Consider the following 230,686-nt stretch of genomic DNA (forward strand, 5'->3'; position numbering starts at 1 on the left):
GCACGTAGTTGCCCGCATCGGCGCCCGTCAGCTGGCCCGTCGCCACCTGGTAATCGACCACCTTGCCAGTACCGACATGCTTGTCGCGGAAGCTGCCCTGCAAGCCGGCCATGCTGACCTGATCGCCCGTCACCAGGCCTTCGAAGTAGCCGTTCAGGCCCGCTTGCAAGGTGCCGTCATAGACGCGGCTTTGCGCGCCCGTGACGCCATAGTTCAGCACGCGCGCCGTGATGTCGGCCATCGTGCTGCCCGCATTTCCATTCAGCACGTAGTTGCCCGCATCGGCGCCCGTCAGCTGGCCCGTCGCCACCTGGTAATCGACCACCTTGCCAGTACCGACATTCTTGTCGCGGAAGCTGCCCTGCAAGCCGGTCATGCTGACCTGGTCGCCCGTCACCAGGCCCTCGAAGTAGCCGTTCAGGCCAGCTAGCAAGGTGCCGTCGTAGACGCGGCTTTGCGCGCCCGTGACGCCATAGTTCAGCATGCGCGCCGTGATGTCGGCCGTCGTGCTGCCCGCATTTCCATTCAGCACGTAGTTGCCCGCATCGGCGCCCGTCAGCTGGCCCGTCGCCACCTGGTAATCGACCACTTTTCCGGTGCCCACATGCTTGTCGCGGAAGCTGCCCTGCAAGCCGGTCATGCTGACCTGATCGCCCGTCACAAGGCCTTCAAAGTAGCCGTTCAGGCCAGCCTGCAAAGTGCCGTCGTAGACGCGGCTTTGCGCGCCCGTGACGCCATAGTTCAGCACGCGCGCGCTGATGTCCGCCGTGCCGTCCGCCGTGGTCGCGGCCAGGCTGTAGTTGCCCAGTTCATTGCCGCCCAGGGCCAGGCCGCTGGCATGCACGGCCTTGCCGTTGCCTGCATTCTTGTCGAGGAAGGCGGCGCTGCCACTGATGCTGATGTTGTCGCCCGCCACCACATTGCCCAGCACAAAATTGGCGCCGTCGTAACCCAGGGTGCCGTCATAGATCTTGCCATTGCCGCCGATGCTCACCGTCAGCGCGCGCGGCGTGATGGCGAAAGTCGTCGTGCCGCCCAGGCTGATGTCGTACTTGGTCGACCACAGGCCTGTCGCTGCATAGCTGCCCACATTGCGCGCGTTGCTGCCGTAGCCGAGGCTGCCATTTACGCCCGTGTCGCCGTCGATCAATCCCACATAGCCGATCGAACCGAGGAAGGCAGCCAACTGGCCATCGTAGACCTTGCCCGCAGCATTGCCAGAAAGGTTCACTTGCAGCGGTTTCAGGAAAGCCTTCAGCATCGGCGTCGTGTAGCCATCGTAGATGCGCCACACGCTGCTGAAATTGTAGTCGTTGAACATGCCCTGCTGCTTCATCTGCGCCGTGCTGCGTCCGCTGGAACCACCGCCATCCATCAGCACCAGCGATGTTTCATAATTAAAAAAACCATAGCTGAACGGGGAACCGGAAGACACGCGGCCGGCTACCGCGCCCACTGCCGCATAGCCGCTGCCAGTCACGGCGCCACTGCTGAAGACATGGCTGACGCTGCCCGTGCTTTCGCCGACCAGCCCGCCCATGTTTTCCCAGGCGAGAATGGGATCGGCAACGCCGGCCCGGCCCACGGCACCGCTGGCATACGCATCATCGATGCTGCCGCCGTTCAGGCCCACCAGGCCGCCGATGCTGCGTGCGCCAGTGACATTGCCGGTGGCATAAGACTGGCTCAGCGCGCCCTGGTTATTGCCAACCAGGCCGCCGATCATTTCACGCGCGCCCGTCACCACGCCGGTGGCATACGAGGTCGTGATGCTGGCGCCGGACGCATTCAATCCCGCCAGGCCGCCGATGGCGCCGCCGCCATCGGCATTGATGCCGGTGACGGCGCCGCTGCTGGCGGACAGCGTGATGGCGCCCCCGTTGCTGCCCACCAGGCCGCCAACATTGCGCTGGCCACTGACGGCCATGCTGCTGTTCACGCCATCGATATTGCCGCTGACGACCTCGCCCGCCAGCGCGCCCACGTTGGCCGTACCGGTGACGCTGCCGCCGCTCAGGGTCAGGTTGCGCAAGGTGCCGCCCTGGATGGTGCCAAACAGGCCTGCCGCCGAACCGGACGCCAGGCTGCGGTCGATTTTCAAGTTACTGAGAGTAAATCCGGCGCCATCGAACACGCCGGAAAAACCGCTGCCGCTGCCGGCGATCGGCACAAAACCCTGGCCATCGTTCCAGTTCGCGGTGCCGCTGGCGTCGATATTGCCCGCCAGGCGATAGCTGTTGCCAAGGCCGAGGCTGCCGATGCCTTGCAAGCCATGGATATCGGCGATCAGATAGGGCGAGGACGAACCGCCGTCGCCGCCTGCCGCGCGCAGGAAGCTCCCCTGCGCGATGCTGAAACCGCGCGCGGAAAACGCGGGCAGGCTGGCGCTGTTCTGCACCCAGCGGCCGCCATCGAGCAGGAAGTCGCCGCCCGCGCTGACGGCGCCGCTCGCGCTGATGTTATTGCCGGAAGCCAGGGTCAAGCCCTTGGCCACGCTGAGGGGGCCGTTCAGGTTGATATTGCCGCCCGTGCGCAGCACAAGCTGGTTCAACTCGCCTTGCGACGCCAAGTCCATCGCGCCCACGAGATTGACGACCCCGGTAAAACTGTCGCCGCCCACCTGCACGGTGCCGGCGCTGATGGTCTTCAATTCCGCTTCGCTCAAACCCAGGCTGCCGGCATTGTCCGCCGCGCCGGTGCCCAGGGTGATGGCGCCCACGCTGGAACGGCGGTTCAGGCTGACGGTGCCACCCGCCGTGGCCGCTATCGATTGCGCCCCGCCGCCCAGGCTCATATTGTCGGCAACCAGATTGACCGCGCCGGCGGACAAGCCGCCGCCACTGGCGAGCGACAGCAAGCCGCCGGCCGTGGCGGTGATACTGCTGCCGTCCTGGCGCAGCGCCAGCGTGTTCGAGACGAGCACATTGCCGCCGCTTTCGAGCACCAGGTTTTTCACGCCGCCGTCCGCCGCGACCGTTGCCAGGTCGATCGCCTGCTCCACCGTCAGGTCGCCGCCTGCAGCGCTGCCGATATGCACGCTGCCGGCGGCGATGCGGTTCAGTTCGGCGTTTGTCAGGCGCAGGCCGCTGCCAGGCTTGTCACCCAGCGCGATCTGCCGTCCCGCGCTGAACGCTTGCAGGGTCACCCCGGCATTGCCGGCGGCGCCGCCAACATTGATGGCGCCGTTGATGCTGATGTTGTCCGCCTCCAGCAGCACCGTCTGACCGGTGACGCCACTGCCCAGCAGCTGATCGCCGCTGCCCGTCAGGTCGATGGATCCACCGGCGACATTCGCGCGCAAGGTCAAATTGCCGTTGCCGACATTCACGGAGCCGACGCCAAAAGTGACGCCGGCGCCGGACAACCGTACGTCGCCATTGCCGCTGCCGAGCGCCGCGTTCAGATTCACATTCGAGCCGGCGCCATAGGCCATGCCAGCGGCCGCATCATTGGCCGACAGCGTGATATGGCCGCCATTGGTGGTGATGGGCGCATTGACATTGATGATCTCGCCCGCCTGCGCCGTCAAGCCCACGCCTTGCTGCGCGATGTTGATGGCGCTATTGAAATTGATGCGGTGCAGGGCCTGCAGCGTGACGTTGCTGCTGGCGCCGGAAATGAGGTCGGCGCCGATGCTGGCGTTGCCGGTGGCCGGAGAGTCGGCGAATTGATCGAAGGAACTCAGCTGGCCGCCCGAACCGGCGACCACGGTGATATCGTAAGGATCGAGCAGCCAGTTGCCGCGCTTGCCATGCGCCGCGCTGGTATTGACGCGGATGCCATCGACGGCCAGGTAATGGCCGGATGTTTCCACGAAGCCCCCGTCGCCGCCCTGCGCACCGCCGCGCGCGGAAATGCTGCCGTGTACCTGGGCCGATTCATTGCCCCAGGCGATGACCTTGCCGCCGTTGCCACCATGGACGGCATCGGCATTGACGCTGGCGTCCTTGCCGACGAGCACCTGCCGCGCATTCTGCACGGCCGCGTTCTTGCCCTGGTAGTCGCCGCCCAGCAAGACCGTGCCGCCGCCCGTGGCGCCGCTGGCGTCGATTGCCGCGTTGCCCAGCAAACCCACCTGCTCGCCCAGCACCTGGATGTCTCCCCCCTTGCCCACCGCGCTAGTGGCACTGGTGACGCTGCCCGCCTCGAGCAACGCCTTGCCGCTGGCCTTGAGCACGATCCTGCCATTCTCGCCGACGACGGCGCTGTTGGCGTTGAGCACGCCGCGCTGGCTGACCAGCGCGCCGGCCATGCCGATGCTGCCGCCCTGGGCGATGATCTGGCCCAGGTTCAGGGCCTGGTCCGCTGGTGCCGAGACCAGCACGCGCAATTGCGGATTGCCGGGGTCGGCCAGCTGCACGCTGCGTCCGGCCGCCAGGATCACTTCGCCATTTGGCGCCGTGATGATGCCCGTGTTTTCCACGTTCGGCGCGATCAGCAGCACTTGCCCGCCCTTGCCCGCGTTGATGGTGCCCGCATTGCTGACGGCACCGGCCACGCCGGCGGCCGTGAACTGGCGCTTGCCGGCCAGGAAATCCTCGTTCGTCATGCCCAGACTGGACGCCACCAGCCCGTTCACGTCCACTTTCGCGCCCTGGCCAAAAACGATGCCGTTCGGGTTGATCAGGAAGACCTTGCCGTTCGATTCGAGCGCGCCCAGGATCTTGCTGGGGTCTTGTCCCGTGATGCGGTTGAGTACGGCGCTATTGCCGTTTTGCTGGATGAAACGCGTGATTTCGCCCGCATGGATGGAAAAACTCTGCCAGTTGATGATGGTGTTGGGCGTGTTCGTGATCGAGAAGATGTTGCCCTGCTGGTTGAACGTCGCCTGTCCGTTGACCACCTGCGGCAAGGCGGGGTTGGCCTGCGCCGCGCCAAAACAGCCGGCCAGCAGCAGCGCCAGCGCCGTGCGGCGCAGGGGCAGCGCAAAGGGTGACGAAAAGGATGGCGTCAGGATGAAAACGGAGGCGTGCTGGACATGGTTGTGCATGGTGTTCATCCTGATACTAGTAGGCCAAGGCGAGGCGGAAATGCAGGCGGTTGGCACCCCGCTGTCCCGTGTCGCCGCCATTGACGACATGGGCGTAATCGAGTTGCAGATTGGCATAGCGGCTCAGCAGTAAACGCAGGCCGAGGCCGCCGCTGCTGATGCCTTGCGACGCGCTTTCGCCGGGCAGCCCATGGTTGCGGCGCAGCCATGCCGTGTCATAGAACGCCAGTGCGCGGCATTGGTAGCCGAGTGCCTGGCCGCACCAGTTCGGCGTATACAGTTCCAGGTTCAGGTTGACGCCCGAATCATTCGATACCTCGCGCTCGGCAAAGCCGCGCACGGACGCGGCGCCACCGGCGCCGAACTGCTCGCCCGGCACCAAGGCATCGGGCGTGACTTGCGCGTTGACGAGCGCGCGCCATTGCCAGTCGCCGGCCAGCACGCGCCCCGAGCTGGCGCTCAGGCGCAGGGTGTTGTAGGCCGCCTTGGCATGCGCGCGCACGCGGTCGAAATCGGTTTGCGCACCATGCTTGCCACCAGGGATATTGTGCGCGAAGGTGACCGCCACGCTGGTCTCGCCCGTGGGCAAGGTCCAGTTGCCGATGTAGCTGACGCTGAGCGGATGCACGGTGACGTCGGCGCCCAGCTCCATGCCAAACAGCTGCACGCTGTTGCGATACGCCTTGTAATCGACGCCGTACACGAGCTTGGGTTCGAAATCGCCGCTGCGGGCAAAGTTCTGGTTGTAGCGGATGCCGGCCATGCTGCCCTGGCCGCTGACGGCCAGGTCGAAGATGCCGGCCGAGACGCTGCCCGAATCGACGTTCGAATAGCTGGCGAAGAAATCCATCGAGTCGCCCAGCGCATACAGCGGCAGGTGGTAGCCGGCGCCATACACGCCCACCTTGTCCGGCTTTTCCAGGCTGCTCGTGTATTGCAGGCTGGCGACATGGTCGCGGCCGAACAGGTTGGCATGCTGTAGCACCACGCCCACGTGCGTCTTGCCCGTTTGCGCATTGCCCGTATTGTCGACGTTAAGCATGGCTTTCCAGGGCTTTTCATCAGCCACCGTGACGATGGCGTCGATGGCGCCCGCCGGCTCGTCCGCTTGCAGGCGCACTTCGATCTTGCGCGCCGGGTTTTCATTGGCCAGCCTCAGGCTTTGCGACAGGGCCGGCACGTTCGGCGTCTCGCCTTCGCGCAGGGACGGCAGGGCGCGCCGCACGTTGGCCTCGTCGACATGCGCGTTGCCGCTGATGGCGAGCTTGCCCAGCGGCGTTTGCAGCACGCTCAGGCGCACCACGCCCCGTTCCAGTTCCTGCTCGGGCAATTGCACCTGCACGGCGCTGTAACCGCGCTCGCGGTAGGCCGCTTCCAGCGCCTCGACGGCGCGGGCGATGTCGGAAAAATCGCGCTGCGCGCCCGTGTAAGGTGCCAGCAAAGCTTGCACCTGCGCGGACGTGAGCAGGGTATTGCCCTGGACATCGAAGCGGCGGATCTCGAAGCGCGGCACGCCGTCTTCCTGCATGGCAGGAGCAACTTCATCCATGGGAACGGCAGCGCCGGCGGCGCCGACGGCGAACAGCAGCGCGGAACCCGCAAGCAGGTGCACCAAACGATATGTCATGTGAAGGATTTCTTGTGTAACCGGACAAGCGCGCGGCCCGCAGGCGCCAGCATGTCCGGCAATGGATTGAAGACAAATTTTAGACGGCTTTTAGTTTCCAGTCAGAAATTTCTAACATTTCTCCCTGATTTTTATCGCAGCGCAACAAACCGTGCGCCGGCGAGGGTGAAAAATGCGGCCATCGCTTGCATTTTCGGGCGCGATGGCGGGCTATTTGCTGTGCAATGCTGTCACACCATCCCAGTCGGCAGGCGGCGGCGCGTTGCGGTACTGCTCCAGGCGCGCCGCGTACAGCCGGTACAGGCCGTCATCGGGAAAGTCCGCCTGCAAGCGGGCCAGCTGCGCACCAGCCTGCTCCCAGTCGCGCGCGCGCAGCCGGACCAGCACCGCATGCCAGCGTTCCAGCTGCGCCAGCTCCGCTTTGCTGGCGTCGGCCAGCAGGCCGCGCGGCTCGAAGATGGCCACCGCTTCCTGCTTGCCCAGCACGCGTATGCGATCGAGCTCGCGGTACAGGAAATCCGGGGCGGCGGCGCGCGTGGCCTCGCCCACCACGATGCCCACGCCATACAGCTTGCTGGCGCCTTCCAGGCGCGCGGCCAGGTTGACGCTGTCGCCCATCACGGTATAGGCGCGGCGGATGCGCGAGCCCATGTCGCCCACATGCATGGAACCCGTATTGATGCCGATGCCGATGCGCAGCGCCGGCCAGCCGCGCGCACAAAACTGCCGGTTCAGCCGCGCCGCGCTGCCCTGCATCAGCAAGGCGCTGGCCACGGCCCGGCTGGCATGATCGCCAAAGGCGACGGGCGCGCCCCAGAACGCCATCACGGCGTCGCCGATGTATTTATCCAGGGTGCCGCCATGGCTGTCGCGGATATCTTCCGACATGGCCGTCAGATACTCATTGATGTATTCGCGCAGCGCGGCCGGCGCCAGCTGCTCGGAAATGGCCGTGAAACCGCGCACGTCGGCAAACAGCACCGTCAGTTCGCGGTTCTCGCCCTCCATGGTATAGCGCTGCGGATCGTCGGCCATCTCGGCCACCAGCTCGGGTGCCACATATTCGCCGAAGCGCGCCACCAGCGCGCGTCCCTTGCGCACCTCGAAAAAATAGCCCCACGCCAGGTTGGCGATGAACAGTGCAAGGATCAGCAGCAGCAGCACTGCACCGCCCAGCACCAGGTCGTGCGCGGCGTACAGGTACAGGTTGATGCCGATGGCCGCCGCCAGCGCGCCCACGGTGGCCAGCATCACGCCGGCCGGCGGCAGCACTGCCAGGGCGCCCGCCAGCAGCAGGCCACACAGCACGATCTGCACCAGTTCCAATGCCAGCGCATAGTCGGGCCGCGCCTTGAAGCGCCCGTCGAGCATGGACTTGATCAGGTTGGCGTGCACCTCCACCCCCGGATACTCGGCATTCACGGGCGTGGCGCGGATATCGTTCAGGCCGGGCGCCGTGGTCCCCACCAGCACGATGGCGCCCTTCAGCAGCGCGGGCGGGACCGTGCCGGCCAGCACGTCGGACGCCGAGACGTAGCGGAAGGCGCCGCCATCGGGGCCGCCCGTGCCGCGGTACTGCACCGTGGTCGTCAAGGCTTCGCCCACGGGGATCGCCATCGCGCCGCGCGGGGTGAACAGCATGAGGTGTTCGAGTCCGCCGTTGGCCAGTTCGCGCGCCGACAGGGTGTCGGCCGTGCCCGTGAAGCGGGGAGCGATGGCGCGCGCCTGCAGGTAGACGGCGACGGTGGCCAGCGACAGCGAAGGATAGTAGCCGTCGCCGATGCGCTGCAACAGGGTCGAGGAACGCACCACGCCATCGGCATCGGTCAGGGCCGTGAAGATGCCGGCGCCTTGCGCGGCCGCCTGCAGGGGCGCGATATTGGCTTCGTAGCCGCGCGCCACATAGGCCGTGACGCTGCGCCCGTTCAAATCGGCCACGGTGAAGGCCGGCTTGGGCAGCACGCCCTTCCTTTGCTGCTCCGAGACGCTGTAGCCGAGCACCACGGGCTGGCCGCGCATGGCCTCGGCAAACAGGCCGTCGTAATCCATGGCGGGGCGCAGTTTTTCCAGCTGCGCCGGCAAGCCGGCCACGCCCGCCAGTTCGCCATGCGCCAGGCCTTGCAGCACGGCGTAGCCGGAACTGGTGTCCGCTTCGGGAAACGCGATATCGAAGCCCAGCGCAGACACGCCGTAATGGCCGGTGAGCTGGCGTACCAGACGCGCCTGGATATCGCGGCTCCAGGGAAAACGGCCCACCCGGGCCAGGCTTTGCTCGTCGATGTCGACGATGACGATGCGGCGGTCGAGCTGCGGCTTTTCCGCGCGCATGCGCCAGTCGCCCAGCATGGCGTCCAGGCGCGCGATGTTGTCGTTGCCGGCCAGGCACAGCACGGCCGCCGCCAGCGTCAGCAGTATGCCCAGCAAGCAACGCGCCCCATGCTTGCGCAAGGCCAGCGACGGCTTCAAGGGGTATAGCCTGGAATGGCCGCCTCGTCGACGGCATCGATCTGGCTCGGATGCATGTGCTTTTCAGCGAAGGTCAGATAGACTTTGCTGCGGATGAAGACGTCGAACAGCTCCGGGTCGATATGCCCGTTCAGGCTGAAATTGCCGAGGATGCGCAGGGATTCGGACAGCGGCTTGCCCTTCTTGTAGGGCCGGTCGCGCGCCGTCAGGGCCTCGAAAATATCGGCGATGGCCATCAGCCGCGCCGGCACCGACATCTGCTCTTTCGTCAGCCCGCGCGGATAGCCCTTGCCATCCATGCGCTCGTGGTGGCCGCCCGCATACTCGGGCACCTTTTGCAGGTGCTTGGGCCACGGCAGCGCTTCGAGCATGCGAATCGACACGCTGATATGGTTGTTGACGATGGCCCGCTCGGCCGCCGTCAGGGTGCCGGCGCGGATGGTCAGGTTTTCCGTCTCGTCGGCGTCCAGAAAATCGCGCAGTTCGCCATCGGCCGCGCGCCAGCGGCGCCTGGCGATCTGCCGCACGCGCTCCTGGTCCGCCTGCGCCATGCTTTCGCCGCCGATGTTCACCCTGCGGATGAAGTCGCGCTCTTCGCGCAGCGCGGCCTGCTCCTGCGCCAGCGCGCGGGCAATGGCATCTTTCTGCTGCGGCTGCGCCGCCTGCTGGCGCAGGGCCGCGATCTCGGCGTCGCGCAGCAGCACTTCGTAGCGCGTATCGATCAGGGCGATGCGGTCAAAAATGGTTTCCAGCTTGGTCGCCTTGTCGACCACGTGCACGGGCGTGGTGATCTTGCCGCAATCGTGCAGCAGGCCGGCCAGCCACAGCTGCTTGCGCTCGTTGTCGCTGAGCCTAAAATCGGCCAGCGGTCCGGTGTCCGTCGCATGCGCGGCGTCCGCCAGCAGCATCGTCAGCTCGGGCACGAACTGGCAGTGGCGTCCCGTGTACGGCGACTTTTCATCGATGCCGATATTGATCAGGGTAACCAGCGATTCAAGCAGCTCTTCCAGCTGCGAGATGAGCAGTTGATTCGTCAGCGCCACGCCCGCCTGCGCGGCCAGCGCCTCGATGAAGCGCTGGTCGGTGGAGGAAAAGGCGCGCACCTGCCCCGTTTCCCCATCCTTGGCATTGACCAGCTGCAGCACGCCGATCAAGTCGCCCTCGTGGTCGCTCATGGGCACCGTCAGGATCGATTGCGTGTGGTAGCCGTGGTGGCGGTCGAACTCGCGCATGCCGGAAAAATTGAAGCCCTCGTCGCGGTAGACGTCGGCGATATTCACACTGCGGCGCAGGTTCGCCGCATACGCGGCCACCGATGCCAGGTTGGGCTGGCCGGCAGCGTCGAACAGGGGCACGCCAGGCAAGCCCATGTCCGCCCCCTGCGCGATGCCCAGGCTATCGTTGACGCTGATGTCGAACGCCAGCTGGCGGCCCTCGGCCATGGGCCGGTACAGGGTGGCGCCATCGGCGCCGCTCATGCTTTTTGCCAGCAGCACGATGCGCTGCAACAGCGCGCCGATATCGTGCCCCTCGCCGCCCAGGCCATGGCCGAGCGCGACACTGAGTTCGGTCAATTGCTCCAGTCTGTGGGCGATTTTCTCAGGGTGCAGCTGAGGCATGTTGGCGGCAATCAGGTAATGGGCAAGCAAAAAAGGGGAAGTCGGCAAGCGCCAGTGTAACGGCCACCCTGCGCACTGTACATTACTTAGTTACAACAAAATGAAATAACTTTCCGTATCGCAACACGCATAAATGTTGCCGCCAATCTCATTAATTAGAATAGAATCAACAATAATTACACCGTAACAAGGTACTGAATGAAATTCACGTTCAGGGGCGTGCGCGGCTCCATCCCCTCTCCCGGCCCGCGCACGGCGCGCTATGGCGGCAACACCACGTGCATCGAAGTACGCACCGACAGCGATAGCCTGATCATTCTCGATGCGGGCAGCGGCATCTTCTCGCTGGCGCAGCAACTGCCGCCAGGCGAGCCTGTTGACGCGCACGTCTTCATCACGCACAGCCACTGGGACCACATCCACGGCCTGCCCATGTTTTCGCCCCTGTTTGTGGCCGGCAACCGCATGCGCCTGTACGGCGCCCACGATGCCGTCGCCGGACGCGGCATCGAGCACGTGATGGCGGTGCAACTGCAAAACAGCTATTTTCCCGTCAGCGAAGCGGCCATGGCGGCCTGCATCGAGTACCGCACCCTGGCGCCCGGCGAGGCCGTCGAGGTAGGCGGCGCGCAGGTGCGCGGCGCGGAAATGAACCACCCCGTCGTCAACCTCGGCTACCGCATCGACTGCGGCGGCGCCGCGCTGTTTTTCAGCGGCGATCATGAACCGTTCTACAACCTGCATCCGCCCGGCCATGCCGAGCATGCGGCCTGCGCGGCGCGCAATGCACAGCGCCAGGCCGGCATCGACGCGGTGGTAGCCGGCGTCGATGCGCTGATCATGGATTGCTCGTACACGCGCGAGGAATACCCGGGCAAGCAGGGCTGGGGCCACGGCACCTTCGACGCCGCCTTCGACCTGGCCCTGCGCTGCGGCGCGCGGCGCCTGTACTGCACCCACCACGAACCGACCCGCAGCGACGAGCAGCTCGAAGCCGTGTTTGCCGACGTGATGGGCCGCTATGCGAGCCGCCTGGCCGGCTTGCAGGTGTTTCTCGCCTATGAGGGGCTGACGGTGGAACTGGCCGGCGCATAAAAAAAAAGGAACCTTGCGGTTCCTTTTTTTGAATGTGCCCAATTGGCCCAAGGCCCTCTGAAAACCGTAGCGAGCAAGCCCGATATCGGATTGAGTAGCGGAGCTGTACTTTAGTGCAGCGAGCAACGGAGATTCGATAGGGGGCTGCGCAGTAGGTTTGCAGGGGCGCCTTACATGATGTGGTGGCCAATCCACCAGGCGACTGCGGCAACGAAGGCGGAAGCGGGAATCGTGAAGATCCAGGCCCAGACGATATTGCCCGCCACGCCCCAGCGCACGGCCGACATTTTTTGCGACGAGCCGACGCCGACGATGGCGCCCGTGATCGTGTGCGTGGTCGACACGGGAATGCCCAGCGCCGTCGAGACGAACAGGGTGATCGCACCGCCGGTTTCGGCGCAGAAGCCGCCCACCGGTTTGAGCTTGGTGATCTTCTGGCCCATGGTCTTGACGATGCGCCAGCCGCCGAACAGCGTACCGAAGCTGATGGCCGTGTAGCACGAGATGATGACCCACATCGGCGGCATGGCATCGGCCGCGCTCGAGTAGCCGGCGGCGATCAGCAGCATCCAGATGATGCCGATGGTTTTTTGCGCATCGTTGCCGCCGTGGCCCAGGCTGTAGGCGGCCGCCGATACCAGTTGCAAACGGCGGAACCACTTGTCGACCTTGCGCGGCGTCGAACGCACGAATATCCACGACACGAGCAGCATCATGATCGAACCGAACACAAAGCCCAGCACGGGTGCGATGACGATGAAAGCCACGGTTTTCCACAGGCCGGCCGCGACCAGCGCGCCCGTGCCGGACTTGGCGACAGCGGCGCCCACCAGGCCGCCGATCAGCGCGTGCGAGGACGACGAAGGAATGCCGTAGTACCAGGTAAACAAATTCCAGAAGATGGCGCCCATCAGCGCGCCGAAGATCACGTACTGGTCGATCACCGCCGGGTCGATGGTGCCCTTGCCCACCGTGGCGGCCACGGTCAGCTGGTGGAACACGAAGATGGCGACGAAGTTGAACGTGGCGGCCATGGCAACCGCGGTCTGCGGTTTCAATACGCCCGTCGAGACCACCGTGGCGATCGCGTTGGCGGCATCGTGGAAGCCGTTCATGAAGTCAAACAGCAGCGCGAGGACGATCAACAGGCCTAGCACGTAGATGCTGATTTGTATGGTCATTGTAGTTTCTTTTCTGATTCTGGTTCAGGACAGGCCCAACGCTTACGCGTTTTCGACGATGATGCCTTCGATAATATTGGACACATCTTCGCAACGGTCGGTCACGGTTTCCAGAATTTCGTAGATCGCTTTCAGCTTGATCAGGTTGCGCACGTCCGGCTCATCGCGGAACAGCTTGGACATGGCGGCGCGCATCACGTGGTCGGCGTCCGATTCCAGGCGGTCGATCTCTTCGCAGATGGCGACGATCTTGCGCGAGTTGTCCATGTTGTGCAGCATGGCGACGGCGTCGCGCACTTTTTCGGTACAGGCCAGCACCAGTTCGGCCAGGCGCTTGGCTTCCGGCGTGACGGCTTTCAGGTCGTACAGCGAAACGGTTTGCGCCGCATCTTCCAGCAGGTCGAGGATGTCGTCCTGGCGCGTGATCAGCTGATGGATGTCGTCGCGGTCGATCGGCGTGATGAAGGTCTTGTGCAGCATTTCCACGGTGGCGTAGGTGACTTTGTCCGCCTGTTTCTCGATGCTTTCGATCGCATGCACGCGGTTTTCCAGGTCGTCGAAATTGGTCATCAGGCCGAGCATCTCTTTGGCGCCCTTGACGCACAGTTCCGCGTGCTGGTTAAACAATTCAAAAAACTTGCCCTCAGTGGGCATCAAGCGTCCAAACATGTCATTCTCCGTTAAGCATTGAGTCGTGTTATTTACTACAGAAAGCCGCCCCTTTTGATGAAGGGGCGGCCAATGGAATATCAGTGCTGCTGTGTTAGTCGCCTTGGTAAAGCGCCAGGCCACCACTGTAATTGCCAAATTTGGTGTACTGCCCCATGAAGGTGAGGCGGATGCTGCCGATTGGACCGTTACGTTGTTTACCGATGATGATTTCGGCCGTTCCCTTGTCTGGCGAGTCGGGGTTATACACCTCGTCGCGGTAAATGAACAGGATCACGTCGGCATCCTGCTCAATAGCGCCCGATTCGCGCAAGTCGGACATGACAGGACGTTTGTTCGGGCGTTGCTCCAGCGAGCGGTTCAGCTGGGACAGCGCGATCACGGGGCAACCGAGTTCTTTCGCCAGGCCTTTCAAGCCCCGTGAAATCTCGGAAATCTCCGTGGCGCGGTTGTCGCCCGGCGTATTGGCCGACATCAGCTGCAAGTAATCGACGATGATCAGGCCCAGCTTGCCGCATTGACGCGACAGGCGGCGCGAACGGGCGCGCAATTCGATCGAGTTGAGCGCCGGCGTTTCATCGATGTACAACTGCGCGTCGTTCATCTTCTGGATCGCATTCGTCAGGCGCGGCCAGTCCTCGTCGTTCAGGCGGCCCGTGCGCAGGCGGTGCTGGTCCAGCTGTCCGACGGAGCCGAGCATACGCATGGCCAGCTGGGCGCCGCCCATCTCCATCGAGAACACGGCCACGGGCAAGCCGCTGTCGATGGCCACGTTTTCGCCGATGTTGACGGAAAACGCCGTCTTGCCCATCGATGGACGGCCCGCCACGATCACCAGGTCGCCCGGCTGCAGACCGGAGGTCATGCGGTCGAGGTCGATGAAACCGGTGGGCACGCCCGTGATTTCACTCTGGTTGTCGCGGCTGTACAGTTCGTCGATGCGCTCGACCACTTGCGTCAGCAGGGGCTGGATGGCGGTCCAGCCCTGGGCGCCGCGCGCGCCTTCTTCGGCGATGGCGAAAATCTTTGACTCGGCCTCGTCAAGCATCTGCTTGACTTCCTTGCCTTGCGGGCTGAAGGCCGTGCCGGAAATATCGTCGGCGACGGTGATGAGCTTGCGCAGCACGCCGCGGTCGCGCACGATCTCGGCGTAGCGCCGGATGTTCGCGGCCGATGGCGTGTTTTGCGCCATGGCGTTCAGGTAAGCGAGTCCGCCCACATCATCGGCCTTGCCGAGCTGGGTCAGGGTTTCAAAAACAGTAATGACATCGGCTGGCTTGGAAGCGTTAACCATCTTGACGATTTGCTCGAAGATGATGCGATGGTCATAGCGATAGAAATCCTCCGCATGCATGAAGTCGGCGATGCGGTCATACGCGGCATTGTCGCGCAGCAGACCACCGATAACGGATTGTTCTGCTTCGATCGAATGCGGCGGAATACGGAGGGAATCCAGTTGCGGATCAGAGGGGGCGTTCATGGCGCGAATTATACCCGCTTCGGCGTGCTGGCAAAAATAAAGGGCTGAAATTGAGCGAAAAAAAGGCCACAAAAAAGCCGGGCGAACCCGGCTTTTCATAGTGCGGCAGCGCTTGCGGGCCAGGCCCGCAGACGATTACGCGTTCGCGTCTGGTACGACAGCGATAACAACTTCCACGACCACGTCGGTGTGCAGAGCAACCGAAACGTTGTGCTCGCCAACGATCTTCAGCGGGCCGGTAGGCATGCGGATTTGTGCTTTTTCAACAGCAAAACCTTGCTTGGTCAGCGCTTCAGCGATGTCGAAGTTGGTGACGGAACCGAACAGACGGCCATCAACACCAGCTTTTTGAGCAACTTGAACGGTCAGGCCGCTCAGTTTTTCGCCCTGGGCTTGCGATGCGGCCAGTTTGGCGGCAGCAGCTTTTTCCAGCTCGGCGCGCTTGACTTCGAATTCAGCCACAGCGGTTGCCGTAGCACGACGTGCCAGGCGTTGCGGGATCAGGAAGTTACGTGCGTAACCGTCTTTGACTTTGACGACTTCGCCGAGGTTACCGACGTTAACAACTTTTTCTAACAGAATGATTTGCATAGTTCTTCTCCAGGAATATCTGACCGATTAAGCGTGGTGCAGATCGGTGTATGGCAGCAGCGCGAGGAAGCGAGCGCGCTTGATTGCGGTGTCAACTTGGCGCTGGTAGTGCGCTTTGGTACCGGTCAGGCGTGCTGGCATGATCTTGCCGTTTTCTTGGACGAAGTCTTTCAGCGTGTCGACGTCTTTGTAGTCGACTTGCTCAACGTGAGCTGCGGTGAAGCGGCAGAACTTCTTGCGTTTGAACAACGGGTTTTGCTGTTTGCGTTTTTCTTTAAGCTTGAGCTTATTTTTGTCGAACTTTTTACCGAATGCCATGTCAGGCTCCTGTATCTAAAATGCGCTAGTCAGAATTGACTGCACTAAAATCAATGATGTGAAACACCAAACTCTTGCTGTTGCGGCTCTTCCTGGCCAGGAAACCCGTGAACTGATATACCCCGCCCAAGCTTGCCTGACTGAACCTGCCTGAAATTTCGCCAGCGGCTAGCGCGGCAACATCAAACTCGGTCAAACGGGCAATCCCTGCTTCCATCTGCTGCGAACTGTGTTGCAATACTGCATTCACAATCGGCAGCCCTGCCGGGGTATAGCGCAATATTTCGCGCTCGGCAATGATGGCGGTTACTTGTAGCTGGTTCAGCGCACGATCCTGGTCAAGAATTAAGCTGCTGCTGCGGCTGGAGCGGCTGCTGGTGCTTCGGTGCGGTGGCTTTTGGCCGCGTCTTCGCGTTGTACCGATTTCATCATCGGCGAAGGAGCTGTTTCAGCTTTCTTCATTTTAACGGTCAGGTGACGCAACACGGCATCATTGAATTTGAATGCTGTTTCCAACTCGACCAGGGTCTCGTTGTCGCATTCGATGTTCAGGCAGATGTAGTGTGCTTTAGGCAGCTTTTGGATCGAGTAAGCCATTTGACGGCGGCCCCAATCTTCCACGCGGTGAACCGAACCGCCGCGGGTGGTTACGCTGGCTTTGTAGCGTTCGATCATCGCGGGCACTTGCTCGCTTTGGTCCGGATGGACGATAAAGACTATTTCATAATGACGCATGCAAACTCCTTCAGGTCGGATTGATAATCGCCCACCCCGGCGTCAAGACGGGTGTGGGAAGGTCAGCCGAAGATTATAACCGCCTTTTGCAAACGTTTCAATCATTCCTTCCACAAGCGCCCGAAAAGCCCGCGCGCCGCCGTGCTTTCCGCCCCTGGACAAGTATTTCTTGCGAAATTCGCCTAAAACACGGAAATCCCCTTGCATAGTGGGCGATACTGTACAAAAATACAGACTGTTCATATAGACAGCATTTTAGTATGCACCCACCGCTCATGATCAAGCTGACAGCACGACAAGAACAAATCCTGAACCTGATCAAGGACGCGATTGAAAACACGGGCTTTCCTCCCACCCGTGCCGAAATCGCCAATGAACTGGGTTTCAAATCGGCCAACGCGGCCGAAGAGCATTTGCAGGCCCTGGCCCGCAAGGGCGCGATCGAGATTTCTCCCGGCACCTCGCGCGGCATCCGCCTGATCGGCGCAGCCGCTGAAGCCCTGCCATCGAAACTGCCGGCAGCGCTGCTGATGTCGCTGCCCCTGATCGGCCGGGTGGCGGCAGGCTCGCCCATCCTGGCGCAGGAAAACCTGGAAGCGAGCTACAACGTGGACCCCGCCCTGTTTTCTGCCAAGCCCGACTTCCTGCTGAAGGTGCGCGGCTGGTCCATGCGCGACGCCGGCATCATGGATGGCGATTTACTGGCCGTCAAGAAGGTCGATAGCGCCAAGAATGGCCAGATCGTCGTCGCCCGCATCGGCGACGAAGTCACCGTCAAGCGCTACAAGAAAACGGGTTCCGTCATCGAATTGCTGCCGGAAAACCCCGACTTCAAGGTCATTACCGTATCGCCGGAAGATGAATTCGCCCTGGAAGGTTTGGCGGTAGGCTTGATGCGCAGCTGGCATTGAACCACCGCATGTAAAAAGGGCCGCAACAGCATGACTGTTGCGGCCCTTTTTTATTTCCCAGGCGTTTTATGCATCCAGGGCGCTACGGAAATCCTCGAGCAAGTCCGCCTCATCCTCGATACCGACGGAGACGCGGATCAGGGATTCGGCGATGCCCATGCTGGCGCGGCGCTCGGCGCCCATCTCGTAAAAGATCGTGTGGGCGACGGGAATGACCAGGGTGCGGGTGTCGCCGAGATTGCTCGCTGGAATGGCAAGATTGAGACGATTGAGGAAATCGAAGCAATCGATGCCATCCTTCAGCTCGAAGCTGAACAGCGAGCCATAGCTGCGGAACAAATCCGTCGCCAGCGCGTGCTGCGGATGCGAGGCCAGGCCCGGGTAATGCACGGCCGCTACCCGCGGGTCGGCGGCCAGCATGGTGGCCAGCGCCAGGGCGTTCGAGCAGGTGCGGTCCATGCGCAAGGCCATGGTTTCCGCGCCGACGGCGATATGGTGCGCCGCCTCCGGACCCAGGGATGCGCCGAAATCGCGCAAGGCCTTGGCGCGGATTTGCGCGATGCCCCACTGCGCCGGCGCCGCCTTCTTGTAATTGTCGAAAATGTTCGGATACTGCGTCCAGTCGAACACGCCCGTGTCCGTCAAGCTGCCGCCCAGGGCATTGCCGTGGCCGCCGATGGATTTTGTCAGCGCATTGACCACCAGACCCGCGCCCACGGCTTTCGGGCGGAACAGGTAGGGCGTCGTCATGGTGTTGTCGACGATGTACAAAATGCCGCGTTCCTTGCACAACGCGCCGATCTTCGCCAGGTCGGCGATCTGCGTGCGCGGATTGGCGATGGTTTCGACAAACACGATGCGCGTTTGCGGCGTGATGGCGGCGGCCACATTGGCCACGTCCGTGGCGTCGACGAACGACACGGCGACGCCCTGCCCCGTCACCGTTTGCCACAGGCTGTTGGTGTTGCCAAACAAAAAGGCCGACGACACGACATGGTCGCCGGCGCGCAAGAGCGCCTGCACCACGGCGCCGATGGCGCCCATGCCGGTGGCGAAGCACAGCGTGGCGACGCCGTCTTCCATCTTGTTGACCTTGTCTTCCAGCGCGGAGACGGTCGGATTGCCCTGGCGGCCGTAGCGGAAGCCGGGCTCCTTGCCCTGGAACACGGAAGCGAGCTGGCGCGCATCGCCGTAGCCGAAGGCAACGGAAGTATGCACGGGCTTGTGCAGGGAACCGTGCTCGATGCCCTTGCGGCGGTCGTTATGCAGGATGGTGGTGGTAAAGCCGTAGTTTTTTTTATCGTTCATGATCGCGGAGCAAAAAAAGCCCGGCGCTAGCCGGGCAAGATAATTACGCTTCTGTTGTCGCCAGGTTCAGGTTCAGCTGGGAACGCGGCGTATCTTCGGGCGCTGCCGCCTTCGGATGGTGGCGCGCATACTCCAGGCGGTCCAGGTATTCCTGCGACACGTCGCCCGTCACGTACACGCCATCGAAGCACGACGCTTCGAAGTTGGTCAGGGCCGGGTTGACATCGGCGATGGCCTGCTTGAGCGCGCCGATATCCTGGTACACCAGGTAGTCGGCCGTGATTTCGCGGCACACTTCTTCCGTCGTGCGGCCATAGGCGATCAGTTCGTCGCGCGTCGGCATGTCGATGCCGTACACGTTCGGGTAGATCACCGGAGGCGCAGCCGAGGCGAAGATGACTTTCGTCGCGCCCGCTTCGCGCGCCATCTGCACGATTTCACGGCTGGTGGTACCGCGCACGATGGAATCGTCGACCAGCAGCACGACCTTGTCCTTGAATTCGGACGGGATCGCGTTGAGCTTCTGGCGCACGGATTTCTTGCGCGCCGCCTGGCCCGGCATGATGAAGGTACGGCCGATATAGCGGTTCTTGATGAAGCCTTCGCGGTACTCGATGTTCAGCGCCATGGCCAGCTGGATGGCGGCCGGACGCGAGGAATCGGGAATCGGCATGACCACGTCGATATGCACGCCTGGCAATTCGGCGCGGATCTTCTCGGCCAGGTACTCGCCCATTTTCAGGCGCGTGGCGTACACGGAGGCACCGTCGATGACGGAGTCAGGACGGGCCAGGTAGACGAATTCGAACACGCACGGGTTCAGGCTGGCATTGTCGGCGCATTGGGCGCTGTGCAATTGCTTGTCAGCATCGATGAAGACGGCTTCGCCGGGACCGATGTCGCGCACGAAGCGGAAGCCCATGCCTTCCAGGGCCACGGATTCGGAAGCGATCAGGTATTCCGGACCTTGCTCCGTTTCATTGATGCCCAGGCACAGCGGGCGGATGCCGTGCGGATCGCGGAAGGCCAGCAAGCCCACGCCGGCGATCTGCGCCACGGCGGCGTAACCACCCTTGACGCGGCGGTTCAGCACGGTAACGGCCTTGAAGATGGCTTCCGGGTCCAGGTTCAGGCCCGTCGTCGCTTCCTGGATTTCATGCGCCAGCACGTTGAGCAACACTTCCGAATCGGAATCGGTATTGATGTGGCGGCGGTCATTCTTGAACATTTCCAGTTTCAACTGTTCCCAGTTGGTCAGGTTGCCATTGTGCGCCAGGGTGATGCCGAACGGCGCATTCACATAGAACGGTTGTGCTTCCTCTTCGCTCGACGAACCGGCCGTCGGGTAGCGGCAATGGCCGATGCCCGTCGTGCCTTGCAGCGAACGCATGTTGCGCGTACGGAAGACGTCACGCACGAGGCCATTGGCTTTGTGCATGGAAAACATACTGCTGTGATTGGTCGCAATCCCTGCCGCGTCCTGACCGCGATGTTGCAGGAGCAACAATGCATCATAGAGCAATTGATTGACAGGTTGATGGGAAACGACGCCGACGATGCCACACATGGTGTGCTCCTAAACTGTGCTACTGATTTTAAAAAAAATTCAAAATTTCACATGCTGCGCGTAAGCGGCAGGCAGATAAGGCTTGATGGCGCGCGCGCCCTGCTCCGCGAGCGGGCTGAGCTGCGCGTTTTTCCAGAATGGCTGCTGCGGTATGGAAGTCATGCCACACAAGATGACGGCGGTCAGCACGATCACAAGGCCCCGCGCCACGCCGAACAGGCTGCCCAGGGTGCGGTCGGCCAGGCTCAGGCCCGTTACCTTGACGAGCGCATCGACCGTCATGGACAGCAATCCCATCAAAATGCGTACGCCGATGAACAGCACCACGAAAGCCAGCAACAAACGGACAGCCTCGCCCGGCACGGCTTCCGGCAGGAATTTCGCCAGCGTGGCGCCATAGGCGTTGGCAATGACGAAAGCCACGATCCAGCTGACCAATGACAGTATTTCCTTGACCAGGCCACGCATCATGCTGATCAGCACGGACGTCACCAGCACGAACAGCACCAGGTAATCGAAAATCGTCACGTGCGCTCAGCCTTGCAACATCACGCCGGTACCAGGCTGCCGCCCAGGCCCAGCTTTTGCAGCTTGGCGCGGGTCTTTTCGGCGTCTTCGCGGCTGCCGAACGGGCCCACGCGCACGCGGATGCGCTCGCCCGCCGGGCTGGAGACTTTCTGCGTGTACGACTTGATGCCCGCTTCGCGCAGCTTGTCCTGCAATTCATCGACCTTGTCCTGCGTCGCCAAGGCCGCCACCTGCACCACGAACTTGCCGCTGCCGGCGTCGTGCGCCTTGTCTTGTACTTTCTCTTGCGGCTTGCCTTCCAGGATAGCCAGCGCGCGCGCGGCATCGTCGGCCGATTGCGCCGGCTTGGCAGGTTTCGCTTCAGGCTTGGTTTCCGGCTTTACCTCATGCTTGGGCTCGGGCTTGGGCTCGTGTTTCGGCTCAGGCTTGGGTTCGTGCTTCGCTTCCGGCTTCGGCTCCACCTTGACAGGCTTGGGCTCAGGTTTCGGTTCCACATAGGTCGGCTTGACCGTTGCAGGCTGCACGGCGGCCAGCACGGGTGCCGGTGTGGGCGTAGGCTTGGCTGCAGGCGGCAGTGGCGCATCGACGATTTCCTCGGACTGGTCCAGGCCATTCGCTGCGGCCTGGGCCGGAACGGCCGGCACGGGCGCCGGTGCAGGTGCGGCGGCCTTTTCCTTCGACGGAATGTCGATGGCGATATCGTTGAAGGGCGCCTTCGGCTCGGAATCGAGCAGCATCGGCAAGCCGACAGCTACGCCCAGGGCCAGGGCAATCGCCCCGACCAGGCGGCGGCGTGCGCGCTTCTTTTCAGGCAAGACCGGATCCGGCGCTTCCTTGCCGCCACGGCGCGATCCGCCGCCACCGGAGGTGTTGGCTGCGCGCTTGCGGGTCGGCGACTGTGCTTCGCCAGGGACATAAAAGCCGCTGTCTTCGCCAGAGGATTCTTGCTTGTTTTTAAACAGTTTCGAGAACAAGCCCATGCGTGATTTTCAGTCGAGTGCGTTTCAGTGAAGTGAGGATTTTCGGGCCTTCATCACGCCGGCAACGGTGAGGAAAGAACCAAAGACCACAATTCTATCATTCTCACCGGCCCGGCTCATTGCATTTGCAAAAGCTTGTGCCGGATCATCGAAAATAGACACAGTATGTTCGCTGCTGTCGGGCTTGTCTTCGAGCATGATCTGCACCTTGGCGGCCAGTTCGGAGGCTGTGGCCGCGCGCGGCGAAGGCAAGCCCGTCAGGCACCAGTGGTCGACGTGCTCGCTCATCGCAGCCAGTACGCCATCGATATCCTTGTCCAGCATGGAGCCGAACACGGCATACGTGTACGGGTGGAAACCCATATTGCCCAGGTTCTGGTTCAGCGCCGAGGCTGCATGGGGGTTGTGCGCCACGTCGAGGATCACGCTGGGGCGGCCAGGCAAGACCTGGAAGCGGCCCGGCAGTTCCACCGTCACGAGGCCCGTGCGCACTTCCTGCGCGCCCACGGGCAGTTTCAGCTTCAGCACTTCCAGCGCGGCCAGCACGGCCGTCGCATTGAGGATCTGGTTGGCGCCGCGCAAGCTCGGGTAAGCGAGCGAATTGCGGCGCTGCTCGCGCCCGCCATAGTTCCACTGCTGCTTGTCGCCCGAATAATTGAAATCGCGGCCCATCAGCCACAGGTCCGCGCCGATGGCTTCCGCATGGTCGATCAGCGACTGCGGCGGCACGGGGTCGCTGCAAATGGCCGCCTTGCCCGGACGGAAGATACCCGCCTTTTCAAAGCCGATCGCTTCTCGCGTGTCGCCCAGGTAATCCGTGTGGTCGATATCGACGCTGGTGACGATAGCCACGTCGGCGTCGATCACGTTGACGGCGTCGAGGCGCCCGCCCAGGCCCACTTCGAGGATGGCCACGTCCAGCTTGGCCTGCGACAGCAGGTGCAGGATCGCCAGGGTGGTGAATTCGAAATACGTGAGCGGCGTGTCGCCCCGCACGGCTTCAACAAAGTTGAAGCTGGCAACGAGCTGTTCGTCGCTGGCCATCTCGCCCAGCACGCGGGCGCGCTCGTTAAAATCAAGGAAGTGCGGCTTGATGTAGAGCCCCACTTTGTAGCCGGCACGCAACAACACGGATTCCAGCATGGCGCAGGTGGACCCCTTGCCATTCGTGCCCGCCACCATGATCACGGGGCAAGTAAACGCCAGCTGCATGCGCGCCTTGACGGCTTGCACGCGGTCCAGACCCATATTGATCTGGGTTTCCGAATGGCGGGTTTCCAGCAGGGCGAGCCAGTCCGGCAAGGTGGTGGGGAGGTTTTGCATGGGAGACTTCTTGATGAGGAGACAGTGCGCGAAGCGCGGAGATGGTGTGGCGTGGCAACCGGGCGGATCCTTCGGACGCCGCCCGGCCTGTTACTTTGGCGTTAAGCCAAGACTTCGACAGCCTGGTTTTGCAACAAGGCCAGCAGGCGGGCGATTTCTTCGCGCATCTTGCGGCGGTCGACGATCATGTCGACGGCGCCCTTGGTGACGAGGAACTCGGCGCGCTGGAAGCCTTCCGGCAGTTTTTCACGCACGGTGTTTTCAATCACGCGCGGGCCGGCAAAGCCGATCAGCGCTTTCGGTTCAGCAATGACCACGTCGCCCATGAAGGCGAACGAAGCGGACACGCCGCCCATGGTCGGGTCGGTCAGCACGCTGATGAATGGCAATTTCTTTTCCGACAGCTTGGTCAGCATGGCCGTGGTCTTCGCCATCTGCATCAACGACAGCAAGCCTTCCTGCATGCGCGCGCCACCGGTGGCGGTGATGCAAATGAACGGTACCTTCTGTTCCAGCGCGATCTGTGCGCCGCGCACAAAGCGCTCGCCCACGACGGAGCCCATGGAGCCGCCCATGAATTCGAATTCGAAGCACGCCACGACAACCGGCAGGCTCATGATGGCGCCGCCCATGACGACCATCGCATCCGTCTCGCCCGTCGCTTCCATGGCGGACTTCAGGCGGTCCGGGTATTTCTTGCTGTCCTTGAATTTCAAGGTATCGACTGGCAGGATTTCCTGGCCGATTTCATAGCGGCCGCCCGCGTCGAGCAGGCTGTCGAGGCGTTCACGCGCGCGGATGCGCATGTGGTGGTCGCATTTCGGGCACACGTGCAAATTCGACTCCAGGTCCGTACGGTACAGCACGGCTTCGCACGACGGGCACTTGACCCACAGGCCTTCCGGCATGGTCTTGCGCGCGGCGGCATCAGAACGCTGGATGCGCGGTGGCAGCAGTTTTTCCAACCAACTCATATTTTCTCCTTGGGCCCTTGTAGGGGTAGCGTCGGTGGACGCCCCCGGCAGACGGTAAACGGCGACGCCCCGCAGGGCGCCACCAAAAATTTTATCTATTGCACAATAACAGGCAAATCAGTGGCCGAAGTGTAGCCGTTTATCGCCGGGCTGTCGAACTTTGCCGCCACCCGAGCTTGCGTAAACAACAAGCTTGCTCAGGCGTCCAGTGCGGCGCGGATGCTTGCAGTAAAGCTGCGCACGGCGTCGACGGCGCCACCTTCCGGGGCATTTTCAATCTCCTGGATGATGCGGCTGCCGATCACGACGGCATCGGCCACCTTGGCAACGGCCTTGGCCGTAGCGCCATCGCGGATGCCGAAGCCCACGCCGATAGGTAATTTTACATGCTGGCGGATGGCCGCGAGGCGCTCTGCCACCTGTTCCGTATCAATGTTGCCGGCGCCCGTGACGCCTTTCAGCGACACATAATAGCTGAAGCCGCCGCCAACCTTGGCCACTTGCGCGATGCGCTCTTCGGTCGAGGTGGGCGCCAGCAGGAAGATCAGGTCCAGGCCCGCCGCGCGCATGGCGGCCGCGAATTCCTCGCACTCTTCCGGCGGATAGTCGACGACGATGGCGCCATCGGCGCCGGCCGCTTGCGCTGCATCAATAAACGCGGCGCTGCCGATGCGCTCGATAGGATTCGCATAGCCCATCAGCACGACGGGCGTCGTCTGGTTCGTTGCGCGGAACTGGCGCACATAGCCGAACACATCGTGGATGCCCACATTGAATTTCAAAGCCCGTTCGCAGGCACGCTGGATGACGGGGCCTTCGGCCATGGGGTCGGAAAACGGCACGCCCAGCTCCAGCACGTCGGCGCCGCCCTCGACGAGCGCGTGCATCAGGGGCACGGTGGCGTCAGGGCCGGGGTCGCCGGCAGTGATGAAGGTGACCAGGGCGGTCTTGTTGTTGGATTTTAAGTTGGCAAAAGTGGTGGAGATACGGGACATGATGAGCTTTCTTAATGATGGATAGATGGAATAATTTCAACCCAAAGCAAAGGCTGGGGTCAGTCCCTGCGGGATCGGAATGCGCACCACTGGCGCGCACTCCCCCGGCGGGTCTGACCCCGTTGACACGCTGTTAGTTGAAATTGAGTCCCATGCGCTCCGCCACGGTATGCATGTCCTTGTCGCCACGGCCCGACAGGTTGGCCAGTACAATTTTGTCTTTCGGCAAGGTGGCCGCCAGCTTGGCCGCGTAGGCCAGCGCGTGCGACGATTCCAAGGCCGGGATGATGCCTTCGATATGGCAGCAGTCGTGAAACGCCTGCAGCGCCTCGTCATCCGTGATCGACACGTATTGCGCGCGGCCCGAATCTTTCAGCCACGCATGTTCCGGGCCCACGCCCGGATAGTCGAGGCCGGCCGAGACGGAATGCGTCTCGATGATCTGGCCATTTTCATCTTGCAGCAGGTACGTGCGGTTGCCGTGCAGCACGCCCGGAAAGCCGGCCGTCAGCGAAGCCGAGTGCTTGCCCGTGTCCAGTCCTTCGCCGGCCGCTTCCACGCCGATCAGTTTCACGTCCTTCTGGTCGATGTACGGGTAAAAGATACCCATGGCGTTCGAGCCGCCGCCGATGCAGGCCAGCACGTAGTCGGGCTGGCGGCCCGTCATTTCCGGCATCTGCACCAGGCATTCCTCGCCGATCACGGACTGGAAGTCGCGCACCATCATCGGATACGGATGGGGGCCGGCCACGGTGCCGATGATATAAAAGGTGTTTTCGATATTCGTGACCCAGTCGCGCATGGCTTCGTTCAGCGCATCCTTGAGGGTCTTGGAGCCGGATTCGACGGGCACGACGGTCGCACCCAGCAGTTTCATGCGGTACACGTTCTGCGCCTGGCGCTTGACGTCTTCGCTGCCCATGTAGACCACGCATTCGAGGCCGAAGCGGGCGCAGATGGTGGCTGTGGCCACGCCATGCTGGCCGGCGCCCGTCTCGGCGATGATGCGCGGCTTGCCCATGCGCTTGGCCAGCAGGGCCTGGCCGATCACGTTATTGATCTTGTGCGCGCCCGTGTGGTTCAAGTCTTCGCGCTTGAAATAGATTTGCGCGCCGCCAGCCATCTCGGACCAGCGCTTGGCGTGGTAGATGGGCGACGGACGGCCAACAAAGTGCTTGAGCTCGTAGCGGAATTCTTCGAGGAATTCCGGATCGGCGCTGTAGCGCGCATAAGCGTCTTTCAGCTCGGCCAGCGCGTGGGTCAGCGTTTCGGCAACAAACGAGCCGCCATAGGGGCCAAAGTGGCCACGTACGTCAGGAAAAGGGTAATCGGTGGCGTGGAACAATGCGGCGGCTTCGCCGGGCGCGGTGGTGTGGTCATTCATGGTGGTTTCCTCTGGCAATGATGGCATCGGCATCCTGCACCGCAGCGATAAACGCGCGGACTCGGGATGCGTCCTTGATGCCCTTGGACGCTTCGACACCACTGCTGATGTCGACGGCGTAAGGGCGCACGCGCACCACTGCGTCAGTCGCGTTTTGTACGCTCAAGCCACCACTTAAAACGACCCGAGGCGCGAGTTCTTTTGGAATGAGGGACCAATCAAATACCTTTCCTGCACCGCCGTAGGCATCCACATAGGTATCGAGCAAGAGGCTGGAGAACAAGGGACTGGCGGCGCGATAGCGCTGTTCGTATTCTAGCAAATCTTCAAAGGAGGTGTCGGGTTTGACGCGGAACACTTGCGTAAAGGGCGTATTCACGGCGCCAGCCAGCGCGGCGCTGTGTTCGGGCGTCTCGTCGCCATGAAATTGCAGCAGGGACAAGGGCGCCACGGCCCTCGTGGCCCGCACCTCGTCCAACGTGGCATTGACGAACAGGCCCACCGTCGTCACGTAGGGCGGCATGGCGGCGATCAGGCTGGCGGCCTGCTGCGGCGTGACGTAACGGGGGCTTTTCGGATAAAACACGAAGCCGATGGCGTCGGCGCCCGCGGCCACGACGGCCTGGATGTCTTCGGCGCGGGTCAGGCCGCAGATCTTGATGCGTGTGCGAGGCATGGCAATCCTTTACTTGATTTGATGCAGATCAAAACCAGGGCAAAGCGCTACTACTGTCTTGCGGCAATGCCCATTTCGGATCGTAATCGATCTGCGCCAGGTACAGGCCGTCCGGCATGAAGGTGGGCGCCGCCGCGTGGCGGTCTTTACTTTCAAGCAAATGCCCCAGCCATTCCGGCTTTTCGCGCCCCGTGCCGATGTAGACGAGCGAACCGACCAGGTTGCGCACCATGTGGTGCAGGAAGGCATTGGCCGTAATGGTGAAAATCACGCAATCGCCGCGCCGCTCGATACGGATGTCATGCATCAGCTTGACGGGCGACTTGGCCTGGCATTGCGCGGCGCGGAAAGCCGTGAAATCGTGCCAGCCCAGCAACGGCTGCACGGCTTGCCGCATCAGTTCCACGTCCAGCGGACGGAAAAAGAAGCCGGCGCGCCCTTCCACCAGCGGCGAACGGGTGGCGTTGTTATACAACACATAATGATAGGTGCGCGCGCGGGCGCTGAAGCGGGCGTGGAAGAAGTCATTGACCGTCGGATCGCCTTCAAGTTCCTTGGCCCAGCGCACGACGATGGATTTCGGCAGGAAGGCGTTGACGCCGCGCACCCACGAGTGCACGTCGCGGTTCAATTCCGTATCGAAATGCACGACTTGCTCGAGCGCATGCACGCCCGTATCCGTGCGGCCGGCGCACGTGGTGGCCAGGCGCACGCGGGCAAATTGTTCCAGCGCGTTTTCCAGCTGGTCCTGCACCGTTTGCCCGTCTTCCTGTTTCTGGTATCCATGCCAGGCCGTGCCGTCGTACTGCAGGCCGAGGACGATACGCTTCAATGGCGTTGCTGTCGTAATATTTTGCATCGAAGCATTATACCGGCGCCGTGGACCTGCCGCGCCGCCGGGTATTGCTAGCTCAGCAAAGCCCTCATCGTATTCGCTTTCGCGACCTGTTCGGCGCTGCCGCCCTTGATGACCTCATCGATCAGCTCGCGCGCGCCTTCCTTGTCGCCGATTTCCTGGTAAGCGATCGCCAGGTCCAGCTTGGTATCCATTTCCATGTGGATGGCCGACAGCGGGTCGTCCACGCCCACGCTGGCCGTCTTGCCGTCGTTGAGGTCCAGGTCGATGCCGGACAGGTCGAATTCCTGTGCCGGCGGTATGGCTTCCGGCAAGGTGGCGGGCGTTTGCGCGTCGTCGAACAGGCTGTCGAGGGAAGGCTCGGCCGCCGCGACCGGCGCGGCAGCTGGCGCCACCGGTTCGTCGAGGTCGAAATGGGCCAGGTCGACATCCTTCAACGGATCAGGCAAAGGCATCAAGCCGGCGCCCACGCCATTTACGGGACCGGCTGGCGGCTCCAGATCCAGGCCGAAATCCATGCTGGCGTCATACTGCGCATCCTGCCCGGTGGAGACCGGCTTGCTGTCCGGTCCCGGCATGACGATCGGGTCGCTGGTGGAAACGGGCTCGAAATCGAGGCTGTCGAGGTCGAAGTCGAGGGGCGCGCGCGTATCGCGGGCCGTCACGGAGGACACGGGCTCGGCGGGCGCCAGGTCGGCCGCCGGCGCTGACTCAGGAGCAGACAGATCGTCGGACAAGTCCATGCTCTGGCCATGCAAGTCGTCGCCCGCAGCCTTGCTCAGGCTAACGACAGCATCGTCTTCCGTATCGCCATACAGGGGATTGGTGGGATCGAGCGCCAGGCCCAGCGCGGCCGCCTGCGGCCACTCTTCGCCCTGGCCACGCGTCAAGCTGTACAGCTCGCTGGCCTGGTCTTCAAATGCGCGCACGTCGTTGCGGGCCGAATAGATTTCCAGCAGCTTCAGGCGGGCCGCATGGCGCTCCGGGTGGATACGCAAGGCTTCCTTGAGGATATCTTCCGCCTGGCCATCGCGGCCGTAGGCGATATACACGTCCGCTTCGGCGACCGGGTCCGTTTCATTCGCATCGAGCATGCTGGCGCCCGCTACGGCGGCGACGCCAGCAGCGGCGGCACCCGTGCCGAACAGGTGGTTGCTCGCTTCGGACTGCTGGTCTTCCGGCGCCAGGCCGGCCGGCGGCGTCACAGGCGCTTCCGGCTCGAACACGGGGGCGACATTGTCGGCGGGCGGCGGCGTCTCCTTGCGGCGGCGCGCGATCACCAGCGCGGCCACGGCGGCCAGCAGCGCGGCCAGGCCGATGCCGATGGCACCCAGATGGTCATTGAACTTGTCGGCGAAGGTCGGTTCCAGCGGCGACGGTTTTTTCACCAGCGGCACCGGTTTCGCCTTCGGCACGGGCGGCTGCGCCTCGGCGGCCGGGGCAGGAACGCTGGCCGGTGCGCTGGCAGCGGTCTCGGCCGGCTTGGCGGGCGCCGGGGCGCTCTTGTCCGCCATGGCCTTGCTCTTGACCGCCATCAGCTTTTCCAGGTCGCTGACGTTTTTTTCCAGCTCTTTGACGCGTGCGGCAGCTTCATCGACCTGCTTCGCCTTGGCGATCTTGTCTTCCTCGCTGGCGACGGTGCTCTTGCCGGCCGACTTGGCCGCCGGCTCCGCCTTCGACAGTTTCAGCTTGTCTTGCGACTCGCTCACGGCCGTCGGCTTTTCCTGCACCTTCGTCGCGCCGATCTTGCCAGCCGTGCTTTGCGTCGCTTGCGCCGCCTTGGCCGGCTTGCTTTGCGACACCTGGCCCGCCAGCTTGTTGCGGTAGGCTTCGAAATCGATGGCGTGCGCCGTCACGATGCCCTTCGCTTCAGCCGCGCCCGTGGCGCGCACGGTGTCCGCGCCCGGCACGGCCAGGATGCGTCCGGCCTGCATGCGGTTCATGTTCTCGCCCTTGAAGGCATCGGGATTGGCCCGGTACAGGGCGACGAGCATCATGTCGAGCGATACGCCCGAAGGCTTCAGCTCGCTGGCGATGCGGCTCAGGGTATCGCCCGTCTTGACCTTGTATTCGCCTGCCGCCTTTTTCGCGGCCGGCGGCGCAGCATCGGCCGCGGCAGCCGGTTTGGCCTTGCCTGGCTCGACTGGCGCCGTCACTTGCGCGCCGCGCGTCTGGCGCGCTTCGGGCGTGTCGAGCACAAACGCATATTCGCGCACCTGGCGACCGCTCTTGCTGCTCAGCTCCAGCAAAAGATCCACCATGGGTTCGGCCACCGGTTGCGCCGAGCTGATGCGGATGAAGGGCTTGCCATTGCGGTTTTCCACGGCAAACGTCAGCGCGTTCAGGGCGGGATTGAATTCCACGTTGGCCTGGCGGTAGGCGTCCGGCGGCGCCAGCTTGGCCAGCAGGTTCGCGGCCTCGCCTGGCTTGACGGCCGATAATTCGACCTCGGCGCGCAGCGGCTGGCCGGCGGCGGACAGCACCGTGATCTTGCCCAGCTCGGCTGCGGATGCCGCCGGTGACAATAACACCGCACAGGCGACAGCACTGCTGAGTGTTTTAATGGCAAGGGAGGCGACCCGGGGACGAGTGTGTACAGGCATAGTTGGCGGCATCTTAGTTGACATGGGAAAACTGTTACTTTTCCAGAGGTATCAACATATCATCATGCCCAGAGCTATGCAAGCTCCGCATGGTTGAGCCTTGAGGGGCTCAGGACGAAAAAAAAGCCGGGAAAACAGCCCCGGCTTGATCTTGATCAGCAATTTATTACTGATTTATTGCCATTACGCGTCCAGCAGGATGCGCAGCATGCGGCGCAGCGGCTCGGCCGCGCCCCACAGCAACTGATCGCCCACGGTGAACGCGGACAGGTATTCGCCGCCCATGCTCATCTTGCGCACGCGGCCGACAGGAATCGTCAGGCTGCCCGTGACGGCCGCCGGCGACAGGTCGCGCACGGACGCTTCGCGCGTGTTCGGCACGAATTTCACCCACTCATTGTTGCTGGCGATGATGTCGTTGATTTCATCGAGCGGCACGTCTTTTTTCAGCTTGATGGTCAAGGCTTGCGAATGGCAGCGCATGGCGCCGATGCGCACGCACAGGCCGTCGACAGGGATTTCCTTGGTGCCAAAGTCGATGCCGCGGCCCAGGATCTTGTTCGTTTCCGCGCCCGCTTTCCACTCTTCCTTCGACTGGCCGTTGCCCAGGTCCTTGTCGATCCACGGGATCAGGTTACCGGCCAGCGGCGCACCGAATTGCTTGATTTCATCCGGGGAATAGCCGTGCTGGGTGGCCAGCACCTGGCGGTCGATTTCCAGGATGGCGGAAGCCGGGTTGTCCAGCAGCGCCTTGACGGAACCGTTGATGGTGCCAAATTGCGTCAGCAGTTCGCGCATGTGCTGCGCGCCGCCGCCCGATGCCGCCTGGTAGGTCATCGACGTCATCCAGTCGATCAAATCGTGCTGGAACAGGCCGCCCAGGCCCATCATCATGCACGATACCGTGCAATTGCCGCCGATGTAATTCTTGACGCCCTTGCCCAGCGCATCCTTGATGACGTGCAGGTTGACGGGGTCGAGCACGATGACGGCGTCCTTTTCCATGCGCAAGGTCGAGGCCGCATCGATCCAGTAGCCATTCCAGCCCGCTGCGCGCAGCTGCGGGAAGACAGCGCTCGTGTAGTCGCCGCCCTGGCAGGAAATGATGATGTCGCACTTGGACAGTTCGGCGATGTTGTTGGCATCCTTGAGGATGGTTTCATTCTTCGCCATGGCCGGCGCCGCGCCGCCCGTGTTCGAAGTGGTGAAAAACACCGGTTCGATATGGGCGAAATCGCCCTCTTCCTGCATGCGCTGCATCAGGACCGAACCGACCATACCGCGCCAACCTACCAAGCCAACTAATTTCATTACCATTCCTCAAGATGAGACGGCGACTGCCGTCATTAGACTATTTTATCCCAGCGCTTTTACAACTGCATCACCCATCGCCTCGGTACCGACCAAAGTCGTGCCCGCTTCATGGATGTCGGCCGTGCGCAGGCCCTGCGCCAGCACTTGCTTGACAGCAGCCTCGATGCGGCTTGCCTGCTCTTCGCGGTTGAGCGAATAGCGCAGCATCATGGCCGCCGACAAGATCGTCGCCAGCGGATTGGCGATACCCTTGCCCGCGATATCGGGCGCGGAGCCGTGCGACGGTTCGTACAGGCCCTTGTTGTTGGCGTCGAGCGAAGCCGACGGCAGCATGCCGATCGAACCCGTCAGCATGGCGGCCGCATCCGACAGAATGTCGCCGAACATGTTACCGGTCACCATGACATCGAATTTCTTCGGCGCCCGCACCAGCTGCATGGCCGCGTTGTCGACATACATGTGATCGAGCGCCACATCCGGGTATTCCTTGTGCACGTCGGTGACGATGTCTTTCCAGAACTGGAAGGTTTCCAGCACGTTCGCCTTGTCCACGCTGGTGAGGCGCTTGTCGCGCTTTTGCGCGGCCTGGAAAGCCACGTGGGCGATGCGGCGGATTTCCCCTTCCGCATAACGCATGGTGTCAAAACCTTCGCGCTGGCCCTTGAACGGACCATCCGGGCACTCGCGCACGCCGCGGGGCTGGCCGAAATAGATGTCGCCCGTCAGTTCACGGATGATCAAAATGTCCAGGCCGGACACCACTTCCGGCTTCAGGGTCGAGGCGCCCGCCAGCTCCGGATACAGAATGGCCGGACGCAGGTTGGCGAACAAGCCCAGGTTCTTGCGCAAGCCCAAAATCGCCTGCTCGGGACGGAACTGGCGTTCCAGGTTGTCGTACTGGTAGTCGCCAACAGCGCCGAACAGCACGGCATCGGCCGCTTTCGCCAGGGCCAGGGTGGCTTCCGGCAAAGGGTGGCCATGGGCCGCATAGCCGGCGCCGCCCACGGGTGCCGTTTCCAGCTCGAACGATTCGCCCAGCACATTCAAGACCTTGACAGCTTGCGCGATGATTTCAGGACCGATGCCGTCGCCGGGTAAGATTGCAATTTTCATATTTTAATCGTTTAAATGACGTTGGCCAGCCAGGGCTGAGCAGAAAGATGGCGTTCTTCGAAGGCGCGGATATCGTCGGCGTGGCGCAGGGTCAGGCCGATATCGTCGAGGCCATTCATCAGGCAATATTTGCGGAAGGCGTCGATCTCGAACGGATACGAGACGGAACCGTTGCTGGTGCGCACGCATTGCTGCTCCAGGTCCACCACCAGCTTGAAGCCGGGGAAAGCCTTGACTTCATTGAACAGGTGCTCGACCTGGCTTTCTGACAGCACGATGGGCAGCAAGCCGTTCTTGTAGCAGTTATTGAAGAAGATATCGGCAAACGATGGCGCGATGATGGCGCGGAAACCATATTGATCCAGCGCCCACGGCGCGTGTTCGCGCGAGGAGCCGCAACCGAAGTTCTTGCGCGTAAGCAAGATCGAAGCGCCCTGGTAGCGTGGCTCATTGAGCACGAACTCCGGATTCAGCGGACGGCGGCTGTTGTCCTGCCCAGGCTCGCCATGGTCGAGGTAGCGCCATTCATCGAACAGGTTGGGGCCGAAGCCGCTGCGGTGGATCGATTTCAGGAATTGCTTCGGGATAATCGCGTCGGTGTCGACGTTGGCGCGGTCCAGCGGGGCGACCAGGCCTTCGTAAATCGTAAATTTATCCATGCTGTTTCTACTCGGTAGGACGCGCGGCGCGGGGCGCCGGCACGTCGCGGTTTATTTTCCGCCGGCGCCAGTGACGACCTGGCCGACTTTCTGCACATCGCGGCCGATGCCGGAGACGGTGTTGCAGCCAGACAGGATGACGGTGGCGATGAGGAGGGCGAAGAGTTTTTTCATGATGATTTCTTGATAGTAAGTAAGGGACCGGGAACGCTAGTGTAAACCAGCGGCGCCGGTCCCTGCCGTCATCGCAATCCCCGCACGTCGACAAAGTGGCCGGCGATGCCTGCCGCCGCCGCCATCGCGGGCGACACCAGGTGGGTACGGCCGCCCTGCCCTTGCCGGCCTTCGAAGTTGCGGTTCGACGTGGACGCGCAGCGTTCGCCCGGCTCCAGGCGGTCCGCATTCATGGCCAGGCACATGGAGCAGCCCGGCTCGCGCCACTCGAAGCCGGCATCCTTGAAGATGCGGTCCAGTCCCTCGCGCTCGGCCAGATCCTTGACGAGGCCGGAACCTGGCACCACCAGCGCCAGGGTGACGTTCGAGGCGCGGTACTTGCCGCGCACCACGGCGGCCGCCGCGCGCAAATCCTCGATGCGCGAATTGGTGCAGGAACCGATGAATACCTTGTCGATGCGGATGTCTTCGATGGCCGTGTTGGGCTTGAGGTTCATGTAGACCAGCGCCTTTTCCATCGCATCGCGCTTGACGCTGTCTTTTTCCTGGTCGGGGTCCGGCACGCGGCCATCGACGCCGATCACCATCTCGGGCGAGGTACCCCAGGTCACCTGCGGCACGATTTCTGCCGCGTTGAGCGTGACGACGAGGTCGAAGCGGGCGCCAGGGTCCGAATGCAGGGTGCGCCAATAGGCCACGGCGCGCTCCCAGTGCGGACCTGCCGGGGAAAACGGACGGCCCTTGACGTAATTGATGGTGGTGTCATCCACGCCGATGATGCCGGCCCGTGCGCCCGCCTCGATGGCCATGTTGCACACCGTCATGCGGCCTTCCATCGACAGCGCGCGGATGGCCGAGCCGCCGAACTCGATACAGTAGCCCGTGCCGCCGGCCGTGCCGATCTTGCCGATGATGGCCAGCACGATATCTTTCGCCGTCACGCCGGCCGGCAAGGCGCCGTCGACTTGCACCAGCATGGATTTGGATTTCTTTTGCAGCAAGGTTTGCGTGGCCAGCACGTGTTCCACTTCGGACGTGCCGATGCCGTGCGCCAGCGCGCCAAACGCGCCGTGCGTGGACGTGTGCGAGTCGCCGCAGACGACCGTCATGCCGGGCAGGGTCGCGCCCTGTTCGGGGCCGATCACGTGCACGATACCCTGGCGCTTGTCGTTCATGTTGAAGTAGGTCAAGCCGTAGTGCTTGGCGTTCTTGTCCAGCGTTTCCACCTGCAGGCGCGAGACCGGGTCGGCGATGCCGTCGACGCGGCTGGTGGTGGGCACGTTATGGTCGGCCACAGCCAGGTTGGCGGAAATACGCCACGGCTGGCGGCCCGCCACGCTGAGGCCATCGAAGGCTTGCGGGCTGGTGACTTCGTGCAGCAGGTGCCGGTCGATGTACAGAATTGTCGTGCCATCATCTTCGGCCCGAACAACGTGGGATTCCCAAAGTTTGTCGTAAAGCGTCTTCATCATGATTTATGCAGCGTTGCCACAGCCTGTTTAAGTGATCAAGTGATACCAGGTCATACGGTGATCCACAAGGATTATGCCATATATTGGGGAATACAGAACCGAAACAGGCAAAAGCGTGGGATTGGCGATACAAAGTTTGGCCGCATTGTTCGATATGAGCTGGAAATTGCCGATGTCGGCTTATCAGCGCCATCACAAGCCCATCCGCACGCGGCTTGCCGAAGGACTGACGGCGGCGGCAGAAAGGCATGTTTTTTCCTCAATCTTTCGTGTATTGTGTTTCGACAATAATGACCGGCGCACGCGCGCCACCACACTGGGGACTTCGATGAAACTGAACTTGTCGGCGCTGGCCGCCCTGACCCTGGCCGGCGCCCATGCGGCGGCCGCCACGCCGGGAGAAACATGCGTGCAGGACTTGCGCGCCATTGCGCCCTTCCTGCTGGAAAATGACACGGGCGCGCGCCAGCACCTGGAACAAAAGGGACAGGCGTATTTCGACCTGGCGCTGGCCACGGCCACCACGGCGGCGGCCGGCGCGGCCGATGGCCAGGCCTGCGATGCGGTCCTGGAAAACTATGCGCGCATGTGGCGCAAGGGCCACCTGCATGTGAAGCCGGGCAGCGCGCTCGATATCGCCAAACCGGCGCCGGCACGGCCCGCCGCGCCGGGACAGGCGGCAGCATCGAAGGAACCGGCGCTGCGGATATTGTCGGACTCGACTGTACTGCTGACCTTGCCCAGCTTTCACGGCAGCTACCGCGCCGCCGTGGCCGCCCTGCTCGATACGCATCGCGCGGCACTGGCGGCGCGCCCCAACTGGATCCTCGACGTGCGCCGCAACGGCGGCGGCAGCGACAGCACGTATGCGCCGCTGCTGTCCTGGATCAGTTCGGGAGAGATCGTCCGCATGGGCGCCGAATGGCTGTCCACGCCGGCCAATATCGCAGGCCAGGAAAACGTCTGCGCGCTGCTGGCGCCCGGCGACCAGGCATGCGCCGCCTTTGCGGCCCAGGCCGTGACGCAGATGCGCAGCGTGAAGCCGGGCCAATACGCGCCGCAGCAAAGCAGCGGCACCATCAGCTATATGCGCGCGGACACGCCGGAACCGCGCCGGCCGGCGCGCGTGGCCGTGCTGGTCGACCGCGACTGCGCCAGCTCCTGCGAAGAATTTCTGCTGGCGGCGCGGCAAAGTTTTCATGTGAAATTGATCGGCCGCAACAGTTACGGCGCACTCGACTATTCCAACCTGCGCCTGCACGCCCTTCCATCGGGACAGCGCCACCTGCAATACGCCACCTCGCGCTCGGCCCGCTTGCCGCAGCTGCAGGTGGATCTCGGTGGCATCATGCCCGATATCTACCTGCCGCCACCGAAGGACGAGGCGGAGCGCGCTCAGGAAGTGCTGCGCGTGCAGCGCTGGCTTGAAGGGGGCACTTTACGCCCGGATAACATTTGACGCCGCTGGCGCCATAAAAAAAAGCCCGCTATACCTGGCGGGCTTTCTAATGAATAAGGCAAGACTTAAGCTGCCAACCGGACGCTACCTCGACAACCATCCATCAGGAACGACAGGCCGACTACCAGCACCAGCTCGCCCTCGGCCGAGCGGGCCGTACCCGTGATGCCTTCCACGGTGATGGCCGTCATCGGCTTGATCACCAGGTCGGCCGTGCCATCGACGGCTTCCACGGCCAGGATGTACGGCTGTGGCGCGGCGACCACGATGCCGACGCGCTCGCTGCACGATTCGTAACCCAGGGAGCCGGCCAGCGACCGCACGGGCAATGGACGGCCCTGGTCTTTCAGTACGGGCGCGCCGCCCACTTCCATGAAGGTTTCCGGCAATTCGACGACGCGTTGCACCACCGCCATCGGCAGCGCCAGCGCGGCACCCGACGTCGACACCAGCATGGTCGGCACGATCGACAGTTCGATCGGCAGGCGGATGGCAAATTTCGTGCCCTTGCCCAGCGCCGACTCGATATGGATGGCGCCGCGGTTTTTCTCCACGGCCGTTTTCACCACGTCCATGCCCACGCCACGGCCGGAGACGCTGGACGCGACTTCCTTGGTCGAGAAGCCCGGCAGGAACACCAGCTGGAAGCATTCGTCGTTGCTCAATTGCGCGTTTTCGCTGATCAAACCCTTTTGCTGGGCCTTGCTGCGCAGGAAGGCCGGATCCATGCCCTTGCCGTCATCCTGCAGCACGATCATGACACTATTGGCTTCCTGCCATGCCTTCAGTGAAATATACGATTTGGCGGGCTTGCCGGCAGCCAGGCGCGCTTCCGGCGATTCGACGCCATGGTCGAGCGAGTTGCGCAGCATGTGCACGAGCGGATCGTACAAGCTGTCGACCACCACGCGATCGACTTCCGTCTCCGCGCCCTCGATGGTCAGTTCGACATCCTTGCCCAGGTCTTTCGCCAGCTCGCGCACCAGGCGCGGGAATTTCTGGAACAGACGGCCCACGGGCTGCATGCGCGTGGCCAGGGTGGCCCGCTGCAGTTCCGTCGAGTAGCGCGAAGCGCGTTCCAGGGTTTCCGCCAGAGTCGCCATCAGGGTGGCGGCCTGGCCTTCGAATTTGAATTGCAGCAAGCGCTCGAGCAGCACGGCAGCCTGGTTGGCGGCCTGCACGGATTCGCCGGCCACTTCCAGCAGGGCGTCGAGCTTGACGGCGTCGACGCGGATGCTGTCTTCCTTGACGGGCGCGGCATGGCGCACTTCCGGACGCTCTTCGCGTCGTTCGGCGCCATCCCAGGCCTTGGCGGCCGGCTTGGCGGCAGCGGCAGCGGCCGGCGCGGCGGCCACGACGGCAGGCGCAGCGGCGACGGCGGACACCGGCGCGGCAGCGACCCGGCTGCCCTCGGGCACGACGGCGTTATACATGCCTTCCCAGTCCAGGCCAACGGCGCCGGCGGTGGAAACGGCGGCGACGGGCGCGGCCACGGCAACTTCTGCGACCTCGGCAACGACCACGGCCGCTTCCGCCACCACGGCGGCCGGCGCAGGCGCGTCCATGCCCTTGCCTTCGATGGCGTTCGTCAGGATATGTTCCAGCTCTTCCGGCATGGCCGGCAAGCTTTCCGGCGCGGCGCCATTCGCCAATTCCGTCAGCTGGTCGGCCACGAAACCGGACGCTTGCAGCGCCGCCTCGATGGCGATGGGGGTTACCGGCGCGGCGCCCGTGCGCAAGGCGTCAAACAGGTTTTCCGTCAGATGGCAGGCCGCCACCAGCGCGGGCAAGCCCATGAAGCCGGCGCCACCCTTGATGGTGTGGAAGGAACGAAACACGGCATTCAGTGTTTCCTTGTTGTCAGGATCACGCTCGAGGCGTAATAAGTGCTCTTCAACATTAACCGCAAGATCCATCGCCTCAACGACGAAATCCTTGAGCATATCGTCCATTAGAATCCCAAATCCGCAAGAAGGTCGTCTACATTATCCTGGTCCAGCGCCACCGACGGCACGGACGGGCCCTGCATCAGCGGTACCGGCTTTTGCGCCAGCTTTTCGCGCACCTCGGCCGGCGCGTTGTCGCGCAGCAGCTGAGCCAGCTCGTGCTCCACCGTCTTGGTGATGTTGACCACTTTTTTGATCAGCTGGCCCGTGATGTCCTGGAAGTCCTGGGCCATCATGATTTCCAGCAAGCGTGCTTTTTCCGCTTCCGTTGCTTCGGCAACGGCTTGCGCGAACTGGCGTGAATCGCCGGCCAGGGCCTTGAATTCTTCCAGGCTCAGCTTGCCATCGAACAAGGCTGTCCAGCGGCTGTCCATGTCCTTGGCTTTCTTCGACAGCACGTCTTGCGCCGGCATGCCTTCGTCGAGCGTATTCAGGACCTTGTTGGCGGCCTGCTCCGTCAGGGTGGCGACATATTCCAGGCGGTCCTGGGCGTCGACGATCTGCGACGACGCTTCCGTCAATGCCTTGTCGTAGCCCAGTTCGCGCAGCGAGTCGTGCAGCAGGCGCACGATGCCACCCAGGCGCTCGAACATCGGCTTGTCGGACTGGTCGACCGGATCGGCCGCTTCGCCAGGCGCGCCAGCGCTGGCCACGGGGGCCGCTTCCGCTGCGGCTGGCGCGGCAGCCACCGGCGCCGCTGCGGCTGCCGGCACGGCGGCGCTGGCCGACACGGAGTCGAACAGCGCGTCAAAATCGTCATCCGCGATCACGGCGGGAGCGGGCGCGGCGGCAGGCGCCGGCGTGGCTGCGGCCGCGCTTTGCGCGGATACTTCATCGAATAATGCATCGAAATCATCAGCGGCGTTGGTCATATCCCTGCTTCTCCATAATTTGTCAAAATTCCGCCTGAACTGTGCGTTTTACAGACTGATACCCACAATTTCTCGATTAAGATGATTTGAGGCAATACCGCTGCGATGGTGCGAGTGTAGCAGGGCGCCGCCCTGTTGGTAAATCTCAAAACGCGCTTCCCGGTGCAAAGCTGGCCCACAAGAGCTTTTCCGCCAGGAAATAAGTGTTCCTGCTGTTGTATTTTGAAATACTACCATTGGCGTGCGTGCAAGACCACGCGCCGCACAAGAAATCCTGCCCGCGGGCGCCTGCGCAACAGCGCCATATGGATATCGCTGGGACATCGTTGCACCTTAAACACGATCTTTCTGCCAATGTTGTCTATACTGAAGGTGCAGTAGTATTGACAATTATCAAGTCTTTACATGAATACAATGCTGCCGCCACGTCTACAATAAGAGGCGTTGCGCGCGCTGAGTCATCGCCAAAGGACCTGCCATGTATAAGAAAATTCTGATCGCCACGGACGGCTCCACCGTCTCCAACTTGACGGCCTGCGCCGGCGTTGCCTTTGCCGAACAGATGCACGCCGACATCCTTGCCGTGTACGTGGCACCCGAGTACCAGTACCCGGTGTATATCGAAATCATTCCGCCAAGCTATCCCAGCGAAGAGGAATACCGCATCGCCATGCGCAAGGCGGGCGCCGACCACTGGCAGCCCATCCTCGACGCGGCTGCCAAGCGGGGCCTGCAGGCGACGGGCTTGACGGCCTTTTCCGACAGCCCGGCCCTGAAAATCGTGGAAGTGGCGCAATTGCAGCAATGCGACCTGATCTTCATGGGTTCGCATGGCCGCAGCGGCTGGGGCCAGTTGCTGCTGGGTAGCGTCACCAACAAGGTGCTGTCGCACTCGAAATTGCCCGTGCTCGTGCATAGGCTGATCAAGGAACCCCCGGCAAAATAAGGGGTCACATGGCCACGGAGGCCGCCGTTGCCGGCACAGCAAGAAAAAGGCAAACGTGCGGCCACTTCAGTTAAAATGACAACATTTCTCGTTTCTTAACATTTGATTGTCCGGTAACGGACACAGCAGATTACACGCCACCAGATTGCCCGCCTATGATACGTATTGTGATTGCCGACGACCACACCATCATGCGTGAAGGATTAAAGCGCATCCTTGACGGCGCGCCGGATATCGACATCGTGGGTGAGGCCATCGACGGGTTTGAAGTCCTCAACCACGTGCGCCAGGGCGGCTTCGACCTGCTGCTGCTCGACCTGTCGATGCCGGGCCGCAGCGGCGTCGACCTGATCCGGCAAATCCGCAGCGAGGCGCCCAAGCTGTCCATCCTGATCCTCACCATGCATGAGGAAGAGCAATATGCGGTGCGCGCCATCCGCGCCGGCGCGCAAGGCTATCTGACCAAGGAAAGCGCGGGCACCCAGCTCGTGGGCGCCATCCACAAGGTGGCGTCGGGACGCCCCTACATCAGCGCCGAGGTGGCGGAGCAGCTCGTGCTCAACATCATGATGCCGAATGAAAGCTTGCTGCATAAACAGTTGTCGGACCGCGAATTCGAAGTCTTTTCCCTGCTGGTGGCCGGCAAGTCGATCACGGAAATTGCCAACAACCTGCATCTGAGCGTGAAGACGGTGAGTACGCACAAGACGCGCATCATGCAAAAGATGGGCATGAGTTCCCTATCGGAAATGGTCCAGTATGCCGTCGCGCACCGCCTGCTATCGCCCTTCAAGACGTGATCCTCCTGGCGCGCGTCCGCGCGCCAACTGTAGGAACAATCCTACCTTACCTACCGCAGCTCCTACTGCCATATTCAGCCACTGCTGATATTAATTGCATACGGTTGTTGGCATACTGAAACCAGTCATCAAGTTGCTGGAAAGTTATTTCATCACACAGCAAGTCTTCAGCGAATTGAGCATTACCTGCCTGGACGCGCGCCGCCGACCCTTGCCCGCCCGCCGCCCCGAGCACCCCGTCATTCAACTCTGAACTACCTGTCACCAGGAGATGAACATGCTGTCCACGCAAACGCCCGACACCCGCGCTGCCTCACCGTCGCTGGCCCCCTCCTCCCCGATGGAAGCGGGACGCCAGCGCCAGGGCCGGCTCTGGTCGAACCTGAAGGAGGTGTGCGACCTGCTGCATATCTCCAGCGCCTGCACCATCGCCGCTGACGAACTGCTGTTCCAGCACGTGCAATTCAAGACGGGCCAGCGCGTGCACACCATCGGCCAACCGTTCGACACCCTGTACATCGTCAATTCGGGCTTCCTGAAAACCGTGCTCATCGATGAATTCGGCAATGAGCAGGTACTCAGCTTCCCCATGAAGGGCGACATGCTGGGCGTCGACGGGATCCACTCGCGCCATTACTCCTCGGAAGCGGTGGCCCTGTCCGACTGCGACCTGATCCTGCTGCCGTTCAAGAAGCTGACGGCGCTGGGCAGGGTGCACCTGGAACTGGAAAACGTCATGTATGGCGTGATGAGCCGCGAACTCGTGCGCGAGCAAGCCATGATCGGCATGCTGGGCGCCCTCAGCGCCGAAGCCCGCGTGGCGCGCTTCCTCGTCTCGCTGGCCGACCGCTTCGCGCAGATGGGCTATTCGAGCAAGCTGTTCAACCTGCGCATGACGCGCCATGAAATCGGCAGCTACCTGGGCCTGACCCTGGAAACGGTCAGCCGCACCTTGTCCGCATTCAATGAAATTGGCCTCATCACGGTTGACCAGCGCACCATCGGCATCAAGGATCCGGACGCCCTGAAAACCCTGCGCCGCCTGCCGCCGTCGCGCTCGCGCGCCAAGCAGCTGGCCGCCGCCAAACTCAAGGCCGATACCACCGCGGCCGCCACCGCCTCGGCGCAATTGCTGGCCACCATTTAGCGCCATCCCGATTTCTTCAAGCTTGGCACAGGCTTGGCCCGGCCAAGGCGCGCAACGCCTTGCCGGGTCTTTTTTGCGGCCACTCCCCTTCCGCGCCGCGCCAGCGGCCACCTTTGCGCAGCAGCATCTTCCACGCTGCCATCTCACCGCAAAAAAGCGCGGATTCCACACAAATAAGCCTTGCTTTTCGGGCCACATTCAACAATAATGCAAATACGAATCATTCTCAACTGAGATAAAGAAAGCCCAACATGCAAAGCTCAAAACCAGCCTTGATCCAGGATGCCGCTACCGCCCACGTCCGTCCTCCCGTCAGCATGGCCCAGCCGGCGCGCCGCATCACCAGCGAAGCGCTGCTGCAGCAGGGTCGCGAAGTGGAGATTGAGCACAGCGGCAAGATCTATCGCCTGCGCGTCACCCAGTTGAACAAGCTGATCCTGACTGCCTGAAGCAGCACGGCAGCCAGTCACCACACTCGCCAGCCAGTCGCGCTCCGTGCGCGCAGCCAGCCAAACCACCGCACAGGAGTGTTTGATGGCGAACGACCGACCTTCCACGATGTTTCCTTCCCCGCAAGGCCAACAGCCTGAATTGCTGCTGTCGGCCGTGCTGCATCTGATGTCGCACTACCATGCGGGCAGTCCCTGCGAGAAACTGGCCGGTGTCATCGAACGCCATCTGCAAGTGCTGTCGAATTCGCCCGGCCTGGGCCCCGTGCTGCAAGCGACGTGCCAGCAACTGTCGCAGCAGTGGGCCGCCCTGGTGGCGCTGCACCGGCCCGCGCCGCCGAAGACCACATTGCTCGATCGCCTGGCACACATGCTGAGCGCCAAGCGCCCTGCCTCGCCCCTGCCGCAATAATTTCTCTTCAACACTGCCACCGCCCAACAGGATACCGCCATGTGTGACAAAGACCAGTCCTTGCCCGTCATCAGCAATTGTTCCAGCGACGGAGCCGAAACGGCCGCGCTCGCTTCGCGCCGCCGCCGGCTGTGGGAACTGTCGCATACCTGCCATTGTCCTCTGGTCGGCGTGGGCTTGCCATTGGGCTACCTGCGCAAGCTGGTGGGCAAGATGACGGGCGGGCGCGTGCTGGCAGACGACTACGAAGTGCACGTGGGCGCCGTGACGGAATGCGGCGCGCGCAACCGCCTGTCCGAAGCGCTGCAAAAGGAACTCGAACGCCGCTACGCTCCCGTGATCCTGCGCTTTCGCGGCGCCAAGACCACGGAGCAGGTAGCGCAACTGTGGCGCACGGCCGTCGCCAACGGCGACGTGTCGGGCGCCTTCTGGGCTGGCCTGACGCACCCGCGCTGCGATGCCGAGCTGGAAGAGCAGATGTGCAGAGACTTGCACATGATCCAGCACCAGGCCGGCGCCTGCGTGCGCGCCGACATGGGCAAATTTACGGCCTTGCAGGAAGAAAATGTACGCCTGGCGCACGAACTGGCCAAGCTGCAACAGCGCAGCCAGGCCGCACTGATGGAAAAAACGGGCGAGCTGGAGCGCCAGGAAGCCGTGCTGCTGCGCACGCGTGCCGAGGCCATCGGCAAGGATAGCGTGATCGATGGCTTGCGCGCGGAACTGGCGCAATTGCAGGCCGCCATCCCGGCGCTGGAATCGCGCACGCGCCTGGTCGAACGCCTGGCGCAAATGGATGAGCGCGAAAAGGAATTGCGCCAGCAAATCGCGGAATTGAAACAGGCCCAGCCACGCCCGGCCGCTGCCGCGCCGCCACCGGCTGCCAAGCTGGAAGTGCCGACCGGCGGCAAGCTGAAAATGCCGATCCGCCTGGTCGACCAAAGCGTCCTGTGCGTGGGCGGGCGCAGCGGCAATGTCGCCACCTACCGCGCCCTGATCGAGCGGGTCGGCGCGCAATTCGCCCACCACGACGGCGGCCTGGAAGACAATGCCAACCTGCTCGATTCGAGCCTGGCGGCGGCCGACCTGGTGATTTGCCAGACGGGCTGCATCAGCCACAGCGCCTACTGGCGCGTCAAGGATTATTGCAAGCGCACGGGCAAGCGCTGCGTCTTCATCGACAACCCCAGCATTTCCAGCCTGGCACGGGGCTTGCAGGAAGTCAGTGGCGAGATGGAACCAGCCGCACTGGACGCCTCCGACTAAAACCTAGGCCTGCAACTCGCGCGCGATAGCTTCGCGCAAGAGCGCATCATCGACCGTGGTGTCGGGCGAGAAACGCCCCACCACCTTGCCGTCCTTGCTGATCAAGAACTTCTCGAAATTCCACAGCACGTCGCTGGGCTGCTCCTGCGTGATGCCGTAACCGGCCAGCTTGGCGCGGAAATCGCTGCCCGGCTTTTCCTGCGCCCGCGGCTGCTCTTGCACCAGGCGCTGGTACAGCGGATGCTGGCCCGGACCCTTGACGACGATTTTCTCAAACATGGGAAATTGCACGCCAAACGTGCCACGGCAAAAGTCCGCGATCTCGGCATTGGTGCCCGGCTCCTGCGCACCGAATTCATTGGCGGGAAAACCGGCCACCACCAGGCCCTCGGCCTGCTTGTCGGCGTAGAGTTTTTCCAGTCCTTCGTACTGCGGCGTCAAGCCGCAGGCGGAGGCCACATTGACCACCAGCACGACCTTGCCGCGATAAGCGTCCAGGCTGGTGGGTTCGCCATTGATGCGGCGCAAGGGAATGTCGTAAAATGCTGTCGCTCATGATGTGTCTCCTCGGATGAAACAATCATGATAGCCGTGTGTGCGCGAACGCGCTGGCGGCGTCAAAAACTCAATACACGTCGCGCCGGTAGCGCCCTTCGGCCGCCAGCGCGTCGAGCGCGGGCCGGCCCAGCATTTCCTGCAGGGCCTGGTCGACGCCGCCCGCCATGCCAGCCAGGCTGCCGCAAACGTAGATGGCGGCACCCTGCTCCAGCCACAGTTTCACCTCGTCGGCATTGCCGCGCAGGCGGTCCTGCACGTAGGTCCGCTCCGCCTGGTCGCGCGAAAACGCCAGATCCAGGCGCGGCAAGTCGCCGCTGGCGTGCCACTGTTCAATTTCATCGCGATAATGGAAATCGTGGGCCAGGTTGCGCTCGCCAAAGATCAGCCAGTTGCGCCGCTGCCCCGCCATCACGCGGCTCTTCAGGTGGCCGCGCAAGCCGGCGATGCCGCTGCCGTTGCCGATCAGAATTAATGGCCGCCGGGCATTGTCTTCCAGGCGGAAGCGTTTGTGCTGGCGCAGGCGCAACTGCACCACGTCGCCGACCTTGGCCTGCGCCGTGAGCCAGCCCGAGGCCAGGCCCAGGCTGCCATCGGGATGCGCATGCTGGCGCACCAGCAAGTGCACGCTGCCATCATGCGGAATCGAAGCGATCGAGTATTCGCGCGGCTGCGACGGGTCGGCCGGGGCGGTCACCTGCACCAGGTCGCCCGATTGCCAGTCAGGCAAGCTGCCCGCCACCGGCGCCAGTTCCACGTGGTAGATGGCGCCGCCGGCGCTGCCAGGGTTGAGGTGACGCCGCTGCGTCAAACGCCAGTCGCCGAAGGCGGGCGCGCTCCAGTCGGGCGCGTCGCTGGTGCCGGCCAGGTGGCTCAGGTGCTGGAACCATTGCTCGATGGCGGCGCTGGCACTGCGGTCGACTTCGATGCGCTCGAACAGGCGCAACCCGCCCTGCGCCGCCAGCCAGGCATCGAGCGCGCGGCCGAAGCCGCAATAATGGCCATAGCTGCGGTCGCCCAGGGCCAGCACGGCGTAATGCAATTGCGGCAGCGCCAGCTCGCCCGTCATCAGGCGGCCCATGAAGGCGGCCGCATTGTCAGGAGCGTCGCCTTCGCCATACGTGCTGACCAAAAACAGGGCCCGCTCGGCTTGTTGCAGATCAATGGCCGTGACGTCGGCCAGCGCACACAGGCGCACGGGGATGCCGGCCAGTTGCAGGCTCTGCGCCGTTTGCGTGGCCAGCTCTTCCGCATTGCCCGTCTGGCTCGCATACGTCACCAGCCAGGCGGGACTGTTGGCCAGCGCCGCCCTGGCGGCGTCGGACGCGCGGCGCTTGGCGCGCGCGCGCAGCCAGGGCGCCAGGCACACGCCCGCATAACTGAGGGACAGGGCCGCCAGCAAGGCCAGCCGCGTCGTATCGTGCGTAAAAATCATGGAATCAATCGTTCATTCGTCGAGCATGGCCAGCATGTGGCTGCTCAGCGTTTCGTGGTAGCCCTCGCCGTCGCGCTGCAGGAAGCGCGCAGCCAGGCCCTGCTCTTCGGCCAGCGCCATGCCGGCTTCCGGCCCCAGCACGGTCAGGGCCGTCGACCAGGCATCGGCCGCCATGCATTCGGCATGCACGACGGTGACGGAAGCGAGTTGGTTGGCGATCGGCATGCCGCTGCGCGGATCGATGGTGTGTGAGAAGCGAACTGTGCCGTCCTGGAAGAAACGCCGGTAGTCGCCCGAGGTCGCCACGGACAAGCCGTGCAGCGCCAGCAGCATTTCCGCAGGATGCTGTGCATTATCGGCACTATCGGCGGCGCCATCGACCTGTTCCAGCATGACCCACCACGGCTGGCCATCGGGCTTGCTGCCGGCGCCGCGCAGCTCGCCGCCCACTTCCACCAGGTAATGGTGGATGCCCTGGCTTTCCAGGTAGCGGGCCAGGCGGTCCACGCCATAGCCCTTGGCCACGGCGGACAAATCGAGCTGCAAGCCGCCCGGCTGGCGCGCGCGGCGGGCTGGCAAGTCAAGTTCCAGGCGGCGGCGCTGGCGCTGCGCCAGCAGCAGCGCCACGGTATCGTCTTTCGGCGGCAGGAAGCCAGGCTCGTCATAACGGTTGCGGGGGCCGAAGCCCCACAGGTTGACGAGCGCGCCCGCACACGGGTCGTACGCGCCGCCGGACGCTTGCGACACGTGCATGGCAAAGCCCAGCACCTCGCAAAACGCGGCGGGCAGGCTGTGCCAGCTGCCAGGCTCGGCCCGGTTGAAGCGGCCCAGGTCGGACTCGTCGCTCCAGTGGCTCATTTGCGCCACCACCAGGTCCAGCTGCTGCTGCAAGCCCTGCTGCAAGTCGGCGCTGCCCGCGCGTCCCGGCATGGCGGACTCGAGCAGGCGCACCGACCAGCTGGTGCCCATGCTCAGGCCGTGCAAGTCCCGGATCGCGGCGCCGGGCGGCGCGACCTGATCGGAAATATGCTGCGGCAGCAGGACCCGGCGCATCGGCGCTCTCGTGACGATGCCGCCGCTTACTGCGGCAACACTTCCACGGTGGCCGCGTACGTCATGCGGCGCTCGGGCATGGCTGGCGGCTGGCCGGCCACGGCCGGTGCGGCCGCAGGCCAAGTGCTGCTCAGGTAGTACATGCCGGCCGCCGGGACCGTAAACGTGATTTCGCCCTTGGCATCCGTGCTCTGGCGGATTTCACCGAGCACGCCACGGTAGCGCACGCCGCCTGGCACCAGGCTGAAGGCCTGGTTCGCCGCCGGCTTGCCGTCGACCAGGAAGCGCCACGTGGCTTTCTCGCCCGCGCGCAAGTCGTTCGGGTGCGTCACCGGCACGAATTCCAGGCCCACGCCTGTCGGCTTGAACACTTCCGTGCTGGTTTCGCCATTGCTGAAGAAGGTTTCCAGGCGCGCTGCCGTGCGCGTGATTTTCAGTTCTTGCGCATCGGCCGGCACTTCCTTCTTGAACGTTTCCTCGTTGCCACGGAAACGCTTCTGCTCGCCATTGAGCTTGTAGCTGCCCATCACGTTTTGCGACACGATGGCCGCTTTATACGTGCCAGGCTTTTCCATTTTCACATCGAAGACGCTGCGCAAACGGCCCGTGACCGTGTTCGCCGGCGTGACTTTGGCGCCGTCCGGACCGGTGACTTGCAGCGCGTCCAGGCGCAGCGGCTGGTGGTCGATCTCGAACAGGCCGTCGGAGACGGCTGCGTCCACCGTCACCCAGGCGTCCTTGCTTTCCACCATCGTGCTCGATGGCACCATCCAGCCGCGGTGGGCGTGGGCGTTCATGGCCAGGCCGGCCAGGGCCAGGGCGATCAGGGATTGGTTGAATCGATTGAACATGATGTGCGCCTTATGGTTTGAGTTGGACGACGACATTGCCGAGTTCTTCCTTGCCTTTGGCAGGCACGGACTGGGCCGACTTCAGCGGCCACTGGAACGGTACGCGCACCAGCTCGCGTCCACCCGCTTCACGCGCCGCTTCCACCACCACCTGGTATTCGCCGGCCGGCAGCTTGTCGAGCAAGGCCTTGGCACCGGGGAAAGTCAGGGTATGTTCGCCCGGCGCACGCGTGGCGCCGCTGACGCCGTCAACGGGCATGGCCAGGTCGCGGCCACTCTTGCGCCACCATTGACGCATGTCCTTCAGCCATTTTTCGCCGGCCTTGTCCTTCTTTTTCACGTCATACAGCACCGTCAGATTGCCGACGACCTTTTGATCGGCCGTTTCCAGCCATGCCGCCACGTAGGGACGGTGGTACTCCGCCACGTTCAGTTGCGGGATTTCAATCTTGAGGGCCAGGTCGGCCGCCATCGCCGAAGTGCCGATCAGGGGAAGGCCAAGCGCCAGGGAGTAGCGTAATTTCATGGTGTGCCTGTAAAAAGGAAAAATAAAAACGATCAGTGAATAAACAGCAAGGCGATCGCGCAAGGTATCAAGATACCGAGACCAACCATCGGCCAGGTAAATGGCCGGTTGGCCGCGTGGAACTTCAAAATCAATAGCCCCGTCAGGCAAAACACGATGCAGGCGCCGGCAAAGATGTCGATGAACCAGCTCCAGGCCACGCCCGTGTTGCGGCCCTTGTGGACATCGTTGAGCCAGGATACCCAGCCCCGGTCCGTCAATTCATATTCGGCGGCCCCGTCTTCCAGGCCGATGCGCACCCAGGCATCGCCGCCCGCCTTGGGCAGCGGCAGATACACTTCGTCGAGCGACCATTCGGCGGGACGGCCGCCCGCATTGAGCGACCATTGCTGCTTGAGCCAGTCTTCGGCGGCGGCCGGCATGGGCGCATTGGCGCCATCATGCTTGGCGGCATACGCGGCCAGTTCCGTGACGAGGGGTGCCGGCAACGCCGCCTTCTGGCGCGTGATCGCCGGCTTGGATTCGATCTGGCCAGCGTGGTTCAGGGTGATGCCGGTGATGGCGAACAAAAACATGCCCAGCAGGCAAAGCGCTGAGCTGATCCAGTGCCATTGATGCAAGTTCTTCAGCCAGACGGCGCGGCTGGCGTTGTTCTTGGCCTTGTCTGCGGCGCCCGCATTACCCATAGCCCGCTCCCGGCAAGGAGCGTGCCAGGTGGCGCGACAAGTCAGTGTGCTTCATTCCCATCCTTCAATCAAAGTTCATGCCGACATTTTCAAACAAATGATAATGATTATCATTTATTAAGTCAATACATGGGGCGCCCCGCCGGGCCAGCGTTTTGTAACAGCTTTGAAACATGCACAACACGACAGGGCCATGCGCGCCGCTACGTAAGCTGCCGTACAGAGCCGCGAGCCATGCCCGCCTATGCTGTTGTTCAGGACAATCAAACAGGAGCACAATATGCAAGCGTATTCCAGCGAACAACTGGCCAGCATCGCGGCCAAGATCAAGGATGTCAAATTCGGCATGCTGACCACCAGCGACGACATGCGCACCCTCACCAGCCGGCCGCTGACGCAGCAGCAGGTCGACAAGGAAGGGCAAATCTGGTTCTTTGTCTCGGATGAGGCCGCCTACACGCGCGACTTGCTGAACAATCCACAAGTCAATGTCAGCTTTGTCGACACGGGCGACAGCCTGTATGTATCCGTCTGCGGCCACGCGCAGCTGTTGAAGGACCGCGCCAAGGCGGAGGAATTGTGGAACCCTCTGGTCAAAGCCTGGTTCCCGGGCGGACTCGACGATCCGAAGCTGTCGCTGATCAAGGTGACGATCCAGTCGGCAGAATACTGGGATAGCAGCGCCAGCAAGATGATGCAATTCTATGAAATGGCCAAGGCCGCCATTACGGGCGAGCCGCCGAAGGACTTGGGCGAACACGGCAGGGTCGATCTGTAGCCGAGTCGCCAATGTTACCCGCGCCGGCAAGCAGCCGGCGTTACTCCCCGTATGGAGGAATGGCCAGCCGGCGTGCGCGAACACGTCCAACGGCTGGCCCTGCGGGGATTACCAGACAGTCAAGAAGGGAAGCTCAGACGCCGGTACTGCCCGTGGTATCCGGCCCATCGTCGGCACTCTGCCTGCTTTGCCCGGCGGAACCGGACTGGTGATGGGGCAAGCGGTCGGCGCGCCGCACTTCGCCGATGGAAAACAGATCGTCGCCGATATCGAGACCTTGCTCGCTATCGACCAGCACAAAGTTTTCAGCCGAGTCGGCCGTGCTTTGCTTGCTGCCCGCCGTGGATGGCGTGCCGCCCTGGCTATTGCCCGGTTGCGGCGTATTCGAGTTGCCCATTATCTTCTCCCTGATCATCGATGCGGTTGACTGCGAGGTGATTGCCAGGTGATCGCACATTGCCGGCGCAGCTCATTCATCATAGTCCATGCCTGCTGCATTGCATCAAAATTTTGCGGCTGCCGGACAGATGCGGCCATGGCCAGCGGCGTGCCTGCCTGCCGCTGGCCATGATCACTTGCTACTGCTCATGACTACTACTTGCACTACTGCTTGTTGCGCGAGCCCGAGCTCGATCCCGAACCGCCGCTTTGCTTGTTGCCACTGTCGCGGTTGCCCTCCTGGTTCATGCTGGCATTGTCGCGCGAGCCGCTGGAACTGGCTGCGCTTTGCCGGCTGGCATCGTTCTTGTGACTTTGGCTGCCTGCGCGGCGGGCCTCTTCCGAGGTGAATTCATGCGCCGTGCCTTTTTCATGCGCGGCACGCCCCCCTTCGCTGGCGATTTCGCGCTGCTGGGCGGGGTCCATGGAAGCGAAGCCCCGTTTGCTGGTATCGCTTTGCTTGTTGCCGCCGCTGCTACTGCTACTGGTTTTACTACCTTGCTGTTTATTGTCGCTCGATGTGGCCATGATGATCTCCTTGATCGATGGAATCAGAAACAGTGCAAACCATGCAATTCTTCCCCCTCGCATGGCAAGGGAACAGTCATCTTAGTGCGCACATGGGGCACAAGAAATAGGAGGATGGCAAGAGCGTATGTAGGATGTGTCCCGCCTACGGTAACGCAGTTACTTTCAGTTTTCCACCAAAAGTACCAGACACTCAGCAGTTAGCGGGTAGTGCGAAAATCGCCGCGTCGGCCGTCACGTAGACGCGCTCGCCAGCGGCTGGCCGCACCGCATGGCCGCCCGTGAATGCGCCAAACGAGGGCAGGATGGCGCGATGCTGGCCCAGCAGGAAACACGGCAGGCGCAAGCCGCCCCTTTCAGCGCGCAAGTGAAACACGGGATGCACGTGGCCAGCCAGCACATAACCGGGCGCGGCGGTGTCCGGATGATGGCAGAACGACAGATTGCCCACCTGATGCGGCTCATCGACCATGCTGATCCCCAGCGCGGCGGCCGGGTCGCCCGCATGCGCATCGTGGTTGCCGCGCACCACCGTCAGTCGCACGTCCGGATGGCGCGCGCGCCAGGCCTGCAGGGCGGCCACGGTGGCGGCCCCGTGCGCGGCGCGCGCGTGCAAAAAATCGCCGAGAAAGACGATTTCCTCGCAAGCGTAACTGGCCAGCAAGGCGTCGAGCGCCAGCAGGTTTTGCGTGGTGGTGCCGCGCGGCACGGGCACGCCCAGCGCGCGAAACGCGGCCGCCTTGCCGAAATGGATGTCGGCGATGACCAGCATCCTGCGCGCGGGCCAATACACGGCCTTGTGCGCCAGCAGCCACAGAATCTCGCCGGCCAGTTCCACCACGCAGTGCGCTTGCTGCGGGCCGCTCATGCGGCCGCCTTTTCCAGCGCGCTGACCAGGCGCGCCACCCGGTCCGACAGCTTTTCCGTCGTCAGCTGTTCGCGGAAGCGCTCGACCATCAGGCCGAAGGCAAACGGCGATGCCCGCTCCAGCGCTTGCAGGGAAATCTGCCGGCCATGCAGCTCGCGCAAGGTGGCGCGCAAGCGCGTCAATTCCAGTTCCTGTTCCAGCACTTCGCGCTGCGCCTGCGTGAGCAGCAAATTGGCCGCGTCGTGCTTGCGGAACACTTCAAAGAAGAGCGAGGAAGACGCCTGCAGCTGGCGCGCGCTTTTCGGCTGGCCCGGATAGCCCTGGAACACGAGGCCGGCGATGCGGGCGATTTCGCGGAAGCGCCGCTGCGACAATTCCGTCGCGTTCAGGCTGGCCAGCACGTCTTCCAGCAGATTGTCCGTGCTGAACAGGGCAATATCGGCGCCGCTGGCGGCCGTCAACAGCGGCGCATAATCGATGTCGTCCGCGCCCAGCAATTCAAAGCCGTAGTCGTTGACGGCAATCGACAAGGTCGCCGGCTGCACGCGCGCGATGCGGTACGCCAGCAGCGACGCCAGGCCCAGGTGCACCGAGCGGCCCGCAAACGGATACACGAACAGGTGATGGCCTTCGCGGCTGGACAAGGTTTCAAGCAAGAGGCTGGAGCGCGTGGGCAGGCTCGACCATGCCTGCTGGATGGCCAGCAGCGGCGCCAGCGCGCGCATTTCCGGCCCGCTGGCCTTCCCTTCTTGCGCCAGCTGCAACTGGTCCAGCACGGCATGCGCGAGTTCCGACGACAGCGGCATCTTGCCGCCCTGCCAGCGCGGCACGGCGCCGCGGCTGCCTGTTGCGCGCCGCACGTAGGCCGTCATCTCGTGCACGCGCACGAATTCCAGGATGCGCCCGCCAAACAAAAAGTGGTCGCCCTGCTTCAGGCGCGCGATGAACGATTCCTCGATGCTGCCGATGCGCGCGCCACCGAGAAACTTGACCTGGATCGCCGCCTCCGACACGATGGTGCCGATGCTCATGCGGTGGCGCCGCGCCAGGGCCACGTCCGGCACGCGGTACACGCCCTCATCGTCCGGCAGCACTCGCCGGTATTCCGGATACACGGTCAGGCTTTGCCCGCCGCGCGCAACGAAGTCGAGCGCCCATTGCCACTCGTCCAGGGTCAGGTGGCGATACGACCAGGCGGCGCGCACTTCCTCATACAATTGAGCCGACTGGAAGCCGCCACCCAGGGCGATCGTCACCAGGTGCTGCACCAGCACGTCGAGCGGCTTGTCCGGCACTGGCCGCGCTTCCAGGTGGCCCTGCGCCAGGGCAGCACGGGCAGCGGCCGCTTCCAGCAATTCCAGGCTGTTGGTGGGTACCAAGGTGACGCGCGAGATGCGTCCCGGCGCGTGGCCGCTGCGCCCGGCCCGCTGTACCAGGCGCGCGATGCCCTTCGCGCTGCCCACCTGCAAGACCCGCTCGACGGGCAGAAAATCGACGCCCAGGTCCAGGCTGGACGTGCACACGACGGCTTTCAGTTCGCCCGTTTTCAGGTGCTGTTCGACCCACTCGCGCACTTCACGGTCCAGCGAACCGTGGTGCAGGGCAATCAGTCCCGCCCAGTCGGGCCGCGCATCGAGCAAATGCTGGTACCACAGCTCGGCCTGCGAACGCGTGTTGGTGAATACCAGGGTGGTGGCGCTGCCCTCGATCTCGGCGATCAGGGGCTGCAGCATCTGGATGCCCAGGTGGCCGCCCCAGGGAAAGCGCGTGGGGTTGACGGGGATCAGGCTGTCGACGAGGATGCACTTTTTAATTTTACCTTCCACCAGCACGCCGGCGTTTTCCTCGCCCAGCAAGACGTCCTGCGCCTGCTGCAAGTTGCCCAGGGTAGCCGACAGGCCCCACGTCATCAGGTTTTCCTGCCAGCGGCGCAAACGGGCCAGGGCCAGCTGCACCTGCACGCCGCGCTTGCTGCCCATCAATTCGTGCCACTCGTCGACGATCACGGTTTCCAGCAGGCTGAAACGTTCCCGGGCGTCCGTCTGGCTCAGCATCAGGGACAGGCTTTCCGGCGTCGTGACGAGCACCTCGGGCCAGGCCTTCGCCTGCCGCGCCCGCTGCGCCGCGCTCGTGTCGCCCGTGCGCGCCTCGATGCGCCAGCCGGGAGCGAGCTCCGCACCCGAGGCTTGCAGCGCGCGCACGGTGTCGGCGGCCAGTGCCCGCATGGGCGTGATCCACAGCACGCGCAAGCCCTGCTTTCTCCCCTTGCGCGCCAGCCGCTCGGCGCGCAGCAAGGCGCCGAACCACACGGCATACGTCTTGCCGGAACCCGTGCTCGCATGCAGCAGGCCGGAACGGCCCTGCGCGCCAGCACGCCAGACGGCGCGCTGGAACGGAAACACCGTCCAGCCGCGCGTGACAAACCACGCATCGATGCGCTGCGCCAGCGTGCTCATCGCTTGCTCATGTGGTCTGGGCCAGCATGGCCTTCAGGGTGGCCAGCGTGTCCGCGTCGGCGATGGCCTTGTCTTCGCGCCGGCGCAGGATGCGGGGAAAGCGCACGGCGATGCCCGCCTTGTGGCGGCTCGACGCAGCGATGCCTTCGAAACCGATCTCGAACACCATCGTCGGCCGCACGCTGCGCACGGGACCGAATTTTTCTATCGTCGTCTTGCGGATGGCGGCATCGACCTGGCCGATCTCCGCATCCGTAAGGCCGGAATACGCCTTGGCGAACGGCACCAGCTTGCGCTCCTCGCCCCCCTCCTCATCCGTGTCACTGTCCCAGACGGCAAAGGTATAGTCCGTGTACAGCGACGCGCGCCGGCCGTGGCCCGTCTGGGCGTAGATCAGCACGGCGTCGATGGCATACGGGTCGATCTTCCATTTCCACCATGTGCCCACATCCTTCGTGCGGCCCACGCCATACGCGGCCGACACGGCCTTGAGCATCAAGCCTTCCACGCCGCGCGCCCGCGATTCGCTGCGGATGGCCGCCAGCGCCTCCCAGCTTGCCGCCTCGATGCGCGGCGACAGGCGCAGCGCGGAAGAGTCCACGCCGGCCACCACGGTTTCCAGCAGCGCGCGGCGCTCCAGCTGGGGCAACTGGCGGACATCGACGCCATCGATTTCCAGCACATCGTAGGCCACCAGCACGGCGGGCAGCTCGGCCAGCAGCTTGGGCGACACAGTCTTGCGGCCCATGCGTTGTTGCAAGTCGGCAAATGGCGCAGGCACGTCGCCCGGCTGCCAGATGAGGATTTCCCCATCGAGCACGGTCCCCTCGGGCAAGGCCAGCTGCGCCAGTTCGGGAAAGCGCTCCGTGATCAATTCCTCGCCGCGCGACCACAGCCAGTTCACGCCCTCGCGGCGCAGCAGCTGGGCGCGCATGCCGTCGTATTTCCATTCGGCCAGCCAGTCGCCGATGTCGCCCAGCGTCTCCGGCCCCACCTGCAAGGGGTGCGCGAGGAAGAACGGGTAAGGCTGGCCGCCGCGCAGCGCATGTTCGCCCTCCGACTGCGCGGCGATCAGTTTGAGAAAGCCCGCGCCTGTGGGGCTGACCTTGCCATCGGTCCAGCCCATCAGGCGCTGGGCGATCAGCTTGCTGTCGACGGCCGCGATGGATGCCAGCGCGCGCGTCACCAGCAATTTTGACACGCCCACGCGAAAGCCGCCGCCTATCAGTTTGAGCAACAAAAACCGTTCGCGCGTTTCCAGCTCGTCCCAGTAGGCCAGCAAGTCGGCGCGGATGGTGTCGGGCGCCGCGCCGCGCAACGGTGCGATGCGCTGCTCGACCCACTCGGCCAGGCCGATGTCGCTGCGCCTGGCGGGCGCGGGCAGGATCAGGGCGATGGTTTCGGCCAGGTCGCCCACGGCGTGGTAGGCCTCGTCGAACAGCCAGGCATCGAGGCCCGCCCGCTCGGTCGCGTACTCGCGCAACAACTTGGTGGGCACGGCCTGGCGCGGCTTGCCGCCGGCCAGGAAATACACGGCCCAGGCCGCGTTTTCCGGCGAGGCGCCGCGAAAATAGGCTTGCAGCGCCGCCAGCTTGCGGCTGGTGGAGGTGGTTTCGTCGAGTTCCGCGTACAGCCGGGCAAAGTCACGCATGGGTGACGTCCTCCGCTGCCGTGGACGCACCGGGCGCATTGTCATCGGTCTCGTCGTCGCCATATTCCGTCTCGAAGCCGCCCGCCTGCCAGCCGTTCTGCTGCAGCCAGCGCACCATCACGGGAATCGAGCCATGCGTGACGATGATGCGTTCAGCCTGCGTAGCCCGGATGGCTTGCATCAGGCCGGGCCAGTCGGCATGGTCGGACAGGACAAAACCCCGGTCCACGCCACGCCGCCGGCGCGCGCCGCGCAGCAGCATCCAGCCGCTGGCAAACGCATCGCTGTAGTCGCCGAAACGCTTCATCCACGGCGAGCCGGCGGCCGACGGCGGCGCGATCACCAGCGCCGTCTTCAGGGCCGCCTTGTCCGTGACCTCATCGACCATGACGGTGGCGGGCAAGGCCACGCCGCACTCGCGGTAGACCTGCGTCAATGCCTGCGCCGCGCCATGGCAGATGATGGGACCGATGGTCGCGTCCAGTCCCGCCAGGATGCGCTGCGCCTTGCCGAAGGCATAGCAGAACAGCACGCTGGTGCGTCCCTCGGCCGCATTCCTGCGCCACCACTGGTTGATATCGTCATAAACCTCTTGCGGCGCCTGCCAGCGGTAGATGGGCAGGCCGAAGGTCGATTCCGTGATGAATGTATCGCAGCGCACAGGCTCGAACGGTGCGCAGGTGGGGTCGGGCTGCAGCTTGTAGTCGCCGGACGCCACCCACACTTCACCGCCATGCTGCATGCGCACCTGGGCCGAGCCCAGCACGTGGCCGGCCGGATGCAGCGACACTTGCACGCCGTGGTGTTCGATCGTGTCGCCATACGCGAGTGCCTGGATGGAAACGGCGCCCATGCGCGCGCGCAGCACCTGCTCGCCGGGAGCGGCGCACAGGTAATGCCGGTGTCCGACTCTCGCATGGTCGGCGTGCGCGTGCGTGATGATGGCGCGCTCGACGGGGCGCCACGGGTCGATGTAGAACTGACCCGGCACACAATACAAGCCTTCCTTGCGCACCACCACCATATCTGCCATGCCCTGCTCCCTGCGTTAAAAAAGCGCGTTGGAATGGGCTGATTCTAGCGCGCTTGCGCCAGATCACTGTTCGGCAGCGCACCATGGCTTCATGCGGGGACAACGAATTCCGCCATGAAGGTACGCGTGGTGTTTTCTGGAAAGGCAATGGTGACCTGGTCGCCCGCCACGGACAGTACGGTGCCGATCTGGTAGCGGGGCACGCGCACGCGGCTGCCGACGGCGATCTGGGGCGCCGGTGCCGGCACAGGTACCTGGACAGGCGCCGGCGGCAACTCGTCCAGGGTGATGGGCGCGGCCAGCGCGGGCGGCGACTGGCAATTATCGCAAGTGCAGCAGCGCTCGAAATCGCCGGCATCGCCAAAGTAATCGAGCAGCAGTTTCCAGCGGCACAGGCCACTTTGCGCATACGCCACCATCTGCTCGAGCGCCTGTTTGTCGCGCTCCTGCTTGTCGACATAGACTTGCGCCAGCTGCGCAAACGAGGGCGTGGCGGCCGAGGGAGCTTTCAAGCTATAGCCCAGCTTGCGGTCCTGGCGCAGCAGCTTGCCGTCTTTCAACAGTTTCAGGCACACCTTCAAGTGGCCATCGGAAAACTCGGGCAGGCTGGACGCCAGCGCAGCGAAAGCAAACGTGGCTGGCAGTTCTTGCGCCACCGCCACGATGGCCGCCAATTCCCCTTCCGTTGGGTAATGCTTCGCCAGAAAGAATTGCTGCACCCGCTTGTCTTCCTGGAAATACAGCAAGGTGCAGCCGGCGGGCAAGCCGTCGCGCCCAGCCCGGCCCGATTCCTGGTAGTACGCTTCCAGGTTGGCCGGCACCTGCAAGTGGATGACGAAGCGCGTGTCAGGCTTGTCGATGCCCATGCCAAAGGCGTTGGTGGCCACCATGATGCGGCGTTCGCCATTCATGAACAAATCCTGGTTGTGCTTGCGCTCGCGCGCCGCCAGCTTGCCGTGGTAGCACGTAACGCTTTCGCCCAGTTCCGCCAGCCGCGCCGCCAGGTCCTCGACGGCCTTGACGGTGGCCGCATACACGATGCCCACGCCCGCCGTCTCGCGCAGCAGGCGCAAGACTTCGTCCTGTTTCTCTCCCGCATTCGTGACCTGGATCACGCGGTAGCGCAAATTGGCGCGGTAGATGCCGGTATTGATGACCTGCAGCTTGCGCGCTTCCAGTTGCGCGTCGATATCGTCTACCACTTCGCCGGTGGCCGTGGCCGTCAGCGCCAGCACGGGCGGACGGCCCAGCGCGCGCAGGGCGGCCGCGATTTCCAGGTAGGCGGGACGGAAGTCATGGCCCCACTGGGAAATGCAATGGGCTTCATCGATGACGACCAGGCTGGGCGGCGAGGCTCCCAGCAGGGACAGGAAGGCGGCACTGGTCAGGCGTTCCGGCGTGCAAAAGATGATGATCCTGCCGCCCTGGCCGATGCGGGCGATGGCCTCGCCCTCCTCCGCGCGCGACAGGCTGCTGTTGAGCTGCAAGGCTGTGATGCCCAGTTCTTGCAGCTTTTCCAGCTGGTCTTTCATCAGCGAAATCAGCGGTGACACGACCAGGGTCGCACCGGGCAACAGGGCGGCGGGCAGCTGGTAGCACAGGGACTTGCCGCTGCCGGTGGGCATGATGGCCAGGGTGTCGCGCCCGGCCAGCACGCTGTCGATGACTTCCTGCTGGCCCGTGCGCAGCCGCGCTACGCCAAAGACCGAGCGCAGCAGGCGCTGGATATGCTTGCCTGGCTTGCCGGGCTTGCCGGGCTTGCCGGATTGGTTCGCTGCACTGCTCATCATTGTCGTCCCGAAAGTAACACTGCGATGCCGGCGCCCCAGCGCCCAGGTGCAGCTACTTTACGGCCGGGCCTGGCGCACCGCCATAGGACGGGCGCCACAGCCGGCGTAGGAATTCAGGAAGCAAACAGGATGGCCCAGAACAGCATCAGCAGACCGGCAATCGACACGCACCAGACGAGCGTGCGCACGACAGGCACGCCAAACGCGTACAGGGGCAAATACAGCACGCGCGCAGCCAGGTACAGGGCGGCGCCATACAGGGTCAGCGCGCTTTCCTGCGCCGTCACGTGGGCGATCAGCACGGCGGCGGCGAACAGGGGCAGGGTTTCGAACAGGTTCGCCTGGGCCCGCCGCAAGCGGCCCGTGATCTTGCCCACGGGCGGCCCGTCGCCATCGCGCGCGCTCACGTTATAGGCCGTGCCTGTTTCGCGCGTGCGAAACAGCGCGGGCAGCAGGATTTGCAGCAGCGCCAGCACCAAAGTACAGGCCAGCATCGTCAATTCAGGGGTCATCCTTTACCTCTGCGGGTGAGACAGGCAAGCCGTGCCGGCGCATGCCTGTCAGGGTTGGTCGAGTGCCGCTTGCAACTCCATCAAATCATAAGGCTTGCGCAGGACGCTGGCGGAAAAGCCCAGTTCATCCATCGATTCCTTGCCATAGCCCGTGGAAAAGATGATGCGCATGTCCGGTTTATCGCGCAGCACCATGCGTGCCAACGCGATGCCGGACATGCCGGGCAGGCTGACATCCGTAAACAGGATATCGAAGTCTTGCTCGTTGAGCAGATCCCACGCCGCCTCGCCATCGGACACGCCGCTGACCGTGTGCCCCAGCATACCCACCAGTTCGCACACCATCAGCTGCGAATCGAGATTGTCTTCCACCACGAGTATTTTCATCGATGTCGGCATGTCACCCTGCGGTGTTGGCGCATGGCCCGTCAAGTCCAGCCCCGGCGTGCCGCTTCCCCGCACGCTGGCCGAGGTGCTGCCGGCCACGGGCGCGCCGGACCGTTCAAACTGGCGCGCGCGCATTTGCTGCTGGCGGTTGGCCAGCACATGGCGCAGCTTGCGTGCCAGCTCTTCGCGCCGGTACGGTTTGCTGAGCAATTCCACCCCCGCGTCGAGACGCCCTTCGTGCACGATGACATCCTGCGCGTAGCCCGAGGTAAACAGCACGGCGATATCGGGCTGCAACTCGCGCGCCTGGCGCGCCATCTCCGTGCTGCTGACGGGGCCCGGCATGATCACGTCCGTAAACAGCAAGTCGATCTGCGCGCCGCTGTGCAGCACGGCCAGCGCGCTTTCGCCATCCTCGGCCTTGAGCACCTTGTAGCCGAGCGCCCCGAGCATGTCAACCACGGTGGTGCGCACGCCCACGTCGTCTTCCACCACCAGCACCGTTTCTGTGCCGCCCGTGACGACGCCGCTCAGCTCCAGTTCCTCGTCCGCTTCCGCCATCAGCGAGCGGGGCAAATAGATTTTGACTCCCGTGCCCACGCCAGGTTCACTGTAGATGCGGATATGGCCGCGGCTTTGTGTGACAAAGCCATACGCCATCGACAGGCCCAGGCCCGTGCCCGCGCCTTCCGGCTTGGTCGTGAAGAACGGCTCGAACGCGCGCTGCAGCACGGGGCCGCTCATGCCGCGGCCCGTATCGGTCACCGACAGCATCACGTACTGACCTGCCGGCACGTCGACCAGGTTATGCACATACTGTTCGTCGAGCACGACGTTGCCAAGCTCGATGGTCAGCTTGCCCACGCCATCCATGGCGTCGCGCGCATTGATGGCCAGGTTGAGGATGACGTTCTCGATCTGGCTGCGGTCGATCAGGGTATTCCACAGTCCGCCGCCGCCCACGAGCACGATGTCGATCGCTTCGCCCAGGGCGCGCCGCAACAGCGCATCCATGTTGCGCACCACGCGCGCCAGATCGGCCACCACGGGTTGCAAGGGCTGGCGCCGCGCAAATGCCAGCAAATGCGACGACAGCTTGGCGCCCCGCTCGACGGCGGCAATCGCCGTGTCCAAGCGCTGGCGCATCAAGCCATCCGTGCCCGCCAGGTGATGCAGCAAATGCAAATTGCCGGAAATGATTTGCAGCACATTGTTGAAATCGTGCGCGATCCCCCCCGTCAGCTGGCCCACGGCTTCCATCTTTTGTGCCTGGCGCAAGGCGTCTTCGGCCTTGGTGCGCTCACCCACTTCCTGTTCGACCCGGTGTTCCAGCGTTTCGTTCAATTCATGCAGCGCTTTTTCCACGCGGCGCCGGTCCGTGATATCCGTCTTGACGGCGATCAGGGAACGCGTATGACCCTGCTCATCGACCAGGCGGCTGACATTGCTCGACACCCACACTTGCGAGCCATCGGGCTTCAGGTAGCGCTTTTCCAGCGAGAACGACTCGCCCGTTTCCACCAGGCGCTGGAACAGCACGCCGTTGCCAGGCACGTCTGCCGGATGCATGATGTCGTTCATGTTCAAGCTCAGCAGTTCTTCGGCGGAACGCCCCAGCATGCGGCACAGGGCGCCGTTGACGCGCTGGAAGCGGCCATCGAGGCCCAGCTCGGACAAGCCCACCGAGGCCTGGCCGAAAATGGCCGCCATGCGCTCCTGGCTGGCGTTCAGTTCATCTTCGATGTGGCGCCGCTCCGTCACGTCGAACGACACGCCGACGTAGCGGCGCTGGCCCGGCACGCGGCCGGCCACCACCTCGCCCTGGCGCGCGATCCAGCGCAGCGCACCATCGGCGGGACGGCGGATGCGGTATTCCACATATTCGAGGGGATTGGGCGCCAGATCCAGCTTGCTGGGTCCGACCTTTTGCTGGTCGCGCGCATCGACCAGGCTCACCAGCAGGCGTTCCGTCACCACTTCCTCGTCGGCAATGCCCCACAGGCGGCGGAAGGTAGGCGACACTACCATCGCGCCCGTATCGGGAAACCATTCGAAGGTGCCGATGCCGCCCGCCTGCTGGGCCAGGCGCAGCCGCTCCTCGCCTTCCATGCGCTCGGTGACGTCGATGCCTTCGACGAGGATGCCCGTGACCACGCCCTCGTCATCCTTGATGGGCTGGTAGACGAAGTCGATATGGCGCTGGCCCGTCAGCCCGTCCGCCGTCTGCAAATCCACCTTCACCTGGCGCCCTTCGAAGGGCACGCCCGTGCGGTAGACCTGGTCGAGCAGCTCGATGAAACCTTGCGCCTTGACTTCGGGCAAGGCCATTTCGACTGTCTTGCCGAGCAAATCGCGGTGCCCCACCAGGCGCAGATAATGTTCGTTCGCCAGCTCGAACACATGCTGCGGCCCGCGCAGCATGGCCATGAAGCTGGGCGCCTGCTGGAACAGGGCGCGCAGCAGCGCGCGCTCCTCGCCCAGGCGGCGGTTGGCCTCGCGCACGGCCTCGCCCTCGGCCTGCAAGGTGGTGTTGAGTTCGCCCAGCTCGGCCGTGGCCAGCTTCAGCTGGCGCCCCTCCTCCATGCGCGCCGTCAATTCCAGCGCCGTGCACAGTACGCCATCCACCTGGCCGTCGGCGCCATGCACGGGCGTGTAATACAGGTCGAAACAGACGTCCGTGCGCTGCCCGTCACGCAACAGCGGCAGGCAGCACTCGCGGTGCACCTGCGTCTCGCCGCGCAGCCCCGCTTCGAGGATGCGCGCGTTCCAGTCCCATATCTCGGGCCAGACGGCCGGCACCGTGCCGCCCAGCGCCGCCGGATGGCGCTCCCCGGCGATCTGGATGTAGTCGTCGTTGTAAATCATCACGTGTTGCGGCCCCCACATCAGCACCATCGCCATCGGCGAATGGAGCACGATGTCGACGCTGGTGCGCAAATTCGCGGGCCAGCCATCGAGGGCGCCCAGGCTGGTGGCGGACCAGTCGCGCTGGCGCAGCAGCTCGCCCATGCTGCCGCCGCCGCGCGGCCAGGCTGGCGCGCTCATGTGGACAGTCCCGCTTGCACGCGCACCTGGCACTGGCGCGGAATGCGCACCGTCGCCACCGTGCCCTGCGTCGCCGTCGAACTGAGCTCGACCGTGCCACCGTGGGCCTTGACGAACATATTCACCGTGTACAGGCCCAGCCCCAGGCCCTGCCCCGTCCTGCGTTTCTCGCCCGCCTGCTGGAACGGTTCGAACAGGGTTGGCAGCAAGGCAGCGGGAATGACGCCGCGATTGGCGATGCGCAATTCAATGCTGTCGGCATCGCGTCCGTCCAGGGCCAGTTGCACCGGCGTGCCCGCCTCGCCATGCGTGATGGCATTGCATAACAGATTCGAGATAACTTGCGACAACAAGCCCGCATCACATTGCCCGTGCAGCTCGCCCACGCTGCTGATCTCGACCAGCGGGGCCTGGCCCGCCGTCTCGAACTCGTCGACGATGGCGCGCGCCAGCGCCAGGTAGTCGTGCGTGCTGCTGCGCAACTCCATCGTGCCCGAGCGGATGCGCGCCAGGTCCAGCAACTGGTCGACCATGCGGCCCATGCGCTTGGCGCTGCTTTCGATGCGCTGCGCCGTGACGACCACCTTCGGGTGGTCGCTCATCATCGGCAACAGCATGGCGCCGTTCATCACCACCGACAGGGGCGTGCGCAAGTCGTGGCCTAGCACGGCCGTGAACAGTTCATTGAGGTGCAGCGCATGCTTGAGCTCGTCGAGCTGGGCCGACAACTCGCGTTTCTGCTGGTACAACTGGACCAGCACGGCCACCTTGCTTTGCAAGGCTTTCACGTCGATGGGCTTGTACAGGAAATCGACGGCGCCCGCCTCGTAGCCGCGGAAGCTGTAGCTCGGTTCGCGCGACGCGGCCGTGAGGAAAATCAGGGGAATGCTGCGCGTGCGCTCGCTGCCGCGTATCAGTTCGGCCAGCTCGAAACCATCCATCTGCGGCATTTGCACGTCGATCAGGGCCAGCGCCACTTCATGCGTCAACAGCAATTCCAGCGCTTGCGCGCCCGAGCTGGCCTTCAGGATGATAATACCGGGCCGTGCCAGCACGGCTTCGGCGGCGACCAGGTTTTGCGCGATGTCATCAACGACGAGGATATGGATAGGAGCGGTCACGGATCGGTCTTCAGGCATCGTCACGGCAAAATGCCATAATGTTTTGATATGGAAATTAATATTGTTTCAGTCTTTGCATATATATTACACGCACTGTCATGCCCCCATTCACTTGTCCTCCCCGTTATCCAGCAGAGCCAGGCTGGCGGCCATCTGCGGCAAATCGAGCACGCGGTCGGCGCCGGCCCGCTTGAGCGCGGCGGCCGGCATGATGCCATAGCTGGCCCGCTGCGGGTCTTGCACCCAGGCACTGCCGCCCAGCTGCCGCACGCGCGCCAGGCCCGCCGCGCCATCGGCCGAGGCACCCGTCAGGATGATGGCCAGCATGGCGCGCCGGTAGGCGTACGCGGCTGTTTCCAGCAGAATATCGATGGACGGGCGCGAAAAATACACGGGCGCTTCCTGCGACAGGGAAAAGCTGCCATCGGGTTCGACTTGCAGGTGGTAATCGGGTGGGGCGAAATACACGACCCCCGTCTCCAGAGGTTCCTTGTCCTGCGCCTCGCGCAAGGGCAAGTGGCAACGTTCCGCATACAGATGCGGCAACTGGCTCGAGCGGCCCGGCGCCAGGTGCAGCACCACCACCACGCTTGCGCGGCAGGTGGCGGGCAAGGCGCGCAGCACGATGCCCAGCGCTTCCACGCCGCCGGCCGAGGCGCCGATGGCGATCAGGCGCAGGCCGGCGGGCGGTGGCGCGACGTCGCTGGTCGGCAGCATGTCAGGCACGCTGGAAGATGCGTTCAGCCGGGCTCAGCTCGTTGAAGCTGGCCGCATGGCGGCTGAAGTGCAGGCTTTCCTTCATGCCCAGGCCCAGGAAGCCCCGGTTCACCAGCGCTTCGTGGAACAGGCCCAGGCTGCGGTCTTGCAAGTCTTTATTGAAGTAAATCATGACGTTACGGCAGGAAACCATGTGCACCTCCGAAAACACGCTGTCCGTCGCCAGGCTGTGGTCGGCGAAAACGAACTGGCGCCGCAAGCGCCGCTCAAAGATGGCGCCCTTGTAGGCGGCCGTGTAATAGTCGGACAGCGAGCGCTTGCCGCCCGCCAGCTGGTAATTCTCGCTGAACTGGGCGATGCGCTCGATCGGATAGATGCCCGCTTCGGCCGCAGCCAGCGCTTCCACATTGATATCGGTCGCGTAAATCATGCTGCGCTCAAGCAAGCCCTCTTCTTCCAGCAAGATGGCCAGCGACCACACCTCTTCCCCGCTGCTGCAGCCGGCCACCCAGATCTTGATGGAGGGATAGGTGTGCAGGATGGGCACGACTTTTTCGCGCAAGGCGCGGAAATACGCGGGATCGCGGAACATCTCGCTCACTTGCACGGTGAAAAACTGCAGCATCTGCGCGAACATGGCCGGCTCGTGCAAGATGCGGTCCTGCAATTGCGACAGGCTGGCGCAGCCGAAGCGCTCCAGGGCCTGGCGCATGCGCCGACGCAGCGACGCGACGGAATAGTCGCGGAAATCGTGCTGATACCGCAGCAGTATTCCCTCAAGCAATAACTTCAGTTCTATATCGAAAATATCGTCATCTAACAACATCCACCTCATCGGATACCAGACCGTTGAACACAGTGCAACGCACACCATGCAGCACTGCCAAATGCTAGCAGATCACTGGCGATTATCCCGCAGGGAAAATATCAGTTAGGTACGCTGGCGTACACTGCGCCATCTTTTTCAGGCATCCACGCCCTTCATCCCTTCCTCCGTGTAGCGCGCGCCCGCTGCCATGCCCAAGGGAAAGGCGGCGTTCATCGCCGCCAGTTCGGCCCCGTCCAGATGCACGGTCAGCGCGCCGAGGTTGTCGTGCAGGTAGGCGATGCGCTTGGTGCCGGGAATGGGAATGATGTCGTCGCCTTGCGCCAGCAGCCAGGCCAGCGCCAGCTGGGCCGGCGTGCAGCCTTTTGCGCGCGCGATGCCCTTGACTTGCGCGACGATGGCCTGGTTGCGCGCCAGGTTTCCGGCCGCGAAACGGGGATTGAACTGGCGAAAGTCGCCCGCGTCGAGACTGGCCGCATCGGCAATGGCACCCGTCAGGAAACCGCGCCCCAGCGGGCTGTAGGCAAAGAAACTGGCGCCCACTTCGCGGCAGGCGGCCAGCACGCCCTGCTCCGGTTCGCGCGTCCACAGCGAATATTCGCTCTGCACGGCCGCCACGGGGCAGAGCGCCGCCGCGCGCAACAGGGTGGCGGCACTTACTTCGCACAGGCCCACGGCGCGGATCTTGCCCTCTTGCAGCAGCTGCGCCAGCGCGCCCATCGATTCCTCCAGTGGCGTCTCCAGGTTCAGGCGGTGCAGGTAGAACAGGTCGATGCTCTCCACGCCCAGGCGCGCCAGCGACGCTACACATGCCTGGCGGATGTAGGCGGGGGAATTGTCGACGCGGCGCGCATAACTGCCCGCCTCGCGCGCCAGGCCGCACTTGGTGGCGACCAGGGCCTGTCCGCGATGGGCTGCCAGGAAGCGCCCCAGCAATTGCTCGTTATGGCCGAAACCGTAGGCGTCGGCCGTGTCGAACAGGGTCACGCCCGCCGCCAGCGCCGCTTCCAGGGTGGCCAGCGATTGCGCCTCGTCCGTCGCGCCATAGAATTCCGACATGCCCATGCAGCCCAGGCCCAATGCCGAGCTGGTCAAGCCGCTATGGCCGATCCGTCGTTGTTGCAGTTGCATGTAGATCTCCCTCACGTTGACTCAATGCAGCCAGTCTAGGCCGCACCGGCTGGCAAGGGAATGCGCGATTTCGTGATACCTTTCTGGTATGAGAGCCCTCGACACCCATGCCTTGACCCTGTTTTGCGCCGTCGCCCGCTGCCTGAACTTCCGCCAGGCGGCGGAACAGTTGCACATGACCCAACCGCCATTGTCGCGCGCCATCAAGGGGCTGGAAGAGCGGCTGGGCGCGCGCCTGTTCGAGCGCGACACGCAGGGCGTGGCCTTGACGCAAGCGGGCCGCACCCTGCTGCCGCAGGCGCTGCACATCCTCGATTTGCTGGAGACGGCGCAAGAATCGCTGCAGCGTGACAGCGCGCCCGCGCGCCTGCGCCTGGGCCTGACGAGTGCCGTGGCGGCCGGCCTGTTCCGCCCGCTGCTGGCGGCGCTGGAGGAGCAACTGGGCAATATTCGCCTGGAACTGAGGGCCGCACCGTCGCCGCGCCTGGTCGCGGCCGTGCGCAAGGGCCAGCTGGACGCGGCCCTGCTTGCCTTGCCCAGCGCCACGTTCGAGCTGGCCGTGCAGCCGCTGGCGCGCCAGCCCATGATGCTGGCCCTGCCCGCCGGGCACCGGCTGGCGAAAAAGCGCAAGCTCAGCCTGGCCGACATCGCGGCAGAATCGATTTACTGGTTCGAACGGGCGCGCCAGCCCGCCTTCTTCGACCATTGCCAGGTAGTTTTCCGCCGGCATGGTTTCTCGCCGATATTCCTGCGCGAAGCGCCCGACCACCATGTGCTGCTCGGCGATGTGGCGGCCGGCAAGGGCATGGCCCTGCTGGCCGACTCGTTCCGCGCGCTGCGCCTGGCTGGCGTGGCCTACCGGCCATTGGTGGAGGGCGAGGAATTGGCAGCCGGCATCGGCCTGGCCTGGCCGGAAGACCACGGCCATGCGGCCATGCCCCTGCTGCGCCGGCTGGCGCAAGAACATCTGAAAAAGTGAAGGCCGCGCGCGGATGCGCCAGACGCGCTACCATGGCGCCTTCCCCATTTTCGAGCGCCACCACGACCATGACGTTTACCATCAGCGACGCCGCCTACGGCACCGATACTCCCGCAGCCAAGCAAGCCATGTATGCGGACCTGCGCTCCCAGCTGCAAGGCTTGCTGTCGGGCGAGAGCGATTTCATCGCCAATACGGCCAACTTCAGTTCGCTGGTCTTCAATACGATGCCGGGCCTCAACTGGGCCGGCTTTTACTTCCTGAAAGGCGAGGAACTGGTGCTGGGACCGTTCCAGGGCAAGCCGGCCTGCATTCGCATCAAGAAGGGCCGCGGCGTGTGCGGCACCACTGTGGTCGAAGGCAAGTCCATCGTCGTGCAGGATGTGCACGCGTTTCCCGGCCACATCGCCTGCGACGTCAATTCCCGTTCTGAACTGGTGGTGCCCGTGTTTGCGCAGGGTCAAATCATCGGCGTGTTCGACCTCGACAGCCCCTTGCCCGGCCGCTTCGACGATGTCGACGCGCAGGGCGTCGAATCGCTGGTGCGCGTGCTGGAAGCGGCTATCGTCGCCGAATAATTAACTAATTGCCCGCCTTGACGGCGATGAATTCGCCCTTGCCGACCGTCGCCAGGCACGTCGTGTAGCGGCTGTCGGCGCGGATGGCCTCGATAAAACCGGCCATGTCCGCGTAGTGCGAACTGGCGTTGTCGACCACCAGCACGCCGCCGGCAGCCAGCACGCGATCCAGCTGCGGCCACCAGGACTCATATTGCTGGCGCGCGGAATCGAGGAAGATGAAATCGTAGGCGCCGTCCACCGCATCGCGCAGCACGTCGCCCGCGTCCGCCAGCAATTGCCCGATCACGCCCTGCAATTGTGCGCGCACAAAGTTGGCATGCGCCATGTCGAACTTGTCCTGCGCCTTTTCCACCGTCACCACGCTACCGCCCAGCGCCTGTACCGCGCGCGCCAGCCACAGGGTGGAATAACCGTTCGAGGTGCCGATTTCCAGCACCCGCCGCGCACCGCGCGCGTGCACCATCACGGCCAGCAATTCGCCCGTGTCGCGCGTGATGTTGAGCATGCGGCTGGCCCGCTCCACATGCGCCGCGTCATTGGCGTTGCCGAATGCTTCCAGTTCGCTTAACAGGGTATCGAGAGTATCGATGCTGTGCATGCCGCCTCCTTGTGCAAAACATCAGCATAGCAAGAAAACTAGGCTTTGGCACGGCGCAGGGGGCGCTTCAGATATTGCACCATCACCACGCCCAGCAGGGTCACGCCGCCGCCGATCACATCGTAGCTGTGCAAGGTTTCACCGAGGAACAGCATGGCGATAATGACCGTAAACACGGGCAGCAGATTCATCAGCGTCGTGGCGCGGCTCGGTCCCAGCTTGGCCAGGCCGTGCATCCACAAGAACGGCGCGATGATGGACGCGGGGATGCCGGCAAACAGCACCAGCGGCAAGCCGGCGCCGGTCACGGGCGGCGCGGACTGGCTCAGGTAATACACGAACAGCACGGGCACGGCGCACCACACCTGGATCAGCAGCGAGTGCCAGTTATTCAGGGGAATCTTCCAGCGCTTGAGCAGCACGCCATAGCCCGCATACGACAGACACGCCAGCAGCATCAGGGCGTCGCCCACTGCCGCGCCATGGGAAATCAGGGCGGCCGGATCGCCATGGCTGAGCAGATAGCCGAGTCCCAGCAGCGACACGAGGCCGCCAAACACGCCGCCCACGGTGGGCGCCTCTTTCAACAACAGCACGGACAGGCCCACGGCCAGCAGCGGCATCAAGGAAGCGAGGATGCCCATATTCGTCGCCGTCGTCGTTTGCGCGGCGATGTAGGCGAGGCACTGGTACATGACCATGCCCAGCATCCCCAGCACAAACAGTTTTCCCATATACGGTTTCACGATGGCCCGCTGCTTCCACACGGCGCGGCTGAAGACCAGCGCCAGCAGCACGCCGGCCAGCAGCCAGCGGTAGAACGAGATGGCGGCCGGATCGATCACGCCCACGGCCATCTTGCTGACGATGGTATTGATGGCCCAGATCAGCACGGCGATCACGGGAAACAGGTAATGCCTGGTTTGCATGCAAAGAACTCCAATATTCAAGACCGTCATTTTCGCATGGTCTGATTCCATGGATATAATGAATACCGGACAAATGATGCGAAGAACAGGACAAAGACACCATGGCCAGCAACCAGCATTTCCCCGCCGTTTCCGACGCCCTGCCCTATCCCGTGTATTTCCGCCTCGACGATTACCACGCGCACCAGCAATTCGATTACCAGAGCCATCCGTGGGGCCAACTCACGTATTGCTCCACGGGCGTGATGGAAATCATGGTGGCGGGCCAGCGCTATCTGTCGCCGCCCCAGTACGCCGTGTGGATACCGCCCGAGACGTTGCACGACGGTTATATCCGCCAGGATGTCGTGTTTCACTCGGCCTATATCGATGCCAGCCTGTGCGCGCAGTTGCCGGCGCAGCCGTGCGCGCTGGTATTGAGTCCCTTGCTCAAAGCCATACTCGGCGACTTTGCCGAACGCGGCGTCACCACGCCCGCCACCCTGGCCGACCAGCGCCTGGCGCAAGTGCTGGTCGACCAGTTGCAGCTGGCGCCGTGCAGCCGCAACTACCTGCCGGGCAGCGACGAGCCCGTCATCGCGGCGCTGCTGGCGGCCCTGCAGGCGGAGCCGGGCAGTAACCGCTCACTGGCAGAGTGGGCCGCGCAACTGCATGTCACGGAGCGCACTCTGGCGCGCCGCTGCCAGCGCGAACTGGGCATGCCGTTCGGCGAAATGGCGCCCAAAGCGCCAAGCGTTTTCCTGGCCGCCCTGCCCCTGCTGGAACAGGGAGACACCGTGCAAGCGATCGCGCTGGAACTGGGCTACAGCACGGCTTCCGCTTTCATCGCCATGTTCCGGCGCCAGAGCGGCGGCACGCCCGACCAGTTCCGCCGCGGCCTGCGCTGAAAAAGCGGACCAGGGCTGTCGGCTTTGTCATATGGGGATGCTAAAATTCAAACATCTTTCCAGAGAGCAAAAGGACGCGCATGAACCCCAGCACCGACACGGCCACCGATACCCAAGGCAGCGAGGACATGCCCCAGGCATCAGCAACGGCCGTAACGGCGCCAGCGCCCATCAAGCTCGACAAGGAAGAGATACCCACCGTCCTGGGCAAGCTTCGCACCCTGGTGCAGGACAAGACGCGTTTCGAGCCGCACGACATCACGCCGCTGGGCGAAGAAGACGTGCTGCAGGATTTTTCCCTGCAAGCCAATTACGCACTGGAAGCGCGCTTCGAGCAGCGCGTCATCAATGGCTATTTCGCGCCAGCGGGCAATGACTGCCACTGTGGCTCCCACGAGGTGGGAGCACTCGCTCACGCGCAGGAAAAGGAACGGCTGCGCCGCGCGGCGGGCAAGCTCGACAATGCCTTGCGCCAGGCGGGCCAGGCCTACAACGGCGTCGAAGCGGGCGTCTACCTGCCGCATGCCGTCAAGTACTGGCACTTGGACACTTGCAGCAACTGCATCGGCAAAGGCCGCATCAGCTGCCACACCTGCCACGGCGCGACGACGGAAACCTGCTGGAGCTGCCACGGCGGGCGCACCGTCAGCTGCGACGCCTATGGCTGCTACGGCAGCGGCAAGGTATCGTGCTCGTATTGCAGCGGCAGCGGCACGGTGTCCGAGCAGGTCACCGACTACATCACGGTGCAAGTGCCCACTACCACCTATAGCAACGGCAGCTCGCACACCAGCTACCACAGCGAAACGCGGCCCCAGTACCGCACCGAATACCGCTCTTGCTACCATTGCAGCTACGGCAAGGTCAGTTGCAGCACCTGCCACGGATCCGGCAACATCAATTGCGGCACCTGCCGCGCCAGCGGCAGCGTTACCTGCCGCACCTGCAGCGGCGTGGGCGACTTGCGCTGCAACCCCTGCGACGGCTCCGGCAAGGTGGGCAAGGCGGCCTGGGTCGACGTGCACGTGGCGCCCGGCTACAGCGTCAGCCTGCCCAAGCAGGCGCCCGACGACGCGCGCCGCATCCGTGACAAGGAAAGCGTGCACTCACTGGCCGCCATCGCCAGCAGCCTGGCCCTGGCGAAAGTGAGCATTTACAATGAAGACCAGCCGCAGGAAGTCGACGCCCTGTATGCGGCCAAGCTGCGCATCGTGCGCCTGGACGCATCGTGCAACGCAGAAAAGCACCACCTGGTGGCGTACGGCACGGACTTGCGCTGGCTGACCCTGGACGACATCGTGGAAAAGCTGCTGCGCGGCGACCTCAAGGCGCTCAGCGATGCGCTGGCCGGCAGCGCCGACGACGGCCTGTTCTCGGCCCACGTGCAGGGTTTATTGACGCCGCTGCGCGACGTGGCCGCCTCGGAATTGAACGCGGACGTGATCGAGTCTGTCCTCAGCGGCGACGCGGACCACGCGCACGTCGATGTCGTCTCCGCCGACTATGCGCAGAATGTGCGTACCTGCGTGCTCGGCGCCCTGCGCCAGGTCTACACGCGGCTGGCCAAGCAATTCTGGTGGAAAAGCGCGCTGGCCGCCCTGGCCGCCGCCATCGCCACCTGGTTCTTCGCCGGTCGCGGTGCGGCCGCCGTCGCCGGCTTGCTCGTCACGGGCGCCGGCTACTGGCTGTTCAACCGCAAGGTGAAGGCCGTGCTCAGCGAGGCGCTGGGCGGCGAGCAGCAAGCCGAGCGCGCCATGGGCATCGCCGGCAAGGGCCGCCGCAACCAGCTGGCGCAAGTGCTGATCCTCGTTCCCGCCAGCCTGGCCGTGCTGGCCGCCAGCTATGGCTTGCCTGTGCGCGTGCGCCCGGTTTCCGCGCCGCCGCAAACGGCCATGGCGTCCGTCCCTGTCGCGCCCCATGCGCCGGCCGCCGTGCCGCCGGACGCCAGTAGCGCCAAAGCCGTCAAGCTGTACGAAAATGGCGACAAGGCGCAGGCGCTGGCCATGCTGGAAAGCCTGGTCGGCAAGGGCGACGCCGGCGCGTATGGCCTGTATGGCTGGATGCTGCTGATGGGCGAAGGCAAGCCCGGCCCCGTCACGGCACCGACGGCGCAGCAGCGCGAAGCGCGCCAGCTGGCCGCCAAGCCCCTGATCGGCAAGGGCCTCGTGAAGAACGACAGCTATGCGCTGACGGCGAAAGGCGTGATGCTGGCCGAAGGCTGGCAGGAACCGCGCAACATGGCGCGGGGACTCGACCTGCTGAAACAGGCCGCGAACAAGGGCAATGCGCAAGCCATGCATTTATTGGGGCTGTACCATGTGCGCGGCTACCAGATCCCCGTCAACCACAAGGAAGCGCGCAAATGGTTCACCCTGGCCGCCGACAAGGGCAGCGCGGGCGACATCTACAACCTGGGACTGATGGACTGGGAAGGCGCGGGCCTGAAACGCCCCGACCGCGCCAGCGCCATGCAGCGCTGGAAGATCGCCGCCGCCATGGGCGAGGAGCGCGCGATCAAGGCCGTGGCCCAGGGACAGCCTTAAGGAGCACCTGAGAAAAAGCCCATGGCGTTGTTGCGTTGCCTGGCCGTACGTTCGTACTGCCTGCGGCAACGCGCCTAGCCCTGAGCATTTTTCAGGCGCTCCAGCAGAGCAGCGGAAAAAGTCGCCGCTTTTTGATTTTTACACCGCCGCCAGCGCCTGCAGGGCCATCGGGTTCGGCGTCGGCTCGCCGACTTTGGTCAGCAGGTTGCGGTCCGTATGGTGGAACGGTTCATCCTTGCCACGGATCAGCATGACCGTGTCTTCGTCGTAGCCCCAGGTGCCATCGGCGTGGATATCGACCTTGATGCGGTATTCGACGGTGGTGAACGCATGTTCGAGGAAAGGGTTCGAGCAGATGCCGTACGCCGTCGAATCGCGCTTGGCCACCAGTTCGAAACTGGTGGCGTCCGCCGTCGTCGTGCCGGACGCCATGGCGATCTGGCCGCGCGGGATGGCCAGGGTCTGGATCACGGCGCCCGTGGCCGGCTCCCACAGCCAGTAGCCCACCTGTTCATGATACGTTTTGACTTGATCCGGCTTGGTGATGTGGATGTAGTAGCGCAAGCCGTAGAACAGTTGCGGGCCGTTGGTGACGGGGTCGATCGGTTGCAGTTCGATGCGCTCGACGAAAGCCTGCTTGCGCGGGCCGTCGGCCTTCGGCTTGACGTCCAGGCCGCGCGTGCCTGTCCAGATGCCGGCCATGCCGGTCAATGGGCCCAGGTTGTTCAGGGTGTGCACGTCGGCGGACGGCTCGGTATAGATATCTTCGGGAAAATCGCTCATGCGGAAATCTTCAAAATGGGGCAACAGTGCTTGCCGCCATTGTAAGATGCACGCCGCCCGAGGGCAAAGCGCCAGCCGTCAGGGAAACTGCGTAGTGTGGCGCTCGATAAACAGCAGGGCCGCGGCAGCCAGCGCGGGGCGCTGCGTTTCAAACACGGCTTCATCGCGCGTTTGCAGCAGGTTGGCGGCCACCTCGGGCAGGCCCAATGCACCGGCGATGATCGCCGCCACCGCGTCGATGTTCGCGTACAGCGCGCTGTCGAAGCCTTCCCAGTCCACATAGGCCAGCCACTCGGCCAGCGTGAGCACGCATGCCACTTCCGGCGCCAGGGCCGCGATACGTTCGGCACGCAGCACGCTGTCGCTGCGGATGCCTTCGTGCTGCAGCACGGCCAGCGCCACGTGCTGCAGCGCGTCGTCCGGATCGCGCCGGTACTTGTTCAGCAGACGCTGCGTCAGCGTGTAGCGTTCCACGTCGATGCCGCGCAGGGCGGCCGCCACGTCGCCATCATGCAGCGCCAGGTGGCGCGCCGCGCAAGCGACATCCACGCCGGCTTTCGCGGCGACGATATCGGTGAGCTGCTGCCGGCGCGCCTCATCCATGCTTACACCAGCGGGTCGGTCGAACCGGTCAGCGTGAAAATCTCGAAACCCGTTTCCGTCACGGCCAGCGAGTGTTCGAACTGCGCCGACAGCGAACGGTCTTTCGTCACCGTCGTCCATTTGTCCGGCAAGACCTTGACCTGGTAGCTGCCCACGTTGAGCATCGGTTCAATGGTAAAGATCATGCCCGGTTCCAGCACGATGCCCGTGCCGGCGCGGCCATAATGCAGCACTTGCGGCGTGTCGTGGAAGACCTGGCCCACGCCATGGCCGCAGAAATCGCGCACGGAAGAAAAGCCCTGCGCCTTGGCCACCGCTTCAATGGCGGCGCCCACGTCGCCCAAGGTAGCCCCGGGACGCACGGTGTGGATGCCGGCCATCATGGCGTCATACGCCGTGTTGACGAGGCGGTTGGCCAGGATGGAGACGGCGCCCACCTTGAAGGTGCGGCTGGTGTCGCCGAACCAGCCGTTGAACTTCGGCGTCACATCGATATTGAGGATGTCGCCCACTTTCAGGATCTTCGTTTCGGACGGGATGCCGTGCGTGACCACGTGATTGACGGAGATGCAGCTGGCGTGCTTGTAGCCGTGGTAGTCGATGGTGCCGGGGATGGCGCCGGCGGCGCGCATGAACTCTTCGCACAGGGCGTCGAGTTTGGCCGTCGACACGCCAGGCTTGATGAAAGGCGCGATGTAGTCGAGCGTGTCGGCGGCGATACGGCCGGCCGCGCGCATGCCGATGAAACCTTCTTCGTCGTGCAGGGGGATTTTCTTGCCGTGTTCAAGCTGGGTGGAATAGCGCATGGTTTTCTTCTTGGTTAGTGTGTGGTGTGGGCGGCCCAGCCGCGCACGGCATCGTGCGAGGCGCGCAGCATGGCGTCGACGCTGGCAGGTATCGGCCGCTCCTGGGTCAGGTAAGGCTTGACGACGGCCACGGGGGCGTCGATCAGGACAAATTTGAGCAGCATGTGATCGAGGTCCAGTTCCGTGGTGGCGGGCATGGCTTCGGCGCAGCGGACAAAGCAGGCGTCGAGCGCGGCCTGCTCTTCTTCGACGGCGGCCAGCAACTCCTCGCTGAGGCCACTGCTGAAATCGGGGCTGTCCGCGCATTGCAGCAGGAAGCGCGCATACACGGGCTTGCGCCGGCACCAGTCCAGCAAGCCGTGCACGCCGGCCCAGGTGTCGCCGCCGAGCCAGCGGCTGGCTACTTCCTCGCGGAAGTCGCTCTTCACGCGCAGCCAGGCGCGCGCCAGGATGGCGTTGCGCGAATCGAAGCGGTGATACACGGAGCCGATGGGCGCACCGGCCTTGACGGCGATGGCGGCCATCGAGACGGCACCCACGCCGCACTGGGCGGCGACGGCAATCGCGCTGTCGATGAAGTTGTTTTCGTTGAATTTGGCTAGTCTGACCATTCAAATAGAATACAGATTCTATTTGAATCCGTCAAGCGCTCCCGTTCGGCGAAGACGGGACAAACAAGAGTTGCCTCGCTGCCTTACAATGGTATGCACGAACCGCCACAAGGAGAATCCGCTTGCTTACGCCCCCCTTCATCGCCTCCTCCCGCTTCGACGATCCACGCCTGGCGCTGGAACAAGTGCAAGCCATCTACCGCAGCAGCATCGAACACTTGCGCGATGCGCTGCAGCGTTTTGTCGCCGGCGAAGACATGCACGAAAGAGTGCGCGCCTGCTACCCCTTCGTGCGCATCCAGACGGACACCGTGGCGCGCGCCGACTCGCCGCTGGCCTACGGCTTTGTCGCCGGCCCCGGCGTGTTTGAAACCACCCTGACGCGCCCCGACCTGTTCGGCGATTATTACCTCGACCAGTTCACCCTGCTGCTGAAAAACCATAACAGCGGCCAGAAGGTGCACCTGGAAGTGGGCGTGAGCGCCCAGCCCATTCCCGTGCACTTCTCGTTCGCCGAGCATGACCATATCGAAGGCAATATGGACGCGGGCCGCCGCCTGGCCATGCGCGACCTGTTCGACCTGCCCGACCTGTCGGCCATGGACGACGGCATCGCCAACGGCACGCACGAACCGGCGCATGGCGAAGCGCAGCCGCTGTCCCTGTTCACGGGGCCGCGCGTGGATTACTCGCTGCAGCGCCTGCGCCACTACAGCGGCACGTCGCCGCAGCATTTCCAGAACTTCGTCCTGTTTACCAATTACCAGTTCTACATCGATGAATTCATCCGCCTGGGCCACGCCATGATGGACCGCGCGCCCGATACGGCCGCGCCATCGGACGACGATGGCTATATCGCCTTTGTCGAACCGGGCAACGTCGTCACGCGCCGGGTCGGCCAGACGGTCGAAAGCGAGGATGCGCTGGGCGCCGCGCCGCCGCGCCTGCCGCAGATGCCCGCCTACCACCTGCTGCGCGCGGACGGCAGCGGCATCACCATGGTCAATATCGGCGTCGGTCCCGCCAATGCCAAGACCATCACCGACCATATCGCCGTGCTGCGTCCGCACGCCTGGCTGATGCTCGGCCATTGCGCGGGCTTGCGCACTACGCAAAGCCTGGGCGACTACGTGCTGGCGCATGCGTATGTGCGCGAAGACCATGTGCTCGACGAAGACTTGCCGCTGTGGGTGCCGATCCCGCCGCTGGCGGAAATCCAGCAGGCGCTGCAAACGGCCGTGGCGGAAATCACCCAGCTGACGGGGCACGATCTGAAACACATCATGCGCACGGGGACCGTGGCCAGCACGGACAACCGCAACTGGGAACTGCTGCCGCAGCGCACGCCGGAACGCCGTTTCAGCCAGAGCCGCGCCATCGCGCTGGACATGGAAAGCGCGACGATCGCCGCCAACGGCTTCCGCTTCCGCGTCCCCTACGGCACCCTGCTGTGCGTGAGCGACAAGCCGCTGCACGGCGAAATCAAGCTGCCCGGCATGGCCAATCACTTCTACCGCGAGCGGGTCGACCAGCATCTGCGCATCGGCATCCGCGCCGTGGAACTGCTGCGCCGCCAGGGCGTGGACCGGTTGCACAGCCGCAAGCTGCGCAGCTTTGCGGAAGTGGCGTTTCAGTAAGCGCCGCATTTGCCACGCAAGCCGCCCTCGCCGGGCGGCTTTTTTTTTGCCTCGCACCCAGTCACGGCAATGCCGCCCCCCTGCCTTATACGACGAAAATATCGTCACAAAAAAACAACAGCTGTCTAGACAGGTAGCAGGCAAACACCGAACTTTCAACGATCATTTTCCCTAATGGCAAATTTAATTTATTTAACAATTGGAATTTAATACTTTCCTGCTCATCACAAATTAAATTCATGTCTCGTCATTCTGGTGTGTGCCATGCGCATGCACAAATACCCGGCAGTTCTTGACAGTCAAGATCAAAAAATGGTCTGATGAATTGCAAATTTAAAATACTAAATTTGCAAACATGGTAACTTTGAAAATAATTTCAAATAGCTAAATAAAACCCTAAGGAAACTAAAGTTTCCTAGTTGGAGGACAGACAATGATTGAAAAGAAATTAAGCAAATCCTTGCGCATGATGTTTGCCGGCACTTTGGTCATGAGCGCAGGTTTCATGCACCAGGCCGCCCAAGCGCAGGATGCCAAGGCTGGCGAGGAAAAACTGCAACGCGTAGTCGTCACCGGTTCCGCCATCAAGCGCGTGGACGCGGAAACCGCGGCCCCCGTCGAAATCTACACGAAGAAAGACATTGAACGCACCGGCGCCACCAGCGTTGCCGAGTTGGTCAAGAACCTCGCCTCGATCGACATCAATGACCAAGGTGAACTGAGTGCCAACTCGCCTTCGGGTTCGGGAACGACCAATATCAAGATGCGCGGCTTGAGCGAACGCAACGTGCTGATCCTGCTGAACGGCCGCCGCCTGCCAACCAATGCGCTGGCCGATGGTTCCGGCGCCGGTGCCGCTGTCGACGTCAACGTCATTCCTCTTGGCGCGCTGGAGCGCATTGAAATCCTGAAAGATGGCGGCTCGGCCATCTATGGTGCCGATGCCGTCGCTGGCGTAATGAACTTCATTACTAAGAAAAATTACCAGGGCCTGGAGGCGAAAGCCAGCTACGGCCAAAGCTCGCGTTCCGATGCCAAGGAAAAAACGGCCAGCCTGGTCTACGGCTTCGGCGACTACGATGAACAAGGCTTCAACGTGTTGGCCACGGTTGACGTGCTCAAGCGCGATCCCATCTATCGCAAGGACCGCGACCTGACCAGCTCGGCTGACTTCCGCCGCTTCCCTGGCGGTATCGATGGCCGCAGCGGTTACTCGCCGAACGGCAACATCGTTAGCGGTGGCCAACTGGTGCCATGCGCCCCTGCCGATTTGCAGAATGGCAGCTGCCGCTTCGATTTCAATAAGGCTATTCTGACCTCCATCAATGGTGCCGACCGCGTGAGCGGCATGTTGATCGGCAGCTTCAAGGTCAACAATGACATTCGCGCTTTTGCCGAATTAACCTATTCGGAAAACAAGGATAATTTTGAAGCCCAGCCGGCTCCAGGTGCCTTCGTAGTTGGCGATGACACCGTATTGGGTCGCTTCATGCAAATGGGTCCGCGCACCACGAAACGCAAAGGCACGCTGACCCAGTTCTCGACTGGCCTGGAAGGCACGACCCGCGGCATCGATTGGGATGTGGCCATCGGCAAGGGTATCAGCAAAGCCAGCAATCATGACTCGAACTACGCCCAAAGCGTACTGTTCAACAAGGCGATTGAACAAGGCTTGATCAATCCAGCAAGCAACAACAACCCGCAATCGGAAGTGGACAAAATCCGCATCTCGCCATCGCGCGAAGGCAAGTCGGAAATGACCTTCTTCAACGCCAAGGCATCCGCCCCCATCATGGACCTGGCAGGCGGTGCGATGGCCTACGCTGTTGGCGTTTCCTACAACAAGGAATCGCTGAGCGATCAGCCCGACCAGAACCAGATCGATGGCCTGGTGTTCGGCAGCATCCAGCAAGCTGCCGTCAAGGCGGATCGCAATACGAAGAGCGTTTTTGGCGAACTGTCGATTCCGTTCATCAAAAATGTCGAAGCCCAGCTCGCGCTGCGTTACGACGACATATCCAAGGTCGGCAGCAAGACCAGCCCGAAAGTGGCCTTGCGCTACCAACCACTCGATACGCTGATGTTCCGTGCATCGTACGCGGGCAGTTTCCTTGCGCCTTCGCTGAAACAAATGTTCGGCGGCATCGATGCCGGCGCCAATTCAACGGATGATCAGGAAATTTGCGCAGCATTCCCATCGCTGGCAGGTGCCTGCAGCAACTTCCCTTACTACCAGGTCACCGGTTCCAATCCGAACCTGAAACCTGAGACGGGCAAGACCTACAATCTGGGGATGGTGTTCTCGCCAGTCAATTCGCTGACCGTCAGCGTGGATTACTTCCGTATCGATAAGAAAAATGAAATCAGCACCTTGACGGAACTCAAGGCGATCAAACTGGGCAACTATGAGATCAAGGACGGCGAAGCGCGCATCTTGCTGAACAACCAGAATCTGGCATCCACCAAGATTCAGGGTGTCGATACAGATATCCGCTACACATCGCCACAAACGATGTTCGGTAAATTCACGCTGCGCAATGCCGCAACCGTGTACACCAAACAGGAAACGCAGGATACGGCCAGCGATAAGCTGCAAAGCACGCTCAAGACCTACATGAATCCGAAGTACCGCAATACACTCACGGCCAGCCTGGAAAAGGACAATGTATCGGGTTCCGTAGTCGTGCGCACCACGGGCGACATGATCGACTCGGACCTGCGCCGCGACGAAATCAAACCAGGCACGCGTACGATTCCTTCGCACACCGAAGTGGACTTGACGGGTCAATACGTGATGATGAAAAACCTGACCTTGTCGGCCGGCGTGAAAAACCTGTTCGACCGCATGCCGCCTTATAGCGTCATGGGTTCGAGCAATCAGTACGGCACCTTGGGCTTTGCCCAGTTGTACAATGCCCGTGGCCGCTATTTCTACATCGGCGCAGGCTACAAGTTCATGTAATGCAGCGCAATCCCCCGGTGGCCTGAAATGGCTGCCGATACTCTCCCAAAAGCCGCATATTCATGCGGCTTTTTTCATTCCCTGCAGACGAAAAAAAAACCGCTGCAGGCAGCGGTTTTCAAGACAGGCAATCGCTTACAGGAAGCGGTCGAGTATCTTCCGTGTCGTCTTGTCGATATTAAACATGTCGCGGATCAAAAAGTGGATGCCGTGGTTATCGGCGATCAGCAGCGAAGTGGCGCCGATGCGGCGGATGTCTTCCTCGCCTTTCAGCACGAACTGCGTCTCGCCCCGGTCCGTATCGACATGCCAGGTGCATGGCGTGGCGAAGCTGCTGACGCTTTTCACGCGCGCGATCTCGGGCATGAATTCGCGCCCTTCCAGCTCTTCCTGCAGCAGGCTGCGCGCCGGTTCCGGCAAGGCGTCGATGCGGTCGATCCACGCCACTTCCTTGCCATTGCCCAGCACCAGCGAAATGCCTTCGTCGGGTGACTGGATGGGGAAGGCGCGCACGGGCGCCACGCCCTCAAAGACCTGGCCGTCCGCGTCCGTCATCACCAGCTTGCCGAAGGTGTCGCGGCTTAATGTAAAAGTTGTACTGGCCATGCTTATTCCTTGTCATCCAGGGCGAGTTCGTTGTTGCGCGCCTGTGCTTCGTAGAGGCGGAAATAGGCGCCCTCTTTCGCCATCAGTTCATCGTGGCTGCCCACTTCGACGACCTGGCCGCGGTCCAGCACCACCAGGCGGTCGGCCCGGTGCAGGGTCGACAGCCTGTGAGCGATGGCGATCGTCGTGCGGCCCTGCACCAGGTTGTCCAGCGCCTTCTGGATCTCTTTTTCCGTTTCCGAGTCGACCGACGATGTTGCTTCATCCATGATCAGGATGCGCGGGTCGATCAGCAGGGCGCGGGCAATCGAGATGCGCTGGCGTTCGCCGCCGGACAAGCCCTGGCCACGCTCGCCCACCATCGAATCGTAGCCTTGCGGCAAGCGCAGGATGAATTCGTGCGCATGCGCGGCGCGCGCGGCGGCGATGATCTCCTGGCGCGTCGCGTGCGGCTTGCCATAGGCGATATTTTCCGCGATGGTGCCGAAGAACAGGAACGGCTCCTGCAGCACCAGGCCGATGTTGCGGCGGTAGTCGGACACGGCAAACGAGCGGATGTCGACGCCATCGAGCAAGATCGCGCCTTCCGACACGTCGTAGAAACGGCAAATCAGGTTGACCAGCGTGCTCTTGCCCGAACCGCTGTGGCCCACCAGGCCGATCATCTCGCCCGCCTTGATGTTCAGGGTGATGCCGCGGTTGACGGCCCGGTTGCCATAACGGAAACCGACTTCGCGCAAATCGATGCGTCCTTCGATCTTGTCCAGTTTGACGGGCTGCGCCGGTTCCGGCACGCTCGACACGTGGTCGAGAATGTCGAAGATGCGCTTGGCGGCGGACGCCGATTTCTGCGTCACGGAGACGATGCGGCTCATGGAATCGAGTCGGCCATAGAAACGCGTGCTGTAGGCGATGAAGGCGGTCAGCACGCCGACGGTGATTTCGCCGCGCGACAATTGCCAGATGCCGAAGCACCAGATGACCAGCAAGCCCATCTCCGTCAGGAAGGAAACCGTAGGCGAGAACAGCGACCAAACCTTGTTCAGCTTGTCGTTGACGGCAAGGTTGTGCGCGTTGGCGTCGCGGAAGCGGGCCGCTTCGCGTTTTTCCTGCGCAAACGCCTTCACGACGCGGATGCCGGGGATGGTATCGGCCAGCACGTTGGTCACTTCGCTCCACACGCGGTCGATCTTTTCAAAGCCCGTGCGCAGGCGGTCGCGCACCAGGTGGATCATCCAGGCGATGAACGGCAATGGCGCCAGGGTCATGATGGCCAGCCACGGATTCATCGACCACAGGATCACGCCTGTCATGATGATCATCAGCACGTCGGACGCGAAATCGAGCAAATGCAGCGACAGGAAGACGCAGATGCGGTCGCTGCCGCTGCCGATGCGCGCCATCAGGTCGCCCGTGCGCTTGCCGCCGAAAAATTCCAGCGACAGCTTCATCAGGTGTTCATAGGTGGCCGAGCGCAAGTCGGCGCCCATGCGTTCGGACACCAGGGCCAGCACATAGGTCTTGCCCCAGCCCAGCAGCCAGGCCAGCAGGGCCGAACCGAGCAAGCCGCTCATGTAGTACACCACCAGCCAGGGGTCGATATGCTTGCCGTTCTGATACGGGATCAGCACATTGTCCATCAGCGGCGCCGTCAGGTAGGGCGGAATCATGTGCGCGGCCGTACTCAGCAGCATCAGCATGAAGCCCAGGGCCAGCTGGCCACGGTAGGGGTGGGCGAAGCGCCACAGGCGGAACAGGGTCCAGGTCGATGGCGGCGTGTGCAGTACCTTGGCGCAGATCGGGCATTCTTCCTGCTCCGGTTCCAAGGGCGCCTTGCAGCTGGGGCACACTTCCTGCTCCGCTTCCAGCACGGGCTGGCCCGTCAGGTGGCTGTCGAGGCGCTCGACGAACTGTTCCAGCACGCGGATCGCATGCAGGTTCTGGCCCAAAGTGAAGCGCCACGACGCCAGGCGGCCGTGGTCGTCGAACAGTTCCAGGTGGCCGACACCGGCGTGGTCATGGTGCGTCAGGCGCAGTCCGGGGCGGAAAGACCAGCTTTTCCAGACGGTATCGCCCGGGGAACGGGCCAGTAAACGCTTCTCTGTGACAACAATTATGCCTTTTGTGAAACGTAATCGCGCATCGAGGTCAACCTCAACGCTACTTAAAACGTTCTCCCCTGGAGAAAGGTTGCTTTCCACTTCCGCCAGCCAGTGTTCCGGCAGCGAAGTGAGGGGAATAGTTGTTGCAGGAACACTCAGTTCAGTTGTCATCGTAAAGCATACTCCGGCTCGAGGCCAAGCCCTTCAGGGCGGGATTTGGGGGATGGGGCAGACGCCCGATCAATGTTTGTGTACTGCGCGATGGCGAGGCAGATGCACCAGTGGCAATTTCCTGTATTGTATCGAATGGATGCCTGCCGGTAAGGAATGATGGCAAAACGGAGCAAAAAAATGAGCGGCCATCGACCAGCGGCAAGTATACAACAGCCCGCTGTTGCGCAAATGCTCCAGCTTAGCCCAGAGTCGGTATCTTTATAACAAGTATGGCAACAATTAGTAACAATTAGAATGACAACACCAGCAGAATACGAGAAGCAAACGCGACAAGAGGCCGCTAAAAGTGGCACACTGCGCATACCCGGGATAAAGAACCAAGCACGAGCCTGAAAAGACTCTGTAGAGCCAACATAAAGTATCTGGCGCCCAGACGCCTGGCTTGTTATCAAGAAACCACTTACATGATCAAGAAGAAGAACATCGAATTTGCCCGCGTCACCCACTTGCGCGGCCCCAACATCTGGACTTACCGCCCGGTGATTGAAGCCTGGGTCGACATCGGCGAACTGGAAGACTATCCATCCAATACCTTGCCCGGCCTGTACGAGCGCCTGGTGGCGTGGCTGCCGGGCATGATCGAGCACCGCTGCGGCGTGGGCGAACGGGGCGGCTTTTTCGAGCGCCTGCGCGAAGGCACGTGGTCGGCCCACATCCTCGAACACGTCGTATTGGAACTGCAAAACCTGGCAGGCATGCGCACGGGCTTCGGCCAGACGCGCTCGACCAGCCAGCGCGGCGTCTACAAGATGGCCTTCCGCACGCGCGAAGAGCATGTGGGCCGCGCCGCCCTGGCCGCCGCGCGCGAACTGCTGATGGCCGCCATCAACGATGAAACCTACGACCTGGAAGCGGCCCTGGCGCCCCTGCGCGACATGGTCGACGCGCGCTGCCTGGGCCCGAGCACGGCCAGCATCGTCGATGCGGCCACCGAACGCGGCATCCCTTCGCTGCGCCTGAACGACGGCAACCTCGTGCAACTGGGCCACGGCGCCGCGCAGCGTCGTATCTGGACGGCCGAAACGGACCGCACCAGCGCGATCGCCGAAGGCATCGCCAGCGACAAGGATCTCACCAAGTTCCTGCTCAAATCGTGCGGCGTGCGCGTCCCCGAAGGCAGCCTGGTACGCAGCGCCGAAGCGGCCTGGGAAGAAGCGCAGGACATCGGCGTGCCCGTCGTCGTCAAACCCTATGACGGCAACCATGGCCGCGGCGTGTCCCTGAACCTGATGACGGAAGCGGACGTGAAGGCAGCCTACGACCTGGCCGCGCGCAAGGGCGACAGCTCGGCCGTGCTGGTGGAAAGCTTCATCACGGGCGATGAACACCGTCTGCTCGTGGTCGGCAACAAACTGATCGCGGCCGCCAAGGGCGAATCCCTGTGGGTCGACGGAGACGGCGTCTCCACCGTGCTGGAACTGGTCAACACGCAGATCAATACCGATCCGCGCCGCGGCGAAGGCGAAGATTTCCCGCTGGGTACCGTCAAACCGCATGAATCGGGCGAAATAGTGCTGGAACTGCAGCGCCAGGGCATGACCGCCCTGTCGGTGCCGCAGGCGGGCCAGAAAGTGCTGATCCAGCCGAACGGCAACGTGGCCATCGACGTCACGGACGACGTGCATCCCTCCGTCGTGCATGCGGCCCTGCTGGCCGCGCGCGTGGTTGGCCTGGATATCGCCGGCATCGACCTGGTCACCACCGACATCACGCGTCCGCTGGAAGAGCAGCGCGGCGCCATCATCGAAGTCAATGCCAGCCCTGGCCTGCTGGCGCACATCAAGCCGGGCGTGGGCCAGCCCCGCCCTGTCGGCGCGGCCATCGTCGACCATCTGTTCGCGCCCGAGGAAACGGGCCGCATTCCGCTGATCGGCGTGACGGGCACGCGCGGCGCCAGCCTGATCGTGCGCATGCTGTGCAAGCTTCTCAACCTGTCGGGCCTGCACACGGGCGCCGTCTGCAGCGAAGGCATGTATCTGGACCAGCGCAGAGTCGTCAGCAGCGATTGCGTGAACTGGGACGCAGGCCAGCGCCTGCTGCTCAACCGCACCGTGCAGACGGCCCTGTTCGAGAGCAATCCGCGCATGATCCTGGCCGAAGGCCTGGCTTACGACAAGTGCCAGATCGGCGTCGTCACGGACATGGGCAGCCTCGATAGCGTCAAGGATTTCGACGTGCTGGACGAAGCGGGCCTGTACAAGGCCGTGCGCAGCCAGGTCGACGTGGTGGTGCCGACGGGCGTGGCCGTGCTCAATGCCGCCAACGCGCATGTGCTGGAACTGGCCGAGCTGTGCGACGGCACGGTGACCCTGTATGCGCAGGATGGCAGCCTGGCCGCCATCGCGGCGCAACTTGCCGCCGGCCAGCGCGCCGTGTTCGTGCGCGGCAACCACATCGTGCTGGCCGAAGGCGGCATCGAAACGGTCTTGCTGTGCCTGGACCTGCTGAAACCGGCCACAGCCGGCAATGTCGACAGCGTGCTGGCCGTCGCGGCGGCCGCCTGGGCCCTGAACCTGCCCGTCGATCTGATTTGCGCCGGACTGCGCACCTTCGACGCGGCCCCCGGCTGCATCGGCAACTGACAGCACAGGCAAAGCAGCACTCAAGCCCGGCCATGAAGGCCGGGCCCACAAGAACACAACAGGATTACGGTTTAATTATGGAAGTATCTCGCGTACGGGCCTTGCGGGGCCCTAACCTCTGGAGCCACGACACCGCCGTGGAAGCCATTGTTTCCTGCACCACGCAGGAACTCGACATCGCCCAGCTGCCCGGCTTCGAAGCCCGCCTGCGCGCGCGCTTTCCGCAACTGAGCCCGCTGCAACCGCTGGGCAATTACAACGCCGCGCCGATGGCGCAGGTGCTGGAACTGGCGGCGCTGGGCCTGCAGGCGCAAGCCGGCTGCCCCGTCACCTTCAGCCGCACCACGCCGACCCTGGAAACGGGCATCTTCCAGGTCGTCGTCGAATACTCGGAAGAAGCCGTCGGCCGCCTGGCGCTGGAACTGGCGCAGCAGCTGTGCCAGGCCGCGCTCGACGATGCGCCGTTCGACCTGGCCGGCGCGCTGCACCAGTTGCAGGAACTCGATGAAGACGTGCGCCTGGGCCCATCGACAGGCGCCATCGTCAACGCCGCCGTGGCCCGCAACATCCCGTTCCGCCGCCTGACAGAAGGCAGCCTGGTGACGTTCGGCTGGGGCAGCAAGCAGCGCAAGATCCAGGCCGCCGAAATGGACGGCACCAGCGCGATCGCCGAAGCCATCGCGCAGGACAAGGAACTGACGAAAAAACTGCTGGACTCGGCCGGCGTGCCGGTGCCGCACGGGCGTGTCGCCGTCGACGCGGACGATGCCTGGGCCGCCGCCTGCGAGATCGGCCTGCCTGTCGTCGTCAAGCCGAAGGATGGCAACCAGGGCAAGGGCGTGACCGTCAACGTCACCACGCGCGAACAACTGACGGCCGGCTTCCTCGCGGCGCAGGAATTCCGCGACGATATCCTCGTCGAGCGCTATCTGCCGGGCCATGATTTCCGTTTGCTCGTCATCGGCAACAAGATGGTGGCAGCCGCCCGCCGCGACCCGCCGCAAGTGGTGGGCGATGGCCAGCACACGGTGCGCGAACTGGTCGACCAGGTCAACCTGGATCCGCGCCGCGGCAGCGGCCACGCCACTTCGCTGACGAAAATCCGCTTCGACGACATCGCCCTGGCCAGCCTGGCCAAGCAGGGCTATGTGGCCGAATCCGTGCCGCCCGTGGGCCAGCGCGTGATCCTGCGCAATAACGCCAACCTGTCGACGGGCGGCTCGGCCACCGACGTCACCGTCGACGTGCACCCGGAAGTGGCGGCGCGCGCCGTCGCGGCCGCGCACATGGTGGGCCTGGACATCTGCGGCGTGGACGTCGTCTCCGAAAGCATCTTGAAACCGCTGGAAGAGCAGAACGCCGGCATCGTGGAAGTGAACGCCGCACCGGGCCTGCGCATGCACCTGGCGCCGTCGTTCGGCAAGCCGCGTCCCGTGGGTGAAGCCATCATCGCCGCCATGTTCGCCGAGGGCGACGATGGCCGCATTCCCGTCGTCGCCGTCACGGGCACCAACGGCAAGACCACCACCGTGCGCCTGATCGCCCACCTGCTGACGGCTTCCGGCCTGCGCACGGGCATGACGAATACGGATGGCGTGTATATCGAAGGGCGCCAGATCGACAGCGGCGACTGCAGCGGCCCGCGCAGCGCGCGCAACGTGCTGCTGCATCCGGACGTGGACGCGGCCGTGTTTGAAACGGCTCGCGGCGGCATGCTGCGCGAAGGCCTGGCGTTCGACCGCTGCCAGGTCGCCGTGGTGACCAACATCGGCGCCGGCGACCACCTGGGCCTGAACTACATCACCACCGTGGAAGACCTGGCGGTCCTGAAGCGCGTGATCGTGCAGAACGTGGCCGACAGCGGCGTGGCCGTGCTGAACGCCACCGACCCCGCCGTGGCGCGCATGGCCAAGAATTGCAGCGGCACGGTGACCTTCTTCGCCGCCGACAAGACGCATCCCGTGATGGCCACGCACCGCGCACAGGGCAACCGCGTGGTGTACGTGGAAGACGGCAAGCTGGTCGCGGCGCAGGGCAAGGAACGCCACGAAATCGCCCTGTCGCAGGTGCCGATCACGCGCAACGGCGCCATCGGCTTCCAGGTCGACAACGTCATGGCATCGCTGGCCGCCGCCTGGGCCGTGGGCCTGGACTGGAAAACCATCGCGCTGGGCCTGAAAACCTTTGCCAATGAAGCCGACAATGCGCCGGGCCGCTTCAACGTCTTCGATTATCGTGGAGCCACGCTGATCGCCGACTACGGCCACAATCCGGACGCCATCCTGGCGCTGGTGCAAGCCGTGGAAAGCATGCCGGCCAAGCGCCGCTCGGTGGTCATCAGCGGCGCCGGCGACCGCCGCGACGAAGACATCCGCCAGCAGACGGAAATCCTCGGCGCCGCCTTCGACGATGTACTGCTGTACCAGGATCAATGCCAGCGCGGCCGCGCCGACGGCGAAGTCGTGGCGCTGCTGCGCCAGGGCCTGGACGGCGCCAAGCGCACCAGCCATATCGATGAAATCAACGGCGAATTCGTCGCCATCGACAAGGCCCTGGCGCGCTTGAACGAAGGCGATCTGTGCCTGATCCTGATCGACCAGGTGGAAGAAGCGCTGGCGCACATCGCCAAGCGCGTCGCCGAAGCGTAAGCGCAGCCTGACTGCATACAAGGGCGGCCTGCGGGCCGCCCTTTTTTATGCGCGCGCGCCGCCTCCCTGAGCGCACCCGCATGGTGCAAAAGCCTCCTTGCAAGCTTGTAACTTCAGGCATGGAAATTGCTCATAAGAAAACATAAATGGGCTGACAAGAAGGTGGGGCACGCATGGTGGGCAGAATCTCGCGCATGATCGGGAAATTGACGGTGGGGCGCAAACTGGCGCTAATCTATTTGCTCGACCTGTCCGCCGTCATCTTCATTTCCGGCATCCTCATCAACGAAAAATACATCGCCATCGATTTCTCGCGCAAGGAGATGGCGGGCAACGACTACATCGCCGCGATCCGCGATGCGCTGCTGCCCCTGGCACGCGCGCAAGCCGATGCAGCCGGATCGGCAGCTGCCATCGAACTGGCCGAGCGCCAGTTCGGCAGCGATATGCGCAGCGCGGAATTGAGCAGGGAATTTTCCGCCCTGCTGCGCCAGTCCGGCAGCACGCCCGTTGCGACGGACGACGGCATCGCGCCCTCGCCCGCCTTCGTTGCCGGACGCGCACTGCTCACGCGCGTGGGCAACCAGTCGAACCTGATCCTCGACCCGGACCTGGACAGCTACTACACCATGTCGCTGGTGATCCTGCGCTTTCCGGAACTGCTGGAAGTAATCAACAGCACGCGCGCCTTGGCCCTGCAACTGGCGACGGCCGAAGGCGCGCAGCGCCAGCGCCTGCAGACCCAGTTCCTGATCCTGGAAGGGCGCATGGACGCCACCATGGGCGGCATCGGCAGCGACTACACGGAGGCGTTCGCGGCCAGTACCCCGCTGCTGCGCCAGCACCTGGACGGCTCGCGCGCGGCCCTGCAGCAAGCCGTGGCGCAGTTTCGCGCCAGCACCCAGGCGCTGGCCGGCGCGCCTGTCCGTGCCGCTGGCAGCGCAGCGCTGCTGCGCCACGATGCAGCCGCCTCTGCGGCCCTGCTGCATGCCTGGCGCGAAGCGGAAGGCGAATTGCACCGCCTGATCCAGCTGCGCGTGGACGGCTTCTTTACGCGCATGTGGCTGCACCTGGGCACGGCCGTGCTGCTGCTGGTAATGATATTGGGCCTGGTGTTTTTCGTCGCGCGCCAGATCGCCCTGCCCATCCGCCGCCTGGCGCGCGTGGCGCAGGAAGTGCGCGAAACGGGCGACCATAGCCTGCGCGCCATCTGGGACAGCGAAGACGAAACAGGGCGTCTGGTCAGCGCCTTCAATACCATGCTGCAGCAGCTCGATTTCCAGCGCATGGCGCAGCAGGAACTGGTGGCCAGCGCCAGCGCGGCCGATGCGCAGCGCCAGCTGGTCGACGCCATTCCCATCCCGCTGATGGTCACCTCGATCCCCCATCACCAGGTACTGCACGCGAACCATGCCGCGCACGCGTGGCAGGGCGGCCTGGAACTGGACCCGTGGGTGGGCGGCATGAGTCCGCAAGCCCGTTCGCGCTTCTTCCAGCGCTTGAGCGACCTGGGCGCCGTCGATGAATTCGAAGTGTGCTGGAGCGGCAGCGGCACGCCAACGTGGGCCCTGATTTCCGCGCGCCTGATCGACTACCAGGGCCAGCGCGCCGTGCTGTCGACCTTCACGCCGATCAACAAGATGAAGCTGATGGAGTCGCGCCTGGAACTGTGGGCCAAGGTCTTCGAGGCGTCCGCCGAAAGCCTGATCGTGATGGACGCCGGCATGCGCATCATCACCGTCAACCAGGCCTTCCGCCGCCATTCGCTGTACGACATGGTGGAGCTGATCGGCAAGCGCCCGGCCTTTTTGCTCGCACCCGACAACAGTCCCGAGCAGCTCGACAGCCTGCGCCGGACCCTGGCGCGGCGCGGCTACTGGCAGGGCGAGATCCGGGTGCAGCGCAAGTCGCTGGAAAGCTATCCCGCCTGGCTGGTGATGAACGCCGTGCGCGACCTCGATGGCGTCACCACGCATTTCATCGCCAGTTCGCTCGACATCAGCGAACGCAAGGCCAGCGAGCGGCAGATCGAGCATATGGCCCACCACGACGCGCTGACGGGACTGGCGAACCGCCACGTGTCGAACCTGCGCCTGGCGGCAGCCATCGCGCAGGCGCGCCGCAGCGGCGAAAAGGTGGGCGTGCTGTTCGTCGACCTGGACCGCTTCAAGCACGTCAACGACGCGCTGGGCCACCACGTGGGCGACGCGCTGCTGCAATCGGTGTCGGCGCGCCTGCTGCAGCTGGTGCGCGAAGGCGATACCGTCAGCCGCCTGGGCGGCGATGAATTCGTCGTCATCCTCAATGGCATCGGCGACGCCGCATCCATCGCCGCCCTGCTTGACACGCGGCTGATACCGGCCATGCGCCAGCCGCACCAGGTGGAAGGCAACGAGCTGTATGTCTCGTGCAGCGTGGGCGTGGCCATCTATCCGGACCACGGCGGCGACATGGATACCCTGATGCGCCACGCCGATGCGGCCATGTACCAGGCCAAGAGCGGCGGACGCGATCACGCGCGCATGTTCACGCCGCAGATGCAGGAGCAGCAGTTGCAGCAGTTGCACCTGGAAAGCGATCTGCGTCACGCCATCGAACGACAGGAACTGGTGCTGTACTACCAGCCGCGCATCGATGCGAAAAGCAGCCGCCTGAATGGCGTGGAAAGCCTGATCCGCTGGCAGCATCCGCAGCACGGCCTGATCGCGCCCGACAGCTTCATCCCCGCCGCCGAGGAATCGGGCCTGATCGTCTCCATCGGCGCGTGGGTCATCCGCGAGGCGTGCCGCCAGCAAGTGGCCTGGCGCGAAGCGGGCGCGGGCGACATCGCCGTGTCGATCAACCTGTCGGCCATCCAGCTGAAAAGCGGCGGCCTGGTGGCCACCTTGCGCGAAGTGCTGCGCGAATTTCCCGTCACGCCGGGACAGATAGAATTCGAGCTGACCGAGTCCATCCTGATGGACAACGTGGACGACACCATCGCCACCCTGCACGCCATCAAGGCGCTGGGGTTTGCCCTGTCGATCGACGATTTCGGCACCGGCTATTCGAGCCTGAACTATCTGTGCCGCTTCCCGCTCGACAAGCTGAAAATCGACATGAGCTTCGTGCAGGACATCCACGGTTCGCCGCAGAATCTGGCGGTGACGAAAACCATCATCGGCCTTGGCCATACCCTGGGTCTGACGGTCACCGCCGAAGGCGTGGAAAGCGCGGCCGATGCCGACGTGCTGCGTCATGCCGGCTGCGATGAATTGCAAGGGTATTACTTTGCCCGCCCCATGCCGCAGGCGCACTTCATGGCCTGGCTGGCGCAAACCACCGCGTCCTGCGCCGCCTGACACTTCCTGTGGAGCGCCCGCAACGCGCAGGCGCCAGGTTCGACAACGCGCGGCGGCCGCCAGGGCGCATGAATGCAGCAGGGATACCGGAATTGGTATTGACATCGCAAAAGAAGTCATTTGTGGGGCAAAGTCATTCCCACCTACCATGTTTCTGAGCAAGTTCCAGCTCTGGCGGCGACTGCCGCAGCGTTCTCAACATAACTAAAATACAGGTGGAGACAAGATGAAGCAATTGATGGCAACGGGCACCCGCACGTCGCGACAAAACACACGGTTGACCTTGAAGGCCACGGTGGCCGCCCTGGCCGGCGCCGGCCTGCTGAGCAGCGCTTCCGTCTGGGCGCAACAGGCGCCCGCCGTGGACACGCCAGTGGAAGAAACGGCATCGGCAGCAGCACCGGCGACCGACAATGCCGGCATCGCCGTCGTCGCCGTCACCGGTGTGCGTCGCGCGGCACAAAGCGCACAGACGATCAAGAAAAACAACGACCAGGTGGTCGATTCCATCGTCGCCGATGAAATCGGCAAATTCCCCGACAAGAACGTGGCCGAAATCCTCGGCCGCGTGACGGGCGTGCAGATCCGCCGCGAAGGCGGCGAAGCGGGTACCGTCATCATCCGCGGCTTGCCCGGCGTGGTGACCTTGCTCAACGGCCGCGAAATGTTCACCTCCGTGGGCCGCAGCCTGTACCTGGCCGACATCCCGACGGCCATGCTGCAGCGCGTGGACGTGTACAAATCGCAGGGCGCCGACATGGTCGAAGGCGGCACGGCCGGCGTGATCGACGTGCGCACCAACCGCCCCTTCGACTTCAAGGGCTTTACGGCATCGGGCAACGTGCGCGCCGAGCACCGCGACAAATCCGGCTCGACGGACCCGAACGTCAGCGGCATGGTCTCGAACCGCTGGAAGACCCCGTACGGCGAATTCGGCGCCCTGCTCGGCCTGTCCTACCAGCGCGGCAAATACTATGACGAGACGATCTGGAATGCCGAACCCGTCAAGCGCCCCGACGCGGGCAATATCACGGGTCCCGATTCCGTCGGCATGATCCCGACCGTGGGCGACCGCAAGCGCTATGCGGCGAATGCCGCCTTCCAGTGGCGCCCGAACTCGCAGGTGGAAGTGTATGCGGAAGGCATGTCGACCCTGATCAAGCATGCGTTCGACAGCCAGTTCTTCGTCGGTTCCCTGCCGTGGGGCCAGAACCCGGACATCACCCTGATCCCCGGCACCAATCAGGCGGCCACGGTGGGCAAGATCGACGGCCCATGGTCGCCGTTCACGCTGGGCTCGACCCAGGCGCGGCGCGACCGCTCGATCGGTTCGCAAGGCGCCATCGGCGCGCGCTGGGACATCACACCGCAGCTGCGCGCCACCACGGAACTGGCGCGCACGGTCAGCAACTTCGAGCGCGAATTTCCCATCCTCGACTTCCTCGCCCATCCGACCAGCGTGATCGGCAGCACCAACGTCAACGGCGGCGCGCAGATCAGCTACCCCGGCTACAACATGACGGATCCGAAGAACTACACCCTGCTCGGCTTCTACGACAATCACAGCCAGGATGAAGGCAGCTCGACCGACTGGCGCGGCGACGTTACCTACGACATGGACAGCACGGGCTTCTTCCGCGAATTCTCGGGCGGCGTGCGCCTGGCCAAGCGCAAGGCGGAATCGATACGCGAAAAGAACGTGCAAGGCGGACTGACGTCGATCATGACTGCCGACGCCCTGCCCGGCCTGGCCTGCACTTCGCACAAGAACACGGGCAATTTCGGCCTGCAAAGCTGGCTCACGCCATGCCGCGACTTCATGCTCAACAACACGGACACCCTGCGCCAGCTGTTTACGGGCAGCAGCGAGCGCAGCCCGGACGATCCGATGACCCACTTCAAGGACGTGGAAAAAACCAATGCCGTCTACGGCAAGGCGCGCATCGGCTTTGACCTGGCGCAAGTACCGGTCGATGGCACCCTGGGCGTGCGCGTGGTGCAGACCAAGCAGGACTTGCAAGGCAATTCCTCGCAAAACGGCATCATCACGCCCGTACGCGTGAAGACTTCGGATACGGACGTGCTGCCCAGCATGACCCTGAAAGCCATGCTGCGCCAGGACCTGATCGCCCGCATGACGGCAGGCAAGGCCGTGCAGCGCCCGAACTTCGCCGACTTCAACCCCGGCGTGACCCTGGGCCAGAGCCTGGAAATGGTGCGCCCGACGGGCAACGGCGGCAATCCCGACCTCAAACCCGTGGAAGGCAAGAACCTCGACGTGGCACTGGAATGGTATTTCGCGCAAACGGGTTCCGTCACGGCCACCGTGTTCCGCCACAACTTCAAGAATTACATCCTGTCCGGTTCGGCCAAGGAAACGTATGGCGGCATCGAGTACGACATCACGCGTCCGCGCAACACCTCGAAGGGCCATCTGCAAGGCGTGGAAATGGCTTACCAGCAGTTCTACGACAAACTGCCAGGCTGGATGAGCGGCCTCGGCCTGCAAGCGAACGCCACCTACATGACGGGCGAGCTGGAAGAATTGAATGGCAGCGCGCATCCGTTCACGGGCATGTCGAAATGGTCGGCCAATATCGTCGGCCTGTACGAACAGGGACCGTGGTCGGCGCGCCTGGCCTACAGCTGGCGCGACAAGTACGTCGACGACTACAACTACCGCGGCAAGGGCATCCACCTGACCGTCGCGCCAACCAAGACCCTGGACGCGTCGGTCTCGTACAAGCTCAACCCGAACACCACGGTGACGCTGGACGCGAACAACCTGCTCGACTCGACCTACCGCGACTACCACGACACGCCCGAGTATGTGCGCGATGTGCGGCGCTATGACAAGGTTGTCGGTCTATCCGTCCGCTGGAGCTACTAGCCCGTCCCCCACCCTTTCTTCCTTCGAGGGTTTTCAGCGCCAGCCGGCAACGGTTGGCGTTTTTTTCTTTGCGGAATCTATCCGATAGTGGAATTGATTTAACGCAAAATGGCGCCGCCGGGGGCTTTTATGCTGGCAGCTTGACTAGCGAACCCGGCGGGGACAGCATGCGCAATGCACGGCACGTCGACACACAATTATTTCAACCCGACATCCCGGTGCGGCTCGACATGCGCACGGCGGCGCTGGTCGAGCATGCGCTGGCCTTGCAAGAAATGGCCGGCACGGGCGCCGCCGCCCTGTTTTTGCACTGCCACGACGTGCCGCTGCCCACCGCCCTGCGCGTGCTGACGACGGGACCGCGCCGCAAACCGGCCGGGCCGCACCTGTTTGCCCGCCTGCGCCCGCGCACGGCCGCACTGGCGCAAGGCTTGCCGCTACCGGCGCGCTGACGAATCCTGTACCATCGCCGCAACCGATCACATGAGGCACGGCGATGCAGGCAGCGACACCCCACGACTCCTATGCGGCACTGATGGACCTGATCAAGGCACGCCATGCGGAACTGAGCCCGCAATTCCAGGCCGGCGCCCGCTACCTGGCGGACCATCCGGACGAAGTGGCCGTCTCATCGATGCGCAGCATCGCCGCGCGCGCGCAGGTGCAGTCGGCCGCCCTCGTGCGCCTGGCGCAACAGCTGGGCTTTGCCGGCTGGCCGGAACTGAAAGCCATCTTCGTCGAGCGCCTGCGCACCGCACCGGCCGGCTATGCGGCAAAGGCGGACGCGCTGGCCGGCAAGGTCGGGAACCTGGTCACCGAAGTGTTCACGGTGCAGCAGCGCAACCTGGCCGCCACGGAAAGTGCCAACCACGCCGCCCTGGATGCCGCCGCCAACCTGCTGCAGGCGGCGCCCCGCGTGCATGTGGCCGGCTTTCGCGCCGCCCACCCCATCGCCTACACCCTGCACTACCTGTACCGCTTGCTGCGCCCCAGCGTGCAGCTGCTGAGCGGCCAGGGCGGCACCCTGGAAATGGACTTGCGCGCCCTGCAGGCAGACGAAGCCGTCGTCGTCGTCAGCTTCGCGCCCTATTCCAGCGAAGCGCTGCTGGTGGCGCAGACGGCGCGCCGGGCTGGTTGCCAGCTGGTCGCCATCAGCGACAGCCCCCTGTCGCCGCTGGCCCTGCAAGCCGATGCCAGCATCGTCATCGCCGTCGACAGCCCCTCGTTCTTCCCCTCCATCGTGGCCGGCGTCGCCGCCGTCGAAAGCCTGGTGGAACTGCTGGTGGCGCGCGCGGGGCCCGACGCCGTCACCGCCATCGGTGCGGCGGAAAGCCAGCTGCGGGCGCTGGGCGCCTACGCAAAAACATCAAATGATGCAAATTAAAAACAAATACATCAAACGTTGTCAAGCGGCGCAACGCCTTCTATAATCGGTCTTCCCCTTGCCGATAAGAAAGCGATGCCATGAGCCATGTCTTCCACCGCAGCTTGACCGCCAGCTATCCCATCGCCACGGGCGGCGATGGCCCCTACCTGATCGACGCCGACGGCAAGCGCTACCTGGACGCCTGCGGCGGCGCGGCCGTCTCCTGCCTCGGCCATGCGGATGCGGCCGTGATCGCCGCAGTGCAGCAGCAGGTTGCCAGCATGGCGTACGCGCACAGCTCGTTTTTCACCAGCGCGCCGATGGAGCAGCTGGCCGATTTCCTCGTCGCCCGTGCGCCTGCCGGCATCGACAGCGTGTATTTCGTCTCGGGCGGTTCGGAAGCGGTGGAAAGCGCGCTCAAGATGGCGCGCCAGTATTTCGTCGAACGGGGCCAGCCGCAGCGCCGCCACGTGATTGCGCGCCGCCAGAGTTACCACGGCAACACACTGGGCGCACTGGCCACGGGCGGCAACGCCTGGCGCCGCCAGCAGTTCGAACCGCTGCTGATCGACGTGACGCACGTGTCGCCCTGCTACGCCTGGCGCGACCAGCCAGCCGATGAAACGGACGGCGACTACGTGGCGCGCCTGGGCCAGGAACTGGAAGACACTATCGCCGAGCTGGGCGCGGACAAGGTCATGGCCTTCATCGCCGAACCCGTCGTCGGCGCCACGGCCGGCGCCCTGCCCGCCGTCGCCGGCTACTTCCAGCGCATGCGCGACATTTGCCAGCGCCATGGCATCCTGCTGATCCTCGACGAAGTCATGTGCGGCATGGGACGCACGGGCAGCCTGTTCGCCTGCGAGCAGGAAGGCATCACGGCAGACCTGATCTGCATCGCCAAGGGCCTGGGCGCCGGCTACCAGCCCATCGGCGCCGTGATGGTCTCCAAGGACATCCGCGACACCATCCGCGCCGGCACGGGATTCTTCCAGCACGGCCACACGTATATCGGCCACGCCACGGCCTGCGCCGCCGCCCTGGCCGTGCAGCGGCAGATCGAGGAACGCGGTCTGCTGCTCAACGTGCGCGCCATGGGCAGCTTGCTGCAAGAGCGGCTGCTTGCGCGTTTCGATGGCCATGCGCACGTGGGCGACATCCGCGGCCGCGGCCTGTTCCTGGGCCTGGAACTGGTGCAGGACCGTGCCAGCAAACAGCCTTTCGACCCTGCCCGCCGCCTGCATGCGCGCATCAAGGCGCAAGCCATGCACAACGGCCTGATGTGCTACCCCATGGGCGGCACCATCGATGGCCTGCATGGCGACCACATCCTGCTGGCGCCGCCCTATATCATCGACGCCAGCCACGTCGATGAAATCGTCGACAAGCTGGGCACGGCCATCGATGCTTGCGTGGGGTAGCCGCGCAAGCATCGATGGCAGAAATGCGCCAAGGCCTCGACCAGCAACTTTTGTTCACTCCTTGCCAATATTAATTGACTTATTTTAAACAATCGTTTTAAATCAGGAAGTTACTCAAAATCAATCATCTTGAGCATTCAAACATCGCATTGCCCTTTTCGATGCTGGAAGCCCACGTTGATGCACTCTGAAGCCAAGGTATATGGAACTGCTTGACTCCCTGCGTCAGCCCCCACTGCAAGACGACACGATCAGCGGGCACTATGAAGTGCGCCGCTTGCTGGGCGAAGGCGGTTTCGGCCATGTATTCGAAGCCTGGGATGCCAAGCTGTGCCGCAGCGTGGCGCTGAAACGTCTGAAACCGCAAGCCGACGTGCTGCATCCGGAAAAACTCATCAATGAAGCGCGCCTGGCCGCCTCGCTCAAGCATGCCGCCTTCGTGCGCATTTTCGCCATCGAAGGCCAGGGTACGAGCCAGTCCATCGTCATGGAACTGGTCGAAGGCCAGACCTTGGGCCAGTTCATGCACAGCGGCAAGGCTGGCCTGCAAGCCGCGCTCGACATCGCCTACCAGATTGCCGACGCCATGGACGAGGCGCACGCCATGGACCTCGTACACGGCGATCTGAAACCGTCGAACCTGATGCTGGAGGCAAACGGCAAGGTGCGCATCCTCGACTTCGGCCTGGCCCGGCACATCGACCCGCAAGCAACGCAAACGACCACCCTGTGCGACTTGCAGGGCACGATTGCCTACATGGCGCCCGAGCGCCTGATGGGCCGCCTGCCCGACACGCGCGGCGACGTGTATGCCTTGGGCGCCATGCTGTACGAAATGCTGGCCGGCCAGCGCCACTTCGCCCACCTGAACGGCCTGGCCCTGGCCGCCGCCCACATGCAGGCAACGGAAGCCTGGCCCGACCTGCCCGACTCCGTCCCACCCGCCATCAACGCCCTCGTGCGCGCGATGACGGCGCACGACCCGGCGGAACGGCCACGCACCATGCGCGCCGTGCGCGAGGCGCTAGGCGCGCAGCGCGGCGAACCGCTCACCTTGGCTGCGCCCCTGGCCGACGAGCCGCCTGCGAAGGAAGAGCCGCCCGCCAGCGTCTCCATCCGCCTGCCCCTGCCCCGCAAGCGCACCCTAAAATGGGGCGCGGGCGTGGCACTGCTGGCCGTGCTGGCAGGATGGCAGTTGCCCAATATCCTTCCTGGCGTCAAATCGTTGGTCACAGGCGAAAAGGCGCCCGCGCCATATTCGGAAATGGCCAGCATGGCGGCGGGGATGGAGGCGTTGCGGGTGTTTGATCGCGATACCAGCCAGAAACAGGCCTTCGAACATTTCAGTCGCATCCTGAAACACAATCCAGAGCATGCCGCAGCGAATGCCGGCCTGTCGCTGGCTTTCACTTTGCGCTATTTCGGCAGTGGACGGGATGAAACCTGGTTGCAACGCGCGGATATCGCAGCGAAGCAAGCCTTGGCAGCCGACGATCAGCTGGCTCTCGCCCATGTGGCGCAGGCCTGGGTTTTTGAATACCATGGCAAACGTCAGCAAGCAATGCAGGAAATTACCACCGCGCTCAACCTGGATCCAAACAATCCGCTGGGCCTGTACGGCAAGGCGCGCCTGCTCATCCATGCACAAAAATTTGAGCTGGCTCGCGAGATCCTTGACAAGGCCATTGCCATTTATCCTCGCGATCGTATTTTCATTTCGCTGCTGGGCACGATGAACTACAAGCAGGGCAATTACAAGGAAGCCGAGCATTTCTTCAGGAGAAGCATACAGATTGACCCGCAAGTAGCCAACGCCTATGCCCAACTCAGTGCGACGCTGGAACGCCTGAATCGCAGCGATGAAGCTCTGCAAGTCCTGCAACAAGGGTTGCAGGTACATCCCGAATGGGAACTGTATACCAACCTGGGCAATGCCCTGTTCAACAGGGGGGACTATCTGGGTGCAGTGCAAGCATTTAAAAATGCTGTCTCGGAAGACAAAGGCAGTCCAGGTAACTACCTGCTATGGGCGAACCTGGCGGATGCCCAACGGTGGGTACCCGGACAGATTGAGTTGTCACGCGACTCTTACCGGCGTGCAATTACGCTGATTCAAGTGATGCTACGCCATTCGCCAGACGACCCAAAAATCAATTCGCGGCTGGCACTATATTCAGCCTATGCGGGTGCGCAAGATGATGCGCTCAAGCACGTAGTACAAGCTGTCCGGCTAGCGCCCACATTGCCAGACACCCATTTCAGGGCGGCACTGACCTATGAGTTGATAGGCAAGCGCAACGAAGCGATAGCGGCGTTGACGCAGGCCATAGAACGCGGCTACCCCCTCAACCTGATCGAATCTGCCCCCGATCTGTTGACACTACGGCGAGATGCTCGCTACCAACAATTTCTCATCAACCTGGAAAGAGACAATAAAAAATGACGCCTGTAAGCCCCTGGATGAAGTTATCCGTGCATTTTGATGCAGACCAAATCACCAACCAGCTCGACTATGCATTTACTTCTTGCGACGGCAGCGCCGACCCACGCCATGGCCCCTACATGGGTGGCGTGCACTTCCAGCAAGGTCAGCACGTCTACCTGGAAGTCAATTGCTGTGGCACAAAGGCGAGTGGTTTCACCTCCTTCCAAATCGTCGATTGCTGCCTCATCAGCGTACCCCAGCTGACCCAAATCGGCCCCGATGTACCCACCCGCTATTCGCTGCCGTCGCCCTTCCTGCAAGCCGCTGGCGCCACCTATCCGGTGCCCCTCGATTTCGAGTCCCATGTCCTGCCACCAGACCCTGCCTTGCCGGATTTGCGTCGCATCCGCCAGGAATGGAAACACAATCTTGATGTCGGCCAGAGCAAGGGCCGCTGGGAACTCTCTTTCGTACTGACCGTGCGCATTATTCGAGGCGAGCAAGACTTGCCAGAACTGCGTGTCTTCAGTTTTGATCCGGAAGCGTCGGTGGGCGGCAACGCCGATACGTAATCCATACACTCACTGACAGGCACCTGCTTGCAGTCGCATAAGATTCCAGGCCGCACCGACCTCTGTCGGCGCGGCTTTTTCACATCCGCACGCAATACGCCGCCCCGCCCGCCGAAAGCGGTAAAATGACGGCCTTGAAGCCAAGCTCCGCCCCCTGGCGCGGCCTTGAATGCACACAGCACCACACACAGCCCGGCAGGCACGCATTTTCCGGCCGCCGGACCAACGACAAAGAACACATGACCACCGTCCCAAAAGAAATCAACGCCGCCGCGGCAAAGAAGAATTCGGCTGAAAAGCTTACGCCAATGATGGCCCAATATATGGGCATCAAGGAAAACCACCCGACGATGTTGGTCTTCTACCGCATGGGCGATTTCTACGAGCTGTTTTTCGAGGATGCGGAGAAAGCCTCGCGCCTGCTGGGCATTACCTTGACGGCGCGTGGCGTGGCCAGTGGCAACCCCATCAAGATGTGCGGCGTGCCGTTTCATTCGCTGGACGGCTATCTGGCCAAGCTGGTCAAGCTGGGCGAGTCGGTGGCCATTTGCGAACAGATCGGCGACCCGGCCACCAGCAAGGGCCCCGTCGAGCGCAAGGTCATGCGCGTCGTCACGCCCGGTACCCTGACGGATGCGGACTTGCTGCCAGAGAAGGCCGAGCGCCCGCTGCTGGCCATGTGCAGCATCACGCAACGCAAGACGGTCACCACGGGCCTGGCCTGGCTATCGCTGGCCAGCGGCGCTTTGAAGCTGATGGAGTTTTCCGGCGACAGCGACACCGTGGCCGTGCGATTGCAGCAGGAACTGGAACGCATCGTGCCGGCTGAAATTCTCAGCGGCGACAATGGCAACCTGTTCGACGACTACGCGGGCACGCACATCAACCGCGTGCCGGACTGGCATTTCGACGTGGTGGGTGGCCATAAGGCCCTGCTCGATCAACTTGGCGTGGCGACCTTGACGGGCTTCGGCGCTGATGGCCTCGGCGCCGCATTTGGCGCGGCCGGCGCGCTGCTGCGCTATGCGCAGTCGACGCAGGGACGCGGTCTGCAGCACGTGCGCTCCCTGACGACGGAAACGGAAAGCGAATTCATCGGACTGGACGCGGCCACGCGCCGCAACCTGGAACTGACGGAGACCATCCGCGGCCAGGAATCGCCGACCTTGTTCTCCTTGCTGGATCATTGCCGCACGGCCATGGGTTCGCGCATGCTGCGCCACTGGCTGCACCATGCGCGGCGCGACCAGAACGTGGCCCGCGCGCGCCATGAAGCCATCGCCGCACTGGCGCAAAGCGAAGCGGCCGGTCCGCTCGCTGCCACCCTGGCGCAAGTACCCGATATCGAACGCATCACCACGCGCATCGCGCTGCTGTCGGCGCGTCCGCGCGACCTGGCCGCCCTGCGCGACGGCTTGCTGCAACTGCCGGCCCTGCGCGGCGACGTGGTCCGTTGCTATAGGGGTGAACAATGCGGCCAGGGCGGCGAAACCGGTTTGCTGGCTGCCATCCATGCGGCGCTGGCCACGCCTGTTGCGTGCCTGGACTTGCTGGTGCGCGCCGTGGCGCAGGAGCCGGCCGCGATGGTGCGCGACGGCGGCGTCTTCGCCACCGGTTTCGACGCCGAACTCGATGAATTGCGCGCGCTGTCGGAAAACGCGGGCCAGTTCCTGCTCGACCTGGAAACGCGCGAACGGGCGCGCACGGGCATCGCCAACCTGCGCGTCGAATACAACAAGGTGCACGGCTTCTACATCGAAGTCACGCACGGCCAGACGGACAAGGTGCCGGACGACTACCGCCGCCGCCAGACCCTGAAAAACGCCGAGCGCTACATCACGCCGGAACTCAAGGTGTTCGAAGACAAGGCCCTGTCGGCGCAAGACAAGGCACTGGTGCGCGAAAAGCTGCTGTACGACCTGCTGCTGGCCGACTTGGCGCCGCACATCGGCACCCTGCAGACGATTTCGCAGGGCCTGGCCCAGCTCGACACCCTGAATGCGCTGACGGAACATGCGCAGCAGCACAACTGGGCCGCGCCGCAACTGGTCGAGGAACCGTGCATCAACATCGTCGAAGGCCGCCACCCCGTGGTGGAAAAGCAGATCGAACGCTTCATCGCCAACGATTGCCGCTTCGTCAACGAGCGCCGTTTGCTGCTGATTACCGGCCCGAACATGGGCGGTAAATCGACCTTCATGCGCCAGGTGGCCCTGATCACCCTGCTGGCTTACGTGGGCAGCTACGTGCCGGCCGCTTCCGCCACCATCGGCCCCATCGACCGCATCTTCACGCGTATCGGCGCCACCGACGACCTGGCGGGCGGACGCTCGACCTTCATGGTCGAAATGACGGAATCGGCGGCGATTTTGAACGGCGCCACCGAGCACTCGCTGGTGCTGATGGATGAAGTGGGCCGCGGCACCTCGACCTTCGACGGCCTGGCCCTGGCTTGGGCCATCGCGCGCCATCTGATCGACACGAGCCGTAGTTTCACCCTGTTTGCCACGCACTACTTTGAGCTGACGCAACTGCCGGACAGCCACCCGAGCGCCGCCAACGTGCATCTGTCCGCCGTCGAGCACAAGGACAGCATCGTCTTCCTGCACGCCGTGCAAGCCGGTCCCGCCTCGCAAAGCTACGGCTTGCAGGTGGCGCAACTGGCTGGCGTGCCGCAGCCCGTGATCAAGGCGGCGCGCAAGCACCTGGCGCGCCTGGAAGCGCAGGCGCTCGACGCCACGCCGCAGCGCGACCTGTTCGCCGCACCGGCAGCCGATCCGTATGCGCAAGAGGAAGAAGAGGAAGCGGCGGCGCCGCTGGCCGCGCTGAACGCGGCGCAGCAAGCCTTGCTCGACGCCATCGCCGACCTCGATCCCGATGCGCTCACGCCGCGCGACGCACTGGAACAGCTGTACCAGTTGAAACGGCTGGCCGCCGCATGACCTGCCGGCGCAGCTCGATACGCCTGCTGGCCGCCGGCTTGCTGGCTGCCAGCCTGCCATGGCAAGCGGCGCTGGCCGTCCCGGGCGACCAGGCCGGCTTCGAGTTTGCCGTGCTGGGCCATTCCTTCAACGCGGGGCCGGACGACGGCCCCCTGAAAAAAGCCATCGCCGACACCAGCGCCTTCAATGCCTCGTTCGTCGTGGCCACCGGCATCAAGGCCGCCAGCGAATCGTGCAGCGACAAGCTGTATGGCCAGCGCAAGGATTTGCTGGACGCCAGCGGACCGCCGCTGATCGTCTCGCTGTCGGCCAGCGACTGGGCCAACTGCCGCAATTCGCGCGGCAGGGTCAACGCCATCGAACGCCTGAACCGCCTGCGCGACGTGTATTTTGCCGATGACCAGAGCCTGGGCCAGCGCAAGCTGACCCTGTCGCGGCTGTCATCGACGGCGAAGTTCCGCAGCTATGCGGAAAACGCCCACTGGGAATACGGCGGCGTGCTGTTTGCTACCGTCAACCTGCCCGCGAACAACAACCATTTCTTGCCAGAAGCGGGACGCAACAGCGAATTCGAAGACCGCCTGGTCGCCAACCGCTCCTGGCTGCAGCGCCTGTTCGCCATGGCGCAGCGCAAGCAGCTCGACGGCATCGTGCTGTTTTCCGATGGCGACGCGGGCGTGCTCGATGAAGACGACAATTCGCTGCTGCCCAGCTTTAGTTCGAAACAGGACGGCTTTGCCGGACCGCGCAAGCAGATCCGCACCCTGGCGAAGAAGTTCAGCGGCAAGGTGTTATTGGTCGATACGCAGCGCGATGGCGACACGGATGGCAAGGAGGGGAAAACCAAAAAAGCCGCAGCCAAAACAGGCGGGCCGAAGATCAGCTGGAAAGGTAACCTGGGCCACGTCAGCATCAACAACGACTGGGCCGCCATCGCCGTACGGCCCGGCAAGACGCCCTTCTTTGAGGTGCGTCAACGCGCCGTCAGGCCATCGGCGCAAGCCAGGGCCAGGGCGTCGACCATGCGCCGTTAGCGCATAAGCAAACAGGCCGGCATGTAGCCGGCCTGTTTTCATTCAAGCAGCGTCACGCCCAACAGACGTCACGAAGCCTGACAAAACCGTAGCGAGCAGCTGCGCGGCGTGGCCGAGAAGCGCAACCGTACTAGAGTACGGTGAGCATCGCCGGCCGCGCCCCGCTGCGCGCAGCAGGTTTGGTCAGGTGTTAATGAATAGGGTGGGTACGGAAGTGATCGCCCTCTTCGCCTTCATCATCTTCATCGCCATGGTCATGGCCGTGTGCGCCATGCACGTGGCCATGGGCGATTTCTTCGTCGGTGGCTGCGCGCACGTCAGCGACGGTCAGCGAGAAGCGCAGCGCGATGCCGGCCAGTGGATGATTACCGTCCAGCACGACCTTGTCATCGGCGATATCGGTGACCGTGAAGATCATCGCTTCTTCGTCCGGCGAATCGCTTTCCGGCATGCCTTCGAACTGCATGCCCACTTCCAGCGGCTCAGGCAGGCGATTGCGCGGCTCGACCTTCACCAGGGCTGGATCGTATTCACCGAAAGCATCATCCGGTTCGATCTGGATCGTGTTGGAATAGCCAACTTCCTTGCCGTCGAGCTCTTCTTCGATCTTAGGCAGGGTGTTTTCATAATCACCGTGCAGGTAGACCATAGGCTGACGGCCGTCTTCGATCAGATTGTCTTGCGCGTCTGACAGTTTGTAGTTGACAGTCACGACCGTATTTTTGGCAATCTTCATTATGCTTCCTTTCATTGTATAAGCTGGCAAATTATACCTTCACGCCGCCAACGGCAGGCGCATTCCTGCATTTCCGGTTGTTATAATGGGCGCATGAAAAAATTAACTCTCCTCGGCGATATCACGCCGGCGCAATTCCTGCGCGACTACTGGCATAAAAAACCCTTGTTGATCCGTCAAGCCGTGCCTGGTTTCAAGGCACTGTTCGATTTCAAGGCCCTGGCCGAGCTGGCTACCCTGGACCACGTCGAATCGCGCCTGGTCAGCCATGCGGATGGCCACTGGAACATGCAGCAAGGTCCATTGACCAGCCTGCCCTCGCTGAAACAGAAGGAATGGACCTTGCTGGTACAGGGCGCCAACTTGCACAGCGCCAAGGCTGACGCCCTGCTGCGCCAGTTCCGTTTCCTGCCGGACGCGCGCCTGGACGACCTGATGGTCAGCTTCGCCACCGATGGCGGCGGCGTGGGCCCGCATTTCGATTCGTATGACGTGTTCCTGCTGCAAGGCCAGGGCAAGCGCCATTGGCGCATCGGCGCGCAGAAAGACCTGAGCCTGATCGACGGCTTGCCGCTGAAAATCCTCAGCAACTTCACGCCCGACGAAGAATTCACGCTGGAACCGGGCGACATGCTGTACCTGCCGCCCCACTACGCGCACGACGGCGTGGCCATCGGCGACTGCCAGACGTATTCGATCGGCTTCCGCTCGCCATCGTTCCAGGAACTGGGCGAAGCCTTCCTGCAATTCATGGCCGACTCGATCGACTTGCCGGGCATCTATAGCGATCCGGACCTGAAGGCGTCGGGCAAGCCGGCGGAGATCCCCCGTGAAATGCTCAGCACCATCACGGAAGAAATGAACAAGGTGCGCTTCACGGAAGAAGATGTGACCATTTTCCTCGGTGAACACCTGTCGGAACCGAAGCACAATGTGTTTTTCACGCCGCTGTCCAAGCCGCTGACGGTGGGCCGCTTCGCGGACGCCGCACAGAAAAAGGGTGTCGTGTTGTCGCGCAAGACGCTGATGCTGTATCGTGGCAAGAATGTCTTCATCAATGGCGAATCGTTTGCCATTGGCAAGGCCGATAAAACGGCCCTGGAAACCCTGGCCAACGAACGCGCCCTCGATGGCACAGCCGTAGCCCAGGCTTCCGATGACGTGATGGATGCCTTATATACCTGGTATCAGGATGGCTGGATCGAACTGGCTTGAATGGGTGCAGCGTAGTAAAAGTGGTATTACAGCAGGGGGAATATCGGCATCTGCGCTAGCGCAATAAAACATATTATTTTTATATCGTTTTGTCGCGCTTTCGCAAATCGCTTACACTTGCTTGCAATTTGCTTCGGCAAATATTGCGATATCACAAAATAGTTGCGAATTTGCCTCTTGCTCCTATTGCGACGCACCAAAAATCGCTATAATATTCGGTTAGGAAGTTTCCGTTGTCTGGCAGGCACCACCTGGTACGAAAAGCCTTCGAAGACGACCTAACGAGCGATAATTACCGGTAATTATTCATCGCAACAATATTGATTTATTTTTTGAAATAATTAAGGAAAACAAATGAAAAAATCCCTGCTGATCGCCTCCCTGATGGTTGTTGCTCTGGCTGCTTGCAGCAAAAAAGAAGAAGCTCCTGCACCAGCACCAGTAGTTGAAACCCCAGCACCAGCACCAGCAGTTGAAGCTGCTCCAGCTGCTGCTGCTGACGCTGCTGCTTCGGCCGCTACCGACGCTGCTGCTGCTGCTTCGGCTGCCGCTTCGGCCGCTACCGACGCTGCTTCGGCTGCTTCGGCTGCTGCATCGGCTGCTAAGTAATTTAGCACCCTGCACTAAAGAAAGCCGGCCTTCGGGCCGGCTTTTTTATTGGGCAAACGCCCAAGCAAACCTACCGCGCCGCGCTTTGCGGCCTGCGATGCTCACCGGCTCGGCGCCCCCGTACTAAAGTACGGTTACGCTTCTTGGCCACCAATCACTGTCGCTCGCCACGGTTTTGCTGGGCGTCGCAAACACCTATTGCATACCCAAAATAAAAAGGCTGACCCGGTTTGCACCGGACCAGCCTTTTTTATGATGTGTGACAGCTTTTGATAGCCGCCACTCAGCGAACTTATTTCAACTGGTCGTTCAGCAGACCCAGGATCTTCTCTGCCACTGGCGAGACATCCGGCTGGCCTTCGTTGCTGAGGATGCTGACCAGGCTGGTCGAGCCATTGCCGGCCTTGACCAGAACGCGATAGCGCTGCGCGCCCTTGTCCTTGTCGGACGACGAGCCCCAGCTGAACAGTTTCGAGAAGAAGCCATCTTTCTTGACGGCATCCGGATCGACGTAACGCACGAAATACGTGCCTTGCGTGCGGTCGCGGTCCTCCACGGTGAAGCCAACGCGGTCCAGTGCCAGGCCGACGCGGCGCCAGGCGCGGTCGAAACTTTCATCGACTTCGATGGCGCGCGCCGGCGTGGCGGCGTCGCCCACCAGCTTGGCGTGCTGCGGCTGCACGATGGCGGCATCGACAGCCGTCTTCGCCTGTGCATCGTCGCTGGCCGCGCCCAGGCGCGTCATCAGCTTGGCGAGGAATTGCGCTTCCAGGCCCGGATCGTTCGGACGCGCGGTCCAGGTGGTGGTTTCCTTGTCGCGGCCCGTGATAACCTCTTCCACGCCACGGTGGCTGATGTAGATCTCGGTCGAACCATCGGCCAGGCGCTCCACGCGGGTACGGTATTTGTCTTTTTCACCGCTCGAATACAGGCCGTCGAAAGCCTTGCCGATGGTGCTGCGGATAAAGTCCTGCGGGATCTTGGCGCGGTTTTCGTTCCACTCTGTTTCCATGATGCCAGCCGTCGGCTGGTCGATGGCGATGGTAAAGCCTGAATCTTCCCAGAATTGCTTGAGCTGCGGCCACAGCACTTCAGGCGACTGCTTGACGACCAGCCAGCGCTGGTTGCCCGCGCGCTCGACCTTCACGCCGCCTGCCGTGACCGGCACGACACCCACCACGCCGTCGGCGCCCACGACGACGGGCGTACCGGCCGTGGCGTTGCGCTGCGCGTTGTAGCCGGAAGCCGTGGCCACGCCATTTTTCGAATCCGGCAAGGAATAACGGTTGTCCTGCTGCAATTGCGTCAGGTCAGGCGGCACGTCCAGGGTGCCGGCTTTCTTGACCGACTTGTAGTCGACCTTGTCGCCGCCGACTACCGAACTGATCATGCCACAGCCCGCGAGGCTGGCTGCGACGGCGCCGATGACGATGCCGCGGACGGCGATGGTGGCAGGCGCCGATTTGGTTTTCTTGCAATTAGTCATGTCGTAACTGGATAAGAAGCTAAGTAGCAGCTGGAATCAGGGAAGGTCCGGACTGGTCGAGTCCGGGCTTGAAGTTCGGCTTAAGACAGGATGCCAGCGTCGCGCAAGGCATCGCGCACGGTGGCATGGCAATTCTCAGCCAGCGGCACCAGTGGCAAGCGTATGCCGGCTGGCATCAGGCCCATTTCGGCCAGCGCCCATTTGACGGGCACCGGATTGGGCTCGACAAACAGTTTCTGGTGCAAAGGAAAAACTTTGTTATTGATGGCAATCGCCGTGGCGCGCTCGCCCGCCATGGCCGCGACGCACATGTCGTGCATGGCGCGCGGCGCGACGTTGGCCGTCACAGAGATATTGCCGTGGCCGCCGCAGAACATCAGCGCCATGGCGGTCGGATCATCGCCCGAGTACACGGCGAAGTCGGCCGGCACGAGGCGTAGCAGGTCGATGCCGCGGCCGATATTACCGGTCGCATCTTTCACGCCAACGATATTCGGGATGGCGGACAGGCGCACGATGGTTTCGTTGCTCATGTCGGCAACCGTGCGGCCAGGCACGTTGTACAGGATGACGGGGATGTCGACGGCTTCGGCGATGGCCTTGAAGTGCTGGTACATGCCTTCCTGGGTAGGACGGTTGTAGTACGGCACCACTTGCAAGACAGCATCGGCGCCCGCTTCTTTCGCGTAGCGCGTCAGTTTGATGGCCTCGGCCGTGGAGTTGCCTCCGGCGCCGGCGATGATAGGAATGCGTCCCTTGGCATGTTCGACGGTCAACTGGATCAGTTCGCAGTGTTCTTCCACGCTGACTGTTGCCGATTCGCCCGTCGTGCCAACGATGACGATGCCGTCCGTACCCTCGGCGATATGCCAGTCGATCAGCTTGCGCAGGCCTGGAAAGTCCAGACTGCCGTCTGCGTGCATCGGGGTGACGATTGCTACAATGCTGCCCTTGATCATAGTAAGTTTATAGCGCCGATAAATAAAACAACGATTGTAGCGGATAGCCCGCGCCTGTGGTGCATTCTGACATAGTATGGCCGCTCAAAACGTCGGCAGCAGGGCTGCCAACCGTGGAAAATCCGGCCGGACGGCACAAATTCGTTGCACCAGAGCAGCTTTTGGCTGTTCCACGCGCCCATCCTCATACGCTACCACACGCAAGCCGTGCTGGACCGCCCAGGTCAGCATTTCGCCTTCCTTCAGCAGGAACTTCGGATTCGACGGCTTGCCGAACTGCTCATTGCCTTCAGCAAACGTTTCATACAGCAGCACGCCATCGGGCGCCAGGCTGGCAATCATGGCTTCCAGCAGGGGCCGGTGCAGGTAATTGGTGACGACGATGCCGGCAAAACGGCCGGGAGCGAAAGGCCACACGGCGCCCTGCGCTTCCAGGTCCACCAGCGACGTGGTGATGCCCGTGCCAGCCGCCTTTTCCAGCATTTCCGGATCATGGTCGAGCGCGATCACGGGGTGGCCCAGGCTTACCAGGTGGCGCGCGTGGCGGCCCGCGCCGCAGGCCAGGTCCAGCACTTCGCCGCCGGGGATCAGGGGCGCCCAGCGGCGCAGCCAGCCGGAAATCGCTTCGGTTTCTAATATTGGTTCAGTTACTTGCATCGGTACTTCCATCAATTATTTGCGTCCATCCAGTTGCTTGCATCAAGTCAACAGGGCCGTCAGGGGCGTGACCAGGGTGACAAAAATGCCAATGACAAATTCGATCGCCGCCAGCAAGGCGCGGTTCAATACGCCCGTGTACATCAGCAGCACCAGGGCGCCGAAGACATACAAGCTGTAACGCTCGATACTGGCGTAAGGACGCGCCAACTGCATCGGCAGCAAGCCCGTCATGATGCGTCCGCCATCGAGGGGCGGCACGGGAATCAGGTTAAAGACAAACATGGCCGCATTCACGCTGACGCCGGCGCCCGCCATCTTGCGGAAAAACATGCCCATTTCCGTCGGCGGCATCACGCTGAGCACGACAAAGGCGATCATCCAGCCCAGGCCCATGACGAAATTGGCGCCAGGACCGGCAAACGCCACCCAGGCCATCTGCTTCTTCGGATTGCGCAGGCGACTGAAATCGACAGGCACCGGCTTGGCATAGCCGAACGGCACCTGGATCGTGAAATACAGCATCAGGGGCAGCAAGATCGTGCCGAAAGGGTCGATATGCCGGATGGGATTGAGGCTCAGCCGGCCCTCGTTCGAGGCCGTGGGATCACCGAAATAACGGGCGGCATAGCCATGCGCCGCCTCATGCAGGGAAATGGCAAACAGCACCGGCACCAGGTAGACCGCAACGGTCTGGACTATCGTATTGAAATCGCTCATGACCGCGATTCTACCAGAGCAGTCCCAGCCCCTTTCTTACGTTGTCATTAAGAACACCTGCCAAAACCTACTGCGCGTCGCGATTTGCGGCCTGCGATGCTCACTGTGCTAAAGCACAGCCGCGCTTCTTGGCCACAACTCCCTTCCGCTCGCTACGGTTTTGTCAGGTGTTGTAAAGATAGGTAAATGCAATCTCCTACAAACCCAGCACGGCCGGGTCGCCGCGTCCCACGCGCACCACTTCCGGCTCCGCTCCCGTCAGGTCGATCACGGTGCTGGGGCCATGCGCGCAGACGCCGCCATCGATGATCAGGTCGACCAGTTTTTCCAGTCGCTCGCGGATCGTGTCGGCGTCCGTCAGGCTGTCTTCATCGCCGGGCAGGGTCAATGTCGCGCCAAGCAGCGGCTGGCCCAGCTCTTCCAGCAGGCATTGCACGATGCGGTGCTGCGGCACGCGCAGGCCGATGGTCTTGCGCGAAGGATGGCTGAGGCGGCGCGGCACTTCCTTCGTCGCTTCCAGGATGAAAGTGTAGGCGCCCGGCGTGGCCGCCTTGAGCAGGCGGAACTGGCGGTTGTCCACGCGGGCATACACGCCCAGCTCGCTCAAGTCGCGGCACAGCAAGGTTAAATGGTGCTTTTCATCCACGCCACGGATGCGGCGCAGGCGCTCGACGGCACCCTTGTCGTCGAGCTGGCATACCAGCGCGTAGCAGGAATCCGTGGGCAAGGCCACGACGCCGCCGGACTGGATGATCTGCGCCGCCTGCTTGATCAGGCGCATTTGCGGATTGTCAGGGTGAATCTGGAAAAATTGACTCATGTGTAAGCGTTCTGGCGAACCAGCTTGTTAAGTTAGCATCATTGTACGCCGCGCAGCGCGGCGATGCGTTGTTCGAGGGGCGGATGGGTGGCGAACAGCGCGCCCCAGCCGCCATTGCCGCCGCTGATGCCCAGCGCCTGCATCGATTGCGGCAGCTCGCCCGGCGGCACGCCGCCCAGGCGGGCCAGCGCATGCATCATCGGCGTGGGGCTGCCCAGCAGCTTGGCGGAACCGGCATCGGCGCGGAATTCGCGCTGGCGCGAGAACCAGGCCACGATGATGGAAGCGAGCAAGCCGAAGATCACTTCGCACACCATCACGGTCACAAAGTAACCGATGCCGCGCCCGCCGCCTTCGCGGTTGTTATTTTTCAACAGCACGTTATCGACAAAGAAACCCACCACGCGGGCCATGAAGACGACGAAGGTATTCACCACGCCCTGGATCAGGGTCAGGGTCACCATGTCGCCATTCGCCACGTGGGCGATTTCATGGCCCAGCACGGCTTCGACTTCATCGCGGTTCATGCTTTGCAGCAAACCGGTGGAGACGGCCACCAGCGCGGAATTCTTGAAGGCGCCCGTGGCAAACGCATTCGCGTCGCCCTCGTACACGGCCACTTCCGGCATGCCGATGCCGGCCCGCTCGGACAAGGCGCGCACGGTATTGACCAGCCACAATTCCGTCGACGAAGTCGGGTTGTCGATGACGCGCGCGCCCGTGCTCCACTTGGCCATCGGCTTGCTGATCAACAATGAGAAGATCGAACCCGTGAAGCCCACCACCAGTGAAAACACCAGCAGGCTGCTCAGGTTCAGGGTGCTGCCGCGTGCCGGATTGCCCACGCCCAGCAAACTGAGCACGAGCGACAGCACCAGCATCACGGCCAGGTTGGTTGCGATAAACAGGACGATACGTTTCATGGGCGATGGCTCCAGATGACTATTTATAACAAGAATAACTAAAAGATATGTACGCTAACGCAGATTTCAAGCAGCGACACGACGGCGCATCGCCGGCCGCAAGGCGCGCCGCGCAGCAGATTTTCAACGGCCTTAAAACCAGTCGTGCCAGATCGGGGTGACGCTGGCAGGCAGTGGCGGCAACATGGCAAAATCCACGCGCGACTCGCCCGGCGCATGGAAATCCGTGCCGCGCGAGGCGAGGAAGCCATAAGCGTTGGCCAGTTGCGCGTATTCCGGATACTGGTCCGGACTGTGGCTGCCCGTGACGACTTCGATGGCCACGCCGCCGAGTTGTTTGAATTCATCGAACAGAACGCCTTGCGCCATGTCGCTGAAGCGGTAGCGGCCCGGATGGGCGATGACGGCCACGCCGCCCGCGCCGCGTATCCAGCCCACCGCTTCGGCCAAGGTAGCCCAGCGGTGCTCGACGTAGCCCGGCTTGCCTTCCGACAGGTATTTCTTGAACACGTCGGGAATGTTCGCGCATTTGCCCATTTCCACGATGTAGCGGGCAAAGTGCGTGCGCGACATCAGGTCTGGGTTGCCGACGAATTTCAAGGCCCCTTCATAGGCATCGGGGATGCCGGCCAGGTCCAGCTGGCGGGCAATTTCGCGGCCGCGCGCGTCGCGCCCGGAACGCGTCTGGTGCAAGCCCTGCACCAGACCCGGATTGTTTTCATCGACTTGCAAGCCGACGATGTGCACGGTTTCACCGGCCCACGTAATGGAAATTTCCACGCCGGCCACGAAGCGCATGCCCAGGTCCAGCGCGGCCGTGCGCGCGGCGGCGATGCCGGACACTTCATCGTGGTCCGTCAGCGCCCACACGTCGACGCCCGCCTTGCGTGCGTGCGCAGCCACGGCGGCGGGGGACAGCACACCGTCGGAGATATTCGAATGACAATGCAGGTCGACTTTAAGCATGTGAAAACAATACCCTGCACGGGCTCAGCATGGAAGAAGTTTTCATTGTACGCTGCTTGTCAAATAGCGCTGCAGCGTTCCCGACACACATCAGGCCAAAAAGGCTTCCACCAGCCTTGCCAGTGCCTGCGGCTGGTCATGATGCAGCATGTGGCCCGCGTCCAACATCATCTCGCAGCGCACATCCTTGATACAGGCCAAACGCCGGTCGATCTCAACGCGCGCCTGCTCCTTGGGCCCCATCCATTGCCACATATTCGTGTCATCGGCCTCCACCCACAGCACGGGCGCCGTGATGCGGCGCCAGCAGGCCATCACCTCTTCCACCTGGTACAGGACGGGATTGACGCGCTTGTGCTGCGGGTCGCCCATGATGTCCCACTCGCCCGCCTCGTTCTGCACCGACCAATGTTCGGCGAGAAAAGCCGCGCGCTCGTCCGGCAGGCGCGGATTGGTCTTTTGCAGGCGCTCGGCCACGGCCTTTTGCGTGGGATAGCTGCGCATGGCGGGCGGCTCGCGCAATTCGTCCAGCCACTTGGCGTAGCGGCCCGGCGCCTGCTCCGGCTTGGTGGCCATCATGCCGAAGCCTTCCAGGTTGATGAAGCGGCTGATGCGCTCGGGCCGCACGCCCGCGTACAGGCCGGCCACGTTGGCGCCCATGCTGTGGCCCAGCAGGTTGACGGGGGCGTCCGGCGAATAGTGCAGCAGCATGGCGTCCAGGTCGGCCAGGTAGTCGGGGAACCAGTAGGTATCCGATTGTGTGTAGTCGCTGAGGCCAAAGCCGCGCCAGTCGGGCGCGATCACATGCCAGTCGCCCTGCAACTCGTCGACGACGAACTGGAACGAGGCGGCCACGTCCATCCAGCCATGCACCATGAACAGGATGGGTGCGCCTTCGCGGCCCCAGTGGCGCACATGCGTGCGGGCGCCGCGGATGTTGATGAATTCGGAACGGGAAAGTTTCATGGGTTTCATCGGATGCCTGCCTTGAAAGTGGCGCAGATGGCGCCACATGCTGTGTCTGTAGATAGGGCGCGCATAAAAGTACGACCGTTCGATAATTATACCGGATTAACGCCCGGCGCTCGGACTTGCCCTGCAACAGCGTAAAATAGCGCAAAACTTCCGCGTCCGGCCGTGCCCGGCGCTTCCACCACCGCCACAGGCTAACGATGACACTCTACCAATTGGGCGCCGATGCGCCGCTGATTGATGCTTCCGCTTTTGTTGCCGACACGGCCAATGTGATCGGCAAGGTGACCCTGGAAGCGAATACGTCCGTATGGTTCGGCGCCACCATCCGCGGCGACAACGAACGCATCACCGTGGGCGCCAACAGCAATGTGCAGGAAGGCGCCGTGCTGCATACGGATCCGGGCTACCCGCTGGACATCGGCCGGAACGTCACCATCGGCCACCAGGCAATGTTGCATGGCTGCACGATCGGCGATGGCGCCCTGGTCGGCATTCAGGCCGTGATCCTGAATGGCGCGAAGATCGGCAAGAACTGCCTGGTCGGCGCGGGCGCGCTGGTCACGGAAGGCAAGGAATTTCCCGACAATATGCTGATCATCGGCTCACCGGCGAAAGCCGTGCGGGCCCTGACGGCAGACGATATCACCAGGCTACAAGGCAACGCCGTGAACTATGTGCAACGCGGCCAGCTATTTAATACGCAACTCAAGAAGATTGGATAAAAGAATGACGACTGAAACCACGGGCGCAGTCAGCGCAGCCCTTACCGGCCAGGATACCCTGCAAAAATTTATTTTCGACAACGCCGCCGTGCGCGGCCAGTTCATCGACGTTTCCGGCACCTGGCAGGAAGTGGTGTCGCGCCACGCCTACCCGACGGCCGTGAAAAAAGTGCTGGGCGAAATGGTGGCCGCCGCCGCCCTGCTGTCGGCCAACCTGAAATTCAACGGCTCCATCATCATGCAAATCCACGGTGACGGTCCCGTGCGCCTGATGGTGGTCGAGTGCGATTCCGACCTGCGCCTGCGCGCCACGGCCAAGCTGGACCCGGACGCCACGATTCCCGACGTGGCCACCGTGCCGCAGCTGCTCAACGCCACGGGCAAGGGCCGCTTCATCATCACCCTGGACCCAGCCGACAAGGTGCCCGGCCAGCAACCGTACCAGGGCATCGTGCCGCTGGACGGCGACGACATGGCCACCGTGATCGAAAACTACATGTTGCGCTCGGAACAGCTCGATACGCGCCTGTGGCTGGCCACGGACGACACCGTCTCGCGCGGCCTGCTGCTGCAAAAGCTGCCACACCATGGCGGCAAGGCCGAAGCGACGCCCGTGTCAGAAGAAGATGCGCTGGACACGTGGAACCGCGCCGTGATGCTGGCGTCGACCCTGAAAGAGGCGGAAATCCTGTCGACGGACATCGATACCCTGATGCAGCGTTTGTTCTGGGAAGAAACGATCCGCGTCTTCGACCCGCTGCACCCGAGCTTCCATTGCACTTGCACGCGCGAAAAAGTGGGCAATATGCTCAAGATGCTGGGCGAGGAAGAAGTCAACAGCACCCTGGAAGAAGTGGGGCAAGTGGGCGTAAACTGCGATTTCTGCGGCCAGCACTACGAGTTCGACAAGGTCGATTGCGCGCAACTGTTCATCACGGATGCGCCGGCCGAAGTGCTCATCCCGCCAGCCGCCAGCATTAACTAATTGTAATAATCTCCGCGCCGCCCCTCAGGCGGCGCAATTGTTTCTACTGTCATCTTCCCGTCATCAGTTCGTCATCAGCCCGTCACGCGCCGCCGTTACGCTGCGCAGCTTGTATTACTTCCCACTTTCCACAGGCTGATGATGACCACCCACTTGACGCTGGCCCTGCGCCGCCATTCCTTCCACGTGTTGCTGGGCGCTTGCGCCGCGGGCTTGAGCCTGCCGGCCCTGGCGCAAACGGCCGTCGCCGCCGCCGTGGCGTCCGCCGCCACCGACATGGCCGCTGCCGCCCCGGCTGCCGACGACAATGCCCCGATCACCACCGTGGAGATTTCCTCGCGCAAGACGCGCTCTTCCGTCGCCCTGAGCAAGAATGAAATCCAGAAGATCCTGCCCGGCACGAATCCCCTGAAAGCCTTGCAAACCTTGCCCGGCGTCAGCTTCCAGACGGCCGATCCATGGGGCAACAACGAGCAGAACCTGTCGCTCTTCGTGCATGGCTTTTCCGGCCAACAACTGGGCTACACCATGGATGGCGTGCCGCTGGGCGACCAGCAGTACGGCAACTACAACGGCTTGTCGCCGCAGCGCGCCGTGATCAGCGAAAACGTGCGCAGCGTCGTGCTGTCCTCGGGCGCGGGCGACCTGGCCACGGCGTCGACCAGCAACCTGGGCGGCACCATCGAAACCTATTCCAGCGACCCGCTGGCCACGCAGGGCGCCAGCGTGCAGCAAACGGTGGGCAGCCACCGTACCTCGCGCACGTTTGCCCGCTACGACACGGGCGCCTTCGGCGACGGCAGCAGCGCCTATTTTTCCATCCTGCACCACGAAGCGCGCGCCTGGGACTTCGATGCGCGCCAGGGCGGCGACCAGTTCAACGCCAAGTACGTCAACCGCAGCGAGGCGGGCAAGCTGACCCTGTTCTTCAATTACTCGGACAAGATCGAACCGAACGAGGACAGCACCGTGCATGTGGCCGGCGAAACGAGCGCGCCGTACACGCGTCCCTTCTTGTATCCGGATTTCAAGGCGGCCCTCAACTACCTGTCGCCGACGGGCGCGACGCCTGCCGCCGATGGCAACAATTACCGCAATTACTACAGCGATGCGCAGCGCACCGATTACCTGGCCTACGCCAAGTTCGACGCCAATTTGTCCGAAGGCATGACGTGGTCGAACCAGGTGTATTACCACAAGGACGACGGCGCGGGCGTGGTAGCCGGCCCCATCGGCGTGGCCGGCTTGCCGGGCCTGTTCAGCGTGTACTACCCGAAGCAGAACCTGAAGGAAGTCTTCGGCAACTCGGGCTACGCCGTGCGCACGACGGAATACGACATCAAGCGCGGCGGCTTCATTTCCACCCTGCGCAAGGAAATCGGCGAGCACCAGCTGGAAGCGGGCCTGTGGCTGGAACAGAACCGCTCGTCCGCCTACCGCCGCTGGTATGCGCTGGACGTCAACAACCCGACTTCGCCGTACGACCGCCCCAGCAATCCCTTGATCACGCAATACGGCAGCGAAATCGACAACAAGGTGGTGCAGTTGCACTTGCAGGATGAGTGGCGCATCCGTCCCGATATCGCCCTGCAGGCCGGTTTCAAGTCCAGCCTGCAGTTTGCCGATGGCCAATTCCCCGTGCAGCCGGCCAAGGGCGCCATTTCCGGCGGCTCGACGGCCTTGCCGGTCGGCACCATCAACACGAAAAAATGGTTCTTGCCGCAAGTGGGCGCGCGCTGGGACTTCACGCCGCAAGACCAGCTGTACTTCAATATCCAGAAAAACATGCGCCAGTTCGTCACCTACGGCGGCGGCGGCGCCTCGCCGTGGAGCTTGTCGAGCCAGGCCGCGTTTGATTTGTTCAAGCGCGATGCCAAGCCGGAAACCGCCCTCACCTATGAAGTGGGCGTGCGCGGCAGCCACGCCTTGAACCTGGGCGCCATCACGGCCATCGATGGCCAGGTCAACGTCTACCACGTCGATTTCAGCAACCGCTTGCTGCAGATCAGCCCGACGCCCGTGATTTCCTCCATCATCGGTGGCAACCCCGTGTTGGCCAACGTGGGCAGCGTGCGCACGGACGGCATCGATATCGCGGGCACCGTCCATTTTGGCAACAATTTCTCGTTCTACAATGCCCTCTCGTACAACCGCTCGCAGTACGCGGACAATTACAACAATGGCGCCGCGCTGGTGCTGACGGCGGGCAAGAACGTGCCAGGCTCGCCGGAATGGCTGAACAAGTTCGTCGCTTCCGCCACGGTTGGCGATATCGAAGTGCAACTGACGGGAGACTATGTGGGCAAGCGCTACGCGACGTACACCAACGATCTGTCCGTGCCCAGCTATTTCCTGATGGGCCTGGGCGTGTCGGGCAAGCTGCCGGCCATGGCCGGCTGGCTGAAAAATCCGCGCTGGAGAGTGAACGTCAGCAACCTGGCCAACCGCGAAGGCGCGCTGAACGTGGTCGTGGGCGCGGCCGACAAGACGTACAACACCTTCCCCATCGCCCCGCGCCAGGGCTTCCTGACCTTGACGGCGGATTTCTGATGCGCGCGCCCGCTCTGCCCCAGCGTCACTTTTCGCGCCGCAGCTTCGTCCAGGCGGCCGCCGGCGGCCTGGCCCTGGCCGCCGCACCGGGCTTCGCGGCCGGCCTGCTGGAAACAAAACCAAGCCGTCCGCTCGTCTTCGCCCACCGCGGCGCCAGCGCCCTGCGCCCTGAACACACGCTGGCGTCGTACGCCAAGGCCATCCTCGACGGCGCCGACTACGTGGAGCCGGACCTGGTGGCCACGCGCGACGGCATCCTCGTGGCGCGCCATGAAAGCAATCTGATCGACACCACCGACGTGGCGCGCCGTCCCGAGTTTGCCAGCCGGCGCGGCAAGAAGCTGGTCGATGGCGAATGGCACGAAGGCTGGTTCGTCGACGACTTCACCCTGGCCGAACTGAAAACCCTGCGCGCCATCGAGCGGCTGCCGAAAGTACGCACCGGCAACACCTTATACGATGGACAATTCCAGATCCCGACGTGGGAAGAAATCATCGATTTTGTTGCAGCGCAATCGGCCGCCAGCGGGCGCATCATCGGCCTGGTGCCGGAACTGAAAAGCTCGACCTACTTCCGCGATGCGGGCCTGGCGCTGGAAGACCGTTTCCTGTCGACCATGCTGGCGCACGAGTACACGCGCCGCGCGCCGATCGAAATCCAGTCCTTCGAAGTGGCGAATCTGAAATACCTGCGCGAAAAGCTGGGACGGCGCGCCAACGTGCGCCTGATGCAGCTGGTGGTGGGCGGCGATGTGCGCCCGATGGACGTGGCCAAGGCGGGCGGCAAGCTGACCTTCGGGCAGATGATCACGCCGGCCGGCCTGCGCGACATCGCCGCCTACGCGGACGTGGTGGCGCCGCCCACGCGGGGCGTCATCCCATTGGGCGCCGACCAGCGGCTGGCAAAACCCTCTTCCATCGTCGACGATGCGCACCAGGCGGGCTTGCTGCTGCACACGTGGACCTTCCGTCCGGAAAACCGTTTCCTGGCGGCCGACTTCCGCGACGGCAATGGCGAGAATGCGCGCAACGAGGCCGGTTCCGTGGCGGAAATGCGGCGCTATATCGAGACGGGACTCGACGGCTTTTTCAGCGACGATCCGGGTCTGGGACGCATCGCCGTCGGATAAACATTTCGTAACAAATTCATTTTCAGGGCGTGGCCGATGGCTACGCCCTTATTATGCGTTTCTTGAATTTCTGAAATTGGAATTTGAAATTGGACGCATATCGCAAACTCCATTATTGTGCAATGCAACAACAGACCATTCATGGAGGGCATATGTCCACTTTTACCAACACCTACAGCAACAACAACGATAACTACTTCAGCAACCTGGGCCGCGCCACGCGCGCCTTCCTGGGCGCCCTGCTCGCTTCCAAGCCATACAGCGAACTGGCGCAAAAGGAAGTCATCGCCAGCAGCGTCACCGATGAAGAACAGCGCTATGTGCGTCCAAGCAAGCGCGATTTCGCCCTGCTGAACTCGGAAGCGAACCGCTACGAAAAGCTGATGCCGAATCTGGCAGCCGAACTGCGCTTCCTGGCGTCGCGCGGTTAAAAAAAGTTCATGGCAACGTTGCCTGCGCCTCGCCGTACTTGCGTACTGTCTGCGGCTTGGCGCCTGGCCCTGGACGTTTTTTAAGCTAACTAATTATTAACAAGGAATTTTTATGATGTTTCTCGAAACCGCATTGATCGCAGTGGCCGTCGTGGTCACCGGCATCCATTTTTACCTGATCACGACCGGCAAGGCCCGTTTCTGATCAGTCAGCAGCAAGGCAGTAGCAGCACGCCGCGCCATGCGTGTGCAGCAGCACAAGGTAATAGGTACAAGGTAATCATGTGATATGTCAGCCTGGCAATCGGTCCAGGCTGGCAAGTGGGAAGTTAGTACTGTCTTAATGTGGCGCAGCAGCGTCCACCGGTGTTTCCAGCAGTGGCGGGGTCTGGCCCTTGCGCACGATCTGCACGAAAATCTCATTCTGTTTGACCATGCCCAGCTCATAGCGGGCACGCTCCTCGACGGCGCCCGTTCCATCTTTCAGGTCGCGCACTTCGGATTCGAGCTTGGCGTTTCGCGCCTTCAATTCTACGTTCTTCTTGTTGGCCACCGCCACTTGGGCTTCCATGTCGGCAACACGCAGCCAGCCGCCTTTACCCAGCCAGAGGGGAAATTGTATCAACAGCAGCAGGGCTGCCAGGGCGAGCGTAATCAGGCGCATGGGGCATTCAGTTAAAAAACCGGCCGGAACATCTCCGGCCGGCCAGTGGGTTTTACATCAGCTTACTTCAGATTATAGAACGCATCGCGGCCAGGGTAGCTGGCGATGTCGCCCAGGTCTTCCTCGATACGCAGCAGCTGGTTGTACTTGGCCATGCGGTCCGAACGCGACATCGAGCCGGTCTTGATCTGCAGGGCGTTCGTGGCAACAGCGATATCGGCGATGGTCGAGTCTTCCGTTTCGCCCGAGCGGTGCGAAATGACGGCCGTGTAACCGGCGCGCTTGGCCATTTCGATGGCGGCGAAGGTTTCCGTCAGGGTGCCGATCTGGTTGATCTTGATCAGGATCGAGTTGGCGATACCTTTCGAGATGCCTTCTTTCAGGATCTTGGTGTTGGTGACGTACAGGTCGTCGCCGACCAGTTGCACTTTCTTGCCCAGTTCCGCCGTCAGGATCGCCCAGCCGTCCCAGTCGCCTTCATGCATCGCGTCTTCGATCGAGATGATCGGGTACTTGTCGCACCAGGTCGCCAGCAGGTTGGTGAATTCGGTGGCCGTCAGGCTCAGGCCTTCGCCTTCCATTTCATACTTGCCGTTCTTGTAGAACTCGGACGCGGCGCAATCGAGGCCGATGGCGATCTGCGTGCCTGGCTCGTAGCCCGCTTCTTCGATGGCCTGGATGATCAGCTTGATGGCTTCTTCATGGTTGGCCAGCGATGGCGCGAAACCGCCTTCGTCGCCCACGTTGGTGTTCAGGCCCTTCTTGTGCAGGATCTTTTTCAGCGTGTGGAATACTTCCGCGCCGTAGCGGACGGCTTCCTTGAACGACGGGGCGCCCACGGGAATGATCATGAATTCCTGGATGTCCAGGTTGTTGTCGGCGTGCGCGCCGCCGTTGATGACGTTCATCATCGGCACTGGCATCTGCATGGCGCCCGAACCGCCGAAATAGCGGTACAGCGGCAAGCCCGCTTCTTCAGCGGCAGCCTTGGCGACAGCCATCGAGACGGCCAGGATGGCGTTGGCGCCCAGGCGCGATTTGTTTTCCGTGCCGTCCAGATCGATCAGGGTACGGTCCAGGAAAGCCTGTTCATTGGCGTCCAGGCCCATGATGGCTTCGGAGATTTCGGTATTGATGTTTTCGCATGCTTGCAGCACGCCCTTGCCGAAGTAGCGCTTGGCGTCGCCATCGCGCAATTCCACGGCTTCGCGCGAACCGGTCGAGGCACCCGACGGCACGGCCGCACGGCCCATCACGCCCGATTCCAGCAACACATCGCATTCGACGGTCGGGTTACCGCGCGAGTCCAGGATTTCGCGACCGATAATATCAACAATAGCACTCATGTCATTCTCCAAAGTTAAGCGTAACAGGGGCTGCACACTGCGTTCTGATGCGCAATTGCACAAAGTGGGCAAAGAAACTCCCGGCGGAGACTATCAGGCCGGGAGCTGTCTTACAGGTAATACTGTCGCTATCGACCGGCGTTATTCAGCGACGGCGTTGGCTTCCTTGTGCGCCAGCGCTGCCTTGATGAACGAGGTAAACAACGGATGGCCGGTGCGTGGCGTCGACTTGAACTCAGGATGGTATTGCACGCCCATATACCATGGGTGGGCATTCTCACCCGTGCGTGGCAATTCCATGATTTCGCACAAATCTTCGCTCGGCGTACGGGCTGACACGATCAGGCCAGCCGCTTCGACACGGGCCAGGTAGTGATTATTGGCTTCGTAGCGATGGCGGTGACGCTCGGTCACCACGCTGCCGTAGATCTCGGCGGCGAGGGTGCCCGGATTGACGGCGCAGGTCTGCGCGCCCAGGCGCATGGTACCGCCCAGGTCCGAGTTTTCATCGCGCAACTCGACTTTACCATCGTGGTTTTGCCACTCATTGATCAGTGCAACGACAGGTTGATCCGTATCAAGGTCGAACTCGGTCGAATTCGCGTTTGGCATGCCTGCCTTGTTGCGCGCGTATTCGATCAGGGCCACTTGCATGCCCAGGCAGATGCCCAGGTAAGGGATCTTGTTTTCACGGGCGAACTGGGCCGCCTTGATCTTGCCTTCCACGCCGCGCTTGCCGAAGCCGCCCGGTACCAGGATGGCATCGTACTTGCCCAGGTTGTCGCAACCGGTCGTTTCGATTTCTTCCGAATCGATGTACTCGATGTTGACGCGGCTTTCCGTGTGGATGCCGGCGTGGCGCAGCGCTTCGATCAGCGACTTGTACGACTCGGTCAGCTCGACATACTTGCCGACCATGCCGACGGTGATTTCCGCCTTCGGGTGCTCCATCGTGTAGATCAGCTTGCTCCAGATCGACAGGTCGGCCGGTGCCGGATCGAGGTCCAGCGCGTCGCAGATGATCTTGTCGAGGCCCTGGTCGTGCAGCATTTGCGGCACTTTGTAGATGGTGTCGACATCCCACACGGAAATAACGGCGTCTTCCTCGATGTTCGAGAACAGCGAGATTTTCGCGCGCTCGTCTTCCGGGATGGCGCGGTCGGCGCGGCACAGCAGCGCGTTTGGCAAGATGCCGATTTCGCGCAGCTTTTGCACCGAGTGCTGGGTCGGCTTGGTTTTCAGTTCACCGGCCGAGGCGATGTAAGGCACCAGGGTCAGGTGGACGAAAGCCGTGTTCTTGCGGCCGGCGCGCAGGCTCAGCTGACGCGCCGCTTCCAGGAATGGCAGCGATTCGATATCGCCGACGGTGCCGCCGATTTCGCACAGGGCCACGTCGTAGCCTTCGGCGCCACGGCGGATGTAATCCTGGATTTCATTGGTGATATGCGGAATCACCTGCACGGTCTTGCCCAGATATTCGCCCCGGCGTTCCTTGCGGATCACCGATTCATAGATCTGGCCAGTGGTGAAGTTATTCACCTTTTTCATGCGGGTGGAGATGAAGCGCTCGTAGTGACCGAGGTCGAGGTCGGTTTCGGCCCCGTCATCGGTGACGAATACTTCACCGTGCTGCATAGGGCTCATCGTGCCAGGATCGACGTTGATATACGGGTCGAGCTTGAGCATGGTGACTTTAAGGCCGCGCGATTCGAGGATCGCGGCGAGGGAGGCGGCGGCAATCCCTTTTCCAAGGGAAGACACAACGCCACCAGTGACGAAGACAAATTTGGTCATTGCAGATGGTGCCGAACGGCACGTGCGGGAAATTGAAATTATACACTAAAGCCCGCCTGCGTCGCTCCCCACGCGTGGAAATTTGCGCCAAATGACGACTATCCCTCCCCCTCCTGCTGTCTACGCACAACAAAATTACCCAATAACAATAATTGAAATATTTCCAATTCCATATTTTGTGTGGGAGACCGAACAGACCCTGCCACGGCATACGTCCAGACTGGAATTTTTCAACGGAGGTACATCATGAGCTACGAAGAACGCGACGCCTACGGCATGTATGTCAACCGCGGCCACAAAGGCCCCGGCCCTGAACTGATGGGTGCAGACACCCTGATCGGCGACCATGTGCACAACGCCAAGGATGAACATCTGGGCGAAATCAAGGAAATCATGATCGACATGCGCAGCGGCAAGATCGCCTACGCCGTCATGTCGCACGGCGGCGTCTTCACCATCGGCGAAAAGCTGTTCGCCGTGCCGTGGGAAGCGCTGCTGCTCGACACCGTCAACAAGCGCTTCACCCTCAACGTCGACAAGGAACGCATCGAAAACGCGCCCGGCTTCGACACCGATAACTGGCCGAACATGGCCGATACCACGTGGGTCAATTCCATCCATAGTTACTACGGAACCACACCACGCTGATAACACCTGACAAAACTTACTGCGCGGTGCGCTTTGCGGCCGGCGATGCTCACTGTGCTATAGCACAGCTGCGCTTCTCGGCCACAAATCACATCCGCTCGCTACAGTTTTGTCAGGCGTCGCAGCTTTGCTAAAAAACTAGAAGCGGTACTCCAGCCCTGCCACATACGTCCTGCCCCGTGCCGTACTCAGCGGCGTATTCTCTTGCGACTGCGATGGCATCGAGTTCAGGCGATTCAGCGCTTCCGAGAAATCCTTGTTCATGGCGTTTTGCACGGACAGGCGCAGGAACAGGTTCTTGCTGACCTGGTAACTCGCATACAGGTCGATCACGGCCGGGATCTTCGGATTGTCGGCCTTGAGCACTTCGCCCGTCGCTTCATCGGCTTCATTATCCGGCGATAGGCGGCGGTTCGAGCCCGTGTGCTTGAGGATGGCGCCCACTTCCAGCTTGTTGTCCAGCAGGCGCGTGCCCACGTCGAGGTTGTAGTACACGCTGGGCAGCTCGCTGATGTCGGCCGCGCCAAACCACGCGCTGGCGATCGAGGTGGGCTGGCTGGTCTTTTCACGCGTGTACGACAGGCGCGCATAGGCAGGCCCCAGCTGGTACTGCGCTTCCAGTTCCCAGCCGCGCGTATGCACGGGTGTGGCCGAGTTAATGTAGATATACATATTCGTCACGTACGCATCGACGGTCTCCCAATCCGTGGCGATTACTTCCGATATATTGCACTTGCGCCCGTTATCGCACACGAGGAAGGATTGGCTGGTGATATAGCCATCGATCTTGCTCTTGAAATACAGGGCCTTGAAGTTCAGCGCATCGTTCTTGCTCAGCAAACCATGCAGGCTGGAATTAAAGCCCAGCTGATAGGTCGTCGCTTTCTCGCCCTTCAGGAAGGGGTTCATCGACGCCCCGCCGTCATTCGAGAAAAACACTTCCTGCGGATTCGGGCCGCGCATGGTGCGCTCGGCGCTGGCAAACGGCTGGAACCAGGGCGTGAACTGGGCCGACAGCAGCAGCGACGGATTGATGCCGTGTTCGTTCAGCGCGATATGCGCCGCCCCTTGCGGGAAACATTTCACGCGCTCGTCGCAAGCCGGCTTGTAGCCCGTCAATTCGAAACGCGTGTAGTTCAGCCCCGCATTGAGCTGAACAATGCCGCGGTTATATTGCAGGCCAGCATACAGGCTGTCGATCTTTTGCTTGCCGGCGGGACCAAAGGTATTGTTTTCAATCGATTGCAGGTTCGCGTCCGGGTTGTCCGGGTCATCGACGAGGCTTTCCACGTGCTTGCTGTATTGATTGCGCATCAGCTTGCCGCCCACGGTCACCAGCGCATCGCCGCCCGCCAGCTTGAAGCTGCTGGTGTTGTTGATATCGAAGGCGTCGGCGCGGTTGGCCGTGCTGGTGTTGACGAAATTGATCAGGGCTTCCGGCATGTATTTCTGCTTGCCGCGACTGCTGCTGGCCACCACATTGAGATCGATCAACTCGGAAAACGGCGTGTAGTGATATTTTACGTAGTAGTCATCGCTATGGATGTCGCGGCGCGTAAACGTGCTGCGGTAATCGCGCGCCGACAGTTCCAGCGCATGGAAGTCGCTCAATTTGAGGTCCAGCTTCAGCAGTTGCGACTTGGGTTTTTGCTTGTAATAGCGGTTGTAGCCAAAACCGAATTCCTCGCTGTTGACGCCCTTCGCATTCTTGTAGTTATTGCCGATCACGCTCGCGCTGGTGGCGGCCATGAAACCCACGCTGCCGCCGTCGAAGGCCGGGGTTTTCATGGCCACGGCCAGCATGGCGCTGCGGCCCACGCCGTTATTGCCGGTCCACATCTTCGTACGCGCCCCCGTTTTTTCCCCGGCGAAGACGACGTCATCGACGCCGATGGTGCGGAAATTGGCGCTGCCGGCCAGCGCATTGACGCCGTCGCCGCCGACGGCATTGCCGCGCGACACATCCACGCCGATGATGAAATTCGGATCGATCAGCGCGCCGAACTGGCTGCTGGGCACGCTACCATGCGCCACTTCCGATGGCGCGCTGCCATAGTAATTTTGCGTCACGCCATCGACCATGGTGTTGACCCGGCCAAAGCCGGACAGGCCGCGGATGTTCACGCTGACGGCACCCTGCGCCGGATCGATCTGGGTAAACGTGCCCGGCATGCCGCGCAGGATCTGGTCGACGGGCTGCAAGCGCGTGTCCGGCCCGCGCGCACTGACGGCGCCCGGTTTTTCCAGCGCCTGCTGTTCCACGGGAACCGCTTCTCCCGAAACATTCAGCGGCGAAAACTCCACCTTGCCCGCCGCATTTTCCTGCGCCTGTTGCGCCCATGCCTGCTGCGCGAGCAACGCCATGCAGACGCCCACGGCTCGCGCCATTGTCTTGATATGCATACACCCTCGATTTGTTATGGATAGATTTTTGAATGAAAAACAATCGGCATCCTCATGCCTTGTCCTGTCCTGGCTCCAGCTTGAACGAGACGGGCAAGGTGACGGTCACCGTGCCCTGGTGCAGGACGTTATCGGGTGGCGCCGGCAACGGTTGCGCGCGCTCAAGCACTTGCAGCGCTTCGCGGTCGAGCAGCACCGTGCCCGATGAAGTGACCAGTTCGCTGGCCAACAGCTTGCCGTCGCGGTCCACCTGGAAGCGCACCAAGGCGGCGCCAGCCCGCTTGCGCTGGCGCGCATCGCCCGGATAGCGCTTGAAGTGGGCCAGATGGCTGAGCACGCGGCTTTGCCAGCTGGCCGGCGCCGCGCTGCTTGACAGCGTGTCGCTATTGAACGGCGCCGCCTGCGGACCGCGCACGGCAGCCGGTGCCGGCGTGGCGCTGCTGCTGGCCTGTGCGGGCACGGCAGCTTCCTTGGCGACATCCTTGCCCGGCTCCGTCGATGGGCTGGCAGCCGCCTTTTCCTCTTTTTCCGCCGCGACGATCTCCGGCACGGCGGCGCGCGCCAGCACGGGCAACGCCTCTTGCCGGATGGCGCTCCTTGGCGGCCGGGCCGAGCTGGAGGCAGCCGACTGGCGCGCGCCCACGGCATGCGCGACCTGTGTTTCCGGCGACATCGCCTGTGCGGCAAATACCACCATCACGCTGGCCGCCGGGTTGGCGGGCGCCACGGCGACGGGCTGCCAGCTGGCCCACAGCAGCAACGCCAGCGCGGCGGCCACCACCAGCGCCGTGGCGATGCCCCAGTTCAATACAGGGCGCGGATTCACCGGCCCTCCCGGCCGACCAGGCCCACTTTCAGATAACCGGCCTGGCGCAGGGCATCCATCACGCCCAGCACGTCTTCATACGCCGCTTGCTTGTCGGCCTGGAAAAACAGGGGGCGTTGGCGGTCGCCGCCCGTCTGGGCGTCAAGCAAACCGCCCAGCTGCTCGCGCGCCACGGGCGACTCGCCCAGATACAGGCTATGGTCCGCTTTCAGGGAAACGAACAGGGGCTTTTCGGGGCGCGGTTCCGGCTTGGCAGTGGCGGCCGGCAAGTCGATTTTCAGGTCGACCGTGGCCAGCGGCGAGACCACCATGAAGATGATCAACAGCACCAGCATCACATCGATGAAGGGCGTGACATTGATCTCGCTCAACTCTGGCATGTCGGCCGTGTCGTCATCCGGGGAAGGAAAGAGGCTGGCCATGGCTCAGGCCTGCTTGCGCGTGTCGAGGTCGCGGCTCAGCATCAGCAGCACTTGCGCGGAAGCGGCCCGCAACTGCGCCTTGTACTGGTTGATGCCACGGCTGAGCACGTTATAGATGACGACGGCGGGAATCGCCGCCACCAGGCCCAGGGCGGTGGCCAGCAAGGCCTCCGCGATGCCGGGCGCGACGGTTGCCAGATTCGTGCTCTGGCTGACGGCGATGCCGATAAAACTGTTCATGATGCCCCACACGGTGCCGAACAGGCCGACGAACGGCGCCACGGCGCCGATGCTGGCGAGCAGGCCGATGCCTTGCGTCATGGCGCGCACCTGCTGCGCAATGAACTGTTCCTGGCGAAAACCGGCCCGCTCTTTCAGGGCCGCCGCCGGCGCGCTGGCGTGCGACAGACCCAGTTCCTGCTGCACATCGTCGAGCAACTGCTGCGCCAGCGAAGTGCTGCCTGCCCCCTCCACTTTGGCGGCCGCGTCAGGCAGCGAGGTGGCCGTCTTCAGCATGGCGACGGCTTGCGCCGCCGCGCGCCGGGCTTGCAGCAAACTGGCGCCCTTCACCAGCAACACCACCCAGGTGGCCAGCGCGGCAATCAGCAAGCCGATGAGCACGCTTTTGACAACCTGGTCGGCGGCGAAAAACATGCCCAGCGGCGACATATCGTGCGGCAAGGCGGACGCTTGCGCGGTGGCGTGGAACAGGGAAAGAAACATGCCGCCAGCGGCGGCGTTGATACGGAGGATACGCATGGGAGCTTCAACAGGTAACAGGCATGGCTGCGCCAACGGCGCGCACGCGCATGCAAAAAAATCGGACGGACTACCTGGCTGCTGCGGGGAAGCTTGCTGGGGGAGAATGCCGGGCTGACCGCCCGGCGGAAGTGAAACGGCTTACTTGGCGCTGGCGATGGCGGATGCGGCAACCGGCGTGAACCAGACGAAATCCGCCTGCGGCGCCAGCACCGTGGCGCCCTTCTGCGCCAGGACCAGCACCAGCGGCGCAGGTCCGCCCGTCAAGTCCTGCACGTGCAGCGGCACGCCCAGGTCCTTGTGCGCATGGTAGGCGCCGGCGATCAACACGGCCGGCGCGGGCGCGGCCAGCAGGCGCTCGGCCATGCGGCGGTCGCGCTGCTGTTGCACCGACAGCATGGCGGCCAGGCGCGGTTCGTCGATCTGGTTGTCATGCATGACGCGGATGATATCTTTCAGCTTGGCATGCACCTTGCCATCGTTGGCCAGGTTCGAGTGCTTGCCCTGCACGGCCGGCTTGTCGACAAACATTTGCTTGATCTCGCTGCGGTCCAGGTTGGCCGACCAGACGGGATACGGCGCGCGCATCACGGTCATGACCAGGTCGCCATACTGCTCCCACTTCCAGCTGGGCTGCCAGGCCAGCAGCTCGGCCACGTGCTCGGGGCGCACGACGGGATCCGTCTGCAGCCACGGCTTGACCTTGTCCACCTTGGCTTGCTGGTCCGGGTTCAGCATTTCCAGCAGCACGCTGCCTTGCGGGCGCCGGCCCTGCAGTTGCTGCAGCAGCCATTGCTCGATCTGGTGATGGCTGAGCTGGTCATGCTGTTCGCCCACGATGATCCTCGGCGCAGCGGCCAGCTGGGCCAGCAGTTGCTCGGCGCTCAGGCGCTGGCCGCTGCGCAAGTCGACGATCTCGCCCAGCTGGCGCACATCCTGCGCGGCGGACGTCGCAGCGGCGCCGGTGGCCGCGCCAGTTACGGGGGCGACACTGCTGCAGGCGCTCAGGGCCAGCACGCAGGCGGGCAGGACGGCAGCGATGGACAGGGAGAATTTCATGGGCATGGCCTTTCGGGTCTAAGCACGCATTGCAAAATAACTACTGGCGGGCATTTTAATAGAAATGATTCTCATTTACAACCAATGCATGACGAACCATACAGATTTTTTTACTCCTGGCAAAAACCAATATGCTGCTTCGGTGAAATCCCCGGGCGCGGAGTAGAATAAAAAAAAACGGAGGACTCGCGTGAATCAAACTGACCAGTTGGCGGTACTGAAAAAACCGCTGCCAGAATCCCTTGCTGCCGTACTTTCCCTGATCTTTGCCGACCGCTTTTCCATGACCCAAGCCATGCGCGAACACCATGGCCGCGACGAGTCGAGCTATCCTCCCATGCTGCCGGACGCCGTCATCTTCGCCCATTCCACCGAGGAAGTGGCGGCCGCCGTCAAGCTGTGCAGCGCGCACGACGTGCCCATCATCGCCTACGGCAGCGGCACTTCGCTCGAAGGCCATGTGCTGGCCCTGCATGGCGGCGTGACGATTGATCTGTCGCAAATGCACCAGATGGTGGCGGTGCATGGCGAAGACTTGACGGCCACCGTGCAGGCGGGCGTGACGCGCAAACAGCTGAACGAGGAAATCCGCGATACGGGCCTGTTCTTCCCCATCGACCCGGGCGCCAATGCGTCGCTGGGCGGCATGGCCGCCACGCGCGCCTCGGGCACGAACGCCGTGCGCTACGGCACCATGCGCGAAAACGTGCTGGCCCTGACCGTGGTGACGGCCGATGGGCGCATTATCAAGACGGGTACCAGGGCGAAAAAATCGTCGGCCGGCTACGACCTGACGCGCCTGTTCGTCGGCAGCGAGGGCACCCTGGGCATCATCACGGAAGTAACGGTAAAACTGTATCCGCTGCCGGAAGCGATCTCGGCCGCCGTCTGCTCGTTTCCCGGCACGGGCGAAGCCGTCAGCGCCGTGATCCAGACCATCCAGATGGGTATTCCCGTGGCGCGGGTCGAGTTTCTCGATGAAAATGGCGTGAAAGCCATCAATGCCTACGACAAGATGGCGCTGCCGGAAAAGCCATTATTGCTGTTTGAATTTCACGGCACGCCGGCCAGCGTGGCCGAGCAGGCGCAGCTGGTGCAAGCCATCACGGCGGAGCATGGCGCCAGCGATTTCGAGTGGGCCAGCCGTCCCGAAGACCGCTCGCGCCTGTGGGCCGCGCGCCACAATGCGTATTTCGCCCTGCTGCAACTGCGCCCCGGCAGCCGCGCCATTTCCACCGATTGCTGCGTGCCGATTTCGCGCCTGGCCGAATGCATCCTCGCCACCAAGGCCGATTGCGAAGCGCAGGGGCTCGTCTACGCCATCATCGGCCACGTGGGCGACGGTAATTTCCACGTGCAGATGCTGGTCGATCCCGATGACCCGGCTGATATCGCGCGCGCGGAAAAGGTCAACAGCGACATGGTCACGCGCGCCATCGGCATGGACGGCACCTGCACGGGCGAGCACGGCGTGGGCATGCACAAGATGGGCTTCCTCGTGGAAGAACATGGTGCAGGCGCGATCGACACCATGCGCGCCCTCAAGCACGCGCTGGATCCGAAGAACATCATGAATCCGGGGAAGATCGTGCGCTGGTAACTATACTGCCATGCGCATCGGCACGAAAGCGATACCGCCCTCCTCCACCTTCGGCCCCGTGGCGACAAAGCCCAGGCTTGTGTACAGGGGCAAGGCGTATAGGGAGGAATTGACGGTAAACGCCGTCACATCGCCTTTGGCCAGCGACGCATCGCGGGCTGCCTGCCACAGGCGGCGCGCCATGCCGCGCCGGTGCCAGGCGCGCGGCACGAACATGTGGAACAGATGCGTGTTGTCGCGCATAGCCACCACACCGGCCAGTGCACCGTCGATATGCGCGAGCTGGTAGGCATAGCGAGTCTGCGACAGATAGCCTTCGATGGCCGGCTGGCGGCAATGTTCGATGAATTTTTCCGCCCCCGCGCCATCCGGGTGCAGGGTCAAAAAAGGCATCAGGTCGTCGATCAGGGCGACGATGGCGGGCGCGTCGGCGACCAGGGCGGGACGCAGTGTCGGTTCGGGCAAGGTTGTCATCTTCAAATAATGCCATGGCCTCCTCCCCGCCGGCAACTCTCAACAGAAATCGCGGCTGCTGGTCCGCAAGCGTCCCAGCAAATGCGACATGTCGACCAGGCGCTTGGCCACCAGGTTGCGCACGATGCCTTCGCGCTGCCACACGCCGTACACGCCCAGCAGCGGCGCACTCAGCACTTCGCGCCGCTGGCTTTCCACCAGGTCGGGCCAGACGATGACGTTGACCGTGCCCGTCTCGTCTTCCAGTGTCATGAAGATGACGCCCTTGGCCGTGCCCGGCCGCTGGCGCACGGTGACGATGCCGCAGGCGCGCGCCAGCTGTCCGCTCGTGTAAGTCATCAAGGTGGACGCGGGCAGGAAACGCTGCTCCAGCAATTGCTTGCGCAGCAGCGCCAGCGGGTGGCGGCCCAGGGTCAGGCCTTGCGCGCGGTAATCGCTGACGATGCTCTCGCCTTCCGTCGGCGCGGCCAGCACGGGCAAGTCTTCCTCTTGCGTGGTGGCGCGCAGCAAATCCCTGTCGGGCACGGCGCCGGCCGCCTGCCACAGCGCCGCGCGCCGGTGCCCGGCCAGCGCGTGCAGCGCGTTGCCGGCGGCGAGCACCTGCAAATCATGACGGTCCAGGCCGCCACGGAGGGCCAGGTCGGCCACGTCGGCGAAAGCAGCGATGGCGCGCGCATCCTCGATGCGCCGGGCCGCTTCCACGCGCATGCCGAACAGGCTGTTCAAGCCCAGGCGCACGGCGGGGGCGACACCCCGCCCCCCCTGCTCTTCCAGCTCCGCCTCCCAGCCGCTGATGGCCACGTCGACGGGCAGCACTTGCACACCATGCCGACGCGCATCCTGCACCAGTTGCGAGGGACTGTAAAAGCCCATGGGCTGGCTGTTGAGCAAGGCGCACAGAAAGGCGGCCGGTTCGTGGCATTTCAGCCAGGAACTGGCGTACGTCAGCAGCGCGAAACTGGCCGCGTGCGATTCGGGAAAGCCGTATTCGCCAAAGCCCTCGATCTGGCTGAAGATGGCTTCCGCAAACGTCCGATCGTAATCATTTTTGACCATCGTTTCGACGATGCGTTTCTTGTAATTGTTCATGCCGCCCTTGCGTTTCCAGGCCGCCATGGCGCGCCGCAACTGGTCCGCTTCGCCGGGTGTGAAATCGGCCGCGATGATGGCCACCTGCATTACCTGCTCCTGGAAGATCGGGATGCCCAGGGTGCGTCCCAGCGCCTTTTCCAGGCCCTTCGGATAATCGATTGCCTCCTTTTTCTGGCGCCGCTGCAGATACGGATGCACCATGCCGCCCTGGATGGGGCCGGGGCGCACCAGCGCCACCTCGATGACGAGGTCGTAGAATTCCCGGGGACGCAGGCGCGGCAGCATGCTCATCTGGGCGCGCGACTCGATCTGGAACACGCCGATGGTGTCCGCCTCGCACATCATGTCGTAGGTGACGGGGTCTTCCGCGGGAATATCCTGCAGGCGGAATTCCTCGCCGCGCCGCGCCCCCACCAGTTCCAGCGCACGGCGCAGGGCCGACAGCATGCCCAGCGCCAGCACGTCGACCTTCATCAAGCCCAACTCTTCCAGGTCGTTCTTGTCCCACTCGATGACGCTGCGCTCGGCCATGGCCGCGTTTTCAATCGGCACCAGGCGCGACAACTTGCCCTGAGCAATGACAAAGCCGCCCGGATGCTGCGACAAATGACGGGGAAAGCCCAGCAACTGCTGCGCCAGGCCAGCCCACTGCTGCGACAATGCCGCTTCCGGGTCGAGTCCGCATTCGGCCAGGCGCTCGAGCAGATCGCGCTTGCCATCGAACCAGCGATGCGCCTTGGCCACCTTTTCCACGATGGCCAGGTCGATCCCCAGCGCCCGGCCGCTGTCGCGCAAGGCGCTCTTGGGCCGGTAGCTGATCACCACGGCCGCCAGCGCGGCCCGCTCTCGGCCATATTTTCCGTAGATATATTGAATCACCTCTTCGCGCCGCTGGTGCTCGAAATCGACGTCGATATCGGGCGGCTCGTTACGCTCGCGCGACATGAAACGCCCGACCAGCGAGTTGCCGCGCGCCGGGTCCACTTCCGTGATGTGCAAGCAATAGCAGACGGCCGAATTGGCGGCCGAGCCCCTGCCCTGGCACAGGATGTTTTGCGAGCGGGCAAAGCGCACGATGTCGTACACGGTCAAAAAGTACGCTTCATACGACAGCTCCGCGATCAGTTCCAGCTCCTGCTCGACCTGCTCCTGCACGTTCGCCGGAATGCCCAGCGGAAAGCGGATACGCGCGCCCGCATACGTTTCTTCGCGCAGATACGTCGCCGGCGTGTGGCCGTGCGGCACCAGCTCGTCGGGATAGTCATAGCGCAAACTGTCGAGCGAGAATGTGCACAGGTCCGCGATGCGCAGGGTTTGCGCCAGCGCCTGCGGCGGATACACATTGGCCAGGCGCAAGCGCGCGCGCAGATGCTGCTCCGCGTTTTGCGCCAGCGCATAGCCGCACTCGCTCACGGGCTTGCCCACGCGGATCGCGCACAGCGTGTCGAGCAGGGGCTTGCGCGAACGCACGTGCATGCACACGTGGCCGACGGCCACCACGGACAAACCCAGCGCTTGCGCCGCCTCCTGCACGGCGCTGCGGTGCGCGTCATCCTGCGCCCGCTGCAGCAGGTTCAAGCCTATCCAGCTGCGCTCGCTGCCAAAGGTAGCCGCCATCCATGCCCCCTGCGCGCGCAGCGCCTCGGGCTGGGCCGGATAGCTGGGCAGCAAGATCATCAAACAGCCGGGCAGCCCCCGCAAATGGGCAAACTCTGGCGATGGCGCGGCGAAATCATCGGGCGTCAGCAAATAGCGCCCCTTGGCCGCCCGCGTGCGCGCCATGGTGATCAGTTCCGACAAGTTGCCGTAACCGTCGATGTCTTGCACCAGCGCCAGCAAGGACAGGGCCGGACTGCCATCGGACTGCGTCAAGTGAAAGTGCGCACCGATGATCAACGGAAAACCGGCCCGTTTGGCCACCGCATGGGCACGCACGACGCCCGCCAGCGAGCACTCGTCGGTAATGGCCAGCCCCTTGTAACCGAGCTGAACGGCGCGCGCCACCAGCTCTTCCGCATGCGAGGCCCCATGCAGGAAGCTGAAATTGCTCAGGCAGTACAACTCAGCATACTCGGGTAAGACTGCGCCCCACATGATCCACCTCAATACTGTATATAAACACAGTATATTATACTTATCTGGAATCGGGCTTATCGTTTATGCTGGTGTTTTACCTCCACATCGACCGCCATGATCGTCCATCTCTTGAAATGTTTCGGCGCCGCCCCCGGTGGCGGCAATGCGGCACTGGTCGTGGAAAACGACCACGGCAGCGAAACGGCGCGCCAGCAATTCGCCCAGGAGCGGCAAGTGAGCGCTTGCGTCTTCCTCGACCGGCAGGCGGACGGAGACATCGTGCTCGACTATTTTTATCCGCACACGCGCAGCCCCCTGTGCCTGCATGCCACCCTGGCGGCCGCGCATGTGCTGCTGACGGCGCCTGGCGCGCCGGCAACCCTGACGGTACGCACCGCCATGCGCGGGCAAGCCTTGCAGCTGGTGCGCCGCGCGGAGGGATTATTCATCGGCCTGGCGCCGCAGCCGGCGCCTGCCGTCATGGTGGAAAAGTATATTCCGTCGGAACTCATGGGCCAGCATATGCACTTGCTGTCGCCGCCCGTGGTCGCCTCCGTCGGCAGTCCGAAGCTGCTGCTGGAGGTGGCCGACCGCACCACCCTGCGCGCGCTGCGGCCGAACCTCGAACTGATCGCCGACTGGAGCGCCTTGCATCAGGTCAGCGGCTGCTATGCGTATTGCCGCACGGGCGAGCACGAGTATGAGGGGCGCAACTTCAACCACCTCGACCCGGCGCTGGAAGACAGCGCCACGGGCGTGGCGGCGGGCGCGCTGGCGGTGCATCTGCAACAGTCGCTGCGTCTGCACCAGGGCCACGTGACGCAGCAGCCGTGTTTGATCGAGGTGCAATACAGCGCGCAGACCATCTGGGTGGGCGGCATGGTGCAACGCAGCACCTGAATGGGGCGCGCCGCACCAGCACAAGGCAAGCCAGGCAGCGGCCAAAAGATAATCAACCAGGAAACAACAGTTACAGCAAATTTGTAATAACAAAACAAAGTATCGCTGGTGAATGCTGAAATGATGGCACTAGAATCAAGTCACGAATCTTGCTCATCAGCCACTTGGAGATACTGCGTGCCGACCCTCACCACCTTGCGTAAAGCAGTCCTCATCAGCCTGTACGGCAGCGCCGCCATGGCCGCCTTCAGTCCCGCCGCCATGGCCCAGAGCACGGAGGCGGCCGCCACGGATGGTCCCGTGCAAACGGTCAGCGTGGTCGGTTCGCGCCGGGTCGCCAGTTCCGCTACCGATACCATGGTGCCGGTCGATATCATTCCGATTTCCAAGGTGGCCGAGCAAGGCGGCCAGTTTGACCTGGCGCAATCGCTGCAATACATCTCGCCCTCGTTCAACTCCACGCGCCAGACGGGCGCCGATGGGGCCGACCTGATCGATTCGGCCGCCCTGCGCGGCCTAGGCTCGGACCAGACCCTCGTGCTGGTGAACGGCAAGCGGCGCCACACGACGGCCCTCGTCAACCTGTTCGGTGCGCGCAACCGCGGCAACACGGGTACGGACATGAATGCGATTCCTTTGCTGGCGATCAAAAACGTGCAAGTGCTGCGCGACGGCGCCGCCGCCCAGTACGGCTCGGACGCCATTGCCGGCGTGATCGACATCGAACTCAAGAAAAGCCTGGGCTGCGAAGCCGTGGCCGGCTACAGCCAGTACTCCGAAGGCGACGGCAAGAATTACATGACCTCCGCCTACTGCGGCATCGCGCTGGGCGACAAGGGCACCCTGGCCATCACGGGCGAATACCTGGACCGGGGCCGCTCGAACCGCGCCGACTCCGACAGCATGCGCATCATCGGCGACACCAAGTCCAAGAACAAAACCCTGTATATCAATGGCGACTACGCCACCAGCGGCGCGGGCAAGCTGTACTTCACTGCCGGCGCGCAGACGCGCGACGCGTCCAGCGCCGCGTTCGGCCGGGGCGGCATCGGCAGCGACGACATCCCTGCGCGCAATTCGGCCGCCATGTACCCGGACGGGTTCGTGCCTTTCATCAATGGCAAGATCGACGACCAGTACGCCACCATCGGCCACCGCAGCCAGATCGGCGAATGGCATGCTGACTTTTCGCAGACCTATGGCTACAACAAGATGCGCTACGACATCAGCAACACGCTGAACGCATCGGTCGCCAATCTCGACCTGATGAACGGCGGCAAGGGTGTCAGCGCCAGCAGCTTTGACGCGGGCGGCTTCTCGTTCCAGCAACTGACCAGCAATGCCGATTTCAGCCGCTATTACGATACGGTGATGCGCGGCATGAACGTGGCCTTCGGCGCCGAATACCGCAGCGAGGAATACAAGATCATGGCAGGCGAACCGGGCTCCTACATCGATGCCGACGGCGTGGGCACGGGCGGCAATGGACGCAGCCAGGGCTTTCCCGGCTTCCAGCCCAGCGACGTGACGAAAGCCAAACGCCACAGTATCGCCGCGTATGGCGACGTGGAACTGGACTGGACGGAACGCCTGAAAACCCAGGCGGCTTTACGCTATGAAAAATTCAGCGACTTCGGTTCCACCGTAACGGGCAAACTGGCAGCCAGTTACAAAGTGGCACCGAATGTGCTGCTGCGCGGCTCGGCCAGCACGGGTTTCCGCGCGCCATCGCTGCAGCAAGTGTATTTCTCGTCCACCTTTACCGACTTCGTCAGCGGCGTGGCCACGGACGTGGTGCTGGCGCCGAATGGCGGCGTCGTCGCCAATGCGGCCGGCATTCCCAAATTGAAAGAGGAAAAATCCACCAGCTTTACGCTGGGCACCACCTGGACGCCGACGCAAGCCATTTCCGTGACGGCCGACTTGTACAACATTAAGATCAAGGACCGCATCGTGCTGTCGGGCCGCTTCAATGCCGACAACTACCCGGACCTGGCCGCGCGCCTGGCCCTCCTGGGCGTGACGGAAGCGCAATTTTTCGTCAACTCCGTCGACACGCGCACGCGCGGACTCGACTTGACGGCCTCGCACAAGGGCGAGCTGGCCGGCAACCGCCTGAACACCTTCCTGGCCTTGAATTTGAGCAAAACGGAAGTGACGAAAGTCAAGACGCCCGCCTCGCTGACGGGCTTCGAGGATGTCCTGCTGTCCGAACGCGAACGCCTGTTCATCGAACAGGGCGGCCCGCGCGCGAAAGCCACCCTGGGCTTCGACTACATCACGGGCAAGCTGGAATCGGACTTGCGCATCATCTACTTTGGCCCGCAAACCCTGGGCACCTTCAGCGGCACGGCCGAAGGCGTACCGAACGCCCGCTACAAGGCCAAGACGTCCGCCGACCTGAGCTTTACCTACAGCATCAGCAAGAACACCAAGCTGACCTTTGGCGGCAACAACATCTTCAACGTCAAGCCCACCACGCAAAACGCGGACGAAACGGATAACGGCTTCAAATACGACAGCGTGCAGTTCGGCCTGAACGGCGCTTCGTACTTCGGGCGGCTGTGGGTGAAGTTCTGATCACCGTGTCCGCATAAAGACAGCGGCTGCGCCAGCATAGGCAGCCGCTGTTTTTTTATGTCGGCATCAATGCATGGTCAGATGGCAGGAGCTTGATTGGATAATTGCATCAGCTCATCCTTGCATCAAGTTAGGCAAAGCGAAAGTGAAGGAGTGGTAACGGGCAGAGATTCAGATGCTGTCAACCGTCCAGTAGTGGCTGCAGGCAGCCCCCATGGAGGATAGCCAATTATCAATCCGAAAAACTCCTGCATTGTCACGGAAACACCGGTGACCGCCGATGGACGATCGCCCGCATGCACGGAGAAGGCATCAGCCCCCTGTTTTTCGCACACGTTCGCTTTTCCGCCCCCCGGCGGCTCCCCGCCAGCCCCGCCGCCGCGAACAATCTTTGCCCTGCGGCGGAAAGCACGGATAATAGCGGCTAACTCATAAGCACAGTATTGGATTACCTCATGGAAATTAAAGTCAACTTTCTCGACAAGCTGCGTCTCGAAGCCAAGTTCGACGATTTTACGGTCATCGCCGACCAGCCCATCCGCTACAAGGGCGATGGCTCGGCGCCAGGCCCGTTCGATTACTTTTTGGCATCATCGGCACTCTGCGCGGCCTACTTCGTGAAGTTGTATTGCGATACGCGCAATATTTCCACGGAAAATATCCGTTTGTCGCAAAACAATATTGTCGATCCTGAAAACCGCTACCAGCAGATTTTCAAGATCCAGGTCGAGTTGCCGGCCGATATCTCGGCCAAGGACCGCCAGGGCATCTTGCGCTCGATCGACCGTTGCACGGTGAAAAAAGTGGTACAAACGGGTCCCGAATTCGTGATTGAAGAGGTAGAGAACCTGGACGCCGATGCCCAGGCCTTGCTGGCCCTGAATCCGGCCCCAGGCGCGAATACCTATATCGTCGGCAAGGATTTGCCGCTGGAACAGACCATCGCCAATATGTCGGGCCTCCTGGCGGGCCTGGGCATCAAGATTGAAATCGCCTCGTGGCGCAACATCATTCCGAATGTGTGGTCGCTGCATATCCGCGATGCGCATTCGCCCATGTGTTTCACCAATGGCAAGGGCGCGACCAAGGAAAGCGCGCTGGCGTCGGCCCTGGGCGAGTATATCGAGCGCCTCAGCAACAACCATTTCTACGCCGGGTCGTTCTGGGGTAACGACATCGCCAACGCGGAGTTTGTCCATTACCCGAACGAGCGCTGGTTCAAGCCGGGCCGCAAGGATGCGCTGCCGAAGGAGATTCTCGATGCCTACTGCCGCGACATCTATGATGCCGATGGCGAGCTGCGCGGCTCACACCTGATCGACACCAACTCCGGCAATGCCGAGCGCGGCATCTGCTCGCTGCCATATGTGCGCCAGTCCGACGGCGAGGTCGTGTATTTCCCGTCCAACCTGATCGAAAACCTGTACGTCAGCAATGGCATGAGCGCCGGCAATACCCTCGTCGAAGCGCAGGTGCAATGTCTGTCGGAAATTTTTGAGCGGGCCGTCAAGCGCGAAATCCTCGAAGGCGAAATCGCCCTGCCCGACGTGCCGCAGGAAGTGCTGGCGAAGTATCCGGGCATCCTTGCCGGCATCGTCGGCCTGGAGGAACAGGGTTTCCCCGTGCTGGTCAAAGATGCATCGCTGGGCGGCGTGTACCCGGTGATGTGCGTCACCCTGATGAACCCGCGCACGGGCGGCGTGTTTGCCTCGTTCGGCGCGCACCCGAGCCTGGAAGTGGCGCTCGAGCGCAGCCTGACGGAATTGCTGCAGGGCCGCAGTTTTGAAGGCTTGAACGACTTGCCGCAACCGACGTTTGCCAGCGAAGCCGTCACCGAGCCGAATAACTTCGTCGAACACTTCATCGATTCCAGCGGCATCGTCTCGTGGCGCTTCTTCAGCGCCAAGGCCGATTTCGATTTTGTCGAGTGGGATTTTTCCGGCCACGGCGAGAACTCGAATGCCGAGGAAGCGGCAACCCTGTTCGGCATCCTCGCCGGCATGGGCAAGGAAGTGTACACGGCCGAGTATGACCAGCTGGGCGCCAAGGCCTGCCGCATCCTCGTGCCCGGTTATTCCGAGGTATATCCGGTCGAGGATTTGATCTGGGACAACACCAACAAGGCGCTGCTGTTCCGCGCCGACATCCTGAACCTGCATGGCCTGGACGATGCCAGCCTGGAAGACTTGCTCGACCGCCTGGAAAACAGCGAGCTCGACGAGTACGGCGACATCGCCACCCTGATCGGCATCGAGTTCGACGAAAACACGGTGTGGGGCCAGCTGACGACCCTGGAATTGAAGCTGCTGATTCACCTGGCCCTGCAACAGTTCGAGGAAGCGAAGGAGCTGGTGGAAACCTTCCTGCAGTACAACGACAACACGCTCGAGCGCAAACTGTTCTATCAAGCCTTGAACGTGGTGCTGGAAGTGGAACTGGACGACGAGCTGGAGCTGGACGATTACGTCGTCAATTTCCGCCGCATGTTTGGCGACGCCCGCATGGACGCGGTGCTGGGCTCGGTGGACGGCAGCGTGCGCTTCTTCGGCCTGACCCCGACCAGCATGCAACTGGAAGGCCTCGACAGGCACCAGCGCCTGATCGACAGCTTCAAGAAATTGCACGCGGCGCGCGCCAAGGCGGCGGCCGCGTCCAGCTAGGACGACGCGCCAGGACCGCTTGAGCGTATGGAAAGAGACACCATGGCCACACTGGAATTCTGGTTCGATTTCGGCAGCAACTACAGCTACCTGAGCGCCATGCGCATCGACGCGCTGGCGCGTGAAAAGAAGGTGCATGTGATCTGGAAACCCTTCCTGCTGGGCGTCGTCTTCAAGGCGCTGGGCTGGGAGACATCGCCCTTCATTTTGCAAAAACTCAAGGGCGACTACACGTGGCGCGACATGGCGCGCCAGTGCGAAAAGTACGCATTGCCATGGCAGCAACCGAGTTCCTTCCCCCGCACAGCCCTGCTGCCCATGCGCGTGGCCCTGATCGGCGCGGACCAGGGCTGGATTGCGCCCTTTGCGCGCCGCATGATGGCGATGAATTTTGCCGAAGACCGCGACATCGACCACATCGAAGCCGTCAGCGAGGCCCTGGAGGGGCTGGGCCTCGATGCGCGCACCGTCCTGGCGCTGGCTGTGACACCGGACAACAAGCTGCGGCTGCGCCGCCAGACCGAGCAGGCACAAGCGCTGAACCTGTTCGGCGCCCCCAGCTTCGTCAGCGCTGGGGAATTATTCTGGGGCAATGATCGGCTCGAGGATGCACTGCTGCATGCGGTAGCCAGCCGCCGTTAAACCCCACTCCCCGCCAGCGCCGCGATCTCCTTCTGCATGTTTTCAATGGCCCGCTCGTTGTACTGGTCGGCAAAATACGCATCGCCAAACAGCTGGCCCGCCTGCGCCTTGCCGCACAGGTGCTGCAGGGCCAGGCCCCGCTGCTCGTTGAAGCGCACGGGGTCCACGTGCGCGTATTCGCGGACGATGGCTTGCGTATAGGCTTGATACACCTCGTCATCTTGCCCGAGGATGGCCAGGTCGGCGCTGAGCATGGCGTCCTTCAGCGGATGGCTGATGCCGGGGCCCTGGAAATGGTCGGTAACGCGTATCAATTGCGCCACATCGAGGTTGTCGCCCGCATCGAGGCCGCTCGCCAGCCACAGCTGGGCGCTCGCCTCTTCGCTCGAATACAGGGCATCGTCGTCGTGGCTGTAAACGGCGTCGTGGAACCAGAACGCCTTCTTGACCAGCGCGCTGTCGCGCTTGGGCGCAAAGGTATTGTCGGCCCACACGCGGATCTCGGACAGGCCGTGCACCAGGTGGTCGAGGTTGTGATAGTGGCGGTCCGCGCCGCCATACGCCTGCGGCCCCGTCAGGTACGCGAACCAGTGGTCCGCCAGCGCGATGTCCGCTTGCGAGGCGGTGGCGTAGTTCCACAGCGCTTCCCACTCCTTGCGCAGGCAGTCGAGGATCCACGCCTGGTACGCCGGGCCGGGGACGAATTTCTTCATGGTCCAGTTCCAGCCGACGGGACCTTCCAGCGCCTTGACGAAGCTGGAACTGACGGAGCCGAGGTCGCGCGGCGGCATGACGAAAATCGTCTTGGCGCCCTGCAGCACGTCCACATTGGTTTGCTGGATCAGGTTTTCATAGTCGAAATCGGCCGTCGTGCGGATGCCGCGGATCAGGTAGTCGCAGCCATGCTTTTTCGCCGCGCGCGCCGTGTAGTCGCCCTTGACGATGACCACCTGCACATTGTCCCAGCCGCACTCGCGCGCGCTCTGCTCGATGATGCGCTTGCGGTCTTCGGCGGGAAATTGCGGCTTCTTGGCGGGGTTTTGCGACAGGAACACGATCACCTCGTCGGCGAGCGAACGCGCTTCGCCGATCACCCACATATGGCCGTTGGTGATGGGGTCGAGGGTGCCTGAAAAGCCGATCTTCTGCATGCTGCGCTCCGTTTGCTTGATTGCTTATTGCGCAGACAATATATGCCAGCGGCGCGCGCGTCAATGCAACATGCCAAAGATCATGATCAAAACGTTATTTTTTCACGGCTTGCGGGAATTCCACGCGCACGCACAGGCCGCCCAGGCGCTCGGACTTGTCCAGCACCAGGCGCGCGCCGTGGCGCTCGGCGATGGCCTTGATGATGGCCAGCCCCAGGCCGCTGCCGTTGGCATCCGTGCCGGGCACGCGGTAGAAGCGGCTGAAGACGCGCTCGCGCTCTTCGGGCGGGATGCCGGGGCCGCTGTCTTCCACGGACAAGGTCACGCCGACGGGGCTGGCGCGCAGGTCGATGTCGACCGTGCCGCCCTGCGGCGTGTACTTGATGGCGTTGTCGACCAGATTGCGCAGCATGATGTTGAGGGCATCGGCCTGGCCCGCCACCTTGGCCGCATCCATGTGATGCAGGCCCAGGTCGATCTTGCGCGCCTGCGCGATGCCGGCCATGTCGCCCAGCGCCCGCTTGACGACATCGTTCAAGTCCACCGCCTGCAGCTGGTCGCCGCTGGCGGCGCTCGCCTCCTGACGCGCCAGCACCAGCAACTGCTCGACCAGGCGCGTGGACCGTTCGATGCCGGCGCTCACGCGACTGATCGCCAGGCTGCGTTTTTCTTCCGATTCGGCCCGCTCCAGGCTCAATACCTGCAGCTTCAGGGCCGCCAGCGGCGTGCGCAATTCATGCGCGGCGTCGGCGACGAAATGCTGCTGTGCGTCGAACGCCGTCTTCACGCGGCCGAACAGCAGGTTCAGTTCATGCACCAGGGGCCGTACTTCGTCGGGCAAGCCCGCTTCCGAGACGGGCGACAGATCGTCCGCCTGGCGCGCCGCCACCTGCTTGCGCACGCGCGAGACGGGTGCCAGCGAGCCGCTGACGACCCACCAGACCACCAGCATCAGAATCGGCGCCATCAGCGCGATCGGGCCCACCGTGCGCAAGGCCAGGCTGCCGGCCATGCGCTTGCGCACGGCCATGTCCTGGGCAATCTGCACGGTCTGGGAACTGGTTTGCACGGAGAAGATGCGATAGGTCGTGCCGTTGGCTTTCACGTTGGAAAAGCCCAGCACGGCGCGCTGCGGCAGTTCCGCGCGCGTGATCGAGCGGAACACCTGCACGCCGTCCGGCGTCCATACCTGCACCACCATGTCGTTGTTGACGGGGTCGGCAGGCAAGGCTTGCGCATGGTTGGCCAGCGGCGCGCCGGAGCGCAGCGACAGGGCCATCTGCTGCATGTGATAGTCAAAAATCTGGTCGGCGTCGTACAGGGCGCTGCGGTAGGCGATCGACGCCTGCGCCAGGGCCGCCATGATGATGGCCGCCAGCAAAAACCACAGCAGGCGGCCGCGCAGCGAGTGCGTCACCGTGACCTTCATCCTCATGCCTTGGGCACCATGTAACCGAGGCCGCGCACGTTCTGGATCAAGTCGCTGCCCAGCTTCTTGCGCAAGCCATGGATATACACTTCCACGGCATTGCTGTTGACTTCATCCTTCCAGCTGTACAGCTTTTCTTCCAGCTGCGCGCGCGACAGCACGATGCCGGGACGCGCGATCAGCGCTTCCAGCACGGCCCATTCGCGCGCCGACAGGTTGACGGGATGGCCCTCGGCGATCACTTCGCGCGTCAGCGGATTGATACTCACGCCCTGGTGCTCGAAGATCGGTTCCGGCCGCCCCGAGGCGCGCCGCAGCAGGGCGCGTATGCGCGCCAGCAACTCGTCGAGGTCATACGGCTTGAGCACGTAATCGTCGGCGCCCGCGTCGAGGCCGGCGATGCGCTGCTCGATGGCGTCGCGCGCCGTGGCGACCAGCACGGGCGTGTCGAGCTTGCGCAAACGCATCGAGCGCAGCACGTCGAGGCCATCCTTGCGGGGCAAGCCCAGGTCCAGCAGCACCAGGTCATAGGTCTGCGTCTGCAGGGCCGTATCGGCCATGTCGCCATCCTTGACCCAGTCCACCGCGTAATGCTCGGCGCGCAGCAGATCGAGCACCACCTCGCCGATCATCGTATCGTCTTCTACCAGCAATAAGCGCATGGCTTGCCTCTCTCTAGTTACTCTTGTTTTCAGCCCAAACGCACGGGAATGAAGATCTTGTCCGGTCCCCGCTGTATCAGCAAGGCCACCGACTTGGCGGATTTTTCCACCACGTCGCGCACCTGCTCGACCGTGTTGACGGGACGGCCATTCACCGACAATAGCACGTCGCCCGGCTGCACTCCGGCATTCGCGGCGGCGCCGCCCGCGTCTTCCACCAGCAGGCCGGCGCTGATGCCCGCCTCGCGTTTTTCATCCGATTGTAACGGACGCAGGGCCAGGCCCAGCTTTACCTTGCCGGCGGCGCTGTCGCTCTTCGCCACTTCGGCCACCTTGTCGGCCGCATTGCCCAGGGTTGCCGTCAGGCTGACGATCTTGCCGTCACGCCAGACATCCATGCTGATCTTGTCGCCTGGCAAGGACGTGCCCACCAGCGCCGGCAAGTCGGCCGAGCCGATGATGCGCTGGCCATTCACCTTGCGCACCACGTCGCCCGATTTCAGGCCCGCCTTGTCGGCCGGGCTGCCCCGCTCCACGTTGGCGACCAGGGCGCCTTCCGGCGTGGCCAGCTTGAACGAGTCGGCAAAGCCCTGGTTGACTTCCTGCACCGTCACGCCCAGCTTGGCATGACTGGCCTTGCCCGTTGCAACGATCTGGTCCTTGATGCGGCCCGCCAGGTCGATGGGGATGGCGAACGACAAGCCCTGGAAACCGCCCGTCTGGCTGTAGATCTGCGAATTGATGCCGACCACTTCGCCGCGCGTATTGAACAGCGGGCCGCCCGAGTTGCCTGGATTCACTGCCACGTCGGTCTGGATGAACGGCACATTGCTGTCGTCCGGCAAGGAACGGCCCTTGGCGCTGACGACGCCGGCCGTCACCGTGCTGTCGAAGCCGTATGGCGAACCGATGGCCAGCACCCACTCGCCCACTTTCAGGTCGCTGGAATGGCCGAGCGGCACGATGGGCAGGTTGTTGGCGTCGATCTTCAGCACGGCGATATCGGTCTTCGGATCCGTGCCGAGCACCTTGGCGCGGAATTCGCGGCGGTCGTTCAGCTTGACGGTCACTTCGCGCGCATCGCGCACCACGTGGGCATTCGTCATGATGATGCCGTCCGGACTGACGATGAAGCCGGAACCGAGGCCATGCGTGGGCACGTCGCGGCCACCCCGCTGCCCGCCTTGCGGACCCTGGAAGCGGCGGAAGAACTCGAAGAAGGGGTCGTTGCCGAAATCGTCGTTGCCGGCCTGGGCCGAGGGGTCATAGGCCACCTTGGTACTGCCCGTGACGCTGATATTCACCACGGCCGGGCTGTTGCGCGCGGCGATCTGGCTAAAGTCGGGCAAGGCCACCAGCGGCGCGGCAGCGGCGGGCGCCACGGCGGCAGCCACGGGAGCGGCAGGTACGCCAGCGGCGGCATTCGCGCCAGCATTGTTCTGATGCACCACCATGGCGCCACCGGCGCCCAGCACACCGATCGCGGCCAGCGCGGCTACGGTGCGTTTGATTTTCAGGGATGCGGTATTCGTTTGCTGTTCCATGAATTGCTCCTCATTCAATGAGATTTTGATGTATGCAATATTGGGCCACGAGTCTTAGGCGGTGCTTAACATTTTTTTTTCTATTTGGAAACAGGCATTTGCGCCTTTAAGCATGGTTTAATCTTGCGTGCCGCGCGCACCGCGCATGGCGGGCGATGAAGGGCCCGAACGGGCTCCGGACGTGACACTGGCCGGATCAACCGGCCAGTATTTTACTGCATGGGGAAGCGCTGTTCCCTCCCGCCGTTGCCAGCGCGTGGCGCCGGGATCAGCTCAACTCGGATCACATCAGGCTGCCTGACGCTGTTCCAAAGTGCTGACGGTGGCGCCAGTGGTGGTGCCGATCTCGATCTTGCGCGGTTTCAGCGCTTCCGGCACTTCGCGCACCAGGTCGATGGTCAGCATGCCGTTTTCAAACGTGGCGCCCGTGACCTTCACGTGGTTGGCCAGCTGGAAACGCTGTTCGAAATCGCGGGCAGCGATGCCACGGTGCAAGAAGGTGCGCTCGACGCCATCTTTCTGCTTGCGGCCCGTGACGTGCAGGGAATCGCGTTCGGTGATGATGTCGATCTCTTCGCGCGAGAAGCCGGCCAATGCCATCACGATGCGGTACTTGTCTTCCGACACCAGTTCGATGTTGTACGGTGGGTAGCTCGGCTGCGCATCGGCGCGCTGTTCGTTGAGCAGCTGTGCCAGGCGGTCAAAGCCAATGGCGGAACGGTACAGGGGAGCAAGGTCAAAAGTACGCATGATAAATATCCTTTTCAAATGAAGCGATAAGAGGGGCGGACCTCACCATGAGCATCCGCTTGTTACCGATATACGGCCTCTCCAGCCCCTTTCAAGGCCTTGAAATTGGCGAAAAGCGCCCCAGACGCCGCCAAATTTGTAAGAAATTTTTACATGGCCAGCCCAAGAGGATTTTGCATGGCGTCCCCCATGCGGCACCGGCTTTTGGTGTATGCTGGCGGCATGAACAATGACACCGACATCCAGCTCAGCGGCCCCTTCAAGGCCACCGACGGCTCCGGCCGTGCCCATGACATCAAGGCCATCCGCATCTTCGACGAAGGCTACGGCATCATCGACGTCTACGTCGATTTCGCCGCCCCGCTCGAAGCGGGCGCCTATAAGGACAAGACCCTGGTCGGCCACATCCTGGCGCGCCTGCGCAGCCTCGGCTACGTAGGCCCCGACTTCGGCCACGGCGACCTTGGCTTGCAAGACAAGAAACTGATCGTTCTGGAAGCGCCCGAGGAATTTTCGGCCTTTGCCGTAAGCAAGGGCTGGAAGGATCTATCCGCCGAATTTGACGAAGACTGAGAACACCTGACCAAATCTACTGCGCGTCGCGCTTTGCGGCCGGCGATGCTCACCGTGCTTTAGCACGGCTGCGCTTCTCGGCCACAAATCACTGCCGCTCGCTACGATTTTGTCAGGTGTTGTAAAGTACCAATAGTATCCGCGCCGCGCCAGCTTCTGCTGCCGCGGCGTTTTTCATGGGCGACCGCTTGCTTACTTAGCTGATATAGCGCGCACTCCAGGCAGCGATGACGTTGGCAACGTAGGCCGCGTCATCGCGTCCCGTCAACAGGTGGTCGGCATCGTCGAGCGAAACGAAGCTTTTCGGGTGCTTGGCGGCCGTAAAGATATCCATCGCGTTCGACAGGCTCACCGTCGTGTCGTTCGGCGCGTGCATCACCAGCAGGGCGCGGCGCAGGCCGGTGATGTGGGTCTTGAGGCTGTGGCTGCCCGCGTCGTCGACGAATTGCTGGCGGATGCGGAAAGGCCGCCCTTCCAGCTGCACCAGCGCTTCGCCTTCGGCGGCGATTTGCTCCAGGTGCTCGCTGAACATGCGCGTCACGTAGGCGGGCGTGCTGGGCGCGGCCAGGGTGGCGATGGCGGTCGCTTCCGGCACCTGCGCGGCAGCGGCCAGCACGGCCGCGCCGCCCAGGCTATGGCCGATCAGCAATTGCGGCGCGGCATGTTTTACCCGCATGAAATCAGCGGCGGCGACCAGGTCGTCGACGTTCGACGAGAAATTGGTGGCGGCAAACTCGCCCTCGCTGGCGCCCAGTCCCGTAAAGTCGAAGCGCAACACGGCGATGCCGTGTTCCGTGAGACCTTGCGCGATGCGCCGCGCGGCCAGCACGTCCTTGCCGCAAGTAAAACAGTGGGCGAACAGCGCATACGCGCGGATGGCGCCGTCGGGCGCATCGAGGCGCGCCGCCAGCACATGGCCGTGCGCGCCGGGAAAATCTTGCCGGGTGGATTTCATTGTCTCAGATCAAAGCTGCCGCGCAGGGCGGCCGATGGCGCATTGTAGCGCCGCCCGACTACTTCCTGCTTTAATCCCGCTTGGGAATATTGACTCCTTTGGCAACGGCTGGCCTGGCCAGAAACGCGTCCAGCGCGCGCTGCACATGCGGGAAATTGCCAAAGCCGACGAGGTCGCCCGCCCCATAGAAACCCACCAGGCAGCGCACCCACGGGAAGATGGCGATGTCGGCAATCGTGTACTGGCTACCCATGATCCAGTCGCGGCCCTGCAGGCGCTGCTCGAGCACGCCCAGCAGGCGCTTGGCCTCGCCGATATAGCGTTCCAGCGGCCGCTTGTCCTCGTAATCCTTGCCGGCGAATTTATGGAAGAAGCCCACCTGGCCAAACATGGGGCCGATACCGCCCATCTGGAACATCAGCCACTGTATCGTTTCATAGCGCAGGCCTGCGTCCTGGGGGATGAACTTGCCCGTCTTTTCGGCCAGGTACAGCAGGATGGCGCCCGACTCGAACAGGGCCAGCGGCTTGCCATCGGGACCGTCCGGGTCAAGGATGGCGGGAATCTTGTTGTTCGGATTGAGGGACAGGAAGGCGGGCGACAGCTGGTCATTCTGCTCGAAGCTGACCAGGTGCGGCTCGTACGCCAGGCCCAGTTCTTCCAGCAGGATCGAAACCTTGATGCCGTTCGGCGTGGGCAGCGAGTACAGCTGCAGGCGCTCGGGGTGCCGGGCAGGCCATTTTTGGGTGATGGGGAAGTCGGAAAGCTGTGTCATGGATATCCTTCATTTCAATTAAAGATGCGGCGCCGGGCAGCCAGTATAGCCAAGCATGGCAGTTTCAGCAGGACAACGCATTCAGCCAAACAAGCCATGCAAGAACCAGCGCGGCGCGGCATCTTCTCCGCTGCCGGCGATGCGTTCACGGTAAACCCAATAGTGGGCATGGTCGAGGCCTTCGGCGATGAAGTAATCGCGCGCTTGCGACTGGCCCCACCAGCCCGCTTCGATGCGCTCGGCAACAGACACCATTTTCAGGGGCGAGCCATAGAATGGCCGGTGCTCGCGCATCAGGAGGGCGATGGGCTGGGCCAGCAGCCAGCCGGGACGGGGCATGCCGGGCAAGCCGGGCGGCAAGTCCGGCACCGCGTTTCTGCCGCCGGCCTTGGCAGGCAGCGGCAGCCACTGGTTGGCCGCCTCGGGACGGTAATCGGCGCGCGGCGCGGCCTGCAAGACATTGTCCGTGCCCAGGCGCGCCACCAGCAATTCCATCAAGCGCTGGCGCTCTTGCGGCGTGCCGCCCGGCTCTGGAAACAGGGTGTCGCTGGGCGGCGCCATCGGCTGCACCTGCAGCGCTTCCAGCGTGAGGCCGATCACGGGCGCGTCCAGCACCAGCTGCGCCAGGCGTTCCTTGAGCAGGCGCACCAGGTGCTCGTCGCGCCAGACGGCCTCGCCAAGGGCCAGGTCGATGACGGTGGGCGCACGCGCCACCCGGCCCCGCTCGTGCGCCAGCAACAATTGGATGCGCTCGACGGCAAATTGCCGCGCGCACAGCCAGCCCGTCATTTGCTGCAGCAGCCGGCGCGCGCCGAACAGCAGCGCGTCGGCGTGCTCCACGCGGTCGAACAGTTCCAGGCTGGCGCGGAACGTGGGCGGCGCTTCGAGCCACAGGTACAGTTCCGTGCCGTGGCCATGCGCATCGTCGAGCATGTCGAGCAAGGCCCCGCCGCAGCGGCGCTGCAAGCCGGGCCGGGGCAAATGGCGCAACTGCCCCAGGGTGCGGCAGCCGATGCCGTCCAGCCATTCCAGCCAGGGGCGCGCGGGCGGCAGCAAGGCGCACGGCAGGCGGTCGAGGCGACGCACCAGGCTGGCCATGCTCAATGTCCGGCCCCGGCGCGTCGCGGCGCGCGCCAGCAGCCAGGCGCCGCGCGCCGTGGGGGCGCACGACAGCTGGGCCGTGTAGCCGAGCGCGCGCAAGCTGGCCGCGATTTGCCGGCACAGGGCGCGCACGCCGCCGAACAGGCGCAGGCTGGCGCCCGCATCGACGAGCAGGGTCGCTTCCTCGCCCTGCGCCACCAGCGGCGAATATTGCAGCAGCGCCAGCGCCACCGCTTGCAGCGCTTGCGCTTCCAGTTCGGGAGAGCGTTCGTGCAGGCGCGCCTGTGGTGCCAGCATCAGCGCGCCGGCGCGGCGCATGCCCGGCCGGATGCCGGCTGCCCGCGCCAGCGACGACACGGCCATCACTTGCTCCTGCTCCAGCACCACGCCGAGGCTGTCAACCGACCAGCGCGGGCAAAACACTTCGAGCGGGAGCCGGGGCAGGCACAGGCCGATCCAGAGTCGCATGGCGTAGCAGTAATGAAGGAGGTTGCAGGGGCAGGAACAGGGGCGCGTCGCGCTGCGGTCCCCGGCGCTTGATGAAGCCGATCTCGATGCCGCCGGCGGCCGGACGCACGGACAGGCGCAGCGGCGCCGGCGACGCATCCTGCGCGCCGTGCAGCGGGCGCAGCATGCAGAACAGGGTGTTTCCGGACTGCGCGGCCAGGTGCAGCCGGCGCAGGCTGTCGGCGCGCACATGCGGCTGCCAGAACAGCAAGGCGCCGCAACTACCGCTGCGCAAGATATTTTCCGCCGCCCACAAGGCATCCTTGCTGCTGGCGCTCTTTAACCACAGCAATTGCGACGGCGCCAGCCCCTGCGCGGCCAAGGCCAGCGCCTGCGGCGGATGGGGTGGTTGCAGCAGCACGATGGGCAAGCCCGGCAGCTGCGCCAGCGCGGGCGCCAGCAGCCGCAATTCGCCGCTGCCCGGCTGCTGCACCAGCAGATCGATGAGGCTGCCGCTGGGCCAGCCGCCGCCGGGCAACTGCGCGGACAGGGCGGCAAAGCCCGTATCCAGGCAGCGCGTGGCGCCCTGCCCCAGCTGCGATGCGCGCCACAGGGACGGGTGCAAGGCTTCCGGCGAGGCCATCAATTCGGAATGTTGCATAATTGAATATGAAGATAAATACTGTATGCATATACAGTACTATCCAGTCCCGCTTTTGGCAAGACTTATCTGCGCCGCAGCTCCCCGGGGCCGTCCCGCCACGTCCGAAAAACACCGTTTTTCACATCGATTGCTGTACCATAAGCACTCTCCTTACCGCTCGGCAATGCATCGGGCGGCTTCCTCCGTCCAAAGGAAACGCATTTGACCACCATCCAAATCATCAGCGCCATCGTCTTCGGGCTTGCGCTCATCCACACCTTCGCCGCCAAGTCGTTTGAAACCTTGTCGCGCCGCCACCCCCGCCATGCGGGCCTGCTGCATTTGCTGGGCGAAGTGGAAGTCGTGTTCGGCTTCTGGGCCTTCATCCTGATCATCATCATGGCCTTTGTCTCGGGCGGCGATGCGGCCATCGAGTATGCCGAGTCGCGCCATTACACGGAGCCGCTGTTCGTCTTTGTCGTCATGGTCGTGGCTGCCTCGCGCCCCGTGCTCGACGCCGTGCAGCGCCTGTTGAAAGGCGTGGCGCGCGTGATGCCGCTGCGCACGGAACTGGCCCTCGTCTGGCTGGGCCTGGCGCTTGTGCCCCTGACGGGTTCGTTGATCACGGAACCGGCCGCCATGACCCTGGCCGCGCTGATGCTGGCACCGCAAATCTTCCGCCCGGGCATCCCTGAATGGCTGAAATACGGCGCGCTGGGCGTGCTGTTCGTCAACGTTTCCATCGGCGGCACGCTCACCTCGTACGCGGCGCCGCCCGTGCTGATGGTGGCCACCACGTGGAACTGGGATAGCGCCTACATGGCCACCCACTTCGGCTGGAAGGCGGCCATCGCCGTCCTCGTCAACGCGACGGGCGTGAGCATTTTGCTGCGCAAATACCTGCACAGCAACACCTCCGACATCAAGCCGAAGGCCGGTGAAGTGGAAGCGCCAAAAGTGCCGCTGGCCGTCAGCCTGGTGCACATGATCGTGCTGGCCGGCGTCGTCGCCCTGGCGCACCATCCCGTGCTGTTCATCGGCCTGTTCCTGTTCTTCCTCGGCTTCGTGCAGGCGTATGAGCGCTATCAAAGCCCGCTGATCCTGAAAGAGGGTTTATTGGTCGGCTTCTTCCTCGGCGGCCTGGTGGTACTGGGCGGCATGCAGCAATGGTGGCTGCAGCCCATCGTTTCCAGCCTGAAACCGCTGGCCCTGTTCTTCGGCGCCCTGGGCTTGACGGCCATTACCGACAATGCGGCCCTCACTTACCTCGGTTCGCTGATCGTCGGCATGACGGACGAAGCGAAATACATGCTGATGGCCGGCGCCGTGGCCGGCGGCGGCCTGACCGTCATCGCCAATGCGCCGAACCCGGCCGGCGTGGCCCTGCTGCGCCGAGGCTTCAAGGATGAATCGATCGGCGCCGTCGGTTTGCTGGCCGGCGCCCTGCTGCCGACGGCCGTGGCGGGCCTGGCCTTCCTGGCCCTGTAAGCCTCATCACGGGGCGGCTGCCGGCCGCCCCTGCTGCCTTCAATTTCCCTCTTCAGTTTCCTTCATACACGAGGAAATGCAGCCGGTCATAGAACAGGCTGTAGGCATAGTCGAACGTGCCCACGCTGCGAAAACCCTTGTGCAGATACACTTGCAGCGCTTCGCTTTTTTCCCATACCGTCAAGGTGATGCGCGCACAGCCCTTGCGGCTGGCCAGGTCGCGGATTTCATGGAACATCTGCCGGAATAGGCCCTGCCCCCGGTATTTTTCGTCGATGGCCAGGCTGCTGACGAAACAGTCGTCGGTGCGCGCATGCGCGAGTACGAATGCGTCATAGGCATCGTCGAGCGCCTTCATGTCGTCCCGGTAATACGAGACGGCGCCGCAGGCCTGGAACTCGGCCATCGTGGCGGCCGTGAAGAAGCCGATGAAACGCCCGTCTTCGTCGTGCAGGCCGTGGATGTGCTGCAGATACGGGTCGATATTCTGCCGCCGCTGCAATTCGACGAACTGCAGATTGAGTTTATTGCCGAACGAACAGTATTCGAGATAGCTGGTGGCAAACAGCAGTTTCGCCATGCGGTTCTTCGTCTCATCGCCCAGCAGTTCACCTGGCACCAGCTTGAGCGGCGCATGCGACAGTAGGCCCGCCTGCGTCTCGTCGCCGGACGGGACGGCATCGCTGGCGGCCGGCATGCGGCTGCCGTGGCGGCCCACGGTCGGGCGCCAGAAATCGCCAGCGGCAATATGCCGCGAACGGTGGGCCAGCAGGTAGCGGCAAAAGACGCCATTCACGCGATCGAGCTGCGGGTCGTCCGACAGCACCGAGTAATAGTGAAAATGGTCGATGTCCGCCCGCAGCTGGGCCGCATACGCCATGCGCGGCACTTCCTCGATATCGAACACATCGACGATGTCGGGCAGGCTCAAAGGATCGTCGAGTTGCCAGCCGATTTCGTCGAGCCTGGCGACGCAGCGCGCATACGCGCGCCGTTCCTCGTCACTGAGGGGAATGTGCACGTCGGTAATGATATCGTCCAGCAAGCGCATGCCGCGGATGCCGCCCGCCACCGCTTCCCGCGCACCGTCATACAGCACGCAATAGCGCTGGTAGAACTCGGCATGGCTGAGCAGGGTCACGCCCAGGTTTTTCTTCCATTCGGCATAGAACTGGCCAAACAGCTGCGCCTCGAATTGCGGGCAGGAACGGGGAATCCGCGCATCGATACCCGCATAGGCGATGTTCACATTGCGCTGGATCACACGCAGCGCGGCATCGTTCTTCTTGGCGATCAGCATGCCCGTTTCATCGAGAAACAGATTCATCCAGCTGACATGCTGGCGCTCTTCGCTGTCGCCATCCTTGCGCTGGAAATAATCGGGCACTTCCGGCTTCATCAGGAAAATCGTCGCCGGATTGTGCGGGATCGTATCGACATCCATATACATGCCGCCGTATTCGCACATGATGAGGATGCGGAAATAATCGGACAAGGTGGCGAAGTAGCGCTGCATATGCAGGGTATCGAGTACGCCGAAGCGGGCCGGCGCGAAATCCAGCGCCAGCGCGCGCAGAGAATTGATATGCAGGGTCGTGCCGCCGATGGCGTAGCGGCCTATCGTGTAGCGCCCGGCGCCGCCCGTGGGGCTGAAGCGCTCGTCATTGCACAGCTGCTGCGCATCCCACACCCACAGGATGGAGACGTACGGCGCGCCGCCGTTGTGCCGCACCGCTTCCAGCGCCGCGCCCCACTGCTGGATCGCTTCGGCTGCGATGGCCGGCAACGGTCCGCCCATCCAGATGCGGTGCAGGTAGCGCTCATCGTCGCCGAGCGCGCGGGTGGGAATGCAGCTCAGCGACGAGCAGCTTGCTGCATTGAAATGGTTGAAATTCAGGGCGACGAAGCTGCGCAGGGCCGCGATGCCCGCCTGGTGCTCCACGGCCAGCTGTTCCAGGTCGCTGCCGGCCGGCCGGACATCGGCCAGGGTGATGTAATCGAGTTTCAGCCGGTTGATGCGGAACTCGTATTCCAGGTTGAAAATCTTTGCTTGATCGTGTTTCGAGGCCAGGTCATCTATTTTCATGGGCGCACCATTTTCCGCAGGAGAGTGTCAATAAACTTCGCAGGAGGTAAAACAAGGTCGACAACATGCGCATCGCTGCGCCATCAGTGCCGGGCGAGCAGCACCTCGCTTTCCCGGCGCCCCGCCATGCCCCGCGTAAACAGCAGCAGGCAGGCGGCGATGACCACGATGACGGGGATATTCAGCAGCGCATACGTTTCCAGCGCATAGCCGAAACGCTGGCACAGCACGTTATAGAGCTGCAGCCAGGCGGACAGATAAATGCAGTACAACAAGCTCATGGCAGCCGTCGTCAAGGTCACCGATTCCTTGCTGGCCGTGATCGCGCTGCGTATCAGGGCGCCATTGAACAGGCCGAAGCCGATGGAATAGACAAACATGCAGGCGGCGAACATGTCGACGTGATGGCGGCCCGCGCCGGCGCCCAGCATGCCGGCGGCCGCGACCAGCCCGCCCAGGCGCAGCAGATGCACGAGGGGGAAGTCCTGGCGCAGGCGCTGGATGGCGATGCTGCTGAGGACAAAGCCCGACAAAATCACGCATTGCAGGGCGATATACGTGGCGTAGGAGGCGCCCATTTCCTGCAGCACGAAGATGGGCGAAAAGCCGATCCAGGCCGTCAGGGGCACGGTGGCCAGCCCGGCCGTAAACATGCCGAACATGAAGCGCTTGTTGCTGAAAATGGCCGCGTAGCTGCGCACGATGGCGGCAAGGTCCAGGCGCGTGACCCTGGGGGCCGCGCGCGGCATGGTCTTGAACAGGCCCAGCAAGGACAGCAGCGCCAGCAGGCCGGAGAGGAAAAAGACGTAGCGCCAGTCCAGCCGGCTGATGATGGCGCTGCCGAGGATGGGGCCGGCAAGGGGCGCGAGGATGGTGGTGCTCGACAGGATGCTGCTCAGCTTGACGGCCGCCATGTCATCGAACAGTTCATGGATCATGGCATAGCCGACGAAGATGAAGCAGCAGCCCATGCCCTGGATGAAACGCGCGGCGAGAAATTGCTCGATCGACGCGGCAAATGGCACGGCCAGCGTGGCCAGCAGGAACAAGGTATTGCCAGTCAGCACCAGCTTGCGCTTGCCGATGGTGTCGGCCAAAGGCCCCAGGAAAATCTGCAGGGAACTGCCGCCCAGCAGATACAGGCTCAGGGACAGGGGGACGAATTTTTCCTCCGCCTGGAACTCGCCGACGATGCCCAGCATGGCCGGCATGATCATGTCGTTCGACAGATAGATATTCAGTTCAAAGACGAGGAAAAACGCAAAAAACCACAGCAACTGCTTGGACTTGATGGACATGGCGCGTTCCGTAACGTGGGTGGCTGCCGTCAGTGCATATCTGCCGTCGGGGCATGGGACGGCAGACACGCTTCACACTGAAAACGTGTACCAATTGTATACCAGTTCGTATTTTTAGCGCCTGTTTTTGTGATTTTTAAATACCGCAACAATACCAATTAAATAAACTCGATGGTACTGCGGCATGTGGAATCTGTGCTGAAATGGGCGCGGCCAGCGCCCCGGCGCGCTGGCCGTGCCCTGAGGGGGAATGGAAGAACGATGCGTACCAGTGCCTGCGCACCGTTGCGGCGCGCAGGCACGCTGGCTTACCGGCGGCGGTGGCTGGCGAAGAAATCGAGCAGCATCCTGCTGGCGTCGGGCTTGGCCTTGTCGTTGAACGGCAGGCTGGCATCGCCGCCACTCCACGCGTGCTCGAGGTGCTCGACCTGCGCCACGCGCAGCAGCACATCCTTGCCCACCTGATAGTCGTGCAGCCCATACGCATGGGCCGGATTGCGTCCGCCCGCCGCGCCGCCAGACAGACGCTGCGCCGTCACCACGGTATCAAACGGCAAGCGGTTCACGCGCACGCTCTGGCGAACCAGCTGCGTCTGGTTGATGGGCCGCACCACCTTGTCGGCCAGCCCTTGCAGCAGGATAGTGGGCAGGCGGGGAAACGCGGGCTGGCGCGCCAGTACTTCATCGATGGCCGCGTCGGCACGGGCGGCAGCGCCATGCTGCATCACGCCCAGCGCGCCGATCAGGTTATGCCCGGCGCCAAACACGGGCCCGGAATGCAGGCCCAGCGCGGCGAACAGATGGGGATGGTTCAAGGCCACGATATGCGCCATGCCGGCGCCGGCGGAAATGCCGCAGATATAGATGCGCGCGCGGTCGATCACATAGCGGGCCGCCACCTGCTCGATGGCGCCGACAATCAGGCGCACGTCGCCGCCGCCCTCCTGCGTCAGCTTGTCGTACCACTTCCAGCAGCGGCGCGCATGCGAGCGCAGCGACTGCTGCGGATACAGCACGGCATAACCCTTGCGTTCGGCCAGGCGGTTCATGCGCGTGCCTTCAGCAAACTGCGTGGCGCTCTGTTCGCAGCCGTGCAGCATCACCAGCAGCGGCCGGCCACGGCTGCGCATGGCGGCGCTGGGCGCCTTCTCGGGCAGGTACAGGAAATAGGGCAGGCGCCGGCCCGGCAACTGTCCCAGTTCCGGCAATGGCGCATAGTGGGCGGCCAGCCACTTGCCTGGCGGGGGCGGCGTTCGCTTGCGCACGCGCGGGGGCGACAGGGGCGTGGCAAAGGGCGCCAGCGAGGGCACGGCGTCGCTGGCGGGCCGGGCGCGCGGCGTCGGCCTGGTCTTGACCACGGGCTTGCTGCGGGGCTTAGGTTTAGATTTAGGCGTGGGCTTGGCCGGCACGGGCCCGAACAGCACCTTGGCCAGCTTGGTCGCCGTGCGCTGCTGCGCCTTACCGGCGCGCAATAACCCGCGCAGCCATTTGGTGGCGGGCTTTACCATGGCAAGCGGCGCCCATGTCGTGGTGGAGCGTACCGCAAGTTCATCCCACTGCATCGTTGCATCGTCAGCATGTGCGGCCTCCTCTTTAGAACGCATAGAGTACCGCAATTGGCTGACCACACCGTACGCTTGCACACCGATAAAAGTGCCGCTGGCACCATTGAGGCAGATCAAGCGCGACTTGGTGCGCATGCGTAATCTGGATGTTCGATCAGCACTTCACGAGGAGAGAACACCATGAGCTATCTGGACCGCGACATCCTGGGCATGTACCGCAACCACGACGGCCCGGGGCCGGCCCTGATGGGGGCTGACACCCTGCTCGGCGACGATGTCTACAATCACAGCGGCGAGGAACTGGGCGACATCAAGGAAATCATGCTCGACATGCGCACCGGCCAGATCGCCTATGCCGTACTATCCTTCGGCGGCATGCTGGGCATGGGCGACAAGCTGTTTGCCGTGCCCTGGGAACGCCTGACCCTGGACACCGTCAACAAGCGCTTCCTGCTCAACGTGGACAAAGACTTGCTGAAAGAGGCTCCCGGTTTCGACAAGAACAACTGGCCCGACATGGGCAGCGATGCCTGGAACCAGCAGATGGAAGCGTTCTATGGCAGCGGCATGCGCTACGGCAGCGGCGCCATGGCAGGCAGCCGCATGCCATCCGGCAGCGACCTGCGCAGCGGCGCCAGCCTGCAATCGGGCAGCGAAGGCAGCCTGACCGGCACCTCCATGAGCGGCAGCCGCGCTGGCACGGGCAGCAGCCAGGGCGACCTGGGCTCGCGTTCGGCGCTCGGCGACGATGAGTTCGATAAACATGGGTCGGGTAGGTCGGATTAGCGGCTAGCCGCGTAATCCGACACCACCAGCGACACCGTTGACACCGTTGACACGGCACCACCGGTCGCGCCAACGATGTTGTCGGATTACGCGTGGCTTTGCCCCGCTAATCCGACCTACCGCTGCATCGACTCCCACACTTTCTGCAAACGCTTGGCAGAAACAGGCATCGGCGTGCGCAATTCCTGCGCAAACAGCGACACGCGCAGCTCTTCCAGCATCCAGCGGAAGTCGACCAGTTTCGGGTCCGTATTCTTGCCGGCCTGGCGGTCCTTGGCCTGACGCAGATACGGCGCGGCGGCCGATTGCCACTCGGCCATCAACTTGGTGTCGCGCGCGGGGTCGGCGCGCAGCTTTTCCAGACGCACGTTGATCGCCTTCAGATAGCGGGGGAAATGCGCCAGCTGCGTGTACTCGTTTTCCGTCAGGAAGCGCTTATGCACGAGGCCTTGCAGCTGCGACTGGATATCGGCGGCTGCCGCTGCGGGAATATTCTGCAGCCGCTTGGGCAAGCCGTGGAATTCCGTCAGCACTTGCGACAGCAAACGGGCGATTTCATTGACCAGCAAGACGAGGCGCGACTTGCCCTCCGCCTGGCGCTTGGCAAACGAGGCGGCGTCCAGCGGCAGCGGATCTTGCAGGCAAGCGATGTCGAGCGCCTTGTTGATGATTTGCTCGCGCAACTCTTCCTGCGAACCGAGAGCCATGAATTGCATGCCCATCTGCTGAAGACCGGGGATGCTTTTCTCGACGTACTTGATCTGTTCCTTCATTTGCAGCGCGAACAATCGGCGCAAACCCACCTTGTGCGTGCGGGCGGCTACGGTCGGATCATCGAACACTTCCAGGTCGCAATGCGTACCCTTGTCGACCAGGGCGGGGAAACCGATCAGGGTCAGCTTGCCTTGCACGATTTCGAGCAACTCCGGCAACTCGCCAAAGGTCCAGCCCGTCAAGCCCATGTGCTGCGAGACGGTGGCATTCGGGGACGCCGGCGCTGCAGCGGCAGCCACTCCCTTGGCCGGCGCGCCGCCCTTGCCTGCTGCCGCGTTGGCGGCGCCGCCCTGGGCTTGCGCCTGCAGCCGCGACGCCACTTGCGCGCCCGCCACCTTGGCACCGGGCGTACCGGTGCCGGACACGCCCGACACTTCGGCCAGCTTCTGGAAACTCTGGCGCGCCTGGCCGCCGAATTCCGCCTGCAAAGTGGCCAGGTTGCGGCCCATGTCGAGCTGGCGGCCATGCTCGTCGATCACCTTGAAATTCATGAAGTGATGGGCAGGCAGGGTTTCCGGCTTGAAGTCCGTCGTCAGCACATTGATCGTGATCTGCGTGCGGATGTCGGCGATGATGGCGTCGATCAGGTCGCCGCGGCCAAACACGCCCGCCTCATGCACGCGCTCGCAGAATTTGGCCGCGTAATCGGGCAGCGGCACGCAGTGGCGGCGCAGCTTTTGCGGCAGGGATTTGAGCAGCAGATGCACTTTTTCCTTCAGCATGCCCGGCACCAGCCATTCGCAGCGCTCGCGCGGCAACTGGTTCAAGGCATACAGCGGCACGCTCAAGGTCACGCCATCGCGCACGCTGCCCGGCTCGAAGTGGTACGTCAGGCCCATTTCCAGGCCCGTCACGGACATGGTCTTCGGGAACAGGTCCGTCGTCACGCCGGCCGCCTCGTGGCGCATCAGCTCTTCGCGGTTCAAATACAGCAGCTTCGGGTTTTCGCGCGTGGCTTCCTTGTGCCATTTCTCGAAACCGGCGCCATTGCACACGTCCGCCGGCAGCAGCTTGTCGTAGAAGGCGGCGATCAGTTCATCGTCGACCAGCACGTCCAGGCGGCGCGACTTGTGCTCGAGGTTTTCGATGTCCTTGATCAGCTTGTGGTTGTGCGCAAAGAACGGCGCGCGCGTGTCGAAGTCGCCGCCCACGAGGGCGTCGCGGATGAAGATTTCGCGCGCTTCCGGCAAATTGAAATTGCCGTAATTGATGCGCCGCTGGCTGTACACCACCAGGCCATAAAGAGTAGCCCGTTCGGACGCCGTCACCTGCGCCGAGCGTTTTTCCCAGCGCGGTTCACCCCAGGATTTCTTCAGCAAGTGTACGCCGACTTTTTCCAGCCATTCGGGCTGGATCTGCGCCACGCAGCGCGCGTACAAACGCGTCGTGTCGACCAGTTCGGCCGCCATGATCCACTTGCCCGGCTTTTTCAACAGCGAGGAACCGGGCCAGATATGGAACTTGATGCCGCGCGCACCCAGGTAGCCGGCGCCCGGTTCGTCTTCGCCCTTGAAGCCGATATTGCCCAGCAAGCCGGTCAGCAAGGCCATATGCAGGTTGTCATAGGTGGCCGGCGCCTCATTCAATCGCCAGCCCTGCTCCTTGACGATGGTCAGCAGCTGCGAATGCACGTCGCGCCATTCGCGCAAGCGCATCTGCGACAGGAAATTCGTGCGGCAATTATCCTGCAACTGGCGGTTGGTTTTCTTGTGCTCGATGGCGGACTCGAACCAGCGCCAGATTTTCAGGTAGCTGAGGAATTCCGACTTTTCATCGGCGAATTTCTTGTGCGCCTCGTCGGCCGCCTGCTGGTGTTCCATCGGACGGTCGCGCGGGTCTTGCACGGACAGGGCCGAGGCGACGATCAGCACTTCCGTCAAACACGCGTTATCGAGCGCGGCCAGGATCATGCGGCCCACGCGCGGGTCCAGCGGCAGCTTGGCCAGCTTGTTGCCCAGCGGCGTGAGCTTGTTGACTTCATCGACGGCGCCGAGTTCCTGCAGCAACTGGTAGCCATCAGCCACCGCGCGCGCCAGCGGCGGCTCGATGAAGGGGAAGGTTTCCACGTCCGTCAGGTGCAACGATTTCATGCGCAGGATAACGGCCGCCAAGGAGGAGCGCAGGATTTCCGGCTCCGTGAATTTTTGGGGCCGCAGCAAATAATCCTGCTCTTCGTACAGGCGGATGCAGACGCCGTCGGCCACGCGGCCGCAACGCCCGGCGCGCTGGTTGGCGGCCGACTGGGCGATCGGCTCGACCTGCAGCTGCTCGACCTTGTTGCGATAGCTGTAGCGTTTCACGCGCGCCAGGCCCGCATCGACCACATAGCGGATGCCGGGCACCGTCAGCGAGGTTTCCGCCACGTTGGTGGCCAGCACGATACGGCGCGCATTGCTGGTTTTAAAGACGCGCTCCTGCTCTTCGGCCGACAAACGGGCGAACAGGGGCAAAATCTCCACGTGCGGCGGATGGTGCTTGCGCAGCGCTTCGGCGCAGTCGCGGATTTCGCGCTCGCCCGGCAAGAACACCAGCACGTCGCCCGAGCCGATGCGGCACAGTTCTTCCACGCCATCGACGACGGCATCCATCAAGTCGCGCTTTTCGCGCGCGGCTGCCGTGCGCTGGCCCGGCTTGTCGGCGTTCGCGCCCGAACCAGGCATGGCCACCTGCTCGCGCTCCACGGGACGGTAGCGCACTTCCACCTGGTACAGACGGCCCGACACTTCGATCACGGGCGCCGGTTTTTCCGGCGTGCCGAAATGGCGCGAGAAGCGTTCCGCATCGATGGTGGCCGAGGTGATGATGATTTTCAGGTCCGGCCTGCGCGGCAGCAGCTGTTTCAGATAACCGAGCAGGAAATCGATGTTCAGGCTGCGTTCGTGCGCTTCATCGATGATGATGGTGTCGTAATTTTTCAACAACGGATCGGTCTGCGTCTCGGCCAGCAAGATACCGTCCGTCATCAGCTTGACGGACGCGCCACGGCTCAGGGTATCGGTAAAGCGGACCTTGAAACCCACCGTTTCGCCCAGCGGCGTACCGAGCTCCTGCGCAATGCGCTTGGCCGTCGAGGAAGCGGCGATACGCCGCGGCTGCGTGTGGCCGATCATGCCCTTCTGGCCGCGTCCCAGTTCCAGGCAAATCTTCGGCAACTGGGTCGTCTTGCCGGAACCCGTCTCGCCCGAAACGATGATCACCTGGTTTTCCATCAGGGCCTTGGCGATTTCCGCGCGCCGGCCCGAGACGGGCAAGTCTTCCGGATACGTAATCGGCGGCAGCGGATTGCGGAAAGCCTTTTCCGCCTCGCGCGCGGCGCGGGCCGCATCGCGGGCTTCGCGGCTTTCCTGCCCCTCGCGCGGCGCGCGCGCGGCCTGGGGCTTGCCCTCTCCCGATCGCTGCTGCTGTTGCTGTTTCTGCTGCTCCGCGCGCGGCGGCTGCTGCCTTTGCTGGCTCACGGGCGGGCGCTGGCGGCCCTGCGCAGGCGTGGCGGCAGGCGCGGAAACATCCCCGCTGGCGGGCACATTTGCAACGTTGGAAGGAGGGGAAGACTTATTGCTGGCTGAAGACATTGTTTTTTACAGGTATTTTAAGCGCGCACATCGCGCAGCGAATTATAATGCGCTTAATGGAAAACCCTACCCAATTCGTCCAATGGCTGCGCTCAGTCGCGCCCTACATCCACGCCTTTCGCGGCAAGACCTTCGTGGTCGCCTTCCCCGGTGAACTCGTCAGCGCCGGGGCGCTGCAGGTGCTGGCCCATGATTTGTCCCTGCTGCATGCGCTGGACATCAATGTCACCGTCGTCTACGGCTCGCGGCCGCAGGTGGCGGAACAACTGGCCCTGCGTAACGTCGAAGGCCGCTTCCACAATGGCGTGCGCATCACGGATATCGCCGCGCTGGAATGCGCGAAGGAAGCCGCCGGCGAGCTGCGCCTCGATATCGAGGCCGCGTTCAGCCAGGGCTTGCCGAACACGCCCATGTCGCATGCGGCCATCCGTATCATTTCCGGCAACTTCATCACGGCGCGCCCGCTGGGCGTGATCGATGGCGTGGACCTGGAACTGACGGGCATCACGCGCAAGGTCGACGCCGAAACCATCCATTCCATCCTCGGTTCGGACGGCCTGGTGCTGCTGTCGCCGCTGGGCTTTTCGCCGACGGGCGAAGCATTCAATCTCACCATGGAAGACGTGGCCTGCAGCGCCGCCATCGCCCTGCACGCGGACAAGCTGATTTTCATCACGGAAACACCGATGATGGAAGACGCCACGGGCGTGGAAATCCGCGAACTGTCGTCGCACCAGGCCGAAGCCGTGCTGATGGCGGGCTTCCTGCCGGACGCGACGGCGTTTTACCTGAAACATTGTGTCAAGGCATGCCATAACGGCGTCGAACGCTCGCACATCGTGCCGTTCTCGATGGATGGTTCTGCCCTGCTGGAATTATTTACCCACGATGGCGTGGGCACCATGATCAGCCATGAAAACCTGGAAAGCCTGCGCCAGGCCACCATCGAAGACGTGGGCGGCATCATCAAACTGATCGAGCCGCTGGAAGCGGACGGCACTTTAGTGAAGCGGGGCCGCGAGCTGATCGAACGCGAAATCGATTATTTCTCCGTCATCGAGCATGATGGCGTGATCTTCGGCTGCGCCGCCCTGTACCCATTCCCCGCGCAAAAAATGGCGGAAATGGCATGTTTGACGGTCAACCCGGAAGTGCAAGCCCAGGGCGACGGCGAGCGCATCCTGAAACACATGGAAAACCGCGCGCGCGCCGCCGGCCTGAACAAACTGTTCGTGCTGACCACGCGCACCTCGCACTGGTTCAAGAAACGCGGCTTCGTGCCGGCCACGGTCGACGATTTGCCGAAGGATCGCCAGCATATGTATAACTGGCAACGTAAATCCCAAGTGCTCATCAAGACACTGTAAAACTGAAAAAGCCCGGCATGCCGGGCTTTTTCTTTACTTAGATACCATTACTTGATATTCAGCGGCGCAAACGATTTGACCAGGTCGTCCAGCGCCTTCAATTGCGCCAGGAACGGTTCCAGCTGGTCCAGCGGCAAGGCGCTGGGGCCGTCGCAGCGGGCATTGTCGGGATCCGGATGGGCTTCCAGGAACAGGCCGGCGATGCCGACGGCCAGGCCGGCGCGGGCCAGGTCCGCCACTTGCTGGCGGCGGCCGCCCGAAGCGGCGCCACCGGGATCGCGCTGCTGCAGCGCATGCGTGACGTCGAAGATGATCGGCAGGTCGTCGCAGGTTTTCTTCATCACGCCAAAGCCCAGCATGTCGACCACCAGGTTGTCGTAGCCGAGGCAGGTGCCGCGGTCGCACAGGATCAGTTGATCGTTGCCCGCTTCCTTGAATTTCTCGACGATATTGGCCATCTGGCCAGGGCTGAGGAATTGCGGCTTCTTGATGTTGATGACTTTACCTGTTTTCGCCAGGGCCACGACGAGATCCGTCTGGCGCGCGAGGAAAGCAGGCAATTGCAGCACGTCGACCACTTCGGCCACCTGCTGCGCCTGCCATGGCTCATGCACGTCGGTAATCACGGGCACGCCGAACGCCGCCTTGACGTCCTGGAAGATGCGCATGCCTTCCTCCAGGCCCGGGCCGCGGTAGGAATGGATCGACGAACGGTTGGCCTTGTCGAAGCTGGCCTTGAACACATATGGAATACCCAGTTTTTGCGTCACGCGCACATATTCTTCGCAGGCGCGCATGGCGAGATCGCGCGATTCGAGCACGTTGATGCCGCCAAACAGCGCGAAGCTGCCGGTATTGCTGACATCGATGCCATGGACTTTCACTGAGGTCATAGGGATTCCATCTTGGTTAATTACTACTACTTGGTTGGAAGGGGCGCAGCCAGCGGCTGGCGCGATAAGGCATCTTACTAGCTAGGGCGGCGCAGATCAAATTTGATCCAGCGCAAGGGCGCGGCAAACGGCGTGTCGCCAGGCCGCGACGGCCCCGCGAGGGCTGGCGCAAAGTGCCTTATAATCACGCTTTATCTCTACACTGATTCAGGAGCACAGATGGCCCGCACGATCCACTGCATCAAACTCAACAAGGAAGCCGAAGGACTGGATTTCCCGCCGTACCCGGGCGAACTGGGCAAGAAGATTTACGAATCCGTGTCGAAGGAAGCCTGGGCTGCCTGGCTCAAGCACCAGACCATGCTGGTCAATGAAAACCGGCTGAACCTGGCCGACGCGCGCGCCCGCAAATACCTGGCCACGCAGATGGAAAAACATTTCTTCGGCGATGGCGCCGATGCGGCCATGGGCTATGTCCCGCCGACCGAGTAAGTTTTTCCGTATTCCCGCCCGTGGCCACCGCGCCGCGGGTAGTTTTCCCTTGATTCTCCCCTTTCCCTTTCACGCCGCCTGGCGCTGTTTCACGGCTGCCCTTCCCCGTTTCGTCGCACACCGCTCGCCGCCCATGCCGCCGGCTGGCACAGTACGTCCATCGACAACCTCATTCCAAGGCGGACACCATGTTGCAGCAAATCTTCAGCCACACTCCCCTCTACGTCTGGGCCATCCTGGGCTTTCTCGTCTACCGCGGCGTGCTGGCCAGCCGGGCGCGCGAAGTGAGCTTGCGCAAGCTGTGCATCATTCCCCTGGTCATGCTGGTCCTGTCCCTGAGCGGCGTGTACGGCAGTTTCGGCTTGGCCGGCGTGGCGCCGTTCGCCTGGGGCGCCGGCGCGCTGGCCGGCGCGGCGCTGGCGTGGAGGCTGGCCGATGCGCGCAAGATAGCCGCCATTCCCGAGCGCGGCAGCGTGCAGCGTCCCGGCAGCTGGGTACCCATGATCTTGATGATGAGCATTTTCTGCATGAAATATGCGGTCGCCGTGACCCTGGCCATCGTCCCGGCCTATGCCCATGCGCCCGGCTTCATGGTGCCTGTCTGCCTCGCCTATGGCTGCTTCAGCGGCATCTTCCTCGGCGGCTTGCTGCGCACCGTGGCCGTGTACCGCCAGGCGCAAATGACAAGCGGCCCGCAAGGAGCCGCCGTTTAAAACATCTATGCCGGCGAACGCCGGCTATCATCTTAGTACGCCAGGGTACGCACGCCTTCCGGCATGCCCAGCAGGCAGACATTGGCGCCGCGCACGGCGAACAGGCCGACGGCGATGACGCCGACGATCTGGTTGATCTGCTGTTCCAGCGCCACCGGGTCGGCAATTTTCAAGCCCAGCACGTCGATGATTTCGCCGCCATTGTCGGTAATGAACGCTTCGGTAGTACCTGCCTTCAGGCGCAGGCGGGGCGTGCCGCCCAGCGCAGCCAGCTGGCGCGATACGGCAGCGCGGGCCATCGGCACCACTTCCACCGGCAGCGGGAAGGCGCCCAGGGTTTCCACCAGCTTGGAGCCGTCGGCGATGCAGACGAACTGTTTCGCGACGGAAGCAACGATCTTTTCACGCGTCAATGCCGCGCCGCCACCCTTGATCATGGCGCCGCTGGCCGTGATTTCATCGGCGCCGTCGATGTAGACGGCGATCGACTCGACATCGTTCAGGTCGAAGACGGGAATGCCATGGCCAGCCAGGCGCGCGGCCGTCGCTTCGGACGAGGCGACCGTACCCTTGATGGTGTCCTTGATCTTGGCCAGTTCATCGATGAAAAAATTGGCGGTGGAACCGGTGCCGACGCCGATGATTTCACCTTTTACTACGTAGTCGATGGCGGCGCGGGCTACGGCTTGCTTCAATTCGTCTTGGGTCATGGCATTCAGGCTAAAGTGAGGAATGGCGCTATTTTAACGGATTGCCAGCCTGGCCAGCCGGCCAGCATGCCCGGCGATGCGACTCAATACAACAGGCAGGCGGGAAAACTTTGCCCTAGGGCAATCGCGCACCCAAATACACTCTATGCCCTCTAAAATATGCGAAAATGGCACGATAGTCCGATATGACGTTTCAGGAATAGCACATGAATCACAGTAAACAGGTACTTGTTGTCGATGACAGCCGGGTTTCACGTTTGATGTCGCATCAATTCATCCTCAGCAAACATGCCGACTGGCAAGTGATTGAGGCGGCGACGGGTGAGGAAGCCCTGGAAAAAGTCAAGACCGTCAACCCTGTGCTGATACTACTGGATGTCAACATGCCCGGCATGGGCGGCATGGCGGCGGCAGAACAATTGCGCGTGCTGTGCCCGCAGACGCACATCATTCTCGTCACGGCCAATGTGCAGAACGCCACCCGCAACCGCGCCAGCGAACTGGGCGTGGGCTTCATGGAAAAACCGATCACGGAAACGCGCATCCACCAGTTGATCGAATCACTGGGACTGTGAGCATGGTCAATCTTTCCGAACTCGAGAACGACGCCCTGGTAGAGATATTCAACATCGGGGTGGGCCATGCGGCGGCGGCCATGAGCGAGATCGTGAATGAAGAAGTCACCATGTCGGTGCCGTCGATCACCTTCCTGAACCGTGCCGACGCGGCAGCCTTGCTCGGCAGCAAGAAGGATGGCGAACGCATCTGCGGCGTCAGCCAGCACTACGATGGCGCTTTCGCCACCGAAGCCATTCTGATGTTTCCCGAGGACAAGAGCCTGGAAATCGTGCGCCTGATGGTGGGCGACGCCATGCCGCTGCAGGAACTGACGGAGATGGAACAGGAAGCGATGAGCGAGATCGGCAACATCATCCTCAACTCCTGCGTCGGAACCCTGGCCAACCTGTTCGACAGCGAACTGCATGGCTCGCTGCCCCTGTACCACGTGGGCACCAGCGCGGAAATCCTCTCCTCGTTCGGCGGCCAGGATGACGAAGCCGTCGTGCTGATGCTGCATATCGACTTCGTGCTGTCCAAGCACCAGATCCACGGTTATGTGGCCTTCGTGCTCGACCTGTCCGCCTTGCACGACCTGAAACAGCAAGTCAGCCGCTACCTGGCCAAGGTGCTGGGACAGGCGTGACGATCATGCCGGATGTCTTGCATCGACTCGCCCTGCTCGAGAGCATACTCGGCGCCGTCAACCTGGGCGCCATCGTGCTCGATGAGCAGCATCGCATCGTGCTGTGGAATAAGTGGATGGCGCGCCACTCGGCCTGCCAGGCCGACGCCGTGCTGGGCCAGGATTTCTTCGCCGTCTTTCCGGAACTGCGGCACAAGCGCATGGATTCGGCCATCACCCAGGCACTGCGCGACAATTTCCAGTCGCTGCTGTCGCAAACCCTGCACAAGGCGCCGTTTGCGCTGTACACGCATGGCGCTGCCACGGGCGGCAGCGACGGCGAGGAACGCATGCAGCAAGCCATCGCCGTCACGCCGATCAACCTGCCCGGCTCGCCACGCCATTGCCTGATCCAGATCAATGATGTCACCATCGCCGTGGGGCGCGAAAAGCTGCTGCGCGAACAGACCATGGTCTTGCGCTCGCAAACCTTTTCCGACGGCTTGACGGGCATCGCCAACCGCCGCCATTTCGACGTGGCGATCGAGAAGGAAATGCGGCGCGCCATGCGCACCAGCAGCCCGCTGTCGCTGCTGATGATCGATATCGACCATTTCAAGGATTACAACGACCATTACGGCCACCAGCAGGGCGACGATTGCCTGATCCGCGTGGCAGCCGAACTGGCCGCCATGCTGCAGCGCCCCACCGACCTGCTGGCCCGCTACGGCGGCGAAGAGTTTGCCGCCATCCTGCCCGACACGGACGCGGCGCAGGCGCTGCGCATGGCCGAGGCGATCCGCCAGCACGCGGCCGAGCTGCGCATTCCGCATGCCAAGACGGGCAATGACGTCAAGCACATCACAGTGAGCATCGGCATCGCCACGCAGCAGCCGCAGCAGCCGCTGGCCATCTCCGCCCTGATCGGCGCGGCCGACCGCGCCCTGTACCTGGCCAAGCGCGCCGGACGCAACCGCGTGATGGTGCAGCCGCTGTAAAAAAAGCAACATCGGAGAAAGGATTCCAGTAGACATCTTTACGGCGTGTGCGTAGACTCGTCATTGCTTGCAGCAACAATAACAAGAATTTATCTGTGGTATCTATCCCTGCGCATGGCCCCACCATGCGGGACATGGCCAGGAGCGCTTGTGAATCTCGATCCTCCCCTCAGATCAGGCTTGCCGGGTGCCGGCATGGATACGACCATGGTGAACGGCATGCGCCTGCTGCTGTCGAGCGCCACCCTGCTGACCCTGTTCATCGACCCCGAAAGCGCCGGCAAGCTGACCAAGATCACCTGGCTGATCTTTTCCGCGTACACCATGCACAGCCTGCTGCTCTACGTGCTGGCCCTGCTGGGCCTCAGCCTGCCCCAGGACATCTTGCTGTACTGGCTCGACGTGGCTTGGTATGCACTGATCGTGTTTTCCAGCAGCAGCCACAACAATTTATTCTTCCTGTTTTTTTTCTTTGCCATCCTGACATCGTCGTTCCAGCGGGGCTTCGAGGAAGGCGCGCGCGTCACCCTGGCCTCGGCCGGCCTGTTCGCCGCCACCGCCCTGTTCGGCGAAACGGATGCGGAACTGTCGCGCCTGCTGCTGCGCACCACCTTCCTGCTGGCGCTCGGCTACATGATCGCCTACTGGGGTGGTTCGGCCATCACCCAGCGCAGCCACCTGGCGCTGCTGCGCGATGTCAGCCAGCTGTCCAATCCCCGCTTCGGCGTCGACCAGACCATCACCTCGGTGCTGGAAAAAACCCGCAGTTATTTCAACGGCCGCAGTTGCCTGCTGATCATGCAGGACAAGGGCACGCGGGTCTGGTCCTTGCGCAGCGTGATTCACACGGGCACGGGCGTCGTGCATACCAGCTCGCTCCTCAGCGACGACGCGGCCAGCCCCCTGCTCGCTTTCCCGCACGATAAAATCGCGCTGTACAACCAGCCCGCCGGCCCCTGGCTGCCATGGATAGGCGGCGCGCGCATGCTCGAGCCAAACAGCGGACGCTGGCTGCGGCATGACGACGCGGCGGGCGCCCGCCTGGCCGAACTGCTCGAAGCGCACGCCTTCATCAGCGCGCCGCTGCCCCTGCGCAATGGCAAAGGCCGGATCTTTATCGTGTCCGCCACCAGCATGAGCAAGACGGACGCCCTGTTTCTCAGCCATATCGGCGCGCAGGCGTTTCCCGTCATTGAAAACATCAACCTGCTCGACCGCCTGGCGTCGCAGGCGGCCTCGCGCGAACGCGAAAAGATCGCGCGCGACCTGCATGACACGGCCGTGCAGCCGTATATCGGCTTGCGCCACGGCCTGGCCGCCCTGCGCAACGAAGCCACGCCGGGCAACCCGCTGCTGCCGGAACTGGAAAAGCTGATCATAATGTCGGGCCAGGTGATCACCGACCTGCGCAGCTACGCGCGCACGTTCAAGAATGGCCAGGTGCAAAGCGAGCCGGAACTGCTGGTCGCGCTGCGCCGCCAGGCCACGCAGATCCGCGAATTCTATGGCATCGACATCGCCCTGCATATCGAAGGCGACCTGCACATCAACGACCGCCTGGCGGCCGAGGTGTTCCAGATCGTCAATGAAGGCATGAGCAATATCCGCAAGCATACGTCGGCGCGCCACGGCGCCGTCAAGCTGACCTGCGTGCAGGGCGCGCTGCACATCAGCATCGACAACGAATGCGCCGCCGCGCACGTCCCCGATTTCCTGCCCGACTCGCTGGCCGAGCGCGCCGCCGCCCTCGGCGGCACGGCCCGCGTCACGCATGGCATGCTGGGCAACACCTCCGTCCAGATCGAGATCCCCATATGAATGACGTACGCCACATGCCACCGGCCAGCCATGTCATCAGCGTCATGCTGGTCGACGATCACAAGACCATGCTGTGGGGCCTGGAGCGCCTGATCGGCGGCGAGCACTCCGGCATGCGCGTGGTCGCCACGGCGTCCGACGGCACCGAGGCGCTGGAGCAGGCGAAGGCGCTGCAACCGGACGTGATCGTGCTGGACCTGGACCTGGGCGGCATCAGTTCGCTGGCCATCCTGCCCGCGCTGGCGCAATGCGGCGGCACGCGCGTGCTGGTGCTGACGGCCAGCCACGACCAGGCCATCCTGGACCAGACGGTACTGAAAGGCGCGCGCGGCATCGTCAGCAAGGATGCGCCGGCGGAGATGGTGTTGAAGGCCATCGAAAAGGTGTACCAGGGCGAGCTGTGGCTGGAACACGCGATGCTGGGACGCATGCTGACGCAGTTGACCCAGCCCGGCGGCGGCTCGGCGCACGCCATCGCCATCGCCAGCCTGACCCTCAAGGAAAGAAAGATCATCGCCGCGCTGGTGCACGGCAGCGGCACGCCGGCCAAGCTGCTGGCGGACCAGCTGTTCATCTCCGAACACACCTTGCGCAATCACCTGACATCGATCTACCGCAAGCTGGGCGTGTACAACCGCCTGGAACTGTACGCCTACGCCACCAAGCACCAGCTGGGCCAATTGCCGCCCGGCGCCTGACACCACTGTCCTCCTGCACGGCCGCTGCACGGCCGCGCATTCCCTACCTCCCATCGCCAAGCAGCGGCGCGGCATGCGCCCTTGCGCTCCTGCGCTTCTGCGCGCGCCAGACTCGACCATGACAATTGTCACGAAAAAAACGAGCAGTTCCTCCTTGCAATAAAAGGATGTTCTTCTGATGTAGATCAAGGTGCCGACTTCTATAGTGGATTTACCGGAGTGCAAATCACCGCGCGGCCCACCACGACACGGAGCACAGCATGCGCCTTGACAAGTTTCTTCCGACGGCCCTGATCACCTATTTACAGGGCAAGGAAAAGGCTGCGTTCTACCGCTATGCCCTAGTGGCGGCCCTCATGGCGGTGGTCTGCATCATCGGATTGCTGGCACTGGGCGAAAGTCCATGAGCGCGCCAGGTCGTAGCACCAGGAAGCAACGCTGCAAAACCGTTTCATCCACCGTCGTACCTTAACCACCACCAGGAGTTGTCATGAACCTCATCAAAAACTTTATCCGCGAAGAAGATGGCGTCACCGCAATCGAATACGGCCTGATCGCTGCCCTGATCGCCGTGGTGATCATCGCCGCCGTCACCATCGTCGGCACGCAGCTGAAAAAAACCTTCAGCACCATCGGCACCAAGCTGACCACCGCCAATGCCTGACGCGCTGCTGTCCGGGCCGGCCCAGCGCCAGCCCGGACTACGCCGCCCAATATTCCCAGCACGCCCACCTTGACGAACGCATAGCGAGGCCCATCGTGAAATCTTTCTTCAGCCGTTTATCCGACGAGTCCGCCGTCACAGCGATCGAATACGCGCTGCTGGCCGGCCTGATCGCGGCAGTGCTGGTGGTCACGATCACCCTGCTTGGCGACCAGGTCAAGCTGCTGTTTGTCTACGTCAAGGACCAAGTGGTCCTGGCCCTGTCATGAACACCCTGCGCGCCTCGCTGCGCACCCACCGCGCCCTGCTGCTGATCGTGCTGCCGTACGCCGCCGTGGCGACGCTGCTGGCCGGCGGCCTGCCCAGCGCATCGGACACCCTCAACGTGCTGGCCGGCTTCTTCATGGCCATCCTGATTGGCCCCGTCTTCATCCTGTGCGGCTACACCATCCATGTCATGGTGATGAAACGCCCGCACCGCCTGTGCCACTATCTGTATCACGATCTGCGCAGTTACCTGAGCAACGAGCGCCTGCTGCACGCGCTGCCGGCCATGCTGCTGATCCCCGTCTTCGCCTCCAGCTTCACCGTCATCAAGGGCGCCATCCCCCGTCTGCATCCCTACACCTGGGATGCCACCCTGTCCGCCTGGGACATCGCGCTGCATGGCGGCAAGGCCCCATGGGAAAGGCTGCAACCACTGCTGGGCCACCCGCTCGTCACGGGCTTGCTCAACTTCAGCTACCACTTCTGGTTCTTCCTGTTCTACGCCATCCTGTACTGGCTGATCCTCGACACGCGCCGCCCCCTGCTGCGCATGCAGTTCCTGCTCAGCTTTGCGCTGACCTGGATCGCCCTGGGCAGCATCCTGGCCGTGCTGTTTGCCTCCGTCGGCCCCTGCTACTACGGCCACCTGCATGCCAGCGACCCGTATGCGCCGCTGATGGCCTACCTGCATGACGCCAACCAGCACGTCCCCGTCTGGGCCCTGCAAGTGCAGGAGATGCTGTGGCAAGGCTATCAAAGCAAGGGCGCGAACGGTGAACTGGGCATCTCCGCCATGCCCAGCATGCATGTGGCCACGGCCGTGCTGCTGGCCATGATGGGCTGGCGCGTCAACCGCGCCGCCGGGATCTCGCTGACCGCCTTTGCCGTACTGATCCTGCTCGGCTCCATCCACCTGGGCTGGCACTATGCGCTCGACGGCTATGTGGGTGCGGCCGGCGCGGCGCTGGTGTGGCGCCTGGTGGGACGGCTGCTGGGCAGCCAGGCTGCGGCGCCGGCCATGCACATGGCCACGGCGCCCTGCATGAGCAAGGAAGGACTGACATCATGAACGCCCACCTGCCCATGCTGCTGTGCCTGGCCGTACTCGCCACCCTGCTCGCCGCCGCCCTGTGGCACGACCTGCGCACGCGCCGCATCCCGAACCGGCTGGTGCTGTGGGGCACCCTGGCGGGACTGATCATCAACAGCTTCGTGCCGTCCGGCGCCGGACTGTTCGACGCCTCCTTCGGCGGCCTGGGCCTATTGCAGGCGCTGGCCGGCGCCGCCGCCGGACTGGCCCTGCTGCTGCCCATGTATCTGCTGCGCGCCCTGGGCGCCGGCGACGTCAAGCTGATGGCCATGTGCGGCGCCTTCCTCGGTCCCGACGCCGTGCTCGAAGCGGCCCTGCTGACCTTCCTGTGCGGCGGCGTGCTGGCCCTGGCCGCCGCGCTGGCCGGTCAGCGCCTGCGCCAGGTATTGAAAAACACCTATCACATGATGCTGGGCGCGCTGCTGCACAGCCTTGCCGGCGGCGCCGCCACGATCGCCGAACCGCCGCCTGCCACCGGCAAGCTGGCCTACGCCTTCGCCATTGCCAGCGGCACCCTGCTGCAGGTCTTCCTGCACTACACCCACCTGTGGAGCCTGCGCTGAAACGCGCCGCTCCGACGACCAGCCCCCTAGGACCTGACCATGCACACTCTCACCACCCTCTGCCACTCGCGCCACGCCAGCCTGTTCACCAGCATCGCCATGGCTTGCCTGTGGACGTTCTTCGCCAGTGCCCACGTGATGGGATTCCTGCACAGCGGCGACTGGAGCTATCTGCTGTTCTGCGCCGCCGAAACCCTGGCCGCCCTGTTCTTCATCGTGCGCACGGCCCCCGTCAGCGTTTCTACCGATGCGGGCGACTGGCTGCTGGCCATCGGCGCCACCTTCGCGCCCTTCCTTTTGTCTCCCGCCGACATGGCCATCTGGCCCGGCGCGCGCTACCTGCTGGCCGTCGGCAGCCTGCTGCAGATCGCCGGCCTGCTGTCGCTGAACCGCAGCTTCGGCCTGGTGGCGGCGCAGCGCGAAATCAAGACGGGCGGCGTCTACCGCGTGATACGCCATCCGCTGTATGCCAGCTACCTGATTTCCCTGAGCGGCTACCTGCTGGCCAACACCTCGCCCGCCAACACCGTCATCTATGTCGCGACGATGAGCATGATGGTGATGCGCCTGCTGCGCGAGGAGCGTTTCCTGTCCACCGACGTGCGCTATCGCGTCTACATGCGCCAGGTGAAGTACCGCCTGCTGCCTTTCATCTTCTGATATCCGGCCACCCGAACGAGGAGTACCCATCATGCCTGACACCTATCCAGAACGCAGCGACGGCGGCGGCGTCGAACCGGCGGCCAAGCGCGCGCCACGCACGGTCGAGGAAACGGGATTGCCCTTCCTGTTCCTGGTCGAACTGCTGGTCAAGATACTCTTCCTGCGCGGCCAGATCGGCCTGCCCGCTCTGTCGACACACGTAAAACTGGGCGCCGGCGTGCTCGAACCGCTGCTCACCTTCATGCGCGCCGAAAAGCTGTGCGAAGCGCGCCGCAACGGCGGCAGCGGCACCGACGCCGACCTGTGTTACCTGCTGGGCGACCAGGGCCGCCTGCGCGCCGCCGAGTACATGCGCCGCAACGCCTACAGCGGCCCCGCCCCCGTCACCCTGGCCGACTACAGCAACCAGGTACTGGCGCAAAGCGTGGCAAACATGCAGGTCACCCGCGATGACGTGCAGCGCGAGTTCCGCGACGTGGTGGCCAGTTCGGCCGTGCTCGACCAGCTGGGCGCGGCCATGAATTCCGGACGCGCCCTGTTCTTCCACGGCCCTGCCGGCAGCGGCAAGAGCTACCTGGCCGAGCGCCTGAACGGCCTGCTCAGCGGCGCCATCGCCCTGCCCCATGCCGTGATGGTCGATGGCGAAGTGCTGCCCTTCCTCGACCCCATGCTGCACACCCTGTCGCGCGGCGGCCTCGTGCCATCCGACCCGCGCTGGGTGCGCGCCGAACGCCCCGCCGTGCTGACGGGCGGCGAGCTGACGCTCGACATGCTGGACCTGCAATTCGACCATGGCAACCGCTTGTACCAGGCACCGCCGCACCTGAAGGCCAACAACGGCATCTTCGTCATCGACGACCTGGGCCGCCAGCGCTGCTCGCCCGTGGAACTGATGAACCGCTGGATCGTGCCGATGGCGCGCCACATCGATTACCTGTCGCTGCACACGGGCTACAAGTTCCCCGTACCCTTCGACGTCATCGTCGTGTTCTCGTCGAACCTGGCGCCGCAGCACCTGGCCGACGACTCCTTCCTGCGCCGCATCGGCTACAAGATCCATGTCGGCCCCCTGAGCGCCTACCACTACCTGGCCGTGTTCCGCAGCACCTGCGCCCAGCTGGGCATCAATTTCGACGAAGCCTCCTACACCTACCTGCTGCACCTGCATAGCCTCTACAAGCGGCCCTTGCTGGCCTGCTATCCGCGCGACATCCTCGCGCAGATCTGCGACCAGGCGCGTTATGAAGACCACCCGGCGCAACTGTCTCCGGAAGTCCTGTTCTGGGCATGGCAAAACTATTTCGGCAGCGATGACGACCTTGCAAGCACACACACCGGACCGGAAGCGGTCCAGCACAAAGGGGAAGCAAAATGAGAAACGCACGCGCTCTGACGATGATGGCCATTGCGGTCATCCTGGCGTTCGCCGCGGTCATCGTGGCCGCGCGCTGGATCAATGCCCAAGCCTCGGGCAACATCAACAAGGTGGCCGTGGCCCAGGTCGACATCAGCCTGGGGGCGCGCCTCACGCCCGACATGGTGCGCATGGTGGACTGGCCATCGAACGCGCTGCCGCCGGGCGCCGTCAACGATCCGAAACTGCTGGAAACGCGCGTCACGCGCACCAGCATCCAGCACGGCGAACCGATCATGGAAGGCAAGCTGGCGCCTCCCGGCACGCAAGGCGGCCTGTCGGCCGTCGTCGCCGAGGGCAAGCGCGCCATGACCGTGCGCGTCAACGATGTGGTGGGCGTGGCCGGCTTCGCCCTGCCCGGTAATTTCGTCGATATCCTCGTCAATACCCAGGGCGAAGGTGCCCGCAAGACGCCGGACCGCGACCCGAACATTTCCAAGATCGTGCTCGAACGCATCCTCGTGCTGGCCATTGCCCAGGAATCGAGCCGCGACGACACCAAGCCCAAGGTGGTCAACGCCGTGACCCTGGAGCTGACGCCGGAGCAGGCGGAAAAACTCGACCTGGCACGCAGCGTGGGCACCCTGTCGCTGGTGCTGCGCAACCAGGTCGAGGACAAGCCCGTCAACACGGAAGGCGCCACCAAGTCCAGTTTGCTCGATGAAAAGGTCGCCATGGCAGCCCCCGCCGCCATGGTGCAAGCCAAGCCGCTCCCGCGCCGCCGTCCTGCAGCCACAGCCGCGCCACAGGCCGGTCCGCGCGTCGATGTCATCAAGGGGCTGGAACGCAGCTCCCAACAATTCTAACCTGCACCAGAGGAGTCACGCCATGAGCACATATTGCACAGCAAGCGGAAGCCGGGTACTCAGCCTGGCGCTTGCCCTCGCCATGATCGGCGCCCTGGCGCCCCAGGCACGCAGCGAACCCGTTGCCGCCACCGCCGTTGCCGCCGACACCGGCGCCGCCCGGACCAGCCGGGCCGCCGCCCGCCCCAAGGCCACGCCGCCGCAAAGCGAATCGCGCGCCGGCCGCACCGAGATGGCGCCGCAGATGAGTCTGGCCGAAGGCAAGTCGACCCTGATGCGCCTGCCGTTCGCCGCCAGCCGCATGTCCGTCGGCGACCCGCGCATCGCCGACGTCATCCTGCTCAATCCCAACGAGGTGTACCTGCTGGGCCGCTCCGTCGGCACCACCAACCTGATCCTGTGGAACAAGAGCAATGACGCCACCATCATCGACCTGGCCGTCGGCATCGACAGCAGCAGCCTGCAGGCACGCATGGCCGAGCTGCTGCCGAACGAAAAGATCAACGTCACGGTGGCGGGCGACACCCTGATCCTGTCGGGCATGGTCAGCGATGTCGTCAAGGCCGACCATGCCCTGTCGCTGGCCAACGCCTATGTGCAGCGCAGCGCCCGCAGCGGCAACGCCGCCTCCGGCGCCGCGCCAGCCGCAGGCGCCGCCGCGCCCGCTCCCGCCGCTGCGCCCGATGCGGGCATGCCGCGCGTGATCAACCTGCTGTCGATCGCCGCGCCGCAGCAGGTGATGCTGGAAGTGAAGGTGGCCGAAGTGTCGAAAGTGCTGGTCGACCAGCTGGGCGCCAGCCTGGGCATCAACAAGACCATCGGCAGCTGGTCGTACTCGCTGCTGTCCAGCCTGCTCAGCAACAATCCCAGCGGCTTGAGCGGCGCCAGCAAGAACAACTTCTTCAACCTCGACGCGCAAAAACGCGATGGCCTGATCAAGGTGCTGGCCGAACCGAACATCATGGCCATCAGCGGCCAGGAGGCCAGCTTCCTGGCCGGCGGCAAAATCTTCATTCCCGTCAGCCAGACCAACAATAACGGCGTGCCCACCATCACCCTGGAAGAGAAGGAATTCGGCGTGGCCGTGAAATTCACGCCCACCGTGCTCGAAGGGGGACGCATCAACCTGAGGGTGGCGCCGGAAGTGTCGGACCTGAACAAGGACGGCATCGGCATCACCGCCACCGGCATCTCGGCCACAGCCATCCTGCCATCGTTTACCACGCGGCGCGCCACCACCACGGTGCAGCTGTTCGACGGCCAGAGCTTCGCCATCGGCGGCCTGATCAAGAACAACGTGACCAGCAATATCAAGGCCCTGCCAGGCCTGGGCGAAGTGCCCGTGCTGGGCGCCCTGTTCCGCAGCACGGACTTCCAGACGGACCGTTCGGAACTGGTCTTCATCATCACGCCGCACCTGGTCAAGCCGCTGCCGCCCGACTACAAGCTGCCCACCGACGGCTATATCCAGCCGACGCGCGGCGACATGTTCATGCAGGGAAAAATGGAAGGCAGCGCACCGGCGCCCGCCCCCGCAGCGGCACAGGCACCGGCCCCCATGCAGCCGCAAGCAGCCGCGCCCCAGCCTGCCGCCGGCTTCGACCTCAAATAGGAGAACACCATGAAAACCGCACATCGCCTGCCTTGCGCCGCCCTGTTCTGCCTGCTGGCCGGCTGCGCCGCCACCACCACGCCCGTGCTCGATTCGCACTTTGGCGAATCGGTGGCCCTGCTCAAGGCGCAGCAGATCATGTATCCGGACGCCTACCGCAATGCCAACCCGGTCAGCGGCATCGACGGCAAGGCCGGCGTCAGCGCCTACCAGCGCTACCAGAAATCGTTTGCGGCGCCGGAACCGCAACCGAATGTCTTCACCATCGGCGTGGGCGGACGCCAGTAGGCGCCAGTCCCGCGATGCACTTTTCCCAGGCCACCAGGAGACAGCCATGAACACCGCATTTCGCAGGCACGACAAGCAGCAGGGCGCGATCGCCATCGTGCTGGGGCTGACCCTGGTGGTGCTGTTTGCCATGGGCGGCCTGGTGCTGGACCTGGGCCACCTGTACATCGCCAAGACGGAGCTGCAGAACGGCGCCGACAGCGCCGCCCTGGCCGGCGCCGTGGAACTCAACCAAAGCGCCACCGGCATCGACAACGCGCAGGCCAAGGCCATCGCCATCGCGCAAAAGAACCGCTACGACTTTTCCACCACGCTGACCCTGACGGCCGCCAACATCAGTTTCGGCCCCAGCCCCGACGGGCCGTGGTCTTCCGGCGCCAGCGCCCGCACCAGCCCCCAGGGCCAGACCTTCATCCGCGTCGACACGGGCAGCAAGACCTTCGCCACCTACCTGATGGGCATCGCCGGCATCGCCAGCACCAGTACCTCGGGCGTGGCCGTGGCGGGCCGCTTCGTCAACGACGTCACGCCGATCGGCGTGTGCGCCGTCGATCCGGCCAACAAGACGGCGCAATACACGTATCCGGCCGCGCCGGCCGGCACGGGCCTGACGGAACTGCTGGAATTCGGTTTCCGCCGCGGCGTCACCTACAACCTGTTCGGCCTCAATCCGCTGGGCGGCCCGTCCGACCCCTACCTGATCAACCCCGTCGATGCGCCGCCCGGCAGCTGCAGCGCCTCGCATTCGAGCGCCGCCTCCACCGCGCCGTTCATGTGCACGGGCAGCAGCGCCGTCATCACCAGCGGCACGGGCCAGGTCTACACGAACACGGGGCTGTCGGCCTCGCTGGCCGCCTCGCTCAATTCGCGCTTCGACGATTACGGCGGACCTTCCGTGTGCGACCCCGCGACGGCGCCGCCCGACACCAACATCAAGGAATTTCCCTGCGTGGGCGGCGCGTCGCCCTGCGCCGCCACCGCCGCCAACTCGCCGCCCACCGGCTGGATGCAGCCGGGCGCCAGCACCCTGCCCAGCCAGCAGCCCGTCAGCCTGTCCGGCAACAAGCCGAATTACCAGCTGCCGTCGGCCGGCCCCGTCCCCGCGCCCTCGGCCACGTTCGCCCAGTTCGCCGGCTACGGCGTGCTGTGGTCCTACGGCCCTGCCTACCAAAGCAATGGCGCCACTCCGGCCAAGGCCGGCACGGCGTACAGCGTCGCGGACGCCAACGCCAACCCCATGTACAGCACGGCCAAGGCGAATTACTTCGACACGGCCAGCTACCCCGTCAGCCCAGGCGCAGGCTTTCCTGCCAGTACGCCGCCTTCGCCGTACAACCAGACCAGCGGCCCCACGTTCCAGGCGCCCTCGGCAGCCCATCCGGGCCAGCGCAACCGGCGCATCCTCAACGTGGTGCTGGTCGACTGCCGCACGGCGCCCGTGGGGCCGGCTTCGTGCGGCGTCATGAATGCGGTGGGCATCGGCAAATTCTTCATGACGATGAAGGCCGATTTCAGCGGCGGCACCAAGCGCCTCGACGTCGAATTCGCGGGCCTGATCGAGCCCGTGCCGAATTCCGAAATCAAACTCTACAAGTGAGGCGGCCATGCGCATCCACCTTTCCCCCCTCAGGCAGCGCGGCGGCGCCGCCGTCGAATTCGGCATCGTGCTGGCCCTGCTGATCACCCTGCTGGCGGGCATCTTCGGCTTCGGCCGCGCCTTCTGGTACTACGACGCGCTTACCAAGGCCACGCGCGATGCGGCGCGCAACATGTCCGTCAAGGCCAAGGCCGGCATCGCATCGCAGGGCGTGCCTGCCGCCAAACAGACGGTCGTCGATGCGGCCACCAGCGCCGGCATCAGCGGCTTCACCACGGCCAACGTGACGGTCACCTGCCTGGATGCGGCGTTCAACGACAGCAGCTGCACCGATGGCACGGCGCCGGGCGGCATCCGCGTCGAAGTCGTCAACTACACGCTGTCGGTGGGCCAGTACCTGCCCTTCGTGATCGGCGCGGCCAGCAGCTATGCCACGCCGCTCTCGCCGCGCACCACCATGCGCTACATGCTGTAAGGAGAACGCCATGCGCCACCGCCTTTCATCGTCTCCTCCAGCCGGCCGCCAGCGCGGCGCCGCCGCCGTCGAATTCGCCCTGGTGGCACTGCTGTTTTTCACCCTGCTGTTCGGCATCCTCGAATTTGGCCGCATGCTGTACCTGTACAACACGGTGCAGGAAGTGAGCCGTCGCGCCGCGCGCGAGGCGGTAGTGCGCTGGATCGACCAGACGGACGCCGTCAAGACGCTGGCCCTGTTCGGCGGCACGGCCCTGCCTGCCGCGCCGGAACTGACGGCCGCCAACATCACCATCCGCTACCTGAACAAGAGCGGCGCCGAAGTGACCTTGCCGCCGCTCGATCCGGGCGACAACCTGTCGGCCTGCGGCGACATCACGCGCACGGCCAGCTGCATCGACAGCGTGCGCGTGTCGATCGACAACGTCAGCTATACGCCGATGGTCAGCCTGTTCGGTTTTCTCAATATCGCCGTGCCAGCCTCGGTCGTGGTCATGCACGCCGAAAGCCTGGGCTTCCAGATCAACTGAACGCCATTACCGGGAGTACCAAGTGAATATCGTCATCGTCTCGAAGAATGAAGCCCAGCTCAAGCGGCTCACCCGCTTGCTGCGCGAACGCAGCGCGGCCGACCGCGTCGCGCTGCTGGCGAGCATACCGGATGTATTCGACAACGGCGCCACGCCGGACTTGCTGCTGCTGGAGCAGGAGCAGGCGGGCGAGACGGAGCTGGAACGGCTTGAACTGCTGGGCGGGCGCCATCCGAACCTGGCCATCATCGTGCAATGTCCGCAGCAAAGTCCGCAATTCCTGCTGCGCGCGATGCGCGCCGGCGTGCGCGAAGTGCTGCTGCCGGACGACGACGCGGCCCTGTGCGCCGCGCTGCGCCGCATCGAGGACAAGCTGCAAAAGCAGGTCACGCGCAAGGGCCAGGTGCTGGCCTTCGTCTCGTGCAAGGGCGGCAGCGGCGCCACCTTCATCGCCGCCAACCTCGGCTACGCGCTGGCCGCCGGCGAACAGCGCAAGGTGGCGCTGTTCGACCTGAACCTGCAGTTCGGCGACGCCGCCCTGTTCGTCTCGGACCACAAGCCGGCCACCACCCTGTCGCAGCTGTCGCAGCAGATCGTGCGCCTTGACGCCTCGCTGCTGACCGCCAGCATGATCCAGATCACGCCAGCCTACAGCGTGCTGGCCGCCGCCGACGATCCCGCCCATGCGGCCGACGTCGAGGCGGACCATATCGACCGTTTGCTGACCCTGGCGCGCAGCCAGTACGACTACATCCTGCTCGACGTGGGACGCGGCCTCGACCCCGTCAGCGTGCGCGCGCTGGACCGGGCCGACCTGATCTTCCCCGTGCTGCAGGCCACCTTGCCGTATGTGCGCGACGGCAAGCGCCTGCTCGACGTATTCCGCGGCCTCGGCTACCGCGAAGACAAGATCCGCCTGATCCTGAACCGCTATGCCAGCAGCGACAGCATCCGCGTGGCCGACCTGGAAGCGGCGTATGGCAAGCACGTCTACAAATCCATCCCCAACCACTACGAGGCGGTGGCCGCCTCCGTCAGCCAGGGCGTGCCCATCCTCAAGCTGGCGTCGCACAATTCCGTCTCGCGCGCCCTGCAGGAACTGGCCGCCAGCCTGGCCGGCGAAACCCCGCCCGCCGCGCAAGGCTGGGTTTCGCGGCTGCTGGCGCGCGCTTGATTCCCTACAGCGCGCCTGATACCCCATTCACCGGAGACCGACCATGACTGCCGAAAAACTCACCCTGCGGGACCGCCTGGGCTATGCCCAGGATGACGCCAGCCTGAATGACGATGCAGCGCACCAGGGCGCATCGAGCCAGAGCTACCAGCAACTCAAGCACCGTACCCACCAGGCGCTGCTCGACCGCGTCGACCTGGAGGGCATGCAGCGCCTGTCGCGCGAGCAGATCCGCGAAGAGCTGAAAATCCTCGTCAGCGACGTGCTCACGGAAGACAATGTGGTGATCAACGAGCTGGAACGGCGCTCGCTGATCCGTGACATCCAGGACGAGGTGCTCGGCTTCGGCCCGCTCGAACCGCTGCTCGCCGATCCCGGCGTGTCCGACATCCTCGTCAACACCTACCGCCAGGTGTATGTCGAGCGCCACGGCCGCCTGGAGCTGAGCGACATCTGCTTTACCGACGACGCCCACCTGATGAAGATCATCGACAAGATCGTCTCGCGCGTGGGCCGGCGCATCGATGAATCGAGCCCCATGGTCGATGCGCGCCTGCCCGACGGTTCGCGCGTCAACGCCATCATCCCGCCGCTGGCCATCGACGGACCCGTGATGTCGATCCGCCGCTTCTCGGCCCAGCCCCTGCGCCTGGCCGACCTGATGCTCAAGCACAGCCTGACGGAGGAAATGAGCACCACCCTGCAGGCGCTGGGCAAGGCCAAGGTCAACATCCTGATCTCGGGCGGCACGGGCAGCGGCAAGACCACCATGCTCAATGCGATTTCCGGCTTCATCAGCACGGCCGAACGCATCGTCACCATCGAGGACGCGGCCGAACTGCAGATGCAGCAGCCGCACGTGGTGCGCCTGGAAACGCGGCCCGCGAACATCGAGGGCAAGGGCGAAGTGACGCAGCGGGCGCTGGTGCGCAATGCGCTGCGCATGCGCCCCGACCGCATCATCCTGGGCGAGGTGCGCGGCGCCGAGGCGCTCGACATGCTGGGCGCCATGAACACGGGCCACGAAGGCTCGATGGCCACCATCCATGCGAATACCCCGCGCGACGCGCTGACGCGGCTGGAAAACATGATCAGCATGGCCTCGGCGGGCCTGCCCGTGAAGGCCATGCGCCAGCAGATCAGTTCCGCCGTCAGCGTGGTGGTGCAGGTGGCGCGCCTGACGGATGGCAAGCGCAAGATCATTTCGATCCAGGAAATCACGGGCATGGAAGGCGAGATGATCACCATGCAGGAAATCTTCACCTTCCGCCAGACGGGCATCGGCGAGGACGGCACGGTGCAGGGACATTTCCATGCCAGCGGCGTACGGCCGCACTTCCTGGAACGCCTGCGCGCCTTCGGCATCAGCCTGCCGGAAACCCTGTTCGATCCCGCCCGCCAGTACCATTAAGGGGAGCATCATGGACTATCTCTATTACGTATTCGCCATCCTCACCTTCATCGCCGTGGTGCTGCTGATCGAGGGGGTGTACCTGGCGTGGAACACCTCGCGCGGCCCGGAAGCGGAAAGGGTGGCGCGCCGCCTGCGCATCATGTCGGCCGGCGCGCATGGCGACACGGGCAGCTCGATGATCAAGAAGCGCCTGCTGAGCGACACCCCGGCCCTGCAGCGCCTGCTGCTCAGCGTGCCCCGCGTGCATGCGCTAGACCGCCTGCTGGAGCAATCGGGGCTGACCTGGAGCGTGGCCAGCTTCGCCGGCGTGATGCTGGCCACGGCCGGCGCCGCGTTTTTGCTGTTCAGCTACTTCGGCGTGCCGTGGATGCTGCGCCTGCCGCTGGTGGCTGGCGCGGCCCTGCTGCCGCTGCTGGTGGTCTTGCGCGCCAAGGCCAAGCGCCTGCAGCGCATCGAACAGCAATTGCCCGATGCGCTCGACCTGATGGCGCGCGCCCTGCGCGCCGGCCACGCCTTCCCCACCGCCCTGAAAATGGTCGGCGATGAAATGAACGCGCCGCTGGCCGTGGAATTTCGCGCCACCTTCGACGAAGTCAATTTCGGCATCGCCATGCAGGACGCCCTGATGAACCTGGCCACGCGCGTGCCCAGCACGGACTTGCGCTACTTCGTCATCGCCGTGCTGATCCAGCGCGAAACGGGCGGCAACCTGGCCGAGCTGCTCGACAGCATCAGCCGCATCATCCGCGAGCGCATCAAGCTGCTGGGGCAGGTGCGCGTGCTGTCGGCCGAAGGCAGGCTGTCGGCCTGGATCCTGTCGCTGCTGCCCTTCGGCGCGGCGGCCATGATCCACCTGACCAATCCGCAATTCCTGGAAATGCTGTTTGTCGACCCGGGTGGACGCAAGATGCTCGTCGGCGCCCTGCTGCTGATGGTGTGCGGCGTCCTTGTCATGCGCAATATCATCCGCATCCGTGTCTGAGCCCGCAAGGAGAACTCTCATGAACCCCGTCCATTTTGCCTTTCTCGCCCTGCTCTTCATCGCCGTCTTCGGCACCGTGCTGGTGGCCATGCGCAGCTTTGCCCCCGATCCCTTGCGCCAGCGCATGGACAACGCCACCGGCAAGAGCGCGGCGGCACCTGGCGCATCGGCCCCCAGCCCATGGCTGGCGCGCATGGTGCGCCTGAGCGGTCCGCTGGCCAAACTGTCGCTGCCCGACCAGGGCTGGGAAGGTTCCGTGATGCGCCGACGCTTCATGAATGCCGGCCTGCGCCAGGCATCGGCGCCCATCCTGTTCTTTTCCGCCAAGACCATGCTGGCCATCGGCCTGCCCCTGCTGCTGTTCCTGGGCCTGAGCGCGTCGGGCAGCCAGATGGCGGGCAAGGCACTGCTGTTCTGGCTGCTGATCGTGGCCGCCATCGGCTACTACCTGCCCAATATTGTCCTGGCACAAATGATCAAGCGGCGCCAGCGCGATATCTTTGAAAGCTTTCCCGATGCGCTGGACTTGATGACGGTGTGCGTGGAAGCGGGCCTGGCCATGGATGCCGCGCTGGCCCGGGTGGCCGCGGAGATCGCCCTGAAAAGCAGCGTGCTGGCCGAGGAACTGCACCTGGTGATGCTGGAACTGCGTGCCGGCAACACCAAGGAGCGGGCCCTGCGCAACCTGGCCCTGCGCACGGGCGTCGAGGATGTCGACGCGCTGGTGGCCATGCTGATCCAGGCCGAACGCTTCGGCACCAGCATCGCCGCCTCGCTGCGCGTGCAGTCGGACCAGCTACGCACCAAGCGCCGCCAGATGGCCGAGGAAGAAGCGGCGAAGATCGCCCTCAAGCTGCTGTTCCCGCTGATCTTTTTCATCTTCCCTTCGCTGCTGGTCGTTTTGATGGGACCAGCCTTCCTGCAAATCTACCGCGTGCTCCTGCCCAGCATGGGCAGCGGCAGCTGACCGGAGAACCGCCATGTCACAGCACACCACCCTGATGCTCATGCTCGCCTGCGCCGGCCTGCTGCCCGCCTGCGGCCACCTGCCCGGCCCGGCCAGCCAGGGCAATCATGTTGCGCCCCCCCAGGCGCGCATCGATGACAGCCCCGCCACCCGCACTGCCGCGTTCTGCAAGCTGGGCAAGCGCATGCTGGAACTGGGCGACCCGCGCGCGGCGCTGGCCGCCTACCGCGAAGCCCTGCTGCTTGAGCCCGACTCGGCCGATGCGCGCAATGGCGCCGCCGTGCTGCACGCGCAGCTGGGCCAGCTGGAAACGGCCCGCAGCATGCTGCAGGCGCTGGCGCTGCAAGCGCCGACGGCCAGGACCTACAACAATCTCGGCTACGTGCTATACCTGCAGGGTGAGTATGCCCAGGCGGCCGACGCGCTGCGCCAGTCGCTGCAACTCGACAACGGCCAGCAGCCGGCGCGCGCCAACCTGGACCTGGCCATCGCGGCGCTGGCGCGCAGCATCGGCACAGTCGATGCCACCGCGGAGGCCATCGCGCCCGACCTGGCGCCGGCGCCCATGCCAGCGGCGCCGGCCAGCCGCTTGCAGCTGACGCAATTGCAGCCGAATATCTTTGCGCTGAGCTGGCGCGACGCGCCCGTGGCGGCGCAAGCCGCGCCAGCGGCTATCCCCGTCTTGGCCAAGCCGGCGATGCCGCTGCCACGGCTGGAAGTCATCAACGGCAATGGCGAAACGGGAATGGCGGCGCGCATGCGCGGCATGCTGGGCGGCATGGGCATCAGCGTGCTGCGGCTGGGCAACCAGCGGCCGTACGGCATCCAGGCCAGCAGCATCGTCTACCGTCCCGGCCACGCCGAGGCAGCGGCCGCCCTGGCCCTGGCATTGGGCGGCATGCCGCAACTGCAGGCGGCCGGCGACAGCGGCATCGGCGCGGGCGCCGACCTGCGTTTATTGCTGGGCAAGGATACGGCGGCCAGCCTGCGCGCGCCGGACGTGCGCCTGGCATCGAACACGGCGCCGTAGCAGTGGCATCAGCGACGGCGTCAGCGTGGCAGCAGGCGGCGGTCGGCAGGGTTGATCAGGAAGCCCTGCAGGATATCCTGCAGCTGCGGCAGTTTCGCCACGTAGGCGGGTATGCCCAGCTGGCGCGCGCCGAAGTAGTGGGCGATGATGTCGCCCTGCTGCTCCATGTTGAAGTCGGACAGGATGCCGCCAGCCTGCGCATCGTAACGGTAGGCGCGCTGCCCGATGTAGCCGCCGCGCAGCGCCAGCAGCACGCCATGCAGCAGCACGCCGTAGCCGAGCTGGTACTGCCACACGTGCACCATCTCGTGGATGAAGAACAGCTTGCCGCTGTTGCCTTCGCGGGAAAAATCGTCGCGGTACTGGGCCGGCATGAAGTGCAGGCTGCCGCGCGGCGTCATGGCCGTGTTCTGGTCCTGCAAGCCAAACGGAAGAAAGGAGCCGCGCACGACGCGCACGCGCGCGTAGTCGATGGCGCCCTGGAAGACGCTGCGGGCCATGGCGGTTTCGCCGATGGTGAGGGGACGGCGCAAGACTCGCATGAGAGAAAGAAATAAAGCGCGGCAAGCGGGAAGCCTGCCGCGCCGGAGCCGCTTACGCTGAACGCAGGCCGCTGGCCGCTTTCGCGATTTTTCCGTGATGCGGTCCCAGTTGCCGGCCGCGATCGCGTCTTTCGGCGTCAGCCACGAACCGCCCACGCAGGCGACGTTCTTGCACGCCAGGAACTGCGACGCCGTCTCTTGCGAGATGCCGCCCGTCGGGCAGAACGTGATGTCCGGCAGCGGGCCGTAAATCGCGTTGAGCATGCCGATGCCGCCCGCCGGCACGGCCGGGAACAGTTTCAGCTGCTGGAAGCCGTTTTCACGCGCCGCCATCACTTCGCCTGGCGTCATCACGCCTGGCAGCAATGGCAGGCCGCTGCTTTTCGCCGCCGCCACCAGGGCGGAAGTCAGGCCTGGCGAGACACCGAAGACGGCGCCCGCATCGCGCGCCTGCGCGAATTCCTCGGGACGGGTCAAGGTACCGACGCCGACGATGGCGCCCGGCACTGCCGACATGGCGCGGATCGCTTCGAGGCCGTGCTTGGTGCGCAGGGTCACTTCCAGCACGCGGATGCCGCCCGCCACCAGCGCGCGCGCCAGCGGTACGGCGTGTTCAGGATCGTCGATCGCAATCACGGGGATCACGCTCGAAGTGCGCATAATTTCCAGTAGTGTCATGGTCATCTCTTATTTCCTAGCCAAAAAGTCTTCATCGGAACCCGGTACGGTATCACCGACATTGTCGGCGTCGTGCAAGGCGACGGTGGTGGGAATCGGCGACGGCAGGCCGAAGGTGGTGGCACCCTCTTCCGCCGCGCTGACGGTGGAACGGAACATGGAAAACAGCTCGCGGCCCATGCCGACGTGGTTCGGCGACAAGTCGGCCGTGACCAGCGAACGGGCGTGCCAGACATCGGCCGGCACCAGCGCTTCCAATACGCCGGTAAAGGCGTCGAGACGGATGATGTCGCCGTCACGCACCAGGCCCAGCGGGCCGCCGGCGAGAATCTCCGGCGAGACGTGGATGGCGGCCGGCACCTTGCCCGATGCGCCCGACATGCGGCCATCGGTGACCAGCGCCACGTGGCGGCCCGCATCCTGCAGATTGGCCAGCGCCGGGGTCAGCGCATGCAGTTCCGGCATGCCGTTGGCGCGCGGGCCCTGGAAGCGCAGCACGGCAACGAAATCGCGGTCCAGCGTTCCCGCCTTGTAGGCGGCCATGAAATCTTCCTGCGAATTGAACACCAGCGCCGGCGCTTCCACCGTGCGGTGCTGCGGCTTGACGGCCGAGACCTTCATCACGGCGCGGCCCAGGTTACCTGCGACCAATACCATGCCGCCGTCCGGCGCGAACGGGTTCGAGGCGGGACGCAGCACGTTTTCGTCGGCGCTGGTGGCCGGTGCATCTTTCCAGAAGACCTTGCCGTCTTCGCCGAGGAACGGTTCCATGCAGTGGGCGCGCAAGCCGTGGCCCAGGATGGTGTTGACGTCGTCGTGCAGCAAGCCCGCGTCCAGCAATTCGCGGATCAGATAGCCCGTGCCGCCGGCCGCGTGGAAATGGTTCACATCGGCGTCGCCGTTCGGGTAGATGCGCGTGAGCATCGGCACGATGGCCGACAGTTCGTTGAAATCGTTCCAGTCGATGACGATGCCGGCTGCCTTGGCGATGGCCACCAGGTGCAAGGTGTGGTTGGTCGAACCGCCCGTGGCCAGCAAGCCCACGACGGCGTTGACGATACATTTCTCGTCAACAATATGGCCGACCGGCAAGTAGCTGGCGCTTTGCGCCGTGATGACGGCGGCGCGCTGGGCGGCCGCTCTTGTAAGCGCATCGCGCAGCGGGGTATTCGGCGTGATGAAGGCGGCGCCCGGCAAGTGCAGGCCCATCACTTCCATCAGCATCTGGTTGCTGTTCGCGGTACCGTAGAAGGTACAGGTGCCGGCGCCGTGGTAGGCTTTCGATTCGCCTTCGAGCAAGTCTTCACGCGTGGCCTTGCCTTGCGCATACAGCTGGCGCACCTTGGCTTTTTCCTGGTTCGACAGGCCCGACGTCATCGGACCGGCCGGCACGAAGACGGCCGGCAAATGGCCGAAGTGCAGCGCGCCGATCAACAGGCCCGGCACGATCTTGTCGCACACGCCCAGGTACAGGGCCGAGTCGAACATATTGTGCGACAGCGCCACGGCCGTCGACATGGCGATGGTGTCGCGCGAGAACAGCGACAGTTCCATGCCCGGCTGGCCTTGCGTCACGCCATCACACATGGCGGGCACGCCGCCGGCGAACTGGGCCACGGCGCCTACTTCGCGCACGGCTTGCTTGATGATCTGCGGGAAGCCTTCAAACGGCTGGTGCGCCGACAGCATGTCGTTGTACGAGGAAACGATGGCCACGGAAGGCTTCTTGTATTCCTTCAGCGACAGCTTGTCGTTGGCGGGAAAGGCGGCAAAGCCGTGCGCCAGGTTGGTGCACGACAGGGCGCCGCGCTGCACGCCCTGGATGCGGGCAGCATCCAGATGCGCCAGGTAGGCGCCGCGCGATGGCCGGCTGCGCGCGATGATGCGCGCTGTTACGGATTCGACTACTGGATGCAGCGCCATATGGATTTCCTTAAAAATGAGTATTTCGTGAAATTTTACTACAAAATGGTCGTGCAGAAGCACTCTTGCAGTGGCCAGTGGCAGAAATAATCCATTTTTCCACGACCTTTCAAGGCAAAACAACAGCGTGCCACGTCCACTCGCCTTGCTTGCCTATCTATTGCAGCACGGATAAAACGCTGAAAAAACGCTGAAAATGCCATGCGCCTGCACAAACTGTAGTGAAATTACGTTTTTCTGATGTATTATTCTCATACCAACGCCGGATCCGCTGTTCGCCATCACGAACGCGCCGCGCTCCTTTCAACCGAGACAAGCACCCAAGCCGACCGCCATGCGCCAGCCAGCACCTACTCCTGCCATCACCGCCACCGCCAGTTTCCAGTCCCTGCAAGCGCATGGCGCCAGCCTGCGCGACGTGCATTTGCGCCAGCTGTTCGCGGCCGACCCCGCGCGTTTCTCGACGATGACGGTCGATGCGGCCGGCCTGCTGCTCGATTACTCGAAGAACCGTGTCGACGCCACCGCCATGCGTCTGCTGATGGACCTGGCCCGCGAGCGCGGCGTGGAAGCGCAGCGCGAAGCCATGTTCACTGGCGAGAAAATCAATCTTACCGAACATCGGGCCGTTCTGCATACCGCCTTGCGCGCGCCACGCGGCACCAAGCTGGTGGTCGACGGCCAGGATATCGATACCGACGTGCAAGATGTGCTGCAACGCGTCAAGGCGTTTACGGACAGGGTGCGCAATGGCAGCTGGCTCGGCTACACGGGCAAGCCGATTTGCGACATCGTCAACATCGGCATCGGCGGCTCGGACCTGGGGCCGAAAATGGCTTGCCTGGCCCTGCGCTCGTATGCCAACCCGGGCCTGGAAATGCACTTTGTTTCCAACGTCGACGGGCACGACATGGAAGCGACCCTGTCGAAAGTCGATCCGGAAACGACCCTGTTCATCGTCGCCTCAAAAACCTTCGTTACGGCTGAAACCATGCTCAACGCCAACACGGCGCGCGCCTGGTTCCTGCTCGAAGGCGAAGAAAGCGACTTGGCCAAGCATTTTGTGGCCGTCTCGACCAACACGCAAGCCATCGTCGACTTCGGCATTTCGCCGGACAACATGTTCCCTTTCTGGGACTGGGTGGGCGGCCGTTACTCCGTCTGGTCGTCGATCGGCCTGGCCGTGGCCCTGTCCATCGGCTTTGAATACTTCAGCGATTTCCTCGCCGGCGCGCATGCGATGGACCAGCACTTCCGCCAGGCGCCGCTGGAACAGAACATGCCCGTCGTGCTGGCCATGGTGGGCTTCTGGAACCGCCAGTTCCTTGATTGCGGCTCCGTTTCCATCGCGCCTTACCACCAGGACTTGAGCCGCTTTGCAGCCTACTTGCAACAGCTGGACATGGAAAGCAACGGCAAGCGCGTCACCAAGGATGGCGTGCCCGTCGACGTGCCGACCGGCCCCGTCATCTGGGGCGACTGCGGCACGAATGCGCAGCATGCGTACTTCCAGCTGCTGCACCAGGGCACGGACATCACGCCCATCGATTTCATCGCCGCCCTGCGCGCCACGCACGATTTACCGGGCCACCACGACGCCCTGCTGGCGAACTGCTTTGCCCAGTCGGAAGCCTTCATGACGGGCAAGACGGGCGATGAGGTGCGTCTTGATCTGCAGGCGCAAGGCTTGCCGGACAGCGAGATCGAGGCGCTGGTACCGCACAAGACCTTCCCCGGCAACCGCCCCAGCAACACCATTTTGATGGACCAGCTGACCCCGACCACCCTGGGCGCCCTGATCGCGCTGTACGAACACAAGACCTTCGTGCAGGGCGTCTTGTGGAACGTCAACAGTTTCGACCAGTGGGGCGTGGAACTGGGCAAGGTGCTGGCCAAGAAAATTCAGGCCGAACTGACGGGCGAAGCCCGTCCCGACCACCACGACAGCTCGACCAATGGCTTGATTGCGCTGGCTAAAGCTGCAAAAGCCGCATACTAAAAGAGATAGATGAATATTTACGAAATTAAAGTAGTCAGCGACAAACCCATGCAAGTGGGCGAATGCCCGCTATGGCATGGCAAGGAAGCGGCCCTGTACTGGGTCGACATCGATGGCCGCGCCGTGCACCGCTTGTACCCGGCCAGCGGCAGGCATGACCAGTGGAGCATGCCGACGGAACCGTCGGCGCTGGCCATCAACGCGGGCGGCGGCCTGATCGTGGCCTTGCGCAGCGGTTTTGCCCACCTCGACACGAAGACGGGCAGCCTGGCGGAAATCGCCCCGGCGCCGTTCGACATGGCCACCACGCGCTTCAACGATGGCAAGGTCGACCCGGCAGGCCGTTTCTGGGTCGGCACGATTTTCGAGCCGCGCAACGCCGATGCGGCGGAAATGTTCGTGCTGGAAAAGGGACAAGTGCGCAAAGTCTGGTCGGGCGGCATGACCGTCTCGAACGGCCTGGGCTTTTCCCCCGACAAGCGCACCATGTACCACTCGGATACCACCACGCACCGCATCGACCGCTTCGATTTCGATGCGGCCAGCGGAACCATTTCCGCGCCGCAGCCATTCCAGCGTTTTTCCATGGACAAGAAAGCTGCCGACTACGGCGGGCGCCCCGATGGCGCGGCCGTCGACAGCGAAGGCAATTACTGGTCGGCCATGTTTGAAGGCGGCAAGATCTTGCGCTTCGCCCCCGATGGCCAACTGCTGGGCGAAATTACCGTGCCCGTGCGCTGCCCCACCATGGTGACGTTTGGCGGCCCCGACCTGCGCACCCTGTACATCACCAGCGCCAGCCATAACCGCTCGGCCGAAGAAATTGCCAACCACCCTTTGACCGGCCACGTGCTGTCCGTGCGCGTGGACGTGGCGGGCCAGCCGGAGACGGCTTACCAGGCGTAATCGTTCCAAACATGAAAAAGCGCCGGCACCTGCGAGGGTCCGGCGCTTTTTTTACGCTCACGTAAGTCGGATTGGCGGGGCAAGGTCCCGCGTAATCCGACAACAGTGTTGGCCATGATGGCGTCGGATGACGCGGCGTACGCCGCTAATCCGACCTACAGTTGCTTCAGCTTACCGCGCCAATACTTTACGGATCGTCTCGGCCAATTCAGCCGCCACGAATTTCGCCACATAACCATCGGCACCCACGCCCTTGACGTGGTCTTCGTTGGTCGAGCCCGTCAGCGACGAGTGGATCACCACGGGGATGTTGGCGAAGCGGCCATCGTTCTTGATGTTGCGCGTCAGGGTAAAGCCATCCATTTCCGGCATTTCCAGGTCGGTCAGCACCAGCGCCACCTTGTCTTTCGCCGTCTTGCCTTCCGTGGCCGCCTGGGCCGAGATGGCCTGCAGGCGTTCCCATGCTTCCTTGCCCGTCTTGGTCATGATGAAAGGCACGCCCATCGCTTCGAGGCCCTTTTCGATCAGCGAACGGGCCAGCGAGGAATCGTCGGCCGCGAGGATCACGGCGCCGGCAGGCAAGCGCACTTGCGGGCCGATGCTGTTCTCGTCCACGTCCGGGTCGCCCGACGGCAGCACGTTGCGCAGGATTTGTTCCACGTCCAGCACTTGCGCCAGGCGCGTCTTGTCCGTGTCGCCATCGAGGCGCGCGATACTGGTGACGAGGCCGCCACCGACGCTCGATTCGGCCGACAGCACCTGGTTCCATTCCAGGCGCACGATTTCATCGACCTCTTCCACGGCAAACGCCTGTGTCGAACGAGCAAATTCGGTCACCATCAGTATCTTCAAGCCATTGCTCTTGCAGCCGACCGCCATCGGCAAGTCGATCACGGGCACGATCTGGCCACGGATATTAACCACGCCCAGCATGTGCGGGTGCGAACCGGCCACGGCCGTGATGGCCGGCATTTCCATGATTTCACGGACTTTGAACACATTGATGCCGAATAGTTCGCGGCTGGTCGAGTGATCACTGGTACCCAGCTTGAACAGGAACAGTTCGAATTTGTTATTGCCTGTCAGGCTCGTGCGTTCATCGACATCTTGCTGCATTGAATTCATTGTGTCCCCTTGAGCCGTCTTGTAAAGTTAAGTCGCCTGCCCTGATGCTGCGGACAGTGCGGACTGCACGTCGCATGGACGTCGGATGGCGGGTTCGGGGCATGGCCGGCGCTAGCGGTGCAGTGTATATCGTACAATTTCTTACAACCAATAGTTGCTATCAATTCGAGCTTGAATTATACGGTTTTTTACTTTCTTCTCTTCAAAGCTACTTTACGCTGCCAACAGCGATCCTGACAGCATTTCTTGATTTGCTTGTTGCTACAGCGCAAATGATGACGGAGAGAACTAGAAATTTCCCTGGCAACCATGGTTTCTTTGAAAAGGCTATGAAAAGCAGGACACCGCGCCGGCGCCGGCGAACGGCATATAATGGCCATGCCGGCGCCGCTGGCGGGCATACCGGGCAAAATGGCGACGGCAGGGGCTGGAATGTAGTAAAATTTCTTGCAATTGCCTGTTCTACGTAGTAAATTTACACCACCGATTAGAGTAGCGACAGACTGGCACTTCCGGTCGGCCTCCTCCCCGCTCCGGCCCTTTTACTTTTGCGACGACACTCACTTATGGCACTTACCGATTTTGACCTGGTCCTGTTTGGCGGCAGCGGCGATTTAGCAATGCGCAAATTGTTGCCTGCAATGTATGCGCGCGACGTCGCGAACGATTTGCCGCCGACGGCGCGCATCATCTGCGTTGGCCGCCAGGACAGCGGCCAGGATGCCTTCCTGAAAATGGTGGAAAGCAACTCGCGTCCCCACATCAAGGCCAGCACCCTGAATGCCGCCACCTGGAGCAAATTCTGCGCGCGCATCGTGTATGTGTCGCTCAACGCCAGCGATGCGGCCACGTATGCGCCGCTGGTCGAAGCGCTGCGCGGCGATGCCGACCTGACGCGCGTGTATTACCTGGCGACGCCGCCGCATCTGTTCGCCCTCATCTGCGACAACCTGGAAGACAACGGCCTGGTGACGCCGAACTCGCGCGTGGTGCTGGAAAAGCCGCTGGGCCGCGACCTGGCCAGCGCCAAGCAGATCAATGCCGAAGTGGGCAAGGTTTTCCAAGAATCGCAGATCTACCGTATCGACCATTACCTGGGCAAGGAAACCGTGCAGAACTTGCTGGCCCTGCGCTTCGGCAATATCCTGTTCGAACCGCTGTGGCGCCGCGAATGGATTTCCGACGTGCAGATCACCATCGCCGAGAAACTGGGCGTGGGCAACCGCATGGGTTACTACGACACCTCGGGCGCGCTGCGCGACATGCTGCAAAACCACTTGCTGCAACTGCTGTGCATCGTCGCCATGGAACCGCCGACCTCGATCGCACCGGACGCCGTGCGCGATGAAAAGCTGCAAGTGCTGCGCTCGCTGAAAAAATTCACGCCCACCACCCTGGCGCAGAACATCGTACGCGGCCAGTACCGCGCCGGCCACGTCGACGGCGCCACCGTGCCGAGCTACCGCGACGAGCCGGATGCGCCGGAACATTCGCGCACCGAAACCTTCGTTGCGCTGAAGGCGGAAATCGATACCTGGCGCTGGGCCGGCGTGCCGTTCTACCTGCGCACGGGCAAGCGCATGGCCGACAGCCTGGCCGAGATCGTCGTGCGCTTCAAGCAAATTCCGCACTCGATCTTCAACCAGCCCACGTCGAGCTTCCAGCCGAACTGCCTGGTGATCCGTTTGCAGCCGGACGAAGGCTTGCGCATGAACCTGATGGCGAAAACCCCGGGCGATGGCATGCGCTTGAAACCGGCGGAACTGGAACTCGATTTCCGCGAATCGTTCAAGACCCCGCGCATGGACGCCTACGAGCGTTTGCTGCTCGACGTCCTGCGCGGCCAGCTGACCCTGTTCATGCGCGGCGACGAACTGGAAGCGGCCTGGGAATGGGTCGAGCCGATTCTCGACAACTGGGAACAGAACGACAGCGCGCCGATTCCGTACACGGCCGGCACCTGGGGCCCCGCGGCCGCCAGCGCCCTGATCGGCCGCGATGGCTTGCAGTGGCGTGAAGAGGCGCTTCCTGAAGACTAGTTTGGAAGCGCAAGGAGTCTGGCCTTGCAAGGCCAGACCGTTACGCAGGCGTGGAGCGGTGCTCCACGAAACCCCTGCTTCACCCCTGCCTGAAGACTAGGTTGGCAGCGCAAGGAGCCTGCCCATACATGGGCAGGCCGTTACGCAGACGCGGAGCGGTGCTCTGCGAAACCCCTGCTTCACCGCTTCCCGAAAACAGAAGACAAATTTAATGCTGCTTGACTCCATCCGCACCCAGCTCGATTCGCTCTCCAAGTCGGAGAAAAAGGTCGCGCTGGCCGTGCTTGACCAGCCTAACCAGACGGTCAGCCAGAACATCACGGCGCTGGCGAAAAGCGCGCAGGTGTCGGAGCCGACCGTGGTGCGCTTTTGCCGCACCCTGGGCTATGACGGCTGGCATGAATTCAAGCTGAAGCTGGCGCAGGGCCTGGCCCTGGCCATGCCGGGCGCAAACGAACAGCCGGCGCAGGACGACCTGGCGGCCGACCTGGTGAATAAAATCTGCAGCCGCTCGATCAACACCCTGCTCGACCTGCGCAACAACCTGAACCCGGAAGCGATCCAGCGCGCGCTCGACATCCTGTCGCGCGCCAGCAAGATCGAATTCTATGGCCAGGGCACGTCGGGCATCGTGGCGGCCGACGCGCAGCACAAGTTCTTCCGCTCGGGCGTGCCGACGGTGGCCTACAGCGACCCGAACATCCACAGCATCGCGGCGGCCCTGCTGCGCGGCGGCGACTGCCTGGTGGCCATCTCGCAGCGAGGCAACAGCCCCGCCCTGGTCCGCTCCGTGAAACTGGCGCGCCGCGGCGGCGCCGACGTCGTCGTGCTGGCCCCATCAGGCACGCCGCTGGCCGACCTGGCGACCGTGCTGATCCCGATCGACCTGGTCTTCAATACCGACCCCTACACACCGATTTCCGCCCGCCTGGCCTACCTGGTGGTGATCGACGTGCTGGCCGTGGGCCTGGCCCTGCAACGGGGCCCGGAGTTCCGCAAGAAGATGCAGAATGCACAGAAGGCGCTGCAGGAATTCGACATGCAGTTCGATTCCTTCATCGGCTGATTCCATGCCGGCGCCAGCCGGTTGCCTATCCGTCATTCCCTGTGAGGCTTGCGGGGAATGCAATAGAAGGGATTTTCAATTTCTTGTCTGCAAAACTGCCCCCGGCGAAGGCGGTGTCACTTAGGGGAAATTTGCCAAACTCCGCCGGGCCGCACGGGTAGCTCAATGACTTAGCTTGACTTACACCGTCTTCGCTTGCTCCATCGCATCGGCAGATCTGTGATGGGCCACCGCGATACCGCGCTGTTCCTTGTGCAAAACAGGTAGCATGCCCGCATACTGAGCGCCCGACGGCTTGAAGGTATCCGATCCCATGTAAATTGACCGGAAACGCAAGTAGCCACCTCCCAGGAGTCTGTTCTCGCGTCCGCCCTTGTCCGGCTCGATCGCATCCATTTCATTTTCAGTGCCTTTGACAGCTTTGTATCGCAGCAATTGCTCTTTTTCCTTATTGCTCAAGCTATAGGGATTGGGTTTACCAGGGTCGGCATTCGGTCCGTTCTCCCAGTCACGGGCTCGCTCTTCCTGAGCCACAAGCAATTCCAGCGCGTACCACAAGTCGGGAATGTCTTTCCCCAACGGCTTGAACCACGCGCGCGAGTCATGCACGAATTGTTCAAAAAAATTGTTTACTTCCGCGGGTGGTACTGGCTTGTCCCAAAATTCGGCGATAGGTTCCCATTCAGGATTACGGGGCCGCCCTCTACTGCTGGTCGTGCGCTGATTGGCGCGCCATTTTTCAAAGCTCGCAACCTCTTCTTCCAGCTCCTTGTCCGCCATAGTGAGATCAGTAAAATCGAATTTCCCGCTTTTATAGCTTGTTGCCAGATTCTTGACATTCGGTAAATCCCCCATCTTGCCTAGCATTTTCTTGCGCCACTGTATGTACAGCATGTGCTGGAATTCCATGACCCTATGTAGCCGCAATGATGGCTCGGCGCCTTGCTGCGCATGGCAAAAGCCGATATACGCATTGAAAGTGGCTATTGTGCGCGGATCGATGCGAAAGGCCCGCTTCGTCTCTTCACTGGCCTCTTCCAGCTTCAGCGGCACCCCGGCCAGGCGGGCAGCCCGATACATCGTGGCCAACGTAATGCGCGACATCAAGTCGCCTCCGCTTGGATCTGTGCCACGCCCTTGTTCTCGCGGCAAATAGCCGCCCCCGATGTCCGAATGAACGCCAGGAAAAACAATTTCCGTGCAATTAGGGGGAATATTGCCCAGGTGAGCAACGGAGTCCAAGGGAAAAGACCGGCGTACTTCATGCGCCGACACCAGATGCAGGCACTTGCTTGGCCCCGGTGATGTGGGTATTCTGAGCGACACTTCGGCGTCGGCCCAGCCGCCATGTCCATCCACCATCCTGTTCGGGAGGGGCACTGAAGCCGCCAAGCCAACCGAAGCGACGGTATCGAACAGGCCCATAAAGTCGAAGGTCACCTCGATAGTGCCAATACTTAACTGGCGAGCCTTGACGCCCTTGCTAGCGGTCAGTTGCGCATCGAGCTTGCATAACCAGATGAACCAGTTGGCAAACGAGCGCGCTTCGGCCGCGCCACGCGAGAAACCGAACATCGACACGAAGATATTGAGCACCTTGCCTTTATTGACGCTTTTCGCCGGCGCATCGGTTGGCACAAATGGCCGCAAATTGCTGTGCAACTTTTGCAGAGCCTGCGTGAAAGCGTTCACCAGCGCCTCTGAAGGCTGCACTTTGCTGGGCAAACTGAGCGTATTGAAGTCCTTTTTAAAGGACTTATCGTCCACCAGAGGAGCATCGGTATAATATCTGTGCACATTATTGAGTGCTTCCACCAATGCCCAGATGATGCGATTTTCTCCCTTGTAGGCAAAGGCCAGGCCACGCGCACGGTCGCTGGTGAGAGCGCTAAATCCCTCTCCCGTATCACCAACCTCGTCGAAACGTGTTCCCACTCCGGGAACGTAGGTACGAAAGTAACTCTTGTGGTATTTTGCATCCAAGTCCGGCCACGCCTCGCTGCCATGCGTATCTTTATCACCTGGAAATGCATGATACAGGCGCGCCACATTACTATGCGAATGAAAAGCCAGATCCCGTTTCATATTATTATTGGTGCCATCGAAGAAGAAACCGAAAAATAGATTCGCATCGCATGATGGGGGGAATCCCGGGGTGGGGCATTCCCTTTTCCTGACTAAATCACCTAATATTTTTAGTTCTGTCTCATCATCAAAAAACTTAGCTGAATCTGCTGGTTCATTTTTCCCAGCAGAATAAATAGTGGCCAAAAATGCAGTCATGGATGCATTCCCTCAAGGCTCTGGATGAGTTTCTTCTTATACTCAATTACATCCTTTAATTCATCAACTTCAGCAGCCGTCATCTTATGACTATTACGCTCCAATCCTTTTTCCATTGTATCTAACCATTTTTTTTCCAATTCTATTTTTGCCTTACGACGCTCGTCCCGATACTCCTTCGTCGGCACCGGATATCCCTTGATTTTCCCCGGCCACTCCGGCCGGCTCGGTCCGTAATGCGACGCCACAGCTCCCACGCTGCCATCTTCATAGACGATCAGCCAGATATCACCGCCCTTCCCATCCGGATAAGGCGGAATGCTGACCGTCTCGCGATGAAAGGTCGGGTCCGGGGACAACTGATAGACCACCACCACCTTCAAATCCGCATGCCACTTTTCCGGCACGCTGAAACAGCATATCGATCCGCCCTGCCCATATGGACGGATCGAATCGCCACCGCCGCCGCTGTTGGTATTGCCCGGATTTTCAACCGCAATATAATTGACCTCGCGCGAAGAATAATTCAACGCCTGAATACTTGCGGCCATGGCGACACCGGGTAAACATGCGGCCAGCAAGACACCTCGCCACAGCCACTGCCTGAACAAGATAATCATGACTTTGTCTCCACTGATAAGGTCGGCACATCGACAGAGGATTGCTCTGCCATCCATCGTTCAAACAATGAATCTGGCGTTTGTGCCCGAGCAGGTTCTGCGAGCCAGGACGCAAGTTGCGGCCGCGCTTGCAGACCTGGGTTTTCGAGGCCAAATATGCATACGTCCAATCGATCTGGCGGTGTTTCGAGCCGCGCATGATCGGCACAACCCAGCCAATATTCGACCAGGGCATGGGCCTGTTCTGCAGCATGGGACTCTAACAAGCGAGGGCTGGTCGCGCGCACCTGGAACAGGATACCGTCGCCTTCCGCCGCGCGCATCAGTTGAGCGCATTGCTGCTCGCTTAACGATATGCCAACCGCCGCCGGAAGCGCTTCTGCAGGCAAGGTCAAATCACCCCAGTCACCTTTGCGCGTGACATATTGCCAATGGTGTGCCGGCCCGCAAAACTGGCCCAGCTGCTGCACCGTCAAGGTCTTGAAAAGCTGCGGCAAAATGCGGGTATCGGCAAACGACAATGCCACCGTATAGTCTGCCGCATCAACGATGCACCATGGTGCCAAGCGGGCTGCCAGTTGATTCAGCGGCTCCGGCGTGACGATTAAGCTGAGTGCCGGATGACCATTGGTTTTCTCAAGCAGCCGTTCCCAAGTAAAGCGACCTGCATCGCAAAACTCAACCAGCAGCGGAGAAACTGTCAACGTTTCTTCATCAGCACATGGCGTACCTGCAAACAACGCCTCATATTGCAGGTGCCGGGCACGCTTAAGCAATGGATAACACGACTCGTCAAAAACGCCATCGATCAGCGCATAAATATGCGCCTCGGGAAACTGTCGTCGAAACGCCTGCAATCGCGTGTGCAATGACACCTTCCAGTCAGAGGGAAACATATTGATACCCACTTAGTCATGCTCCTCTAACGTTGTTTTGGCTATTCACTCTTCCACCATGGAAAAAGGAGAACCTGATTCGGCGGCGTTAAGCCTGCATCGTTTGCATATGGAACGAGAAAATCTGGGCAATGGATAAGCCAGCCGTGTCGGCCCGACAAAACTCTTCTTGCCTGCAAACACGGTGATCTTGCCAGGACACTGGATGGTGATGTTCCCACCCTCGATGGTGATGTTGGCGCCCCCCGCCGTCGACAGGCGGATGCTTTTTGCCGCCGCCCAGTCGACATGCGCGTTGGCGCTGATGACGTTGACCTCGTCGCGCGCCTGGAGCCGCAAGGTATCGCCTTGCGCCTGTGCGTCGATAATGCCTTGGGCGGCGATCAGCTGCACCCCGGCATCACCCTCCCCGGCCTTGACGGCGCCGCCCAACATGCCGATGACCTGGCCCGTGTGCAGGCGCCACTGGCCGCCGCTGCTCCATTGCGTGTCCTGCCCGCTCATCAGGACGACGCTCTCGCCATTGGCCAGTTGCAGGTCCTGCCCGGCGATCAGGCCCAGGTCAGCCCTGGCGGCAATCGCGATGATGGCGTCCTTGGTGTGCGGCAATTGTTCGTGCATGCCCGCCACGCTGGCCTGCACGGCTTTCAGGGGCGCCGCCTGCTCGTCGAGTTCGCTGGCATTCGGTGCGGTGACGCCCACATGGCTGGCGTAGGCGACCGTTTCGTGCGTTTTGGCGGCAGCACTGAAGGTGTCGCCCAGCATCACTGCCTGCTTCAATAGCGCGATGCCGCCGGCATTGTCACCGGCCGGATCGCGTTGCGACGCGTCGTGCCCGAGCAGATAGCTGGTCACCAGCAAGCCAGCCCTGGCGCGCACCGCGCCATACGCATCGGTGCGCAGCTCGGCGCCGGCGCCGCGCAGGCTGCCACGGTAATTGTCGGCACCGTGGATCAGATGCCCCAGGCTCAGTTCGCTGGCCGCATGGCTGCTTTTCAGCTGGATGCGTCCCTGCTGGTCGGTGTCGTCGAACAGCAGCTGGTTGTAACCGGCCATGCCGCCCGCCTTGCCGAACTCCTTGCTGCGGATGCCCCATTGCGCTGCTCCATTGCGGTGCGCCGCGCTGGCGCCTGCGGCACCATGCCACAAGGGACTGTTGCCGCCCGCCAGGTTGCCCTGGCCCGCTACGGCGTGATCGTGTGCCGGCTGGAAAACACCAGCGTCGTTTTGATCGCGCGCAATACCGCCCGGCGTCGCTACGGTGCCGCCCTCGCCCTGCCCGTTGTACAGCGCGCCGATGATGACGGGACGGTCGATATCGTTTTCCAGGAATTGCACCAACACTTCCTGGCCGATGCGCGGCAGGAACTGGCTGCCCATGCCGCCGCAGGCCGCGCGCTGCGCCACGCGCACCCAGCAGGTCGCGCCAGTCTCCTGCTGCCAGTGGAAACGGATGCGCACCCGGCCCAGCCTGTCGCAGTAAATTTCATCGGCGCCGCTGGCCGCGTCATTGCCATCGGCGCCGACGACGATGGCGCTCTGGCTGCCCAGGGCGGTCGGCGTGGCGTGCTGGCGCGCATCGTTGCTGTCATGCACCGGACGCCACGGCGTGCTTGCGGTGATCATCTCGATGCAGTTGGCGTAACCGCTGGTTTGCGCCTGGGCGATCGCGGCGGCGACATCGGGAAACCCTGCGCCCCACTCTGCCACGGTTTCTTCCAGCAATTCCGGTATCGGGCCGAACAGTTCCGCCAGCCCCTCCAGCGCAGGCGCCGGCAGGTTGTTGACGCCGATGCTGGCCACGCGCAGCACGACATATTCGGACGCGGCACCATCGGCTGGCGTCAATGGTCCCTGCGTCAGGCTAAAGCGCGTGCCGGCGCGCAGGGTGCGCACGGTCGAACGCGCCTGCCACAACTGGGCGCGCGCTTCATGGGCTTGCATCTGCAACTGCGCGTAGCGCTGCGCCTGGGCGGCGCTGGCGTACCAGTACTGGCCCGGTGTGTCGTAGCTTTCCAGCACCGGCGCGTTCTTGCCGCCAAGCGCGATGTTGGCCGGCACGCTGGCGGCCACGGCCTTTTTCGCCTTGTAGTCATAGCTGAGCACGCTGCTCAGGCCCACCTGCAGGCTGCGCCGCGCACTCAAGGCTTGTACGCTGTCGCTAGGCTCGCCGACGCGCGCGCCATGAAAGCGCAGCCCGTCCGCCTGCGCGCTGCTGGCGTCTTCGGGCGTGGCGCAGGGCTGACTGCTATCGGCAAACAGGACCAGTGTGTGCGCCTCGAAGCGCCAGGCGATACCCTCTTCCGTCAGCAGGCGGCGGATAAAATCGAAATCCGATTCGCGGTACTGGCAGCAATAGCTGCGTTCGCCCGCGTCCTGCATGAAAGATGCGACCTCGTCGCTCCAGCGCCACAGCGCATATGGCGCATACGCCTGCAATACCTCGTCGATGATGGCGCTCACGCTCCGATCTTGCCAGACGCGGCTGTTACGCACCTGCGTCAGCAGAAACAACCAAGGCGTGATGCGCAGCCGGTAGCGCGCCAGGCCGCCATTGCTGCCCAGCATGGCCGCTTCGCTGACATAGCCGGAAAACTGCGTGCGCGTGCCGTCCGCCAGGCTGATATGCAGGCTGGCCGGCTGTCCCAGCAGGGACGCCAGCGCAACATGGGCGCTGGTGGACAAGGCGATGATGTCGCGCGCGCCGACCTCCTGCAGCCGTTCGTCGGCGGCAAAGGCTTCGACCAGCAAGCCGCTGTCCTGGCCATCGTCACCGATAGCCAATGCATACAGGCGGGCCGCGCCGTTGAAGGCGGCCACTGCGCTAACGATATCTTGTGTCAAAAGATGCTCTTCATCTGGAGTGTGGCATCGCACATTGCTTATCAGAACAGTGTGCAAAATAAACAAGTCCAGGCAATTATGCGCGAGTTCTCAAAAAAGCAAGATTCAATTGAGCAAGTAGCGCACGGGGAAGACAATAGTCGATGCTTGATGCAACGGATTCGGTACAATACTCCGGCAAGCCCATTCACTCTTTCCCGTGCAGCCATGAACCAACTCGAACAACTGAAGCAATTTACTACCGTGGTGGCCGACACCGGCGACTTCCAATCGATCCAGGCTTACACGCCGCGCGATGCGACGACGAATCCGTCGCTGATCCTGAAGGCCGTGCAAAAGGATGAATACAAGCCGCTGCTGGAAAAGGCCGTGCGCGACCATCCGAACGCCTCCACAGCCGAAATCATCGACCGCCTGCTGATCGCGTTTGGCGTGGAAATCCTGCAAACCATCCCCGGCCGCGTCTCCACCGAAGTCGATGCGCGCCTGTCGTTCGACACGGAAGGTACTGTCGCCAAGGGCCGCGACCTGATCGCCCTGTATTCGAACGCCGGCATTCCACGCGAGCGCGTGCTGATCAAGATCGCTTCCACCTGGGAAGGCATCCGCGCCGCCGCCATCCTGGAAAAGGAAGGCATCCGCTGCAACATGACCCTGCTGTTCTCGCTGGCCCAGGCCATCGCCTGCGCCGAAGCGGGCGCGCAGCTCATTTCTCCGTTCGTCGGCCGCATCTACGACTGGTACAAGAAATCGACGGGTATCGACTACATGGGCGCGGAAGATCCGGGCGTGCAATCGGTCCGCCGCATCTACAACTACTACCGCAAGTTCGGCTACAAGACCGAGGTGATGGGCGCGAGCTTCCGCAACACGTCGCAAATCCTCGAACTGGCCGGCTGCGACCTGCTCACCATCAGCCCCGACCTGCTGCAAAAGCTGGCCGACAGCGATGCGCCGGTGGAGCGCAAGCTGAGCGCCGAAGCGGCGCCATCGACCAACATCGTGCAAATGTCGCTGAACGAGGAAGCCTTCCGCTTCATGATGAATGAAGACGCGATGGCGACGGAAAAACTGGCTGAAGGCATCCGCGCCTTCTGCGTCGATTCCGGCAAGCTGAAACAGATGATCTCGGCACTGCGCTAAGAGCCTATCCCGGTAGGGAGCGTCTTCTGCTGGCAGCACATCAGGAGCGCGGACAAGGCGTGAGGAGGACGCGTGGCGAGCCACGCGACGACGATCAACGCAGTCCCCGCTTCTGAGGCGCGCCAGCGGGGGATGTATTCATCTACCGGGATAGGCTCTAGGCACGACGTACATAAAAAAAGCGGCGCCCGTGCAATGCACGGCGCCGCTTTTTTCATGCCCGCGTGATCAGGAACAGCGGAAGGTGGCCACGCCCTGGTAATTGGCGCCATTGGCCAGCTGCGCCTTGTAAGCGGCGATCAGCAGATAGCGGCCAGCGCCGCCGTCGCCCAGCATCAGCTGCGCGCCCGTGCCATTCGACAGGTAGCCGCCGGTGATGCTGCTCGACGCGGCCGAAGCCATGCTGGTAGCAGCACTCACCTTGCCCGTGCTGCCACCCGCGCTGGCATCGATGGACAGCGCCACCTTGGCGCCGGAAGCATCGAACGATACGCTGGCGGTGCCGCTGGCCGTGCCGAAGTAAGCGGTCGACGAGACGCTGCTGCCGCCCGTATAGCTTGGCGCAGTGAACGCACCGGCATCGCAGGTCAACGTGCCAGTCGCTGGCAGTGCGGCGAGCACGTTATAGGCGACATAATGCGCACTGGCATTATTGCCGGTCAAGGTCGTGGCGCCGGAAATATTGCTGAACGCGCCCTTGAACCAGCGGCCCTGCGCGAAGGCGGCGTCGCCGCTGATGTCACGCGTCACGGACGGATTGCCCGTCAGGACGATGCTGCCGATAGTGCTCAAAGCACCGGAGGCATCCTGCACCAGCGTGCTGGCCTTGCCATTGCTCTGCAAGCCGATCGACGTAAAGACGAAACGGCTGTTGTCGCCATTGACGAAACGGGCGCTGACGGAGCCCGTGTCTTCGCCGGTGGCGGTCGGCGTGACAGGCACCACTGGCGGGGTAACAGGTACTACGGGCGTCACGGGTGGATTCACGGCGACCACCGGGTCAGCTGGGGAGGACGAGCCGCCACCGCCGCAGGCAACGAGAGAGCCAGCGATGAGGGTCAAAACAAAAGCGTGATTCAATTGCATACGATTCCAATAAAAAAGCAGGGCATAAGGAATCCTTGGCACATGCCAAAAATTCAACGTCCAATATTATGCAACATTTCTCAAGAGAATGGTTGCCTTAAAGAAATTTACTAATACTAACAATGTGACTATAACGAGCGCGACTGTTTCGTGACGCCACGCTGGCGGTAAAATAGCTGGCCACAGGCCGTCAACGACTACTCATGCAATCACCGATCACCATCCGCCTGGGCCGCCGCGCCCGGGCGCGCATCGCCGACAACGGCTTGCGCGCGCTTGACGTCGCCATCGTCCCTGCTGCCGCAGGCGGGCCAAAAGGCTTGATCCTGCACCAGCTCGATTGCTGGCTGTTCGGCGACTTCCTGGCCCAGGCGCCGCGCCCGCGCCATTTCATCGGCGCCTCGATCGGCGCCTGGCGCATGGCCGCCGCCGTGTTCCCGGACCCGGTGGCCGCGCAGCGCCGCCTGGTGCGCGAATACGTGGGCCAGCGCTATCCCGACAAGCCCGATGCGGCGCACGTCAGCCGCACCTGCCGCGCCCTGCTCGATGCGGTCCTCGATGGCCAGGATGCGCAGCTGCTGCGGCACGAGCGCCATAGCCTGTCGGTGCTGGCCGTGCGCGGCATCGGCGCGCTGGCGCAGCCGGGCAAATGGCGCGACCGGCGCGGCTTCCTGCTGGCCGCCGCCGGCAATGCCGTGGCACGGGCGCACTTGGCCGCCTCGCTGGAACGCGCGGTGTTCCATGCGGGGCCGGACGGCGCCAGCTGGCTGCGCTCGCGCTTCGACGCCTTTCATTCGCATTTCGTGCCCCTGGCGCAAGAGAACCTGCGCGACGCGCTGCTGGCCTCCGGCTCCATCCCGCTGGTGCTCGACGCCGTGACGGACATCGCCGGCGCGCCGCCCGGGCGCTATTGGGACGGCGGCCTGGTCGACTACCATCTGCACCTGCCTTACCAGCGCGAACCGGACCTGGTGCTGTACCCGCATTTTGCCGACCATATCGTGCCGGGCTGGCTGGACAAGGCCATGCCCTGGCGCCGCGCGCGCAGCGGCGATAGCGCACTCGACAACATGATCCTCGTCTCGCCCTCGCCCGCCTTCGTGGCCAGCTTGCCGAATGGCAAACTGCCGGACCGGCGCGACTTCCCCCATTACGGGCAGGACCACGCGGCGCGCATGCGCGACTGGCGCCGCGCCATCGCGGAAAGCGAGCGCATGGCGGCGGCCTTCGCCCGCTGGGCCGAGCAGCCGGACCTGCGCCAGGCGCTCGACCTGTAGCAAGGGCGAGACTGCAACACGCGCAAAGACAAGCGCGCTTTTCCCTCGCCTATTGGTCACTTATCAGTGCATACTATGTCGCACAGGCAACCTTCAATCCCTCTGCGACAGGAGTTTCGACCATGCACGCCCTCTCCCACCTTCGTATCGGCACGCGCCTGGCTGCAGGCTTCGCGCTGGTGCTGCTGCTGTCCGTGATCTCCACCTCGTACGCGCTGTACAGCGCCCATGTGAATGCCGAAGCAACGCGGCAAATGATGGAAAAACCGCTGGCCAAGGAACGCCTGGTATCGGACTGGTACGTGCTGATCTACTCGGCCATCGCGCGTACCTCGATGATCGCCAAAAGCACGGATGAAACCTTGTCGAGCGTGTTTGCCGACACCATCGCCGACAGCACGAAACAGGGCAGCGAACTGCTGAAGAAGATCGAGGCGCTGCTCGACAGCAATGAAGAAAAAGCCATCTTCAAGTCGTCCATCGCCGAACGCGTCAAGTACCAGGATGCCAAGACCCTGGTAATGAATGCGCGCAAGGCCGGCAACGCGGCGCAGGCGGAAAGCGCCTACCGCGACAGCTTCGCGCCGGCCGCCGCCAAATACCAGAACAACGTCAAGGCCCTGCTGTCGCAGCAGCGCCAGGCCATCGACGCCACGGCGCAAGCGATCGAGGAAGCCAACGGGCGCAGCTTCACCCTGCTGCTGACCTTGTGCGCGCTGGTGGTGGCGCTGGGCAGCGTCTGTGCCTGGCTGATCACGCGCTCGATCACTCAGCCATTGAAGGCCGCCGTGAAGGTGGCTGAAACGGTGGCCGACGGCGACTTGCGCACGCATTTCGGCACGCCCGCCAGCGATGAAATCGGCGACCTGATGCGCGCGCTGCACGGCATGAACGAAGCGCTGCGCAAGGTGGTGTCGGAAGTGCAGACGGGCACCAATGCGATTGCCACGGCCTCCGGCGAAATCGCCGCCGGCAACCAGGATCTGTCGGCGCGCACGGAACAGCAAGCCAGTTCGCTGGAAGAAACGGCGTCGTCGATGGAGGAATTGACCAGCACCGTCAAGCAGAATGCGGACAATGCGCGCCAGGCCAACCAGATGGCGGTGGCCGCTTCCGGCGTGGCCGAACGGGGCGGCAGCATCGTCAGCCAGGTGGTCGACACGATGGGTGCCATCGATACGGCATCGACGAAAATCGTCGACATCATCGGCGTCATCGACGGCATCGCCTTCCAGACGAATATCCTGGCCTTGAACGCGGCCGTCGAAGCGGCGCGCGCCGGCGAGCAGGGGCGCGGCTTTGCCGTCGTCGCCACGGAAGTGCGCAGCCTGGCGCAACGCTCGGCCGCGGCGGCGCGCGAAATCAAGACCCTGATCGGCGACTCGGTGGAACAGGTCAACAATGGCACGCGGCTGGTACATCAGGCCGGCAGCACCATGAACGAAGTGGTCGACAGCGTACGCCGCGTCACCGACATCATGGCCGAGATCACCGCCGCCAGCGCCGAGCAGAGCATGGGCATCGACCAGGTCAACCAGGCCATCGCGCAGATGGACCAGGTGACGCAGCAAAATGCGGCCCTGGTGGAGGAAGCGGCGGCAGCGGCCGAAAGCATGCAGGACCAGGCCGCGCGCCTGGCGCAGGTGGCGGCCGGCTTCCAGCTCGAACACATGGCGACAAAGGCGCCGGTACGCAGCGCGCGGCCGGCACCCACCCAGCAGGCCAAGCCGGCGGCCAGGAGTGCCGCCAAGCAGCCAGCCATCGCGGCCAGGAGCGCGCCTGCTGCGCGCAAGCCCCAGGCGCAGGTGGCTGGCGAGCAGGATTGGGAAGAGTTTTAAGACTGGCAACAGGGCCAGTCAAAAGGGTTTGACAGCGCCGTGGCGCGCGAGGATACTTGTTTCAGGTGGCAGGGTGCACCACCGGCAGCAATACGTGTTGCGCCTGACATCGTTCTGCGGGAGCACGAACATGAAATGTATCCGCCGCGTCAGCGCACAACTGCGCCTGGGCCTCCTGTCCCCCTTGCTGCTGTGTGCAGCCCTTGCCGGCTGCGCCACGGCACCCGCCACCCCGCCTCCGCCCGACCTTTTCAACGATGCCAGCTTTGCCGCGCCGGCCGTGCCGGTCGACCCGCGGCAGGCGTTTGCCATGAGCGACGCCATGCGGCAGTACGTGCGCGTCGATATCGCGCGCGAGGGGCGCAGCAAGAATCCCCGCCGCGCGCTGGCCGATGCCCTGCGCAACAGGGCCGGGCTGCAGCTTGAATATGATGCCGCCATGACGCGCACGGCGGCACAGGCGTTCGATGCGCGCAGCGGCAATTGCCTGTCACTGGTGCTGATGACGGCCGCGCTGGCCAAGGAAATGGGACTCAATGTGCACTACCAGCTGGTTCTGGGAGAAGAGAGCTGGAGCCGCAGCGGCGGCATGTATTTCGTCGCCGGCCACGTCAACCTCGCGCTGGAACGCCGTGCCGCCGGCAATACCGTCGGCTACGAGGCCGACGCCATCATGCTCATCGACTTCCTGCCTGGCGAAGACCTTGCAGGCCAGCGCACGCTGCAAATCAGCGAGGCGACCATCCTGGCCATGTACCTCAACAATCGCGCCGCCGAAACCATGGCCAGCGGCGAGCTCGATCAAGCCTACTGGTATGCGCGCGCCGCCATCCTGCAAGATCCCACGTTTGCGGGCGCCTTCAATACGCTGGGCATCATCCAGCTGCGCCACGGCGACATCGAGCCGGCGCGGCGCACGCTCGCTTACGCACTGGAACGCTCGCCATCGAATACCGTGCTGCTGTCGAACCTGGCGCAGGCACTCGACGGCCTGGGACGCGCGAACGAAGCGCAGCTGCTACGGCGCAAATTGCTGGCCTTGCAGCCGGAACCTCCGTTCCACTTCTTCAACCTGGGCCAGCGCGCCATGGAAATGGCCGACTACCAGGAAGCGGCGCGCCTGTTCAAGCGCGAGATCGCGCGCGATCCCTACTACCATGAATTCCACTTCTGGCTGGCGCAGGCGTATGCGCGCATGGGACAACTCTCGCAGGCGGGCCGGCAGCTGGAACTGGCGATGGACAACAGCACCACGCGCAGCGAGCACGGGCTGTACGCGGCCAAGCTGCAGCGCCTGCGCGCCGCCACCGCGCACTAGCGCATCAGACCGCGTCAGTCTTCCAGGAACATCTGCTGCAGGTCGTTCAGGAAGCACAACCCCCGCTCCGTCGGGCGGATGACCTGGTGGTCGCGGTACAGCAAGCCTTTCGTTTCGGCCGCGTTCAGCGGCTGCTCGATGGCGTTGATGGCCAGGCCCGTGCGCTCGGCGAACAGGTTCGGTGTAAAGCCCTGCGTCAGGCGCAGGGTATTCAACATGAACTCGAAACCCATTTCCTCGCGCGCCAGCTCGCGCTCTTCCTGCACCGGCTTACCGGCCAGTACCGCGTCCATGTAGGCGCGCGGCTGCTTGTAGCGGGCCTGGCGCAGCACGCGGTGCGGGAACGAAATCTTCGAGTGGGCGCCCGCGCCGATGCCCAGGTAGTCGCCGAATTCCCAGTAATTGCGGTTGTGCTTGGCCTGGCGGCCCGGCTGCGCATAGGCCGACACTTCGTAGCGGCCGTAACCGGCCTGCGCGGCGCGCGCGGCCACCATGTCGGCGATATCGGCGCTCTCGTCGTCGTCCGGCAGCACGGGCGGATACTTGGCGAACAGCGTATTGGGTTCGAGCGTCAGGTGGTACAGCGACAAGTGCGGCGGCGCGAACGACAGCGCCGTTTCCAGGTCCTGCTGCGCCTCGGCCAGGGTTTGCGTGGGCAGCGCGTACATCAGGTCGAGGTTGAAATTGTCGAAATTGGCGTGCGCGATGTCCACCGCGCGGCGCGCCTCGTTGTCGTCGTGGATACGCCCCAGCGCCTGCAGGTGGCGGCCATTGAAGCTCTGGATGCCGATCGACAGGCGGTTGATGCCGCTGGCCCGGTAGGACTTGAATTTTTCCGCCTCAAAGGTACCCGGATTGGCTTCCATGGTGATTTCGCAGTCGGGTTCCAATGGCAGCAAGGTGCGCACGTCCGACATCAGCCGGTCCAGGCCCGCCGCCGACATCAGGCTGGGCGTGCCGCCGCCGATGAAGATGGTGTGGATCTTGCGGCCCCAGATCAGCGGCAGCGCCATTTCCAGGTCCAACCGCAGGGCCGCCAGGTATTCCCCTTCCGGCAAGTCGCCGCGCACCTCGTGCGAATTGAAATCGCAGTACGGGCATTTTTTCACGCACCACGGGAAATGGATGTACAGCGACAGCGGCGGCAGTGCCGTCAGGTTCAGCGCGCCCGGCTGCAGGTATTTCAGGGCCGCCCCGGCCGCGCCGGAAATGCCTTCCTGCGGCGCGGGCGAGGCTCCGGGTTTCGCTGCGGATTTGGCAACGGCGCCCACCAGTTTGATCGGGATCATCGCAGTTTTTCCACCAGCGCGCGCAGGGCCTGGCCACGGTGCGACAGCGCGTTCTTTTCATCGGACGTCAATTCGGCCGCGCACTTGCCCAGCGCGGGGAGGAAGAAATGCGGATCGTAGCCGAAGCCGCCGTTGCCGCGCGGCGTAGCAATCATCTCGCCATTCCAGCGGCCGTCGGCGATCACCGGCTGCGGGTCGTCCGCATGGCGCACGTACACCAGCACGCAGTAGTAGTACGCGGACTTGTCGGCATGCGCTTCCAGGTCGGCGATCAGCTTGGCGCTGTTGGCCGCATCCGATTTCGGCTCGCCCGCATAGCGGGCCGAATACACGCCCGGCGCGCCACCGAGCGCATTGACGCATACGCCCGAATCGTCGGCCAGCGCCGGCAAGCCCGTCAGGCGCGACGCATGGCGCGCCTTTTGCAGGGCGTTTTCAACGAAGGTGTGGAATGGTTCGTCGCTTTCCGGCACGGCGTACTCGCCCTGGGCGTGGACGGAAAAACCGATGGTCGAGAGCAGCTCGTTGAATTCCTTGAGCTTGCCGGCGTTGTTGGAGGCGAGGATGAGGCGTTGGGTCATGTCAGTAGTCCGGTTGAAGTGCCGACATTGTAAACCTTTTGCGCTCCCCTCACCCTGGCCTGCCGCTGCCGCAAAAAGCGGCAGCTGTGGGTTTCTTGCCCGGCGTGGCGGGCAACAGGATGTAAATCTATGTAAAGATCAGATCCCCAATGCCTGCTTCTGCAGGGCGATGAGGTCGGCGATGCCGCCCTGCGCCAGGTCCAGCAAGCGGTTCATGCCGGCGCGGTCGAACGCGGCGCCTTCGGCCGTGCCCTGCACTTCGATGAAGTGGCCCGCTTCCGTCATGACCACGTTCATGTCCGTGTCGCAGCCCGAGTCTTCCACGTAGTCCAGGTCCAGCACCGGCATGCCCTGGTAGACGCCGACCGAGATGGCGGCGACAAAGCTTTTCACGGGAATGGCGGCAATCGCGCCGCGTGCCTGCAACTGGGAAAACGCGTCATACGCGGCCACCATGGCGCCCGTGATCGAGGCCGTGCGGGTGCCGCCATCGGCCTGGATGACGTCGCAATCGAGGTGCAGGGTGCGTTCGCCGAACGCCTGCAAATCAAAGGCGGCGCGCAGCGAGCGGCCGATCAGGCGCTGGATTTCCTGCGTGCGGCCGGACTGCTTGCCGCGCGCCGCTTCGCGGTCCATGCGCGTGTGCGTCGAGCGCGGCAGCATGCCGTACTCGGCCGTCAACCAGCCCTGGCCCTTGCCTTTCAGGAAACCCGGCACCTTGTCTTCGATGCTGGCGGTGCAGATGACCTTGGTGTCGCCGCACTCGATCAGCACCGAGCCTTCGGCATGCTTGGTGTACTGGCGGGTGATGCGGATGGCGCGCAGCGCGTCGACGGCGCGGCCGCTCGGGCGGGATTCAAATGTCATGGGATGTCCTGTGTGATTGGGGTTGCGGCAGCGATTTTACCACCGCGCGCCCGTCTATTTGCAGTCATGCAACAGCGCAAGACGCAATGGCAGGCGGCGCACACATGATCCCTACAATCCTGCCCCGCCAAACACAATTTTCTTTACAATGCCGTAAAACGCACACTATTCAGCAATTTTCAGGCCATCGTGCTCTTCGGTCCTGTTTTGCGGCGCGGGCGGTATTGCCTGCGCTGGCTGATTAAGTGTATAAGTGACTGTATACAAGATCAAATCGGGGAATCCTTTGAGCATTTCAAGCATGACAGGCTACGCGGTTGCCACCAGCGAAGGTGCTGCAGGCACACTGACAATTGAAATCAAGAGCGTCAACTCGCGCTTTCTCGACCTGCAATTCCGGATCAACGACGATCTGCGGGCCCTGGAGCCAGACTTGCGCGCCGCTGTCATGTCCGCCATCACGCGCGGCAAAGTCGAGGTACGCCTGAGCTTTGGCCGCAAGGCCGCGACGGCAGGCACGCAGGCCCTGAACCTGCCCCTGCTGGCCGAACTGGCGCGCCTGCAAAACGAAGTAGGCCAGCATTTTGTCTCCGCCCCCGTCATGACGGTGGCCGAACTGTTGCGCTGGCCTGGCATCATCGAAGAAGCGCAAGTGGGGCAAGAGTCCCTGCAGGCGGACGTGGGCGCGCTGACCAAGCGCACCGTGGCGGCCTTCGTCGACAGCCGCAAGCGCGAAGGCGCGGCGCTCGAAGCGGTGCTGGTGTCGCGCATCGAAGCGATGGAAGCCATCGTCAAGCGCATCACGCCATTGATACCGCAAGTGGTGGCGGCCTTCCAGCAAAAAGCCATCGAACGCATGCAGGATGCGCTGGGCCTGGCCAGCCAGGGCTCGAATTCGGCCCTGTCGCGCCAGGACGCCATGGAACGCATCCGCCAGGAAGTCATCCTGTACGGCATCCGCATCGACGTGTCGGAAGAACTGGCACGCCTGTCGGCCCACCTGGGCGAAACGCGCCACATCCTCACCAAGGGCGGGCAAGTAGGCAAGCGCCTCGACTTCATGATGCAGGAACTGAATCGCGAAGCCAATACGCTGGGAGCCAAGGCGTCCGTCAAGGAACTGGCCGACGCCTCGATGGACTTGAAGCTGCTGATCGAGCAGATGCGCGAACAAGTGCAGAACCTGGAGTAAGCCATGGCCACGCCACGCACAGGGACATTTGCCGCCTTGCTGGCGCTGCTGGCGGCCGGAGCGCAGGCGCAAACGGCGCAGTTGCCGTCGCCATATGCGATCGAAAGCTGCACGGCCGGCTGTTTTACCCTCAAGGAGCGCGGCGCATCCATCTACACGGGCGCCGATGCCGCCTCCTACCGCATCTGCTCGCGCAGCAGCCTGGGCGCGGAAGTGTCGGTCGACAGCACGGTCGTGCGCATCAGCAACCGCGACTGTACAGATGTGAATGGCCGGGCCATCGTCCTGAACACAGGCGAAATCACGCTGGGACGGCTGCCCCGCTGAAACGCCCCGGCCAGCTTGATTTTTTACCATGTCGCCAGCGGGGGCTGGCCCGCCGCCTTGCCTCTTGGTAAAATACCGGATTGGGCGGCGCCCGTGCAAGCGCAAACGCCGCCATCACACGCATATGGAAAGATCCGCATGAGCCACCCTACCGCCTTCTCCGGCAGCCTGTTCGTGGTCGCCGCGCCATCGGGCGCCGGCAAATCGACACTGGTCAATGCATTGCTGGCGCAAGAGCCCGGCATCAAATTGTCGATCTCGACCACCACGCGCGCGCCCCGTCCGGGCGAGCAGCACGGCCGCGAGTATTATTTCACGACGGCGGAAGACTTTGTCGCGCGCGCCGACCAGGGCGAATTCCTGGAATGGGCGGAAGTCCATGGCAATTACTACGGCACCTCGCGCATCATGGTGGAACAGCAAATGGCCGCCGGCACCGACATCCTGCTGGAAATCGACTGGCAAGGTGCGCGCCAGGTGCGCAAGCAATTCCCCCGTGCGGCCGGCATTTTCATCCTGCCGCCATCGATCGATGCGCTGGAAGAACGCTTGAACAAGCGCGGCCAGGACGAGCCGCACGTGATCACGCGCCGCCTGCTGGCGGCTGGCGGCGAAATCGCACACGCTCCCGAGTTCGAGTATGTTATTATCAATGAAGAGTTTACGGTCGCTTTGTCCGAACTGAGCGCGATCGTGAGAGCGGCCCGTTGCCGGTTTGCGCAACAAGCGGCCCGCAACGCATCGCTATTCGCCCAGCTGGGCCTGCACGCAGAGTAATTAGTCTGCACGCCAGTTCACACAGCGCCCCGCACCACGCATAAAATTTAGGAGTTACTATGGCCCGTATCACAATCGAAGATTGCCTGAAGCAGATCCCTAACCGTTTTCAGCTGACCCTGGCTGCGACTTATCGCGCACGTCAGTTGTTGCAAGGCCACACCCCAAAGGTGGAAGCCAAGGACAAGCCTACCGTTGTCGCACTGCGTGAAATCGCTGCCGGTAAAGTCGGCATCGAAATGCTGAAAAAGGTCCCGATGTAGTGGGAAGCCGCGTGCCGGAACAGTGCTGACCCCTGGTTCTACCGTATCCTTTATTCACACTGTGAAGCAACGCGACGTTTTATGAGTCTGACCCCAGCCGACACGACTTCCGCAGCACTGCCGCCCCTGGCCTCGCGCCAGGCGGCAAAATCGCAGGGCGCTTCCGCGCCCGGCACCGGCACGTCCGGCAGCAACACCCCCGCAGCACCGCCAGCGCCCGCCTTGGGCGTGGCCTCCGTCAGCCACCTGGCCGACAAGCTGGCCGAATACCTTTCCCCTGCCGACCTGAAAAAAGTCAAGGAAGCCTACCGCTTCTCCGACGAAATGCACCTGGGCCAGATGCGCCGCTCGGGCGAGCCGTATATCTCGCATCCGATCGCCGTCGCCGAAATCTGCGCCGACTGGAAGCTCGACGCGCAAGCCATCATGGCCGCCCTGCTGCATGACGTGATGGAAGACCAGGACGTCAAGAAGGATGAATTGATCGAGCGCTTCGGCGCACCCGTGGCGCACTTGGTCGACGGCCTGTCGAAGCTGGAAAAGATCGAATTCCAGAGCCAGATCGAAGCGCAGGCGGAAAACTTCCGCAAGATGCTGCTGGCCATGGCGTCCGACGTGCGCGTGATCCTGATCAAGCTGGCCGACCGCCTGCACAATATGCGCACGCTGGATTTCATGACGGCGGCAAAAAAGCGCCGCATCGCCAGCGAGACCATGGAAGTGTACGTGCCGATCGCGCATCGCCTCGGCCTGAACAATATTTACCACGAGCTGCAGGACCTGTCGTTCTCGCACCTGTACCCGATGCGCTACCGCACCTTGGCGAAAGCCGTCAAGGCGGCGCGCGGCAACCGGCGCGAAGTGGTCAACAAGATCATGGAAGCGGTGAAAAGCACCTTGTCCATGGCCGAGCTCGAGGCCGACGTCACGGGCCGCGAAAAGACCCTGTACGACATCTATAAGAAGATGCGCAGCAAGCATTTGTCGTTCTCGCAAGTGCTGGACGTATACGGCTTCCGCGTGGTGGTCGGCAGCTTTGCCGACTGTTACGTGACCCTGGGCACCCTGCACAGCCTGTACAAGCCCATGCCGGGCAAGTTCAAGGATTACATCGCGATCCGCAAACTGAACGGCTACCAGTCGCTGCACACGACCGTCATCGGTCCCTACGGCACGCCCGTCGAATTCCAGATCCGCACCCAGGAAATGCACCGCACGGCCGAATCCGGCGTAGCGGCACACTGGCTGTACAAGAGCGGCGAATCGAACCCGTCCGATCTGCAGCAGCGCACCCATGCGTGGCTGCAATCCTTGCTCGACATCCAGCAGCAGACGGGCGACTCGGCCGAATTCCTCGAACACGTCAAGGTCGACCTGTTCCCCGATTCCGTCTACGTATTTACGCCGAAGTCGAAGATCATCGCCCTGCCGCGCGGCGCCACGGCCATCGACTTCGCCTACTCGATCCATACGGGCATCGGCGACCAGACCGTGGCCGTCAAGATCAACAACGAAACCTCGCCCCTGCGCACCGAGCTGCACAATGGCGACATTGTCGAGATCATCACCGATTCTTCGTCGCGCCCCAGCCCGACCTGGCTGTCATTCGTGCGTACAGGCAAGGCCCGTTCGGCCATCCGCCACCATTTGCGCACGATCAACCTGCCCGAATCGATCGCCCTGGGCCAGCAATTGCTGTCGCAGGCGCTGCACACCCTGAACATCGACGCCGACCTGCCAGCGCCATTGATCGAACGCCTGCTCAACGAATCGAGCGCCAATTCCATGGACGAGTTGTACGCGGACATCGGCATCGGCAAGCGCATGGCCACCCTGGTGGCGCGCCATATCTTCGGCCTGATCGGCGGCGAAGCGGCAAGCATGCCGGTGGAACACAATAGCGGCAGCGAGCTCGACCCCGTCACCATCTGTGGCAGCGAAGGCGTTTCGGTACAGCTGGCGCCATGCTGCCTGCCGATCCCGGGCGACCAGATCATCGGCCAGCTGCGCCGCGACCAGGGGCTGCTGGTACACACGAGCGACTGCTCGCAAGCGAAGCGCCAGCGCGCCAAGGAACCGGACCGCTGGATCGCCGTGCGCTGGGGAACCGAACTGAACCGTCGCTTCGACTGCCGCATCAAGGTGCTGATCAACAGCGAACGGGGCATCCTCGCCCGCGTGGCCGCCGAAATCGGCGAGTCCGACGCCAACATCATCTATGTCGGTATGGACGAAGACAAGGACAACGTCCTCGACCAGCTGCGGTTCACCGTGCAAGTCAAGGACAGGGTCCACCTGGCCGCCCTGCTGCGCAATGTGCGCCGCGTCGCCGGGGTCAATAGGATATTGCGCGAACGCAACTAGAAAACGGCTGGCCAGATTCTCTGCCCAGCCGTTTTTTCATGCGGAACACATCAATTCAAGTCTCCCCAGGCGCCGGATACGTCACTTCCAGCAACTCCAGTTCCTGCTCGCCCAGCGGCGTGGTGAGGGTGATCACGTCGCCTTCGCGCGCCTTGGTGATGGTGCGGGCCATGGGCGAGACCCAGCTGATCTTGCCGTTCAGGGGGTCGAATTCATCGATGCCGACGATGGTGATGGTGTGCGTTTCGCCGTCGCTGGTGCGGTAAGTTACCGTGGCGCCGAAAAACACCTGGTCGTTGCCATGGTGCACGCTGGGGTCGACGATGGCGGCCAGGTCCATGCGCTTGGTCAGGAAGCGGATGCGGCGGTCGATTTCGCGCAGGCGCCGCTTGCCGTAGATATAGTCGCCATTTTCCGAACGGTCGCCATTCGACGCCGCCCAATGGACGATGCGCACGACTTCCGGACGGTCGACGTCGATCAGCTGCAGCAGCTCATCCTTGATGCGCTGGTAACCGGCCGGCGTGATGTAGTTCTTGGCGCCGGCGGGAATGGCCAGCGCCAGCGCGGCCGCTTCTTCATCGTCGTCGTTGTCGGATTCTTTTACAAAGGCTTTATTCATCTGCCTATTGTAGCCCCGCCAGGGACCCGCAGGCACACGGGATGCGGGGGCAGACGGGCTTTTTTGACGTATCATCGTGGCAATCGCGGCAAACCTGCGCCGCACACGGAGACGGATGAAAAAATTCTACAGAGTCAGGCGCTGGCTGTTCGCGCCGCTGGTCTACCTGGCCGCCATCTTCCTGCTGATCGAGGAATGGCTGTGGGCGACGGGCGCGCGCATCATGCAGGTGGTGGCGCAATTTCCGCCCCTGCATGCACTGGAAGCGTGGATCAGGCGCCTGCCGCCGTACTGGGCGCTGGCCATCTTCGTGCTGCCAGCCGTGCTGCTGTTTCCCGTCAAGCTGCTGGCCCTGCTGGCGATCGCGCGCGGCCATGCGTTTTCCGGCATCGGCGTGATCGTCATCGCCAAGCTGGGTGGTGCGGCCGCCGTGGCCCGCCTGTACAGCCTGACGCGCCCCACTCTGCTGACCTTGCCGTGGTTTGCGCGCTGGCATGGCCTGTTCATGGAAACCAAGGACCGCTGGATCGCCCGCCTGCGCGCCACGCGTCCGTGGCGCAGGATCAGCCGCCTGTCGGCCGCGCTGGGCCGCGCCCGCCGTGCTTGGTGGCAACGCTTGCGCAAGGGCACGCCAGGCCGGCATAATTCCCGCCCAGCCAGAGTGCTGCGCCGCTTCGCCGCCTTCTGGCGCGCCCGCCGCTGATGAAGAAAGACGACTCCATGCACGACACTCTCCAGCTGGCCCCCGCCATGCGCGCGGCGGCGCCGGAAATCTACCTGTACGACTCTGCCAGCTTGCAATTGCTCGATGCCAACGACGCCGCCTGCGACAACTTGCAGTACACGCGCCAGGAATTGCTGGCGATGACGCCGTTCACGCTGGCGCCGCAGCTGGACGCGCAGCACTTGGCCGCCGTGCTGGCGGCACTGGACGACAGCATCGGCGCGCAAGCCCGGCTGCATGTACAGCAGCGCCGCCGCGATGGCAGCCTGTATTCGCTCAGCCTGCAACTGTCGCGCGCCAGCCGCCAGGGACGCGCCCTGCTCCTGGCAGAGGGCGAAGACTTGCACACGCCGCAGGCGACGGCCGCCGCCCTGGCGCAGGTGCAGTCGCGCTTCAACGCCATCGTCTCGAATACGCCTGGCCTCGTGTACCAGTTCTGCCTGCATGCGGATGGCCGTGCATCCTTTGCCTACCTGAGCGACGGTTGCCAGGCCCTGCTGGGCCTGGGGCCGGCACAGCTGCATGCGCGTCCGGAACTGTTCTATCAATTGATACTGGCCGACGACCGCGCCTCGTATCTGGAATCGATGCAGGCCTCAAAAAACGCCTTGTGGAGCTGGAACTGGGAAGGCCGCATCTGGATCGATGCCTGGAAAGACGTCAAATGGATCAACCTGCGCTCCACGCCGCGCGCGCTGGCCGACGGCACGGTGCAGTGGGAAGGCATCATGACGAATATCACGGAAAGCCGGCTCGAACAGATCGAGGTGCGCCAGTCGCGCGCCCGCCTGGCCGAGCTGACTGCGCATATCGACAAGGTCAAGGAACACGAACGCACGCGCCTGGCGCGCGAACTGCACGATGACCTGGGCGGCAATCTGACGGCGATCAAGATGGCGCTGGCCATGCTGGCACGCCGCCTGCCGCCGGACGACCCGCTGCTGCAGGAAAAGGCCGACTATGTCGATGCCCTGGTCGACCGCAGCATCGACGCCGTGCACCGCATTTCGCTGGACTTGCGCCCCTCCATGCTGGACCTGGGCCTGGTCGCCGCGCTGGATTGGCAAGTGAAGGAATTCGCGCGCCAGGCCGGCATCGAATGCCAGTTCATGTCGAACCGCCAGCACATCGAACTGGAGCTGGACCAGGCGACCAGCCTGTTTCGCATCGCCCAGGAGGCGCTGACGAATATCGCCAAGCATGCGCAGGCGAGCAAGGTCAGCGTGCGCCTGGCCCGGCAGCGCCAGCATCTGCGCCTGACCATCGCCGACAACGGCGTCGGCATGCGCCTGTCCGATCGCGCCAAGCCGCAATCGTTCGGCATCCGCGGCATGGCCGAACGCGCCAGCGCGCTGGGCGGCACCCTGAGCCTCATGGACGGGCCGGACGGCGGCACCATCCTCAGCATAAAAATCCGGCTGACCACGCCACGAGAGGCGATAATAGCGGCTGCAGCCAGTGCGCCCGCGCACAGCGGGCCGCCACCAGAAGCGGCCAGTGGGTGAATTAGATAGGAAACAACGCAGTCATGAAAGAAAAAGCCACCATCCGGGTATTTATCGCCGACGATCACGCGATCGTGCGCGAGGGCTTGAAGCAAATCCTCGCCGATACGAAGGACATCATCGTGGCCGGCGAGGCCGAAAATGGCCACGACGCCATCAAACTGTTCCGCGGCTCGAAATGCCAGGTGTTGCTGCTAGACATCTCCCTGCCCGACCGCAGCGGCATCGAGGTGCTCAAGCAGATCAAGAAGGAAAAGCCGGAACTGGCCGTGCTGATGCTTTCCATGCACCGCGAGGACCAGTACGCCATCCGTTCGCTCAAGGCGGGCGCGGCCGGCTACCTGACGAAACAGAGCGCGCCGCGCGAGCTGGTCACGGCCATCCGCCAGGTGGCGCAGGGCTTGAAATACATCAGCGCCTCGCTGGCGCAGGAACTGGCCAACACGGTGGGCGAAGACCACGAAACGGCCTTGCACGACACCCTGTCGGACCGCGAATACCAGACCCTGGTCATGATCGCCTCGGGCAAGGCCGTGGGCGCCATCGCCGAAGAGCTGAAATTGTCCGTGAAAACCGTCAGCGAATACCGCGCCCGCCTGCTGGTCAAGATGAAACTCAAGAACAGTGCCGAACTGACACATTACGCCATCCGCAACCAGCTGGTGGATTGACGGCAAAGCGGCATGCATGCTGGCATCGGGCGAATTGACAGGACTTCTCCTTGCTTCTCGCACAATAAGTTCTTTGCCAACTCGCATATCATGAGGATAATGAGAAATATCTAAAAAGGCTGTGCCTACATGTCCAGTAAATTGCCATCTTCACCAGCAAGCGCTCCCGCTGGCGCCACGAATACTGCCGCCGCTGCGGCGATGAACCCGGCCGATATCGCCCGCGAAGCGTTTCGCCGCCTGGCCACCCGCCGCATCGCCCCCACGCCGAGCGCCTACCGCGATATCTACAATGAAATCGCCGGCATCAGCGAACCGGCGGACAGCCCTGCCGCGCCGGGAGCCGTGCTGGCCGCCAGCGCCAATGTAGAAAAAGGCGCGGAAAGCGGCGCGGAAAACGTCCTGACGCAGTTTGCCGCCAAGATGAGCGAATCGACAGGCGAACTGGGCGACTTTGGCCGGCGCTTCCAGCGCGCCCTGAAAGCACGCGACTGGGACAGCTATGCGCGCACCCTGGCACAACTGGCGGAAAAACAGGTCAAGAAAGGCGGCGGCATCGAATTGCCGCCCCTGCCGGACGGCGAACAGACGCGCACCCTGCGCGAATTGCTCAGCCGCACCCTGGGCTTTGCCGTCGCCACCTTGCTGACGGGAACGCCCGCGCTGGTGGAAGAGGCCGAATCGCTGGGCGCGGCCATCAAGCTGGCCCACACGGAAGAAGCGCTGAACGAAGCGGCCCTGCGCCTGAAACAGCTGTGCTACCAGATCGAATTGAAAAGCGGCGACACGGCCGAACAGCAGGAATTGCTGCTGCGCCTGTTCAAGTTGCTGTTGGATAACGTCAGCCAGTTGCTCGACGACGACAGCTGGCTGCGCGGCCAGGTCGATGCCGTGCAAAACCTGATCGCCGGCCCGCTCGACCAGCGCGCGCTGGAAGACGCCACGCGCAGCCTGAAGGAAGTCATCTACAAGCAAGGCCAGCTCAAGCACAGCCTGTCCGACGTCAAGCTGACGGTCAAGAACATGATGATGACCTTCATCGACCGCCTGGGGCAAGTGGCGGCCAGCACGGGCGACTTCCATGAAAAGATCGGCGGCTATTCGGAAAAGATCAGCCAGGCGGAAAATATCAGCGAACTGAACAGCGTGCTCGACGAAGTCTTGCGCGAAACGCGCATGGTGCAGAACGAAGCCTTGCGCGCGCGCGACAAGATGGTGCTGGCGCGCCAGGAAGTGCAGGATGCGGAACAGCGCATCCACACCCTGGAAGCGAAGCTCCAGCATATGAGCGAACTGGTGCGGGAAGATCAGCTGACGGGCAGCCTGAACCGCCGTGGCCTGGACGACGTGTTCGAGCGCGAGACGGCCCGTTCCGACCGCCGTGGCACGCCGCTGTGCATCGCCATGCTGGACCTGGACGATTTCAAGCGCCTGAACGACACCTATGGCCACCTGGCCGGCGATGCGGCGCTGAAACACCTGGTAAAGATCGTCAAGGAAACCCTGCGCTCGATGGACGTCATCGCCCGCTTCGGCGGCGAGGAATTCCTCATCCTGTTGCCGGAAACCACGGTCGAGGCGGCGTCATCGACGATGACGCGCTTGCAGCGCGAGCTGACCCGGCATTTCTTCCTGCACGACAACGAAAAGGTCTTGATCACCTTTTCCGCCGGCGTGGCCCTGCGCCTGCCCAACGAAGACCAGGCCGAACTGGTCAAGCGCGCCGACCGCGCCATGTACCAGGCCAAGCAGACGGGCAAGAATCGGGTGGTGGTGGCGGACTGAGCCACTTCAAACGGTACGCGCCAATAGAAATGCCGCTCATCGAGCGGCATTTTACATTTAGCAAGACAGTGGAATACGCACTACGCCTCTGCAGACTTGCGCCTTGCACTGCGCTGTGCAACGAATCCAAGCAATCCCAATCCCAGTAACGTCATGGCATAGCCTGAAGGTTCGGGAACTGCGGAAGTCAGTGTCACGTTCAGATACTTTTCCCTGCCAATATTGATCGCATCATTGAAATTTGTAAATCCCCACTTGGACATAATGACAAATCCAACCGCGCCGTCACCACGCTGATATGCACCATTCACGAATTCCGTCAGATCAACCGCAGCATGCGAATACCCTCCTTGAGGAAGGCTTCCTATTTCCTCCTTGGCGTCCGGGCCGGCACTATTAAACAGGCTCGATGCCTCCCAATTATTATCCACCGCATATATTTTTATATCACGATTAGAATTGAAGATCGAAACATAACTTATATCGAAGATGGCAGATGAGACACTCGTTCCAGCAACATAACTTGGCAATAGAAACTTCTCATATTGCTTATAGCTACTACTCGGTCCGGCACCTGCACTACCGCCATAGAGAGAACTATTGATCACACCACTTGTATAGTTACTGGAATTAAAGTACGTAGAGTAATCATACTTCGGCTTAATTTCCAGAACTTCAGCAAAACCGGACGCAGACAAACTCATGAGACTTGCAAATAATAGTGTATTGCGTGAAAAATTTACGACATGCATAAACAAGCCTTCTCATTCAAAATAGAGTAATTTAAAATGCAACATTGAGACATAACAATAACATGAAATATCTCTCCGCATATTAAATTAATAAAAATAATCCTGAAAATTATTTTCTTTAAATTTTGCAATGACTTACATTTAAAATTCGCAAATAAATTCTTCGGAAGTACATCCATCAGTACCGACATACAATGTCATCAATAAATAAATGAATTGATGGCGGACTGCGTAGATGGCGATTGCAAAAAAAATAAGCATGCACCATCTTATGCAGGAAAAGATGCTGATAATTAACGGGCAATATGCTTAGCACCTGCCAAGCAAAACAACCGCGTTAATGGTAAGGGTGCTCGTCAGCAAAGAAATCGATCAAGCCACCCTCGTGCTCAATCAAGATGGACTTGGCGATAATGCCCTCGCGCGCCATTTCCGCAGCGATATCGCGCGCGCGCCATTGCGTGGGGATGATGACCACGTCGACGGGCGCTGTTTTCAGCACGTCGCGGTAGACGATTTCCTGGCCCAGGCCCGGCACGAAGGTGCCGGCCTTGTCGGGATCGGAATCGACCACCAGCGGGAAGCGCTGCGCATCGGCGCCGAACTGATGCATGAAGGCGGCGGCCTTGCCCGTACCTCCCCAGATGGCCACGCGCTGGCCGCCCGTGGCCAGGGTGTCAAGCTGGGCGGCAATGGTCTTGCGGCTGCGCTGGGCGGCAACGGCAAACGCATTGCTGTGGCGCGCCTGGTCGCGCAGCGCCTTCGGAATCTGCAGGCGCACCAGCGCATACACCACTTCGCCGTCATAGCCATGCGCCAGTTGCACCACTTCGCCTGCGCGCTGCATCAGGGTACGGAACGATTCCGTCGTGAAGTGCGACATGTGCTCATAGAAGAAATCGGCCAGGCGGCCCGTGGCGAAGACCCGGTCGATGCACGGCACTTCGGCAAACAGCCAGATTGGTTTGTCGGAGCGAGAAGCGGCCCACGCCATCTGCTCGACCAGCGAAGCGGGGTCGGTCAGGTGTTCCAGCACATGGCGGATCACCAGCGCATCGGGCGCGAATTCGGGCACGTCCTGCAGCGGCTGGAAATAGCGCGCGTGAAACTCCACGCCACGGCCCGTTTCCGGCGTGGCGTTCGGATCAAAGCCGATGAACCGCCCCTGCTCGCTACGGGCATCGGCCAGCGCGCGCACGAAATGGCCTTCGCCGCAACCGATGTCGATCACCGTGGGCGAAGCCGGCAACTGGGCCAGCAGCACGTCGCGCGTATCGGCCAGGTGGCCTTTCCAGATACCGCCCTTGTTGAACATGCGGTTAGGATTGTTTTGATAGGGAATGGCGTCATAGGAAAACGCGCGGTTCCATACGTGGGTGCACTGCGGGCACTGCACGAAATCGTGCGGCTGCACGGCCATTGCCTGCGCTTCGGCCGCACTGGCCGGCCAGCCCAGGGTAGCCAGGGCTTGCTGGCCGCCGTCGAAAAACGCTGCCGCCACCGTGTGGGCACAGACCGGGCACACTGCCGGGAGCAATTGCTGTTTCATGCGAAGATCACTTTCTTGAAATAGGCAATAGTTTCTTTCAAACCATCATGCAGGCTCACCGTCGGCTCCCATTCCAGGGCGGCGCGCGCCCTGGCGATGTCGGGCTGGCGGCGCACGGGATCGTCGGCTGGCAAGGGACGGAAGACCAGTTCGCTTTTCGATTCCGTCAGGCGCAGCACCAGCTCGGCCAGTTCGCGGATGGTGAATTCGGCGGGATTGCCCAGGTTCATGGGACCGATTTCCTGCGTCTGGTTCATCATGCGGACCATGCCTTCGATCAAGTCGTCGACATAGCAGAACGAGCGCGTCTGCTGGCCATCGCCGTACAGGGTGATCGGATCGCCGCGCAGCGCCTGCACGATGAAGTTGCTGACCACGCGGCCATCGTTCGGATGCATGCGCGGGCCATAGGTATTAAAGATGCGCACGACGCGGATATCCACGGCCGACTGGCGGTGATAATCGAAGAACAGGGTTTCGGCGCAGCGCTTGCCTTCGTCGTAGCAGGCGCGCGGGCCGATCGGATTGACGTGGCCCCAGTAATCCTCGCGTTGCGGATGCACTTGCGGATCGCCATACACTTCCGAGGTGGACGCCTGCAGGATGCGCGCGCGCTTGCGCTTGGCCAAACCCAGCATGTTGATGGCGCCCAGCACCGAGGTCTTGGTGGTCGAGGTGGGGTCGTTCTGATAATGCACGGGGCTGGCCGGGCACGCCAGGTTGTAGATGCGATCCACTTCCACGTACAACGGCAGCCAGACGTCGTGGCGCAGCAGCTCGAAACGCTTGTGGCCCAGCAGGTGGCGGATATTGTCCTTGCTGCCCGTGTAGAAATTATCCACGCACAACACATCGTGACCATCGGCGATCATGCGGTCGCACAAGTGCGAACCGAGGAAGCCGGCGCCGCCGGTAATCAGGGTGGTACGGGCCATCATTGTTCTCCTGCGTTGTCAATCACAGCCATCCGCGCCCGCCACATGCCCCACATGGCGTCTTCGAAGTGGCGCGCAAAACGGGGCGCATCGTACAGGGGCGAGGCCAGTACCTGGGCGCGCAAGCCGCCGCGCAGGACCGCCAGCTGTGCCAGATCTCCGGCTTTCCGGGCCGCGATGGCCACATATTCCTCGTCGTCCGCAGCGATCCAGTCCGGCAAGCCCGCATTGTGCATGACCGACTCGCCCAAGTGAGACAGGAAGCATTCGCCGGAACGCGTGGCGATGGGCAAACCCATCCATAATGCTTCCATGCTGGTGGTGCCGCCTGGATACGGGAAGGGATCGAGCACGATGTCGGCTTGCTGGTAGGCGGCCAGCAGCTCGGCGCGCGGCGCGGAGCCTTCCAGGCGCAGGCGTTCGGCGCCTATGCCATGGGCGGCAAAACGGGCGAGGGTGCGGCTGCACACGCCAGCGTCAGTCAATTGCAATGTTTTCAGGAACAGTCGGGAACCAGGCACGGCGTGTAGCACCCTGGCCCACACGGCCACCACGCCATCATTCATCTTGTTCAGTTTATTGAAGCAGGCAAACGTGACAAAGCCGTTTTCCAGGGCGGGCAAGGGGCTGACGGGAATATCGAAGGCTGGCGGGCTGAAACACAAATAGCTGTCCGGCATATGCCACAGCGTTTCCGTGAACGCCCCGCTCTCTTTCAGCGGCGCGACGAAGCGGTCGCCCAGCAGATAATCCATCTGCTGCACGCCCGTCGTGGCGAAATAGCCGAGCCAGGTAGCTTGCACGGGGGCGGGCCGCCAGGCAAACAGCGGCAGGCGGTTATCGGCAGTATGGCCGGCCAGGTCGAGCAAGACATGCACGCCATCGGCTTCGATCATTTTCGCGGCCTCTTCATCTGTCTTGTCAACAATGGGGCGCCATGCGGAAAAATAAGGAGCGAGGCGGTCCGTCAAGTCATCCACCTTGATCACGGTGGGATAGGCAATCAGTTCGACTCGCCGCGTGTTCAGCGATGCCAGCATGCCTTCCAAAAAATACCCGACCGGATGCTTGCGCAGGTCGCCCGAAACGACGCCGATGCGCAAGCGCGCGGCATCGCGCCGGCACGACCAGGTTTTGAAAGGCTTGCTGGCACAGGAAGCCACCGCTTTACCGTAACGCCTGGCTTCGGCCAGATGGCGGCCGGCGGCACTCATGGCACTGTAGCTTTGCAGCATCAACAAGTTGCTATGGGCACTGAAAAACTCGGGCATCATGGTGATCGCCCGGCGATAGCTGAGCTCAGCGGGGCCCAGCCGCCCCAGCTCCTGCAAGACCAGCCCCATATTGTTCTGCACTTCCACATCGCGTGGCAATAATCGGACGGCTTTCTGCATGCATGGCAAGGCAGGCCTGAGGCGCCCCTGCATCAACAAGGCAAGCCCAAGCATCTTCCAGGCCACGCCGTCATTTTCCTTACGGCGGGTCAACGCGCGCGCCTCGCGCTCCAGTTCCGGATAACGTTGCTGATCGAACAATATCGTCATGGCTTCCGAGCGTGGCCTCTCAGAAGGGGCGGACACATTTTCTGGCTCAGGCGGTGGCAATGCGATAGGCCCTGGCACGCCATTCATACGCGCGATCAATTCCTGCTGCAAGCGGTCGGTGTCCAGGCTGTCGAGGCCATGCTGGCGCCC

General features: G+C 63.0%; 194 protein-coding genes and 1 pseudogene (1 of these 195 cut by a window edge). 88 read left to right on the forward strand and 107 right to left on the reverse strand.

Annotation, left to right across the window (positions count from 1 at the left end; translation table 11 throughout):
* From JAB1_RS29625 to JAB1_RS17150, 4 genes are all read right to left on the reverse strand, one after another.
* Positions 1 to 4,990 (reverse strand): YDG domain-containing protein (locus tag JAB1_RS29625; RefSeq protein ID WP_139144593.1); only part of this gene is annotated, 4,990 nt, incomplete at its 3' end.
* Between the two features lie 16 nt (positions 4,991 to 5,006).
* The gene (locus JAB1_RS17140) at positions 5,007 to 6,617 is read right to left on the reverse strand and encodes a ShlB/FhaC/HecB family hemolysin secretion/activation protein (protein ID WP_070281111.1); all 1,611 of its coding nucleotides are present in this window, start codon (positions 6,615 to 6,617) and stop codon (positions 5,007 to 5,009) included.
* 210 nt (positions 6,618 to 6,827) lie between these two features.
* Entirely contained in the window at positions 6,828 to 9,083 is a 2,256-nt protein-coding gene (locus tag JAB1_RS17145; protein WP_070281113.1) for an adenylate/guanylate cyclase domain-containing protein, read from the reverse strand.
* Positions 9,080 to 10,702: an HD family phosphohydrolase gene (locus JAB1_RS17150; RefSeq protein WP_070281834.1), complete on the reverse strand. Its 1,623-nt coding sequence runs from the start codon at positions 10,700 to 10,702 to the stop codon at positions 9,080 to 9,082. The genes JAB1_RS17145 and JAB1_RS17150 overlap by 4 nt, the downstream gene beginning before the upstream one ends.
* Before the next feature lie 198 nt (positions 10,703 to 10,900).
* Here JAB1_RS17150 and JAB1_RS17155 point away from each other — a divergent pair, with 198 nt between their 5' ends.
* Entirely contained in the window at positions 10,901 to 11,797 is an 897-nt protein-coding gene (locus JAB1_RS17155) for an MBL fold metallo-hydrolase (protein ID WP_070281115.1), read from the forward strand.
* Positions 11,798 to 11,967: 170 nt separating this feature from the next.
* On the opposite strand, the gene JAB1_RS17160 is transcribed toward JAB1_RS17155, so the two are convergent.
* From JAB1_RS17160 to rpsF, 7 genes are all read right to left on the reverse strand, one after another.
* Positions 11,968 to 12,978, reverse strand: coding sequence for an inorganic phosphate transporter (locus tag JAB1_RS17160; protein ID WP_034783457.1), 1,011 nt, complete (start codon positions 12,976 to 12,978; stop codon positions 11,968 to 11,970).
* 42 nt (positions 12,979 to 13,020) lie between these two features.
* Positions 13,021 to 13,647: a DUF47 domain-containing protein gene (locus tag JAB1_RS17165; RefSeq protein WP_010400015.1), complete on the reverse strand. Its 627-nt coding sequence runs from the start codon at positions 13,645 to 13,647 to the stop codon at positions 13,021 to 13,023.
* A gap of 94 nt (positions 13,648 to 13,741) precedes the next feature.
* Positions 13,742 to 15,127 (reverse strand): replicative DNA helicase, encoded by a 1,386-nt coding sequence (locus JAB1_RS17170; protein WP_034750488.1) that lies wholly within the window; start codon positions 15,125 to 15,127, stop codon positions 13,742 to 13,744.
* A gap of 135 nt (positions 15,128 to 15,262) precedes the next feature.
* Positions 15,263 to 15,718: a 50S ribosomal protein L9 gene (gene rplI / locus JAB1_RS17175; protein ID WP_034783456.1), complete on the reverse strand. Its 456-nt coding sequence runs from the start codon at positions 15,716 to 15,718 to the stop codon at positions 15,263 to 15,265.
* Positions 15,719 to 15,745: 27 nt separating this feature from the next.
* Positions 15,746 to 16,036, reverse strand: a complete 291-nt coding sequence (gene rpsR, locus JAB1_RS17180; protein ID WP_010400024.1) for a 30S ribosomal protein S18 — start codon at positions 16,034 to 16,036, stop codon at positions 15,746 to 15,748.
* A gap of 25 nt (positions 16,037 to 16,061) precedes the next feature.
* Positions 16,062 to 16,361 carry a primosomal replication protein N gene (priB, locus tag JAB1_RS17185; protein ID WP_034783455.1) on the reverse strand — a complete coding sequence of 100 codons (300 nt, stop codon included), beginning with the start codon at positions 16,359 to 16,361 and terminating at the stop codon, positions 16,062 to 16,064.
* Between the two features lie 20 nt (positions 16,362 to 16,381).
* The gene (gene rpsF, locus JAB1_RS17190; protein ID WP_034750499.1) at positions 16,382 to 16,771 is read right to left on the reverse strand and encodes a 30S ribosomal protein S6; all 390 of its coding nucleotides are present in this window, start codon (positions 16,769 to 16,771) and stop codon (positions 16,382 to 16,384) included.
* Positions 16,772 to 17,046: 275 nt separating this feature from the next.
* Here rpsF and lexA point away from each other — a divergent pair, with 275 nt between their 5' ends.
* Complete coding sequence (gene lexA / locus JAB1_RS17195) at positions 17,047 to 17,682, forward strand: transcriptional repressor LexA (RefSeq protein WP_070281117.1); 636 nt, start codon at positions 17,047 to 17,049, stop codon at positions 17,680 to 17,682.
* Between the two features lie 66 nt (positions 17,683 to 17,748).
* Here lexA and JAB1_RS17200 read toward each other — a convergent pair whose 3' ends face one another.
* The 16 genes from JAB1_RS17200 to leuC form a co-directional block, all read right to left on the reverse strand.
* Complete coding sequence (locus JAB1_RS17200) at positions 17,749 to 18,990, reverse strand: cystathionine gamma-synthase family protein (protein WP_070281119.1); 1,242 nt, start codon at positions 18,988 to 18,990, stop codon at positions 17,749 to 17,751.
* Positions 18,991 to 19,033: 43 nt separating this feature from the next.
* A complete protein-coding gene (gene purF, locus JAB1_RS17205) occupies positions 19,034 to 20,557 on the reverse strand; it encodes an amidophosphoribosyltransferase (RefSeq protein ID WP_034783451.1) in 1,524 nt (507 codons plus the stop codon).
* Positions 20,558 to 20,596: 39 nt separating this feature from the next.
* Entirely contained in the window at positions 20,597 to 21,085 is a 489-nt protein-coding gene (locus JAB1_RS17210; protein WP_034783449.1) for a CvpA family protein, read from the reverse strand.
* Positions 21,086 to 21,105: 20 nt separating this feature from the next.
* Positions 21,106 to 22,065 carry an SPOR domain-containing protein gene (locus JAB1_RS17215; protein WP_070281121.1) on the reverse strand — a complete coding sequence of 320 codons (960 nt, stop codon included), beginning with the start codon at positions 22,063 to 22,065 and terminating at the stop codon, positions 21,106 to 21,108.
* 24 nt (positions 22,066 to 22,089) lie between these two features.
* Positions 22,090 to 23,388, reverse strand: a complete 1,299-nt coding sequence (gene folC / locus JAB1_RS17220) for a bifunctional tetrahydrofolate synthase/dihydrofolate synthase (protein WP_070260519.1) — start codon at positions 23,386 to 23,388, stop codon at positions 22,090 to 22,092.
* A gap of 101 nt (positions 23,389 to 23,489) precedes the next feature.
* A complete protein-coding gene (gene accD, locus JAB1_RS17225; RefSeq protein WP_010400390.1) occupies positions 23,490 to 24,362 on the reverse strand; it encodes an acetyl-CoA carboxylase, carboxyltransferase subunit beta in 873 nt (290 codons plus the stop codon).
* Positions 24,363 to 24,559: 197 nt separating this feature from the next.
* Entirely contained in the window at positions 24,560 to 25,357 is a 798-nt protein-coding gene (gene trpA, locus JAB1_RS17230; RefSeq protein ID WP_070281122.1) for a tryptophan synthase subunit alpha, read from the reverse strand.
* 133 nt (positions 25,358 to 25,490) lie between these two features.
* Positions 25,491 to 26,741 (reverse strand): tryptophan synthase subunit beta, encoded by a 1,251-nt coding sequence (gene trpB / locus JAB1_RS17235; RefSeq protein ID WP_139144594.1) that lies wholly within the window; start codon positions 26,739 to 26,741, stop codon positions 25,491 to 25,493.
* Complete coding sequence (locus JAB1_RS17240; RefSeq protein ID WP_070281123.1) at positions 26,734 to 27,417, reverse strand: phosphoribosylanthranilate isomerase; 684 nt, start codon at positions 27,415 to 27,417, stop codon at positions 26,734 to 26,736. Before JAB1_RS17240 ends, trpB begins: the two co-directional genes overlap by 8 nt.
* A gap of 28 nt (positions 27,418 to 27,445) precedes the next feature.
* Positions 27,446 to 28,276 carry a tRNA pseudouridine(38-40) synthase TruA gene (truA, locus tag JAB1_RS17245; protein WP_175445083.1) on the reverse strand — a complete coding sequence of 277 codons (831 nt, stop codon included), beginning with the start codon at positions 28,274 to 28,276 and terminating at the stop codon, positions 27,446 to 27,448.
* Between the two features lie 47 nt (positions 28,277 to 28,323).
* Positions 28,324 to 30,804, reverse strand: coding sequence for a FimV/HubP family polar landmark protein (locus JAB1_RS17250; protein WP_254672144.1), 2,481 nt, complete (start codon positions 30,802 to 30,804; stop codon positions 28,324 to 28,326).
* A 255-nt stretch (positions 30,805 to 31,059) separates the two neighbouring features.
* Positions 31,060 to 32,187 (reverse strand): aspartate-semialdehyde dehydrogenase, encoded by a 1,128-nt coding sequence (gene asd / locus JAB1_RS17255; RefSeq protein WP_071653368.1) that lies wholly within the window; start codon positions 32,185 to 32,187, stop codon positions 31,060 to 31,062.
* A gap of 45 nt (positions 32,188 to 32,232) precedes the next feature.
* Entirely contained in the window at positions 32,233 to 33,303 is a 1,071-nt protein-coding gene (leuB, locus tag JAB1_RS17260) for a 3-isopropylmalate dehydrogenase (RefSeq protein ID WP_070281126.1), read from the reverse strand.
* A gap of 11 nt (positions 33,304 to 33,314) precedes the next feature.
* Positions 33,315 to 33,962 carry a 3-isopropylmalate dehydratase small subunit gene (gene leuD, locus JAB1_RS17265; protein WP_034783435.1) on the reverse strand — a complete coding sequence of 216 codons (648 nt, stop codon included), beginning with the start codon at positions 33,960 to 33,962 and terminating at the stop codon, positions 33,315 to 33,317.
* Positions 33,963 to 34,013: 51 nt separating this feature from the next.
* On the reverse strand, positions 34,014 to 34,136 hold the full coding sequence (locus tag JAB1_RS28850) for an entericidin A/B family lipoprotein (RefSeq protein WP_010400408.1): 123 nt from the start codon (positions 34,134 to 34,136) through the stop codon (positions 34,014 to 34,016).
* Positions 34,137 to 34,204: 68 nt separating this feature from the next.
* Positions 34,205 to 35,608 (reverse strand): 3-isopropylmalate dehydratase large subunit, encoded by a 1,404-nt coding sequence (gene leuC / locus JAB1_RS17270; protein WP_070281127.1) that lies wholly within the window; start codon positions 35,606 to 35,608, stop codon positions 34,205 to 34,207.
* Between the two features lie 328 nt (positions 35,609 to 35,936).
* Between leuC and JAB1_RS17275 the strand changes: the two genes are divergently transcribed.
* Positions 35,937 to 37,067, forward strand: coding sequence for a S41 family peptidase (locus JAB1_RS17275; protein WP_070281128.1), 1,131 nt, complete (start codon positions 35,937 to 35,939; stop codon positions 37,065 to 37,067).
* Between the two features lie 65 nt (positions 37,068 to 37,132).
* Here the strand turns inward: JAB1_RS17275 and JAB1_RS17280 are convergent, their stop codons facing one another.
* Together JAB1_RS17280 and JAB1_RS17285 are read right to left on the reverse strand one after the other, a co-directional pair.
* Entirely contained in the window at positions 37,133 to 39,019 is a 1,887-nt protein-coding gene (locus tag JAB1_RS17280; RefSeq protein ID WP_070281129.1) for a chemotaxis protein CheA, read from the reverse strand.
* Positions 39,019 to 39,885 carry a protein phosphatase CheZ gene (locus JAB1_RS17285; RefSeq protein WP_034783429.1) on the reverse strand — a complete coding sequence of 289 codons (867 nt, stop codon included), beginning with the start codon at positions 39,883 to 39,885 and terminating at the stop codon, positions 39,019 to 39,021. Before JAB1_RS17285 ends, JAB1_RS17280 begins: the two co-directional genes overlap by 1 nt.
* 478 nt (positions 39,886 to 40,363) lie before the next feature.
* On the opposite strand from JAB1_RS17285, the gene JAB1_RS17290 reads away from it, so the two are divergent.
* From JAB1_RS17290 to JAB1_RS17315, 6 genes are all read left to right on the forward strand, one after another.
* Complete coding sequence (locus JAB1_RS17290) at positions 40,364 to 40,831, forward strand: universal stress protein (RefSeq protein ID WP_070260284.1); 468 nt, start codon at positions 40,364 to 40,366, stop codon at positions 40,829 to 40,831.
* 155 nt (positions 40,832 to 40,986) lie between these two features.
* The gene (locus JAB1_RS17295) at positions 40,987 to 41,631 is read left to right on the forward strand and encodes a response regulator transcription factor (protein WP_034783426.1); all 645 of its coding nucleotides are present in this window, start codon (positions 40,987 to 40,989) and stop codon (positions 41,629 to 41,631) included.
* 340 nt (positions 41,632 to 41,971) lie between these two features.
* A complete protein-coding gene (locus tag JAB1_RS17300; protein WP_034783488.1) occupies positions 41,972 to 42,778 on the forward strand; it encodes a helix-turn-helix domain-containing protein in 807 nt (268 codons plus the stop codon).
* Between the two features lie 251 nt (positions 42,779 to 43,029).
* Positions 43,030 to 43,227, forward strand: a complete 198-nt coding sequence (locus JAB1_RS17305) for a hemin uptake protein HemP (protein ID WP_034750559.1) — start codon at positions 43,030 to 43,032, stop codon at positions 43,225 to 43,227.
* Between the two features lie 85 nt (positions 43,228 to 43,312).
* The gene (locus JAB1_RS17310) at positions 43,313 to 43,639 is read left to right on the forward strand and encodes a hypothetical protein (protein WP_070281130.1); all 327 of its coding nucleotides are present in this window, start codon (positions 43,313 to 43,315) and stop codon (positions 43,637 to 43,639) included.
* A 39-nt stretch (positions 43,640 to 43,678) separates the two neighbouring features.
* Entirely contained in the window at positions 43,679 to 44,905 is a 1,227-nt protein-coding gene (locus JAB1_RS17315; RefSeq protein ID WP_083299804.1) for a DUF2325 domain-containing protein, read from the forward strand.
* Positions 44,906 to 44,908: 3 nt separating this feature from the next.
* Here JAB1_RS17315 and JAB1_RS17320 read toward each other — a convergent pair whose 3' ends face one another.
* The 6 genes from JAB1_RS17320 to JAB1_RS17345 all read right to left on the reverse strand — a co-directional run bounded on the left by JAB1_RS17320 (position 44,909) and on the right by JAB1_RS17345 (position 50,011).
* Entirely contained in the window at positions 44,909 to 45,439 is a 531-nt protein-coding gene (locus JAB1_RS17320) for a glutathione peroxidase (RefSeq protein WP_070281133.1), read from the reverse strand.
* Positions 45,440 to 45,530: 91 nt separating this feature from the next.
* On the reverse strand, positions 45,531 to 46,895 hold the full coding sequence (locus JAB1_RS17325; protein ID WP_070281135.1) for a sulfite reductase subunit alpha: 1,365 nt from the start codon (positions 46,893 to 46,895) through the stop codon (positions 45,531 to 45,533).
* A gap of 12 nt (positions 46,896 to 46,907) precedes the next feature.
* Positions 46,908 to 47,948 (reverse strand): FAD:protein FMN transferase, encoded by a 1,041-nt coding sequence (locus JAB1_RS17330; RefSeq protein ID WP_070281138.1) that lies wholly within the window; start codon positions 47,946 to 47,948, stop codon positions 46,908 to 46,910.
* Between the two features lie 26 nt (positions 47,949 to 47,974).
* Complete coding sequence (locus tag JAB1_RS17335) at positions 47,975 to 48,799, reverse strand: DUF4198 domain-containing protein (RefSeq protein WP_034783418.1); 825 nt, start codon at positions 48,797 to 48,799, stop codon at positions 47,975 to 47,977.
* Positions 48,800 to 48,809: 10 nt separating this feature from the next.
* Positions 48,810 to 49,325 (reverse strand): DUF2271 domain-containing protein, encoded by a 516-nt coding sequence (locus JAB1_RS17340; protein WP_034783417.1) that lies wholly within the window; start codon positions 49,323 to 49,325, stop codon positions 48,810 to 48,812.
* Between the two features lie 32 nt (positions 49,326 to 49,357).
* Entirely contained in the window at positions 49,358 to 50,011 is a 654-nt protein-coding gene (locus tag JAB1_RS17345; protein WP_070281139.1) for a PepSY-associated TM helix domain-containing protein, read from the reverse strand.
* A gap of 280 nt (positions 50,012 to 50,291) precedes the next feature.
* Here JAB1_RS17345 and JAB1_RS17350 point away from each other — a divergent pair, with 280 nt between their 5' ends.
* On the forward strand, positions 50,292 to 50,789 hold the full coding sequence (locus JAB1_RS17350; protein WP_070260468.1) for a pyridoxamine 5'-phosphate oxidase family protein: 498 nt from the start codon (positions 50,292 to 50,294) through the stop codon (positions 50,787 to 50,789).
* Between the two features lie 133 nt (positions 50,790 to 50,922).
* On the opposite strand, the gene JAB1_RS17355 is transcribed toward JAB1_RS17350, so the two are convergent.
* The 13 genes from JAB1_RS17355 to JAB1_RS17415 form a co-directional block, all read right to left on the reverse strand.
* The gene (locus JAB1_RS17355; protein ID WP_034783412.1) at positions 50,923 to 51,186 is read right to left on the reverse strand and encodes a hypothetical protein; all 264 of its coding nucleotides are present in this window, start codon (positions 51,184 to 51,186) and stop codon (positions 50,923 to 50,925) included.
* 206 nt (positions 51,187 to 51,392) lie between these two features.
* On the reverse strand, positions 51,393 to 51,755 hold the full coding sequence (locus JAB1_RS17360; RefSeq protein ID WP_070281141.1) for a KGG domain-containing protein: 363 nt from the start codon (positions 51,753 to 51,755) through the stop codon (positions 51,393 to 51,395).
* Between the two features lie 193 nt (positions 51,756 to 51,948).
* Complete coding sequence (gene pdeM, locus JAB1_RS17365; RefSeq protein ID WP_070281143.1) at positions 51,949 to 52,623, reverse strand: ligase-associated DNA damage response endonuclease PdeM; 675 nt, start codon at positions 52,621 to 52,623, stop codon at positions 51,949 to 51,951.
* Positions 52,620 to 55,079, reverse strand: coding sequence for a ligase-associated DNA damage response DEXH box helicase (locus JAB1_RS17370; RefSeq protein WP_070281145.1), 2,460 nt, complete (start codon positions 55,077 to 55,079; stop codon positions 52,620 to 52,622). Before JAB1_RS17370 ends, pdeM begins: the two co-directional genes overlap by 4 nt.
* A gap of 7 nt (positions 55,080 to 55,086) precedes the next feature.
* Positions 55,087 to 56,730 (reverse strand): ATP-dependent DNA ligase, encoded by a 1,644-nt coding sequence (locus JAB1_RS17375; protein ID WP_139144595.1) that lies wholly within the window; start codon positions 56,728 to 56,730, stop codon positions 55,087 to 55,089.
* A complete protein-coding gene (locus JAB1_RS17380; RefSeq protein ID WP_070281148.1) occupies positions 56,723 to 57,763 on the reverse strand; it encodes a ligase-associated DNA damage response exonuclease in 1,041 nt (346 codons plus the stop codon). The genes JAB1_RS17375 and JAB1_RS17380 overlap by 8 nt, the downstream gene beginning before the upstream one ends.
* A gap of 89 nt (positions 57,764 to 57,852) precedes the next feature.
* Positions 57,853 to 59,550, reverse strand: coding sequence for an ATP-dependent DNA helicase RecQ (locus tag JAB1_RS17385; protein ID WP_070281150.1), 1,698 nt, complete (start codon positions 59,548 to 59,550; stop codon positions 57,853 to 57,855).
* A gap of 116 nt (positions 59,551 to 59,666) precedes the next feature.
* Positions 59,667 to 60,065 carry an MAPEG family protein gene (locus JAB1_RS17390; protein WP_034783403.1) on the reverse strand — a complete coding sequence of 133 codons (399 nt, stop codon included), beginning with the start codon at positions 60,063 to 60,065 and terminating at the stop codon, positions 59,667 to 59,669.
* A 48-nt stretch (positions 60,066 to 60,113) separates the two neighbouring features.
* Positions 60,114 to 63,497, reverse strand: coding sequence for a PAS domain S-box protein (locus JAB1_RS17395; RefSeq protein WP_070281152.1), 3,384 nt, complete (start codon positions 63,495 to 63,497; stop codon positions 60,114 to 60,116).
* Complete coding sequence (locus JAB1_RS17400) at positions 63,494 to 64,618, reverse strand: hybrid sensor histidine kinase/response regulator (protein WP_070281153.1); 1,125 nt, start codon at positions 64,616 to 64,618, stop codon at positions 63,494 to 63,496. The genes JAB1_RS17395 and JAB1_RS17400 overlap by 4 nt, the downstream gene beginning before the upstream one ends.
* Before the next feature lie 108 nt (positions 64,619 to 64,726).
* Entirely contained in the window at positions 64,727 to 65,335 is a 609-nt protein-coding gene (locus JAB1_RS17405; RefSeq protein ID WP_070281155.1) for a chemotaxis protein CheB, read from the reverse strand.
* 1 nt (position 65,336) lies between these two features.
* The gene (locus JAB1_RS17410) at positions 65,337 to 66,161 is read right to left on the reverse strand and encodes a CheR family methyltransferase (protein ID WP_254672145.1); all 825 of its coding nucleotides are present in this window, start codon (positions 66,159 to 66,161) and stop codon (positions 65,337 to 65,339) included.
* 138 nt (positions 66,162 to 66,299) lie between these two features.
* Positions 66,300 to 67,292: an aldo/keto reductase gene (locus tag JAB1_RS17415; RefSeq protein ID WP_217494305.1), complete on the reverse strand. Its 993-nt coding sequence runs from the start codon at positions 67,290 to 67,292 to the stop codon at positions 66,300 to 66,302.
* Positions 67,293 to 67,380: 88 nt separating this feature from the next.
* Here JAB1_RS17415 and JAB1_RS17420 point away from each other — a divergent pair, with 88 nt between their 5' ends.
* On the forward strand, positions 67,381 to 68,271 hold the full coding sequence (locus JAB1_RS17420; protein ID WP_070281160.1) for a LysR family transcriptional regulator: 891 nt from the start codon (positions 67,381 to 67,383) through the stop codon (positions 68,269 to 68,271).
* 128 nt (positions 68,272 to 68,399) lie between these two features.
* A complete protein-coding gene (locus JAB1_RS17425) occupies positions 68,400 to 68,849 on the forward strand; it encodes a GAF domain-containing protein (protein WP_170846345.1) in 450 nt (149 codons plus the stop codon).
* 4 nt (positions 68,850 to 68,853) lie between these two features.
* Here JAB1_RS17425 and JAB1_RS17430 read toward each other — a convergent pair whose 3' ends face one another.
* Complete coding sequence (locus JAB1_RS17430) at positions 68,854 to 69,450, reverse strand: class I SAM-dependent methyltransferase (RefSeq protein WP_070281164.1); 597 nt, start codon at positions 69,448 to 69,450, stop codon at positions 68,854 to 68,856.
* Positions 69,451 to 69,488: 38 nt separating this feature from the next.
* Complete coding sequence (locus JAB1_RS17435) at positions 69,489 to 70,379, reverse strand: DMT family transporter (RefSeq protein ID WP_070281166.1); 891 nt, start codon at positions 70,377 to 70,379, stop codon at positions 69,489 to 69,491.
* A gap of 101 nt (positions 70,380 to 70,480) precedes the next feature.
* Between JAB1_RS17435 and JAB1_RS17440 the strand changes: the two genes are divergently transcribed.
* Together JAB1_RS17440 and JAB1_RS17445 are read left to right on the forward strand one after the other, a co-directional pair.
* Positions 70,481 to 71,266: a helix-turn-helix transcriptional regulator gene (locus JAB1_RS17440; RefSeq protein WP_070281168.1), complete on the forward strand. Its 786-nt coding sequence runs from the start codon at positions 70,481 to 70,483 to the stop codon at positions 71,264 to 71,266.
* Positions 71,267 to 71,346: 80 nt separating this feature from the next.
* The gene (locus JAB1_RS17445) at positions 71,347 to 73,809 is read left to right on the forward strand and encodes an SEL1-like repeat protein (RefSeq protein WP_070281170.1); all 2,463 of its coding nucleotides are present in this window, start codon (positions 71,347 to 71,349) and stop codon (positions 73,807 to 73,809) included.
* A gap of 138 nt (positions 73,810 to 73,947) precedes the next feature.
* On the opposite strand, the gene JAB1_RS17450 is transcribed toward JAB1_RS17445, so the two are convergent.
* From JAB1_RS17450 to JAB1_RS17465, 4 genes are all read right to left on the reverse strand, one after another.
* Positions 73,948 to 74,592 (reverse strand): heme-binding beta-barrel domain-containing protein, encoded by a 645-nt coding sequence (locus tag JAB1_RS17450; protein WP_070260323.1) that lies wholly within the window; start codon positions 74,590 to 74,592, stop codon positions 73,948 to 73,950.
* A gap of 78 nt (positions 74,593 to 74,670) precedes the next feature.
* Positions 74,671 to 75,195, reverse strand: a complete 525-nt coding sequence (locus tag JAB1_RS17455) for a hypothetical protein (RefSeq protein ID WP_070281171.1) — start codon at positions 75,193 to 75,195, stop codon at positions 74,671 to 74,673.
* A 2-nt stretch (positions 75,196 to 75,197) separates the two neighbouring features.
* Positions 75,198 to 76,001, reverse strand: coding sequence for a type I methionyl aminopeptidase (gene map, locus JAB1_RS17460; RefSeq protein WP_070281172.1), 804 nt, complete (start codon positions 75,999 to 76,001; stop codon positions 75,198 to 75,200).
* A gap of 14 nt (positions 76,002 to 76,015) precedes the next feature.
* Entirely contained in the window at positions 76,016 to 76,612 is a 597-nt protein-coding gene (locus JAB1_RS17465; protein ID WP_034783384.1) for a TetR/AcrR family transcriptional regulator, read from the reverse strand.
* 122 nt (positions 76,613 to 76,734) lie between these two features.
* Here JAB1_RS17465 and JAB1_RS17470 point away from each other — a divergent pair, with 122 nt between their 5' ends.
* Positions 76,735 to 78,249, forward strand: a complete 1,515-nt coding sequence (locus tag JAB1_RS17470; RefSeq protein ID WP_070281173.1) for an AMP nucleosidase — start codon at positions 76,735 to 76,737, stop codon at positions 78,247 to 78,249.
* Positions 78,250 to 78,682: 433 nt separating this feature from the next.
* Complete coding sequence (locus tag JAB1_RS17475; protein ID WP_070281174.1) at positions 78,683 to 81,211, forward strand: TonB-dependent receptor; 2,529 nt, start codon at positions 78,683 to 78,685, stop codon at positions 81,209 to 81,211.
* A 135-nt stretch (positions 81,212 to 81,346) separates the two neighbouring features.
* Here JAB1_RS17475 and JAB1_RS17480 read toward each other — a convergent pair whose 3' ends face one another.
* Both JAB1_RS17480 and JAB1_RS17485 read right to left on the reverse strand, forming a co-directional pair.
* A complete protein-coding gene (locus JAB1_RS17480) occupies positions 81,347 to 81,817 on the reverse strand; it encodes a DUF1854 domain-containing protein (protein ID WP_070260331.1) in 471 nt (156 codons plus the stop codon).
* 2 nt (positions 81,818 to 81,819) lie between these two features.
* On the reverse strand, positions 81,820 to 84,090 hold the full coding sequence (locus JAB1_RS17485) for an ABC transporter ATP-binding protein (RefSeq protein ID WP_081345909.1): 2,271 nt from the start codon (positions 84,088 to 84,090) through the stop codon (positions 81,820 to 81,822).
* A 467-nt stretch (positions 84,091 to 84,557) separates the two neighbouring features.
* Here JAB1_RS17485 and cphA (JAB1_RS17490) point away from each other — a divergent pair, with 467 nt between their 5' ends.
* The 11 genes from cphA (JAB1_RS17490) to JAB1_RS17540 all read left to right on the forward strand — a co-directional run bounded on the left by cphA (JAB1_RS17490) (position 84,558) and on the right by JAB1_RS17540 (position 105,374).
* Positions 84,558 to 86,735, forward strand: a complete 2,178-nt coding sequence (gene cphA / locus JAB1_RS17490) for a cyanophycin synthetase (RefSeq protein WP_070281176.1) — start codon at positions 84,558 to 84,560, stop codon at positions 86,733 to 86,735.
* 77 nt (positions 86,736 to 86,812) lie between these two features.
* Positions 86,813 to 89,383, forward strand: coding sequence for a cyanophycin synthetase (gene cphA, locus JAB1_RS17495; protein ID WP_070281178.1), 2,571 nt, complete (start codon positions 86,813 to 86,815; stop codon positions 89,381 to 89,383).
* Positions 89,384 to 89,556: 173 nt separating this feature from the next.
* Positions 89,557 to 92,724: an EAL domain-containing protein gene (locus tag JAB1_RS17500; protein ID WP_070281181.1), complete on the forward strand. Its 3,168-nt coding sequence runs from the start codon at positions 89,557 to 89,559 to the stop codon at positions 92,722 to 92,724.
* Positions 92,725 to 92,950: 226 nt separating this feature from the next.
* On the forward strand, positions 92,951 to 95,614 hold the full coding sequence (locus tag JAB1_RS17505; RefSeq protein ID WP_070281183.1) for a TonB-dependent receptor: 2,664 nt from the start codon (positions 92,951 to 92,953) through the stop codon (positions 95,612 to 95,614).
* Positions 95,615 to 95,781: 167 nt separating this feature from the next.
* A complete protein-coding gene (locus tag JAB1_RS17510; RefSeq protein ID WP_070281185.1) occupies positions 95,782 to 96,066 on the forward strand; it encodes a hypothetical protein in 285 nt (94 codons plus the stop codon).
* A gap of 44 nt (positions 96,067 to 96,110) precedes the next feature.
* Positions 96,111 to 96,998, forward strand: coding sequence for a MurR/RpiR family transcriptional regulator (locus tag JAB1_RS17515; protein ID WP_070281187.1), 888 nt, complete (start codon positions 96,111 to 96,113; stop codon positions 96,996 to 96,998).
* Positions 96,999 to 97,078: 80 nt separating this feature from the next.
* Positions 97,079 to 98,401 (forward strand): aspartate aminotransferase family protein, encoded by a 1,323-nt coding sequence (locus JAB1_RS17520; protein ID WP_070281189.1) that lies wholly within the window; start codon positions 97,079 to 97,081, stop codon positions 98,399 to 98,401.
* 202 nt (positions 98,402 to 98,603) lie between these two features.
* Positions 98,604 to 100,844 (forward strand): serine/threonine-protein kinase, encoded by a 2,241-nt coding sequence (locus JAB1_RS17525; RefSeq protein ID WP_070281190.1) that lies wholly within the window; start codon positions 98,604 to 98,606, stop codon positions 100,842 to 100,844.
* Positions 100,841 to 101,398 (forward strand): hypothetical protein, encoded by a 558-nt coding sequence (locus JAB1_RS17530; protein ID WP_139144596.1) that lies wholly within the window; start codon positions 100,841 to 100,843, stop codon positions 101,396 to 101,398. Before JAB1_RS17525 ends, JAB1_RS17530 begins: the two co-directional genes overlap by 4 nt.
* 239 nt (positions 101,399 to 101,637) lie before the next feature.
* Complete coding sequence (gene mutS, locus JAB1_RS17535; protein ID WP_070281194.1) at positions 101,638 to 104,340, forward strand: DNA mismatch repair protein MutS; 2,703 nt, start codon at positions 101,638 to 101,640, stop codon at positions 104,338 to 104,340.
* Positions 104,337 to 105,374 (forward strand): hypothetical protein, encoded by a 1,038-nt coding sequence (locus JAB1_RS17540; protein ID WP_070281196.1) that lies wholly within the window; start codon positions 104,337 to 104,339, stop codon positions 105,372 to 105,374. Before mutS ends, JAB1_RS17540 begins: the two co-directional genes overlap by 4 nt.
* 190 nt (positions 105,375 to 105,564) lie before the next feature.
* Here the strand turns inward: JAB1_RS17540 and JAB1_RS17545 are convergent, their stop codons facing one another.
* Entirely contained in the window at positions 105,565 to 106,110 is a 546-nt protein-coding gene (locus JAB1_RS17545; RefSeq protein ID WP_034783360.1) for a peptidylprolyl isomerase, read from the reverse strand.
* Between the two features lie 93 nt (positions 106,111 to 106,203).
* Here JAB1_RS17545 and JAB1_RS17550 point away from each other — a divergent pair, with 93 nt between their 5' ends.
* Positions 106,204 to 107,325: a cupin domain-containing protein gene (locus JAB1_RS17550; protein ID WP_034783359.1), complete on the forward strand. Its 1,122-nt coding sequence runs from the start codon at positions 106,204 to 106,206 to the stop codon at positions 107,323 to 107,325.
* A gap of 354 nt (positions 107,326 to 107,679) precedes the next feature.
* Positions 107,680 to 107,934 (forward strand): hypothetical protein, encoded by a 255-nt coding sequence (locus JAB1_RS28855; protein ID WP_034783358.1) that lies wholly within the window; start codon positions 107,680 to 107,682, stop codon positions 107,932 to 107,934.
* 292 nt (positions 107,935 to 108,226) lie between these two features.
* Here the strand turns inward: JAB1_RS28855 and bamC are convergent, their stop codons facing one another.
* The 8 genes from bamC to JAB1_RS17590 all read right to left on the reverse strand — a co-directional run bounded on the left by bamC (position 108,227) and on the right by JAB1_RS17590 (position 115,431).
* The gene (gene bamC / locus JAB1_RS17555) at positions 108,227 to 109,420 is read right to left on the reverse strand and encodes an outer membrane protein assembly factor BamC (protein WP_070281198.1); all 1,194 of its coding nucleotides are present in this window, start codon (positions 109,418 to 109,420) and stop codon (positions 108,227 to 108,229) included.
* A gap of 80 nt (positions 109,421 to 109,500) precedes the next feature.
* Positions 109,501 to 110,379 (reverse strand): 4-hydroxy-tetrahydrodipicolinate synthase, encoded by an 879-nt coding sequence (gene dapA, locus JAB1_RS17560; RefSeq protein ID WP_034783351.1) that lies wholly within the window; start codon positions 110,377 to 110,379, stop codon positions 109,501 to 109,503.
* Positions 110,380 to 110,463: 84 nt separating this feature from the next.
* Entirely contained in the window at positions 110,464 to 111,036 is a 573-nt protein-coding gene (locus tag JAB1_RS17565) for a class I SAM-dependent methyltransferase (RefSeq protein ID WP_070281200.1), read from the reverse strand.
* 42 nt (positions 111,037 to 111,078) lie between these two features.
* Complete coding sequence (locus JAB1_RS17570; protein WP_034783349.1) at positions 111,079 to 111,756, reverse strand: site-2 protease family protein; 678 nt, start codon at positions 111,754 to 111,756, stop codon at positions 111,079 to 111,081.
* A gap of 196 nt (positions 111,757 to 111,952) precedes the next feature.
* Complete coding sequence (locus JAB1_RS17575; RefSeq protein WP_034783341.1) at positions 111,953 to 112,576, reverse strand: L-threonylcarbamoyladenylate synthase; 624 nt, start codon at positions 112,574 to 112,576, stop codon at positions 111,953 to 111,955.
* Positions 112,577 to 112,614: 38 nt separating this feature from the next.
* Positions 112,615 to 113,499, reverse strand: coding sequence for a protease HtpX (gene htpX / locus JAB1_RS17580; RefSeq protein ID WP_070281201.1), 885 nt, complete (start codon positions 113,497 to 113,499; stop codon positions 112,615 to 112,617).
* Between the two features lie 132 nt (positions 113,500 to 113,631).
* Positions 113,632 to 114,465 carry a 3',5'-nucleoside bisphosphate phosphatase gene (locus JAB1_RS17585; protein ID WP_070281204.1) on the reverse strand — a complete coding sequence of 278 codons (834 nt, stop codon included), beginning with the start codon at positions 114,463 to 114,465 and terminating at the stop codon, positions 113,632 to 113,634.
* 90 nt (positions 114,466 to 114,555) lie between these two features.
* A complete protein-coding gene (locus JAB1_RS17590) occupies positions 114,556 to 115,431 on the reverse strand; it encodes an alpha/beta hydrolase (RefSeq protein ID WP_070281838.1) in 876 nt (291 codons plus the stop codon).
* Positions 115,432 to 115,637: 206 nt separating this feature from the next.
* Here JAB1_RS17590 and JAB1_RS17595 point away from each other — a divergent pair, with 206 nt between their 5' ends.
* The 5 genes from JAB1_RS17595 to JAB1_RS17615 all read left to right on the forward strand — a co-directional run bounded on the left by JAB1_RS17595 (position 115,638) and on the right by JAB1_RS17615 (position 121,258).
* On the forward strand, positions 115,638 to 116,162 hold the full coding sequence (locus tag JAB1_RS17595) for a gamma carbonic anhydrase family protein (RefSeq protein WP_070260363.1): 525 nt from the start codon (positions 115,638 to 115,640) through the stop codon (positions 116,160 to 116,162).
* A 4-nt stretch (positions 116,163 to 116,166) separates the two neighbouring features.
* On the forward strand, positions 116,167 to 117,147 hold the full coding sequence (hslO, locus tag JAB1_RS17600; protein ID WP_070281206.1) for an Hsp33 family molecular chaperone HslO: 981 nt from the start codon (positions 116,167 to 116,169) through the stop codon (positions 117,145 to 117,147).
* Between the two features lie 138 nt (positions 117,148 to 117,285).
* Positions 117,286 to 119,697 carry a TonB-dependent receptor gene (locus tag JAB1_RS17605; protein ID WP_254672146.1) on the forward strand — a complete coding sequence of 804 codons (2,412 nt, stop codon included), beginning with the start codon at positions 117,286 to 117,288 and terminating at the stop codon, positions 119,695 to 119,697.
* Entirely contained in the window at positions 119,697 to 120,827 is a 1,131-nt protein-coding gene (locus JAB1_RS17610; RefSeq protein WP_070281208.1) for a glycerophosphodiester phosphodiesterase, read from the forward strand. Before JAB1_RS17605 ends, JAB1_RS17610 begins: the two co-directional genes overlap by 1 nt.
* 152 nt (positions 120,828 to 120,979) lie before the next feature.
* Positions 120,980 to 121,258 carry a hypothetical protein gene (locus JAB1_RS17615; protein ID WP_070281210.1) on the forward strand — a complete coding sequence of 93 codons (279 nt, stop codon included), beginning with the start codon at positions 120,980 to 120,982 and terminating at the stop codon, positions 121,256 to 121,258.
* Between the two features lie 340 nt (positions 121,259 to 121,598).
* Here JAB1_RS17615 and ftsB read toward each other — a convergent pair whose 3' ends face one another.
* The 3 genes from ftsB to JAB1_RS17630 form a co-directional block, all read right to left on the reverse strand.
* Positions 121,599 to 121,922, reverse strand: a complete 324-nt coding sequence (gene ftsB, locus JAB1_RS17620; protein WP_010400534.1) for a cell division protein FtsB — start codon at positions 121,920 to 121,922, stop codon at positions 121,599 to 121,601.
* A 62-nt stretch (positions 121,923 to 121,984) separates the two neighbouring features.
* Positions 121,985 to 123,268: a phosphopyruvate hydratase gene (gene eno, locus JAB1_RS17625; RefSeq protein ID WP_034750709.1), complete on the reverse strand. Its 1,284-nt coding sequence runs from the start codon at positions 123,266 to 123,268 to the stop codon at positions 121,985 to 121,987.
* Between the two features lie 141 nt (positions 123,269 to 123,409).
* Positions 123,410 to 125,062 (reverse strand): CTP synthase, encoded by a 1,653-nt coding sequence (locus JAB1_RS17630; RefSeq protein WP_034783327.1) that lies wholly within the window; start codon positions 125,060 to 125,062, stop codon positions 123,410 to 123,412.
* A gap of 246 nt (positions 125,063 to 125,308) precedes the next feature.
* On the opposite strand from JAB1_RS17630, the gene JAB1_RS17635 reads away from it, so the two are divergent.
* Positions 125,309 to 125,710, forward strand: a complete 402-nt coding sequence (locus tag JAB1_RS17635) for a PRC-barrel domain-containing protein (RefSeq protein WP_070260375.1) — start codon at positions 125,309 to 125,311, stop codon at positions 125,708 to 125,710.
* Positions 125,711 to 125,848: 138 nt separating this feature from the next.
* Here the strand turns inward: JAB1_RS17635 and JAB1_RS17640 are convergent, their stop codons facing one another.
* From JAB1_RS17640 to JAB1_RS17660, 5 genes are all read right to left on the reverse strand, one after another.
* A complete protein-coding gene (locus JAB1_RS17640; RefSeq protein ID WP_070281212.1) occupies positions 125,849 to 128,113 on the reverse strand; it encodes a TonB-dependent receptor in 2,265 nt (754 codons plus the stop codon).
* Between the two features lie 52 nt (positions 128,114 to 128,165).
* The gene (locus JAB1_RS17645; RefSeq protein WP_139144597.1) at positions 128,166 to 128,939 is read right to left on the reverse strand and encodes an energy transducer TonB; all 774 of its coding nucleotides are present in this window, start codon (positions 128,937 to 128,939) and stop codon (positions 128,166 to 128,168) included.
* The gene (gene exbD, locus JAB1_RS17650; protein WP_070281216.1) at positions 128,936 to 129,361 is read right to left on the reverse strand and encodes a TonB system transport protein ExbD; all 426 of its coding nucleotides are present in this window, start codon (positions 129,359 to 129,361) and stop codon (positions 128,936 to 128,938) included. The genes JAB1_RS17645 and exbD overlap by 4 nt, the downstream gene beginning before the upstream one ends.
* A 3-nt stretch (positions 129,362 to 129,364) precedes the next feature.
* On the reverse strand, positions 129,365 to 130,120 hold the full coding sequence (gene exbB, locus JAB1_RS17655) for a tonB-system energizer ExbB (RefSeq protein WP_070281218.1): 756 nt from the start codon (positions 130,118 to 130,120) through the stop codon (positions 129,365 to 129,367).
* A gap of 141 nt (positions 130,121 to 130,261) precedes the next feature.
* Positions 130,262 to 131,179, reverse strand: a complete 918-nt coding sequence (locus tag JAB1_RS17660; RefSeq protein ID WP_070281220.1) for a ChaN family lipoprotein — start codon at positions 131,177 to 131,179, stop codon at positions 130,262 to 130,264.
* Positions 131,180 to 131,369: 190 nt separating this feature from the next.
* Here JAB1_RS17660 and JAB1_RS17665 point away from each other — a divergent pair, with 190 nt between their 5' ends.
* Positions 131,370 to 132,779: an FAD-linked oxidase C-terminal domain-containing protein gene (locus JAB1_RS17665; RefSeq protein WP_070281222.1), complete on the forward strand. Its 1,410-nt coding sequence runs from the start codon at positions 131,370 to 131,372 to the stop codon at positions 132,777 to 132,779.
* Here JAB1_RS17665 and JAB1_RS28860 read toward each other — a convergent pair whose 3' ends face one another.
* On the reverse strand, positions 132,780 to 133,253 hold the full coding sequence (locus JAB1_RS28860) for a GNAT family N-acetyltransferase (protein ID WP_071653369.1): 474 nt from the start codon (positions 133,251 to 133,253) through the stop codon (positions 132,780 to 132,782). It lies immediately after the preceding gene.
* Between the two features lie 39 nt (positions 133,254 to 133,292).
* Positions 133,293 to 136,439 (reverse strand): error-prone DNA polymerase, encoded by a 3,147-nt coding sequence (locus tag JAB1_RS17675; protein WP_070281224.1) that lies wholly within the window; start codon positions 136,437 to 136,439, stop codon positions 133,293 to 133,295.
* Positions 136,440 to 136,535: 96 nt separating this feature from the next.
* On the opposite strand from JAB1_RS17675, the gene JAB1_RS17680 reads away from it, so the two are divergent.
* From JAB1_RS17680 to JAB1_RS17695, 4 genes are all read left to right on the forward strand, one after another.
* Complete coding sequence (locus JAB1_RS17680) at positions 136,536 to 137,321, forward strand: PhzF family phenazine biosynthesis protein (RefSeq protein WP_070281226.1); 786 nt, start codon at positions 136,536 to 136,538, stop codon at positions 137,319 to 137,321.
* Between the two features lie 177 nt (positions 137,322 to 137,498).
* Positions 137,499 to 139,901, forward strand: coding sequence for a TonB-dependent receptor (locus JAB1_RS17685; RefSeq protein ID WP_083299805.1), 2,403 nt, complete (start codon positions 137,499 to 137,501; stop codon positions 139,899 to 139,901).
* Between the two features lie 455 nt (positions 139,902 to 140,356).
* Positions 140,357 to 142,561: an OsmC domain/YcaO domain-containing protein gene (locus JAB1_RS17690; RefSeq protein WP_070281228.1), complete on the forward strand. Its 2,205-nt coding sequence runs from the start codon at positions 140,357 to 140,359 to the stop codon at positions 142,559 to 142,561.
* 42 nt (positions 142,562 to 142,603) lie between these two features.
* Positions 142,604 to 143,203, forward strand: a complete 600-nt coding sequence (locus JAB1_RS17695) for a 2-hydroxychromene-2-carboxylate isomerase (RefSeq protein ID WP_254672149.1) — start codon at positions 142,604 to 142,606, stop codon at positions 143,201 to 143,203.
* Here JAB1_RS17695 and coaD read toward each other — a convergent pair.
* From coaD to JAB1_RS17720, 5 genes are all read right to left on the reverse strand, one after another.
* On the reverse strand, positions 143,200 to 144,354 hold the full coding sequence (gene coaD / locus JAB1_RS17700) for a pantetheine-phosphate adenylyltransferase (RefSeq protein ID WP_070281231.1): 1,155 nt from the start codon (positions 144,352 to 144,354) through the stop codon (positions 143,200 to 143,202). The genes JAB1_RS17695 and coaD overlap by 4 nt on opposite strands.
* A gap of 94 nt (positions 144,355 to 144,448) precedes the next feature.
* Entirely contained in the window at positions 144,449 to 145,783 is a 1,335-nt protein-coding gene (locus JAB1_RS17705; protein WP_070281233.1) for an ATP-binding protein, read from the reverse strand.
* Between the two features lie 2 nt (positions 145,784 to 145,785).
* A complete protein-coding gene (locus tag JAB1_RS17710) occupies positions 145,786 to 146,445 on the reverse strand; it encodes a response regulator transcription factor (RefSeq protein WP_034783312.1) in 660 nt (219 codons plus the stop codon).
* Positions 146,446 to 146,474: 29 nt separating this feature from the next.
* A complete protein-coding gene (locus JAB1_RS17715; protein ID WP_070281235.1) occupies positions 146,475 to 147,989 on the reverse strand; it encodes a Do family serine endopeptidase in 1,515 nt (504 codons plus the stop codon).
* Between the two features lie 288 nt (positions 147,990 to 148,277).
* Positions 148,278 to 148,739, reverse strand: coding sequence for an Hsp20 family protein (locus tag JAB1_RS17720; protein ID WP_034783311.1), 462 nt, complete (start codon positions 148,737 to 148,739; stop codon positions 148,278 to 148,280).
* A 222-nt stretch (positions 148,740 to 148,961) separates the two neighbouring features.
* On the opposite strand from JAB1_RS17720, the gene JAB1_RS17725 reads away from it, so the two are divergent.
* Positions 148,962 to 149,312, forward strand: a complete 351-nt coding sequence (locus tag JAB1_RS17725) for a hypothetical protein (protein WP_034783462.1) — start codon at positions 148,962 to 148,964, stop codon at positions 149,310 to 149,312.
* 196 nt (positions 149,313 to 149,508) lie between these two features.
* Here JAB1_RS17725 and JAB1_RS17730 read toward each other — a convergent pair whose 3' ends face one another.
* The 4 genes from JAB1_RS17730 to imuA all read right to left on the reverse strand — a co-directional run bounded on the left by JAB1_RS17730 (position 149,509) and on the right by imuA (position 153,251).
* Complete coding sequence (locus tag JAB1_RS17730; protein ID WP_070281239.1) at positions 149,509 to 150,267, reverse strand: alpha/beta hydrolase; 759 nt, start codon at positions 150,265 to 150,267, stop codon at positions 149,509 to 149,511.
* A 70-nt stretch (positions 150,268 to 150,337) separates the two neighbouring features.
* Positions 150,338 to 151,042: a glutathione S-transferase N-terminal domain-containing protein gene (locus JAB1_RS17735; protein ID WP_070260403.1), complete on the reverse strand. Its 705-nt coding sequence runs from the start codon at positions 151,040 to 151,042 to the stop codon at positions 150,338 to 150,340.
* Between the two features lie 81 nt (positions 151,043 to 151,123).
* Complete coding sequence (locus JAB1_RS17740; protein ID WP_070281241.1) at positions 151,124 to 152,611, reverse strand: DNA polymerase Y family protein; 1,488 nt, start codon at positions 152,609 to 152,611, stop codon at positions 151,124 to 151,126.
* Positions 152,541 to 153,251, reverse strand: a complete 711-nt coding sequence (imuA, locus tag JAB1_RS17745) for a translesion DNA synthesis-associated protein ImuA (protein ID WP_070281243.1) — start codon at positions 153,249 to 153,251, stop codon at positions 152,541 to 152,543. Before imuA ends, JAB1_RS17740 begins: the two co-directional genes overlap by 71 nt.
* A gap of 204 nt (positions 153,252 to 153,455) precedes the next feature.
* Between imuA and JAB1_RS17750 the strand changes: the two genes are divergently transcribed.
* Entirely contained in the window at positions 153,456 to 154,721 is a 1,266-nt protein-coding gene (locus JAB1_RS17750) for a putative Na+/H+ antiporter (RefSeq protein WP_034783303.1), read from the forward strand.
* Between the two features lie 52 nt (positions 154,722 to 154,773).
* On the opposite strand, the gene JAB1_RS17755 is transcribed toward JAB1_RS17750, so the two are convergent.
* The 3 genes from JAB1_RS17755 to JAB1_RS17765 form a co-directional block, all read right to left on the reverse strand.
* Positions 154,774 to 156,807, reverse strand: coding sequence for a GNAT family N-acetyltransferase (locus JAB1_RS17755; protein WP_070281245.1), 2,034 nt, complete (start codon positions 156,805 to 156,807; stop codon positions 154,774 to 154,776).
* 83 nt (positions 156,808 to 156,890) lie between these two features.
* Positions 156,891 to 158,105 carry an MFS transporter gene (locus JAB1_RS17760; protein WP_070281248.1) on the reverse strand — a complete coding sequence of 405 codons (1,215 nt, stop codon included), beginning with the start codon at positions 158,103 to 158,105 and terminating at the stop codon, positions 156,891 to 156,893.
* Positions 158,106 to 158,413: 308 nt separating this feature from the next.
* On the reverse strand, positions 158,414 to 159,613 hold the full coding sequence (locus tag JAB1_RS17765) for a PHB depolymerase family esterase (RefSeq protein ID WP_070281250.1): 1,200 nt from the start codon (positions 159,611 to 159,613) through the stop codon (positions 158,414 to 158,416).
* A 237-nt stretch (positions 159,614 to 159,850) separates the two neighbouring features.
* Here JAB1_RS17765 and JAB1_RS17770 point away from each other — a divergent pair, with 237 nt between their 5' ends.
* Complete coding sequence (locus JAB1_RS17770) at positions 159,851 to 160,456, forward strand: PRC-barrel domain-containing protein (protein ID WP_070281252.1); 606 nt, start codon at positions 159,851 to 159,853, stop codon at positions 160,454 to 160,456.
* 116 nt (positions 160,457 to 160,572) lie between these two features.
* Here JAB1_RS17770 and hrpA read toward each other — a convergent pair whose 3' ends face one another.
* Positions 160,573 to 164,799, reverse strand: a complete 4,227-nt coding sequence (hrpA, locus tag JAB1_RS17775; RefSeq protein WP_254672151.1) for an ATP-dependent RNA helicase HrpA — start codon at positions 164,797 to 164,799, stop codon at positions 160,573 to 160,575.
* A 56-nt stretch (positions 164,800 to 164,855) separates the two neighbouring features.
* On the opposite strand from hrpA, the gene argA reads away from it, so the two are divergent.
* Entirely contained in the window at positions 164,856 to 166,166 is a 1,311-nt protein-coding gene (gene argA / locus JAB1_RS17780; RefSeq protein ID WP_046685875.1) for an amino-acid N-acetyltransferase, read from the forward strand.
* A 47-nt stretch (positions 166,167 to 166,213) separates the two neighbouring features.
* Here argA and kdsA read toward each other — a convergent pair whose 3' ends face one another.
* Positions 166,214 to 167,059, reverse strand: a complete 846-nt coding sequence (gene kdsA / locus JAB1_RS17785) for a 3-deoxy-8-phosphooctulonate synthase (RefSeq protein WP_034750794.1) — start codon at positions 167,057 to 167,059, stop codon at positions 166,214 to 166,216.
* Positions 167,060 to 167,278: 219 nt separating this feature from the next.
* Here kdsA and JAB1_RS17790 point away from each other — a divergent pair, with 219 nt between their 5' ends.
* Positions 167,279 to 167,551, forward strand: coding sequence for an oxidative damage protection protein (locus tag JAB1_RS17790; RefSeq protein ID WP_034750797.1), 273 nt, complete (start codon positions 167,279 to 167,281; stop codon positions 167,549 to 167,551).
* Positions 167,552 to 167,739: 188 nt separating this feature from the next.
* Complete coding sequence (locus tag JAB1_RS17795; RefSeq protein ID WP_034786983.1) at positions 167,740 to 168,264, forward strand: DUF6622 family protein; 525 nt, start codon at positions 167,740 to 167,742, stop codon at positions 168,262 to 168,264.
* Between the two features lie 32 nt (positions 168,265 to 168,296).
* Here the strand turns inward: JAB1_RS17795 and rpiA are convergent, their stop codons facing one another.
* On the reverse strand, positions 168,297 to 168,974 hold the full coding sequence (gene rpiA / locus JAB1_RS17800) for a ribose-5-phosphate isomerase RpiA (RefSeq protein ID WP_034786987.1): 678 nt from the start codon (positions 168,972 to 168,974) through the stop codon (positions 168,297 to 168,299).
* A 206-nt stretch (positions 168,975 to 169,180) separates the two neighbouring features.
* On the opposite strand from rpiA, the gene JAB1_RS17805 reads away from it, so the two are divergent.
* From JAB1_RS17805 to JAB1_RS17905, 23 genes are all read left to right on the forward strand, one after another.
* Positions 169,181 to 169,549 (forward strand): response regulator, encoded by a 369-nt coding sequence (locus tag JAB1_RS17805; RefSeq protein WP_034786991.1) that lies wholly within the window; start codon positions 169,181 to 169,183, stop codon positions 169,547 to 169,549.
* A 2-nt stretch (positions 169,550 to 169,551) separates the two neighbouring features.
* On the forward strand, positions 169,552 to 170,178 hold the full coding sequence (locus JAB1_RS17810; RefSeq protein WP_034786994.1) for a chemotaxis protein CheC: 627 nt from the start codon (positions 169,552 to 169,554) through the stop codon (positions 170,176 to 170,178).
* Positions 170,179 to 170,183: 5 nt separating this feature from the next.
* Positions 170,184 to 171,155, forward strand: coding sequence for a diguanylate cyclase (locus JAB1_RS17815; protein ID WP_070281254.1), 972 nt, complete (start codon positions 170,184 to 170,186; stop codon positions 171,153 to 171,155).
* A 150-nt stretch (positions 171,156 to 171,305) separates the two neighbouring features.
* Positions 171,306 to 172,973 carry a histidine kinase gene (locus JAB1_RS17820; RefSeq protein ID WP_034786998.1) on the forward strand — a complete coding sequence of 556 codons (1,668 nt, stop codon included), beginning with the start codon at positions 171,306 to 171,308 and terminating at the stop codon, positions 172,971 to 172,973.
* The gene (locus tag JAB1_RS17825) at positions 172,970 to 173,671 is read left to right on the forward strand and encodes a response regulator transcription factor (protein WP_240317720.1); all 702 of its coding nucleotides are present in this window, start codon (positions 172,970 to 172,972) and stop codon (positions 173,669 to 173,671) included. Before JAB1_RS17820 ends, JAB1_RS17825 begins: the two co-directional genes overlap by 4 nt.
* 260 nt (positions 173,672 to 173,931) lie before the next feature.
* Entirely contained in the window at positions 173,932 to 174,078 is a 147-nt protein-coding gene (locus JAB1_RS29960; protein ID WP_157814672.1) for a hypothetical protein, read from the forward strand.
* 83 nt (positions 174,079 to 174,161) lie between these two features.
* Entirely contained in the window at positions 174,162 to 174,335 is a 174-nt protein-coding gene (locus JAB1_RS17830; protein ID WP_070281259.1) for a Flp family type IVb pilin, read from the forward strand.
* A 95-nt stretch (positions 174,336 to 174,430) separates the two neighbouring features.
* The gene (locus JAB1_RS28865) at positions 174,431 to 174,604 is read left to right on the forward strand and encodes a Flp family type IVb pilin (protein WP_071653370.1); all 174 of its coding nucleotides are present in this window, start codon (positions 174,431 to 174,433) and stop codon (positions 174,602 to 174,604) included.
* Positions 174,601 to 175,671, forward strand: coding sequence for a phosphatase PAP2 family protein (locus tag JAB1_RS28870; RefSeq protein ID WP_071653371.1), 1,071 nt, complete (start codon positions 174,601 to 174,603; stop codon positions 175,669 to 175,671). Before JAB1_RS28865 ends, JAB1_RS28870 begins: the two co-directional genes overlap by 4 nt.
* On the forward strand, positions 175,668 to 176,255 hold the full coding sequence (locus JAB1_RS17840; RefSeq protein WP_052140553.1) for an A24 family peptidase: 588 nt from the start codon (positions 175,668 to 175,670) through the stop codon (positions 176,253 to 176,255). Before JAB1_RS28870 ends, JAB1_RS17840 begins: the two co-directional genes overlap by 4 nt.
* 39 nt (positions 176,256 to 176,294) lie before the next feature.
* Complete coding sequence (locus JAB1_RS17845) at positions 176,295 to 176,915, forward strand: methyltransferase (protein WP_034787006.1); 621 nt, start codon at positions 176,295 to 176,297, stop codon at positions 176,913 to 176,915.
* Positions 176,916 to 176,946: 31 nt separating this feature from the next.
* Entirely contained in the window at positions 176,947 to 178,293 is a 1,347-nt protein-coding gene (locus JAB1_RS17850; RefSeq protein ID WP_070281263.1) for an ATPase, read from the forward strand.
* Positions 178,290 to 179,138, forward strand: a complete 849-nt coding sequence (cpaB, locus tag JAB1_RS17855; RefSeq protein ID WP_070281266.1) for a Flp pilus assembly protein CpaB — start codon at positions 178,290 to 178,292, stop codon at positions 179,136 to 179,138. The genes JAB1_RS17850 and cpaB overlap by 4 nt, the downstream gene beginning before the upstream one ends.
* Before the next feature lie 22 nt (positions 179,139 to 179,160).
* A complete protein-coding gene (locus tag JAB1_RS17860; RefSeq protein WP_070281267.1) occupies positions 179,161 to 180,750 on the forward strand; it encodes a type II and III secretion system protein family protein in 1,590 nt (529 codons plus the stop codon).
* A 9-nt stretch (positions 180,751 to 180,759) separates the two neighbouring features.
* Positions 180,760 to 181,038, forward strand: coding sequence for a hypothetical protein (locus JAB1_RS17865; RefSeq protein WP_034787014.1), 279 nt, complete (start codon positions 180,760 to 180,762; stop codon positions 181,036 to 181,038).
* A gap of 46 nt (positions 181,039 to 181,084) precedes the next feature.
* Positions 181,085 to 182,635, forward strand: coding sequence for a Tad domain-containing protein (locus JAB1_RS17870; protein WP_070281269.1), 1,551 nt, complete (start codon positions 181,085 to 181,087; stop codon positions 182,633 to 182,635).
* A 7-nt stretch (positions 182,636 to 182,642) separates the two neighbouring features.
* Positions 182,643 to 183,110, forward strand: a complete 468-nt coding sequence (locus tag JAB1_RS17875) for a TadE/TadG family type IV pilus assembly protein (RefSeq protein ID WP_034787020.1) — start codon at positions 182,643 to 182,645, stop codon at positions 183,108 to 183,110.
* 10 nt (positions 183,111 to 183,120) lie between these two features.
* A complete protein-coding gene (locus JAB1_RS17880) occupies positions 183,121 to 183,639 on the forward strand; it encodes a TadE family protein (RefSeq protein ID WP_052140555.1) in 519 nt (172 codons plus the stop codon).
* A 22-nt stretch (positions 183,640 to 183,661) separates the two neighbouring features.
* Positions 183,662 to 184,813, forward strand: a complete 1,152-nt coding sequence (locus tag JAB1_RS17885; RefSeq protein WP_034787021.1) for an AAA family ATPase — start codon at positions 183,662 to 183,664, stop codon at positions 184,811 to 184,813.
* A 43-nt stretch (positions 184,814 to 184,856) separates the two neighbouring features.
* Positions 184,857 to 186,224: a CpaF family protein gene (locus tag JAB1_RS17890; protein WP_034787023.1), complete on the forward strand. Its 1,368-nt coding sequence runs from the start codon at positions 184,857 to 184,859 to the stop codon at positions 186,222 to 186,224.
* A 10-nt stretch (positions 186,225 to 186,234) separates the two neighbouring features.
* Positions 186,235 to 187,209 carry a type II secretion system F family protein gene (locus tag JAB1_RS17895; RefSeq protein ID WP_034787025.1) on the forward strand — a complete coding sequence of 325 codons (975 nt, stop codon included), beginning with the start codon at positions 186,235 to 186,237 and terminating at the stop codon, positions 187,207 to 187,209.
* A 19-nt stretch (positions 187,210 to 187,228) separates the two neighbouring features.
* A complete protein-coding gene (locus JAB1_RS17900; RefSeq protein WP_034787026.1) occupies positions 187,229 to 188,176 on the forward strand; it encodes a type II secretion system F family protein in 948 nt (315 codons plus the stop codon).
* Between the two features lie 13 nt (positions 188,177 to 188,189).
* Positions 188,190 to 189,206, forward strand: a complete 1,017-nt coding sequence (locus tag JAB1_RS17905) for a LytR C-terminal domain-containing protein (RefSeq protein WP_070281270.1) — start codon at positions 188,190 to 188,192, stop codon at positions 189,204 to 189,206.
* A 20-nt stretch (positions 189,207 to 189,226) separates the two neighbouring features.
* On the opposite strand, the gene JAB1_RS30340 is transcribed toward JAB1_RS17905, so the two are convergent.
* From JAB1_RS30340 to edd, 3 genes and pseudogenes are all read right to left on the reverse strand, one after another.
* Complete coding sequence (locus JAB1_RS30340) at positions 189,227 to 189,739, reverse strand: hypothetical protein (RefSeq protein ID WP_070281271.1); 513 nt, start codon at positions 189,737 to 189,739, stop codon at positions 189,227 to 189,229.
* Positions 189,740 to 189,800: 61 nt separating this feature from the next.
* Positions 189,801 to 190,432: pseudogene (gene eda, locus JAB1_RS17915) on the reverse strand (bifunctional 4-hydroxy-2-oxoglutarate aldolase/2-dehydro-3-deoxy-phosphogluconate aldolase).
* Positions 190,433 to 190,435: 3 nt separating this feature from the next.
* Positions 190,436 to 192,349 (reverse strand): phosphogluconate dehydratase, encoded by a 1,914-nt coding sequence (gene edd / locus JAB1_RS17920; RefSeq protein WP_070281272.1) that lies wholly within the window; start codon positions 192,347 to 192,349, stop codon positions 190,436 to 190,438.
* A gap of 334 nt (positions 192,350 to 192,683) precedes the next feature.
* Between edd and pgi the strand changes: the two genes are divergently transcribed.
* Positions 192,684 to 194,348: a glucose-6-phosphate isomerase gene (gene pgi, locus JAB1_RS17925; protein ID WP_070281273.1), complete on the forward strand. Its 1,665-nt coding sequence runs from the start codon at positions 192,684 to 192,686 to the stop codon at positions 194,346 to 194,348.
* 9 nt (positions 194,349 to 194,357) lie between these two features.
* Positions 194,358 to 195,254, forward strand: a complete 897-nt coding sequence (locus JAB1_RS17930; RefSeq protein WP_070281274.1) for an SMP-30/gluconolactonase/LRE family protein — start codon at positions 194,358 to 194,360, stop codon at positions 195,252 to 195,254.
* Between the two features lie 171 nt (positions 195,255 to 195,425).
* Here the strand turns inward: JAB1_RS17930 and JAB1_RS17935 are convergent, their stop codons facing one another.
* Positions 195,426 to 196,379 carry a chemotaxis protein gene (locus JAB1_RS17935; protein WP_070281275.1) on the reverse strand — a complete coding sequence of 318 codons (954 nt, stop codon included), beginning with the start codon at positions 196,377 to 196,379 and terminating at the stop codon, positions 195,426 to 195,428.
* A 74-nt stretch (positions 196,380 to 196,453) separates the two neighbouring features.
* Here JAB1_RS17935 and JAB1_RS29630 point away from each other — a divergent pair, with 74 nt between their 5' ends.
* The 3 genes from JAB1_RS29630 (at position 196,454) to JAB1_RS17945 (ending at position 199,484) form a co-directional block, all read left to right on the forward strand.
* Positions 196,454 to 196,849 carry a hypothetical protein gene (locus tag JAB1_RS29630; RefSeq protein ID WP_139144598.1) on the forward strand — a complete coding sequence of 132 codons (396 nt, stop codon included), beginning with the start codon at positions 196,454 to 196,456 and terminating at the stop codon, positions 196,847 to 196,849.
* 96 nt (positions 196,850 to 196,945) lie between these two features.
* A complete protein-coding gene (gene zwf / locus JAB1_RS17940) occupies positions 196,946 to 198,418 on the forward strand; it encodes a glucose-6-phosphate dehydrogenase (protein ID WP_070260463.1) in 1,473 nt (490 codons plus the stop codon).
* Positions 198,419 to 198,629: 211 nt separating this feature from the next.
* Complete coding sequence (locus tag JAB1_RS17945) at positions 198,630 to 199,484, forward strand: SIS domain-containing protein (protein WP_034750862.1); 855 nt, start codon at positions 198,630 to 198,632, stop codon at positions 199,482 to 199,484.
* Positions 199,485 to 199,664: 180 nt separating this feature from the next.
* Here JAB1_RS17945 and JAB1_RS17950 read toward each other — a convergent pair whose 3' ends face one another.
* From JAB1_RS17950 to JAB1_RS17965, 4 genes are read right to left on the reverse strand one after another with little or no spacing between them, the layout of a single operon-like run.
* On the reverse strand, positions 199,665 to 201,767 hold the full coding sequence (locus JAB1_RS17950; protein ID WP_083299807.1) for a DUF2235 domain-containing protein: 2,103 nt from the start codon (positions 201,765 to 201,767) through the stop codon (positions 199,665 to 199,667).
* A complete protein-coding gene (locus JAB1_RS17955; protein ID WP_071653373.1) occupies positions 201,764 to 202,387 on the reverse strand; it encodes a DUF3304 domain-containing protein in 624 nt (207 codons plus the stop codon). The genes JAB1_RS17950 and JAB1_RS17955 overlap by 4 nt, the downstream gene beginning before the upstream one ends.
* Complete coding sequence (locus tag JAB1_RS28875; protein WP_139144599.1) at positions 202,384 to 203,295, reverse strand: DUF4123 domain-containing protein; 912 nt, start codon at positions 203,293 to 203,295, stop codon at positions 202,384 to 202,386. Before JAB1_RS28875 ends, JAB1_RS17955 begins: the two co-directional genes overlap by 4 nt.
* A gap of 33 nt (positions 203,296 to 203,328) precedes the next feature.
* Positions 203,329 to 206,127, reverse strand: coding sequence for a type VI secretion system Vgr family protein (locus tag JAB1_RS17965; RefSeq protein WP_070281279.1), 2,799 nt, complete (start codon positions 206,125 to 206,127; stop codon positions 203,329 to 203,331).
* Between the two features lie 207 nt (positions 206,128 to 206,334).
* Between JAB1_RS17965 and tal the strand changes: the two genes are divergently transcribed.
* Positions 206,335 to 207,270: a transaldolase gene (gene tal, locus JAB1_RS17970; protein WP_034787048.1), complete on the forward strand. Its 936-nt coding sequence runs from the start codon at positions 206,335 to 206,337 to the stop codon at positions 207,268 to 207,270.
* Between the two features lie 228 nt (positions 207,271 to 207,498).
* On the opposite strand, the gene JAB1_RS17975 is transcribed toward tal, so the two are convergent.
* Positions 207,499 to 208,356, reverse strand: coding sequence for a hypothetical protein (locus tag JAB1_RS17975; RefSeq protein WP_139144600.1), 858 nt, complete (start codon positions 208,354 to 208,356; stop codon positions 207,499 to 207,501).
* 203 nt (positions 208,357 to 208,559) lie between these two features.
* Between JAB1_RS17975 and JAB1_RS17980 the strand changes: the two genes are divergently transcribed.
* The 3 genes from JAB1_RS17980 to JAB1_RS17990 all read left to right on the forward strand — a co-directional run bounded on the left by JAB1_RS17980 (position 208,560) and on the right by JAB1_RS17990 (position 212,789).
* Positions 208,560 to 209,633, forward strand: a complete 1,074-nt coding sequence (locus tag JAB1_RS17980; protein ID WP_034787055.1) for a patatin-like phospholipase family protein — start codon at positions 208,560 to 208,562, stop codon at positions 209,631 to 209,633.
* Positions 209,634 to 209,755: 122 nt separating this feature from the next.
* On the forward strand, positions 209,756 to 211,471 hold the full coding sequence (locus JAB1_RS17985) for a methyl-accepting chemotaxis protein (protein ID WP_070281281.1): 1,716 nt from the start codon (positions 209,756 to 209,758) through the stop codon (positions 211,469 to 211,471).
* Positions 211,472 to 211,601: 130 nt separating this feature from the next.
* Positions 211,602 to 212,789, forward strand: coding sequence for a tetratricopeptide repeat protein (locus JAB1_RS17990; RefSeq protein ID WP_070281843.1), 1,188 nt, complete (start codon positions 211,602 to 211,604; stop codon positions 212,787 to 212,789).
* A gap of 14 nt (positions 212,790 to 212,803) precedes the next feature.
* Here the strand turns inward: JAB1_RS17990 and hemW are convergent, their stop codons facing one another.
* From hemW to rph, 3 genes are all read right to left on the reverse strand, one after another.
* Complete coding sequence (hemW, locus tag JAB1_RS17995; protein WP_070281282.1) at positions 212,804 to 214,078, reverse strand: radical SAM family heme chaperone HemW; 1,275 nt, start codon at positions 214,076 to 214,078, stop codon at positions 212,804 to 212,806.
* Positions 214,075 to 214,659 (reverse strand): RdgB/HAM1 family non-canonical purine NTP pyrophosphatase, encoded by a 585-nt coding sequence (gene rdgB, locus JAB1_RS18000; RefSeq protein WP_070281283.1) that lies wholly within the window; start codon positions 214,657 to 214,659, stop codon positions 214,075 to 214,077. The genes hemW and rdgB overlap by 4 nt, the downstream gene beginning before the upstream one ends.
* A gap of 138 nt (positions 214,660 to 214,797) precedes the next feature.
* The gene (rph, locus tag JAB1_RS18005; RefSeq protein ID WP_034787067.1) at positions 214,798 to 215,526 is read right to left on the reverse strand and encodes a ribonuclease PH; all 729 of its coding nucleotides are present in this window, start codon (positions 215,524 to 215,526) and stop codon (positions 214,798 to 214,800) included.
* Between the two features lie 301 nt (positions 215,527 to 215,827).
* Between rph and JAB1_RS18010 the strand changes: the two genes are divergently transcribed.
* The 5 genes from JAB1_RS18010 to JAB1_RS18030 all read left to right on the forward strand — a co-directional run bounded on the left by JAB1_RS18010 (position 215,828) and on the right by JAB1_RS18030 (position 220,449).
* Positions 215,828 to 216,718, forward strand: a complete 891-nt coding sequence (locus JAB1_RS18010; RefSeq protein WP_034787070.1) for a YicC/YloC family endoribonuclease — start codon at positions 215,828 to 215,830, stop codon at positions 216,716 to 216,718.
* Between the two features lie 3 nt (positions 216,719 to 216,721).
* A complete protein-coding gene (locus JAB1_RS18015) occupies positions 216,722 to 217,045 on the forward strand; it encodes a hypothetical protein (protein WP_034787072.1) in 324 nt (107 codons plus the stop codon).
* Positions 217,046 to 217,183: 138 nt separating this feature from the next.
* Positions 217,184 to 217,822, forward strand: a complete 639-nt coding sequence (gene gmk / locus JAB1_RS18020; RefSeq protein ID WP_080753685.1) for a guanylate kinase — start codon at positions 217,184 to 217,186, stop codon at positions 217,820 to 217,822.
* 59 nt (positions 217,823 to 217,881) lie between these two features.
* On the forward strand, positions 217,882 to 218,085 hold the full coding sequence (gene rpoZ / locus JAB1_RS18025; RefSeq protein WP_010400723.1) for a DNA-directed RNA polymerase subunit omega: 204 nt from the start codon (positions 217,882 to 217,884) through the stop codon (positions 218,083 to 218,085).
* A gap of 81 nt (positions 218,086 to 218,166) precedes the next feature.
* The gene (locus tag JAB1_RS18030; RefSeq protein ID WP_070281284.1) at positions 218,167 to 220,449 is read left to right on the forward strand and encodes a bifunctional (p)ppGpp synthetase/guanosine-3',5'-bis(diphosphate) 3'-pyrophosphohydrolase; all 2,283 of its coding nucleotides are present in this window, start codon (positions 218,167 to 218,169) and stop codon (positions 220,447 to 220,449) included.
* A 55-nt stretch (positions 220,450 to 220,504) separates the two neighbouring features.
* Here the strand turns inward: JAB1_RS18030 and greB are convergent, their stop codons facing one another.
* A complete protein-coding gene (gene greB, locus JAB1_RS18035; protein ID WP_034787078.1) occupies positions 220,505 to 221,071 on the reverse strand; it encodes a transcription elongation factor GreB in 567 nt (188 codons plus the stop codon).
* A gap of 115 nt (positions 221,072 to 221,186) precedes the next feature.
* Here greB and JAB1_RS18040 point away from each other — a divergent pair, with 115 nt between their 5' ends.
* The 4 genes from JAB1_RS18040 (at position 221,187) to JAB1_RS18055 (ending at position 225,756) form a co-directional block, all read left to right on the forward strand.
* Entirely contained in the window at positions 221,187 to 221,774 is a 588-nt protein-coding gene (locus tag JAB1_RS18040; RefSeq protein ID WP_034787082.1) for a membrane protein, read from the forward strand.
* Between the two features lie 17 nt (positions 221,775 to 221,791).
* Positions 221,792 to 223,300 (forward strand): sensor histidine kinase, encoded by a 1,509-nt coding sequence (locus JAB1_RS18045; protein WP_225317401.1) that lies wholly within the window; start codon positions 221,792 to 221,794, stop codon positions 223,298 to 223,300.
* Positions 223,301 to 223,323: 23 nt separating this feature from the next.
* Entirely contained in the window at positions 223,324 to 223,971 is a 648-nt protein-coding gene (locus tag JAB1_RS18050) for a response regulator transcription factor (protein WP_034753998.1), read from the forward strand.
* A 201-nt stretch (positions 223,972 to 224,172) separates the two neighbouring features.
* On the forward strand, positions 224,173 to 225,756 hold the full coding sequence (locus tag JAB1_RS18055; RefSeq protein WP_070281285.1) for a diguanylate cyclase: 1,584 nt from the start codon (positions 224,173 to 224,175) through the stop codon (positions 225,754 to 225,756).
* Between the two features lie 80 nt (positions 225,757 to 225,836).
* On the opposite strand, the gene JAB1_RS29965 is transcribed toward JAB1_RS18055, so the two are convergent.
* From JAB1_RS29965 to JAB1_RS18070, 4 genes are all read right to left on the reverse strand, one after another.
* Positions 225,837 to 226,460 (reverse strand): DNRLRE domain-containing protein, encoded by a 624-nt coding sequence (locus tag JAB1_RS29965; protein ID WP_175445085.1) that lies wholly within the window; start codon positions 226,458 to 226,460, stop codon positions 225,837 to 225,839.
* A gap of 385 nt (positions 226,461 to 226,845) precedes the next feature.
* Positions 226,846 to 228,057 carry a class I SAM-dependent methyltransferase gene (locus tag JAB1_RS18060; RefSeq protein ID WP_070281286.1) on the reverse strand — a complete coding sequence of 404 codons (1,212 nt, stop codon included), beginning with the start codon at positions 228,055 to 228,057 and terminating at the stop codon, positions 226,846 to 226,848.
* Positions 228,054 to 228,995, reverse strand: coding sequence for a UDP-glucuronic acid decarboxylase family protein (locus JAB1_RS18065; protein ID WP_070281287.1), 942 nt, complete (start codon positions 228,993 to 228,995; stop codon positions 228,054 to 228,056). Before JAB1_RS18065 ends, JAB1_RS18060 begins: the two co-directional genes overlap by 4 nt.
* Positions 228,992 to 230,536: a glycosyltransferase gene (locus JAB1_RS18070; RefSeq protein ID WP_254672154.1), complete on the reverse strand. Its 1,545-nt coding sequence runs from the start codon at positions 230,534 to 230,536 to the stop codon at positions 228,992 to 228,994. Before JAB1_RS18070 ends, JAB1_RS18065 begins: the two co-directional genes overlap by 4 nt.
* On the opposite strand from JAB1_RS18070, the gene JAB1_RS30345 reads away from it, so the two are divergent.
* Positions 230,513 to 230,686, forward strand: the 5' end (the start) of a protein-coding gene (locus tag JAB1_RS30345) for a hypothetical protein (RefSeq protein WP_254672156.1). It continues 420 nt past the right edge of the window; 174 of the gene's 594 nt are visible here — the first part of the coding sequence; it begins with the start codon at positions 230,513 to 230,515; its stop codon lies off the right edge, out of view. The genes JAB1_RS18070 and JAB1_RS30345 overlap by 24 nt on opposite strands.

The sequence above is a fragment of the Janthinobacterium sp. MP5059B genome (assembly GCF_001758645.1).
GTDB lineage: Bacteria > Pseudomonadota > Gammaproteobacteria > Burkholderiales > Burkholderiaceae_D > Janthinobacterium > Janthinobacterium lividum.

Excerpts from the sequence above, each read along its gene's own strand:
- truA (WP_175445083.1), bottom strand. The coding sequence starts at position 28,276 with ATGCAAAATATTACGACAGCAACGCCATTGAAGCGTATCGTCCTCGGC.
- JAB1_RS17585 (WP_070281204.1), bottom strand. The coding sequence starts at position 114,465 with ATGCTTAAAGTCGACCTGCATTGTCATTCGAATATCTCCGACGGTGTG.
- JAB1_RS17335 (WP_034783418.1), bottom strand. The coding sequence starts at position 48,799 with ATGTTCAATCGATTCAACCAATCCCTGATCGCCCTGGCCCTGGCCGGC.
- JAB1_RS17425 (WP_170846345.1), top strand. The coding sequence starts at position 68,400 with ATGTATGCGGACCTGCGCTCCCAGCTGCAAGGCTTGCTGTCGGGCGAG.
- JAB1_RS17675 (WP_070281224.1), bottom strand. The coding sequence starts at position 136,439 with ATGTGGGGCGCAGTCTTACCCGAGTATGCTGAGTTGTACTGCCTGAGC.
- hemW (WP_070281282.1), bottom strand. The coding sequence starts at position 214,078 with ATGATCCCGATCAAACTGGTGGGCGCCGTTGCCAAATCCGCAGCGAAA.
- JAB1_RS17740 (WP_070281241.1), bottom strand. The coding sequence starts at position 152,611 with ATGCGACTCTGGATCGGCCTGTGCCTGCCCCGGCTCCCGCTCGAAGTG.
- JAB1_RS17710 (WP_034783312.1), bottom strand. The coding sequence starts at position 146,445 with ATGCGCTTATTGCTGGTAGAAGACGATACGATGATCGGCGAGGTGGTG.
- JAB1_RS17285 (WP_034783429.1), bottom strand. The coding sequence starts at position 39,885 with ATGACCAACGCCGCTGATGATTTCGATGCATTATTCGATGAAGTATCC.
- JAB1_RS17830 (WP_070281259.1), top strand. The coding sequence starts at position 174,162 with ATGAACCTCATCAAAAACTTTATCCGCGAAGAAGATGGCGTCACCGCA.
- asd (WP_071653368.1), bottom strand. The coding sequence starts at position 32,187 with ATGAAATTAGTTGGCTTGGTAGGTTGGCGCGGTATGGTCGGTTCGGTC.
- accD (WP_010400390.1), bottom strand. The coding sequence starts at position 24,362 with ATGAGTTGGTTGGAAAAACTGCTGCCACCGCGCATCCAGCGTTCTGAT.
- JAB1_RS17575 (WP_034783341.1), bottom strand. The coding sequence starts at position 112,576 with ATGAGTCAATTTTTCCAGATTCACCCTGACAATCCGCAAATGCGCCTG.
- exbB (WP_070281218.1), bottom strand. The coding sequence starts at position 130,120 with ATGCGTATCCTCCGTATCAACGCCGCCGCTGGCGGCATGTTTCTTTCC.
- JAB1_RS17420 (WP_070281160.1), top strand. The coding sequence starts at position 67,381 with ATGAGAGCCCTCGACACCCATGCCTTGACCCTGTTTTGCGCCGTCGCC.
- trpB (WP_139144594.1), bottom strand. The coding sequence starts at position 26,741 with ATGAATGACCACACCACCGCGCCCGGCGAAGCCGCCGCATTGTTCCAC.
- JAB1_RS29960 (WP_157814672.1), top strand. The coding sequence starts at position 173,932 with ATGCGCCTTGACAAGTTTCTTCCGACGGCCCTGATCACCTATTTACAG.
- bamC (WP_070281198.1), bottom strand. The coding sequence starts at position 109,420 with ATGACTAATTGCAAGAAAACCAAATCGGCGCCTGCCACCATCGCCGTC.
- gmk (WP_080753685.1), top strand. The coding sequence starts at position 217,184 with ATGAGCCACCCTACCGCCTTCTCCGGCAGCCTGTTCGTGGTCGCCGCG.
- leuB (WP_070281126.1), bottom strand. The coding sequence starts at position 33,303 with ATGAAAATTGCAATCTTACCCGGCGACGGCATCGGTCCTGAAATCATC.
- JAB1_RS17475 (WP_070281174.1), top strand. The coding sequence starts at position 78,683 with ATGATTGAAAAGAAATTAAGCAAATCCTTGCGCATGATGTTTGCCGGC.
- JAB1_RS18070 (WP_254672154.1), bottom strand. The coding sequence starts at position 230,536 with ATGACGATATTGTTCGATCAGCAACGTTATCCGGAACTGGAGCGCGAG.
- JAB1_RS17955 (WP_071653373.1), bottom strand. The coding sequence starts at position 202,387 with ATGATTATCTTGTTCAGGCAGTGGCTGTGGCGAGGTGTCTTGCTGGCC.
- JAB1_RS17240 (WP_070281123.1), bottom strand. The coding sequence starts at position 27,417 with ATGCCTCGCACACGCATCAAGATCTGCGGCCTGACCCGCGCCGAAGAC.
- JAB1_RS17275 (WP_070281128.1), top strand. The coding sequence starts at position 35,937 with ATGAAACTGAACTTGTCGGCGCTGGCCGCCCTGACCCTGGCCGGCGCC.
- JAB1_RS18065 (WP_070281287.1), bottom strand. The coding sequence starts at position 228,995 with ATGATGGCCCGTACCACCCTGATTACCGGCGGCGCCGGCTTCCTCGGT.
- JAB1_RS17415 (WP_217494305.1), bottom strand. The coding sequence starts at position 67,292 with ATGCAACTGCAACAACGACGGATCGGCCATAGCGGCTTGACCAGCTCG.
- JAB1_RS17165 (WP_010400015.1), bottom strand. The coding sequence starts at position 13,647 with ATGTTTGGACGCTTGATGCCCACTGAGGGCAAGTTTTTTGAATTGTTT.
- exbD (WP_070281216.1), bottom strand. The coding sequence starts at position 129,361 with ATGGCCAGCCTCTTTCCTTCCCCGGATGACGACACGGCCGACATGCCA.
- JAB1_RS17990 (WP_070281843.1), top strand. The coding sequence starts at position 211,602 with ATGAAATGTATCCGCCGCGTCAGCGCACAACTGCGCCTGGGCCTCCTG.
- mutS (WP_070281194.1), top strand. The coding sequence starts at position 101,638 with ATGACCACCGTCCCAAAAGAAATCAACGCCGCCGCGGCAAAGAAGAAT.
- JAB1_RS28870 (WP_071653371.1), top strand. The coding sequence starts at position 174,601 with ATGAACACCCTGCGCGCCTCGCTGCGCACCCACCGCGCCCTGCTGCTG.
- JAB1_RS17890 (WP_034787023.1), top strand. The coding sequence starts at position 184,857 with ATGACTGCCGAAAAACTCACCCTGCGGGACCGCCTGGGCTATGCCCAG.
- JAB1_RS17795 (WP_034786983.1), top strand. The coding sequence starts at position 167,740 with ATGTTGCAGCAAATCTTCAGCCACACTCCCCTCTACGTCTGGGCCATC.
- JAB1_RS17330 (WP_070281138.1), bottom strand. The coding sequence starts at position 47,948 with ATGCGCCGGGTCCTGCTGCCGCAGCATATTTCCGATCAGGTCGCGCCG.
- JAB1_RS17440 (WP_070281168.1), top strand. The coding sequence starts at position 70,481 with ATGGCCAGCAACCAGCATTTCCCCGCCGTTTCCGACGCCCTGCCCTAT.
- JAB1_RS17300 (WP_034783488.1), top strand. The coding sequence starts at position 41,972 with ATGGAAGCGGGACGCCAGCGCCAGGGCCGGCTCTGGTCGAACCTGAAG.
- JAB1_RS17355 (WP_034783412.1), bottom strand. The coding sequence starts at position 51,186 with ATGGGCAACTCGAATACGCCGCAACCGGGCAATAGCCAGGGCGGCACG.
- JAB1_RS17660 (WP_070281220.1), bottom strand. The coding sequence starts at position 131,179 with ATGAAATTCTCCCTGTCCATCGCTGCCGTCCTGCCCGCCTGCGTGCTG.
- JAB1_RS17945 (WP_034750862.1), top strand. The coding sequence starts at position 198,630 with ATGCTGCTTGACTCCATCCGCACCCAGCTCGATTCGCTCTCCAAGTCG.
- JAB1_RS17315 (WP_083299804.1), top strand. The coding sequence starts at position 43,679 with ATGTGTGACAAAGACCAGTCCTTGCCCGTCATCAGCAATTGTTCCAGC.
- purF (WP_034783451.1), bottom strand. The coding sequence starts at position 20,557 with ATGTGTGGCATCGTCGGCGTCGTTTCCCATCAACCTGTCAATCAATTG.
- JAB1_RS17875 (WP_034787020.1), top strand. The coding sequence starts at position 182,643 with ATGCGCATCCACCTTTCCCCCCTCAGGCAGCGCGGCGGCGCCGCCGTC.
- JAB1_RS17770 (WP_070281252.1), top strand. The coding sequence starts at position 159,851 with ATGAGCTATCTGGACCGCGACATCCTGGGCATGTACCGCAACCACGAC.
- JAB1_RS17295 (WP_034783426.1), top strand. The coding sequence starts at position 40,987 with ATGATACGTATTGTGATTGCCGACGACCACACCATCATGCGTGAAGGA.
- JAB1_RS17690 (WP_070281228.1), top strand. The coding sequence starts at position 140,357 with ATGGAAATTAAAGTCAACTTTCTCGACAAGCTGCGTCTCGAAGCCAAG.
- JAB1_RS17215 (WP_070281121.1), bottom strand. The coding sequence starts at position 22,065 with ATGGGCTTGTTCTCGAAACTGTTTAAAAACAAGCAAGAATCCTCTGGC.
- cpaB (WP_070281266.1), top strand. The coding sequence starts at position 178,290 with ATGAGAAACGCACGCGCTCTGACGATGATGGCCATTGCGGTCATCCTG.
- JAB1_RS17755 (WP_070281245.1), bottom strand. The coding sequence starts at position 156,807 with ATGAAAATAGATGACCTGGCCTCGAAACACGATCAAGCAAAGATTTTC.
- JAB1_RS17410 (WP_254672145.1), bottom strand. The coding sequence starts at position 66,161 with ATGTTGTTAGATGACGATATTTTCGATATAGAACTGAAGTTATTGCTT.
- JAB1_RS17170 (WP_034750488.1), bottom strand. The coding sequence starts at position 15,127 with ATGAACGCCCCCTCTGATCCGCAACTGGATTCCCTCCGTATTCCGCCG.
- JAB1_RS17880 (WP_052140555.1), top strand. The coding sequence starts at position 183,121 with ATGCGCCACCGCCTTTCATCGTCTCCTCCAGCCGGCCGCCAGCGCGGC.
- cphA (WP_070281176.1), top strand. The coding sequence starts at position 84,558 with ATGATCAAGAAGAAGAACATCGAATTTGCCCGCGTCACCCACTTGCGC.
- trpA (WP_070281122.1), bottom strand. The coding sequence starts at position 25,357 with ATGTCCCGTATCTCCACCACTTTTGCCAACTTAAAATCCAACAACAAG.
- JAB1_RS17980 (WP_034787055.1), top strand. The coding sequence starts at position 208,560 with ATGCAATCACCGATCACCATCCGCCTGGGCCGCCGCGCCCGGGCGCGC.
- JAB1_RS18050 (WP_034753998.1), top strand. The coding sequence starts at position 223,324 with ATGAAAGAAAAAGCCACCATCCGGGTATTTATCGCCGACGATCACGCG.
- cphA (WP_070281178.1), top strand. The coding sequence starts at position 86,813 with ATGGAAGTATCTCGCGTACGGGCCTTGCGGGGCCCTAACCTCTGGAGC.
- JAB1_RS17345 (WP_070281139.1), bottom strand. The coding sequence starts at position 50,011 with ATGGGTAATGCGGGCGCCGCAGACAAGGCCAAGAACAACGCCAGCCGC.
- JAB1_RS17200 (WP_070281119.1), bottom strand. The coding sequence starts at position 18,990 with ATGAACGATAAAAAAAACTACGGCTTTACCACCACCATCCTGCATAAC.
- map (WP_070281172.1), bottom strand. The coding sequence starts at position 76,001 with ATGCGCTATTCCACCCAGCTTGAACACGGCAAGAAAATCCCCCTGCAC.
- JAB1_RS17405 (WP_070281155.1), bottom strand. The coding sequence starts at position 65,335 with ATGCTGCCGACCAGCGACGTCGCGCCACCGCCCGCCGGCCTGCGCCTG.
- JAB1_RS17730 (WP_070281239.1), bottom strand. The coding sequence starts at position 150,267 with ATGAAATCCACCCGGCAAGATTTTCCCGGCGCGCACGGCCATGTGCTG.
- JAB1_RS17430 (WP_070281164.1), bottom strand. The coding sequence starts at position 69,450 with ATGCACAGCATCGATACTCTCGATACCCTGTTAAGCGAACTGGAAGCA.
- greB (WP_034787078.1), bottom strand. The coding sequence starts at position 221,071 with ATGAATAAAGCCTTTGTAAAAGAATCCGACAACGACGACGATGAAGAA.
- JAB1_RS17615 (WP_070281210.1), top strand. The coding sequence starts at position 120,980 with ATGTCCACTTTTACCAACACCTACAGCAACAACAACGATAACTACTTC.
- JAB1_RS17565 (WP_070281200.1), bottom strand. The coding sequence starts at position 111,036 with ATGCAAGTAACTGAACCAATATTAGAAACCGAAGCGATTTCCGGCTGG.
- JAB1_RS17350 (WP_070260468.1), top strand. The coding sequence starts at position 50,292 with ATGCAAGCGTATTCCAGCGAACAACTGGCCAGCATCGCGGCCAAGATC.
- JAB1_RS17390 (WP_034783403.1), bottom strand. The coding sequence starts at position 60,065 with ATGACCCCTGAATTGACGATGCTGGCCTGTACTTTGGTGCTGGCGCTG.
- JAB1_RS17590 (WP_070281838.1), bottom strand. The coding sequence starts at position 115,431 with ATGAAACTTTCCCGTTCCGAATTCATCAACATCCGCGGCGCCCGCACG.
- JAB1_RS17465 (WP_034783384.1), bottom strand. The coding sequence starts at position 76,612 with ATGGTCAGACTAGCCAAATTCAACGAAAACAACTTCATCGACAGCGCG.
- JAB1_RS18045 (WP_225317401.1), top strand. The coding sequence starts at position 221,792 with ATGCACGACACTCTCCAGCTGGCCCCCGCCATGCGCGCGGCGGCGCCG.
- JAB1_RS17155 (WP_070281115.1), top strand. The coding sequence starts at position 10,901 with ATGAAATTCACGTTCAGGGGCGTGCGCGGCTCCATCCCCTCTCCCGGC.
- rpsR (WP_010400024.1), bottom strand. The coding sequence starts at position 16,036 with ATGGCATTCGGTAAAAAGTTCGACAAAAATAAGCTCAAGCTTAAAGAA.
- JAB1_RS18060 (WP_070281286.1), bottom strand. The coding sequence starts at position 228,057 with ATGAAACAGCAATTGCTCCCGGCAGTGTGCCCGGTCTGTGCCCACACG.
- ftsB (WP_010400534.1), bottom strand. The coding sequence starts at position 121,922 with ATGCGCCTGATTACGCTCGCCCTGGCAGCCCTGCTGCTGTTGATACAA.
- JAB1_RS29965 (WP_175445085.1), bottom strand. The coding sequence starts at position 226,460 with ATGAGTTTGTCTGCGTCCGGTTTTGCTGAAGTTCTGGAAATTAAGCCG.
- JAB1_RS17375 (WP_139144595.1), bottom strand. The coding sequence starts at position 56,730 with ATGCGTGACTTTGCCCGGCTGTACGCGGAACTCGACGAAACCACCTCC.
- pdeM (WP_070281143.1), bottom strand. The coding sequence starts at position 52,623 with ATGAGCGGCCCGCAGCAAGCGCACTGCGTGGTGGAACTGGCCGGCGAG.
- kdsA (WP_034750794.1), bottom strand. The coding sequence starts at position 167,059 with ATGACCTCAGTGAAAGTCCATGGCATCGATGTCAGCAATACCGGCAGC.
- JAB1_RS18010 (WP_034787070.1), top strand. The coding sequence starts at position 215,828 with ATGACAGGCTACGCGGTTGCCACCAGCGAAGGTGCTGCAGGCACACTG.
- JAB1_RS28850 (WP_010400408.1), bottom strand. The coding sequence starts at position 34,136 with ATGAAAAAACTCTTCGCCCTCCTCATCGCCACCGTCATCCTGTCTGGC.
- JAB1_RS17595 (WP_070260363.1), top strand. The coding sequence starts at position 115,638 with ATGACACTCTACCAATTGGGCGCCGATGCGCCGCTGATTGATGCTTCC.
- JAB1_RS17815 (WP_070281254.1), top strand. The coding sequence starts at position 170,184 with ATGCCGGATGTCTTGCATCGACTCGCCCTGCTCGAGAGCATACTCGGC.
- JAB1_RS17520 (WP_070281189.1), top strand. The coding sequence starts at position 97,079 with ATGAGCCATGTCTTCCACCGCAGCTTGACCGCCAGCTATCCCATCGCC.
- JAB1_RS17305 (WP_034750559.1), top strand. The coding sequence starts at position 43,030 with ATGCAAAGCTCAAAACCAGCCTTGATCCAGGATGCCGCTACCGCCCAC.
- JAB1_RS17290 (WP_070260284.1), top strand. The coding sequence starts at position 40,364 with ATGTATAAGAAAATTCTGATCGCCACGGACGGCTCCACCGTCTCCAAC.
- hrpA (WP_254672151.1), bottom strand. The coding sequence starts at position 164,799 with ATGTCTTCAGCCAGCAATAAGTCTTCCCCTCCTTCCAACGTTGCAAAT.
- JAB1_RS17550 (WP_034783359.1), top strand. The coding sequence starts at position 106,204 with ATGAAAAAATTAACTCTCCTCGGCGATATCACGCCGGCGCAATTCCTG.
- JAB1_RS17870 (WP_070281269.1), top strand. The coding sequence starts at position 181,085 with ATGAACACCGCATTTCGCAGGCACGACAAGCAGCAGGGCGCGATCGCC.
- leuD (WP_034783435.1), bottom strand. The coding sequence starts at position 33,962 with ATGGATAAATTTACGATTTACGAAGGCCTGGTCGCCCCGCTGGACCGC.
- JAB1_RS28860 (WP_071653369.1), bottom strand. The coding sequence starts at position 133,253 with ATGACAACCTTGCCCGAACCGACACTGCGTCCCGCCCTGGTCGCCGAC.
- rplI (WP_034783456.1), bottom strand. The coding sequence starts at position 15,718 with ATGCAAATCATTCTGTTAGAAAAAGTTGTTAACGTCGGTAACCTCGGC.
- leuC (WP_070281127.1), bottom strand. The coding sequence starts at position 35,608 with ATGATGAAGACGCTTTACGACAAACTTTGGGAATCCCACGTTGTTCGG.
- JAB1_RS17395 (WP_070281152.1), bottom strand. The coding sequence starts at position 63,497 with ATGAGCGCGCCAGCCTGGCCGCGCGGCGGCGGCAGCATGGGCGAGCTG.
- JAB1_RS18030 (WP_070281284.1), top strand. The coding sequence starts at position 218,167 with ATGAGTCTGACCCCAGCCGACACGACTTCCGCAGCACTGCCGCCCCTG.
- rpoZ (WP_010400723.1), top strand. The coding sequence starts at position 217,882 with ATGGCCCGTATCACAATCGAAGATTGCCTGAAGCAGATCCCTAACCGT.
- JAB1_RS17385 (WP_070281150.1), bottom strand. The coding sequence starts at position 59,550 with ATGAGCAGTGCAGCGAACCAATCCGGCAAGCCCGGCAAGCCCGGCAAG.
- JAB1_RS17545 (WP_034783360.1), bottom strand. The coding sequence starts at position 106,110 with ATGAAGATTGCCAAAAATACGGTCGTGACTGTCAACTACAAACTGTCA.
- JAB1_RS17570 (WP_034783349.1), bottom strand. The coding sequence starts at position 111,756 with ATGAGCGATTTCAATACGATAGTCCAGACCGTTGCGGTCTACCTGGTG.
- JAB1_RS17900 (WP_034787026.1), top strand. The coding sequence starts at position 187,229 with ATGAACCCCGTCCATTTTGCCTTTCTCGCCCTGCTCTTCATCGCCGTC.
- JAB1_RS17735 (WP_070260403.1), bottom strand. The coding sequence starts at position 151,042 with ATGACACAGCTTTCCGACTTCCCCATCACCCAAAAATGGCCTGCCCGG.
- eno (WP_034750709.1), bottom strand. The coding sequence starts at position 123,268 with ATGAGTGCTATTGTTGATATTATCGGTCGCGAAATCCTGGACTCGCGC.
- JAB1_RS17765 (WP_070281250.1), bottom strand. The coding sequence starts at position 159,613 with ATGGTAAAGCCCGCCACCAAATGGCTGCGCGGGTTATTGCGCGCCGGT.
- JAB1_RS17140 (WP_070281111.1), bottom strand. The coding sequence starts at position 6,617 with ATGACATATCGTTTGGTGCACCTGCTTGCGGGTTCCGCGCTGCTGTTC.
- JAB1_RS17515 (WP_070281187.1), top strand. The coding sequence starts at position 96,111 with ATGCAGGCAGCGACACCCCACGACTCCTATGCGGCACTGATGGACCTG.
- lexA (WP_070281117.1), top strand. The coding sequence starts at position 17,047 with ATGATCAAGCTGACAGCACGACAAGAACAAATCCTGAACCTGATCAAG.
- JAB1_RS17455 (WP_070281171.1), bottom strand. The coding sequence starts at position 75,195 with ATGGATGAGGCGCGCCGGCAGCAGCTCACCGATATCGTCGCCGCGAAA.
- JAB1_RS17325 (WP_070281135.1), bottom strand. The coding sequence starts at position 46,895 with ATGATTTTTACGCACGATACGACGCGGCTGGCCTTGCTGGCGGCCCTG.
- JAB1_RS17715 (WP_070281235.1), bottom strand. The coding sequence starts at position 147,989 with ATGGAACAGCAAACGAATACCGCATCCCTGAAAATCAAACGCACCGTA.
- JAB1_RS17360 (WP_070281141.1), bottom strand. The coding sequence starts at position 51,755 with ATGGCCACATCGAGCGACAATAAACAGCAAGGTAGTAAAACCAGTAGC.
- JAB1_RS17340 (WP_034783417.1), bottom strand. The coding sequence starts at position 49,325 with ATGAAATTACGCTACTCCCTGGCGCTTGGCCTTCCCCTGATCGGCACT.
- JAB1_RS17705 (WP_070281233.1), bottom strand. The coding sequence starts at position 145,783 with ATGAAGGTCACGGTGACGCACTCGCTGCGCGGCCGCCTGCTGTGGTTT.
- tal (WP_034787048.1), top strand. The coding sequence starts at position 206,335 with ATGAACCAACTCGAACAACTGAAGCAATTTACTACCGTGGTGGCCGAC.
- JAB1_RS17725 (WP_034783462.1), top strand. The coding sequence starts at position 148,962 with ATGAACAATGACACCGACATCCAGCTCAGCGGCCCCTTCAAGGCCACC.
- argA (WP_046685875.1), top strand. The coding sequence starts at position 164,856 with ATGGAAAACCCTACCCAATTCGTCCAATGGCTGCGCTCAGTCGCGCCC.
- rdgB (WP_070281283.1), bottom strand. The coding sequence starts at position 214,659 with ATGACCCAACGCCTCATCCTCGCCTCCAACAACGCCGGCAAGCTCAAG.
- JAB1_RS17450 (WP_070260323.1), bottom strand. The coding sequence starts at position 74,592 with ATGAGCGATTTTCCCGAAGATATCTATACCGAGCCGTCCGCCGACGTG.
- JAB1_RS17695 (WP_254672149.1), top strand. The coding sequence starts at position 142,604 with ATGGCCACACTGGAATTCTGGTTCGATTTCGGCAGCAACTACAGCTAC.
- JAB1_RS17380 (WP_070281148.1), bottom strand. The coding sequence starts at position 57,763 with ATGGCAGATATGGTGGTGGTGCGCAAGGAAGGCTTGTATTGTGTGCCG.
- JAB1_RS17485 (WP_081345909.1), bottom strand. The coding sequence starts at position 84,090 with ATGACAACTGAACTGAGTGTTCCTGCAACAACTATTCCCCTCACTTCG.
- JAB1_RS17840 (WP_052140553.1), top strand. The coding sequence starts at position 175,668 with ATGAACGCCCACCTGCCCATGCTGCTGTGCCTGGCCGTACTCGCCACC.
- JAB1_RS17525 (WP_070281190.1), top strand. The coding sequence starts at position 98,604 with ATGGAACTGCTTGACTCCCTGCGTCAGCCCCCACTGCAAGACGACACG.
- JAB1_RS17630 (WP_034783327.1), bottom strand. The coding sequence starts at position 125,062 with ATGACCAAATTTGTCTTCGTCACTGGTGGCGTTGTGTCTTCCCTTGGA.
- JAB1_RS17680 (WP_070281226.1), top strand. The coding sequence starts at position 136,536 with ATGATCGTCCATCTCTTGAAATGTTTCGGCGCCGCCCCCGGTGGCGGC.
- JAB1_RS17720 (WP_034783311.1), bottom strand. The coding sequence starts at position 148,739 with ATGCGTACTTTTGACCTTGCTCCCCTGTACCGTTCCGCCATTGGCTTT.
- JAB1_RS17635 (WP_070260375.1), top strand. The coding sequence starts at position 125,309 with ATGAGCTACGAAGAACGCGACGCCTACGGCATGTATGTCAACCGCGGC.
- JAB1_RS17850 (WP_070281263.1), top strand. The coding sequence starts at position 176,947 with ATGCCTGACACCTATCCAGAACGCAGCGACGGCGGCGGCGTCGAACCG.
- JAB1_RS17810 (WP_034786994.1), top strand. The coding sequence starts at position 169,552 with ATGGTCAATCTTTCCGAACTCGAGAACGACGCCCTGGTAGAGATATTC.
- JAB1_RS17540 (WP_070281196.1), top strand. The coding sequence starts at position 104,337 with ATGACCTGCCGGCGCAGCTCGATACGCCTGCTGGCCGCCGGCTTGCTG.
- JAB1_RS17280 (WP_070281129.1), bottom strand. The coding sequence starts at position 39,019 with ATGGACGATATGCTCAAGGATTTCGTCGTTGAGGCGATGGATCTTGCG.
- JAB1_RS17610 (WP_070281208.1), top strand. The coding sequence starts at position 119,697 with ATGCGCGCGCCCGCTCTGCCCCAGCGTCACTTTTCGCGCCGCAGCTTC.
- imuA (WP_070281243.1), bottom strand. The coding sequence starts at position 153,251 with ATGCAACATTCCGAATTGATGGCCTCGCCGGAAGCCTTGCACCCGTCC.
- coaD (WP_070281231.1), bottom strand. The coding sequence starts at position 144,354 with ATGCAGAAGATCGGCTTTTCAGGCACCCTCGACCCCATCACCAACGGC.
- JAB1_RS17825 (WP_240317720.1), top strand. The coding sequence starts at position 172,970 with ATGAATGACGTACGCCACATGCCACCGGCCAGCCATGTCATCAGCGTC.
- JAB1_RS17640 (WP_070281212.1), bottom strand. The coding sequence starts at position 128,113 with ATGCATATCAAGACAATGGCGCGAGCCGTGGGCGTCTGCATGGCGTTG.
- JAB1_RS17760 (WP_070281248.1), bottom strand. The coding sequence starts at position 158,105 with ATGTCCATCAAGTCCAAGCAGTTGCTGTGGTTTTTTGCGTTTTTCCTC.
- edd (WP_070281272.1), bottom strand. The coding sequence starts at position 192,349 with ATGGCGCTGCATCCAGTAGTCGAATCCGTAACAGCGCGCATCATCGCG.
- JAB1_RS17805 (WP_034786991.1), top strand. The coding sequence starts at position 169,181 with ATGAATCACAGTAAACAGGTACTTGTTGTCGATGACAGCCGGGTTTCA.
- JAB1_RS28855 (WP_034783358.1), top strand. The coding sequence starts at position 107,680 with ATGAAAAAATCCCTGCTGATCGCCTCCCTGATGGTTGTTGCTCTGGCT.
- pgi (WP_070281273.1), top strand. The coding sequence starts at position 192,684 with ATGCGCCAGCCAGCACCTACTCCTGCCATCACCGCCACCGCCAGTTTC.
- folC (WP_070260519.1), bottom strand. The coding sequence starts at position 23,388 with ATGCAAAACCTCCCCACCACCTTGCCGGACTGGCTCGCCCTGCTGGAA.
- rpiA (WP_034786987.1), bottom strand. The coding sequence starts at position 168,974 with ATGACCCAAGACGAATTGAAGCAAGCCGTAGCCCGCGCCGCCATCGAC.
- JAB1_RS17435 (WP_070281166.1), bottom strand. The coding sequence starts at position 70,379 with ATGCAAACCAGGCATTACCTGTTTCCCGTGATCGCCGTGCTGATCTGG.
- JAB1_RS17860 (WP_070281267.1), top strand. The coding sequence starts at position 179,161 with ATGAGCACATATTGCACAGCAAGCGGAAGCCGGGTACTCAGCCTGGCG.
- JAB1_RS17605 (WP_254672146.1), top strand. The coding sequence starts at position 117,286 with ATGATGACCACCCACTTGACGCTGGCCCTGCGCCGCCATTCCTTCCAC.
- JAB1_RS17480 (WP_070260331.1), bottom strand. The coding sequence starts at position 81,817 with ATGGCCAGTACAACTTTTACATTAAGCCGCGACACCTTCGGCAAGCTG.
- JAB1_RS18040 (WP_034787082.1), top strand. The coding sequence starts at position 221,187 with ATGAAAAAATTCTACAGAGTCAGGCGCTGGCTGTTCGCGCCGCTGGTC.
- JAB1_RS17370 (WP_070281145.1), bottom strand. The coding sequence starts at position 55,079 with ATGAGCACGCTGGCGCAGCGCATCGATGCGTGGTTTGTCACGCGCGGC.
- JAB1_RS17500 (WP_070281181.1), top strand. The coding sequence starts at position 89,557 with ATGGTGGGCAGAATCTCGCGCATGATCGGGAAATTGACGGTGGGGCGC.
- JAB1_RS17310 (WP_070281130.1), top strand. The coding sequence starts at position 43,313 with ATGGCGAACGACCGACCTTCCACGATGTTTCCTTCCCCGCAAGGCCAA.
- JAB1_RS17865 (WP_034787014.1), top strand. The coding sequence starts at position 180,760 with ATGAAAACCGCACATCGCCTGCCTTGCGCCGCCCTGTTCTGCCTGCTG.
- JAB1_RS17935 (WP_070281275.1), bottom strand. The coding sequence starts at position 196,379 with ATGAATTCAATGCAGCAAGATGTCGATGAACGCACGAGCCTGACAGGC.
- JAB1_RS17975 (WP_139144600.1), bottom strand. The coding sequence starts at position 208,356 with ATGCAATTGAATCACGCTTTTGTTTTGACCCTCATCGCTGGCTCTCTC.
- JAB1_RS17905 (WP_070281270.1), top strand. The coding sequence starts at position 188,190 with ATGTCACAGCACACCACCCTGATGCTCATGCTCGCCTGCGCCGGCCTG.
- JAB1_RS17930 (WP_070281274.1), top strand. The coding sequence starts at position 194,358 with ATGAATATTTACGAAATTAAAGTAGTCAGCGACAAACCCATGCAAGTG.
- JAB1_RS17950 (WP_083299807.1), bottom strand. The coding sequence starts at position 201,767 with ATGACTGCATTTTTGGCCACTATTTATTCTGCTGGGAAAAATGAACCA.
- JAB1_RS17530 (WP_139144596.1), top strand. The coding sequence starts at position 100,841 with ATGACGCCTGTAAGCCCCTGGATGAAGTTATCCGTGCATTTTGATGCA.
- rph (WP_034787067.1), bottom strand. The coding sequence starts at position 215,526 with ATGACATTTGAATCCCGCCCGAGCGGCCGCGCCGTCGACGCGCTGCGC.
- JAB1_RS17150 (WP_070281834.1), bottom strand. The coding sequence starts at position 10,702 with ATGCCTCAGCTGCACCCTGAGAAAATCGCCCACAGACTGGAGCAATTG.
- dapA (WP_034783351.1), bottom strand. The coding sequence starts at position 110,379 with ATGATCAAGGGCAGCATTGTAGCAATCGTCACCCCGATGCACGCAGAC.
- JAB1_RS17845 (WP_034787006.1), top strand. The coding sequence starts at position 176,295 with ATGCACACTCTCACCACCCTCTGCCACTCGCGCCACGCCAGCCTGTTC.
- JAB1_RS29630 (WP_139144598.1), top strand. The coding sequence starts at position 196,454 with ATGGACGTCGGATGGCGGGTTCGGGGCATGGCCGGCGCTAGCGGTGCA.
- htpX (WP_070281201.1), bottom strand. The coding sequence starts at position 113,499 with ATGAAACGTATCGTCCTGTTTATCGCAACCAACCTGGCCGTGATGCTG.
- JAB1_RS17985 (WP_070281281.1), top strand. The coding sequence starts at position 209,756 with ATGCACGCCCTCTCCCACCTTCGTATCGGCACGCGCCTGGCTGCAGGC.
- JAB1_RS17510 (WP_070281185.1), top strand. The coding sequence starts at position 95,782 with ATGCGCAATGCACGGCACGTCGACACACAATTATTTCAACCCGACATC.
- JAB1_RS17445 (WP_070281170.1), top strand. The coding sequence starts at position 71,347 with ATGAACCCCAGCACCGACACGGCCACCGATACCCAAGGCAGCGAGGAC.
- hslO (WP_070281206.1), top strand. The coding sequence starts at position 116,167 with ATGACGACTGAAACCACGGGCGCAGTCAGCGCAGCCCTTACCGGCCAG.
- JAB1_RS17790 (WP_034750797.1), top strand. The coding sequence starts at position 167,279 with ATGGCCCGCACGATCCACTGCATCAAACTCAACAAGGAAGCCGAAGGA.
- JAB1_RS17505 (WP_070281183.1), top strand. The coding sequence starts at position 92,951 with ATGAAGCAATTGATGGCAACGGGCACCCGCACGTCGCGACAAAACACA.
- JAB1_RS18015 (WP_034787072.1), top strand. The coding sequence starts at position 216,722 with ATGGCCACGCCACGCACAGGGACATTTGCCGCCTTGCTGGCGCTGCTG.
- JAB1_RS17160 (WP_034783457.1), bottom strand. The coding sequence starts at position 12,978 with ATGACCATACAAATCAGCATCTACGTGCTAGGCCTGTTGATCGTCCTC.
- JAB1_RS17895 (WP_034787025.1), top strand. The coding sequence starts at position 186,235 with ATGGACTATCTCTATTACGTATTCGCCATCCTCACCTTCATCGCCGTG.
- rpsF (WP_034750499.1), bottom strand. The coding sequence starts at position 16,771 with ATGCGTCATTATGAAATAGTCTTTATCGTCCATCCGGACCAAAGCGAG.
- JAB1_RS18055 (WP_070281285.1), top strand. The coding sequence starts at position 224,173 with ATGAACCCGGCCGATATCGCCCGCGAAGCGTTTCGCCGCCTGGCCACC.
- zwf (WP_070260463.1), top strand. The coding sequence starts at position 196,946 with ATGGCACTTACCGATTTTGACCTGGTCCTGTTTGGCGGCAGCGGCGAT.